General features: G+C 58.3%; 209 protein-coding genes and 2 pseudogenes (1 of these 211 cut by a window edge). 164 read left to right on the plus strand and 47 right to left on the minus strand.

What is annotated here, in order from left to right; genetic code table 11:
* The 12 genes and pseudogenes from FTE24_RS23160 to FTE24_RS04085 all read left to right on the plus strand — a co-directional run.
* Nucleotides 1-942, plus strand: a pseudogene (locus FTE24_RS23160) (DNA mismatch repair endonuclease MutL); the annotation flags it as partial.
* A gap of 223 nt (nt 943-1,165) precedes the next feature.
* Complete coding sequence (locus FTE24_RS04035; RefSeq protein WP_337190010.1) at nt 1,166-1,945, plus strand: class I SAM-dependent methyltransferase; 780 nt, start codon at nt 1,166-1,168, stop codon at nt 1,943-1,945.
* Nucleotides 1,938-2,918 (plus strand): tRNA (adenosine(37)-N6)-dimethylallyltransferase MiaA, encoded by a 981-nt coding sequence (gene miaA / locus FTE24_RS04040; RefSeq protein ID WP_150229336.1) that lies wholly within the window; start codon nt 1,938-1,940, stop codon nt 2,916-2,918. The genes FTE24_RS04035 and miaA overlap by 8 nt, the downstream gene beginning before the upstream one ends.
* Nucleotides 2,919-2,958: 40 nt before the next feature.
* Entirely contained in the window at nt 2,959-3,201 is a 243-nt protein-coding gene (hfq, locus tag FTE24_RS04045) for an RNA chaperone Hfq (RefSeq protein ID WP_150229334.1), read from the plus strand.
* Nucleotides 3,202-3,405: 204 nt separating this feature from the next.
* Nucleotides 3,406-6,165, plus strand: a complete 2,760-nt coding sequence (locus tag FTE24_RS04050) for a PBP1A family penicillin-binding protein (RefSeq protein ID WP_150229332.1) — start codon at nt 3,406-3,408, stop codon at nt 6,163-6,165.
* 162 nt (nt 6,166-6,327) lie between these two features.
* Complete coding sequence (locus FTE24_RS04055) at nt 6,328-6,879, plus strand: DUF402 domain-containing protein (protein ID WP_018977625.1); 552 nt, start codon at nt 6,328-6,330, stop codon at nt 6,877-6,879.
* A gap of 57 nt (nt 6,880-6,936) precedes the next feature.
* A complete protein-coding gene (locus tag FTE24_RS04060) occupies nt 6,937-7,623 on the plus strand; it encodes a YdcF family protein (protein WP_337190011.1) in 687 nt (228 codons plus the stop codon).
* A gap of 51 nt (nt 7,624-7,674) precedes the next feature.
* Complete coding sequence (gene hflX, locus FTE24_RS04065; RefSeq protein ID WP_150229330.1) at nt 7,675-8,958, plus strand: GTPase HflX; 1,284 nt, start codon at nt 7,675-7,677, stop codon at nt 8,956-8,958.
* 139 nt (nt 8,959-9,097) lie between these two features.
* Nucleotides 9,098-10,351, plus strand: a complete 1,254-nt coding sequence (locus FTE24_RS04070; protein WP_150229328.1) for a methionine gamma-lyase family protein — start codon at nt 9,098-9,100, stop codon at nt 10,349-10,351.
* 89 nt (nt 10,352-10,440) lie between these two features.
* On the plus strand, nt 10,441-10,854 hold the full coding sequence (locus FTE24_RS04075; protein ID WP_018977629.1) for a MerR family transcriptional regulator: 414 nt from the start codon (nt 10,441-10,443) through the stop codon (nt 10,852-10,854).
* Nucleotides 10,855-10,974: 120 nt separating this feature from the next.
* Nucleotides 10,975-12,303 carry a type I glutamate--ammonia ligase gene (gene glnA / locus FTE24_RS04080; RefSeq protein WP_141450066.1) on the plus strand — a complete coding sequence of 443 codons (1,329 nt, stop codon included), beginning with the start codon at nt 10,975-10,977 and terminating at the stop codon, nt 12,301-12,303.
* 422 nt (nt 12,304-12,725) lie between these two features.
* Nucleotides 12,726-14,072: a Kelch repeat-containing protein gene (locus FTE24_RS04085; RefSeq protein ID WP_237401625.1), complete on the plus strand. Its 1,347-nt coding sequence runs from the start codon at nt 12,726-12,728 to the stop codon at nt 14,070-14,072.
* A 476-nt stretch (nt 14,073-14,548) separates the two neighbouring features.
* On the opposite strand, the gene FTE24_RS04090 is transcribed toward FTE24_RS04085, so the two are convergent.
* Together FTE24_RS04090 and FTE24_RS04095 are read right to left on the minus strand one after the other, a co-directional pair.
* Nucleotides 14,549-14,929 carry a hypothetical protein gene (locus FTE24_RS04090; protein WP_150229326.1) on the minus strand — a complete coding sequence of 127 codons (381 nt, stop codon included), beginning with the start codon at nt 14,927-14,929 and terminating at the stop codon, nt 14,549-14,551.
* Between the two features lie 78 nt (nt 14,930-15,007).
* Nucleotides 15,008-16,114 carry a hypothetical protein gene (locus tag FTE24_RS04095; RefSeq protein WP_150229325.1) on the minus strand — a complete coding sequence of 369 codons (1,107 nt, stop codon included), beginning with the start codon at nt 16,112-16,114 and terminating at the stop codon, nt 15,008-15,010.
* Between the two features lie 111 nt (nt 16,115-16,225).
* Here FTE24_RS04095 and FTE24_RS23560 point away from each other — a divergent pair, with 111 nt between their 5' ends.
* From FTE24_RS23560 to ilvD, 3 genes are all read left to right on the plus strand, one after another.
* Complete coding sequence (locus tag FTE24_RS23560; RefSeq protein WP_442978160.1) at nt 16,226-16,939, plus strand: Kelch repeat-containing protein; 714 nt, start codon at nt 16,226-16,228, stop codon at nt 16,937-16,939.
* A 216-nt stretch (nt 16,940-17,155) separates the two neighbouring features.
* Nucleotides 17,156-17,821 carry an FCD domain-containing protein gene (locus FTE24_RS04105; protein ID WP_150230666.1) on the plus strand — a complete coding sequence of 222 codons (666 nt, stop codon included), beginning with the start codon at nt 17,156-17,158 and terminating at the stop codon, nt 17,819-17,821.
* Between the two features lie 20 nt (nt 17,822-17,841).
* On the plus strand, nt 17,842-19,533 hold the full coding sequence (ilvD, locus tag FTE24_RS04110) for a dihydroxy-acid dehydratase (RefSeq protein WP_150229320.1): 1,692 nt from the start codon (nt 17,842-17,844) through the stop codon (nt 19,531-19,533).
* Nucleotides 19,534-19,717: 184 nt separating this feature from the next.
* Here ilvD and FTE24_RS04115 read toward each other — a convergent pair whose 3' ends face one another.
* Nucleotides 19,718-20,326: a hypothetical protein gene (locus tag FTE24_RS04115; RefSeq protein WP_150229317.1), complete on the minus strand. Its 609-nt coding sequence runs from the start codon at nt 20,324-20,326 to the stop codon at nt 19,718-19,720.
* 177 nt (nt 20,327-20,503) lie between these two features.
* On the opposite strand from FTE24_RS04115, the gene coaA reads away from it, so the two are divergent.
* The 3 genes from coaA to FTE24_RS04130 all read left to right on the plus strand — a co-directional run bounded on the left by coaA (nt 20,504) and on the right by FTE24_RS04130 (nt 22,941).
* Nucleotides 20,504-21,427, plus strand: coding sequence for a type I pantothenate kinase (gene coaA, locus FTE24_RS04120; protein ID WP_141449967.1), 924 nt, complete (start codon nt 20,504-20,506; stop codon nt 21,425-21,427).
* Between the two features lie 47 nt (nt 21,428-21,474).
* Nucleotides 21,475-22,437 (plus strand): D-alanyl-D-alanine carboxypeptidase family protein, encoded by a 963-nt coding sequence (locus FTE24_RS04125; RefSeq protein WP_237401627.1) that lies wholly within the window; start codon nt 21,475-21,477, stop codon nt 22,435-22,437.
* A 111-nt stretch (nt 22,438-22,548) separates the two neighbouring features.
* A complete protein-coding gene (locus tag FTE24_RS04130) occupies nt 22,549-22,941 on the plus strand; it encodes a hypothetical protein (RefSeq protein ID WP_150229313.1) in 393 nt (130 codons plus the stop codon).
* On the opposite strand, the gene FTE24_RS04135 is transcribed toward FTE24_RS04130, so the two are convergent.
* Nucleotides 22,883-23,059, minus strand: coding sequence for a hypothetical protein (locus FTE24_RS04135; RefSeq protein ID WP_160441644.1), 177 nt, complete (start codon nt 23,057-23,059; stop codon nt 22,883-22,885). The genes FTE24_RS04130 and FTE24_RS04135 overlap by 59 nt on opposite strands.
* A gap of 152 nt (nt 23,060-23,211) precedes the next feature.
* Entirely contained in the window at nt 23,212-23,838 is a 627-nt protein-coding gene (lexA, locus tag FTE24_RS04140) for a transcriptional repressor LexA (RefSeq protein WP_141449964.1), read from the minus strand.
* Nucleotides 23,839-24,140: 302 nt separating this feature from the next.
* Between lexA and FTE24_RS04145 the strand changes: the two genes are divergently transcribed.
* From FTE24_RS04145 to FTE24_RS04240, 20 genes are all read left to right on the plus strand, one after another.
* Complete coding sequence (locus FTE24_RS04145; RefSeq protein WP_150229311.1) at nt 24,141-24,542, plus strand: LysM peptidoglycan-binding domain-containing protein; 402 nt, start codon at nt 24,141-24,143, stop codon at nt 24,540-24,542.
* 146 nt (nt 24,543-24,688) lie between these two features.
* Nucleotides 24,689-24,892: a DUF896 domain-containing protein gene (locus FTE24_RS04150; RefSeq protein ID WP_141449962.1), complete on the plus strand. Its 204-nt coding sequence runs from the start codon at nt 24,689-24,691 to the stop codon at nt 24,890-24,892.
* A 152-nt stretch (nt 24,893-25,044) separates the two neighbouring features.
* The gene (locus FTE24_RS04155) at nt 25,045-25,575 is read left to right on the plus strand and encodes a hypothetical protein (protein ID WP_141449961.1); all 531 of its coding nucleotides are present in this window, start codon (nt 25,045-25,047) and stop codon (nt 25,573-25,575) included.
* 63 nt (nt 25,576-25,638) lie between these two features.
* Nucleotides 25,639-26,448: an HAD family hydrolase gene (locus FTE24_RS04160; protein WP_150229310.1), complete on the plus strand. Its 810-nt coding sequence runs from the start codon at nt 25,639-25,641 to the stop codon at nt 26,446-26,448.
* Between the two features lie 173 nt (nt 26,449-26,621).
* Entirely contained in the window at nt 26,622-27,563 is a 942-nt protein-coding gene (gene rnz, locus FTE24_RS04165; RefSeq protein ID WP_150229308.1) for a ribonuclease Z, read from the plus strand.
* A 6-nt stretch (nt 27,564-27,569) separates the two neighbouring features.
* Complete coding sequence (locus FTE24_RS04170; RefSeq protein ID WP_150229307.1) at nt 27,570-28,379, plus strand: HAD-IIA family hydrolase; 810 nt, start codon at nt 27,570-27,572, stop codon at nt 28,377-28,379.
* A 22-nt stretch (nt 28,380-28,401) separates the two neighbouring features.
* A complete protein-coding gene (locus FTE24_RS04175; RefSeq protein WP_141449957.1) occupies nt 28,402-29,232 on the plus strand; it encodes an Fpg/Nei family DNA glycosylase in 831 nt (276 codons plus the stop codon).
* A 33-nt stretch (nt 29,233-29,265) separates the two neighbouring features.
* Nucleotides 29,266-29,634, plus strand: a complete 369-nt coding sequence (locus tag FTE24_RS04180; RefSeq protein ID WP_150229305.1) for a cyclic-phosphate processing receiver domain-containing protein — start codon at nt 29,266-29,268, stop codon at nt 29,632-29,634.
* Nucleotides 29,631-29,939, plus strand: a complete 309-nt coding sequence (locus FTE24_RS04185) for a thioredoxin family protein (RefSeq protein ID WP_160441645.1) — start codon at nt 29,631-29,633, stop codon at nt 29,937-29,939. The genes FTE24_RS04180 and FTE24_RS04185 overlap by 4 nt, the downstream gene beginning before the upstream one ends.
* Before the next feature lie 104 nt (nt 29,940-30,043).
* Nucleotides 30,044-31,120: an SAM-dependent methyltransferase gene (locus tag FTE24_RS04190; protein WP_415663160.1), complete on the plus strand. Its 1,077-nt coding sequence runs from the start codon at nt 30,044-30,046 to the stop codon at nt 31,118-31,120.
* A gap of 152 nt (nt 31,121-31,272) precedes the next feature.
* Nucleotides 31,273-32,715 (plus strand): serine/threonine protein kinase, encoded by a 1,443-nt coding sequence (locus FTE24_RS04195; RefSeq protein ID WP_160441646.1) that lies wholly within the window; start codon nt 31,273-31,275, stop codon nt 32,713-32,715.
* A gap of 18 nt (nt 32,716-32,733) precedes the next feature.
* Nucleotides 32,734-33,645: an SAF domain-containing protein gene (locus FTE24_RS04200; RefSeq protein WP_160441647.1), complete on the plus strand. Its 912-nt coding sequence runs from the start codon at nt 32,734-32,736 to the stop codon at nt 33,643-33,645.
* On the plus strand, nt 33,642-34,313 hold the full coding sequence (locus tag FTE24_RS04205; protein ID WP_150229300.1) for a hypothetical protein: 672 nt from the start codon (nt 33,642-33,644) through the stop codon (nt 34,311-34,313). The genes FTE24_RS04200 and FTE24_RS04205 overlap by 4 nt, the downstream gene beginning before the upstream one ends.
* 1 nt (nt 34,314) lies before the next feature.
* Nucleotides 34,315-35,160 (plus strand): hypothetical protein, encoded by an 846-nt coding sequence (locus FTE24_RS04210; protein ID WP_150229298.1) that lies wholly within the window; start codon nt 34,315-34,317, stop codon nt 35,158-35,160.
* Between the two features lie 3 nt (nt 35,161-35,163).
* Nucleotides 35,164-37,056, plus strand: a complete 1,893-nt coding sequence (locus tag FTE24_RS04215; protein ID WP_150229296.1) for a Flp pilus assembly complex ATPase component TadA — start codon at nt 35,164-35,166, stop codon at nt 37,054-37,056.
* The gene (locus FTE24_RS04220) at nt 37,053-39,131 is read left to right on the plus strand and encodes a hypothetical protein (RefSeq protein WP_150229294.1); all 2,079 of its coding nucleotides are present in this window, start codon (nt 37,053-37,055) and stop codon (nt 39,129-39,131) included. Before FTE24_RS04215 ends, FTE24_RS04220 begins: the two co-directional genes overlap by 4 nt.
* Before the next feature lie 39 nt (nt 39,132-39,170).
* The gene (locus tag FTE24_RS04225; RefSeq protein WP_150229292.1) at nt 39,171-39,635 is read left to right on the plus strand and encodes an ABC transporter permease; all 465 of its coding nucleotides are present in this window, start codon (nt 39,171-39,173) and stop codon (nt 39,633-39,635) included.
* Between the two features lie 60 nt (nt 39,636-39,695).
* Entirely contained in the window at nt 39,696-40,082 is a 387-nt protein-coding gene (locus FTE24_RS04230; protein ID WP_150229290.1) for a hypothetical protein, read from the plus strand.
* Complete coding sequence (locus FTE24_RS04235; RefSeq protein WP_150229288.1) at nt 40,079-40,630, plus strand: hypothetical protein; 552 nt, start codon at nt 40,079-40,081, stop codon at nt 40,628-40,630. The genes FTE24_RS04230 and FTE24_RS04235 overlap by 4 nt, the downstream gene beginning before the upstream one ends.
* A complete protein-coding gene (locus FTE24_RS04240) occupies nt 40,617-41,600 on the plus strand; it encodes a hypothetical protein (RefSeq protein WP_150229286.1) in 984 nt (327 codons plus the stop codon). Before FTE24_RS04235 ends, FTE24_RS04240 begins: the two co-directional genes overlap by 14 nt.
* A 34-nt stretch (nt 41,601-41,634) precedes the next feature.
* Here the strand turns inward: FTE24_RS04240 and FTE24_RS04245 are convergent, their stop codons facing one another.
* From FTE24_RS04245 to FTE24_RS04255, 3 genes are all read right to left on the minus strand, one after another.
* Nucleotides 41,635-41,952, minus strand: coding sequence for a helix-turn-helix domain-containing protein (locus FTE24_RS04245; RefSeq protein WP_141449945.1), 318 nt, complete (start codon nt 41,950-41,952; stop codon nt 41,635-41,637).
* A gap of 275 nt (nt 41,953-42,227) precedes the next feature.
* Nucleotides 42,228-42,869, minus strand: coding sequence for a thiamine diphosphokinase (locus FTE24_RS04250; RefSeq protein ID WP_150229284.1), 642 nt, complete (start codon nt 42,867-42,869; stop codon nt 42,228-42,230).
* Nucleotides 42,870-43,090: 221 nt separating this feature from the next.
* Entirely contained in the window at nt 43,091-43,816 is a 726-nt protein-coding gene (locus FTE24_RS04255) for an alpha/beta hydrolase (RefSeq protein ID WP_150229282.1), read from the minus strand.
* 276 nt (nt 43,817-44,092) lie between these two features.
* Here FTE24_RS04255 and pdhA point away from each other — a divergent pair, with 276 nt between their 5' ends.
* From pdhA to FTE24_RS04295, 8 genes are all read left to right on the plus strand, one after another.
* On the plus strand, nt 44,093-45,160 hold the full coding sequence (pdhA, locus tag FTE24_RS04260) for a pyruvate dehydrogenase (acetyl-transferring) E1 component subunit alpha (RefSeq protein WP_141449942.1): 1,068 nt from the start codon (nt 44,093-44,095) through the stop codon (nt 45,158-45,160).
* A 125-nt stretch (nt 45,161-45,285) separates the two neighbouring features.
* A complete protein-coding gene (locus tag FTE24_RS04265; protein WP_141449941.1) occupies nt 45,286-46,263 on the plus strand; it encodes an alpha-ketoacid dehydrogenase subunit beta in 978 nt (325 codons plus the stop codon).
* A gap of 30 nt (nt 46,264-46,293) precedes the next feature.
* Nucleotides 46,294-47,991 carry a 2-oxo acid dehydrogenase subunit E2 gene (locus FTE24_RS04270; RefSeq protein ID WP_150229280.1) on the plus strand — a complete coding sequence of 566 codons (1,698 nt, stop codon included), beginning with the start codon at nt 46,294-46,296 and terminating at the stop codon, nt 47,989-47,991.
* Nucleotides 47,992-47,994: 3 nt separating this feature from the next.
* Nucleotides 47,995-49,419: a dihydrolipoyl dehydrogenase gene (lpdA, locus tag FTE24_RS04275; protein ID WP_141449939.1), complete on the plus strand. Its 1,425-nt coding sequence runs from the start codon at nt 47,995-47,997 to the stop codon at nt 49,417-49,419.
* Nucleotides 49,420-49,685: 266 nt separating this feature from the next.
* On the plus strand, nt 49,686-50,480 hold the full coding sequence (locus FTE24_RS04280; RefSeq protein WP_150229278.1) for a thymidylate synthase: 795 nt from the start codon (nt 49,686-49,688) through the stop codon (nt 50,478-50,480).
* 9 nt (nt 50,481-50,489) lie between these two features.
* The gene (locus FTE24_RS04285) at nt 50,490-50,993 is read left to right on the plus strand and encodes a dihydrofolate reductase (protein WP_150229277.1); all 504 of its coding nucleotides are present in this window, start codon (nt 50,490-50,492) and stop codon (nt 50,991-50,993) included.
* Nucleotides 50,994-51,110: 117 nt separating this feature from the next.
* Nucleotides 51,111-52,598 carry a glutamate synthase subunit beta gene (locus FTE24_RS04290; RefSeq protein WP_150229275.1) on the plus strand — a complete coding sequence of 496 codons (1,488 nt, stop codon included), beginning with the start codon at nt 51,111-51,113 and terminating at the stop codon, nt 52,596-52,598.
* Nucleotides 52,599-52,983: 385 nt separating this feature from the next.
* Nucleotides 52,984-55,275 (plus strand): DNA topoisomerase III, encoded by a 2,292-nt coding sequence (locus tag FTE24_RS04295; protein ID WP_150229273.1) that lies wholly within the window; start codon nt 52,984-52,986, stop codon nt 55,273-55,275.
* Between the two features lie 25 nt (nt 55,276-55,300).
* Here FTE24_RS04295 and FTE24_RS04300 read toward each other — a convergent pair whose 3' ends face one another.
* Together FTE24_RS04300 and FTE24_RS04305 are read right to left on the minus strand one after the other, a co-directional pair.
* Entirely contained in the window at nt 55,301-56,065 is a 765-nt protein-coding gene (locus FTE24_RS04300) for an HAD family hydrolase (protein ID WP_150229271.1), read from the minus strand.
* 62 nt (nt 56,066-56,127) lie between these two features.
* Nucleotides 56,128-56,988: an ArsR family transcriptional regulator gene (locus FTE24_RS04305; RefSeq protein ID WP_150230661.1), complete on the minus strand. Its 861-nt coding sequence runs from the start codon at nt 56,986-56,988 to the stop codon at nt 56,128-56,130.
* Between the two features lie 191 nt (nt 56,989-57,179).
* Here FTE24_RS04305 and FTE24_RS04310 point away from each other — a divergent pair, with 191 nt between their 5' ends.
* The 6 genes from FTE24_RS04310 to FTE24_RS04335 all read left to right on the plus strand — a co-directional run bounded on the left by FTE24_RS04310 (nt 57,180) and on the right by FTE24_RS04335 (nt 63,312).
* Nucleotides 57,180-58,355: an MFS transporter gene (locus FTE24_RS04310; protein ID WP_237401628.1), complete on the plus strand. Its 1,176-nt coding sequence runs from the start codon at nt 57,180-57,182 to the stop codon at nt 58,353-58,355.
* A 73-nt stretch (nt 58,356-58,428) separates the two neighbouring features.
* Nucleotides 58,429-59,154 carry a phosphonate ABC transporter ATP-binding protein gene (locus tag FTE24_RS04315; RefSeq protein ID WP_150229269.1) on the plus strand — a complete coding sequence of 242 codons (726 nt, stop codon included), beginning with the start codon at nt 58,429-58,431 and terminating at the stop codon, nt 59,152-59,154.
* A 76-nt stretch (nt 59,155-59,230) separates the two neighbouring features.
* Complete coding sequence (locus FTE24_RS04320) at nt 59,231-60,541, plus strand: hypothetical protein (RefSeq protein WP_150229267.1); 1,311 nt, start codon at nt 59,231-59,233, stop codon at nt 60,539-60,541.
* A 59-nt stretch (nt 60,542-60,600) separates the two neighbouring features.
* The gene (locus FTE24_RS04325) at nt 60,601-61,299 is read left to right on the plus strand and encodes a response regulator transcription factor (RefSeq protein WP_141449931.1); all 699 of its coding nucleotides are present in this window, start codon (nt 60,601-60,603) and stop codon (nt 61,297-61,299) included.
* A complete protein-coding gene (locus FTE24_RS04330; protein WP_150229265.1) occupies nt 61,296-62,759 on the plus strand; it encodes a sensor histidine kinase in 1,464 nt (487 codons plus the stop codon). Before FTE24_RS04325 ends, FTE24_RS04330 begins: the two co-directional genes overlap by 4 nt.
* A 1-nt stretch (nt 62,760) precedes the next feature.
* Nucleotides 62,761-63,312, plus strand: a complete 552-nt coding sequence (locus FTE24_RS04335) for a GNAT family N-acetyltransferase (RefSeq protein ID WP_150229263.1) — start codon at nt 62,761-62,763, stop codon at nt 63,310-63,312.
* 208 nt (nt 63,313-63,520) lie between these two features.
* On the opposite strand, the gene FTE24_RS04340 is transcribed toward FTE24_RS04335, so the two are convergent.
* Nucleotides 63,521-64,750: a glucose-1-phosphate adenylyltransferase gene (locus FTE24_RS04340; protein ID WP_150229261.1), complete on the minus strand. Its 1,230-nt coding sequence runs from the start codon at nt 64,748-64,750 to the stop codon at nt 63,521-63,523.
* Nucleotides 64,751-64,987: 237 nt separating this feature from the next.
* On the opposite strand from FTE24_RS04340, the gene glgB reads away from it, so the two are divergent.
* The 3 genes from glgB to FTE24_RS04355 all read left to right on the plus strand — a co-directional run bounded on the left by glgB (nt 64,988) and on the right by FTE24_RS04355 (nt 69,088).
* Complete coding sequence (gene glgB, locus FTE24_RS04345; protein WP_150229259.1) at nt 64,988-67,090, plus strand: 1,4-alpha-glucan branching protein GlgB; 2,103 nt, start codon at nt 64,988-64,990, stop codon at nt 67,088-67,090.
* Nucleotides 67,087-68,517 (plus strand): glycogen synthase GlgA, encoded by a 1,431-nt coding sequence (gene glgA, locus FTE24_RS04350; RefSeq protein ID WP_150229257.1) that lies wholly within the window; start codon nt 67,087-67,089, stop codon nt 68,515-68,517. Before glgB ends, glgA begins: the two co-directional genes overlap by 4 nt.
* Before the next feature lie 199 nt (nt 68,518-68,716).
* Complete coding sequence (locus FTE24_RS04355) at nt 68,717-69,088, plus strand: iron chaperone (RefSeq protein ID WP_150229256.1); 372 nt, start codon at nt 68,717-68,719, stop codon at nt 69,086-69,088.
* Nucleotides 69,089-69,150: 62 nt separating this feature from the next.
* Here FTE24_RS04355 and FTE24_RS23440 read toward each other — a convergent pair whose 3' ends face one another.
* The 3 genes from FTE24_RS23440 to FTE24_RS04365 form a co-directional block, all read right to left on the minus strand.
* Complete coding sequence (locus FTE24_RS23440) at nt 69,151-69,285, minus strand: hypothetical protein (RefSeq protein ID WP_272915052.1); 135 nt, start codon at nt 69,283-69,285, stop codon at nt 69,151-69,153.
* Nucleotides 69,286-69,429: 144 nt separating this feature from the next.
* Nucleotides 69,430-71,220 (minus strand): alpha-glycosidase, encoded by a 1,791-nt coding sequence (locus tag FTE24_RS04360; protein ID WP_150229254.1) that lies wholly within the window; start codon nt 71,218-71,220, stop codon nt 69,430-69,432.
* Between the two features lie 223 nt (nt 71,221-71,443).
* A complete protein-coding gene (locus FTE24_RS04365; RefSeq protein ID WP_150229252.1) occupies nt 71,444-72,643 on the minus strand; it encodes a M20 family metallopeptidase in 1,200 nt (399 codons plus the stop codon).
* Between the two features lie 202 nt (nt 72,644-72,845).
* Between FTE24_RS04365 and FTE24_RS04370 the strand changes: the two genes are divergently transcribed.
* The 7 genes from FTE24_RS04370 (at nt 72,846) to FTE24_RS04400 (ending at nt 78,614) form a co-directional block, all read left to right on the plus strand.
* Nucleotides 72,846-74,321, plus strand: a complete 1,476-nt coding sequence (locus tag FTE24_RS04370; RefSeq protein WP_150229250.1) for an ABC transporter substrate-binding protein/permease — start codon at nt 72,846-72,848, stop codon at nt 74,319-74,321.
* Complete coding sequence (locus FTE24_RS04375) at nt 74,308-75,030, plus strand: ATP-binding cassette domain-containing protein (RefSeq protein WP_150229248.1); 723 nt, start codon at nt 74,308-74,310, stop codon at nt 75,028-75,030. Before FTE24_RS04370 ends, FTE24_RS04375 begins: the two co-directional genes overlap by 14 nt.
* A 147-nt stretch (nt 75,031-75,177) precedes the next feature.
* On the plus strand, nt 75,178-75,876 hold the full coding sequence (locus tag FTE24_RS04380) for a dihydroorotate dehydrogenase electron transfer subunit (RefSeq protein ID WP_150230657.1): 699 nt from the start codon (nt 75,178-75,180) through the stop codon (nt 75,874-75,876).
* A 32-nt stretch (nt 75,877-75,908) separates the two neighbouring features.
* On the plus strand, nt 75,909-76,874 hold the full coding sequence (locus FTE24_RS04385) for a dihydroorotate dehydrogenase (protein ID WP_150230655.1): 966 nt from the start codon (nt 75,909-75,911) through the stop codon (nt 76,872-76,874).
* 32 nt (nt 76,875-76,906) lie between these two features.
* On the plus strand, nt 76,907-77,263 hold the full coding sequence (locus FTE24_RS04390) for a prenylated flavin chaperone LpdD (RefSeq protein WP_150229246.1): 357 nt from the start codon (nt 76,907-76,909) through the stop codon (nt 77,261-77,263).
* Between the two features lie 105 nt (nt 77,264-77,368).
* Nucleotides 77,369-78,040: a PspA/IM30 family protein gene (locus FTE24_RS04395; protein ID WP_141449919.1), complete on the plus strand. Its 672-nt coding sequence runs from the start codon at nt 77,369-77,371 to the stop codon at nt 78,038-78,040.
* 163 nt (nt 78,041-78,203) lie between these two features.
* Nucleotides 78,204-78,614, plus strand: coding sequence for a DUF350 domain-containing protein (locus tag FTE24_RS04400; protein WP_141449918.1), 411 nt, complete (start codon nt 78,204-78,206; stop codon nt 78,612-78,614).
* A 135-nt stretch (nt 78,615-78,749) separates the two neighbouring features.
* Here FTE24_RS04400 and xerS read toward each other — a convergent pair whose 3' ends face one another.
* Nucleotides 78,750-79,841, minus strand: coding sequence for a tyrosine recombinase XerS (gene xerS / locus FTE24_RS04405; protein WP_150229244.1), 1,092 nt, complete (start codon nt 79,839-79,841; stop codon nt 78,750-78,752).
* A 196-nt stretch (nt 79,842-80,037) separates the two neighbouring features.
* Here xerS and FTE24_RS04410 point away from each other — a divergent pair, with 196 nt between their 5' ends.
* Together FTE24_RS04410 and FTE24_RS04415 are read left to right on the plus strand one after the other, a co-directional pair.
* Nucleotides 80,038-80,532, plus strand: a complete 495-nt coding sequence (locus tag FTE24_RS04410) for a GNAT family N-acetyltransferase (RefSeq protein ID WP_150229242.1) — start codon at nt 80,038-80,040, stop codon at nt 80,530-80,532.
* Between the two features lie 108 nt (nt 80,533-80,640).
* A complete protein-coding gene (locus FTE24_RS04415) occupies nt 80,641-81,528 on the plus strand; it encodes an aldo/keto reductase (protein ID WP_150229240.1) in 888 nt (295 codons plus the stop codon).
* 69 nt (nt 81,529-81,597) lie between these two features.
* Here FTE24_RS04415 and FTE24_RS04420 read toward each other — a convergent pair whose 3' ends face one another.
* Entirely contained in the window at nt 81,598-82,728 is a 1,131-nt protein-coding gene (locus tag FTE24_RS04420) for an AI-2E family transporter (RefSeq protein WP_141449914.1), read from the minus strand.
* A gap of 81 nt (nt 82,729-82,809) precedes the next feature.
* The gene (locus FTE24_RS04425) at nt 82,810-83,400 is read right to left on the minus strand and encodes a TetR/AcrR family transcriptional regulator (RefSeq protein WP_150229238.1); all 591 of its coding nucleotides are present in this window, start codon (nt 83,398-83,400) and stop codon (nt 82,810-82,812) included.
* Nucleotides 83,401-83,589: 189 nt separating this feature from the next.
* On the opposite strand from FTE24_RS04425, the gene FTE24_RS04430 reads away from it, so the two are divergent.
* The 3 genes from FTE24_RS04430 (at nt 83,590) to aguB (ending at nt 86,762) form a co-directional block, all read left to right on the plus strand.
* The gene (locus tag FTE24_RS04430; RefSeq protein ID WP_150229236.1) at nt 83,590-84,579 is read left to right on the plus strand and encodes a ketopantoate reductase family protein; all 990 of its coding nucleotides are present in this window, start codon (nt 83,590-83,592) and stop codon (nt 84,577-84,579) included.
* A gap of 149 nt (nt 84,580-84,728) precedes the next feature.
* Entirely contained in the window at nt 84,729-85,763 is a 1,035-nt protein-coding gene (locus FTE24_RS04435) for an agmatine deiminase family protein (protein ID WP_150229234.1), read from the plus strand.
* A 117-nt stretch (nt 85,764-85,880) separates the two neighbouring features.
* Nucleotides 85,881-86,762 carry an N-carbamoylputrescine amidase gene (aguB, locus tag FTE24_RS04440; RefSeq protein ID WP_150229232.1) on the plus strand — a complete coding sequence of 294 codons (882 nt, stop codon included), beginning with the start codon at nt 85,881-85,883 and terminating at the stop codon, nt 86,760-86,762.
* A 125-nt stretch (nt 86,763-86,887) separates the two neighbouring features.
* Here aguB and FTE24_RS04445 read toward each other — a convergent pair whose 3' ends face one another.
* Nucleotides 86,888-89,155, minus strand: a complete 2,268-nt coding sequence (locus tag FTE24_RS04445; protein WP_150229230.1) for an ATP-binding protein — start codon at nt 89,153-89,155, stop codon at nt 86,888-86,890.
* A 339-nt stretch (nt 89,156-89,494) separates the two neighbouring features.
* Between FTE24_RS04445 and FTE24_RS04450 the strand changes: the two genes are divergently transcribed.
* The 3 genes and pseudogenes from FTE24_RS04450 to yidC form a co-directional block, all read left to right on the plus strand.
* Complete coding sequence (locus FTE24_RS04450; RefSeq protein ID WP_237401629.1) at nt 89,495-90,790, plus strand: Kelch repeat-containing protein; 1,296 nt, start codon at nt 89,495-89,497, stop codon at nt 90,788-90,790.
* Between the two features lie 238 nt (nt 90,791-91,028).
* Nucleotides 91,029-91,373, plus strand: a complete 345-nt coding sequence (locus FTE24_RS04455) for a hypothetical protein (protein WP_141449907.1) — start codon at nt 91,029-91,031, stop codon at nt 91,371-91,373.
* Nucleotides 91,316-92,101, plus strand: a pseudogene (gene yidC / locus FTE24_RS04460) (membrane protein insertase YidC); the annotation flags it as partial. The gene FTE24_RS04455 and the pseudogene yidC, both read left to right, overlap by 58 nt.
* 536 nt (nt 92,102-92,637) lie before the next feature.
* Here the strand turns inward: yidC and FTE24_RS04465 are convergent.
* Nucleotides 92,638-94,839 (minus strand): anthranilate synthase component I, encoded by a 2,202-nt coding sequence (locus FTE24_RS04465; RefSeq protein ID WP_150229226.1) that lies wholly within the window; start codon nt 94,837-94,839, stop codon nt 92,638-92,640.
* A 350-nt stretch (nt 94,840-95,189) separates the two neighbouring features.
* Between FTE24_RS04465 and FTE24_RS04470 the strand changes: the two genes are divergently transcribed.
* Entirely contained in the window at nt 95,190-96,215 is a 1,026-nt protein-coding gene (locus tag FTE24_RS04470; protein ID WP_150229224.1) for a cation diffusion facilitator family transporter, read from the plus strand.
* Between the two features lie 181 nt (nt 96,216-96,396).
* Here FTE24_RS04470 and FTE24_RS04475 read toward each other — a convergent pair whose 3' ends face one another.
* Nucleotides 96,397-96,786 (minus strand): ArsR/SmtB family transcription factor, encoded by a 390-nt coding sequence (locus FTE24_RS04475; protein WP_415663161.1) that lies wholly within the window; start codon nt 96,784-96,786, stop codon nt 96,397-96,399.
* A 193-nt stretch (nt 96,787-96,979) separates the two neighbouring features.
* Between FTE24_RS04475 and FTE24_RS04480 the strand changes: the two genes are divergently transcribed.
* From FTE24_RS04480 to FTE24_RS04495, 4 genes are all read left to right on the plus strand, one after another.
* On the plus strand, nt 96,980-99,322 hold the full coding sequence (locus tag FTE24_RS04480) for a heavy metal translocating P-type ATPase (protein WP_150229222.1): 2,343 nt from the start codon (nt 96,980-96,982) through the stop codon (nt 99,320-99,322).
* A 185-nt stretch (nt 99,323-99,507) separates the two neighbouring features.
* A complete protein-coding gene (locus tag FTE24_RS04485; RefSeq protein ID WP_150229220.1) occupies nt 99,508-99,822 on the plus strand; it encodes a hypothetical protein in 315 nt (104 codons plus the stop codon).
* A gap of 85 nt (nt 99,823-99,907) precedes the next feature.
* On the plus strand, nt 99,908-100,681 hold the full coding sequence (locus FTE24_RS04490) for a prolipoprotein diacylglyceryl transferase family protein (RefSeq protein ID WP_150229218.1): 774 nt from the start codon (nt 99,908-99,910) through the stop codon (nt 100,679-100,681).
* A gap of 18 nt (nt 100,682-100,699) precedes the next feature.
* The gene (locus FTE24_RS04495; protein WP_150229216.1) at nt 100,700-102,127 is read left to right on the plus strand and encodes a radical SAM protein; all 1,428 of its coding nucleotides are present in this window, start codon (nt 100,700-100,702) and stop codon (nt 102,125-102,127) included.
* Between the two features lie 15 nt (nt 102,128-102,142).
* Here the strand turns inward: FTE24_RS04495 and mgtE are convergent, their stop codons facing one another.
* Together mgtE and FTE24_RS04505 are read right to left on the minus strand one after the other, a co-directional pair.
* Complete coding sequence (gene mgtE, locus FTE24_RS04500) at nt 102,143-103,513, minus strand: magnesium transporter (RefSeq protein ID WP_150229213.1); 1,371 nt, start codon at nt 103,511-103,513, stop codon at nt 102,143-102,145.
* 215 nt (nt 103,514-103,728) lie between these two features.
* Nucleotides 103,729-104,955, minus strand: coding sequence for an MDR family MFS transporter (locus FTE24_RS04505; protein ID WP_415663167.1), 1,227 nt, complete (start codon nt 104,953-104,955; stop codon nt 103,729-103,731).
* 172 nt (nt 104,956-105,127) lie between these two features.
* On the opposite strand from FTE24_RS04505, the gene FTE24_RS04510 reads away from it, so the two are divergent.
* The 12 genes from FTE24_RS04510 (at nt 105,128) to FTE24_RS04565 (ending at nt 116,505) form a co-directional block, all read left to right on the plus strand.
* Nucleotides 105,128-106,912 (plus strand): ABC transporter substrate-binding protein, encoded by a 1,785-nt coding sequence (locus tag FTE24_RS04510; RefSeq protein WP_150229210.1) that lies wholly within the window; start codon nt 105,128-105,130, stop codon nt 106,910-106,912.
* 78 nt (nt 106,913-106,990) lie between these two features.
* Nucleotides 106,991-107,980: a nucleoside hydrolase gene (locus FTE24_RS04515; protein WP_150229208.1), complete on the plus strand. Its 990-nt coding sequence runs from the start codon at nt 106,991-106,993 to the stop codon at nt 107,978-107,980.
* A gap of 54 nt (nt 107,981-108,034) precedes the next feature.
* A complete protein-coding gene (locus FTE24_RS23180) occupies nt 108,035-109,483 on the plus strand; it encodes a GNAT family N-acetyltransferase (RefSeq protein ID WP_237401630.1) in 1,449 nt (482 codons plus the stop codon).
* Entirely contained in the window at nt 109,480-109,770 is a 291-nt protein-coding gene (locus FTE24_RS04525) for an adhesin (protein ID WP_150229206.1), read from the plus strand. The genes FTE24_RS23180 and FTE24_RS04525 overlap by 4 nt, the downstream gene beginning before the upstream one ends.
* Nucleotides 109,771-109,845: 75 nt before the next feature.
* A complete protein-coding gene (locus FTE24_RS04530; RefSeq protein WP_150229204.1) occupies nt 109,846-110,487 on the plus strand; it encodes an NUDIX hydrolase in 642 nt (213 codons plus the stop codon).
* Between the two features lie 237 nt (nt 110,488-110,724).
* Entirely contained in the window at nt 110,725-111,654 is a 930-nt protein-coding gene (locus FTE24_RS04535) for a phosphotransferase family protein (protein ID WP_150229202.1), read from the plus strand.
* A gap of 153 nt (nt 111,655-111,807) precedes the next feature.
* A complete protein-coding gene (locus FTE24_RS04540; RefSeq protein WP_237401631.1) occupies nt 111,808-112,650 on the plus strand; it encodes a hypothetical protein in 843 nt (280 codons plus the stop codon).
* 174 nt (nt 112,651-112,824) lie between these two features.
* A complete protein-coding gene (locus tag FTE24_RS04545; protein WP_150229200.1) occupies nt 112,825-113,070 on the plus strand; it encodes a DUF3953 domain-containing protein in 246 nt (81 codons plus the stop codon).
* Nucleotides 113,071-113,200: 130 nt separating this feature from the next.
* Nucleotides 113,201-114,220, plus strand: coding sequence for an ABC transporter substrate-binding protein (locus FTE24_RS04550; RefSeq protein WP_237401632.1), 1,020 nt, complete (start codon nt 113,201-113,203; stop codon nt 114,218-114,220).
* 346 nt (nt 114,221-114,566) lie between these two features.
* A complete protein-coding gene (locus tag FTE24_RS04555) occupies nt 114,567-115,529 on the plus strand; it encodes an NAD(P)/FAD-dependent oxidoreductase (RefSeq protein WP_150229196.1) in 963 nt (320 codons plus the stop codon).
* A 185-nt stretch (nt 115,530-115,714) separates the two neighbouring features.
* A complete protein-coding gene (locus FTE24_RS04560) occupies nt 115,715-116,113 on the plus strand; it encodes a hypothetical protein (RefSeq protein ID WP_150229194.1) in 399 nt (132 codons plus the stop codon).
* Between the two features lie 20 nt (nt 116,114-116,133).
* A complete protein-coding gene (locus FTE24_RS04565) occupies nt 116,134-116,505 on the plus strand; it encodes a hypothetical protein (protein WP_150229192.1) in 372 nt (123 codons plus the stop codon).
* Nucleotides 116,506-116,688: 183 nt separating this feature from the next.
* Here the strand turns inward: FTE24_RS04565 and FTE24_RS04570 are convergent, their stop codons facing one another.
* On the minus strand, nt 116,689-118,401 hold the full coding sequence (locus tag FTE24_RS04570; RefSeq protein WP_160441648.1) for a methyl-accepting chemotaxis protein: 1,713 nt from the start codon (nt 118,399-118,401) through the stop codon (nt 116,689-116,691).
* Nucleotides 118,402-118,577: 176 nt separating this feature from the next.
* Between FTE24_RS04570 and FTE24_RS04575 the strand changes: the two genes are divergently transcribed.
* From FTE24_RS04575 to FTE24_RS04600, 6 genes are all read left to right on the plus strand, one after another.
* On the plus strand, nt 118,578-118,991 hold the full coding sequence (locus tag FTE24_RS04575) for a DUF3592 domain-containing protein (RefSeq protein ID WP_141449887.1): 414 nt from the start codon (nt 118,578-118,580) through the stop codon (nt 118,989-118,991).
* 111 nt (nt 118,992-119,102) lie between these two features.
* Nucleotides 119,103-120,278 carry an epoxide hydrolase family protein gene (locus FTE24_RS04580; protein ID WP_150229187.1) on the plus strand — a complete coding sequence of 392 codons (1,176 nt, stop codon included), beginning with the start codon at nt 119,103-119,105 and terminating at the stop codon, nt 120,276-120,278.
* Between the two features lie 190 nt (nt 120,279-120,468).
* Nucleotides 120,469-121,353, plus strand: coding sequence for a Cof-type HAD-IIB family hydrolase (locus tag FTE24_RS04585; RefSeq protein ID WP_150229185.1), 885 nt, complete (start codon nt 120,469-120,471; stop codon nt 121,351-121,353).
* A 155-nt stretch (nt 121,354-121,508) separates the two neighbouring features.
* A complete protein-coding gene (locus FTE24_RS04590; protein ID WP_150229183.1) occupies nt 121,509-122,375 on the plus strand; it encodes an aldo/keto reductase in 867 nt (288 codons plus the stop codon).
* Nucleotides 122,376-122,379: 4 nt separating this feature from the next.
* Entirely contained in the window at nt 122,380-123,063 is a 684-nt protein-coding gene (locus tag FTE24_RS04595) for a pyridoxine/pyridoxamine 5'-phosphate oxidase (protein ID WP_150229181.1), read from the plus strand.
* A 617-nt stretch (nt 123,064-123,680) separates the two neighbouring features.
* Nucleotides 123,681-124,343, plus strand: a complete 663-nt coding sequence (locus tag FTE24_RS04600; RefSeq protein WP_160441649.1) for an HAD-IA family hydrolase — start codon at nt 123,681-123,683, stop codon at nt 124,341-124,343.
* Nucleotides 124,344-124,488: 145 nt separating this feature from the next.
* On the opposite strand, the gene FTE24_RS04605 is transcribed toward FTE24_RS04600, so the two are convergent.
* From FTE24_RS04605 to FTE24_RS04620, 4 genes are read right to left on the minus strand one after another with little or no spacing between them, the layout of a single operon-like run.
* On the minus strand, nt 124,489-125,811 hold the full coding sequence (locus FTE24_RS04605) for an MBL fold metallo-hydrolase (RefSeq protein WP_237401634.1): 1,323 nt from the start codon (nt 125,809-125,811) through the stop codon (nt 124,489-124,491).
* Nucleotides 125,808-127,487, minus strand: a complete 1,680-nt coding sequence (locus tag FTE24_RS04610; protein WP_150229177.1) for an ABC transporter permease — start codon at nt 127,485-127,487, stop codon at nt 125,808-125,810. Before FTE24_RS04610 ends, FTE24_RS04605 begins: the two co-directional genes overlap by 4 nt.
* 1 nt (nt 127,488) lies before the next feature.
* Entirely contained in the window at nt 127,489-128,577 is a 1,089-nt protein-coding gene (locus FTE24_RS04615) for an ABC transporter substrate-binding protein (protein ID WP_150229175.1), read from the minus strand.
* Nucleotides 128,578-128,634: 57 nt separating this feature from the next.
* Nucleotides 128,635-129,726 carry an ABC transporter ATP-binding protein gene (locus FTE24_RS04620; protein WP_150229172.1) on the minus strand — a complete coding sequence of 364 codons (1,092 nt, stop codon included), beginning with the start codon at nt 129,724-129,726 and terminating at the stop codon, nt 128,635-128,637.
* A gap of 192 nt (nt 129,727-129,918) precedes the next feature.
* Here FTE24_RS04620 and FTE24_RS04625 point away from each other — a divergent pair, with 192 nt between their 5' ends.
* Nucleotides 129,919-130,824 carry a LysR substrate-binding domain-containing protein gene (locus FTE24_RS04625; RefSeq protein WP_141449878.1) on the plus strand — a complete coding sequence of 302 codons (906 nt, stop codon included), beginning with the start codon at nt 129,919-129,921 and terminating at the stop codon, nt 130,822-130,824.
* A 129-nt stretch (nt 130,825-130,953) separates the two neighbouring features.
* Nucleotides 130,954-131,598, plus strand: a complete 645-nt coding sequence (locus FTE24_RS04630; RefSeq protein WP_150229171.1) for an HAD-IA family hydrolase — start codon at nt 130,954-130,956, stop codon at nt 131,596-131,598.
* A gap of 81 nt (nt 131,599-131,679) precedes the next feature.
* Here the strand turns inward: FTE24_RS04630 and FTE24_RS04635 are convergent, their stop codons facing one another.
* Entirely contained in the window at nt 131,680-132,441 is a 762-nt protein-coding gene (locus FTE24_RS04635; RefSeq protein ID WP_150229169.1) for a hypothetical protein, read from the minus strand.
* Between the two features lie 98 nt (nt 132,442-132,539).
* Between FTE24_RS04635 and FTE24_RS04640 the strand changes: the two genes are divergently transcribed.
* The 7 genes from FTE24_RS04640 (at nt 132,540) to FTE24_RS04670 (ending at nt 139,806) form a co-directional block, all read left to right on the plus strand.
* On the plus strand, nt 132,540-133,508 hold the full coding sequence (locus tag FTE24_RS04640) for an aminoglycoside phosphotransferase family protein (RefSeq protein ID WP_150229166.1): 969 nt from the start codon (nt 132,540-132,542) through the stop codon (nt 133,506-133,508).
* A 118-nt stretch (nt 133,509-133,626) separates the two neighbouring features.
* Nucleotides 133,627-134,526, plus strand: a complete 900-nt coding sequence (locus FTE24_RS04645; RefSeq protein WP_150229164.1) for a 3-hydroxyacyl-CoA dehydrogenase — start codon at nt 133,627-133,629, stop codon at nt 134,524-134,526.
* A 145-nt stretch (nt 134,527-134,671) separates the two neighbouring features.
* The gene (locus FTE24_RS04650) at nt 134,672-135,538 is read left to right on the plus strand and encodes a hypothetical protein (protein WP_150229162.1); all 867 of its coding nucleotides are present in this window, start codon (nt 134,672-134,674) and stop codon (nt 135,536-135,538) included.
* A gap of 736 nt (nt 135,539-136,274) precedes the next feature.
* Nucleotides 136,275-136,748, plus strand: coding sequence for a hypothetical protein (locus FTE24_RS04655; protein ID WP_150229160.1), 474 nt, complete (start codon nt 136,275-136,277; stop codon nt 136,746-136,748).
* 85 nt (nt 136,749-136,833) lie between these two features.
* Nucleotides 136,834-137,520, plus strand: a complete 687-nt coding sequence (locus FTE24_RS04660; protein WP_150229158.1) for a response regulator transcription factor — start codon at nt 136,834-136,836, stop codon at nt 137,518-137,520.
* A 23-nt stretch (nt 137,521-137,543) separates the two neighbouring features.
* Nucleotides 137,544-139,307 (plus strand): sensor histidine kinase, encoded by a 1,764-nt coding sequence (locus FTE24_RS04665; RefSeq protein ID WP_337190012.1) that lies wholly within the window; start codon nt 137,544-137,546, stop codon nt 139,305-139,307.
* Nucleotides 139,300-139,806 carry a hypothetical protein gene (locus FTE24_RS04670; protein WP_150229154.1) on the plus strand — a complete coding sequence of 169 codons (507 nt, stop codon included), beginning with the start codon at nt 139,300-139,302 and terminating at the stop codon, nt 139,804-139,806. The genes FTE24_RS04665 and FTE24_RS04670 overlap by 8 nt, the downstream gene beginning before the upstream one ends.
* Nucleotides 139,807-139,959: 153 nt before the next feature.
* Here FTE24_RS04670 and FTE24_RS04675 read toward each other — a convergent pair whose 3' ends face one another.
* Entirely contained in the window at nt 139,960-140,889 is a 930-nt protein-coding gene (locus tag FTE24_RS04675; protein WP_160441650.1) for a helix-turn-helix transcriptional regulator, read from the minus strand.
* Between the two features lie 157 nt (nt 140,890-141,046).
* Here FTE24_RS04675 and FTE24_RS04680 point away from each other — a divergent pair, with 157 nt between their 5' ends.
* From FTE24_RS04680 to FTE24_RS04710, 7 genes are all read left to right on the plus strand, one after another.
* Nucleotides 141,047-141,934, plus strand: a complete 888-nt coding sequence (locus tag FTE24_RS04680; RefSeq protein WP_237401636.1) for a hypothetical protein — start codon at nt 141,047-141,049, stop codon at nt 141,932-141,934.
* A gap of 13 nt (nt 141,935-141,947) precedes the next feature.
* The gene (locus FTE24_RS04685; protein WP_337190013.1) at nt 141,948-143,072 is read left to right on the plus strand and encodes an ABC transporter substrate-binding protein; all 1,125 of its coding nucleotides are present in this window, start codon (nt 141,948-141,950) and stop codon (nt 143,070-143,072) included.
* Nucleotides 143,069-144,127: an ABC transporter ATP-binding protein gene (locus FTE24_RS04690; RefSeq protein ID WP_237401637.1), complete on the plus strand. Its 1,059-nt coding sequence runs from the start codon at nt 143,069-143,071 to the stop codon at nt 144,125-144,127. Before FTE24_RS04685 ends, FTE24_RS04690 begins: the two co-directional genes overlap by 4 nt.
* Entirely contained in the window at nt 144,124-145,812 is a 1,689-nt protein-coding gene (locus tag FTE24_RS04695; RefSeq protein ID WP_150229148.1) for an ABC transporter permease, read from the plus strand. The genes FTE24_RS04690 and FTE24_RS04695 overlap by 4 nt, the downstream gene beginning before the upstream one ends.
* A gap of 40 nt (nt 145,813-145,852) precedes the next feature.
* Nucleotides 145,853-146,518, plus strand: coding sequence for a DUF1868 domain-containing protein (locus tag FTE24_RS04700; protein WP_150229146.1), 666 nt, complete (start codon nt 145,853-145,855; stop codon nt 146,516-146,518).
* Between the two features lie 288 nt (nt 146,519-146,806).
* Entirely contained in the window at nt 146,807-147,364 is a 558-nt protein-coding gene (locus FTE24_RS04705; RefSeq protein WP_160441651.1) for an RNA polymerase sigma factor, read from the plus strand.
* Entirely contained in the window at nt 147,361-148,809 is a 1,449-nt protein-coding gene (locus FTE24_RS04710; RefSeq protein ID WP_150229142.1) for a DUF4179 domain-containing protein, read from the plus strand. The genes FTE24_RS04705 and FTE24_RS04710 overlap by 4 nt, the downstream gene beginning before the upstream one ends.
* A 63-nt stretch (nt 148,810-148,872) precedes the next feature.
* Here FTE24_RS04710 and FTE24_RS04715 read toward each other — a convergent pair whose 3' ends face one another.
* Both FTE24_RS04715 and FTE24_RS04720 read right to left on the minus strand, forming a co-directional pair.
* On the minus strand, nt 148,873-149,820 hold the full coding sequence (locus FTE24_RS04715; protein WP_150229141.1) for an alpha/beta hydrolase: 948 nt from the start codon (nt 149,818-149,820) through the stop codon (nt 148,873-148,875).
* A 135-nt stretch (nt 149,821-149,955) separates the two neighbouring features.
* The gene (locus tag FTE24_RS04720; protein WP_150229139.1) at nt 149,956-151,218 is read right to left on the minus strand and encodes an outer membrane protein assembly factor BamB family protein; all 1,263 of its coding nucleotides are present in this window, start codon (nt 151,216-151,218) and stop codon (nt 149,956-149,958) included.
* Between the two features lie 259 nt (nt 151,219-151,477).
* Between FTE24_RS04720 and FTE24_RS04725 the strand changes: the two genes are divergently transcribed.
* The 4 genes from FTE24_RS04725 (at nt 151,478) to FTE24_RS04740 (ending at nt 155,396) form a co-directional block, all read left to right on the plus strand.
* The gene (locus FTE24_RS04725; RefSeq protein WP_150229137.1) at nt 151,478-152,428 is read left to right on the plus strand and encodes a tyrosine-type recombinase/integrase; all 951 of its coding nucleotides are present in this window, start codon (nt 151,478-151,480) and stop codon (nt 152,426-152,428) included.
* A 31-nt stretch (nt 152,429-152,459) separates the two neighbouring features.
* Nucleotides 152,460-152,822: a hypothetical protein gene (locus FTE24_RS04730; RefSeq protein ID WP_141449864.1), complete on the plus strand. Its 363-nt coding sequence runs from the start codon at nt 152,460-152,462 to the stop codon at nt 152,820-152,822.
* Between the two features lie 348 nt (nt 152,823-153,170).
* Entirely contained in the window at nt 153,171-154,262 is a 1,092-nt protein-coding gene (locus FTE24_RS04735; RefSeq protein WP_141449863.1) for a DUF3900 domain-containing protein, read from the plus strand.
* Nucleotides 154,263-154,283: 21 nt separating this feature from the next.
* Nucleotides 154,284-155,396, plus strand: a complete 1,113-nt coding sequence (locus FTE24_RS04740; RefSeq protein WP_150229135.1) for a hypothetical protein — start codon at nt 154,284-154,286, stop codon at nt 155,394-155,396.
* A gap of 103 nt (nt 155,397-155,499) precedes the next feature.
* On the opposite strand, the gene FTE24_RS04745 is transcribed toward FTE24_RS04740, so the two are convergent.
* Nucleotides 155,500-156,429, minus strand: a complete 930-nt coding sequence (locus FTE24_RS04745) for an L-lactate dehydrogenase (RefSeq protein ID WP_150229133.1) — start codon at nt 156,427-156,429, stop codon at nt 155,500-155,502.
* A 210-nt stretch (nt 156,430-156,639) separates the two neighbouring features.
* On the opposite strand from FTE24_RS04745, the gene FTE24_RS04750 reads away from it, so the two are divergent.
* From FTE24_RS04750 to FTE24_RS04775, 6 genes are all read left to right on the plus strand, one after another.
* Nucleotides 156,640-157,005, plus strand: a complete 366-nt coding sequence (locus FTE24_RS04750) for a CidA/LrgA family protein (RefSeq protein ID WP_202111754.1) — start codon at nt 156,640-156,642, stop codon at nt 157,003-157,005.
* Nucleotides 156,986-157,678 (plus strand): LrgB family protein, encoded by a 693-nt coding sequence (locus FTE24_RS04755; RefSeq protein ID WP_150229129.1) that lies wholly within the window; start codon nt 156,986-156,988, stop codon nt 157,676-157,678. The genes FTE24_RS04750 and FTE24_RS04755 overlap by 20 nt, the downstream gene beginning before the upstream one ends.
* A gap of 115 nt (nt 157,679-157,793) precedes the next feature.
* Nucleotides 157,794-159,080, plus strand: a complete 1,287-nt coding sequence (locus FTE24_RS04760) for a hypothetical protein (protein WP_150229127.1) — start codon at nt 157,794-157,796, stop codon at nt 159,078-159,080.
* Between the two features lie 161 nt (nt 159,081-159,241).
* Nucleotides 159,242-159,424 (plus strand): hypothetical protein, encoded by a 183-nt coding sequence (locus tag FTE24_RS04765; protein WP_150229125.1) that lies wholly within the window; start codon nt 159,242-159,244, stop codon nt 159,422-159,424.
* 222 nt (nt 159,425-159,646) lie between these two features.
* A complete protein-coding gene (locus tag FTE24_RS04770) occupies nt 159,647-160,393 on the plus strand; it encodes an SDR family NAD(P)-dependent oxidoreductase (protein WP_150229123.1) in 747 nt (248 codons plus the stop codon).
* 270 nt (nt 160,394-160,663) lie between these two features.
* Nucleotides 160,664-161,065 (plus strand): spore coat protein GerQ, encoded by a 402-nt coding sequence (locus tag FTE24_RS04775; RefSeq protein WP_150229121.1) that lies wholly within the window; start codon nt 160,664-160,666, stop codon nt 161,063-161,065.
* A gap of 175 nt (nt 161,066-161,240) precedes the next feature.
* Here FTE24_RS04775 and FTE24_RS04780 read toward each other — a convergent pair whose 3' ends face one another.
* Nucleotides 161,241-162,653 carry a glycoside hydrolase gene (locus FTE24_RS04780; RefSeq protein ID WP_160441652.1) on the minus strand — a complete coding sequence of 471 codons (1,413 nt, stop codon included), beginning with the start codon at nt 162,651-162,653 and terminating at the stop codon, nt 161,241-161,243.
* A gap of 168 nt (nt 162,654-162,821) precedes the next feature.
* Between FTE24_RS04780 and FTE24_RS04785 the strand changes: the two genes are divergently transcribed.
* From FTE24_RS04785 to FTE24_RS04815, 7 genes are all read left to right on the plus strand, one after another.
* Nucleotides 162,822-164,357, plus strand: coding sequence for an alpha-L-fucosidase (locus tag FTE24_RS04785; protein WP_150229117.1), 1,536 nt, complete (start codon nt 162,822-162,824; stop codon nt 164,355-164,357).
* A 122-nt stretch (nt 164,358-164,479) separates the two neighbouring features.
* Nucleotides 164,480-165,940, plus strand: a complete 1,461-nt coding sequence (locus FTE24_RS04790) for a DUF6892 domain-containing protein (RefSeq protein ID WP_150229116.1) — start codon at nt 164,480-164,482, stop codon at nt 165,938-165,940.
* Nucleotides 165,941-165,988: 48 nt separating this feature from the next.
* Nucleotides 165,989-166,915 carry a class I SAM-dependent methyltransferase gene (locus FTE24_RS04795; RefSeq protein ID WP_150229114.1) on the plus strand — a complete coding sequence of 309 codons (927 nt, stop codon included), beginning with the start codon at nt 165,989-165,991 and terminating at the stop codon, nt 166,913-166,915.
* Between the two features lie 361 nt (nt 166,916-167,276).
* The gene (locus FTE24_RS04800; protein WP_150230646.1) at nt 167,277-168,695 is read left to right on the plus strand and encodes a hemolysin family protein; all 1,419 of its coding nucleotides are present in this window, start codon (nt 167,277-167,279) and stop codon (nt 168,693-168,695) included.
* Between the two features lie 153 nt (nt 168,696-168,848).
* A complete protein-coding gene (locus FTE24_RS04805) occupies nt 168,849-169,418 on the plus strand; it encodes a PH domain-containing protein (RefSeq protein ID WP_237401639.1) in 570 nt (189 codons plus the stop codon).
* Nucleotides 169,415-171,016, plus strand: a complete 1,602-nt coding sequence (locus FTE24_RS04810; protein ID WP_150229112.1) for a PH domain-containing protein — start codon at nt 169,415-169,417, stop codon at nt 171,014-171,016. Before FTE24_RS04805 ends, FTE24_RS04810 begins: the two co-directional genes overlap by 4 nt.
* Before the next feature lie 107 nt (nt 171,017-171,123).
* Nucleotides 171,124-171,678 (plus strand): hypothetical protein, encoded by a 555-nt coding sequence (locus FTE24_RS04815; RefSeq protein ID WP_150229110.1) that lies wholly within the window; start codon nt 171,124-171,126, stop codon nt 171,676-171,678.
* A 114-nt stretch (nt 171,679-171,792) separates the two neighbouring features.
* Here the strand turns inward: FTE24_RS04815 and FTE24_RS04820 are convergent, their stop codons facing one another.
* From FTE24_RS04820 to FTE24_RS04830, 3 genes are all read right to left on the minus strand, one after another.
* Nucleotides 171,793-172,614, minus strand: coding sequence for a hypothetical protein (locus FTE24_RS04820; protein ID WP_150229108.1), 822 nt, complete (start codon nt 172,612-172,614; stop codon nt 171,793-171,795).
* Nucleotides 172,595-173,182 (minus strand): RNA polymerase sigma factor, encoded by a 588-nt coding sequence (locus tag FTE24_RS04825; protein ID WP_141449847.1) that lies wholly within the window; start codon nt 173,180-173,182, stop codon nt 172,595-172,597. Before FTE24_RS04825 ends, FTE24_RS04820 begins: the two co-directional genes overlap by 20 nt.
* Nucleotides 173,183-173,449: 267 nt before the next feature.
* Nucleotides 173,450-174,253, minus strand: a complete 804-nt coding sequence (locus FTE24_RS04830; protein WP_150229105.1) for a conjugal transfer protein TraR — start codon at nt 174,251-174,253, stop codon at nt 173,450-173,452.
* 291 nt (nt 174,254-174,544) lie between these two features.
* On the opposite strand from FTE24_RS04830, the gene FTE24_RS04835 reads away from it, so the two are divergent.
* Nucleotides 174,545-175,687, plus strand: coding sequence for a zinc-dependent alcohol dehydrogenase (locus FTE24_RS04835; RefSeq protein WP_150229104.1), 1,143 nt, complete (start codon nt 174,545-174,547; stop codon nt 175,685-175,687).
* 90 nt (nt 175,688-175,777) lie between these two features.
* On the opposite strand, the gene FTE24_RS04840 is transcribed toward FTE24_RS04835, so the two are convergent.
* Nucleotides 175,778-177,010, minus strand: coding sequence for an aminopeptidase (locus FTE24_RS04840; RefSeq protein WP_150229102.1), 1,233 nt, complete (start codon nt 177,008-177,010; stop codon nt 175,778-175,780).
* A gap of 230 nt (nt 177,011-177,240) precedes the next feature.
* Between FTE24_RS04840 and FTE24_RS04845 the strand changes: the two genes are divergently transcribed.
* Nucleotides 177,241-178,209 carry a glycoside hydrolase family 43 protein gene (locus tag FTE24_RS04845; RefSeq protein ID WP_150229100.1) on the plus strand — a complete coding sequence of 323 codons (969 nt, stop codon included), beginning with the start codon at nt 177,241-177,243 and terminating at the stop codon, nt 178,207-178,209.
* A 165-nt stretch (nt 178,210-178,374) separates the two neighbouring features.
* Here the strand turns inward: FTE24_RS04845 and FTE24_RS04850 are convergent, their stop codons facing one another.
* Nucleotides 178,375-179,427, minus strand: coding sequence for an NAD(P)/FAD-dependent oxidoreductase (locus FTE24_RS04850; RefSeq protein ID WP_141449842.1), 1,053 nt, complete (start codon nt 179,425-179,427; stop codon nt 178,375-178,377).
* 216 nt (nt 179,428-179,643) lie between these two features.
* Here FTE24_RS04850 and FTE24_RS04855 point away from each other — a divergent pair, with 216 nt between their 5' ends.
* Entirely contained in the window at nt 179,644-182,133 is a 2,490-nt protein-coding gene (locus tag FTE24_RS04855; protein WP_160441653.1) for an S-layer homology domain-containing protein, read from the plus strand.
* A 231-nt stretch (nt 182,134-182,364) separates the two neighbouring features.
* On the opposite strand, the gene FTE24_RS04860 is transcribed toward FTE24_RS04855, so the two are convergent.
* Complete coding sequence (locus FTE24_RS04860) at nt 182,365-184,287, minus strand: SEC-C metal-binding domain-containing protein (RefSeq protein ID WP_150229097.1); 1,923 nt, start codon at nt 184,285-184,287, stop codon at nt 182,365-182,367.
* Nucleotides 184,284-184,709: a hemerythrin domain-containing protein gene (locus FTE24_RS04865; RefSeq protein ID WP_150229095.1), complete on the minus strand. Its 426-nt coding sequence runs from the start codon at nt 184,707-184,709 to the stop codon at nt 184,284-184,286. Before FTE24_RS04865 ends, FTE24_RS04860 begins: the two co-directional genes overlap by 4 nt.
* Nucleotides 184,710-185,000: 291 nt before the next feature.
* Between FTE24_RS04865 and FTE24_RS04870 the strand changes: the two genes are divergently transcribed.
* The 14 genes from FTE24_RS04870 to FTE24_RS04935 all read left to right on the plus strand — a co-directional run bounded on the left by FTE24_RS04870 (nt 185,001) and on the right by FTE24_RS04935 (nt 201,384).
* The gene (locus tag FTE24_RS04870) at nt 185,001-185,708 is read left to right on the plus strand and encodes a YwiC-like family protein (protein ID WP_150229093.1); all 708 of its coding nucleotides are present in this window, start codon (nt 185,001-185,003) and stop codon (nt 185,706-185,708) included.
* A gap of 199 nt (nt 185,709-185,907) precedes the next feature.
* A complete protein-coding gene (gene modA, locus FTE24_RS04875; protein ID WP_150229091.1) occupies nt 185,908-186,840 on the plus strand; it encodes a molybdate ABC transporter substrate-binding protein in 933 nt (310 codons plus the stop codon).
* Nucleotides 186,837-187,523: a molybdate ABC transporter permease subunit gene (modB, locus tag FTE24_RS04880; protein WP_150229089.1), complete on the plus strand. Its 687-nt coding sequence runs from the start codon at nt 186,837-186,839 to the stop codon at nt 187,521-187,523. The genes modA and modB overlap by 4 nt, the downstream gene beginning before the upstream one ends.
* 1,345 nt (nt 187,524-188,868) lie before the next feature.
* Nucleotides 188,869-192,543, plus strand: coding sequence for a nitrate reductase subunit alpha (locus FTE24_RS04885; RefSeq protein ID WP_150230642.1), 3,675 nt, complete (start codon nt 188,869-188,871; stop codon nt 192,541-192,543).
* Entirely contained in the window at nt 192,533-194,119 is a 1,587-nt protein-coding gene (gene narH / locus FTE24_RS04890; protein WP_150229086.1) for a nitrate reductase subunit beta, read from the plus strand. Before FTE24_RS04885 ends, narH begins: the two co-directional genes overlap by 11 nt.
* A complete protein-coding gene (narJ, locus tag FTE24_RS04895; RefSeq protein ID WP_150229084.1) occupies nt 194,112-194,678 on the plus strand; it encodes a nitrate reductase molybdenum cofactor assembly chaperone in 567 nt (188 codons plus the stop codon). Before narH ends, narJ begins: the two co-directional genes overlap by 8 nt.
* A complete protein-coding gene (narI, locus tag FTE24_RS04900) occupies nt 194,675-195,361 on the plus strand; it encodes a respiratory nitrate reductase subunit gamma (protein ID WP_141449834.1) in 687 nt (228 codons plus the stop codon). Before narJ ends, narI begins: the two co-directional genes overlap by 4 nt.
* 49 nt (nt 195,362-195,410) lie before the next feature.
* The gene (locus FTE24_RS04905; protein ID WP_141449833.1) at nt 195,411-195,869 is read left to right on the plus strand and encodes a GAF domain-containing protein; all 459 of its coding nucleotides are present in this window, start codon (nt 195,411-195,413) and stop codon (nt 195,867-195,869) included.
* Nucleotides 195,870-195,892: 23 nt separating this feature from the next.
* The gene (locus FTE24_RS04910) at nt 195,893-196,936 is read left to right on the plus strand and encodes a sensor histidine kinase (protein ID WP_141450580.1); all 1,044 of its coding nucleotides are present in this window, start codon (nt 195,893-195,895) and stop codon (nt 196,934-196,936) included.
* Between the two features lie 6 nt (nt 196,937-196,942).
* A complete protein-coding gene (locus FTE24_RS04915; protein ID WP_141449832.1) occupies nt 196,943-197,590 on the plus strand; it encodes a response regulator in 648 nt (215 codons plus the stop codon).
* Between the two features lie 29 nt (nt 197,591-197,619).
* The gene (locus tag FTE24_RS04920) at nt 197,620-198,132 is read left to right on the plus strand and encodes a hemerythrin domain-containing protein (RefSeq protein ID WP_150229082.1); all 513 of its coding nucleotides are present in this window, start codon (nt 197,620-197,622) and stop codon (nt 198,130-198,132) included.
* A gap of 297 nt (nt 198,133-198,429) precedes the next feature.
* Nucleotides 198,430-199,635 (plus strand): nitrate/nitrite transporter, encoded by a 1,206-nt coding sequence (locus FTE24_RS04925; protein WP_150229080.1) that lies wholly within the window; start codon nt 198,430-198,432, stop codon nt 199,633-199,635.
* Between the two features lie 105 nt (nt 199,636-199,740).
* On the plus strand, nt 199,741-200,772 hold the full coding sequence (locus tag FTE24_RS04930; RefSeq protein WP_150229078.1) for a ThiF family adenylyltransferase: 1,032 nt from the start codon (nt 199,741-199,743) through the stop codon (nt 200,770-200,772).
* A gap of 99 nt (nt 200,773-200,871) precedes the next feature.
* Nucleotides 200,872-201,384: a MogA/MoaB family molybdenum cofactor biosynthesis protein gene (locus FTE24_RS04935; RefSeq protein ID WP_150229076.1), complete on the plus strand. Its 513-nt coding sequence runs from the start codon at nt 200,872-200,874 to the stop codon at nt 201,382-201,384.
* Between the two features lie 199 nt (nt 201,385-201,583).
* Here FTE24_RS04935 and moaC read toward each other — a convergent pair whose 3' ends face one another.
* On the minus strand, nt 201,584-202,075 hold the full coding sequence (gene moaC, locus FTE24_RS04940) for a cyclic pyranopterin monophosphate synthase MoaC (protein ID WP_150229074.1): 492 nt from the start codon (nt 202,073-202,075) through the stop codon (nt 201,584-201,586).
* A gap of 65 nt (nt 202,076-202,140) precedes the next feature.
* Here moaC and FTE24_RS04945 point away from each other — a divergent pair, with 65 nt between their 5' ends.
* From FTE24_RS04945 to moaA, 6 genes are all read left to right on the plus strand, one after another.
* Nucleotides 202,141-203,445, plus strand: coding sequence for a molybdopterin molybdotransferase MoeA (locus tag FTE24_RS04945; protein WP_150229072.1), 1,305 nt, complete (start codon nt 202,141-202,143; stop codon nt 203,443-203,445).
* On the plus strand, nt 203,433-204,041 hold the full coding sequence (gene mobB / locus FTE24_RS04950; protein ID WP_150229070.1) for a molybdopterin-guanine dinucleotide biosynthesis protein B: 609 nt from the start codon (nt 203,433-203,435) through the stop codon (nt 204,039-204,041). The genes FTE24_RS04945 and mobB overlap by 13 nt, the downstream gene beginning before the upstream one ends.
* Nucleotides 204,038-204,472 carry a molybdenum cofactor biosynthesis protein MoaE gene (locus FTE24_RS04955; RefSeq protein WP_150229068.1) on the plus strand — a complete coding sequence of 145 codons (435 nt, stop codon included), beginning with the start codon at nt 204,038-204,040 and terminating at the stop codon, nt 204,470-204,472. Before mobB ends, FTE24_RS04955 begins: the two co-directional genes overlap by 4 nt.
* 143 nt (nt 204,473-204,615) lie before the next feature.
* Complete coding sequence (gene moaD / locus FTE24_RS04960) at nt 204,616-204,849, plus strand: molybdopterin converting factor subunit 1 (protein WP_150229066.1); 234 nt, start codon at nt 204,616-204,618, stop codon at nt 204,847-204,849.
* Entirely contained in the window at nt 204,846-205,448 is a 603-nt protein-coding gene (locus FTE24_RS04965; RefSeq protein WP_150229064.1) for a molybdenum cofactor guanylyltransferase, read from the plus strand. The genes moaD and FTE24_RS04965 overlap by 4 nt, the downstream gene beginning before the upstream one ends.
* 77 nt (nt 205,449-205,525) lie before the next feature.
* Nucleotides 205,526-206,542, plus strand: coding sequence for a GTP 3',8-cyclase MoaA (gene moaA / locus FTE24_RS04970; protein ID WP_150229062.1), 1,017 nt, complete (start codon nt 205,526-205,528; stop codon nt 206,540-206,542).
* 148 nt (nt 206,543-206,690) lie between these two features.
* On the opposite strand, the gene FTE24_RS04975 is transcribed toward moaA, so the two are convergent.
* Complete coding sequence (locus FTE24_RS04975; RefSeq protein WP_150229060.1) at nt 206,691-207,440, minus strand: MerR family transcriptional regulator; 750 nt, start codon at nt 207,438-207,440, stop codon at nt 206,691-206,693.
* A gap of 234 nt (nt 207,441-207,674) precedes the next feature.
* On the opposite strand from FTE24_RS04975, the gene FTE24_RS04980 reads away from it, so the two are divergent.
* The 5 genes from FTE24_RS04980 (at nt 207,675) to FTE24_RS05000 (ending at nt 213,673) form a co-directional block, all read left to right on the plus strand.
* Complete coding sequence (locus FTE24_RS04980) at nt 207,675-210,212, plus strand: ATP-binding cassette domain-containing protein (protein ID WP_150229057.1); 2,538 nt, start codon at nt 207,675-207,677, stop codon at nt 210,210-210,212.
* A gap of 292 nt (nt 210,213-210,504) precedes the next feature.
* A complete protein-coding gene (locus FTE24_RS04985) occupies nt 210,505-211,059 on the plus strand; it encodes a biotin transporter BioY (RefSeq protein ID WP_150229056.1) in 555 nt (184 codons plus the stop codon).
* Nucleotide 211,060: 1 nt separating this feature from the next.
* Nucleotides 211,061-211,867 (plus strand): energy-coupling factor transporter ATPase, encoded by an 807-nt coding sequence (locus FTE24_RS04990; protein ID WP_150229054.1) that lies wholly within the window; start codon nt 211,061-211,063, stop codon nt 211,865-211,867.
* A complete protein-coding gene (locus FTE24_RS04995; RefSeq protein WP_150229052.1) occupies nt 211,846-212,874 on the plus strand; it encodes an ATP-binding cassette domain-containing protein in 1,029 nt (342 codons plus the stop codon). Before FTE24_RS04990 ends, FTE24_RS04995 begins: the two co-directional genes overlap by 22 nt.
* Nucleotides 212,864-213,673: an energy-coupling factor transporter transmembrane component T family protein gene (locus FTE24_RS05000; protein ID WP_150229050.1), complete on the plus strand. Its 810-nt coding sequence runs from the start codon at nt 212,864-212,866 to the stop codon at nt 213,671-213,673. Before FTE24_RS04995 ends, FTE24_RS05000 begins: the two co-directional genes overlap by 11 nt.
* A 942-nt stretch (nt 213,674-214,615) precedes the next feature.
* Here FTE24_RS05000 and FTE24_RS05005 read toward each other — a convergent pair.
* The 5 genes from FTE24_RS05005 to FTE24_RS05025 form a co-directional block, all read right to left on the minus strand.
* Nucleotides 214,616-215,524, minus strand: coding sequence for a DMT family transporter (locus FTE24_RS05005; RefSeq protein ID WP_150229048.1), 909 nt, complete (start codon nt 215,522-215,524; stop codon nt 214,616-214,618).
* Nucleotides 215,525-215,756: 232 nt separating this feature from the next.
* The gene (locus FTE24_RS05010; protein WP_150229046.1) at nt 215,757-216,641 is read right to left on the minus strand and encodes a dihydrodipicolinate synthase family protein; all 885 of its coding nucleotides are present in this window, start codon (nt 216,639-216,641) and stop codon (nt 215,757-215,759) included.
* Between the two features lie 209 nt (nt 216,642-216,850).
* A complete protein-coding gene (locus tag FTE24_RS05015; protein WP_141449812.1) occupies nt 216,851-217,834 on the minus strand; it encodes an aldo/keto reductase in 984 nt (327 codons plus the stop codon).
* Complete coding sequence (locus FTE24_RS05020; protein WP_141449811.1) at nt 217,806-218,219, minus strand: MerR family transcriptional regulator; 414 nt, start codon at nt 218,217-218,219, stop codon at nt 217,806-217,808. The genes FTE24_RS05015 and FTE24_RS05020 overlap by 29 nt, the downstream gene beginning before the upstream one ends.
* A gap of 112 nt (nt 218,220-218,331) precedes the next feature.
* Nucleotides 218,332-219,207, minus strand: coding sequence for a helix-turn-helix domain-containing protein (locus FTE24_RS05025; RefSeq protein ID WP_141449810.1), 876 nt, complete (start codon nt 219,205-219,207; stop codon nt 218,332-218,334).
* 124 nt (nt 219,208-219,331) lie between these two features.
* On the opposite strand from FTE24_RS05025, the gene FTE24_RS05030 reads away from it, so the two are divergent.
* The 10 genes from FTE24_RS05030 to FTE24_RS05075 form a co-directional block, all read left to right on the plus strand.
* The gene (locus FTE24_RS05030) at nt 219,332-220,162 is read left to right on the plus strand and encodes an amidohydrolase family protein (RefSeq protein ID WP_150229044.1); all 831 of its coding nucleotides are present in this window, start codon (nt 219,332-219,334) and stop codon (nt 220,160-220,162) included.
* 49 nt (nt 220,163-220,211) lie between these two features.
* Nucleotides 220,212-221,186, plus strand: a complete 975-nt coding sequence (locus FTE24_RS05035) for an aldo/keto reductase (RefSeq protein WP_150230641.1) — start codon at nt 220,212-220,214, stop codon at nt 221,184-221,186.
* A complete protein-coding gene (locus tag FTE24_RS05040; protein ID WP_150229042.1) occupies nt 221,183-222,208 on the plus strand; it encodes a zinc-binding alcohol dehydrogenase family protein in 1,026 nt (341 codons plus the stop codon). The genes FTE24_RS05035 and FTE24_RS05040 overlap by 4 nt, the downstream gene beginning before the upstream one ends.
* A 33-nt stretch (nt 222,209-222,241) precedes the next feature.
* Nucleotides 222,242-224,554 (plus strand): glycosyl hydrolase family 95 catalytic domain-containing protein, encoded by a 2,313-nt coding sequence (locus tag FTE24_RS05045; protein ID WP_150229040.1) that lies wholly within the window; start codon nt 222,242-222,244, stop codon nt 224,552-224,554.
* A 175-nt stretch (nt 224,555-224,729) separates the two neighbouring features.
* Nucleotides 224,730-225,431, plus strand: a complete 702-nt coding sequence (locus FTE24_RS05050) for an SDR family NAD(P)-dependent oxidoreductase (protein ID WP_150229037.1) — start codon at nt 224,730-224,732, stop codon at nt 225,429-225,431.
* Between the two features lie 218 nt (nt 225,432-225,649).
* Nucleotides 225,650-226,090 carry a MarR family winged helix-turn-helix transcriptional regulator gene (locus tag FTE24_RS05055; protein ID WP_237401640.1) on the plus strand — a complete coding sequence of 147 codons (441 nt, stop codon included), beginning with the start codon at nt 225,650-225,652 and terminating at the stop codon, nt 226,088-226,090.
* Between the two features lie 23 nt (nt 226,091-226,113).
* Nucleotides 226,114-226,353, plus strand: coding sequence for a DUF896 domain-containing protein (locus tag FTE24_RS05060; RefSeq protein ID WP_150229036.1), 240 nt, complete (start codon nt 226,114-226,116; stop codon nt 226,351-226,353).
* A 322-nt stretch (nt 226,354-226,675) separates the two neighbouring features.
* On the plus strand, nt 226,676-227,227 hold the full coding sequence (locus FTE24_RS05065; protein ID WP_150229034.1) for a hypothetical protein: 552 nt from the start codon (nt 226,676-226,678) through the stop codon (nt 227,225-227,227).
* A 20-nt stretch (nt 227,228-227,247) separates the two neighbouring features.
* Nucleotides 227,248-230,076, plus strand: coding sequence for a DUF6603 domain-containing protein (locus FTE24_RS05070; protein WP_150229032.1), 2,829 nt, complete (start codon nt 227,248-227,250; stop codon nt 230,074-230,076).
* Between the two features lie 34 nt (nt 230,077-230,110).
* Nucleotides 230,111-230,686, plus strand: the start of a protein-coding gene (locus FTE24_RS05075) for a hypothetical protein (protein WP_150229031.1). 780 nt of this gene lie beyond the right edge of the window; only the first 576 of its 1,356 coding nucleotides appear in the window; it begins with the start codon at nt 230,111-230,113; its stop codon lies off the right edge, out of view.

A 230,686-nucleotide genomic window follows, 5' to 3' on the forward strand; every position in this document is an offset into this window, starting at 1 on the left:
GGCGCGCTCTCCGCGCAGCGCGCCGCGAGACCGGCCGCAGCCGATGCCGCCGCGGCGAAGCCTTTGCCGGCCGCTGCGCCGGCCGACCCTGCCGCCATCGCCGGCGGTGCGGCGGACGCGCTGACGGCGTCCGCCTACCCGACCGAAGGCGGGGTGCACAAGCCGCTCCCGCAGGAAGTGCGGGAGCGCGGCCGCAGTGCCGGCTACGCCGCGGGACGCGACGCTGCCGGCGGCCCCGGCCGACCGGCCCCGTCCGGCTTCCCGTCCGGCTTCCCGGGCGGCCGCCAGACGCCGCCGGGACAGCCCGCCGCGCTTGCTCGCGCGGCGGAGCTGTATACCCGGGGCGAAGCGCCGAAGCGGCCCGTGTTCCCGGAGATGACGCTGATCGGCCAGCATCACGGCACGTACCTGATCGCGCAGAACGATCAGGGGCTGTATCTGATCGACCAGCACGCCGCGCACGAGCGGATCAATTACGAATACTATTACGAGAAGTTCGGCCAGCCGGAAGCCGCGTCGCAGGAACTGCTGCTGCCGATCACGATCGAATTCACGTCGGCCGAGAGCACCAAGATCCGCGACCGGCTCGGCTGGTTCGAGCAGGCCGGCGTCTATATGGAACCGTTCGGCGGCCAGACGTTCCGCGTTACCGCTTATCCGCACTGGTTCCCGGACGGGGACGAACAGTCCATTATCGAGGAAATGGCCGAGTGGGTACTGAGCGAACGCGCGATCGACCTGGCCAAGCTGCGGGAAAAAGCGTCCACGCTCTGCTCGTGCAAAGCGTCGATCAAAGCCAACCAGCGCCTGAGCGACGTTCAGGCCCAGACGCTGATCGAACGCCTCGGCCGCTGCAAGCAGCCTTATACGTGCCCTCACGGCCGCCCGATCGTCGTCTCTTTTTCTTCTTACGATTTGGAGAAGCTATTCAAACGTGTATAAGACCTTCCCCAACCCAAGAGCGTTTCCAATCGAATTTACGAAACGGGACGCTTTAACCCGTTTCGTAAATGACCTAAAAGCGATTTAGTCAAATGGGGGAAGGTCTGCTTCTTCGAATCCGAAACCAATCCAAAGAGCAACTCAATCAAATGGGGGAAGGTCCTGCTTCGCCGAATCTCCCCCCATCCATAATCTTTTCCAATTCCAAAGGAGCCCAATCCCCATGATGATCGTAACTACCGGCGATTCGCCGGCCGACGCCGAGCTGCGGCGGGCCCGGCAGATCGCCGAACAGGCGGGAATCCGGCTCATTCCGCGCAGCCGTACCTCGATTCCCAATCTTTTTTCCAAATACGGCGCCGAAGCGGTCCTGATCGTCACCCAGGGCAAAGTCCGCCTGTTTCGCCAGGAGCAGCCCGTGCTGGAATACCATCCTAGCATGGGTTACGTCCGCGCCAAGCGGCTGCTCCGCGGCGAACCCGATCCGATGATCGACGCTGCGCGCGCCGCGGAAGGAGATTCCGTGCTCGACTGCACGGCGGGACTCGGTACCGATTCGCTCGTGTTCGCGGTCCGCGTCGGCCCGCAGGGCCGTGTCTGCGCGCTCGAGGCGTCGCCGGAACTGTCCGTGCTGCTGCGGGAAGGGCTGTCCAGCTACGAAGTCGAGAAGTCGGCCGTCACCGAAGCGATGCGGCGCGTCGAAGTCATTCATGCCGACCATCTCGATTATTTGCGGTCGCTGCCCGATGACAGCTTCGACGTCGTCTATTTCGATCCGATGTTCCGCAAGCCGGTGTACGATTCGTCGGCGATCTCGCCGCTGCGGGCGTTTGCGGACGCCCGTCCGCTGAGCGTAGAAGCGATCGAGCAGGCGATGAGAGTCGCGCGCAAAACGGTCGTGCTCAAGGAGAAAAAAGGCAGCGGGGAAATGGAACGTCTCGGCTTCGCGCCGGACGGACGCAGCCACGCCAAAATTACGTACGGAGTGATTCCTATTGACTGAACATTATCCAACCGGCAATGCAGCCGGGAGCAGACCCAAACTGCTCGTTTTGATCGGACCGACCGCGGTCGGCAAAACCAAACTCAGTATCGAATTGGCCAAAACTTTTTCGTGCGAGATCATTTCCGGGGATTCCATGCAGGTGTACCGGGGTATGGATATCGGTACGGCCAAAATCTCGGCGTCCGAAACGGAAGGCATCCCGCACCATTTGGTCGATATCCATGAGCCGGACGAACCGTTTTCCGTGTCCGAATTCCAGGAACGCTGCGACGCGCTCATTCCGGAGATCGAAGCGCGCGGCAGGCTGCCTTTTATCGTCGGAGGCACGGGGCTGTACATCGAATCGCTGTGCTACCGGTACGAATTCGCGGAGAGCGGAGCGGACGAAGCGTTCCGGCAGGAACAGGCGTTGTTCGCGGAAAAAGAAGGCACGGAAGCGCTGCATGCGCGGCTGCGCGCGATCGATGCGGAGTCGGCGGAACGGCTGCATCCGAACGATACGCGCCGGGTGATCCGTGCGCTGGAGATCTACGAATTGACCGGCGAGACGCTGTCCCAGCGGCTTGCGGCGCAGAAAAAGACCACGCCCTACGACCTATGTTTGATCGGTTTGACAATGGACCGCCAAATGCTATATAACCGTATTGAAGAGCGGATCGATCTCATGATGGAGCAGGGCCTGGTCGAAGAAGTACGCACTCTCAAGGCCCGCGGCTATACGCCCGACATGGTGTCCATGCAGGGTCTCGGCTACAAAGAGATCTGGCCGTACCTGGACGGCTCGGAGACGCTCGAAGAAGCGGTCTACAAGCTGAAGCGCGATACCCGGCATTTTGCCAAAAGACAGCTGTCCTGGTTCCGGCATATGCGCGATATTCAATGGGTGGACGTTTCCGAACCGGAAAAATTTTCCGCGAATTTCGAACAGGTTCATGGTATAATTACCGGAAGGTTCGGCTCCGATTTTTGAACGAAAACGACAGTAAAATGACAATTTGGGGGTACCGGTTATGAACAAATCCATTAATATTCAAGACACGTTCCTGAACCAACTGCGCAAAGAGAATATCCCTGCCACGGTCTACCTGACCAACGGATTTCAGATTCGGGGCACGATCAAGGCTTTCGATAACTTCACGATCGTGATCGACAGCGACGGACGCCAGCAGATGGTGTACAAGCACGCCATTTCGACGTTTATGCCGCAGCGCAACGTATCCCTCGCCCAGCCTGACAGCACGCCCGGCGAATAACGGCGAGGCCGCGCCGCTTCGGTAACGAAGGAATGACAAACCTGTAACGGCAAAAGTTGAAACTTTTCACCGATCCTGACGTCTAAACCAATAGCTTGCGAACGGGAGCAACCCTCACGGGTTGTTCTTTTCATTAGCGAACCATCATAGCGGCCAAGGATCGTTCGGGCCGCAAAGAATGCAAAAGGGGTGTCAGAACACATCATGCCTAACCCACAACTGAGCCGCTCGAACCGGAATGCCGGAGGAAGCGGCGGAGGCGGGAACGGCGGAGGCCAAAAACCTCCGACGACTGCGAAGAAAAAAACTTCCCCGAAAAAGAAAAAAATTACGGGGAAACGCGTTTTTTGGACTTTATTTTTCACGGCGGCGTTTGCGGTCCTGTGCGCGCTGGGCGGTTACCTGTTCATTACGATCAACGGGGAGAAGATTCTCGCCGAGAACAAAGACAAGATCGATATCAAAGCGCCGACGGTCATCTACGACCGGACCGGCGTGCAGATCGGCGAAGTCAAAATCCAGCGCGGCGAAGAAGTCGAGGAGCAGGACATTCCGAAGCTGCTCAAGGACGCTTTCGTGGCGACCGAAGACAAACGCTTTTTCGATCACTCGGGCGTCGACCTGAGATCGATCGGACGGGCGGCGGTCCGAGACGTGATTGCCCGCTCGGCCGTGGAAGGCGGCAGCACGATTACCCAGCAGCTCGCCAAGAACATTTTCCTGTCCGCGGACAAGACGTTTTTCCGCAAAGCGACAGAAGTGTCGATCGCGCTGGCGCTTGAACGCCAGTTCAACAAAGACGAGATTCTGGCCATGTACCTCAACCGGATTTCGTTCGGCGGCCAGCATTACGGCATCAAAGCCGCGTCCGAGCGTTATTTCGGCAAAAGCAACCTGAACGACCTCAAGCTGTGGCAGATGGCGACGCTTGCGGCGATGCCGAAAGCGCCGACGCGCTACAACCCGATCGCAAATCCCGACAAGTCCAAAGAGCGCCGCGCCGTGGTGCTTCAGCTCATGTACGAGCAGGGCTACATTACGGAAGCGGAAAAAGACGAAGCGGCGGCGATCAATTACAACTACACGCCGCCGGAGACCAAAGAAACGCATTATCAGGCGTTTATCGACTACGTGCTGCAGGAAGCGGAAGACGCTACGGCACTCGGCGAAGACGACCTGAACCGCGGCGGCTACAAAATCTACACGACGATGGACGCCAAAGCGCAGCAGAGCCTCGAAGACGCGTTCAAGGACGACTCGCTGTTCGAGGAAAGTCCCGACGATCAGCCGGTGCAGGCGTCGATGACGATTACGAACAGCCAGAACGGCAGCATCGTCGCCATTTTGGGAGCGCGCAATTACCATAAAGGCGATTTCAACCGCGCGGTCAACAGCCGCCGGCAGCCGGGCTCGGCGTTCAAGCCGATCGCGTCCTACGCGCCGGCGCTCGAATCCGGGCAGTTCACGGTCGATTCGCAGCTGAACAACGAACAGCAGAGCTTCGGCAGCTACAGCCCGAGAAACCTGCACGGGTACAGCAAATCCGTCTCGATGAAAGAAGCGCTGGCGGAGTCGATCAATATTCCGGCCGTATGGCTGCTGAACCAGATCGGCGTCGAGACGGGCTTCCAGTTCGCGGAGTCGCTCGGCATCCCGCTGACCGACAAAGACCATAACCTGAGCCTGGCGCTCGGCGGTCTCAGCAGCGGGACGAACACGCTGGAGATGTCGCAGGCGTACAACTCGTTCGCCAACGGCGGCAAATATATCGAAGCGTACGCGATCAAATCGATCCGCGATTCGAACGAAATCGAGATCTACAGCCGGATCGACACGGCCAAAGAAGTCATGAGCGCGCAGACCGCTTACGAGATGACGCAGATGATGCAGAGCGTCATTACGGACGGTACCGGCAAAAAAGCCGATATCGGCCGTCCTCTGGCCGGCAAGACCGGCACGACGCAGAGCGGCATCGACGGCAACAGCGCCAACCGCGACGTCTGGTTCGTCGGCTATACGCCGGAGTGGACCGGAGCCGTATGGATGGGCTACGACAAGCCGAATGCCGAACACCTGCTGAAGAACAGCAGCGGCCTGGCCGCCTCCATGTTCGCCCGGGTCATGAGCCAGGCGCTGGACGGAACGCCGGTGACGGACTTCAAAGCGCCGGACGCGCCAGCCCAGGAGCCGGTCGCCGAAGAGCCGGAACCACAGCCGGAACCGCCGGCAGCAGCGGAGCCGGTCGGCGCGCCGAGCGGGCTTGTCGCTTCGTATGACGTCGGCAGCGAGAAGATCGTGCTCTCCTGGCAGCCGGTAGCCGGAGACAACGTCCGCTATCGCCTGTACCGCCAGGAATCGTCCGAAGCCCAGCCTTCGATGCTCTCCGACGGCCTGATGTCCGCTTCGGCGGAAGATCCGGGCGCGCTCGCCGGACTGACCTACAGCTACGCGGTGACCGCTTATCGGGCGGGGCAAGAACCGATCGCGGAGTCCGCGGCTTCCAACACGGTCAGCCTGACCGTGCCGGCCCAGGACAACCCGGAAGAGGTCGTGCCACCGGAAGAGACGACGCCGCCGGAAGAAGTCGAAGAGCCGGAAGTCGACGAAGGCGCGGAAGAAGTGCCGCCGCCGGTCGAAGACAACGGCGGTAACAACGGAAACGGCTCGGACAATGGCAGCAATAACGGCAATAACGGCAATAATGGAAACAATGGCAACAACGGAAATAACGGCAACAACGGCGGCGAGACGACCGATCCGGGTACCGTGGCTCCTCCGACCGAAGGCGGAACGGGAGAAGAGAATACGGTTCCGGGCACGGTCGTTCCCGAAGAGCCGGCGGATCAGGAACAACCCGATCCGGCAGCCGAACCTCCGGCCGATCCGAATGCGGCTCAGCCGACCGATCCCGCGGCGGGAACGGTCACGGACGGTACGCAGGAAGTCGCGCCTACCCAGCCCTAAACAAGCAAGCTCCGAAAGCCATAAACGGCTTTCGGAGCTTTTTTGCACATATTTTCCGTAAATCGGGTAATGTAGAGCAAGAGCAAGCCAGTTCTTTTGTGAAGTGGCCTGAGAATGTGATAAGCTTTAGTCAAATGGAATAATGGAAAGGGTCGGTTCCCTATGAAACGTAAATTTGCTGACAGAGCCAACTGGCGGCGCGTAACCGATCGGAGATTCTTGTGCCGGTACATCGACAGCCGCCGCTTTACGGGCTACGTAACCTTGTACAATATGCTCAAGCTGAAGGAACCGCTGATGAAAACGTACGGGGGACTTACGTTTTGTGTGGCCGACAAAGGCTATTCTTGGCTGCAGTATTTTCCCAAGGATGCCCACTTTATCGTCACGACGATGTTCAACGAGAAAAGGGAAGTCGTGGAATGGTACATCGATATCTGCAAATCGCAGGGCGTCACGGATCAGGGCGTACCCTGGTTCGACGATCTGTATCTGGATATCGTCGTACTGGGCGACGGCACCGTCTTTTTGCTGGACGAAGACGAACTGGACGATGCGCTGCGGCGCGGCGTCATTACGGAAGCGGATTATGCGTTGGCGACCCGAACGGCCCACGGGCTGCTCCGGATGATCGACGCGCACGCTTTTCCGTATTTCAGGCTCTCGATCGAACATCGCAGACGGCTGTTCCCGGCTTCGGCACTCAAAGTCTAGCTTCAGGCGGACGATGGCGCGTCGAACAGTTTTGCAGGGAAAGGGGAACGAAAGCAAGTGAATACGGGTAAACGGCCGGAAGCGCTGCGCGGCATCGGACCGGTCCGGGGAACGGCACACCGCACGCCACGCAGACGCGGCCGATGGATCAAATCTTTGGCGCTCGCGGCAGGGGTCGGTGCGATCCTGTTCGCGTTCTGGACGCTGTATATTCAGGTCCGGATCGGGCAGGGCATGACGCTTGACCGTGAGTCCAACACGGATGTCGGCATCGTACTCGGGGCAAGTCTGTGGAATAACGAACCGAGTCCGGCGCTGACCGAGAGGCTCGAAGCCGCTTACGAAGGCTACGCAAGCGGAGCATATCCGATGCTCATCGTCAGCGGCGGGCTCGACAATCCGCGGATGAAGCTGACGGAAGCGGAAGGCATGGCCAACTATTTGCGCAAGCGCGGCGTGCCCGAGGCGAACCTTATTTTGGAAAATAAAGCGACCAGCACGTACGAGAACCTGTTATTCAGCACCCAGATCATGCAGGAGCGCGGCATGGAGACGGCCACGATTGTGACCCATCAATTCCATGGCGCCCGCTCCAAAGACATCGCGGACTTTCTGGGCTACGAAGATCCGCAGTTCGAGCTCGCTCCGACCGAGGCGCTAAATCTATGGCAGACCCGCGGCCGCGAGACGCTCGCTTTTACCAAATGGCTGCTCGACAAGAACACGTTGCCAGACGGCAAATAATCGGGGATAATGGAACGGATGTACCCCCACGGGATAGAAGGAGAACAAGAGATGCAGACGACAACTTACGATACGACGCCGGAGGAAAATCCCCGCGCGATTCTCGTCAGTCTCGTGACCGACGAAGTGAAGCGTTCCGGGATCGACCCGGTCTATTCGCTTGACGAACTCGTGGCGCTGGCCGAAACGGCGAGCGTCCAGGTGCTCACGACCCTGACGCAGAACAAAGAAAAGAAAGATACGAAATGGTTTATCGGCAAAGGCAAAGTCCAGGAGCTCAAAGTGATCGCGGACGAGCTCGGCGCCAACACGGCGATTTTCGACCAGGAGCTGTCCGGCGCGCAGGTGCGCAATCTGGAAGCGGAACTGGATTTGAAAATTATTGACCGTACCCAACTGATTCTGGATATTTTCGCCCAGCGGGCCAAAACGCGCGAAGGCATTATCCAGGTCGAACTGGCCCAGCTCAGCTACTTGCTGCCGCGCCTGTCGGGACAAGGCGGCAATCTGTCGAGACTCGGCGGCGGTATCGGCGCACGCGGTCCCGGCGAGACGAAGCTTGAGACCGATCGCCGGCATATCCGCGGACGGATCGACGAGCTGAAACGGCAGATCGGCGAAGTGGAGAAGCACCGCACGATGCAGCGTCAGCGCCGCAAGAAAAGCGGAACGGTGCAGGTTGCGCTGGTCGGCTATACGAATGCGGGCAAATCGACGCTGCTTCGCGAGCTGACGGATGCCGACGTTTACGTGCAGAATCAGCTGTTCGCGACGCTCGATCCGACGTCGAGAATGCTGGAACTGCCGGGCGGCCGCGAGATCGTGCTGACGGATACGGTCGGTTTTATCCAGAACCTGCCGCATAATCTGATTGCTGCGTTCCGCGCGACGCTTGAGGAAGTGAACGAAGCCGACCTCGTGCTGCACGTCGTTGACGCGTCTTCGGACATGCTGAGCGACCAGATGAAAGTCGTCGACCGCATTCTCGAAGAACTCGGCGCCGGCGGCAAACCGCAGATCCAGCTGTACAACAAAAAAGATCTGTGCACGCCGGAGCAGCTGGAGCTGCTTCCGGAAGACGAGCAGAACCTGCGCATCAGCGCTTACGACAAGCAGGATCTGGACAAGCTGCTGAACCGCCTGCAGGAAGAATTGACGGGCGGAACGGTCTCTTACCGGATTCCGGCCGCGCGCGGCGATCTGTCCGCCCAGCTGTACAAAATCGGCGAAGTGATCTCCCAAGAGTTCGACGAGTCGGACATCCTGTACGAAGTTCGCCTGCACACGGGAGAAGCGGAGAAATACGCGCATCTGCTGGAAGACTACAAACTCTAAAATTCCAGATGAAAAAGACGATTCCCCTTCGCATAGAAGCGGGAATCGTCTGACGTTTCGGCGCGCCGGCCTACTGCGTGCAGATCCATCAACGTGCAAACCTATCAAATCGAAAAAAGAAGGACGGAACAAAAAGACGATGAGAACTTTTGAAGCGACAATCGAGCAGTGGAAAGAAGAAGCGGAGCGGATCGTGCGCCCCCGCTTCGACGAGATCGACGCCATCGTCGAGCATAACCAATGGAAAGTGATCGAAGCTTTTCGCAGCTGCAAAGTCAGCGATTTTCATTTTAATCCTTCGACGGGCTACGCTTATAACGACCGGGGCCGCGAGGTGCTGGACGAATTGTACGCGGTCGTGTTCGGGGCCGAAGCCGCTCTGGTGCGTCCTCATTTCGCTTCCGGCACGCATACGATCTCGACGGCGCTGTTCGGCGTGCTGCGTCCGGGCGACGAACTGCTCTATATGACCGGCACCCCTTACGATACGCTGCACAAAGTGATCGGCAAAACCGGCGACGGTACCGGCTCTCTTGCCGATTTCGGCATCGGCTACCGCGAAGCTTCCCTGACGCCGGACGGCGAAGTCGATTGGGACGAGGTGGCCCGCCAGATTACGCCGAACACGAAAGTGATCGGTATCCAGCGTTCGCGCGGTTACGCGTGGCGCCTGCCGTTCACGGTGCAGCAGATCGGAGACATGACGCGCAAAGTCAAGGAACTATGCCCGAACGCGATCGTCTTCGTGGACAACTGCTACGGCGAATTTACGGAGCAACTCGAACCGACCGAAGTCGGCGTCGATCTGATGGCCGGCTCGCTGATCAAAAATCCGGGCGGCGGTCTGGCGGAAACAGGCGGTTATATTTGCGGGCGCAAAGATCTGGTCGAATTGGCCGCGTATCGCCTGACGGCACCGGGTATCGGGGCGGAAGTCGGCGCGATGCTCGGGACGACGCGCGGCATCTACCAGGGGCTGTACATGGCGCCGACGATCGTCGGACAAGCGGTCAAAGGCAGCATTTTTGCCGCCGCCATGTTCGAACTGGCCGGCTTTGCCAGCAGTCCGGCCTGGAACGCTCCGCGTACCGACCTGATTCAGGCGGTCGTGTTCGAGCGGCCGGAGCAGTTGATCGCGTTCGTGCAGGGCATCCAGCTCGCGGCAGCGGTAGACAGCCATGTCGTGCCGGAGCCGTGGGACATGCCCGGTTACGAGAACCCGGTTATCATGGCCGCGGGAACTTTCATCCAAGGCGGCAGCCTGGAATTGTCGGCCGACGCACCGATTCGCGAGCCTTACATCGGCTACATGCAGGGCGGTCTGACCTACTCCCACGTGAAGTACGGGGTACTTAACGCTCTGCAAAATCTGTTCGATCGTAATTTACTGTGAGTTAATCTAACACATCATTGACGCTTCCTATCAGGATATGTACAATAAGAGAGAGAATAAGAAAAGTACATTGGAAGGTTGATGCATAAATGGGCGACGACATTCGCAGAAATATGGCCTTGTTCCCGATAGGGATTGTTATGAAACTTACCGATCTGTCCGCGCGTCAGATCCGATACTATGAACAGCACAGTCTGATCGTTCCGGCACGGACGTCCGGCAATCAGCGCTTGTTCTCGTTCAACGACGTGGAGCGGCTGCTGGAGATCAAGGCCCTGATCGAAAAAGGCGTCAACATCGCCGGCATCAAGCAGGTGATGAACCCGGTCACCAAAGAATCCGAAGAAGCGACGGTCCTGAACGCGGCCACCGAAGAAAAGCGCAAAGAACTTTCCGATTCGCAGCTTCATCGCATGCTCAAGCAGCAGTTGGTCTCCGGCAAGAAACCGGGCCAAGTCTCGTTGATTCAAGGCGAACTGTCCCGCTTCTTTAATAGAAAATAAGAAAGACCGGCATTTTGCGCGTCGATTGGCTTCTTCGGGATGTTCCGGGATGCAGCCGGCGCGCGGAGTGCGTATACTTAAGAACGTAACCTATCACACAGACGAAGAGGAGAGGGTATCTTGAGTTACAACAAAGAAGACATTCTGCGTATTGCCAAGGAAGAAAATGTTCGCTTCATCCGTCTTCAGTTCACCGACCTGCTCGGCGCGATCAAAAACGTCGAAATTCCGGTCAGCCAACTGGAAAAAGCGCTCGACAACAAAATGATGTTCGACGGTTCTTCCATCGAAGGGTATGTCCGGATCGAAGAATCGGATATGTACCTGTATCCGGATCTCGATACCTGGGTCGTATTCCCGTGGGTAACCGAGAACCGCGTCGCGCGCCTGATCTGCGATATCTATCTGCCGTCCGGCAAGCCTTTCCCGGGCGACCCGCGTGCCGTACTGCGCCGCGCGCTCGAAGAAGCCGAAGAAATGGGCTTCAGCGCGATGAACGTAGGACCCGAACCGGAATTCTTCCTGTTCCGCACGGACGAGAACGGCAATCCGACAGACGAGCTGAACGACCAAGGCGGCTACTTCGACCTGGCTCCGATGGATCTCGGCGAGAACTGCCGCCGCGAGATCGTCATCACGCTCGAAGAAATGGGCTTTGAGGTCGAAGCTTCCCACCACGAAGTGGCTCCGGGACAGCACGAGATCGACTTCAAGTACGAGAATGCGATGAAAGCGGCCGACCAGATCCAGACGTTCAAGCTTGTCGTCAAGACGATCGCCCGTCAGCACGGCCTGCATGCGACATTTATGCCAAAACCGCTGTTCGGCATGAACGGTTCGGGCATGCACTGTCACCAGTCGCTGTTCCGCGGCGGAGAAAACGCGTTCTACGACGAGAGCGACGAGCTTGGTTTGAGCGAGACGGCCCGTTATTACATGGCCGGCATCCTCAAGCACGCGCGCGCGTTCGCGGCGATCACGAACCCGACCGTCAACTCCTACAAGCGTCTCGTACCGGGCTATGAAGCGCCTTGTTACGTGGCCTGGTCCGCCAGCAACCGCAGCCCGATGATCCGTATCCCGGCATCGCGCGGCCTGAGCACCCGGATCGAAGTCCGCAACCCGGACCCGGCAGCCAACCCGTATCTGGCTCTTGCCGTTATGCTCAAGTCCGGTCTGGACGGCATCCGCAGACAGATGACGCTGCCGGCTCCGATCGACCGTAACATCTATGTCATGTCCGAAGAAGAGCGGATCGAAGAAGGCATCCCAAGCCTGCCAGCCGATCTGAAGGAAGCACTCAACGAACTGATCCGCGACGAAGTCGTCGTTCAGGCGATGGGCGAACACGCCCTGACCCACTTCTACGAACTCAAGGAAATTGAGTGGGATATGTACCGTACTCAAGTTCACCAGTGGGAACGCGATCAGTATATGACGCTTTACTAGAATTCGTAATTCCAGCCGCAGCAAGGATTGTGCCTTCCGCACATTCTTGCTGCGGCTTTTTTTGCGTTATCTTATGTAACTCGTGACCACATTTTGACCACGGAATTTTTTTAAACCCATTATTGATTAAGGTACGCGATACAATTTTCTAGGCTATATTTTTTAATTATTCAAAATATAAAAATTTATAACTAGTACTTTCGGTTTAGAAGTAGCCGTAAGGTTGTTCGCTGGGTATGAGAAGAGTACCCGAAATAAACGCCCACACTTGACAGCTGCCAGAGAGAACGGTTTTTATGTGGAGAGTCAACTAAATTCCTGTTTTTATAAAAAATTCTCAATTAACTTAATTGATATTAACTTTTTTTATTTTCAGGCCGATAACTAACTTGTAAATAAATATAGAAATTAGAGTGAATTGAATGAAAAAAAGTTTGAAAGTTTTGTTAGGGATATTCTTAGCCTTTTTGGTGCTTATGCCAAGCACTATGCAAGCAGCTGAAGAAGGATGGGTTTCTAAAGCAAATTTATTGAAAGTGAAAGATCGTATGAATTTGGTTACAGTAAACGGGAAAATTTATGCCATTGGTGGTATGAGTGGGAATACATACTTGAATACTGTTGATGAATACAATCCTGAATCAAATGAATGGATTACGAAAACTACTATTCCTACATCTTTTAAAGCGAGTGCGAGCTCAGCGGTGATCAATGGGAAAATATACATAGCAGGCGGATACACAGGAAATAACATTAGTAAGACTATGGAGATTTATGACCCAGCTAAAAATGAATGGACAAGGGGAGCTGATTTACCTGTTACAGTGGCGGGTCATTCAACTCAAGTAGTAGATGGGAAGATTATCTTATTGGGTGGTTTCACTATAATCAATAATGCAGTTACGTCAACTTATGAATACGATCCGACTACAAATGTGTGGTCTACTAAAGCAAATATGACACAAGGTCGTAGATATACGTCTTCAGCTGTTGTGAATGGTAAAATATATGCTGTGGGAGGTTTTCATGACTCTAATGGCATTCTTTCTTCTGTAGAAGAATACGATCCAAAAACAAATATTTGGACTAAAAAAGCAAGTCTTCCTAAAGGGAAATCTAGCATTGCTACTACTAGTTTCAACGGACTTATTTATGCCATAGGAGGATCTACAGCTACTGCAAGCGTAAGCGGTCCTGCGACTACGGCTGTGGATATATATAATCCTCAGACTGATACTTGGACTACAGGTCCTGCACTTAAAGTAGCTAAACATTCTATCGCGGCTACAGTATTGAATAATAAGATATACATTGCTGGCGGTTCCAATAATTCTGCTTACTATAATAATTTCGAAATATTAGATCTTACATCCACACTTCCGCCAGTTATCGAGGAGCCAACAACGCCTCCAGGTACAGGAGAGCCAACAACGCCTCCAGGTACAGGAGAACCGGCAACGCCTCCAGGTACAGGAGAACCGACAACGCCTCCGGGTACGGGAGAGCCAACAATACCTGGTGGAGACAGAGCTATCCTAGTAATCACTATGAACAATGGTCTGGAAAAAGAATACGACCTTTCTATGGCTGAAGTAAATGCATTTACTGCTTGGTACGATGCGAAAGATGCGGGGAAAGGTTCTGCGCGCTTTGTAATCGATAAGCATTCCAACAATAAAGGACCTTTTAGCAAGCGTACTGATTCGGTGATCTTTAATAACATTTTGACATTTGAAGTCAGCGAGTATACTCTCAATCAGCCGAAATAAATCGTTCAATGATTTACAGAAACTCAAGTTTGATTAGAATAAGAGCAACCAAAAGAATCGGCCCTGCCTGGATAACAGGACAGGGTCGATTTCTGTTTGTAAGGAGGCTCTACATGAATACATCTCGATAACTGCTCGGCAACAAGGTGTTTTCGCTGAGGCTCTGCTATATATCTAGGTAGTGGTCGTCAATGCTAAGCTAAGAACGAGTGGAGTAACGATGTAGTAGCCATACAATATTGATTGAGCGCTAGAATATAAAGCGCAAGCAGGTTCACCAGTGGAAACGCAATCAGTGGTACATGACTCTGAGATTTTTTTATGCGGGTATTTTCTATTACAGATTTTAAAGGCGGTGCCTATTTTCAAACAAATCACGTCGATACAAAAAAGGGCAACGAATAGCAGTCGCGCCCTTTCCTAAAAGCATTAGTGTCATTCTTAATTGAAATAATTTTGCCTGCATAAGACGAATTTTATTTAGGATATACTACCTTTTCTTGATTTTTGCTTTTAATATAAACTGCTTTAACGTTTTTCAAATCCGGATCCTCTATGGTGATGTTAAAATCTCCGCTTGGATATTTTTTAGTAACAACTCCTCCTTCAATCTGAATATACACATCGTTTTGCTTGATCGTATAATGATAACCTCTATAACTTTTTGCGCTTGCTAAAATGCTGCCTTGAATAGATAAAGAATGTTCGTCCAGTGAAGCTTCGCTAATTGCCAGCTCTTCAACGGAAAGAATGGAACGGGAATTCTTTTGCTGGAAATGGGCCATAAGAAATCCTGCAAAAAGCAACAATACAATCAAAACTCCAAATGCTAGCATCGTTTTTTTTCCTTTTTTCATTTGATCACATCCTGTTGTACGCATCTTGTGAGCGATGAGTATAAGTAATATCATGTGTTATAAGCTGAACGATAACAATCACTTATATATGCTGCTGGCAGTAAGTGTCTGAGATCCATTGGCGTGATATACAGCATAATTGAAAGGTACAGTTACTCCGGTAGAATAAGAATTTATGTTTTTGATGCTGCTTGCTAAGTTTTTTGGAGTATTGATGACTCCAGCTGATACAGAAGGAGAAGCGATTAAATTCCAACTTGAAGCTGCAAAAGAAGAGCAGTTGGTGAGAGTGGACCATTTGTCAAAACGAAGGATATGGGAGTTAAGCTTATTAAGATTGCTCTGCGTTATAAATACGTTCGCTGAAACTCGATTGGAATAAGCGTTATTTTTAGAAATTAGAAAACTCTCAAGATTGTACCAAAGGCCTTGGTGTTCAGTTTTGTTACCCCAAGTCCCAAGTGATACGGTTTTGCCCGGTGCCACATTGATTTTTCCGACAACTATAGTACGGTTTGAGGTATTCGAAACTGTAATCCAAGCATGTGTTCCTAAATCTATCGAAAGACCCGAGCTTCCTAATACTGATGACGTAGGATCGGCAAAGATTCGAACAGCAGCTATTGAACCGGCTCTAGCCGATCCGTTAGTATCGGTTCTTTGCTGTACCGAAATTTCATGTTCATCAACAAAGGTATTCTCGAATGCGTCGGTATCCATGATAAGAGGTTCCATGCTGCTCTGTTCCGAAGGATTTCCAAATTCCTGGAACGGCTCGCTTACGCTTATATCATTTTCGGTACCATTATCTTTATAATACTTTAAAACATGTTCCAGAAAATATGTATCTACTAATTCTTTTTCTTCTTTTGAGAAGCCATTAATAATTTGTTGATAGTTTTCTTGAATGTAAAAAACGTTCTCTTCATAACTGGAATTTCGAGATTCTTTATAAATCAGATTCTCTATTCTTCCTAAATCATCTGTAGTCTCATAACTTAAAATCCGATTGTAAATATGTTCAGCTTCTTGTTCTTGCAGACCTGTAATAGAAACATAATCAGTAAGAATACGGTCAAATGATGCTTGATCGCTTAAAGTCTGTTCCGATGCGGAACTGATTAATGGGGTACCTGAAACCAACAAGACAACTGCAATCAACATCGCAAACAATTTTTTAAACATGAAAACCTCCTGTTTAAATTAGTATTTTTTTCTTTTATATAATAACACTATTAAATCTAATAGTAAACATATGTAACTTTATATTTAAATAATATTAAAGCGACTAGATATATTACTTCTGCGCAGGTGAACGGAAAGGTATATGCGATAGGCGGAGTAGACTCGAATATACTTTCTTCGATAGAAGAATATGATCCTGATAAAAACACATGGATCAAGAAAGCTACGATGCCGGTAGGTGCAGTAGGCAGCTCGGCAGTGTCTTTGAATAATGAGTTTTACGTGATTGGTGGTATGACTGAACAAGCCACCACGAGCGGACCTGCAACTGCGCAAACCAACAAGTATAATCCGGCGACTGATACTTGGACTCGAATGCCCGATATCTCCATTGCAAGAGGTTTGTCCTCGTCTGTTGTTTTGGATGGTAAAATATATGTAGCTGGGGGTTCTAATAATTCCACTTATTATAATACATTTGAAATGCTGGATTTAGCTTCTACTCTTCCGCCAGTAGTTCAGGAACCGACGCCGCCTCCTGGAACAGGGGAGCCGGCTCAACCTTCAAATCCTACGATTCCTCTCGGAGACCGTGCCATCCTGGTCGTCACGATGATCAACGGGTTGGAAAAAGAATACGATCTGCCCATGTCGGAGATCGAGGCGTTCACCAGTTGGTACGATGCCAAAGATGCAGGTAAAGGCCCTGCGCGCTTCGTCATCGATAAGCATTCCAACAACAAAGGTCCTTTTAGCAAGCGAACGGATTCGGTCATTTTCAACAATATTTTGACTTTCGAAGTAAGCGAATATACGCTTAAATAATCTGCCTTTAATCAAAAAGTCCTCCCGCGAAACCGGGCAGGACTTTTTTGGCATGAATCTGGATCGATCGCAAAGTATCCAATCAACGGATAACCTACCGACTGATCGGCATCCATGTCCCCAACTCTTTCAACCCATTATTGTTTACCCGTACTTGCATTACATATATTTATGCGATATATTGCATACATAACGAATGAAGTAAGGATGATCATTATCCCGATACCCAAAAATTTCGTTTCGCCCGTGCGGATGTCCGCGAAAGAAAGGGCATTTTCGCAAATTCAACGTTGGATCATTGACGGTACGCTGCAGCCGGGGGAGAAGATTATCGACGCGGAGTTGGCGGAATCGCTTGCGGTTAGCCGGACGCCGATTCGCGAAGCGTTTCAGCTGCTTGAAGCGCAGGGACTCGTCTCGATGCATCCCGGCAAGGAAACGAAAGTGACGGAGATCGAGCGCGGCGACATTTTGAACATGTATTCTACGATGGCGGCGCTGCAATCGCTTGCGGCGGAGACGACCGCGGCTGTCATTACGCCCGAGCAGATTAAGCGGCTGCGCGCGATCAATCTCGATTTTGCGGATTGCATCCGCGGCGACGACGCGTACCTGGCGATGGAAGTCGACGAACAGTTTCACAACTTGATCGTGGAACTGTCCCGCAATCCTTATGTATCGTCGTTCAGCGCTTCGCTGCAAATTCACATTCGGCGCTTCAAGTACGTGTTTCTCAAACAGCCGATCGCCGAGACGCAGACTTCGGTCGACGAACATGCGGCGATTATCGAGGCTTTTGAACAACGCGACGGCAAGCGGGCCCAAGAGATCATGAAGCGGAATTTTGTTCGTCCCATGCAAGAACTGCACGAGCTACTCTAAACGGAAAAGAGTGAGAAGAAATGGCCAACGGAAAAGATCTTCGGATTCGCAGTCATGTTATTAGCGAGGGTGCCAATCGGGTACCGAACAGAGCCATGCTTCGCGCGGTCGGATTTACGGACGAAGATTTCAAGAAGCCGATGATCGGCGTAGCCAGCACCTGGAGCGAAGTGACTCCGTGCAATATGCACATTAACGATTTGGCCGTTCATGCCAAACAGGGCGCGCGCGACAACGGCGGCGCACCGCTCATTTTCAATACGATTACGGTATCCGACGGCATCTCGATGGGCCACGAAGGCATGCTGTTCTCGCTGCCGAGCCGGGAAGCGATTGCGGATTCGATCGAAATCGTGACGGGCGCGGAACGGTTCGACGGAATCGTGGCGATCGGCGGCTGCGACAAGAACACGCCGGCCTGCCTCATGGCGATCGGCCGTCTGAACGTGCCTGCCGTGTACGTCTACGGCGGAACGATCCAGCCCGGCAAGCTTGACGGCAAAGACGTCGATATCGTCACCGCTTTCGAAGCGGTCGGCCTGTATCACGACGGCAAGATGACGGAAGAAGAACTGCACAAAGTCGAATGCAGCGTATGTCCGGGTCCCGGCGCATGCGGCGGTATGTATACGGCCAACACGATGGCGGCTGCGGCCGAAGCGATGGGCATGACGCTGCCGGGTTCTTCGTCCACGCCGGCGATTTCGCCGGGCAAAGCCGCGGAATGCGCCGCAGCGGGCAAACAGGTTATCGCGCTGCTGGAGCAGGAGATCTACCCGCGTGACATCATGACGAAGAAAGCGTTCGAGAACGCGATCACCGTCGTTATGGCTCTGGGCGGATCGACCAACGCGTTCCTGCATCTGCTTGCGATTGCCCACTCGGCCGGCGTCGATCTGTCGCTGGACGATTTCGAAGAAATCCGTCTGCGCGTTCCCCATCTGGCGGATCTGAAGCCGAGCGGCCAGTTCGTCATGCAGGATCTGAACGACATCGGGGGCATTCCCGGCGTCATGAAGCTGCTGCTTGCCGAAGGACTGCTGCACGGAGACTGCCTGACCGTAACCGGCAAGACGATTGCCGAGAATCTGGCCGAAGCGTCCGGGCTGCAAGCGGATCAGACGATCATTCGTCCGCTCGACAAGCCGTTGAAGCCGAACGGACCGCTCGTCGTGCTGCGAGGCAACCTCGCTCCCGAAGGCGCCGTCGCCAAAATGTCCGGCATGAAGATCCAGCGCTTCGTCGGACCGGCCAAAGTGTACGACAGCGAAGCCGAAGCGACGGAAGCCATTTTGCAAAACCAAATCCACAAAGGCGACGTCGTCGTCATTCGTTACTGCGGACCGAAAGGCGGACCCGGCATGCCGGAAATGCTGTCCGTGACCGCTTTGATCGTCGGCAAAGGACTCGGCGGAGCGGTAGCTCTCATTACGGACGGCCGGTTCTCGGGCGGCTCGCACGGCTTTGTCGTCGGGCACGTCTCGCCGGAAGCACAGGTGGGCGGACCGATCGGACTGCTGAAGAACGGCGACACGGTCGTTATCGACAGCGAGACGCAGCAGATCACGTTCGAAGTGACGGACGAAGAGTTGGCGGCCCGCAAACAGGCTTGGGTGCAGCCGCCATTCAAAGTCAACTCCGGCGTGCTCGCCAAATATTCGAGACAGGTGTCTTCCGCTTCGAAAGGCGCCGTTACCGATCTGTTCGAGTAAGTACCTCATCTGACGTTTGAACGTTTTGGATGGTATATAGGGGATATGCGAACAGGAAAAGGCTCTCCGGGATATCCGGAGAGCCTTTTTGCGTGCTGCCGCGAACGTTTTGCCTCATTCGCCCGGATGTCTTCTGACGCGCGGGGATGTCTCGCCTGAAGACCGCTGGCACAGTCCGCTTCAATTATCGAGGGTGTTCCACGCTGAACTGCACGGCGCCTTCTTTTGAACCTTCAATCCGGTAGCGCAGGCCGCCGCGATCGGTAGTCTCGTTAATGGAAGAGAAATCGGTATCCGCTTCCGTCATCTTGAGTGCGTCGGCAATTTCGGTGACCTGGTCCAGATCGAGGCTGGGATCCATCGTAAGCATGACGAGCGACATTGCGGTAAAAAAGTGCGCGCTCGTCGCTTCGCTGCCGTCGCCCTGCGTCAGCAGGCTTGCGGCACGTACCGAATCGTCCGCCGGATTGAGCGTGCCGGTCAAAATCAGATTGGCGGTAATCGCATATTGAAACGTATTCGGGATCGATCCTTGCGAGAACGTCGAAGGTTCCAGATTCATTTTCGCTCCGACTTCCGCGGCTTTTGTATTGAAGCGTTCTTCGAACTGCTGCACGGTCAGACCTGGCGCATCCGGTACCTCTCCCGGCTCGGCCGTATCTACTGCAGGCACGTCTTCGGCTTCCTTTATATCGTGCGAAGCGGTCAGCGGATCCGGCGTATCGGCGGTACAGGCGGACAGCAGGCCGGTCAGCAGCGCCGCGGCTGCCATGACCCGGAAAAGTTTAGTCATTGTTGATCCTCCTTGGCCCGGTAGGGACTTTATTCAGTTTACCAGAATCACGGAGCAGGGAGAAATACGGTCTTTTTCGGTCTTCTTTTCGCAGCCTGTCATTCTCGCATGTTCAAACTTGCCCCAATTTGATAGACTAGAGTTACTTTGTCTAAGTGAGTGAGGGATCGGTCCAACATGAATGCTTACGGAAGTTATGTCGAATTCGACCGGGCCCGGTGGGCCGCTTTGCGGAGCCGGACGCCATTACGGTTGTCTGAAGAAGAACTGCAGCGGATCAAAGGGTTAAACGATAAAATTTCGCTGCAAGAGGTCGAAGAGATCTATATTCCGCTGACGAGGCTGATCAATCTCAAAGTCCGGGCCGCGCAGTATTTGGACGAGGTCACGAGCGCTTTTCTCGGCTGCGAGCCGGTACATAAGCCGTTTATCATCGGGGTGGCGGGCAGCGTGGCCGTCGGCAAAAGCACCGTCGCGCGCCTGCTGCAGACGCTGCTGTCGCGGTGGGAGCACCATCCGACGGTCGACCTGGTCACGACGGACGGGTTTTTGTATCCGACGCGGGTGCTGGAAGAGAAAGGGCTGATGGCCCGAAAAGGATTTCCGGAAAGCTACGATACCAAAAAGCTGCTCGATTTCCTGACCCGAGTCCGGGCCGGCGAACGTCAGGTGGAAGCGCCCGTCTATTCGCATGTCACGTATGACGTGCTGCCGGACCGAAGCGAGATCGTGGACAGTCCGGACATTTTGATCGTTGAAGGCGTCAACGTGCTTCAGGTCAGCAAAGGACAGCCGGTGTTCGTCAGCGACTTTTTCGATTTTTCCGTCTATATCGACGCCGAGGAGCAAGAAATCCGCAACTGGTACATCGATCGCTTTTTGCTGCTGCACCGGACCGCGTTTCGCGATCCGTCTTCGTATTTTCACCGTTATGCGGAATTGACGGAGCGCGAAGCGGTCGAGCGCGCCACGAACATTTGGGAGACGATCAACCTGCTCAATTTGAACGAGAACATTTTGCCGACGCGCGGCCGGGCCGACCTGGTGCTGAGCAAAGGGCCGGACCATCAGATCCACCGCGTGTTTTTAAAAGATTTGTAGGACGGGGTATGAAAAAGAGAGTCGAAATGACGAAGGGGGAGTTCGTTTTGCCGCTGTTTACGCATAAAAAGAGCCGGTGGGGTGCCGTTCGTTCCAAACGCGGAGCGATGTTGTCGGCGGTACTGGCGCTTGCGATCGGAGGGAGCGCCGCTGCGGCCGAGCCGGCTCAGGCGTCGCCTGCCGGGGGAGCCAGTATCGTCCCCATATCCGCGTCGTCGCTCGTATCGGCGTCGAATCTTGCGAGCGGCCTCTACAGTTCGAACGCGATTCTGATCGATTTGAACAACGGGCAGATGCGGATGAAAAAAAATATCAACCAAAAAGTCTATCCCGCTTCGATGACCAAGATGATGACGGTGCTCGTGGCGCTCGAAGGCTTGCCGGACAAGCAGAAGAAAATTACGCTGCCGGCGTCCATGTTTCCCGCGCTCAAAAAAGAAGGCGCTTCGATGGCCGGCTTCCTGCCGGGCGAAAAAGTGAAAGGAATCGATCTGCTCTACGGGTCGATGCTGCCTTCCGGGGCGGACGCTTCGATGGGACTGGCCTACGCGGTCGCAGGGTCGGAAGCGGCATTCGTCAAAAAGATGAATCAAAAAGCGAAAAAGCTGGGCATGACGCATACGCATTTCGCCAACGTGACCGGTCTGCACGATCCGAACCATTACACGACCGTCAAAGACATGTCGATCCTGCTGCGGGCCGGACTCAAAAACGCCACGTTCCGCAAACTGATCACGACGGAGAAACATGCGATCGGCGCGACGAACAGCCATCCGAACGGATTGACCGTGCGCAGCACGCTGTCCGAGAGCGCTCCGACGCTGCAGTTCAAAGGCGGCAAAATTTTGGGCGGCAAAACAGGTTACACCCGGGCGGCAGGGCTGTGTCTGGCGTCGCTTGCGGTCAAAAACGGCAGATCGTACATTCTCGTCACCGCGGGAGCAGACGGAACGCCTTGGACGAAGCCTTACCATATCCTCGACGCGCTGAACGTCTACCCGAAGCTTTGAATTTGGAGTGGAAAAAGAACGCACGTTCGCTTATAATACAAACATACGTTCCGATCGGTTGCGGAGGAACTGCCTGATGCGATTCGATCGAGGGGCCGGGAGGGTGTGTTTGTGGACATGAATGGACTGGAGTTGAAAATTCTCGGCATTTTGCGCCGCCATCGCTGGGGCGCTTTCCGTTGGTTGTCGATGGCGCGATTGATCCGCCACAGCGGCGGGGCTTTTCGCGAAGTCACGATTGCGCTGGTCAATCTCGAACAGGCCGCCTATATCCGTTGGCTCGACAAGTCGTCGATGCAGCATATCGTGCTGCTGCGCAAAGCGTACGAACGGCCGAAGACGCCGCCGCCGAGATTCGGCACTTCGGCGGCGGACGCGCGCAAGATATCCCGCACGCCCGGACACCGGGCGCAGCGGGCGCTGCATCAACCGACAGGTTCGACGGTCAAGCGCCGCCCGACAGAGACAGAGCCACCAGCGAGGCGAACACAAGCAGCAGACTGACCAGTGCCGCGCCGAAGTAGATCCGAACCTGCCGCGGGCGGCGGCGATAGACGGCAATGCCGCCAAGCACCGCGGATACCGCGAACAGCAGAAAAGAAACAGTCATCAGATCGGCCATGACGATCCTCCTTAAATAAGATGGAATTTGAACGGGAATCTCTTAAACGGGAAACTCTTATTCGCAAGCCGCCCATATCGCACAAAAAAACTCCTCCGATTTCGGGGGAGTTTTCTAGTTGGAGCGGTAAAGGTCAGATGATCCTCCCAGACTCAATGGAAGTTACGGAACAAACCGACGACTTTGCCAAGAATCGTCACGTGCGTCAAGCGAAGCGGTTCGTAGGTCGGGTTCTCCGGCTGAAGGCGAATATGATCCTTCTCCTTGTAGAACGTCTTGACCGTCGCTTCGTCTTCTTCGGTCATCGCCACCACGATATCGCCGTTATTGGCCGTCTGCTGCTGGCGCACGACGACGTAGTCGCCGCTGTTGATGCCGGCTTCGATCATGCTGTCTCCGATGACGGACAGCATGAACACCTGATCGTCGCCGACCATCGTCTGCGGAAGCGGGAAATAATCTTCGATGTTCTCGGTTGCCGTGATCGGCACGCCGGCCGTGACTTTGCCGACGACCGGAACGCGCCGGATCGTCGAGGCGAACAGGTTGCCCGTATCCGACTCTTCGAGACCGAGCAGCTCGATCGCGCGAGGCTTCGTCGGGTCGCGGCGGATCAGCCCTTTTTTCTCCAGGCGATCCAGGTGTCCGTGCACCGTCGAGCTGGAAGCGAGTCCTACCGCTTCGCCGATCTCGCGAACGGAAGGCGGGTACCCTTTGGATTTGACTTCAGTACGGATAAATTCCAAAATGGCCTGTTGGCGTATGGATATCTTCGACATATCGTATCAACCCCATCCATTAATCTATAGTAGTGTCATTCAAGTTATGAGCATCCGAAACATGCGAACAGACGGTCGAATGCTATACGCGCAAATTATAGCATAGAACTTCCGTTCGTACAAACGTAAGTTCGAAAGCAAACGATTTTTTTACAAACAGGCGTTCGGGTGCCCTTTTTGGACCGCATAAAAAGGGGAACAAATTTTCCCGAACAAGCGTTCCAAAAACTATTGCCTGAAACGTATGTTCGTGCTATATTAATTCGCAGAAGGCAGAACAAACGTTTGGGAGAGTGTGTAAGATGCCAAAATACACGACGTATAAGAGCATTTACGAGACGGCCGGCACGCCAACCGAGTCGCGCGGCGGCAGATCCGTTTCCAGCTTGTCTTTTTTATATAATCGGAAGTTTCCCGCTTATCGGCGAAGCGGAAGCACGACCGCCAAAGCGCGTCTGCTGCTGTTCGTCCTGATCGGACTGTTCGCGGGCACCGGAGTCGTGCATGCGTTCCAAAACGACAAGCCGGCAGCGGAAGTCCACACGGTCATCGTCTCGCCGGGCGACACGCTGTGGTCGATCGCCGAGAGCCGCAAGCCGGCAGGCGCGGACACCCGCATTTTTATCGCCGGCATCCAACAGAAGAACGGATTGAGCGGCAGCGAGATCCACTCCGGCGACGAACTGATTCTTCCGAATTTCTGATCGTCGCTCGCCAGGTTGCGAAGCGCGCGGGAACGCCGATCGACGTACCTGATCCAAACGCAGGAGCTTGCAGGGCTATCGCCTTGACAAGCTCTTTTTTTCATGTGAAAGTATATAGAAGCAAGGTAATTAAGGAGGAGTTACGCGTGGATATCGATATTTTGGTAGGCCGGATCAACGAACTGGCCCGTAAACATAAAGCCGAAGGCTTGACCGAAGAAGAAGCGCAGGAACGCGCGCAGCTTCGCGAAGTGTATCTCGGCAACGTTCGGCGCAATTTCCGGCAGGAACTCGATACGATCAAATGGGTCGACGAAGAAGAGCCGGGCAGCGATTCGAAGCTGCACTGATTTTTTTTGCGGAGGAGGTCTCGCTAGTGCAGACCTGCTCCGCAAGCGCTTTACCGGAACGGAAACGGCTCGCCGGTTCGCGGAAAAGGGAGTGCCGCGAACCGGCGGGTTTTTCTTATATATAGAGTGACTTATTTTAAGGGGGAAAACGCATGTCCCGTTCGTGGGAGAGACAGGTTCGCAAAAATCAGCAAAAAACGAATACTTACAGGCAAAAATCGGGTCAGGAACGAATCGGCGGGTCGGGCACTTCAAGCCAATCGTTCGATACGTTCAAAGGCCGGAACTATATGTTCCCGGTGTTCCTGCTGGTCATCGCCCTGTTCCTGACGGCCATCACGATTTCGGCCCAAATGTCGGGCGTCGAAGAAGCGTCGGGCTCGTCGTACTGGTTCATCATCGTGATGTATCTCATCTTGGCGGTCATCATGTTCCTGCGCCGGCCTTTCCTGCGTATCGGCAAAGACCGGATGAGCACGATCCGCTTCAACCGCGAGCGCACGATCATGGCCGGCGATATCGCCAAGTTCCGGATCGAAAAAGGCTACGTCACGGTAGAAACGAAAGGCAAAGGCGCCAACTGGATTTTCTCGCGCTTCCTTAAAATGTTCAAAACGGACGAGATTGCCGCGCGCGTAACGGAATTCGCCGAGCAGCACCAGATTCCGGTCGAGAAGAAGTAAGCGAGCGGTTGAATCGGAATTTGCCGGGAAGCAGACCATACAGGAAGAGTGAGGGGACGACACATGACGGTGAACAATGAGGTTAAAGCGGTAATTTTCGATCTGGACGACACGCTGCTCTGGGACGAGCGCAGTATTCGGGAATCTTTTGCGGCCGTGGCTGAAGAAGCGGCTCGACGCACGGGAATCGACGCGCAGGCGTTCGAACAAGCGGTGCGCGAACGCGCCCGGGAACTGTACGCCGGCTACGACACCTACCCTTTTACCCAGATGATCGGCATCAATCCGTTCGAAGGACTCTGGGCGAATTTTGACAAAGGCGAACAGCCGGAATTCCGCAAGCTGCAGGAGATCGCTCCGGCGTACCGCAAAGAAGCTTGGCGCCTCGGGTTGGCGGATCTGGGCATCGAAGACGAAGCGCTTGCGCTCGAGTTGTCCGACAGGTTCGCGGCCGAGCGCCGCAGCCGTCCCCACGTCTATGAAGAAACGTACGAAGTGCTCGACGCGCTCAAAGGCGAAGTCAAGCTGCTGCTGCTGACGAACGGCTGTCCGTCGCTGCAGCAGGAGAAGCTCGACGGCGTTCCGCAGCTCGTGCCTTACTTCGACCATATCGTCATTTCCGGTACGTTCGGCAAAGGCAAACCCGATCCGGCGATTTTCCGCCATGCGCTCAGCCTGCTCGGCGTGGAGCCGGAAGAAGCGCTGATGGTCGGCGACAAGCAGAGCACGGATATCCGCGGAGCGCTGGACACGGGCATTCCGTCGGTCTGGATCAATCGCGGAGGTCGTCCGCCCCATTCCGGTATCGTGCCGGTGCATCAGATCGAATCCCTGCGCGACCTGCCTCGGCTGGCCGGAATCCGCGTTTCCTGAGAAATCGGCGATACGGTGTTCCGTCCGCCCGCTGCGGCGGGCGGGCTTTTTTTCGCCTGTTTGCAAGTCTGTCGCCGCCCGGCGGTCACGATTACCCCGATCGGTATTCGGGTATTTAATGAACATTTAGAATAGGCAAATAGAATGTGCAAGCAGAAAGGAGGAGTGCGGCTGTGGAACTTTATTTTCTCGGGACCAATGCAGGACTGCCCACGACGCAGCGAAACGTTACTTCCGTCGCGCTCCGCATGCTGGAGGAACGGCGTTCGTCCTGGCTGTTCGACTGCGGCGAAGCGACCCAGCACCAGATTTTGCATTCGCCGCTCAAGCTGAGCCGTTTGGAAAAAATATTTATTACGCATATGCACGGCGACCATGTATTCGGCCTGCCGGGGCTGCTGTCCAGCCGCTCCTCGCAGGAAGGTGCGCCTCCGCTGACTGTATACGGTCCTCAAGGGCTGAAGCAGTTTCTCGAAGTGACGCTCGGCGCGACGCAGAGCCGGGTGACGTTCGGGCTGGACATCGTGGAACATGCGGGCGGCTTGATTTTCGAAGACGAGCAGATCAAGGTGGAAGCTGCGGCGCTGGAACACCGGATCGAGAGCTACGGCTACCGCATGACGGAAAAAGATCGCCCGGGCAGCCTGAACATGGAGCTTTTGCGGGAATGGGGCGTGCGTCCGGGGCCGGAATACGGTAAGCTTAAGAATGGAGAGAGTATTACGGTAGACGGACGCACGATTACGCCGGACCAGGTGCTCGGGCCGCCCAAGCGCGGCCGCATCGTTACGATTTTGGGCGATACGCGTCCGACGCCGGGCATCGATCCGCTCGCGGCGGGAGCGGACCTGTTGGTGCACGAAGCGACGTTTACCGACGAATTTGCCGATCTGGCGCAGAAATATTACCACAGCACCGCTGTTCAGGCCGCGGAAGCGGCGAAGAAGGCGGGCGTGGGCGAGTTGATTCTGACGCATTTCAGCTCGCGCTACAAAGATCCCGAGCAGCTCCAGCCTCTGCTGGACGAAGCGAGAGCCGTTTTTCCCAACACGCAGTTGGCGATGGAACATGAGACCTATCCCGTTCGCCCTGCGCAAGACCGAGAAAAGGACTGAAGACCGATGCCAAGCCCCAACGCTTTTTTGATCGACCTGGACGGGACGCTGTATCACGGCGAACGCCGCGTTCCGGGAGCGGACGAACTGATCGCGGCGCTGAACGAACGCGGCATCCCGTTTCTTTTTCTGACCAACAATTCGTCCGCGTCCCAGGACACGGTCGCCCAACGCTTGAACAACATGGGCATTCCCGCGAAGCGCGAGCAGGTCTGCACGTCTTCGATGGCGGCCGCGGCCTATATCGCGCAGCGCAAGCCCGGCGCTTCGGTCGCGATATTCGGCGAAGCGGGACTGCGCGGCGAGGTAGCCGCGGCCGGCCTCTCTGAATTTGTGGGCGATCCGGGACGTCCCGATTACGTCATTCAAGGCATCGACCGCGAGTTTTCCTACGGAAAGCTTGCGCAGGCAGGCCGCTGGATTCTCGGCGGATCGGAATTCGTGCTGACGAATCCCGACCTGCTGCTGCCTTCGGAAAGCGGCTTGATGCCGGGAGCGGGCACGCTCGGCGCATCGCTCGAAGCGATGACGGGCGTCAAGCCTACGGTCATCGGCAAGCCTTCGCCGATCCTGATGAATTTCGCGTTCGATCTCCTCGGCGTCGAAGCCGCAGACGTGACGGTGATCGGCGACAACATGATGACCGATATCAAAGCCGGCGCGCAGTCGGGCTGCCGCTCGCTGCTGCTGCTGACCGAAGAAGGCGTCACGACGCCGCATAATCTCGAACGTCATCAGGTTCTGGCCGACGCCAAGCCGGATCTGATCAGACACAATTTACGTGAAATCCAAGACTGGATATTAAGCGGATACTAAGCGACACGGAAAGGAACGATGCATGATGCCGGAACTGCCGGAAATCGAACATTACCGCAGACAATTGGGTCAATGGATTCTCGACCTGCCGATTCAACGAGTGAAACTGAACCATGCGCACAGTACCGATGTCGAGCCGGAAGAATTTGCCGCCGCGCTGGAAGCCAGAAGCCTGCTCTTTTTGGAGCGCCGCGGAACGTTTCTTATTTTCCATCTCGATAACGGGCATCGCCTGCTGATCGCTCTGGCCAAAGACGGAGCGCTTTACTGCGGGGAACAAGACGAGCAGCCGCCGTTCGTCTCTCAGGCCGAGATCGGCTTCGGGGAACGGACGCTGTATATCGCGGGCAAAGGCAGCGTGCTGCGTCTGATGACCGTACGCGGTCTGGACGAAGTGCTCAAGACGCTCGGGCCCGATCCGTTTTCCCGTCAAGCGACGCCGGAGTACTTCGTGTCCCAGCTCAAGAAGCGCCGGGGCGCGCTGCGCAGCATCCTGACCGGCCAGAAGCTGGTCGCGGGAATCGGTCCGCGCTACGCGGACGAGATCGCTTTTGCCGCGGGCCTGCTGCCTTCGGTCAAAACGCAGGAGCTGAACGGCGAAAGTGCGGCCCGTCTGTACGAAGCGCTGGAAGAAGTGCTCAAGGCCGCGATCGACGGCGGAGGCTGCATTACTGTTCCACTGAACGCGGACGACGCGGTAACCGGCGGGTATCTCTCGCAGTGCCGGGTGTTCGAGCGCGAAGGACAACCGTGTACGGAAGACGGAGCACCGGTGCAAAAAATGGACGTAGCGGGCAAAAAAGCGTATTACTGCCCGCAGTGCCAGCACGAACAGACGCCGGTCTTCTCCTGATCGAAAGCGCGAGAGCGCGGAAGGAGTCCTAACATGACGAATACGGAAAACAAACCGAAAATCCATCTGTACATGGACGATTGGCGTCCGTGCCCGGAAGGGTTCGCGCTGGCCCGCACCGGCGAAGAATGCCTGACGCTGCTGCGGGACTGCGAAGTCGGCATTTTGTCGCTCGATCACGAGATGGGAACCGACCAGCCGAGCGGAAGCGAAGTTGCGGCCCGAATCGTCGCCAACGGCACATTCCCCAAAGAGATCTACCTGCATACGTCCAGCGAATACGGCCGCCGCAGCATGTACGAAATTCTGTACGCGGGCAAGCCGGAACATGTCATCTTGCACCGCGATTCGATGCCGGAAGACGTCCGCAGACGCGCCGCGGCGGAGCAATCGCAGTCGTGAGAGAGTCGACAGAACGCGAACTGCTTGGCTGGATCGAAGCGGGGGAACGCCGGATTATCGTTTTCGGGCATACCCCTTTTTGCGGAACGTGCCGCGTGGCGCGGCGGATGCTCGAAGTGGTCGAACAGATGAATCCCGAGATCGACATCTATGCGCTGGACCTGAACTTTGCGCCCGAATTCATACAAAAGTACCGCGTGCGCAGCACGCCTTCGCTGAGCGTCTTCGAACCGGGGACACGCGGCGAGCCGAGAACGGCCTATGCGATGCAGTCGGTGCCGTATCTGCTCGATTTTATCGGGTAGGGGCCAGGCGGAATTCGCATCAAATGACAAGAACGAACAAGAAAGGACGCGGCACCGGGAAGATGTTTTTTTCGATGCCGGAGTCCTGTGGAGGGTAACGTATTTTGAGCGAGCATGAAAAAGAACACGTAGAACCGATCGAAGCGGCGGACGCGCTGCCGGAAGAAAGCACGTTTATTTGCACCGCCAACCGGGATTTCGCCGCTTACGCGCAGGAAGAGCTGCGCCGTCTGTTCGGATCGGTCAAAAGCAGCGTGCTGAGCGACCGCGAAGTGCTGCTGGTCAAATTGAATACCGGCGCGGAAGAAGCGGTACGGAAAATGACGGACAGCCGTCCGATTTTCCTGCGTCACGTCCAACCTGTTCAATTCGAACGCGAAGGCGACAACGTCGGCGAACTGCTGTCGGCGGCCGCCGGGTTCGTGTTGGGCAGCGGCCTGCTTGCGGCGGGCATCAAAGCGGCGCTGCAGGTACGCAAAAGCGAAGGCGCCGGAGGCGACAGCGCGCCGCAGCTCAAAGAATGGCTGGAAGAGCTGCTGCGCGGGTCGGAAGCGGAATTCGTCTCGGCAGGCGCCGACTGGATCGTCTCGGTCTACGTCACGCCGTCCGGCGTCTATGCGGGCATTTCGCGTCCGGAAGACAACTTGTCGGACTGGAGCGGCGGAGCCGTTCGTTTTCGCCGGGAAGAAGGACAGCTGTCGCGCGCCAAGTTCAAACTGCTGGAAGCGGAGCGGGAATTCGGTCTTGATCTGTCGGCTTACCGCAGCGCGGTCGATATCGGCGCGGCGCCGGGCGGATGGACATCGCTGCTGCTCGAACGCGGGCTGAAAGTGACGGCGGTCGATCCCGCCAAGCTGCATCCTTCGCTGTTGAAAATGCCGAATTTGACCTATATCCGCAAAAATGCGAGCGAGATCAAATTCCGCGACAACGAGTTCGACCTGCTCGTGTGCGACATGAGCTGGAGTCCCAAACTGATGGTTCAGTTGGTGACGGGTCTGCTGCACGCGCTTGCGCCCGGCGGCACGGCGATCATCACGATCAAGCTGATGCACAAAAAGCCGATGGCGCTGATCAAGGAAGTGATCGCGTCGCTTGAAGGTTCCCGCCTGCAGGTTCAGCGCTCCAAGCAGCTGTTCCACAATCGCGAGGAAATTACGCTGTACATGATCAAGTATTGAAAATAGGTCTTTACAGTCGGCAAGCAGCCGGTTTATAATGACTTCAAAATCATAGCAGCGGCAAAACAGGGAAAGCATCCCTCATGGACTCGGTCTTCGGACCCCGGCCACGAGGGATGCTTTCTTTTTTTGTCCAAAAAAGGAGGGATAAGATGCCGAAGCCGGCTGAATTGGAGCGGGGAACGGTCATCGGCGAACGATACCGGGTAGAACGCGTGCTCGGAAGCGGCGGCATGGGGAGGGTGTATCTGTCTTCCGATGCCAAGCTTCCGGGCAAGCGCTGGGCCGTCAAGGAAACGTTGGCCGCTACGGAAGATTACGAACGGATCGGGAACGAAGCGCGGATGCTGACCCGGCTGCGCCATCCGAGTTTGCCGCAGGTCGTCGATTTTTTGTCGCCCGACGCGTCGGGAAGAGTGTTTCTCGTCATGGAATACATCGAAGGCATGAACCTCGGGGAATACGCGGCGCGCTGCGGCGGGCGTCCCGATCTTGCGTTCGTGCTGGAACTGACGCTGCGGATCTGCGACGTGCTGGACTATTTGCACGGGCAGAGCCCGCCGATCGTGTTCCGCGACCTGAAGCCCGGCAACGTCATGATCGGCGCAGACGGAGCCGTCCGGCTGATCGATTTCGGCATTGCGCGCCGTACGGGCCAGGGGCGGCTTGACGATACAGTCAAGCTCGGCACGATCGGGTTCGCCGCTCCCGAGCAGTACGAAGGACGCAGCGAACCGTCCAGCGACCAATACGCGCTGGGTGCGCTGCTGCTACATCTGTGCACGGGCGGGCAATTCAGCGCATGGACGCCGGAAGCGCAGCGGGCGCTGCGTCCGGATCTGCCGCCGCCGCTTGCAGCGGCGATTCGCAAAATGCTCAGTTACCGCGCGGAAGACCGCTACGCCTCGATGGCGGAGATCAAGCGGCTTGTTCGGCCGGCCGGCGAATCGGCGGAAGCCGGAGCGGGCGGGATCGGGACGTCGACCGTCGCGGTGCTCGGTTTGTTCCGCGGCTGCGGCGCAACGCATACCGCGATTGCCGCGGCGCATACGCTGGCCCGCGAAGGCGGGCGTACCGCAATCGTCGAATTGGACCGGCGGGCGGGAAGTTTCGCCCGGATCGCGCTGGCATGGGAAGGAGAGCCGCTCAAAAATCGGCCGACGTTCAGCGTTCAGGGCGTGGATTATTGGCCGGATGCGGGCCGGGAACGGTTGGCCGACGTGTTCGGCCGGGGATACCGGTATGTCGTGCTCGATCTGGGGCTATGCGGAGACGCTGGAGATTTCGAAGAATTTCAGCGGGCCGACGTTCCGGTAGTCGTCGGTTCGGGCCGCGAATGGAGAAGCGGCGAGTGGGTCGCTTTCGTTCGGCGCGAGAGCGTGAGAGTGCGGCCGAAGTGGAGATATGTGCTGCCGTTCGCGGCGAGTGAAGACATTCGGGAACTGCGCGGCCGGCTCGGCAGCAAGCACGTATATGCGCTGCCTTTGCTGCCCGATCCGTTCGGGGGACAATGCCGGGCAGCGTTCGAGCCGATTCTGGGCACGCTGTATGCCAAACGGGAACGACGTTCGCGGCTGAAGTTGGGATTTCGGTAAAACGAAGGGAGCATGATCATGTCAAGAATAAGGTTTCGACAGCGGCAGCGTCTGCTGGCCGCCGGAGCGGGGGCTGCCGCCGCCCTGCTGATCTGCACGGCGGCCGGCCTGCCGTACATCCGTTCCATCGAGAACCGTTACGAAGCGGAGCGCGGAGACTACGAACGCCAGATAGCGGACATGGATGCGCGGCGCGTCCCCGTCTTTGCGCTGACGCGGGACATCCGCGCCGGAGAAAAGATCGGCGAAGAAGATCTCGCGCAGATCGAAGTCGTCGAAGCGACGGTGCCCGACAACCTGCCAACCAAAGCGGAAGCGGTCGGCCGTTTCGCCAAAGTGGCGCTGGCCCGCAATACGCCGGTCAGCGAATCGATGCTGTACGAAGGAGCGGTTATGCCCAACGACGTGCGGAATCAGGAGTTTCGGCTGATCGAACTGCCGACCCGGCTGGCGGCCGGCGAATTCGTCGACGTGCGCGTCAAATTCCCGACGGGCGAAGATTTTATCGTGCTGTCGAAAAAGCGGGCGGAAGACCTGTCTGCGGGCACCGTATGGATCCGTATGAGCGAACGGGAAATTTTGACGATGTCTTCGGCTATTGTCGACGCGTACCTGAACGATGCTTCGATCTATGCGCTGACTTACGTCGAACCCGGCTTGCAGGCGGAAGCGGTCGTCACGTATCCATCGAACGCAAGTGTGCTCGATCTGATCGGCAGCGATCCGAACATCGTGCAGCGCGCCGTCACGGAGCTGGAGCGGCGCCGGCGCGAGAAGCTGGAGAACGGGCTGGATCTGCTGACGCCGGAAGAGATCCAGAAATATTTGAACAGCAAAGCCAATCTGGATATCGTCAATCCCGGCACGCAGGATAACGCGCTGCTCCCGGATAGGGAAGACGCCGCTGCCGCCGAGGGGGAAGCGCATTGAGTACCGCTGTTTTTATCGGAGACCGCGATAAAACGGATCTGCTGTTTTACGTGGCGAAAATGTTGGCGGAAGCGGGATGCGAAGTGCTGATCGTCGATTATACGGCCGGTCAGCGCTACGAGTTTTCTTTTCCCGCATTGGACGTTCCGGGCGAACCGCGGGAATACGACGGATTCGACGTCTGGATTCCCGCCGAAGGCGCCAAGTCCGGGTTCGAAGAAGGCTACGACATTGTACTGTACGATACGGACGATCCGCGGCGGCTGCCGGCATTTCCGGACACAGCCTACCGGTTTTTGGTCGGCGGCTGCGAACACGCGTCGGTTCGGCGCTGCGTCCGGCTCCTGAACAGCTATTTCTTACGGCGGCCGCTCGCCGAGCTGTGCGCTTTTCGCGCCGTGCGGATCGAAGAAGCGCGCGAACCGGGAGAATCGTACATCGCCGAACAGTTCGAAGCGTTCCCGATCGACTGGAAAGAATCGTTTGTCTATTATCCCGATGAACGGGATTTGGCGCTCAAGATCGGCAATCAATATGCCGGCCGATTGAAACTCAAAGGGCTGTCTCCGGCGATGAGACAAGCGGTGCAGGGCATAGCCGCCGTATTGCTGGGGCTGGATCGACGGGAAACGCGCAAGCTCTGGAACAGAGCCGAGAGGAGCAAATGAAATGGGACAAATCGCATTTTGGGGAATCGGGCACGGAACGGGGGTGACCGCTTCCGTAGGCGCGCTCGCTGCGCTGATCGGAAGCGAATACGGCATTCGGACGCTCGTCTCGCAGCCGCAGGGCGAAGAGAATACGCTGGAGCGGGCCTTTGCCCGCTCGATCAACGCCTACGGCCGCGACCAGGCGGCGGAAGCGGGCACGGGACTCGACGCGCTGGTCAGGTTGGCCCGCAGCGGGAAGCTCGAACGCGAAACGGTCAAAAACAATGCCTGGATGATCGAACGCCATCGCCTCGATCTGCTCGGCGGTTCCGAACGAATGAATCGGCTGCAGTTCGAAAATGCCGGCGGACTGATCGGGAATATCTATGCCAATGCCCGCGCGTATTACGACTGCATCCTGCTCGATGTCCGTTCGGGAGCCGACAGTCCAGCGGCCGCTCAGGTGCTGGAAGACGCGGATCTGGTCGTCGTCTGCCTCAATCAAAATGTCGGCATGCTGGAACGGTATTTCGATCGCAGCGGTTGGCCGGAGCAGCTGCACGGCAAAAAGCAGCTGCTGCTGTTCTCCGGTTACGACCCGGATTCCAAATACAAAGCTTCCAGCATTTTGCGCAAATACGGAAGCCGGGAATCGGCGCTGACGCTGCCTTACAATTCCGATTTCCGCGATGCGGTCAACGACGGGGATATCAAAGGATTTATTGCCAGAAGCCGGCCGCTCGATCGCAAGCACGGCAATTACCGCTTTATCGCCGAAGCGCGCCGCACGGCGCAGAAGCTGCTCGAAGAGATCGGCATCAACACGAGATTGAAGCATGTCGATGCCGCGAAAGGAGTTTCGTAGAACATGGACGGAATCAATTCGATGCTGATCGCGGCGATTGTCGGCGGGCTTGCGCTCGGGCTCCTGCTTGTGCTGCGCAGAAATTCGGCTGCCGCAGGCGAAGAAGCGGAAGACGAGCTGCTGACGATCGACGATCTCCAGCGGTACGCGGCAGCGGCGATCAACGAATTCGCCAATGCGAACCTGCTCGATTTGGGTCTGTCGGCGGAAGAATTCGAACGCCGGAGAAACGTCGTGGCCGAACTTAAAAGTTCGCTCAAGACGTGCAATGCCGGCAGCCTGCCCGACAAGACGTATGTCAAATCGTTTATTTACGACCTGCTGCTGCGGGGCGGCGCCGTGAGCGAAGCGACGATCGACCGCATCCTGCCGTTCGGCGACGAACGCCTGCTGACCGTTGCGGACAAGTTCGACATTTTGCTGCATGCGTACAAGCGGGAACACGGAATGCAAGCTCTGAGCGTGCTGATCGACAAGCACGGCCTTGCCGAGCCGAAGTTCGTCATCGAGAACGCGGCGACCGAATCGTATATCATTACGGGTGAAGAAATAAGTGCCATTTACGGCGCCGAAGCGCCCCGCCTGTCTTTTGAAGACAAACTGCAGCTTGTCGTGCAGCGCGTCTATCAGCAGTACAAAGGGTTCGGGCCGATCGACGAACTGCGCGACCAGACGATCGACGGGGTATCGGGCGGCGTATCCGGCCTGCTGCCGGACATGCGCGAGACGGAAGACGAAGTCGAGCTGCTGCGCGCCATGCGCGGCGAGACGCCCAAAGGCTGCGACAGTGTATGGATTTTCTATCGCGGCAAATCGATCCGGCTGGCTTTTCTCGGCTTCGGCAGCCTGCTTGAGCTCAAGCGGGTCTGCCAGAACATTTACAAATTCGGCAGTCCCGGGCAGCTGTCCGAAGCGAAAGCTTATCGGATCAACGAGATGCGGGACGGTTCGCGGGTCGTCGTGGTCCGGCCTCCCTTTTCCGAGAGTTGGGCGTTTTTCGTCCGCAAATTCGATCTGCCGAACCTCAGCCTGGAACGTCTGCTCGGCGCCGCGGAAGGCAACAATTCCGAACTGCCGATCCGGATGCTCGACTACTTGATGAAAGGCGCACAGGTGACGGCCGTGACGGGGGAACAAGGTTCGGGCAAAACGACGCTGCTGATGGCGATGGTCAAAAGCATCTATGGTACCTTCAATTTGCGGATACAGGAATTGGCGTTTGAGCTGCATCTGCGCAGATTGTATCCCGAGCGCAACACGCTCGCTTTCCGCGAAACGGACCATATCAGCGGGCAGGAGGGGCTGGATCTGCAGAAGAAAACGGACGGCGCGGTCAATATCCTCGGCGAAGTGGCGACGGACCCCGTGGCGGCTTGGGCCGTGCAGATGTCTCAGGTGGCGAGCAAGTTCACCGTATTCAGCCATCACGCCAAAACGACGAAAGACCTGATCTGGTCGCTGCGCAATTCGCTGCTCAAGACGGGCACATTCCAGAACGAGCGGATCGCCGAAGAACAGGTGGCCAGCGTGATCGCATTTGACGTGCATCTGGAAAAAGAACGCGACGGCACCCGTCATATCGAGCGCGTGACCGAATGCGTTGCGCTCGATCCGGACGAAGAATCGTTCGCGGAACTCGGCCGGAAGCTTGCCGCCGGTACGGATGAAGCTTCGGCATTGAACGTGTTGGCGCAGGCGCAGCTAAGTTATTACCGGCGGATGACCGGACGCACGTTCGAGGTCCGCGACATCATCGCGTTTCGGGACGGCGCTTACGTACCCGTGCAGCGCCCGACGCCGGGAAAAGTGCAGCTGATGGCCGGCAATATGTCGCGGGAAGACGCCGCCGCTTTTCATGCGTTTTTGGATCGGTATTGGGGAAGTGAGCCGGCATGAGTCTGAAGTCGTGGATCATTCTGGCGTTGATTCTGTACCTTGTGCCGCTCGTGCTGGTGTTGATCCTGAAACGCCGAAGCCAAAAAAAATCGGGCAGCAAGGAGCCTCGCGTCAGCTGGATGAATCGCAAGGCTCAAGCGGGACCCGGCAACCCCGCGTTCAATCGCTTTTATCAACGTTCGTATGTACGTTCCGCGAAGTTTCCGCTGCTCGGCAGACAGGTCCGGCGGATTCGCCAGCGCCTGGCGATTATGGGGCCGTATGACGAAATGACGCTGCGCAAAGAAACGATGAAGATCACGTATGCCGTCCTGCTGATTAGTATCGGACTGCTGCTTGCTTTGACGCTGCTCGGACGAAGCTTCTCCGTCACCTTGCTTGGGGCGATCGGCTGCCTCGTCCTGAACGGCATGCTGATCGATCTGTTCGTGCATCGGGCGGAGAATCGGCTGCTCCAATATTTTCGCGATTTTCTGGAAGACAACCGGCACCAGTTTCAGGCCAGCCGGATGGCGGACGAAGCGATCTACGAAGCCACGCAGCTTGCCGGACACAACATGAGACTGCATGGCGAACAGATGCACAGTGTGCTGACAGCCAAAGACCCGGAGCGCAGCCTGTCGGCGTATTACGAAGTGGCGCCCAATCGGTATTTGAAAGCATTCACGGGCGTCGCCTGCATGATTATGGAATACGGAGACCAAGCGACGGCGAAAGGTTCCCTGTACCTGAACGCGATCGGCAAATTCGTGCAGGACATCAACTTCGACCTGCTGCGCCGCAGCCGGCTCAGTTACCAGCTGAACAGTCTCACGCTGATCGCGCTGGCGCCGATCCTGCTGTCGTTTCCGCTGGAACGCTGGGCCGAGCATTATTTCCCGCTCATGGGCGAGTTTTACGAAGGGCGGATCGGCATGGCGTCCAAACTGCTGCTGTACGCGATAGCGGTAGCGGCGTACGTACTTATTCGCAAGCTGGCGGAAACGGAAGAGTCTCGGTATGTACCCAAGCCCGGAGGTATCCGCTGGGAAAAGAAATTGTACGCATACCGGATCGTTCGCTGCGTCGTTGATCGTTTCGTGCCGCAAAAGCATACGAAAGCGCATGGCGATCTGTCCCGGCTGCTCAAAGAGTCAAATTCGCCGCTTCTGCTTGAATGGCTGACGCTCACACGGCTGCTGCTCGGCTTGTCGGTCGGCCTGCTGTCGGCGCTGATGTTCGTGTCCGTCCACGGCAGCATGATCCAGCGCGTGCGGGAAGCGCCGACGTATCCAAAAGGCGGCCTGATGATTGGGCGGACCGACGGGGCGGAACGCGCGGAAGCCGAGCGACTAACAGCATTCGACCGGAAAATCATGGATGAATTTCGAGGGATGCGAGGTGACGTGGAGGAAGCGCTGCGCAGACGCGTACGGGACACGGCCGGAGCGGTACTTGGCGAAGCGGAGCAGAACGAAGCGGCGGTTCGCATTGCCCGGAAGCTGGATCGGATGAACGACGAATATTTGAAAGCGTGGGAGCTGCTGCTTGCTGTCGCAGCCGGAGCGGCCGCGTCGTTCGTTCCCGTAGGCATTTTGCGTTTCCAGCGCCGGGTGCGCGGCATGGACATGCAGAGCGAAGTCGACCAGTTCCGAATGCTGATCTCGATTTTGAGCCAATTCGACCGGATGAGCGTGCAGATTTTACTGGAATGGCTGGAACGGTTTGCGGTGATCTTCAAGCCGGCGCTTCAGCGCTGCCTGCTCGATTTCGACGGAGGTGCCGCCGCCGCGTTGGCCGAACTGAAACACGAAGCGCCGTTTCCTGCTTTTATCCGGTTGATCGAACGGCTGGAAAATTCGCTGGAGCATCTGTCGATCCAGGAAGCGTTCGACGATTTGGAGATGGAGCAGGAGTATTACCGCGAACAAAAAAAAGAAACGATGGACCGGCTGATCGAAAACAAAGCGAGTTGGGGCCGGGATATCGGCTTTGCTCCCGTCATGTTCATGCTCGGCGCCTATATTATCGTTCCGTTTCTGTACGTGTCGTTTATGCAGATGAAAGATCTGATTGCCCGACTGGGCCAAATCTAAATCCAAATCCATGTATCGTATAAAAGGAGAATGTTATCTATGGGAAGCAACGCAACTTCGGGTTTGAAATTGGCCGCCGGCATTTTTCTGACGCTGGCTTTGATTACGACGGTCGTCGTAATCTTCATCTCTTCGCAGGACGCAGCCAAAGAAGGACAGACCCAGTTTTCGACGATCCAGACGCAGCTGTCGCAGACCCGCTTCAATATTTACGAGAATACGACGCTGTCCGGCAGCCAGGTCATGAACGCCGTGCGGCAGTACAACAACGACGAGCAGTTTGGTGTGTACGTCCTGACCGGCAAAGGCGGCGCTACGTATTACGGAAGCCAGTTTAACCAGACGACGGGCGTCATTACCGGCGATACCAAGAACAAGACGCTCAGCCCGGCGCTAAACGAAGCGGACAACAACTTCATCAATCCATCGGGCAAATTCAAATCTTCGATCGTGCGCGATGCCAACAATATGGTACGCGGCATCGTATTTACGCAGGCGAAATAAAGCCGAATCTTTACCGTCTTCCGTATGGGGCGGAAGGCGGCGAGGGGCAAGGAGACCGATATGGGGAATGCAAAAAGTTTTATGACGTTGGCCGCGATGTTTGCTTTGTTCATTGGCGCCTGTACGTATGCGGCGGATGTCGCAAGATCGATCGACGCCGGAACCCGGCTGGCCTACGAACTGAACACCGACCAAGATGGCAAAATCAAAACGGAGCTCGGCCTTGATTACGAAGAACGGTATTCCGGCGCGCAGATTCTGCTCATGATTCGAGGACTCACGGAAGAAGGAGCCGATATCGAGGTGAACGGGACGCTGTATCGATCCGGCTCGAATGACGACAATCTCGATCCGGCGATCCTGAACCTCAAGCACGCTTACCGGGCGTTGTATGAGAGGGGCACAGACGGCACGTTGAACAAAATTGTGTTCCGGAGCGGCACATGAACTATATAACCGGCATTTTCGCGGCTTTGCTGAGCGTCTTGCTGCTGTTTGTGTATCCGCTGTACGAACAGGCGCGCAGCCAGGACAAAATCGCAAACATCGTCGTGCAGGCGGCGGTGACCCGTTTTGTCGACAGCGCCCGCACCAAAGGGTATATTACGCCGCAGATGTACGAGACGTTTAATGCGCAGCTTGCCGCAACCGGCAATCCGTACGAAGTGCGGCTGGAGCATCTGCGCAAAAGGTATGTTCCGGAATACGGGGACCCGGCCGATCCTTCGACGTTCCGGAACCGGTTCACTCCTTTTTACGACGGATTTTACAACGAACAGATTTTGGCGGTGTTGTTCCCGAACCCTATCTCCAGCGCGGACGACCCCGCCCGGCGTTACGACATGCAGGTGGGCGATTATATCGGGATCAAGCTTGAAAACATCAACCGTACCGCGGCCGTGCAGCTGTGGGATTTCCTGATGAACGACAATACGGACGAAGGCGCGACGGTAGCGATCAATTACGAAGGAATGGTTCTCAATGAAGATCGTTAATTTCGCGCTGCTGTTCGTCTTGATCTTTTTCCCGGTGTTTCGGATTGCTTCCATGCATCTGGACGATCAGTATGCCGCCCTGCGGCTGAGCAGCCGTTACGACGCCATGCTTCGAACGGCCGTGCAGGATGCCGGTTACGTGTTGAACGATACGACGGCGCAAGGCGATCAGCCGGGTTACGATTCGCGGAAGTTTCTCGGGACGGACAAAGAACGCGCGGTCGAGACGTTCTATCGTTCGCTGGCGCTGAATATGGGCACGGGAGACGATCCCGCCGCGCTCGGCGCCCTCGCCGCTTATGTGCCCGCGATCGCGGTCATCGATTACGACGGTTACTTCATCTATGCGACAGAGTCGTTTGTCGATTCCGGCGGACAAACGCAGCTCCGGGCGGTATGGTCGCCCAAGAAACCGTACGCCTACTCGGATGCCGGCGGTTCCGTTATTCAGTTTACGCTGGACCGTTTCGTGAAGATCCATGATCGAAGCCGGCACGTCTGGGTGCAGGGAATGCGGGAAGAGATCGCTTCGGAGACGAATGTTCTTCTATTGAAGGATGCAGATACGTTCGAGAGCGTGCGCCGGCAGACCATCCTGAACGGTATCCAAAACGATCTGGCGTACGCCATTCACCGGCATAATCGATACGCGGCGCGCTACGGAGTGGATTATCTGTTCACACTTCCGCAAATTTCGCGCGAAGAATGGGACAACGGTATCGACGATATCGGAATCGCGGCGTTCTTGCAGGGGGTTCCGGTGGGCGATCAGGCGTATAATCATTACGCGTTCGGCGGAGGAAGGCTGGTCCGAACCAAGCAGGTGTACGGAGCGGCCGATCCGATCAGCGGCATCCGTTATTATTCGCGGGACCGTGCCGATCTTCCGGCCCCGAACGAAGAGACGTTCGGCAGCGAGCGGGAAGCGGCGCAGTCCGGTTATTTTCCGATCCGGCGACCGAACCCTTGAGTTTCGGCAGAAGCAACAAAGCAAGAAACGGCTCTCATGACTTTGCGGAAAAACTTTGGAGCAGCTCCAACAAATTCTGCTGCTGCGATTCGTTCATGCGGCCGAACAGATCGAGCAGCTGTCTTTCTTCTTCTTTTAGAGGATGTTCGAGCAGGTCGTCGACCGGGAGCAGCTCCGACAAAGGGATGCCCAGCGCGCGGCTGAGGCTGCTTAACGTATTGAGCCGGGGGGAGCGACGATTGCATTCGATATCGCTGATCGAGGATTGAGAGACGTTGGCACGTTGAGCGAGTTCGACCGAGGAGAGATGACGTGCTTTTCGCAAATAGCGCAGTTTGCTTCCGATATCCATAAAATCCGCCTTTCCCTAACCGAAAATAATTGAACGCACAAACAGAGTTGAGCTTCGTCAGTGGGCATGCCGCCCGTATAGTAAACCTAATATATACCGAATGCACGCGGCAGGTCTACGGATTCTTTTTCCAAAAACCGGATGATTTTCGGAGTTAAAAAAACGCGCAAATTTCCTCGTCGCCGGGCGGCGGGGGAATTTGCGCGTTCGAACAGGTTGGACGGTCGCGGCGGGCATAGGGAAGAGGGATACGCGGCCGGCGGCCGTATCCGGACTCAATCCCGGCTCTGAATGACCAACAGCAGGCCGCTTTCGATCGAGACGGTGCCCGATGGGCCCGACAGCTTATTGCTGACCGACAACGATTGCCCTTGGCGAAGCGTCGCGTTCTCGAGCGGATACTCGAAACCTTCCAGCGTAACCCCGCTCACTTCCATCGTGGCGGGAATGAGGGACACGTATGTAAATCCGCGGTCTTCGACGACCAGTTGGCTGCCGGTCAGCTGGATATAGTTGTTGCGGTCGCGGATCGTGCAGACTACCTGCCGCCGCAGCGCGCGAATAAGCAGCTGCACGTTGGCCAGCGTATGGTCCATCCGTCCGCCCGTCACGCCGAGCATGACGATCTCCGACGGCCGCTCGTTCAACGCCAGCTCGAAAGCGAGTTCGGTGTCCGTATAATTTTTGTCGACCGGGTCGCAGGTATCGATCCGGCCGCTGAGCAGGCGGATGCGCTCCGCGTCTTCGGGCGAAACCGAATCGAAATCGCCTACCGCGATATCCGGGCGAAGGCCGTGTTCGATCAGCATGAGGGCGCCGCGATCGGCTCCGATGAGCAGATCGCCGGGGCGGATATAATCCAGATAGTCGTCGGTCCACAATCCGCCGGATACGATAATGACGCGTGTGTCGTTCATGGCGCAGTTTCTCCTCCTTTCGGGTTCGGTACTTTTGTCGAAACAAGCAGGCTTGCTGTGCTGATATCCAGTATAGCGGACGCAGGGCGAAGCGTACAACGAACTTCGAAAGCGGGCGTCGTTTCAAGGTCGAAAAGGCGGCCGCCGCATGTGCTCCGTTTCGCCAGAAAAGTTTTGAAGGCGTTTGCAGTATTGTCAAAAATAAGCGCGTTGGAGAGCGCTTATCGGGTTAAGAAATAGAGAAGTGCGTCCGGCAGTTCTTTTTGCCAAAATCCCCACAGATGTTTGCCTTCCTTTTCCATATAATGCACTTTTGCTCCACGGTCCAGCAACAGGTCGCGCGTTCGGCGGTTAAGGTCGACGAAATCGAACGTGCCGTGATCGGTTTTGTATTCATTTTCCTGCAGGCCGACGATCATGTACGTGTCCAGCCATCCCAGATCTTCCTCGCGGGCAATGATCTCCTGGGACTCTTCGTAGTACGCACCCGAGAGGCTGATGATGCGCGGGAACTCGCCCGGGTACAACAGCGACAGATGCAGCGACATCGAACCGCCGAGCGAATCGCCGGCCAGGATGCGGTCGTCGCCGCGAACGCGGTATTTCTGCTCGACGAACGGAATGATCTCCCGCATGATGCAGTTGACGTAGGCTTCGTGCCGGTCGCCGAACGGCGCATATTCGGCCGTGCGCGTCTTGACGTCCACTTCGATGCCGACGACGATGAACGGTTCCACGCCTTCGTCAAGAATGAGCTGATTGGCATAGGTCGCGATACGTCCGAAATTGAAAAACTCTTCGCCGTCCTGGCAGTACACGACCGGATAGCTGAGCACTTCGTTGTAACCGGGAGGAAGATAGATGCGCAGCGCCCGGTCTTCGTTCAGAAAGGTGCTGGCAATGACTTCTTTCACAATCGTACGCTTGAGATAACGGGAATCGGTCATGGGAAATCGCTCCTTGGGTTCGGTATGGGTGCGCGTTTTGCATGCGCTTTACATGGCGGTCCGGAATGCGGTAAGATTGTGACTGTGCGGACGCTAAGACGTGAAACGTTCGAATTAGCTTTCTTGTTATATTAATCTTGTAGTCCTGTTATATATACAATCATAGAAATTAATGAACAAATATGGTTAATTTCTTTGACTCCGCTATGGAACAGGTGTATAATAATGATATAACAGAGGGCCAAGATATTCAAATTTTTTATTGAGGTGAAAACAATGAGCAAGGTTCCTTATGAAGTGTATACGGAAGAAGTCGAGGCTCTTTCCGTTCTGTCGCCGGATGGCGAAATTGTTAACGAAGCATTGATGCCGGTTCTGACCGACGATCAATTAAAAGAAGTTATGCGTCGCATGGTATTTACACGTACTTGGGACGAGCGCGCGATCAATCTGGGCCGCCAAGGCCGTCTCGGTTTCTATGCACCGGTATCCGGTCAGGAAGCGACGATGGTCGGCAGCGAATTCGCTCTGGAAAAAGAAGATTTCGTCTGCCCGGGCTACCGCGACATCCCGCAGCTCGTATGGCACGGACTTCCGCTGTACCAAGCATTCCTGTACTCCCGCGGTCACCAGCACGGCGGACAGATTCCGGAAGGCGTAAACGTCCTGATGCCGCAAATCATCATCGGCGCGCAGATCCTGCACGCAATGGGTATCGCAATGGGCTTCAAGCTCAAAAAGCAAAAGCAGGTCGCGATCACTTACACGGGTGACGGCGGTTCGTCGGAAGGCGACTTCTACGAAGGCCTGAACTACGCGGGCGTCTACAAACTGCCTGTTATCTTCTTCGTGCAAAACAACGGCTACGCGATCACCACTCCGTTCGCGAAGCAAACCGCTGCCCTGTCGATCGCCCACAAAGCGGTTGCAGCCGGCATCAAAGGCGTAAAAATCGATGGCATGGACGTTCTGGCCGTTATCAAATCGGTTCAAGACGCAGCCGAACGCGGTCGCAACGGTGAAGGCGCGACGCTGATCGAAGCCGTCACTTACCGCTTCAAACCGCACTCCCTTTCCGACGATACTTCCAAGTACCGGACGAAAGAGGAAGAAGGACAATGGAGCGAAAAAGATCCGTTGACCCGTTTCGCGAAATACCTGGAGAAAAAAGGACTTTGGACAGCCGACGATACGGAACGCGTAAGAGCGGAAGCCAAAGAAACCGTAGCCGAGCAAATCAAGAAGGCAGAGAAAACGGAGAAAATGACCGTTTCCGGCCTGATCGATTCGATGTTCGAACATACCCCTAAACACCTGGAAGAGCAAAAAGCGGACTTCCAGTAAAAGAATCGGTTCCGGTCGGAGCGGCCCCTACGGCGCTCTACCGAACCTTTTACCTGCGCATATAAGTGTGAACTTTTCATAGAGCAAGATTCCAGCGAACGTAACGTTAAGGAGGAAATGTAGCAATGGCACAAATGAACATGAAAGAAGCAATCCGCGACGCAATGCGGGTGGAACTCAAGCGCGACCCGAACGTGCTCATCTTCGGTGAAGACGTGGGTAACGTGGGCGGCGTATTCCGCGTGACGGAAGGGCTGCAAAAAGAATTCGGCGAGGAGCGCGTATTCGATACGCCGCTGGCCGAATCCGCGATCGGCGGCATGGCTGTCGGTCTGGGCGTTCAGGGCTTCCGCCCGATCGCCGAAATCCAATTCGTCGGCTTCATCTTCGAAGCTCTCGACCAAATGATCGTTCAAGCGGCGCGTATGCGTTACCGTTCGGGCGGCCGTTACAACTCGCCGATCGTATTCCGTACGCCTTTCGGCGGCGGCGTAAAAGCGGCAGAACTTCACACCGACGCGCTTGAAGGCCTGCTCGTTCAAAGCCCGGGCATCAAAGTGGTCGTGCCTTCCAACCCTTACGACGCAAAAGGCCTGCTGATCTCGGCGATCCGCGATAACGATCCTGTCTTCTTCATGGAACACTTGAACCTGTACCACGCTTTCCGTTCCGAAGTGCCGGAAGGCGAATACACGGTTGAACTGGGCAAAGCGAACATCGTTCGCGAAGGTTCGGACGTAACGATCCTGACTTACGGCATGTGCGTACACACTTCCGTCAAAGCTGCCGAGCAGCTGGAAAAAGAAGGCATCCACGCCGAAGTCATCGACCTGCGCACCCTGAACCCGCTCGACATCGACACGATCGTGACTTCGGTCAAGAAAACGAACCGTGCCATCGTCGTTCAGGAAGCTCAAAAATCTGCCGGCATCGCGGCTGAAGTCATCGCTCAAATCAACGAAAAAGCCATTCTTCACCTGGAAGCTCCTGTACTGCGCGTGACTCCTCCGGATACGGTTTACGCTTTCGCGCAAATCGAGGATGCATGGCTGCCGACTCCTGAGCGTATCATCACGAACGTGAAGAAAGTTCTTGAATTTTAATTAGTAATATCCAGAAGGAGGTAGTGCAACGTGGCAAAATTCGAATATAAATTCCCAGAACTCGGCGAAGGCCTGCACGAAGGCGAAATCGTCAAAATGCACATCAAAGCCGGAGACAAAGTCACCGACGACGACATTATCATGGAAGTGCAAAACGATAAAGCGGTTGTCGAAGTGCCTTGCCCGGTAAACGGCACGGTACTCGAAGTTCGTGCTGCGGACGGAGAAGTTCACCATGTGGGCGACGTGATCGCGATCATCGAAGCCGAAGGCGAACTGCCGCATAACGACGAAGAAACGGCACCGGGTCCGCAAGCGGACGCGGCTCAAGAATCCAACGCTGCGGTAGGCGGCGTGGATACGAAGTCTTCGCCGGCGACAGCCGATCCGTCGGAATCGCAAGCTTCTTCTTCGCAAGGTTCGGCAAGCAACAAATTCGCCTACAAGTTCCCGGAACTCGGCGAAGGCCTGCATGAAGGCGAAATCGTCAAAATGCATATCAAAGTCGGAGACAAAGTTACCGATGACGATATCATCATGGAAGTGCAAAACGACAAAGCGGTCGTTGAAGTACCTTGTCCGGTAAACGGCACCGTACTCGAAGTTCGCGTAGCGGACGGAGAAGTTCACCACGTTGGCGACATCGTGGCGATCATCGCCGTTGAAGGCGAAATGCCGGAAGGTTCGGAAATGATCGAAGAATCGGCTCCGGCCGCCGAAGCGAACGCTCCGACCGCAACTTCCCCGGCTGCCGCTCCTGCAGCAGCATCGAGCCGCGAAGTGCTTGCAACGCCAAGCGTACGCAAGTTCGCCCGCGAAGAAAGCGTCGACCTGAGCCAGGTTCAAGGCACAGGCAAGAACGGCAAAATCTCGCGTGAAGACGTCGAGAACTTCAAGAAAAACGGCGGACAAGCTCCAGCCGCAGCAGAAGCCGCTCCGGCTGCCGCTTCGACCGAAGCTTCGGCTGCCGCAAAATCGGAAGCTCCGGCAAAAGCGGCATCCGCGCCTGCCGCATCGGCAGCCGCTGCCGACGAAGAACGCGTACCGTTCAAAGGCATCCGCAAAGCCATCTCGAACGCGATGGTCAAATCGGCTTACACGGCTCCGCACGTTACGATCATGGACGAAGTCGACGTAACCGAACTGGTCGCTTTCCGTACCCGCATGAAACCGCTGGCCGAGAAGAAAGGCATCAAAGTCACTTACCTGCCGTTCATCGTCAAGGCTCTGGTTGCCGCTGTACGCGAATTCCCGGCCCTGAACGCTTCGATCGACGAAGCGGCCAACGAAATCGTCTACAAAAAGCACTATGACATCGGCATCGCGACAGACACCGAAAACGGTCTGATCGTACCGGTCGTCAAAGACGCCGACCGCAAGAGCGTGTTCAAGATCGCGGAATCGATCAGCGATCTGGCCAAACGCGGCCGCGACGGCAAGCTTGCTCCGAACGAGATGAGAGGCAGCACGATCTCCATCACGAACATCGGTTCCGCAGGCGGCATGTTCTTCACGCCGATCATTAACTATCCGGAAGTGGCAATCCTCGGAACGGGCCGCATCAGCGAAAAAGCCATCGTAAGAAACGGCGAAATCGTAGCTGCTCCGATGATGGCTCTGTCCCTCAGCTTCGACCACCGTCTGATCGACGGCGCTACTGCACAAAATTGCATGAACTATCTTAAATCCCTGCTCGCTAATCCCGAGCTGATGGTAATGGAGGTATAAACAATGGTAGTAGGAGACGCTTCCCTGGATATTGACACATTGGTAATCGGTGCCGGACCCGGCGGCTATGTAGCCGCCATCCGCGCCGCTCAACTGGGACAACAGGTTCTGATCGTGGACAAAGCCGAACTCGGCGGTGTCTGCCTCAACCGCGGTTGTATTCCTTCCAAAGCTCTGATCTCGGCTGCGCACAGCTTCGAAAACGCGCAGCACGGCGAAGCTTTCGGCATTACGGCAAGCGACGTTAAAGTCGACTTCGCCAAAACCCAAGAGTTCAAAAACGGCGTCGTCAAGAAAATGACGAACGGCGTAAGCGGACTGCTCAAAGGCAACAACGTTGAAGTCTTCAACGGCGAATGCATGTTCATCAACGAAAACGAAGCACGCGTATTCAACGATCACGAATCGCCGCGCTACCGTTTCAAGAACTGCATCATCGCGACGGGTTCCCGTCCGATCGAATTGAAGCCTTTCCCGTTCGGCGGACGCATCCTGTCGTCGACCGAAGCGCTGAACCTGCCTGAGATTCCGAAAAGCCTTATCGTTATCGGCGGCGGTTATATCGGTGCCGAGCTGGGCCAGATGTACGCGAAGTTCGGCACGAAAGTGACGATCATCGAAGGTCTGGACACCGTTCTGCCTGGTTTTGACAAAGACATGACAAACCTCGTGTCGAAAACCATGAAGAAAAACGGCATCGAGATTCACGCGAATGCCAAAGCCGAAAGTGCAACGCAAACGGACAAAGACGTAACCGTGAAATTCTCCGTAGGCGGAGAAAGCCAGGAAATCACGGCCGACTACCTGCTCGTAACGGTTGGACGTCGTCCAAACACTGACGGCGAACTGGGTCTGGACATGATCGGCGTTGAGCTCGACGAGCGCGGCCTGATCAAGGTCGACCAACAAGGTCGTACCAGCATTCCGCATATCTTCGCAATCGGCGATATCGTGCCTGGCCTCGCGCTGGCACATAAAGCTTCGTACGAAGGTAAAGTGGCTGCCGAAGCGATTGCCGGACATCCGGCTGTCGTCGACTACAAGTGCATGCCTGCCGTGGTCTTCACGGATCCGGAATGCTCCAGCGTCGGCCTGACCGAAAAAGAAGCCAAAGAAAAAGGCTTCAACGTCGTGGCGGGTAAATTCAGCTACGGCGGCAACGGCCGTGCCGTATCGCTGAACCATCCGGAAGGCTTCGTGAAAATCGTTGCCGAAGAAAGCACCGGCGTCGTATTGGGCAGCCAAATCGTCGGTCTGGAAGCGACGAACATGATCGCCGAAATGGGCCTTGCCGTCGAAATGGGCGCAACCCTGGAAGATCTGGCCCTCACTATTCACGCTCACCCGACACTGGGCGAAATCGTGATGGAAGCGGCCGAGCTGGTTCTGGGCAACCCGATCCACGCAATCGCTCCTAAAAAACGCTAATTTCAAAAGCATGAATCTATAAAAGCAAAGCGGGCGCCTACAGGCGTCCGCTTTTTCATATGCGCCTTAAATTTCTCTGTCGAAAAAAGATGAAATTTACCGGCGAATTCGGTTTTTTCATCCTCACGGGGCCTATTCCTTTTTGCGGCGGACGTGATAAACTAGACGAACGAGCATTTGCTTTCGGCTTTACAAAATAAGAACGACGAATAAGGGCGGTTTCTCGCAAGAAGAGAACGAATGCCCTGGAACAGAGGTGGCTTTTTTTGCGTAAATATTTGGATTTGCTGCAGGATATTTTGGATCACGGGACGGAAAAAGGAGACCGGACAGGGACCGGCACGGTGTCGGTATTCGGCCGCCAGCTGCGGTTCGACCTGACGGAAGGTTTTCCGCTGCTGACGACGAAAAAACTGCATCTGAAGTCGATCGTGCACGAACTGCTGTGGTTCCTCAAAGGCGATACGAATGTCGGTTACTTGCAGGAAAACGGGGTGCGGATCTGGAACGAATGGGCCGACGAGAACGGCGAGCTGGGACCGGTATACGGTTCGCAGTGGCGCGCCTGGGAGACGCCGGACGGCCGGAAGATCGACCAGATCTCGCAGGTGATCCATTCAATCAAGCACAATCCCGATTCCCGCCGCCATATCGTAAGCGCCTGGAACGTGGCCGAGATCGACAATATGAAGCTTCCTCCGTGCCATCTGCTGTTCCAGTTCTACGTGGCGGACGGCAAGCTCTCCTGTATGCTGACGATGCGTTCCGTCGATACGTTCCTCGGCCTGCCGTTCAACATTGCGAGCTATGCGCTGCTCACCCATATGATCGCGCAGCAGTGCGGCCTTGAAGTCGGCGAGTTCGTCTGGTCGGGCGGCGACGTGCATATTTACTCCAACCATATCGAGCAGGTCCGTACGCAGCTGCAGCGACAACCGGGCGAGCTGCCGCAGCTGCGCATTTTGCGCAAGCCGGATTCCATTTTCGATTACCGTTATGAAGATTTCGTGTTCGAAAATTATGATCCGCAGCCGGGCATCAAAGCGCCGATTGCGATCTAGGAGGGCCTTATGCCGACAATTACGCTTATTTGGGCCCAGGACGAGAACGGGCTGATCGGTCGGGATAACACGCTTCCGTGGCGCCTGCCGGCCGATATGGCTTATTTCAAACGCGAAACGCTGGGCAAGCCGGTGGTGATGGGACGCAAAACGTGGGAGTCGTTCGGTTCCAGGCCGCTCAAGGATCGTCCGAACCTCGTGCTGACGCGCGATGTTTCTTATGCCGCGGAAGGGGCGCACGTTGTGCATACGGCCGAAGAAGCGCTCGCTGCCGCAGGCGGGGAAGAAGTGATGATCATCGGCGGGTCGCAGGTGTACGAGCTGTTCCTGCCGTTGGCCGATCGGCTGCGTGTGACGCGGGTACATGAAGCTTTTGTGGGGGATACGCATTTTCCGGAGCTGGACTGGTCGGGCTGGACGCTCGTGCACACGGAAGAAGGCGTGCAGGACGAGAAGAACGTGTACCGTTACGTTTTTGAGATTTACGAACGTTCTACACAAAATGCAAATTAATTTCCGTATAATCTATTTCAAATAACGAACGAAAAATGATATTATGGTTGAAATATATCGCTTGTGATAGAATAGAGAACAAAAATCAAGAACTTATGCGGATGGGGGAAACGTTCGATGTCTACACCTACTGGATTTATGGAATATAAGCGTCAGCTGCCAACGGATCGCAATCCGCTTGAACGCATCAAAGATTGGGAAGAATTCCATAAACATATGTCGGAAGAAGAACTGCGTACGCAGGGAGCGCGCTGCATGGACTGCGGAACGCCGTACTGCCACGTGGGCGTGAACATGAGCGGCGGCACGTCCGGCTGCCCGGTGCACAATCTGATTCCGGAGTGGAACAACCTGGTGTATCGGGGATTGTGGAGAGAGGCGCTCGACCGTCTGCATAAAACGAACAACTTCCCGGAATTTACCGGCCGCATCTGTCCGGCTCCGTGCGAAGGTTCTTGTACCGTCGGCTTGATCGGCCAGCCGGTTACGATCAAGAGCATCGAAGAAGCGATTATCGAAAAAGGGTTTGCGGAAGGTTGGGTGCAGCCCGAACCGCCCAAACACCGCACCGGCAAAAAGATTGCTGTGGTCGGCTCGGGACCTGCGGGCTTGGCCTGCGCGGCGCAGCTGAACAAAGCGGGCCATTCCGTGACCGTCTACGAGCGTTCCGACCGCGTCGGCGGCCTGCTGACGTATGGCATTCCGTCCATGAAGCTCGAAAAGGACATCGTGCAGCGCCGCGTCGACCTGTTGGCGGCCGAAGGCATCACGTTCATTACGTCGACGGAAATCGGCAAAGACATTCCGGCGCAGCAGCTGACGGACGAATTCGACGCCGTCGTACTTTGCGGCGGTGCAACGAAACCGCGTGAATTCAACATCGAAGGCAGCCATCTCAAAGGCGTGACGTACGCGATGGACTTCCTGAACGGCACGATCAAAAGTTACCTCGATTCCAATCTGGAAAATGGCGAATACATTTCGGCGGAAGGCAAAGACGTGATCGTCATCGGCGGCGGCGACACCGGTTCCGACTGTGTGGCGACTTCGCTGCGTCACGGCTGCAGCAGCATTACCCAGTTCGGCACGCACAACAAAGCGCCGCTGGAACGCGACATTCTGGCCAACCCGTGGCCGCAGTTCCCGAACGTGTACACGCTCGATTACGCGCAGGAAGAAGCGAAAGCGATCTTCGGCGACGATCCGCGCGAGTTCTCGATCATGACGACGAAGTTCGTCGGCGACGACGAAGGCAATCTCAAAGAACTGCATACGGTCCAGATTCAGCGGATCGTCGACGAAAATGGTCGTAAAATCTATGCACCGATCGAAGGGACCGAAAAAGTGTTCCCGGCTCAAATGGCGCTGATCGCGATCGGCTTCGACGGACCGGAGCAGACGCTGGCGGATCAGCTTGGCCTGCAAACGGACCGCTGGACGAACGTCAAAGCCAAATACGGCGAATACAAAACGAATTCCGATAAAGTGTTTGCCGCAGGCGATATGCGCCGCGGACAAAGCCTCGTCGTCTGGGCGATCAACGAAGGCCGCGAAGCGGCTCGCGAAGTGGACAAGTTCCTCATGGGAGCCACGGTTCTCGTCTAATCGCTTGGCAGCGGGCGCTGCCTTGGACGAAGTAAATCAAGCAGATCGTTCCTGCCTCTAATAGCTTGAGAGCAAAGGGTCGTACACCGGTACGGCCCTTTTTCATGTCATTCAGCAACCTTTTGTCATATTATATTACACATAAAGCGAAAAATCTATTCGTTATTTTCTTTTTTTGCGTGCAAGTTATATTAAATAACACAAACATCACATATCGGGTAATTCAGCCATTTCGTTCTCTTTTCAAGGCGGTAGCGAAAAACGAATCTCCATGCTAAAATGAAGATTCGGATAGCGGTTCGAACGCACGGAACAAACGGGGCCAGGCCGGCCGGGAGTGCAGCTCTCGGCTTTTTGCTTGCTTATTCCACAGGAGGAGATCAATTTGCTGCTAATTATTGCGGAAAAACCCGATCAGGGGGCCAAGCTGGCGGCGCCGTTCAAGCACAAAAAAACACAGGGCTATATCCAGATCGAGAAATGCCCGACTTTTCCGGACGGTGCTTATGTCAGTTGGGCGGTCGGGCATATTTGCGAACTTGTTCCCCCGGAAGAATACGATCCGGCGTACAAGCGGTGGAGTCTGAACAGCCTGCCGATTTTGCCGGGCAAATTCAAACATCGCATCACCCCGTCCAAAGCCAAGCAGTTTAATCTGCTGCAGGAACTGCTCAAGCGTCCGGAAGTGAACGGAATCATTATCGCGAGCGATGCCGGGCGGGAAGGCGAATATATCGTCCGCATCGTCATCCAGCTCAGCGGAGTCAAAAAGCCGATGAAGCGGCTGTGGATTTCTTCGCTGACACCGCGTGCGGTCGAGCAGGGATTTGCCAATCTCAAAGACGAAAGCGAGACCCGCAATCTGTATTACGAAGCGGTCAGCCGCTCGTGCGCGGATTGGCTCGTCGGCATGAACGGCTCCCGGGTCTATTCCCTGCTGTTCCAGCGGCGCGGCGTGCAGGGCGTGTTCTCGACGGGACGGGTGCAGAGCCCGACCCTTGCGCTGATCGTCAACCGGGAGAAAGAGATCGCCCATTTCAAGCCGGAACCGTTCTGGGAAGTGAAAGCCCGGTTCGCGATCGGCGGGGCGGAATACGAAGGCACCTGGTTCAAAGGCGAAGAGACACGTCTGAAAACGCCGGAAGAAGCCGAAGAGATTCGGGCGCGCTGTGCAGGCAAAGACGCCGTCGTCGAGTCGATCGAGACGGAGCGCAAAGAGTTTCAGCCGCCGCAGCTGTTTTCCCTGTCGTCGCTTCAGGCGTCCGCCAACCAGATTTTCAAATATTCGCCGCAGGATACGCTGAGCGCTTTGCAGCAGTTGTATCTGGACGGCTACATTTCATACCCGCGTTCCGATTCGTCGTACGTGACGGACGAGGAAGCGAAGCAGTTTCCGGACATTTTGGACAAACTGCAAAGCTTTAATGAACTCAAGATTTTCCTGCCGGCACCCAAATCGACGCTGATCGGCAACAAGCGCTACGTGAATGCTTCCAAAGTCGGGGATCACTACGCGATCATCCCGACCGAACAGGTGCCGCAGCCGGGCAAGCTGCAGGGCATGAACCTTAACTTGTACCTGCTGATCGCCAAGCGTCTGATCGCCGCGCACGAAGAGAAAGCGATTATCGACTATACGAATCTCGTAACGATGGTAGACGGGCGCGATCCGTTCATGACGAAAGGCAAAGTGATCGTGCAGGAAGGTTGGCGCAAGGTGCTGTACGACAACGCGGCGAAAAAGAAAGCGAAAAGCGGCCGGGAAGACGATAAAAGCGACAAAGAGGAAGACGACGAAGATCTGTCCGTGCTGCCGCCTGTCCAAAAAGGCGATGCCGGCACGGTGGCGGACGTCCAGGTCAAAGAAGGCAAGACCCAACCGCCGAAGCGGTATACCGAAGGTCAGCTGATCACTTTGATGAAGACGGCCGGCAAACATCTGGACAATGCGGAGTTGGAAAAAGTGTTGCAGCGTACCGAAGGGTTGGGCACCGAAGCGACGCGTGCGGGTATTATCGGCGGGCTCAAAGACCGCCAGTATATCGATGTCCGCAAAAATATGGTGTACGCGACGAACAAAGGCACGGTGCTGATCGAAGCGCTCGGCCAAAGCGTGCTGGCTTCGGCCGAAATGACGGCGAAGTGGGAACAGCGGCTCGGCGAGATCGGACGGGGACAGGAATCGCCGAAAGCTTTTATGGAACAAGCGCAGCGGCTCGCCCAGAAGATTGTGTCCGACGCGGTCGCGGCCGAGAAAGACTGGACGTTCACCGTCGAACTGCCCAGAAACGAAGAACGTCCGGCCTACGGGAAAAGCGCGGGGAACCGCGGTGGATCGGACGGCGGACGCGAGGATCGCGGCGGGGCGGCCGAGCTCGGCGCCTGCCCGATCTGCGGCAAACCGGTCGTCGACAAAAAAAACTTCTACGGCTGCACGGGTTATCCGTCCTGCACGTTTACGTTTTCCAAAAAAATTCTCGGCAAAGCGATCTCGGAAACCCAGGTTAAACGGCTGCTCGACAAAGGGGAGACGCTGATGCTCAAAGGGTTCAAAAAAGGCGAGAAAACGTTCGACGCGGCGCTTGCCTGGAACAGGGAACAGCAAAAGCTCGACTTTTTGTTCGCCGACCGCGGAAGCAAACCGGACAAGCCGGAGCAGGCCAAACGAGGCTCGTAAATGCGGACGCAAAAAAACGGACCCTTTAAAGGGTCCGTTTTTGAACGGATGCGCGAGCGGCGCGGCTGATCAGCTCCGGCACTTCCGGCAGCTTGGCTACCGTATGCAGCGAGCCGGTGGAAGATTCGCCCAACTCGATCAGGTTGTAGGCCCATTCGCGTTCCTGCTTGAGATAGACGGCGTTGATATCGGCGCTGAGCGCGGGCGCGATATCGGTCCGCAGCGAATTGCCGATCATCCAGGTCGACGGGCGCGGAAGCGATTTGGCGCGCAGGATGCCTTCGAGCGCCTGCACGTTTTTGTGCTGATGGATAAAGATGTCGGAGCCGAAATACGTGCCCAGCTTCATCTGGTCGATTTTGCGCTGCTGGATCCGGTCTTCGCCGCCCGTGTACAGATACAGGGCGTGCCCTTCGCCGCGCAGCCGCTCCAGCGTCTCGACCATGCCCGGGTACGGCTCGACTTCCTGGTCGTACACGCTGAGTCCCAGCTTCACGAGGCCCGCTTCTTCGGCGTTGCTGCCGATCCGGTGATGCGCAGCCGAGAAATGCCGGTAGGTCGCGATCAGCGATTCCGGAAAATGATGGCTGGCGAAGCCGACCACGTGCACGCCGGCGATATCGATCTCCAGCTGCTTGGAGCGGATCTGTTCGACAGTCACGCCGTACTCGCCGAACCAATCCAGCATCCGGTCGAAAAAGGCGTCCAGAATCTGGTCGAAATATTTGTTGCAGTAGACGAGCGTGTCGTCCAGGTCGAATATCAAATGTTGTTGGCTGGTACCCGTCACGGGATAGTCACTCCTTCGAAAATCCGGGCGGGGGTCGGTCGTCCATGGTTCAGAGAATTCGATTAAAGGCGAAGATACGATTCCAGAAACATTTGCAGTTCCGATGCCCCGTCGGGACGTATACTGAATTTTTCGTTCGATTGTTCGCCGATATGCGTGCGCAGCAGACCGGCGGTCCGCAGCAGCACCATATGAGGCTTCAGCGCTTCGGCGGGCTGCTTCAAATCGCGCTCCATTTCAAGCAGGGAACGCGGCTGGTCGGCGACGTAGCGCAGCATCTTGAGCCGGTCCGGCACGGCGAGCGCCCGCGTCATGCGCAGCAGCACGGTCGGCGGCTCGCTCTCTTCGGGTTCCGGCACGTCGACCGGATATTGGATCAGCAGCACGTTCTGGTAAAAGCAGTACGTGTTCATCGGCCGGTTGTGCACGGTCGGAAACAGGATGACCGTCTTCAAATCCAGCGGCGTCTCGACGACGAGGCCGCCCGACGCGTACTCCACCAGGGCGCTGGCATCCATCTTGAGCAGCAGTTCGCGCTTCTCCGCCGCGTCTTCTTCGATCAGCGGCAGGACGGAATCCTGAATGCCCTTGAAGTAATAAGTATACCATGACTTGAGCAGAGGCGTGTAGTCGCGCTGAATGCGGGACATGTCGCCTTGCGTCAATGAAGGCAGCTGCGGCGCGATCCGCTGAAGCAGCCGTTCCGCCGGTTCGGCGAGCAGGCGGTCGAGGAAAAGGGGAATATCTTCGCCCACTTCGCGTTCGATCACGAGGGCGTACAGCGCGTCGAAATCGAGAAAAGGCCAGCCGGCCGCTTCGACGAACCGCTGCCGCATCTCGGGCGGCATGCCGGCTTCCGCTTCTTCGGACCAGCCGGAACCGATATCGAGGTTGGGCAGCCACTTTTTCGTAATATGCACCATAAAACTGCCGAGAAGTTCGTAAATCCCGGATACGTCGATCTTGATTTCATAATTGTTCAAACGATAACCTCCTAGGCCGAACGTCGCCTTGCCTTTTGAACCTATTATGTATGTTTTCGCTTGAATTTGTCCACTACTAAGTGAGGTCGCGGCAGTCGCTTGGACGTGCCGCTTACGAAAGGAAGATCCTATTGTCTCCGCGTTCCGCTTTTTCCTATTATATCCTGCTCGGCGTCGTCGTCATGGCGGGGCTGAGCCAGGGCATGCTGCTTCCGCTGCTGTCCATTTTGCTTGAAGAACAGGGGGTGTCCGCTTCGGTCAACGGGCTGAATTCGGCGGCGCTCTATATCGGCTCGTTCGCGATGACGTTGATCGCGGAGCGGCTCGTCGGCGTCGTCGGCTTCAAAAAGCTGCTGATCGGCGGCCTACTCATGGTCATGATCGCCCTGCCGCTGTTTCCGCTCATTCCGGGCATCGGCATCTGGTTCGTCCTGCGCCTGATCGTCGGAGCCGGCGACAGCGCGCTCAACTACGTGGCGCAGCTGTGGGTGCTGCTCGTCACGCCGCCGGAGAAGCGCGGACGCAATCTGTCGCTGTACGGCATGTCGTACGGGATCGGGTTCAGCATCGGGCCGCTCGGTATCGGGCTGGTCGATTACGGCGATTACGTGCCGTTCGTCGGTCTGGCGCTGCTGTTCCTGCTCGTGCTGGTGTTCGTCGTCCGCTTTCTGCCGGAATACCGTCCGGAACGCGAAGCGCAGCATTCGACGGGATTTGCGCGGTTCCCGCGTATCTACCGCTATGCGTGGTTCGCGCTTATTCCCGCTTTTCTGTACGGCTACATGGAAGCTTCGCTGAACGGCAACTTCCCGGTCTACGGGCTGCGCCTCGGCCTGCCCAAAGAAGACATCGCGCTGCTGCTGCTCTGTATCGGCATCGGCGGACTGATCCTGCAGCTTCCGCTCGGCATGCTCAGCGACCGGTTCGGCCGTCGTCCGATCCTGATCGGGGCCGGCATCTGCGGCGGATTGCTGTTTGTGCTCGTCCCGCTGGCCGGAACGAACATCTGGGCCAATATCGCCTTGTTCCTGATTGCCGGCGGTTTGGTCGGCTCGTTCTACTCGCTCGGCATGGCCTATGCGGCCGATCTGCTACCCAAAGGGCTGATCCCGTCGGCCAACGTCGTCGCTTCGTTCCATTTCAGCATCGGCAGCATGGCCGGCCCCGGTATCGGCGGTTACGGCATGCAGCACGCTTCCCCGTTTCTGCTGTTCTGGATCATGGGCGGCGTCTATATGCTGTTCGGCGCGCTCGGGTTCTTTTTCAGAGGAAAGAAGCCGGAAAATATCGAGAAAAAGCCGGCCTGACGTGGCAATAGACAATCGTTTCGGGGTACACTAGAGAAGTGAAGTTTACCAAGTCAGGGGAGTCGGATGTCGAATGATCAAGGTGAGAGGCTTGAGAAAGACCGTAAGCAGCGATAAGATACCGGTACTCAAAGGCATAGACTTCGATCTCGTTCGCGGGGAGTTCGTTGCGATCGTCGGATCGAGCGGAAGCGGCAAAAGCATGCTTTTGCGCTGCCTGGCGCTGAAGGAAAAATGGGACGGCGGCAGCTTCGTCGTGGACGATATCGATATTTTCAAAGCCGGTTGGTCGGGTCGGCGGCGCATTCACAGGGAATGGGCCTATCTCCAGCAAAATCCGGATCTCGATCCGAACCGCACCGCGCTGAAAAACGTACTGATCGGCCAGGTCGGGCAGACGCCCGCCTGGCGCCGCTTTACCGGCATGGTCCGCACCGACGATTACATGGGCGCGATGGACATGATCGAATCGTTCGGGCTGCTGGACAAAGCCAAACTGAAGTCGGGCAGTTTGAGCGGCGGCGAGAAACAGCGGATCGCCACGGCGCGCGCTTTGGCGCACGGCGCGAACGTCCTGCTGGCCGACGAGCCGGTCGTGGGTCTGGACCCGCATACGGCGGACAACGTGCTCGGCATGCTCAAAAATTTGTGCGAGACGCAGGAGACGACTGTCGTCGCCGTACTGCCGATCGAACTGGCCGAGAAGCACGCGCACCGGATCTGGAGCATGGAAGAAGGCAAGATCGTGCTCGATATTCGTGGACGTCGCCTGACGACGGCGGAGAAAAGCCGGCTGTAGCGATCCTGCGGCGCAGCAAACGAAGAACGCCGAACGACGGAAGGAACGGCCCAATCGGAAGAGAGTGAGCAAAAGAATGAAAAAAATATGGTGGAGTGCCGCCTGCGCGGCAGGCCTGCTGTTTTTGTCGGGCTGCAGCGATACGCTGTCGCTGCCGGACCCGACGTCGCTGATCCGGCCTCCGCGCCTGCCGGCGGAAAAAGAAGTGCTCAAAAACGCGATCGACCGCCAGCTTCCGGCCGGCGCGACGGCGATTCGCACCCGCGATTCGGAAGATACGAACGCGGTGCATTATGCCGATCTCGACGGCGACGGATCGCGCGAAGCGATCGTGTTCTACAAACCGGTGGAAAGCGCGAAAAACATCCATCTGATGATTTTGCAAAAGCAGGGCGACACCTGGGTGAACGTGCTCGATATCGAAGGCAAAGGCCCGCTGCTCGACAAGCTGGAGTTCACGGACATTTCCGGCGACGGCTATACGGATATCGTGGTCGGCTACGGCACGGACGGCGAAGATCCGGCGAGCGGGTCAACCGGCATTCTGATGGTCTATTCCTATGCGGGCCAGGCGCTGGAAATTTTGGGCACCAAGCTGGAGCTGCCGTATTCGGATTTCGCGCTGGTCGATATCAACCATGACGACCGGCAGGAACTGGTGCTGGTCAACATGAAGCCGAACGTCGGCACGGAAATCCGCGTGTACCAGTACCAGGGCAGCGATTTCCAGGAGCTGGCTTCGCTTGTCCTGCCGAGCAAGACGCTAACCGGCTATTACAACGTGACGGCGGGCAAAATCGCGCCCGACCGGAATGCACTCGTGCTCGACGTCATGATCGGCGCCGGGTCCTACACGCAGGTCGTCGTGATGAAGAACGGTATCCTGGAGTCGCTGATTAGCGAAGACAAGACGTTCCGCGACGGACTGGTCAAAAGCGAAGACATGAACGGCGACGGCATCATCGAGATTCCGACGCTGAAGACGCCGACCGGATGGAGCGACTTCGAGCACAAGGAAGACATATTGCTGCTGACCGTGTACAGCCAGTGGAACGGCGAAAAAGGCATCACGCCGGTCAGGGAACAGTACCGCGACGCGAACGGCAGATTCACGCTGCCGCCGTTCCCCCAGAAGCTGATCGGCAAAGTGACGCTCAACACCGTATCGATGGTCGACAAATATTTGCAGTTCGTGCGGATCGACGACCAAAGCGGCAAGCGCGAATGGCTCGAAGAAGTCCGGTTCTTCACGCCGATCCAATGGCAGAACGAATCCGAAGACAAAGGCTGGATCAAGCTGTACAGCACGAGCAGCCAGGTGATCGCGTACCGGGTTAATCCGGACGGCGAACTGGCCGCGGCCAATTCCGGCATTCCGACGAACTGACACCAACGCAAGATCCGCGAACAAACCTATAGGCACGAAAGTCCGGGAAGGGGAGTCTTATGAGCAAGGTGCTGATTTTGGAAGACGAAGAATCAATTCGCAGTTTTATCGTGATCAACTTGAAGCGCAACGGCTTCGAGGTGCTTGAAGCGGCGGAAGGCCACGAAGCGCTGCATATTTTGCAGACGGAACCGGGCATCGATATCGCGCTGCTCGACGTCATGGTGCCGGGCATCGACGGCTTCGAAGTGTGCCGCCGTATCCGGGAGACGAACGAGCGTATGGGCATCATTTTCCTGACCGCCAAAGTGCAGGAGCAGGACAAAGTCTACGCGCTGTCCGTCGGCGCCGACGATCACGTCAGCAAGCCGTTTAGCCCGACCGAGCTGATTGCGCGTATTCATTCGCTGCTGCGCCGGGTCAACGTGCACCGGGAGACGGCCGCCAAGGTCACGTTCGATTCGGGACCGTTCAAGCTGGACCTGATCTCCAAGCAGTTCAAGAAAAACGCGCAGGCGATCGAACTGACGCCGACCGAATTTTCGCTGATCCAGTTTTTCCTCGAAAAAGAAAATACGCCGCTCAGCCGGGACGTGCTGCTCGATCACGTCTGGGGCAAAGAATATATGGGCGATCCGAAGATCGTGGACGTCAACATCCGCCGACTGCGCCAAAAAATCGAAGACAATCCGTCGGAACCGGAATATTTGCAGACGGTATGGGGGCACGGCTATAAATGGAAAGGTCAGGGTCAATGATCAAGAAAGGGATCGGCAGACAGATCGTGATGCACTATTTCATCGTCATCTTCCTGGCGCTGATGCTGGTGGAAGTCGTGTTTCTGTTCGCGATCCGGGCCTACTACTACGATACGATCTATAACATGATCTCCAGCCATATCGACGTGACCGTTCGCAGCGCGTTGATCTCGACCAATTCCAGCGACTACAACAAGGAAGAATACCTCGGGCAGATCGTGAGCCTGCTGAAGCTGCCGGAGTCGGAACTGCAAATCCTGAACGGCAAAGGCGAAGTGCAGATCAGTTCTTCGGGATTCGGGGTGGACAAGCCGGTCCAGACGAGCGATATTCCGCAGGCGCTCGCTTCGGGCGGCACCGCGAAATGGATCGGCCGCCAGGCGACGACGGGCGAGCCGGTTATGGCCGTGACGACGACGCTGCAGCAGGGCGGCGGCCAGGTGTATCTGGCCCGCTTCGTCACTTCGATCGAGAAGGTCAATCAGCGCTTGACGGAGATCACGCTCGTCTCGATGGCGATTATCGCGACGATTCTCGTCATCGTGCTGATCGTCAGTATCGGCCTGGCCAACTCGATCGTGCGGCCGATCAATAATATCATCGCCGTGTCGGCGCAGATGGCCAAAGGGCGGTTCGATGTCCGGGTGGAAGGCGATTATCGCTATGAGCTTGGCGAAATGGGCTCCACGCTCAATTACATGGCCGAAGAAATCGTGCGCAGCAACCAGATCAAAGACGATTTCATCTCGTCGATCTCGCACGAGCTGCGTACGCCGCTGACGTCGATCAAAGGCTGGAGCGAGACGCTCGATTCCGGCGGCTACGATCCGGACGAGACGCGGATCGGCATGGGTATCATTTCCAAGGAAACAGAGCGCCTGATCGGGTTGGTCGAAGAACTGCTGGACTTTTCGAAGCTTCAGCAGAATGAGATGAAGCTGACGATGAAGCGCGTCGAACTCCGGGAACTGCTCAAGGAAATCGTGCTGAACGTCTGGGCAAAAGCCGAACTCAAAAAGGTGAAACTGCGCGTGGAATCGGACGGCGACTATTTCCCGGTGTACGGCGATGCCAACCGGCTGAAGCAGGTCTTTTTGAATCTCGTGGACAACGCGGTCAAGTTTTCGCATGAAAGTTCGGTCATCGTGCTGCATTTGTCGATCGAAGACGGATGGGTGCGCGCCGACGTCCGGGACAACGGGATCGGGATCGACGAAGAGAATTTGAACAGGGTCAAAGACCGGTTTTTCCAGGTCAATACGCAGGGCGGGGGTACGGGACTCGGTCTGGCCATCACGCAGCAGCTGGTCGAACTGCACGAGGGCCGGCTCGACATGACGAGCGAACTCGGCGTCGGCACGACGGTCAGCGTCAAGCTGCCGCTGCTGGAAGGCGAGCCGCAGCCGGAAGCGGAACCGGCGGTCCAGCCGGCGCTGCCTGCCGAAACGGAGGAAGGGTAACATGTCGAACAACGAACGTTCGGGGCCGCCCGCAGGCGGCGTGCTCCCGATCATTCGCGAAGCGCGGCGGAGCGACGCGGAGGTGCTGGCCGTCATGCTGCGCGAAGCGGCCGAAGTAATGGTCAGCGCGGGCGTGGAGCAGTGGAAGCCGGAGATGTTTACGACCGAGTCGGTGCTTGACTATTTCGCGCACCGCCGGTTGTTTCTGCTGACGGCGGACGCACAGCCCGCCGGATTGTTCACGCTGCAGAGCAGCGATGAAGCGTATTGGAAAGAGCGCAACGACGAGCGCTATCTGTACCTGCACCGCCTGACGGTCCGCCCGGCCTACAGGGGACTGGATTACGGCGGCGTCATGCTGCGCTACGCCGAGCGGGAAGCCGTCAGGCTCGGCAAGAGGGGGCTGCGCCTGGACTGCGTGGCGCATCTTCCCGCCTTGAACGCTTATTACCGGAGCAGCGGATTCCGGTTCGTAGCCGAGCAGGACCTGCATCGGGAGACGGGCGGACGGTACGTGAATTTGTACGAAAAAGAAGTGCCGAAGCTGCATTGAATCGATCCGCCGCAGCTTTGAACGACTCGGCCCGTTGAATGTCCAAGCGGCCGCAAACGACAAAAAACCGTTCCCGAATGGCTTGCCCAATTCGGGAACGGTTTTTTGGGGATTTGGCGACGCTGCATTTTCGCTTCCGGCATCGGGAACAGGCACATTCCGTTCAGGCCTACCTAGGAGAGACGATGGAGCGCCGCGTTGGAGCCGATCAGGAAGACAGGCCGCCCGCGCGCCGCAGCGCTGCCGGTTCGTACGCTTCCTGCGTGGACAGCACCGGCTGGGACAACGCCGTTTGCGACAGGACGACCGGCTTCGCGTAGACCGTCTCATGCGGGCCGACGATCAGGATGTCATCCGGCGTGCCTTTGATCTCCGCTCCGTCGCGGACGATCGCATTCTCGCCGATGATCGCGTATTCGATCTTCACGTTGCGGCCGATCTGCGCTTCCGGCATGATGACGCTGTCCGCGATCACCGAGCCTTTGCCGATCTGCACGCCGCGGAACAGGACCGAATGCTTGACGCTGCCTTCGTTCACGCATGCTTCGTGCACCATCGAAGAGATCGGCGACGGAGCAAGGGTGCGGCGGAACAAAGCGGGACGGCTCGCTTGGCGGTTCGTATACATCGGCCATTCCGATTTGTTGAGCCGGAATTCGCTGTCTTCGCCGAGCAGGTCCATATGCGCTTCCCACAGGCTGTTGACGGTACCCACGTCTCTCCAGTAGCCCCGGAAAGGGTACGCCTTCAGCGCCGATCCGTCGCTCAGCATAAGCGGCAGCAGGTCTTTGCCGAAATCGTGGCCGGACGTTTCGCTGTGCATGTCGCTCAGCAGATAAGACCGCAGATACGACCATTTGAACAGGTAGATGCCCATCGAAGCGAGGCTGCTCATCGGTTTGGCCGGTTTTTCGTTGAATTCCGTGACGCGCAAAGTGCTGTCGGTCGTCACGATGCCGAAACGATGCGCTTCGCTCAGCGGCACTTCCATGACGGACAGCGTCGCGTCGGCTCCCGAACGCTTATGGTCGGCGAGCATCTCGGCGTAATCCATATGGTAGATATGATCGCCGGACAGGATCAGCACGTGCTCGGGATCCTGTTGATCGATAAAGGCGATATTTTTGGTGATGGCGTCTGCCGTTCCGCGGTACTCGTCGTTGGAAGCGGAAGGAAGCAGGACGATTTCGCCGCTTGGCGAATCGGTTCTCCATGGCGTGCCGTCACCGATATGTTCATGCAGCGATTCGGCGGCGTACTGCGTCAGCACGCCTACCGTGTCGATGCCGGAATTGAGGCAGTTGCTGAGAGGAAAATCGACTATGCGATAATGCCCGCCGAAAGGGACGGCAGGTTTGGCAAGGTTGGAAGTCAACGGTGCGAGTCTACGGCCTTCTCCTCCGGCAAGCAGCATAGCGATACAATCTTTCTTATTCATGTTAATTTCCCTCCCGTGATGTATGTCAACATGATATATAATTAAACGGAAGTACAGCGCTTTGAAACGATGAAAAAAGGAAATGGGTGACATTTTTCAGAAAAACATTTTTTTAGTATCGACTTATTCAGCTCCGTCAAATTCGGGTAATAAACATATTGATGTGTTCAAATTTGAATGACATAGAGTCAACGGCTCAACACCGGGCTTAAGCATCGGACAAGGGAGAGTGAAGGGATGGCCAAGCAATCGGCTGGAGCGCAACCTTTATCGCGGGAAGATATTTATTTATTTCATGAAGGTAATTTTTTTCACAGCTATAGAATGTTCGGCGCCCATCTGACTACGGAGAACGGCACGGAAGGAGTCCGCTTTACCGTCTGGGCTCCCAATGCCGTATCGGTTGGCGTGGCGACGGATCGCAACGATTGGAACGGAAGCGCCGACCCGCTTGAAGCCGTGCCCGAATCCGGCGGCATCTGGAGCGGCTTCATCGAAGGCATGGCGCACGGCGACCTGTACAAATACGCGATTCGCTCGGTCACGGGCGAATCGCTGCTCAAAGCGGACCCGTACGGCGTCTACGCGGAAGTACGTCCGAATACGGCATCGCGCGTCGGATCGATCGAAGGGTATCAGTGGGGCGACCAGTCGTGGCGGCGCAAGCGGCGTTCGCCTTACAATAAGCCGATGAACGTCTACGAGATGCAGCTGGGCACCTGGAAGCAAAAAGACGACGGGACGTTTTATACATACCGGGAATTGGCCGACGTGCTGATCCCCTACGTCAAAGAAATGGGCTATACCCATCTCGAATTCATGCCGCTGACCGAGTACCCTTACGACCTGTCATGGGGATACCAGGCGACGGGATATTTTGCGCCCACGAGCCGCTACGGCGAAGCGAAAGATCTCATGTACCTGATCGACCGCTGCCACCAGGCTGACATCGGCGTGCTGCTCGACTGGGTGCCCGGCCATTTTGCCAAAGACGCGCACGGCCTTCGGCAGTTCGACGGAACGCCGCAGTACGAGTATGCCGATCCGATGCTGGCCGAGAAGCCGGGCTGGGGCACACTGTCGTTCGATTTCGGCAAACCCGAAGTGCAGTCGTTTCTGATCTCCAGCGCCCTGTACTGGATGGACGTGTTCCATTTCGACGGCCTGCGCATCGATGCGGTGACGAGCATGCTGCGCCTCGATTTCGAGAAAAAGCCGCACCAATGGCGTCCCAATGCGGAAGGCGGCGTCGAGAACTTCGATGCGATCGAGTTCCTGCGCAAGTTGAACAAAGCGATCTTCGGCTATTACCCGAACGCGATTATGGCGGCGGAAGAATCCAGCGCCTGGCCGCTCGTGACTTCGCCGGCGCATGAAGGCGGACTCGGCTTCAACTATAAATGGAATATGGGCTGGATGAACGATACGCTCAAGTATGTGGAAGCCGACTTCGGCGAGAGACCGTCCATGCACAATCTGCTGACGTTCCCGCTCGTGTACGCGCATCAGGAGAACTATATGCTGCCGCTGTCGCACGACGAAGTCGTCCACGGCAAAAAATCGCTGCTCGACAAAATGCCGGGTTCCTACGAAGAGAAATTCGCGGGCCTGCGCGTGCTGCTCGGACACCAGATGACGCATCCGGGCAAAAAGCTGCTGTTCATGGGCGGCGAGTTCGGTCAGTTTATCGAATGGCGGGACGAAGAGCCTCTCGACTGGATTCTGCTCGATTATGAAGCGCACCGCCAGATGAAAGATTACACCGCGGCATTGAACCATTTTTATCTGGACGAAAAAGCGCTGTGGGAAATCGATCACGAGTGGGCGGGCTACGACTGGATCAGCGCGTCGGACGAAGGGCAGAGCGTCATCAGCTTTATGCGCAAAGGCAAAAAGCCCGGCGATACGCTGCATATCCTGATCAACTTCCGCCCGGTGTCGTACGACGATTACCGGATTGGGGTAGACAAGCCCGGCGCCTACAAGGAAGTGTTCAACAGCGACGAACTTCGTTTCGGCGGCCGGGGCCTGATTAACGAAGGGCCTCTCCGCGCGGAAAAAGAAACGTGGCACGACCGCGAGTACAATCTGTCGGTGAAGCTGCCGGCGCTCGGCGTCGTCATTCTCAAAAAAAGCGGGCGGGCGTCCGATCTGTTGAAATCGGCGCCGTCCAAAGCGGACAGCGCGGAACCGGCGCCAAAACCGAAAAGAAAAAGCCCAGTCAAAAAAGCAAAAGAACTCGTGACGGAAGCGCTTGACGCCGTCAAATCGGAAAAACCCAAAAAAGAGACGAAAAAAGAGACGAAAAAAGAGACAACACGGAAGGGGAAAACAAAATGAAGCTATTGTTTGCAGCCGCGGAAGCGGCACCATTTATCAAAACGGGAGGATTGGCCGACGTGATCGGAGCGCTGCCCCGCGCACTCAAGCAGGCGGGCGCGGACATCCGCGTCGTGCTTCCCAAATACAAAGGCATCCCCGATGCCTACAAAGAAAAAATGACGCACAAAGGCGAGACGACGGTCAGCCTCGGCTGGCGCGGTCAATACTGCGGCATCGAAGAGTACGACGACGACGGCATTCCGGTCTATTTTATCGATAACGAATTTTATTTCGGACGCGACGGCGTGTACGGCTACGGCGACGACGGCGAACGGTTCGCCTTTTTCAACAAAGCGGTACTCGACATCCTGCCGGAAATCGGCTTCAAGCCGGACGTTATCCACTGCCACGACTGGCATACCGGCATGATTCCGCTGCTGCTGCAGGACACGTACGCGCATGATCCTTTTTACGATAATATCGAGACGGTCTACACGATCCACAATTTGCTGTACCAGGGCGTGTTCCCGTACGCGGTGTTCGGCGAGCTGCTGAGTCTGGACAACCGCCATTTCACGGATGCGGGCGCGGAATACTACGGCAACGTCAACTTCATGAAAGCCGGCATCGTGTATTCGGGCAAAGTAACGACGGTCAGCCCGACTTATGCGGAAGAAATCCGCACTTCGTATTACGGCTACGGCCTCGACGGCCTGCTGTCTTCGATCGGCGACAAGCTGACGGGTATCGTGAACGGTATCGACACGAAGAGCTACAATCCGAATACGGACAAAACGCTCCGGACCCGCTACAAGAGCAGTCTGGCCAAAAAGCGTGAAAACAAAACGGCGCTGCAGACCGAACTCGGACTGCCGGTCAGCGCCAAAACGCCGATGATCGGCATCGTGTCGCGTCTGGTCGAACCGAAAGGCCTCGATCTGGTCGTGCGCGTGCTGGACGAACTGCTGTACGGCGAAGACGTGCAGGTCGTCGTGCTCGGCACCGGCGAACCGGGCTACGAAGACTGGTTCCGCCAGGCGGCTTACCGCCATCCGCAGCAGCTGTCGGTGCAGATCCGCTTCAGCGAAGCGCTGTCGCGCAACATCTACGCCGCCAGCGACCTGTTCCTGATGCCGTCGATGTTCGAGCCGTGCGGCATCAGCCAGCTGCTCGCCATGCGCTACGGCAGCGTTCCGGTCGTACGCGAGACGGGCGGCCTGAACGATACGGTGCACGCCTTCAACGAATATACCGGAGCGGGCAACGGCTTCAGCTTCTCTTCGTACAACGCGCACGACATGCTGAATACAATCCGCCGGGCGCTTGCGTTCTACCGCGAAGAGCCGACGTGGAAAAAGATCGTGCAGAACGGCATGAGCGAAGATTTCAGCTGGTCGTCTTCGGCTAAGGAATACCTGAACATTTACAAGCAGCTGAAAGCGTAAGGCGCAGCACCGGGACTTTCCCGGAAGCCGCGCTAAAAACCGGACGTCCCGCAGAAGGTCACGAAGCGAAAGCTTCCTGATCCGACGCGGAGCGTCCGGTCTTTTTTTGCGTGAAAAGCTTGTCAACATCAGAAAAATCCGGCAAAATGAAGGGGACACACGTTCGCATGAATGCAACCCAAATCGAGGAGGCTATATCATGGAAGTGTTTAACGAATACCTGGACAAAATCGACGATCCGCTGCAAAAGGAACGGCTTGAACATGTGCTGCAGTGGATCGGCGACGAGTTTCCGCAGCTGAGCGCGAAAATAGCGTGGAACCAGCCGATGTTTACCGACCATGAGACGTTTATCGTCGGCTTCAGCACCGCCAAGGCGCATCTGTCCGTCGCTCCGGAAAAAGCGGCGATCGAAACGTTCGGCGAGCGGATTGTCCAGGCCGGTTATACCCATACGCCGCAGCTGTTTCGCATTCCGTGGAAAAGCCCGGTCGATTACGAACTGCTCCGGGACTTGATCGCGTTCAACATCGAAGACAAAGCCGACTGCACGACGTTCTGGCGCGCCTGACGTTCGCCGGAGGACGGTGCGCTGCCGCGCGCCTCGCAGCGCTGCCGTCTATGCCAAGCCGTTCAGAACGGGCTGAAATAGTACAGCAGCATGAACAACGCCGTTTTGACGCCCGTGCCGACCGAACCTCCGTCCACTTTTTTCAACACCGCCAAGACCGATACCACGATAGCCGCCATCGACACGACGAAGAACATGCCGGTTCCCCTCCTTCAGTTTCTGATTGATCCTCATCACTATCTAAGAGGAAATAACCAAAATAAAGGGTTTAAAACGCTTTCTTTTACATATTTCTTGCAAAATTCGGCAGGCTGTCTGCAAAAGAAGACGGGCGACTTGTTTTACATGATTTGCTGCGGCCGTTCGCTCGTCTCGGCCTCGTCGTCGCTGTGCAAATTGCGATACAAAATACGGTAGCCGTAAGGGTCGAGCGGAATCGACAGCCGTCCTTCCGACGTCGGGAAATCTTCGCCGGTCAGCGCGTCGCGCCAGTCGTCCGTCTCCATCGGATGCGACAGCGTGGACGGTTCCCCGGTATTGTTCATCCAGAACGTGAAATGGATCCGGTCGTCGATCCGTTCGTATACGATGCACGGATTGCCGGGATCGGCCATCAGGAAACGGAAGCGTCCGCCGCGCAGCGCCGGGTTGCTTTTGCGCAGTACGATCATTTTGCGGTAAAAGTCGTACAGCTCGCGATCCTGGCGGGAGTGATTCCATTCCATGCATTTGCGGCAGTCCGGGTCGGCTCCGCCTTGCAGCCCGATCTCGTCTCCGTAGAAAATGCACGGTGTGCCCATATACGTGAACAGGAACACGATCGCAAGCTTCAGCTTGCGCTTGTCGCCGCCGAGACGGGTGAGCAGGCGCGGCGTATCGTGGCTGCACAGCATGTTGAACACGACTTCGTTCGTCTGCTGCGGATAACGCATAAGCAGGCTGCCCATATGCCCGGCAAAATGATGGCCGTCCATGCCGCCGCCGAAAAAGGCCAATACTTTATCGGAAAAAGGGTAGTTCATGACCGAATCGAACTGATCGCCCATCAGCCACGACAACGAATCGCTCCATACTTCGCCGACCAGGTACGCGTCCGGCTTGGCGCTTTTGACCACGTCCCGGAACTCGCGCCAAAAGTGGTGGTCGACTTCGTCGGCCACGTCCAGCCGCCAGCCGTCGACGCCGATTTCCTTGATCCAGTATTTGGCGACGCCGAGCAGGTATTTGCGGACTTCCTCGTTGCCGGTATTGAACTTGGGCATATTGGAATAGAAGCCGAACGTGTCGTAGGTCGGGATACCGTCTTTGACTTCAAGCGGGAATTCGTTGACGTGGAACCAGTCGGCGTAAGGCGAATAAGGGCCTTTGGCGACGGCGTCCTGAAAAGGAGGGAATTGGTCGCTGCAGTGGTTGAACACCGCATCCAAAATGACACGGATTCCTCTGGCGTGACAGGCTTCGACCAGCTTTTTCAAAATCGAGCTGTCGCCGAGATGGGGATCGACCGTTTTGTAATCGACCGTATCGTATTTATGATAGGAATTCGCCGTGAACACGGGGGTGAAATAGAGCGCATTGATCCCAAGCTCCACCAAATAGTCGATATGGTCCAGCACGCCCTGCAAATCGCCGCCGAAATGATCGGTCAGCGTCGGCTGCCCGCCCCAGGGAAGCGTGCCCGGCGGATCGTTCGACGGATTGCCGTTGGCGAAACGGTCGGGCATGATCTGGTAGAAAATCGCTTTTTTGGCCCAGTCGGGCGCGGCGAACAAATCGACATGGTGAATGTACGGGAATTCGTAATAGCCGCCGGTCGGCATCGGCATCCCGTCGTGAAACTCATTGTCGGACTTGAACAGCGTCTCGCTGCCCGCGATCAGACGGAACAGGTAAGCGACCCGCTTGAACTTGGGCCGGACGGGACCTTCCCAGTAATCGAAATATTCGTCGCTGGCCGCCTTTTCCAGTTCGACTTCGAAATAGGTGCGGTTCCAGTCGTATTTGTCGCCGGTCAGCGCGGTCACGCGGTCGACGTCGTTCTTTTTGGTGCGAAAACGCAGATGGATCGTGTGCAGGTCGTACGCATACGCCCATTTGTCGCGCGGTACGTGGTACATGGCTTCCCGAAACATGAAATCGCCCCTTTGGTAAAATCGGAGATACGGATAGAACGGCACATGGCGGGCAGCGGATAAGCCGGACGAAGTTACCCAGCAGCATCAAATATGACTGTTATTACCCGGTAAAAGTTTACATTGAAACCAAAAGCCGAGAGAAGGGGTATTCGGTCCGTCATACGGTCCGCGCAACAAAAAACCGTTTCCGGCACAGGCCGGAAACGGTTGAAGACGATCGTCACGCCGAAGGCGCGGGGCGGTACGCCTGCCGGCGGAATTCTTCGCGCACGCGCTCCAGCAATCCGGGAACGGTCAACACGTCGCAGGCGGTAGCGGCCAGCAGCTTGGCGCCGAAGATCATGGCGTCGTAAGCGGCATCCTGCTGCGCCAGGTCGCGGAAACCGATACTGTGCAGCTCATGGCGTTCGGGGACGACTTGAACGTACGGATGGATTGCCGGACAGCGGGTCGAGACGTTGCCGACATCGGCGGAACCGCCGTTCACCGGCTCTTGGATGTCGCCCGGTTCGATGCCGGCTTCGATCAGGTTGCGGGTGAACGTCTCGGACAGTGTCTCGTTCGTGATCAGTTCGTCGTACGAATATTCGTAATTCGACACTTTCAGTTCGCAGCCGGTCTGCAGCGCGGCGCCTTCGGCGATCCGGCGCACTTTCGCGACCAGCTCGTCCGTGTACGGCCGGTCGGCCGAACGGATATAGAACTGCGCCGACGCGTAATCGGGAATGATATTGGCGGCGACGCCTCCGTGATTGACGATGCCGTGAATACGGGCGTCGGTGCGTGTCTGCTGGCGCAGCGCGTTGATCGCGTTGAACAGCTGCAGCACCGCGTCGAGCGCGTTAATGCCGGCTTCGGGGCTGGCGGCGGCGTGGGACGCTTTGCCGTAAAATTCGTACTGGATCGCGTCCATCGCCAGCGCGCTGCCGGACTTCTGGAACGCGTAGTACGGATGCGCCATCAGCGCAAAGTCGCAGTCGTCGAACAGTCCGGCGTCCGCCATCGTGACTTTGGCGCCCCGGGTCTCTTCGGCCGGCGTGCCGTAGACGCGCAGCGTGCCGCCGAGCTGCGCGACGAGGTCTTTGAGCCCGAGCGCGGCGCCCAGGCTCATCGTGCAGATCAGATGGTGTCCGCAGGCGTGGCCGATTTCCGGCAGCGCGTCGTATTCGCACAGCAGCGCGACGGTCGGACCCGGCTTCCCGGAGCGGAACGTGCCGACAAAAGCGGTCCCGATGCCGAGCACCGGCGCTTCGACCTCGAAGCCGTGCGCGGCGAGCGATTGTTTGAGCCTGGCGGACGCTTTGAATTCTTCGTTGCCGAGCTCCGGATTCTGCGCGATATAGACGGCGATCTCTGTGAGCTCCGCGGCATGGCGGTCGATCTCGGCTTCGATCCGCTGCTTATGCGCCTTATTATTCATCAATGAAAAGACTCCCCGCTTCGTTTATTTAGAAGTGAATTTTAGCATGGAAAGCGTATGTTTTCAATGCTGACGCGGCTTTGTAAGAAGTGAAAAAGAAAGAAAAGCAAAAAAAACACGCGACATTTGCTGAATATTGTTGTATAAATATGAATATCATTTTATAATGACTTGTCATTTTACAACAGAGTGGAGAGAGAGCATGCTGAGACTGAAACGGATCATCCCGATGCTGCTGGCTCTGCTGATGCTGACGTTGGCGCTGTATCCCGGCCACGGACAAGCACAAGCGCAGACCGACTCGGGCACGAACGACAAAAAGACGATTATCGTCGGATTGAGCGCGGATTTCGCGCCGTACGAATTCATTATGACGGTCGACGGCAAGAGCAAAATCGTCGGTTCCGACGTCATGATCGCCGAACAGATCGCGGCCGATATGGGCGCGGAACTGCAGCTTGAGAACATGCCGTTCGACAGCCTGCTTCCGGCGCTGCAAAGCGGACGGATCGACATGGTTATCTCCGGCATGACGCCGACCGACGAGCGCAGACAAAACGTCGATTTTTCCGACCTGTATTACATTTCCAAACAGGTCATCCTGACGCGCGCCGAAGATGCCGACCAATACCCGACGATGGCCGAACTCGAAAGCCAACCGATCGGCGTACAGACCGGTTCCATTCAAGAAGAGATCGCGAACGGTATCCCGAATGCCCAGGTCACCGCGGTCAAAAGCATCTCCGACGTCGTCAGCCTGCTGCTGTCCGACCGCGTGAACGCGGCCGTGTTCGAAGGACCGGTCGCGGAAGCGCAGGTCAAGAACCGGGCCGGCCTCGCGATCGCCGAAGCGGTGCCGGAAGACAGCGACACGCCGATGGCAATCGCCGTCGAGAAAGGCAATACCGAACTGCTGGGCGAGATCAATACGACGCTGAAGCGGCTGAACGCCGACAACGCGGTCGAACGTTTTATCCAGGAAGCGAATGAACTGAATTCCGGCGAGAACGCGCCGGGCAACATCTTCTCGTTCTTTTGGAAATATCGCGGCTATTACGCGGACGGCGTCCAGTATACGCTGCTGCTGTCCGCGCTGGGCGTTCTGTTCGGCTTCCTGATCGGCCTGCTGATCGCGCTGCTGCGTTTGTCCGGCGTCAAGATCCTCAAATGGATCGCCGTCGCCTATACCGAAGTGCTGCGCGGCACGCCGATGCTGGTCCAGCTCCTTATTATCCACTTCGGCCTGGCCAGCGCTTTCGATATCAAATTCACGGTGCTCCAGTCCGGTATCATCACCTTGTCGCTGAACAGCTCGGCTTATCTGGCGGAAATTTTCCGCGCGGGCATTCAGGGCGTCGACAAAGGGCAGATGGAAGCGGCCCGTTCCCTTGGGATGCCGCGCGGCCTGGCGATGCGCACCATCATTATCCCGCAGGCGATCAAAAGCGTGCTGCCGGCAATCGGCAACGAATTCGTCGTCATTATCAAGGAATCGTCGATCGTATCGTTTATCGGCGTGGCCGACCTGATGTTCCAGGCCAACGCCGTACGTACGCTGACGTATTCCGGCCTGTATCCGCTCGTGATCGCGGCCTGTATCTACCTGATCATGACGCTTATTCTGTCGAAGCTGTTGAATGTATTGGAACGGAGGTTGAGTGCCGGTGATATCCGCTAAAAATTTGCAAAAGTCTTTCGGTAAAAACCAGGTTCTCAAAGGGATCGATACCGAAATCAAGCAGGGCGAAGTCGTCGTCGTGATCGGGCCGAGCGGCTCGGGCAAAAGCACGTTCCTGCGCTGCCTGAACCGTCTCGAAGAAGTGACGGGCGGAGAGATTCTGTTCGAAGGCAAACCGATTACGGACAAAAAGCACAACATCGACAAAACCCGCGAGAAAATGGGCATGGTGTTCCAGCAGTTCAATCTGTTCCCGCACAAGACCGTGCTGGACAATATTACGCTGGCTCCGACCAAGCTGCTCGGCTTGTCCAAAGCCGAAGCCGACCAGCGCGCCGAGTCGCTGCTGCAGTCGGTCGGCCTGGAAGACAAGAAGAACGCCTATCCGGCGCAGCTGTCGGGTGGCCAGAAGCAGCGGATCGCTATCGTGCGGGCGCTTGCGATGCAGCCCCACGTGATGCTGTTCGACGAACCGACGTCGGCGCTTGACCCCGAGATGGTCGGCGAAGTGCTGGACGTCATGAAGAAGCTGGCCGAAGACGGCATGACGATGGTCATCGTCACGCACGAAATGGGCTTCGCCCGCGAAGTCGGCGACCGCATCCTGTTCATGGACGGCGGCGTAATCGTCGAAGAAGGCACGCCGGAAGAAGTGTTCGGCGCTCCGAAAAACGCGCGGACGCAAGATTTTTTGAGTAAAGTGTTATAAGGGAAGCTATGTAAGCGAATAGTAAAGGTAAGCCCTGGCCCGGACTCTGGAGTCCGGGCTTTTCGTGATGCTTGTCATAGCGATCACGGCCTGCACGAGGCATCATGGACAGGATATGCGTAGTCAAGCAATCCGGGGGAGGACATGATGGCGATAGTTATTTCCAATCGGCGTACGGCGGAAGGGATTTACGTGATGCACGCGGAAGGACGGTTCGAAGCGCGGCCGGGGCAATTTTTTATGGTGCGAGGGTGGGGCGGGTATCCGCTGCTCTCGCGTCCGCTCAGCGTGTACGATCAAGACGAGACCGGAGTCAAGTTTCTATATAAAGTGGCAGGGGAAGGGACGGCCCTGCTGTCGCGGCTGAGACCGGGCGATGACGTGGCGCTGCTCGGTCCGCTCGGGAACGGCTTCCCGCTTGCGCAGGCGCAGGGCCGCGTCGCGCTCGTCGGCGGAGGGATCGGCATCGCGCCGCTGTATTACGCGGCGAGGCATCTGGAGTGCGCCGATCTGTACTTGGGATTCAGCGAAGAAGCGTACGAAGAACGCGAATTCCGCGCGCTCGGCCATCCCGTCGAGATCAACCTCGGCGGCATCGTGCTGGATACGGTCGACTTCGACGCCTACGATACCGTATGGGTATGCGGACCGGAACCGATGCTGCGCGCCGCCCAGATCAAAAGCGGCTTGTCTTCGGGGCGGGCCGACGTGTATCTGTCGCTGGAGAACCGCATGGCCTGCGGCGTCGGAGCCTGCCTCGTATGCAGCGTGAGCAGCCCCGGCGGGCGCCGGAAAGCGTGCGTCGACGGGCCGGTCTTCCGGGCCGGAGAGGTGGTGCTGGCATGAGCGAGACGATGCGCAGCGTCGACCTTGCCCGTATGGCCGGAGGGCAGGCCGGGACGCCTGAAACAAGGCCCGATACCGTTTGCCGGATCGGGGAAGTCGCGTTCAAAAATCCGGTCGTCATGGCTTCGGGCACGTTCGGCTTCGGCCGGGAATACGGCAGCTTCTACGATCTGAGCCGACTCGGCGGCATTTGCGGCAAAGGTCTCACGCTGCATCCGCGCCCGGGCAATTCCGGTATCCGCGTATACGAGACGCCGTCGGGCATGCTGAACAGCGTGGGGCTCGAAAATCCGGGCATCCCGGCCTTTTTGGACCAGGAATGTCCGTTCTGGGAGACGCTCGGCACGGTGCGCATCGTCAATCTGGGCGGCGGCACGGTGCAGGAATACGCCGAAGGCGCGCGTCTGATCGACGCGGACGCCGGGATCCGGGAGCGGGAAGGCCGCCGCGCCGTCGATCTGATCGAACTGAACATTTCGTGCCCGAACGTCAAGGCAGGCGGCATCGCGTACGGAGTCCGGACGGACGCGGCGCGTGAAGTCGTGCGGGAAGTGCGCGCCGCTACCGGACTTCCGCTCATGGTGAAGCTGTCGCCCGGCGCCGAAGACCTCGTCGGCATGGCGCAGATGTGCGAAGAAGAAGGCGCGGACGCGGTGTCGCTGATCAATACCGTGCCGGGCATGAAGATCGACGTGCGCAGGCGCCGCAGCGTGTTCGACAATCTGTACGCCGGCTTGTCCGGCCCTGCCGTCAAACCGATCGCGCTGCGCATGGTGCATCAGGTGTGCCGGAACGTGAACCTGCCCGTCGTCGGCATGGGCGGCATCTCAAGCGCGGAAGACGTGCTCGAATTCATCATGGCCGGCGCCGAAGCGGTGCAGGTCGGCACGTACAATTTCGTCAACGTTCAGGCCGGGGCGGAACTTGCCGCGGGCGTCGAACGGTTCATGGTCGCGGAAGGCATTCGCAGCCTGAGCGAGATCCGGGGCATACTGTGAAAAACATGCAGACATGGGGAGGTCAAGCCGGCATGGCACGCACCTACACGTATCATTCGGACGCCGCGGAAAAAGAGATCGGAGTCGAGCGCCGGGACGTCGGCCGGGACACGCTGCTTATCGTGACCGGCGGCGCCGCGCATATCGGAGCGGTCTCGACGGCTTATATGGAACGCGGCGAAGTCCGGGTGCAGACGTGCGTCGTTCCCGGGCACCGGGAACAGGTGCTCAGCGAACCTGCCGCCCGCCGCGCGGCCCTGCTGCTGCGCCGCACGGTGACGGTCGCCATGGGCATTCATTACGACGGGCTTACCCGGGCGCAGATCGACGAGATCTCGGCGGTCGTGCAACGCAAAATCGGAGAGCGGCTCGAAGAACCGAAAAATTAATTTAAAAATTTTGGCGCGGGATGAAACCGATTTTGTTAGCCTTCGTAATAGATAAGGGTAATGGTTGAAACAGCAGCGAACACTACATTCAAGGAGGCAACCCGAATGTCCGTTTTCAAAAGATTAAGAGATCTCACGTTGTCCAATGTGTATGCCATGATCGAGAAGGCCGAAGATCCGGTCAAATTGACCGATCAGTACATCCGCGACATGCAGGAAGATCTGGCCGACGCGGAGAAAGCGGTAGCCGCCCAGATCGCAATCGAGAAGAAGTTCAAGCAGCTGTACGAAGAGCAGTCCGAGCTGGTGAACCGCCGCACGGAACAGGCGCATATGGCCGCTCAGGCGCAGAACGTCGACCTGGCCCGCCGCGCGCTCGAAGAGAAAAATGCGGCCGAGCAGAAGATGACCGAATACAAGAACAGTTTCGATCAGAACAAAGCGGCCGCCGACAACCTGCGCGGCAAGCTTGAAGAAATGCGCAAGCAGCTGACCGAAATGAAAAATAAGCGCGATACGCTGGTCGCCCGCTACAGCGCGGCCAAAGCGCAAACGGAAATCAACAAAACGATGTCCGGCTTCAACTCCGACAGCGCGACTTCCGGCCTGAAGCGGATGGAAGACAAGATGCTCAATATGGAAGCGCAGGCCGAAGCGAGCAACGAAATGTCGTCCAAAGGCAAATCGCTCGACGACGAATTTGCCGAACTCGGCAAGAATAGTGCAGTAGACAGTGAGCTGGCGGCACTTATGAAGCAGTACGAGAAGAAAGAATAACACCCGCAATCATACAAGGCTCGAAGCGCCGGCAAGGCGGACGAAGCCTGGCGAAGGGGAACGCGCGTACGCGGCGGCTCCCTTCGCTTTTTCATGGTTTGAGGTCCCCGGCTTTTTCCACAGCAACAGACCTACATAATCGACGGTGCAAGGAGGACGGAAAGTGGAATTTTCGGATTTGGCAAGACTTGCGGTATGGACGCTTTCCGGAGCGGTGCTGCTGACCCTGTTGATGGTCATCGATTCGTTGTTTACGAAATACAAAGATTTTCAGGAATTGAAACGAGGCAACCTGGCGGTGACGATCCGTCTGGTGATGAAGATTTTCGCGCAGGCGCTTATTTTGAAATACGTGCTGGAAGGTTCTTCAAGCATCGTGAGCGCGTGGATCGTGTCGTTCATTACGTTCGTTATCCTGCTTGCGCTGGAGAGCGCGGTCGAATTCGTGCTGCGCAAATGGGGCGGGCTGAACCTCGACGAAGGCACGGAACGCGGCAACGTGGCGCACGGTTTGTTTGCGGGCACGCTGCACGTGATCGGGGCGATGATCATTACGGCGGCGTTGTCCATCTGATTGCATGGCAAGACATTTTGCGAAAAAGGGAGCATCGGCATAACGCCGCTGCTCCCTTTTTTGTTATGCCGCCGCCTGCGCACGCCGCTTGCGGTATCTTTTTCGAATATGACGCTGCCAGAAGACCGCTGCTCTTCACCGCTGTTCTTCGGCCGCACGCCGCTCGATCGCTTCGGACATCGTCTTGTCGGTCAGATGCGCGTAGATTTCGGTCGTTTCGGTCGAAGCATGGCCAAGCTGCTCTTTGGTTTTGTAAATATCATTTTGCAAATAATAATCGGTGGCGAACGAATGACGCAGCTTGTGCACGGTTAAATAAGGTTTACCGAACCGTTTGGCATATTTGATGATCATGGCCTGAATAGCGCGCTTGGTCATCCGTTTGCCTTCTTTCTGGCCGTTCGGAATCGCGAGAAACAGCGCTTTTTCCCGTTTGGGCGCCGCGTATTCCGTGTCCCGCAGCGACAGATAGCGTTCCAGATCGAACCGGGCCTGATCGCGGAAATAGACCGGCGTCTTGAACGTATCGTCGTTGCTGCCTTTGCGCAGGACGTACAGCAGCTTGTTGCCGGCGTCGAGGTCTGCAAGGTTCAGGTTGATCACTTCCGACACGCGCAGGCCGGAATTGAGAATGAGACTGGCGATCGAAGCGTCGCGTTCCTTGTTTTTGGCATGGGCGTAGAGCGCCTGCTTGTTGCCCGCGACATCGACGGCATACCCTTCGCGGATATAGTCGATAAATTCGGTCAGCTCCTGCTCTTCGAGAATTTTGCCTTTGAGCTTGGCGGCCGTATCTTTCGGTTTGTTCGCGCGCTTGATCTCGATCTTCGCCATGACGTTGCGCTTGAGCAGCGGATAGAAATCGTCGTCTTCGGCGATCTGGCTCAGATAATGGAACAGGGAACGCAGCGCGGACAGTTTGCGGATAACGGTCGTGCGGGAATTGGGACTTGCGGTCCGCGTCGTCAGATGCAGCCGGTAGCCCGTAATATTGTCCATCCGCAGCGCTTCCAGTTCTTCGAGCGTGACGTCCTTCATCCCGGTCCCGGCGGACAAGCCTTCGGCCCGCAGCCAGTTGAAGAACGATTCGTAATCGCGGACGTATTCCAGCAGCGTGGATGGCGACAGATCGGGCAGTTTGTAGTCGATGAATTGTTGGACGTAGTCGGGCATCTCGGGCAGTTTTTCGCCGAGGCGCACGCGGTCGATGTTTTTTTGAATGCTCATGGCGGTTCCTCTTTTCGCGGGGTAAACGTCGGTCCGGTCGGATGCCGGCTCTTACGTTTAGTTTACCACAGTAGGCGCTCCGGCACGCAGGCGGACGTTCGGGAACGGGACGCGCGGAAGTTGCCGGAAAGGAGGGGCGTCGGTTACGATAGAGAAGGAAACGTGCGGATTATGCCGGAAAAAGGAGCGGAAAAGAATGGGACCGATTGTGGAATTGGAAGTTGTGCCGGAGCCGCGCAAAACGGTGATCGAAAATCTGCTTCAGTTTTATTTGTATGATTTTACGCTGTATCTGGACATCGCGGCGAACGAAGAAGGCAGGCTGCCCGCCTATCCCGACCTGCACGAGTTCTGGACGCAGCCGGAGCGCAAATTCCCGTTTTTGATACGGGCGAACGGCGAGCCGGCCGGATTCGCGCTGGTCGAACGGACAGACGACGGAGGGAAGCGCCCTTCGTATTACATGGTCGAATTTTTCGTGCTGCAAAAGTTTCGCAGACGCGGCGTCGGAGCGGCGGCGGCCGTCATGCTGTTCGACCGGTTCAAAGGCCGCTGGAAAGTGACGCAGCTCAAAAACAACGAGCCCGCGCAGCGCTTCTGGCGTCAGATCATCGGCGTCTATACGACCGGTGCCTACAAAGAGCGTACGCATCCGTTCAACGGCCATCCGAGCCAATATTTCGAGAGCTGACACCCATACCGCTGCAAAAAGAATTTTAGAATACGCTTTCTTAAACGGCTTTGCCGGGTAATGGGTCTGTGGAACGCAACTTGAGCGACAACACGAGGAGGATGCACAGTGGAAAAAAGAACCTATGGCAACACCGGCATGGAGGTCAGTGTGCTCGGATTCGGAGCGTCGGAGATCGGCAGCGGCGTCTCGCAGGCTGACGTGGACAAGCTGCTCGGCAGCGCGATCGACGAAGGGCTGAACATTATCGATACGGCCGAATGTTACGGCGACAGCGAAGAATTGATTGGCAGATCGATTGCGCACCGCCGAGACGATTTCTATCTGTTCACCAAATGCGGACATTCCGCCGGTATCGACGGTCCCGATTGGGACCCGGTGACATTGGCCGCGACGATCGACCGCAGCTTGAAGCGGCTGCAGGTCGACCATGTGGACATGATCCATCTGCACAGCTGCTCCGAAGAAGTGCTGCGGCGAGGCGAAGTGATCGAAGTGCTGCAAAAAGCGAAGCGCGACGGCAAGACGCGCTTCATCGGCTACAGCGGCGACACGACGGACGCGCTGTACGCGATCCAAACGGACGTTTTCGACAGTCTCGAAACTTCGCTGAACGTGGCCGATCAGGAAGCGATCGACCTGACGCTGCCGGAAGCGATCAAGCGCAATATGGGCGTGACGGTCAAGCGTCCGATCGCGAACGCGGCCTGGCTGTTCGACACGGTGCAGCCCGAAGATTACGCCTATGCGTATTGGAACCGGCTGCGCGACCTGAACTACGGCTTCCAGTCCGAAGACGATTCGGTCGCCACGGCGCTGCGCTTCACGCTGTCGACGCCGGGCGTGCATACCGCGATCGTCGGCACGACGAAGCCGGATCGCTGGCATCAGAATGCGAAGCTGCTCGAAGCGGGCCCGCTTGCGGCCGACCGCTACGACGAGATTCGCCGCCGCTGGCACGAGATCGCGCCGGCCGACTGGACCGGACGCACCTGAGTTTTTCCATAACCGGCACGTAAAAAGCCCCCTGTTTCCGCTCTCGCGGAACCGGGGGCTTTTCGTTGATTACAGATACATCTGCGAACGCATCTTGAACCAGTCGAACACGTGGTGCGCCAACACTTTGAGAACGGCGTAACCCGGTACGGCGAGCAGGATGCCGACGACGCCGAACAGGTTGCCGGACGTGAGAATGACGAAGATGATCGTAATCGGGTGAATCTTGAGCGATTTGCCCATGATCTGCGGCGAGATGAACTTGCCTTCGACCAACTGCACGACCGTCCAGACGATGACCATTTTGAGCAGCATGATCGGCGACGTGACGGCCGCGACGATGATGGCCGGCGTGATCGCGATCGCAGGTCCCAGGTACGGGACAATGGCGGTACACGCGGCGACGATCGCAAGCACGAGCGAATACTCCAGCCCGATGATCCGGTAGCCGATATATAGCAGCACGCCGATACACATGCTGACGATGATCTGGCCGCGGATATACGAGCTGATCTGATGGTTCGTTTCCTGCAGCACCGTCAGGGAACCGGGACGAAGCTTCGTCGGGACGAAACTGAGGATGTAGCCCGGCAGCTTGCGTCCGTCTTTGAGCAGGTAGAACAGGATGAACGGCAGCGTGACGATCGCAAGCACCAGTTCCTTGACGACGCCGAGCACGCCGCCGATGCCCGACCACGTATGGTTTAAGATGGTCGTGGCGCGCTCGGAGAACGAGCTGACGAGTTCCTGCGTGTTCAGGTTGGTAGCGGTCTGGAACTGGGTAACCAGATCGCTGCCGATCCATTTTTCAAACTCGGTCTGGATCGTCTGGCTGTAAGCCGGGAAGTTTTCGAAGAAGCCGAGCAGCTGCTCGCGGATGACCGGCACGATCAGCGTGATCACGGTCGTCAAAATGCCGATGATCAGAACGTACAGGCACAAGATGGTATAGATACGTTTCACTTTTCTTTTTTCCATAAAATCGACGATCGGGTTAAGCAGGTAGTAGACGATGCCCGTCAGGATGATCGGCAGAACGATCGTCTTCACCAACACCCACAGCGGGTTGAAGATGAACGAAATTTTGGAGAAGACCAAAACGTTCACGCCGACCAGCAGCGCGATAAACAAAAACAGCACAAACTTGTTGTTCAGGAACAATCTTCGGAATCGTCCTGACCAGACTCTCGGTTGGTTCATTCGGCACTTCTCCATTCTTGGCTTAATCTTTCCGGAAAACCTTCCTTAGTAAGCATACAAAATGGACAAAACGGACGCAAGTCAGCGGGGCTCCGCAGCGGGGCTTGTTTGCTGCGCAGGCTCCCCCGAACCGTAAAGGCCGTGGTCCTGCAGCAGGATCGCCAACTGCCGGACCATTTCATCCGCCGGATACGGCATGGAGCGGACGATCCACCATTCAAGCAGTCCCGCCATGGCGGTCGTGACGAATTGGACGGCGATCTCGCGGTTGACCCGTTCGTCCCGGACGCTGCGGTCGAACTGCTCTTCCACGCCCTGCCGCAGCAGTTCCGACAGCCGGACGCGAAAAGCCGGCAGGCTGTCGCCGCGCAGCAGCACCGAATAGATCTCGAACCGGCTTTCGAGATATTCGAACGTGCGCAGCATGGAGACTTCGGGCGCTTCTGCAGCGCTTGCCGGCCGGCAGCTGTCGTTCAACTGCTGCAAATACGTCTCGATGCAGCGGTTCAGCAGATCGAACTTGTCTTCGAAATGCAAATAGACCGTTCCCCGGTTAACGTCTGCCCGCTCGGCGATCTCCTGCAAGGTGATGCGTTCGAAATTTTTCTCCTTCAGCAGTCCGATCAGCGCCTCGAACAGCCTTTCTCTCGTTTTACGCACGCGTCGGTCCATCGTTTCTTCTCCTTTACTGAACAAAAATAGCGGCACTGTCGGAAAAGCGACAAAACTGCCTGCATCAACGATTGCCGCTTGCGGCGAGGTCGGTTACGTTAATGATACTCAACAGCTGTCAAGGAATCAACAACTGTCGAATATCAAAGGGAGTTCAATCTCCCGAAAAAAGGAAGAAGGAGCGAGCCTATGCGAATTTTGATCTATGGCGCGGGCGTATTGGGAAGCGTGCTCGCGCATCTGCTGATGCAGGGCAAACACGAAGTTACGATGCTGGCGCGGGGAAAAAGGGCGGAGCAGCTTGAACAAGGCGGACTGGTCATCCGGCATTATGTACAGCGCAAAACGACGGTGGAGCGTCCTCAGGTCATCCGTCGCCTTGAACAAAACGATCGGTACGACCTGATCTTCACCGTCATGAAATATTCGGATATCGAAAGCATCCTGCCCGCTCTTGCGGCCAACGTGAGCGCTAATATCGTCATGATCGGCAACAATCCCGACGCCGGGCATACCGAACAAAAGCTGCGGGAATTGGGCGGGGGAGATAAAAGCTTCACGTTCGGCTTTCTGGTCGGCGGCGGCATTCGCAGAGAGGACGGCACGGTGATGTCCGTCCAGCTCGGCGGCGGCACGCTGATCGCGGGCGCGCTCGGCGGCGATAACGGCGGCCTGCCGCTGCTGCGGAAAGCGTTCGCCAAAAGTTCCTGCAAGCTTACGCTGCATGCCGAGATCGACGCCTGGCTCAAAAACCATATGATGCCGATCGTGCCGCTGAACGCCGCCCTGCATATTCATGGCGGCGACGTAAGGCGGGTGGCGCGCGACAAGCGGCTGCTGCGGCAGGTCGTCGACGCGATGGGGGAAGGCTTCGACCTGCTCGAAGCGGCCGGCTATCCGCTCGTTCCGCCCGCGCAGGCGCGGCTGATCCGCCGCCATAAGCTTATGCTGCGCCTGCTGCTTGCGCTGTACAATCGACTGCCGGTCGCCCGGCTGATCGACGGTTCTTTTGCGGAAATCGACGCGCTGGACCGGGTGTTCCGCAGATGGGCGGGCGCGTCCGGACAAGCGTCGCCGGCTTGGGACGGACTGATCGAAGCGGCGAGACAGGCCGAAGCCGCATCTTCTTTTAACATAAATAAATCATTACATGAAAAATTCATAATAGAAAAACCATAAACAAAAAACACCCCGGAACAAAGAGGCCCCAAGGCCGGCCGGTCCGTACGCAAACAACCTTTGAATAAAGGCCGAACTTATTGTATGATGGTGTTCGCGAATAAGAGGTTTTTTGCGCGATCATTTTCCAGGCAAGGGGACAACTACCGATGAATCCAAAAGCTCTTCATTATACAATGCCCGCCGAATGGGCTCCGCACGAACGCACGATGCTGTCCTGGCCGATCCGGTCTTCGATGGTCTATCCCGGCAATTACGAAGAAGTGTGCGGCGGTTACGCCGAACTGGTCAAAGCGATCGCCGAATTCGAACCGGTCACGCTCGTCGTGAATCCGGAAGACGCGGAGCGCCTGCGGCCGATCTTCGAAGGTCACCCGGTCGAACTGCTGGCAATAGCCCATAACGATGCGTGGCTGCGCGACAACGGGCCGACGATCGTCATGAACGCGGACGGCGAGCGCGCCGGGATCAACTGGGGCTTCAATGCCTGGGGCGGCAAATATTCGCCGTGGGATCTGGACGACGCGGTAGCGCCGGCCGTACTGGAACATCTCGGGCTGCGCCGGTTCGACGCGCCTCTCGTGCTTGAAGGCGGCTCGATTCACGTCGACGGCGAAGGCACGCTGCTGACGACGGAAGAATGCCTGCTGAACGAGAACCGCAATCCGGAGCTGAGCCGCGAAGAGATCGAACGTCACGTCAAAGACTTTGTCAACGTCGAGAAGATCATCTGGCTGAACCGGGGACTGGCCGGCGACGAGACGGACGGCCACGTCGACAATGCCGCCTGCTTCGCCGCGCCGGGCAAAGTGATTATCCAGGTCTGCGACGATCCGGCGGACGACAACTACGCCATTACGCAGGAGAATCTGCGCATTCTGGAACAGTCGACGGACGCCCGCGGACGGAAGCTTGAGATCGTCAAGATCCAGCAGCCGCCTTATACGGAATACGAAGGCAGCCGGCTGACGCTCAGCTACCTGAACTTCTACTTCGTCAACGGAGGCATCATCCTGCCGGTCTTCGGCGGAGCGGCCGAGGAGACCGATCGCCTGGCCGAAGAAGTGCTGCAGCGGACGTTCCCGGATTACCGTATCCGCACGGTCGACGGCATGGCCGTCATCCGCGAAGGCGGCAACGTGCACTGTACGACGCAGCAGATTCCGGCGGGACGCCAGAACTAAACAGAATCGACTGCCGAGGCACAGTTTATCCCGAACCATAACTCATAACGAACCGTAACTCATAGAGAACCGTAGACTGTAGAGCACCGCAAATCGAGAGGAGACGTGAATTTTTTTATGAGAAAAGTGAAAGTGGCTGCGACCCAGATGAGCTGCACGTGGGACATCGACGACAACATCCGCAAAGCCGAAGCGCTCGTGCGCCAAGCGGCGGCGGAAGGCGCGCAGGTTATCCTGCTGCAGGAACTGTTCGAGACGCCTTATTTCTGCCAAAAGGAAAAGGCCGAATATTACCAGTACGCGACCGAACTCGAAAGCAACAAAGCGATCCATCATTTCAAGCAGATCGCCAAAGAGCTGGAAGTCGTACTGCCGATCAGCTTTTACGAAAAGAAAAACTACGCCCGTTATAACGCGCTCGCGATGATCGACGCGGACGGCGAGATTCTCGGCACGTATCGCAAAAGCCATATTCCGGACGGACCGGGCTACGAAGAAAAGTTTTACTTCAATCCGGGCGATACCGGCTTCAAAGTATGGAATACCCGTTACGGCAAAATCGGCGTCGGCATCTGCTGGGATCAATGGTATCCGGAAGCCGCCCGCGCCATGGCGCTGATGGGCGCCGAGATTCTGCTGTACCCGACCGCAATCGGGTCCGAGCCGCAGGACAGCTCGATCGATTCCAAAGACCACTGGCAGGCGTGCATGCTCGGCCATGCCGGTTCGAACCTTATTCCGGTCATCGCCTCCAACCGGATCGGCCCGGAAAGCGACGAAGATTCGTCGATCAACTTCTACGGTTCTTCGTTCATCGCGGGACCGCGCGGCAGCAAGATCGTCGAAGCGAGCCGCGACCGCGAAGAAGTGCTGACCGCCGAGTTCGATCTCGACCAGCTGGAGATCGACCGGATCGAATGGGGCGTGTTCCGCGACCGCAGACCGGAACTGTACAGCGTCTTGGCGACGTACGACGGCGAGCGGAAGCTCGGACAGTAAAAGTAAATCGGACAATAAATCGCAAACCCCCGCTCTCCATATTGGAGAGCGGGGGTTTTTTAATTGGAGAAATCCTCTGTCGAGAACTCTTCTATACGGAAGTGCCTACTGGGTAGTCTTCTTGATTATTGAGGAAAACCCGCCTCGGAATCGGCAGACAAACGGTCCGGCGGCATCGAAGGCAGATACAGCGTAAAGGTACTGCCTTGTCCTTCTTCGCTTTCGACCGTCAGGCAGCCGCCCAGCAGCCCGGCGAATTCCCGGCAGATCGACAGGCCGAGTCCCGTGCCGCCGTACATGCGCTCGGTTCGTCCGTCGCCCTGGCGAAAAGCTTCGAAAATCATGTCTCGCTTGTCTTCGGGAATGCCGATGCCCGTGTCCGACACTTTGATCGCAATGGCGGTCTGCTCGGCGTCTCCTTCGGACGCTACGCACGGAGGCGCTTCGGCATCCGCTTTTTCGAGACTGCAGCAGACTTTGCCGGCCTGCGTGAATTTGAACGCGTTCGAGAGCAGGTTTTTGATAATCTGCTGCATCCGCTTGCCGTCGGTATAGAACGCTTCCGGCAAATTGTCGGACACATGCACTTCGAATTCGAGATTTTTCTGCTTGGCGATCGTATCGAATCCGTAATTGATCAGCTCGGGAAAATCGTGCAGCGAGACCGGCTCGGGATTGATGTCCAGCATGCCGGCTTCGACTTTGGACAGGTCCAGCACGTCGTTGACGATCTCCAGCAGATCCTGGCCGGAGCGATGGATGATTTCGGCGTAGCTGCGGCCTTCGTCCCCGGTATCTTCGGCATTTTCCGCGATCAGCTGCGAGAGGATCAAGATGCTGTTGAGCGGCGTTCGCAGTTCATGCGACATATTGGCGAGAAATTCCGATTTATACTGCGACGAACGCCTTAATTCCTCGGCGCTGAGCTCCAGCTCGTGTTGCGTTTCCAGCAGTTCGATCCGGCTCCGGTCCGCCTGGATATACTGCTGCTTGAGCTGGTCGTTGACGGAACGCAGTTCTTTTTGCTGCGTGCGCAGCTCTTCGGTCAGCAGCTGCGACTCCTGCAGCAGACGGTCGACTTCCATGCGTCCGTTCACGTTCTGGAGCGCGATGCCGAGCGTGGAACGCAGCTGCTCCATCAACTGCCGATGCAGTTCGGTGAACGGTACCAGCGTGGACAGCTCCACGACCGCTTCGACCCGGTCGTTCGCTTCGATCGGAATGACCCAGATCTGGCGCGGACGGTACGTCCCGCCGCCGGCGAGGATCGTCGTGCCGTCATGTTCGGGAGACACGTCGATCAGTATGTCGCGTCCGTCGAGCGCCGCCTGCCCGATCAATCCTTCGCCGGGCAGGAAAGCTTCGTTCGATCCTTCCGGACGATCCGTCGCATAGGCGGCGATCCGCACGAACCGTTCGCCGTTTCCGTCCGTGTCGCGGCTGTAGAACAAGCCGGAAGAAGCGTTAACGGCGGGGGAGACGGAAGACAGGAACAACCGGGCCAGCGAATCTTTGTCTTCGGCCTGCTGGTACAGCAGCGCCAATTCGCTGAGCTTCGTCTGCAGCCAATGGTTCTCTTCGATCTTCTGGTTGAATTCCCGAACTTTGCGATTATGGTCTTCCAGGGTGTCGATCATGTGGTTGTAACCGCGAGCGATATTGCCGATTTCATCGTTGCTGTCGACCTCCAGTCGGGGAATGGGTGCGATGGCGCCGGGATCGAATTTGTCCATTGCATCGGTGATTCTTCTCAAATTGCGGCCTGTGCCCCGAATGACCCACACGGCCGCCAAAATACCGATCAACAAGATAGCCGCTGCGGACACCGCGCTGACCATCAGCATACGGGAAAATTGCCGTTCGGCTTCGAGGCGCGCCCAGTTCATTTTGTTTTCCTGTATGGCCGTATATTCGCTGAGCGTGCGCAGCAGGTTAAGCCGGACGGTCTGCGCGTTTTCCACGTACAAGGAAGCGGCGGATAGATTGCTGCCCGATGCCCGGGCTTCCGCCACGCGGTTCACGATCAGCATGTATCGGTCGAATCCGTTTTTGACCGCGGCAAGCAGCTGCTCGCCGGAATTGTCTCCTCGGTGCGTTTGAAGAGAGGTAAGGTCGGTGTAGGCCGCTTCGCTTTTGCTGCGAATTTCGATGAGGTGATTTTCCGAGCGCAGCGGGTCCGTCTCGTAGACGAGATAACCGAGATCGCTGTTAATCGCGGAGAAGTTGTTGCGGAAGGTGACGGCGCGGCTGACTTTGTCGTATCGCTCATCCATGATCTCGGCCAGATTTTTTTTGACCCCGTCGAGCATAAAGGCAAGAATGAGCAGCAGAATCATCAGAGCAAATAGAATGACCCCGAAACCGAGGAGTTGTTTTTTTCGATAACTCATCATGATGTTTCCTGCTTTCCTGGTCGATTTGCTGGTCAGTTTTGTAAATGCTTTACTGTCTCTTACCTAAAAAATCTGACCTTGAAGCAGAGGGTAAAAGGGAAAGAATGGGATTTGGGGTGGTTTGGGGCGGGGAAGTGCCCAACAAATCTTATCTATGCAAACGCTCCCGGGCAAGTGGGAACGCCATATTGAATTCCGCTCTTTTAACAAATGATTACTAAAAGAACATATTTAATTTTTTGGTATTTCTAATAACTATTTAAATATTCCTATTAATTTCTATTATAAATATGTCGATAACTAACTTGGTTAAAATATATGGGAATAGGGGAGATTTTGATGAAAAAAAGCATGCATATGGTGTTGGCTGTTTTGATGATCCTGTTTGTAGTTTTGCCTGGAAACGTTCATGCCGCAGAAGAAGGTTGGGTTGCCAAAGCAAACTTGTTGAAAGTAAAAGATCGCATGAGTCTGGTCGGTATTAACGGCAAAATTTATGCGATTGGCGGCATGAGTGGAGGAGCCCTGCTGAATACGATTGATGAGTATGACGTCAAAACGGACACTTGGATTGCAAAAACCACTTTCCCGGAATTCGCTAAAGCCAATTCGAGTTCGGTCGTAGTGGATGGGAAAATCTACATAACAGGTGGTATCAAAGAAAGTGGCACGCTTACCAAGTCTTTGGATATTTACGATCCGGCTGCGAACAAGTGGACCAAAGGAGCCGATTTGCCGGTTACATTGGCGGGCCACGCATCGGAAGTAATAAATGGGAAAATCATTATCGCCGGTGGATTTACTGAATTTACTAATGCCGTTTCAACTACTTACGAGTACAATATCGCCACAAATGTATGGTCTGCAAAAGCGAAAATGTCGCAAGCGCGCAGATATACCTCGTCTGCTCTTATTAACGGAAAAATCTATGTGGTGGGTGGAATTTACAGCTCAGACGGTATACTTTCTTCGGTAGAAGAATATGATCCCGCAACCGATGTTTGGACAAAAAAAGCGAACTTGCCTAAAGGAAAATCGAGTATCGCCACGACAAGTTTTAACGGACTTCTGTATGCGATAGGTGGAGCAACGGCTAGTGCTTCTATAAGCGGACCTGCAACGACAGCGGTTGACGTATACAATCCCCAAACGGATACTTGGACTACCGGACCTGCGCTAAAATTAGCCCGACATTCGATAGCCTCTACAGTACTGGATAACAAATTGTATGTAGCCGGGGGATCAAACAACTCCAATTATTACAGCAATTTTGAAATGCTGGATCTGACGTCTACGCTTCCACCAGTCATCGAGCCACCGATCACGCCTCCAGGCACAGGGGGACCGACCCAACCTTCCAATCCCGAATTGGTTGGAGATCGAGCGATTCTTGTCGTAACGATGGTGAATGGGCTGGAAAAAGAGTATGATTTGTCCCTGCCTGAGGTAACCACTTTTATCAATTGGTACGATAAAAAAGATGGGGGAAGCGGCCCATCCCGATTTGTTATCGACAAGCATTTTAATAATAAAGGACCTTTCAGCAAGCGGACCGATTCGGTCATATTTAATCAGATTTTGACATTTGAAGTCAGCGAATACACGATCAGCCAGACAAAAGCACCTATTCAATAAGAAGAAAGTTTAGTTTGATTTAGGGTGAAAGCAATCGCAAACAATGACCTCGCTTGGCAGATGCCTGCGAGGTCATTGTTGCAGTTGAGCAGGCACTCAAAACGGTAACGTGCATTCAAGAAACTACGGACAAATACCGATCCTTTTGAACTATAGTCGTTTACCTTTCCCCACAAGGATGTTATAATATTCACAATTGAAGATTTAATGATTTGAACGGCGAAAGGAGGTGAATCCTTTGCTTGATCTGCAAGACCTGCTTCCCTATTTGTTCTCGATCAGCCTGCTGCTGATCTTGAGGTATTTTTACCTGATGTTTGTGTACGGCGGACTTCGGTTGACCTGGATCGATTTCGGTTATTACGATCACCGCATTCATTTCGTGTCGATCCCGGCGCCCGGAGGGGGCGGATCGCCCTCAAGGCTGAGCCGGATGGTCCGGCGCCGCGAAGCTCCCGATGAAGACGGTGGCGACTGCTTTTTCCTTATCGATGACGTCTCGGACAATCGACAAGGAGGAGCAGTATGGAACAGGCAAAAGGATTCATTTTCGGTTCAAAAAGAGGACGGTTTTTCGGCTTAGCGGTGCTGCTGGGCTTGGTGGTACTGCTGTCGGGCTGCGGCGCGCAGAACGGGGAGATTACGAGTTCGACCCCGGGATTTTTCAATCATTACGTCGTGTTTCCGATCTCGTATCTGATTCAGCATTTGGCGGGCTGGTTCGGCGGAAGCTACGGAATCGGCATTATTTTGATCACGCTCATCGTGCGAACCGTGCTGTTCCCGCTTATGATGCGGCAGGCACGCGCGCAGCAGCAGATGAAGCTCAAAATGGGCGTGATGCAGCCAGATCTCGATGCGCTCAAGCAAAAGTACGAGAACAAAAAAGACGCTGAGCAGCAAAAACTGATGCAGCAGGAAATGATGGAAGTGTATAAGAAGCACAGCTTCAACCCGCTGAATATCGGCTGCCTGCCGATCCTGATTCAGCTTCCGATCCTGTCGGGATTGTATACCGCGATTCGGCTGACGCCGGAACTGTCCACGCATTCGTTCTGGTGGTTCAAGCTGGGTCATCCGGACTGGATCATGGCGGTTCTGGTCGCGGCGTTGTATCTGGTGCAGGCGAGAGTGTCGCAGTACAGCATGACGCCGGAGCAGCGCAAGCAGATGGCGATCATGGGCTACATCTCGCCGCTCATGATGCTGTTCTTCTCGTTCAGCGCTCCGGCGGCGATGCCGCTGTACTGGATGGTCAGCGGTATGTTCCTGCTGCTCCAGACGCTGCTGTTCCGCAAAATGTATCCGACGAACCCCGAGGCGATCTCGGCTATGCAGGCTCAGATGGCTGTAGAAAAACCGGCCGAGCCGCAGCAGCCTGCCGCGCACGGGTCCGGCAAGTCCGGCAAAACGAATCACCCGGCCAAGTCTGCTGCGTCGACCCCGGAGCAGCGCAAGCCGCCGCAAGCCGGCACGACCGCTTCCGCGAAAAAAGCGGGCAAACCGAAGACCAAAGCCGGCGGTTCGTCCAAGCAGGCCAAAGCCTGAATTCGACACCCGAATACAAGCTGCGCCGCTTGGCCCCAGAGGCTCGGCGCTTACTCGCCCGGCTCGATCGGTTGCGCTGATTGGCGATCGGCCTCTGCGTATTCCCGATCGACCGCGCCGCTTCAACTTGGTGCATCCGTTCGATCCGCAATCCAAAAAAAACGTCCCGCCGCATTCCGAGGAATGCGGCGGGACGTTTTTTTTGGATTGCGGATTTTGCGTTTTTTTCAAATATCGCCGTAGATAGCAGGCTCGCAATGCCGAACGAAGCAGACTGCCCGGCCACGGCCAAGCCCGCTTTAGCGGACTGCCGATTCGCTCAAGTTCACCTGACGCATGAAATTGTCGATGATCCGATGCCCGATGCGGCCGCCGGCGGTCAGCAGCGACTCCGGATGGAACTGCACGGCGTATACCGGCAGTTCGCGGTGACGGATGCCCATGACGACGCCGTCTTCCGACCGAGCCGTCACTTCAAGGCAGTCCGGCATGCTGTCCGCATGCAGCGAGTGGTAGCGTCCGACCTTGAACGCGTCGGAGATGCCTTCGAACAGCGGGCAGTCCGCCGACGTACTGACGAGCGCCGGCTTGCCGTGCTGCGGAACGTCGAGGATGCCGAGGCTGCCGCCGTAATATTCGACGATGCCCTGCAGGCCGAGGCAGACGCCGAACAGCGGCAGTTCGCGCTTCGCCGCAAGATCCAGCACTTCCCGCATGCGGAAATCGTCCGGCCGCCCCGGACCGGGCGACAACACGAGCGCGTCGAACCTCTCGCGTCCTTCTTGCAGGATGCGAAGCGCGGCCGGCGTGCGCAGGACGAGCACTTCGGCTCCCGTCTCCTTGAAGTAGCCGGCGAGCGTATGCACGAACGAATCTTCGTGATCGACGAACAGAAGCCGTCGGCCTGTGCCCGGCGCCGCGTCGGAATCGGCAGGGTAGGAAGCCGCCGCCGCAGCGGCAGGCAGGCCGCGAACGGCTTTCACGAGCGCCGCGCCTTTGGTCAGCGTCTCTTCTTCTTCCTCGGCGGGAATCGAGTCGTACAGCAGCGTCGCGCCTACGCGGATCTCGGCCGTGCCTTCGCGGATACGGATCGTGCGCAGCGTAAGTCCCGTGTTCAGCCCGCCGTCGAAGCTGTAGAATCCGACCGCGCCTCCGTACCAGTCGCGCGGGGAATCTTCGTGGTCTTCGATCCAGCGGATCGCCGCCTTTTTGGGAGCGCCCGTTACGGTGACGGCCCACATATGGGTCATGAACGCGTCCAGGGCGTCGGAACCTTCGCGCAGCGTGCCTTCCACGTGGTCGACCGTATGGAACAGATGCGAATACGTCTCGATCTGCCGGTGTCCGATCACGTTGACCGAACCCGGTTCGCAGACGCGGGATTTGTCGTTGCGGTCGACGTCCGTGCACATATTGAGCTCGGCTTCGTCTTTGCGCGAATTGAGCAGCTTGCGGATCTGCTCCGCGTCTTCGATCGGCGAAGCGCCGCGTTTGATCGTGCCCGAGATCGGGCATGTCTCCATGCGTTTGCCTTCGACGCGAACGTACATCTCCGGCGAAGAACCGACGAGATGCTCGTTGCCGAGGTTGACGATAAAGCCGTACGGGCTCGGGTTGATCGCGCTCAGCCGTTCGAATACGACGGACGGCGCGTCCGGGCACGGTTCGTAGATCGTCTGGGTCGGCACGACCTCGAACAGGTTGCCGACTTTGAACTGCTCGATCGCCGTATCGACGAGGCTCGCATAACGTCCCGGCACGTATGCCGGCAGCTGCTCGGGAGCCGGGCTTTCCGCCAGCGCGCGGGTGACCGGCGTGGAATGGTCAAGCCCGTGCGTCGAACGTCCTTCCGACGTGAAATCGTAGCTCAGTCGGTACGCCTGATCCTGCTGGCGGTCAACGATGACGATCTCGTCCGGCAGGTACAGCACGACGTCGGGACGCTCCAGCGTCCGCTCGTGCTTGAGTTCCATCGGTTCGAACTGGAACACCAGATCGTAGCCGAAAGCGCCGTACAAGCCGAGCTGGGAGTCTTCCGGCGATTCCAGCGCTTCCTTGATGCTGCGAATCAGCGTGAAGATCGACGGGCGGCGGGTCCGTTCTTCTTCGGAGAGCCGCTCGTCCTCGTCGCCCTGGCGAAGAATGGAACCGGAGATCAGCCGCCCGTCGCGGCCAAGTTCGAATACCGGATCGGCGGACAGGTGGCGATGCAGGAAATCGAGCAGCAGGTCGCCGCGTTCGTTAAGCGCCTGAATCTCAAAAAGACCGCGCGAAGAGCGAAGCTCGATCGGCGGGTTCAGAAAACCGACGTCCCATCTCGAATAACGGCCCGGAAATTCGTAGCCGCTCGTGAACAGGGCGCCGCGATGGGTATCGATGGCGGTAAGGATGGAAGCGATCGCCTCCGACGAATCGAGAGGGGTCAGCGTACGGGTAACTTCGAGTTCGCCCCGCGTGGCGTAAGTCGCCTGCTGGGGGGAAAGGGTAGCTTTGAATTTCATCTTTTTCTCCTCCTTGGGTAGGTAAAGGGTTGGAGAGAAAAGAGAAAGAAAGTGTGATGGATATGCGATTGAAAAGGGGTCTCGGCTCCGCTCAACTTGTCTCTGCTCTAGTCTCTGCTCAGGCTCTGCTGCTTAAATAAATCGTCTCGGTCAAACGTGCGGACTCTTCCGCGGCCGTCCGGCTCTCCGGACTTACCGCAAATCATACCGGGTCGGCAGGCAGCTTGTCAATATGGGACGGCCGCTTGCGCACGGCAGCGAAGGAAAACACTTGCTATCCGCGGAAAAAAAGACTAAGATTAACGTATGAATACATGCTCATATGTTAACAGAAAAGAGAGGTGAGAACGATGAAGGCTTCCAACGGCAATCCGGATCACGCACATGCCCATTCGCATTCTGCCGGCAAGGGTGGACATTCCCATGCCCATTCCCATACGCACGGCGCGAACAAGAAAGCGCTCAAGCTGTCCTTTTTCCTGATCGCTTCCTATATGGTGGTGGAAGTGATCGGCGGCCTGATGACGAACAGCCTCGCGCTGCTGTCGGATGCGGGACATATGCTCAGCGACGCGGCGGCGCTCGGATTCAGCCTGCTGGCGATGATCTGGGGCGAACGCAGCGCAAGCAGCGCGAAGACGTACGGCTACAAGCGCTTCGAGGTGCTGGCGGCGTTCCTGAACGGGCTCGCGCTGCTCGGCATTTCGCTCTACATTTTCTATGAAGCGTTCCGGCGCTTCTCCGATCCGCCCGGCGTCCTGAGTTCGGGCATGCTGACAATCGCGGTGATCGGGCTGCTCGTGAATATCGCGGCCGCCTATATTCTGATGAGAGGCGACACGTCGCACAACCTGAATATCCGCAGCGCTTTTCTGCACGTGATCGGCGATCTGCTCGGTTCGGTCGGAGCGATCGTCGCGGCGCTGCTCATCATGGCGTTCGGCTGGAACCTCGCCGATCCGATCGCAAGCGTCGTCGTTGCCCTGCTCGTGCTGCTGAGCGCGTACCGCATTACCCGCGATTCGATCCATATCCTGATGGAAGGCACTCCGGCGGGTTACGACGCGGACGAGATTCGCCGGGAACTGGGCGGTCTGTCGGGCGTTCGCGGCGTGCACGACCTGCATGTCTGGTCGCTGTCGTCCGACGTTCCGCTGCTGAGCGGCCATCTGCTGCTCGAAGATCCCGCCGAAGCCGTCGACGTCATGAACCGGGCGCGCAGCCTGCTGACCGAACGGTTCGGCATCGGGCATATCACGATCCAGCTCGACCTGCCGGGCATGGTCTGCCGGGTGACGGACGAAGAATCCGGGCATGAGCCTCACCACGGCCACAAGCATGAACATCACCGCGACCACAAGCACGAGTCTCATTAAAGATCACGCAGCGTCATGGATCGGTCGTAATCAAGTTCGGACCGATCCGGCAAAAGCAAAGGAAGCTCCTGCCGGGAGCTTCCTTTTTTGGCGTTGGCCGCTTGGCGATCGCCTGGCGTTACGTTCGCGCGACGGCATCACGACACGCCTATACGTTCTCACGCTTCGCCGCCGGATCGCTTCAGCCGTGCTTGAGATGCTGAAGCGTCTGGGCGAAAATCTCTTCCACATGGCGGTCGTCGAGCGAATAGAATACCGTTTTGCCGACTTTGCGCCGCTTCACGATGCGCGTGTTGCGCAGATAGCGGAGTTGGTGCGAGACCGCCGACTGCGTCATATCCAGAACGATGCACAGATCGTGCACGCACAATTCCTGCTGGAGCAGCGTATAGATCAGCCGGACCCTCGTCGGATCGCCGAGCGCTTTGAACATTTCCGCCATATCGATCGCCGTGGAATCGTCCACGAAGTTCTCTTTGATCCGGGCCAGCGTATCGCGGGGAGCCGAGCTGTCCGCGCCGTCATGGCCGCATTCGTCGATCATGTCATCGCGCAGCGTTTCCTGTGTCACGCGTCATCACCTTCCCGTATGCGTTATGGACCCATTATACCAAACATCGTTGGGATTACGAATAGTCGTTTGAGCGGTCCGATCGTCGACTTGGGCTTTGACTTCGGGTGGGAAGGAGACTATAATCGAACTAACACATGAACATATGCTCATATATAAATCGTAAAATTTTCGAATAGCGGGAGGGATCGCCATGGGAACCGCAGCGGGAACCGTGAAGCGCGAGTGGGTGCTCGAAGGATTGGACTGCGCCAACTGCGCGCTCAAGATCGAAAACAGCGTCCGGAAAATGCCGGGGGTATCCGATTGTTCGCTCAATTTCGTCAATAAGACGTTGACGTTCGAAGCCGACCCTGTCCGGGAACAGGAATTGTCGTCCCGGGCCGCCGGCACGATCAAAAAGCTGGAACCGCATGTCCGGATCGTCGTCAAAGGCACCCGCCAGACCGTCGACGCTTCGGGCGCGGTCATTCAGGCGCCAGCATCGCATGCCGGGGACGCGCAGGCAGGCGCGCACGGCAGCCGGAACGATTCGGGCGCGGTACAAGGTTCCGCACCGCAATCGATCGGCGGGAATTCCCGGCACGAAGCTGCCGATGATGCCCATGCGGGTCATGCGCACGGGCATGGAGAAGGCCGCGGGCAGAAGACGCTGATCGCAAGACTGGTGCTGGGCGCCGGCTTGATGGCGGCCGCGATGCTGGCTCCGCTCGGGCCGGGCCTGGAACTTGCGCTGTTCCTGCTCGCTTACGTGAGCGTCGGCGGGGACGTCGTGCTCCAGGCGCTCAAGAACATGTTCCGCGGCCAACTTTTCGACGAATATTTCCTGATGTCGGTCGCGACGGTCGGCGCGTTCGCGATCGGGCAGTATCCCGAAGGCGTGGCGGTCATGCTGTTCTACCAGATCGGCGAGCTGTTCCAGAGCCTGGCGGTCAACCGGTCGCGCCAATCGATCACGTCGCTGCTCAACATCCGGCCGGATTACGCCAACCTGAAGACCGGCGCCGAGACGAAGCGGGTGAATCCCGAGTCGGTCTCGGTCGGCTCCTTGATTCTGGTGCGTCCCGGCGAGAAAGTGCCGCTGGACGGCCGCGTGATCGAAGGGTCCTCGATGGTCGATACATCGGCTCTGACAGGCGAATCGGTGCCGCGCGGCGTACGGTCGGGAGACGAGGTGCTCGGCGGCTTCGTCAACAAAAACGGCGTGCTGACCGTGGAAGTGACGCGTACGTTCGGCGAATCGTCGGTGTCCAAAATTTTGGAACTGGTCGAGAACGCCGCCGGCCGCAAAGCGCCGACCGAGACGTTCATCAACAAGTTCGCGCGCGGCTATACGCCGGTCGTCGTCATTACCGCGCTGCTGCTGGCCGTCGTGCCGCCGCTTGTCGTGCCCGGCGCGATCTTCTCGGACTGGATCTACCGCGCGCTGATCTTCCTCGTCATCTCCTGCCCCTGCGCGCTTGTCGTCTCGATCCCGCTCGGCTTCTTCGGCGGCATCGGCGCCGCTTCCAAGCAGGGCATTCTGGTCAAGGGCGGCAATTACCTCGAAGCGCTGAACCAGGTGGAGATCGTCGTGTTCGACAAGACGGGCACGCTGACGCAGGGCAGCTTCCGGGTCACGGAGATTCGTCCGGCCGGCGGAATCTCCGAACAGGAACTGCTGGAGGCGGCGGCTTATGCCGAACTGCACTCGAACCATCCGATCGCCGACTCGATTCGCGAAGCGTACGGCGGCGAACTCGACAAGTCGAAAGTCGCCGACTACGAAGAAATTTCGGGACTCGGTATTCGCGCCGCATGGAACGGCGCGACCGTGCTGGCCGGCAGCGCGAAGCTGATGCGCAGCGAGCACGTAGCGTTTGACGGAGAGACGGCGCCCGGCACCGTCGTGCACGTCGCGGTAGACGGCCGCTACGCGGGCCGCATCGTTATCGCGGACGAGATCAAGGCCGATGCGGCGGAAGCCGTGCGCGGCCTGAAGGCGCTCGGCATTCGCCGGACGGTCATGCTGACCGGCGACGTTCGAAGCGTCGGCGAAGCGGTCGGACGCACGCTTGGCATCGACGAAGTGCATGCCGAACTGCTGCCCGAGCACAAGGTCGGGCAGATCGAACGGTTGGAGCGATCCAAATCGCCCAAAGGCAAAATCCTGTTCGTCGGCGACGGCATCAACGATACGCCGGTGCTGGCCCGCGCCGATATCGGCGTCGCGATGGGCGGGCTCGGCTCGGACGCGGCGATCGAAGCGGCGGATGTCGTCATCATGACGGACGAACCGTCGAAGCTCGTGACGGCGATCGGCATCGCCAAGCGGACGCGCCGAATCGTATGGCAGAACATTATTTTCGCGCTCGGGGTCAAAGCCGTGTTTCTGATCCTTGGCGCTTTCGGCATCGCGACGATGTGGGAAGCGGTGTTCTCCGACGTCGGCGTTACGCTGATCGCGGTGCTGAACGCGATGCGTGTGCTGCGGGTCGACCGAAGCCCCGCGGCTACGGCCGTCACGCAATCGCCCGACCGTCCGCTCGAAGTGTAAGCCGGAATCGGCGGATATGCCGATTGTCTTATTTTAAATTGTTATCGACTCTTTCTATTTAACTCTTTCTATCGACTCTTGGAGGAACCGCCGTCGGCGGTTCCTTTTTGGTTTGGTTTATTTTGGAGAAGATGGGCAGGGAAAAGACGGGGCGGCCGCGAAGAATAAGCGATGGAGGTGAGGAGATGCCAAAAAGGCATTGTGCGTATCATCCCGAACGTGAAGCCGACCACCAATGCAGCCGCTGCGGGCGCATGCTGTGCGACGAGTGTTACGACGCCGAGGCGGGCGGCTGCAAGTTCGCAGACTGTGCGGGCGCCGGAATGCGGAACGGTTCCGATCCCCGGTACGGGGACGGCTGGGAGCGCCGTCCGGAACGGCCGTCCGGTCCGTCGTCCAATCCCGGCTGTCAGATCGCGATCTCGATTCTGGCGATCATCGGCGGGTTGTTCCTGCTGCTGCTGGCGATCTGCGGCGGCATGCTTTTCCTGAACTACTGATTTCCTGAACTACTGATCTCTTTGAATTACTGTTTTTCGTGAATGATCGATTGTCCGTTTTCACCGAATCCGAAGGAGGAAGTCTGTGGAATTTCCCGTGTATATCGCGCTCGGACCGTGGCGAATCCATCCGCACGTCCTGTTCGAGACGCTGTCTTATTTCATCGGCTTCCGTCTCTATCTGTGGACGCGCCGTCCGAGCGGCATGTCGAAGCTGACCAGCCTGCAGATTTTGGCGGGTACGATTTTGGGCGCCGCGCTCGGCGCCAAGCTGCTGTATTATTTCGAAGATCCGGCCGCCGCATGGGAACAGCTGCTTCAGGGCAACTGGCTATGGGGCGGCAAAACGATCGTGGGCGGCCTGCTCGGCGGGTTGATCGGCGTCGAATTGGCCAAAAAGTGGACCGGATGGAAGTCTTCAACCGGCGACGACTTCGTCTATCCGCTGATCGTCGGCATGGCGATCGGACGGGTCGGCTGCTTCCTGACCGGCCTCGAAGACCATACATACGGCGTCGCGACGTCCTGGATCACCGGTATCGATTTCGGCGACGGCGTCTCGCGCCATCCGGCGCAGCTGTACGAGATCGGCTTTTTGCTGGCGCTCGGGCTCATTCTCTACCCGATGTACCGCAGCAGCCGCGACCCGCAAGCGATTCGGGCCGGTTACGTGCCCGGACGCATGTTCCAGGCGTTTATGGGAGGCTATCTCGCATTCCGTTTTGTTATCGAGTTTATCAAACCGACGCCGCACCCGTATATCGGGCTCAACAATATTCAACTGGCCTGTATCGCGGGCTTGATCTATTACGGCTGGCTGCTGCTGCGTCCCAAATCCGTGCTCGACCCATCCCAATGACAAGGAGCGTGTTTCGGCATGCCGAATCGTCCGTACCTCTACCATGAGCTGACCAACAGCATCTGTTCGACCTGCTACCGCAAAGTGGAAGCGAAGATTCTCGAAGAAGACGGCCGCATGTACATGCTCAAGCGCTGCCTCGTGCACGGGCCCGAGAAAGTGCTGATCTCGACCGACGTCGATTATTACAAAAAAACGCGCGAATTCATCAAAGCGTCGGAAATGCCGCTGCGCTGGAACACCCCGATCAAATACGGCTGTCCCTACGACTGCGGCCTGTGCCCGGATCACGAGCAGCACAGCTGCCTGACGCTGCTGGAGATCACGGATCACTGCAATATGAAATGCCCGATTTGTTTTGCCGAATCTTCGCCGCAGCGCACGACGCACCGTTCGATGGAACAGATCGAATTCATGCTGGACCGTATCATCGAGAACGAAGGCGAAGCGGACATCGTGCAGATCAGCGGCGGGGAGCCGACGACGCATCCGCAGTTTTTCGAAATTCTCGATTTGTGCCGCACGCGGCCGATCAAGCATATCATGGTCAATACGAACGGCGTGCGTATCGCGCAGGACCGTGCTTTTACCGAACGGCTCGCTTCCTACATGCCCGGCTTCGAAATCTATTTGCAGTTCGACAGCTTCGAACCGCACGTGCTCAAAGAGCTGCGCGGCGCCGACGTCCGGCGTATTCGCGAGGACGCGATTCGCCACCTGAACGAGTTCAACCTGTCCACGACCCTTGTTGTCACGCTCAAAAAAGGGCTGAACGATCACGAGGTCGGCACGATCATTCAATACGGGTTGAAGCAGAAAGCGGTGCGCGGCGTGACGATCCAGCCGATTCAGGCGGCGGGACGCCTCGAAGGCTACGATCCGGCAACCGACCGCCTTACGGTCAGCGAAGTGCGCCAGATGATCATCGATCAGTCGGGCGTGTTCGAACCTGAAGACATTCTGCCGGTGCCGTGCCATCCCGACTGTCTGGCGATGGGGTACGCGCTCAAGCTCGGCGGGGAAGTGCTGCCGCTGACGCGCATGATCGACAAGGAGACGCTGCTCGAAGGCGACAGCAACACGATCGTGTTCGAGCATGATCCGGTCGTGCGCGGCAAACTGTTCGAGCTGCTGTCGACCGGCCATTCGCCCGTCTCTTCGGCGCTGTCGCTCAAAAGCCTGCTCTGCTGCCTGCCGCTTGCGGCCGTGCCGGAAGAGATCGTGTACGATAACGTGTTCCGGGTCATCATCATGCAGTTTCTCGATGCCTACAATTTCGATGTGCGTTCGGTCAAAAAATCGTGCGTGCATATCGCGCATCCGGATGGCCGGATCATCCCGTTCGATACGTACAACATGTTCTACCGGGATGACAAGGAGACACTGCTCGAAGAACGCAAAGCCGAAATCGCGACAGCCTGGGATTCCTCGCCGGGCTGCCGCTGATCGCGATTCGATAAGTTACAGCATGCCGAGAAAGCGGCTGGCGATGCCGAAGTAGATAAACAGGGACAGAATGTCGTTGAGCGTCGTGATCAGCGGGCCGGACGCGACGGCCGGATCGACTTTGAAGCGGCTGAGCAGCAGCGGGATGCACGTGCCGGTCAGCGTGCCGATGATCAGCGTAGCGATCAGCGAGATGCCGATGATGCCTCCGAGCACGAGGCTCCCCTGCCAGAAATAGGCGATCAGCGTAATGATCGCGCCGCAGCAGAGGCCGATCGTGATGCCAACGATCAGTTCCCGTCGAATCAGCTTCAGCACGGTCTGCTTCGTCAATTTGCGGCCGTTCAGGCCCCGCACGACGACGGCAAGCGATTGGGTGCCGGTATTGCCGGTCATGCCCGCGATCATCGGCATGAAGAACGCGAGCGCGACGATCTGCTTGAGCGTGTCTTCGAAGTAATCAACGATGCTGCCGGAGACGAGCCCGATAAACAGCAGCAGCACGAGCCACGGCAGGCGCCGCCGAACGGCGACGATCGCTTTCGTGTCGAAATCGATGTCTTTGCCGCCGCCGCCCATTTTGGCCACGTCTTCGTCCGCTTCCGAGACGACGATATCGAGAATGTCGTCGACCGTAATGACGCCGCACAGCTTCTGGTCTTCGTCGACGACGGGCAGGGCGAGAAAATCGTAGCGCTGAATCAGCCGGGCCGCTTCTTCCTGGTCCATCGTCGCGGAAGCGGTCACGACGCGTGTCTTCATCAGTTCGCCGACTTTGCGCTCTTCTTCCGCGAAGAACAGGTCGTGGTACGAAACGACGCCCGCGAGGCGTCCCTGTCCGTCGACGACGTACAAATAGCTGATCGTGTCGGACATCGAAGCGGCGCGCCGGATATGTTCCCGCGACTCCTGCACCGTGTCTTCGGCGGCGATCGAGATGAAGCGGTCCGACATTAACCGTCCGGCGCTCTCCGGCGGGTAGCCGAGCAGCGTGCGCAGGGAGGTCGAACTGCTGAGCTGCATATAGTTCAGCAGTTCTTCGCGTTTCTTCGGCGGAAGCTCGTGCAGGAAGCGCACGAGATCGCCTTCGTCCATCTGCTGCATGACGTCGAGCGAGCGGTCGGGTCCGAGCAGCCGGAAAATCTCGGCCTGGTCGGCGCTGTTCATCGACTCCGTCAGATCGGCAAGCTGTTCGGTCGGCATGCGCATAAGGAACCGATTCCGGTCACGGGGCTGAAGTTCCTCGTAGATCTGGGCCAGATCGTACGGATGCACGTCTTTGGCGAAGCGGTGAAAATCGGCAAAGCTTTCCCGGTCCAGCAGGCCGAGCGTTTCTTCGGTCAACTGTCGGATATACAATTCTTGTCGATTGAGCGTGGGCGGCATAACGTCCTCCTTGAGAAATGAATCTTAATTGCTTACTCTCTACAGTGTAAACGTCCGAAGCGCAGACAAAACGTTTCGATGCGTGAAAAGATGCGGAAAAGATGTGTGAGAAAAAGGCCGATCCGCGAAAAAGCGGAGCGCCCAAAAAAGCTGCGCGGTTCCCTATTACGGGAACCGCGCAGCTTTTTGGTTTGTCCGGGCACAATCCGGCAGCGTCACGTTCGGGCGGCTTCCGCCGCCTCCCTGGCCGTGAGCCGTCTGTGCGCGGCCAGCAGGAACGGCAGCCCGCAGGCGGTCAGCAGGGCAAGCGGGGCGAAGACGGCAAAGCCGCTTAGCGCGGCGAACCGGTCGAGCAGCAGCCCGCCGACGATCGGCGCGGCGACGCTGCCGATGTTGTTGAAGCCGATCGTGCCGAAATAGGTGCCTTTCCACTGCGGCTTGGCGATCCGGTCGATCAGCATGTCCATCATCGTGAACAGCAGCACTTCGCCGACGGTGAACACGAACACGCCGGCGAGCAGCAGAGGCAGACCGTGGCCGAGCCCGAACATAAGCAGCGAAGCGGAGACGAGCACGTTGCCGAGAATCAGCGGCACGACCGGACGATACCGGCTGACCGTTTTGACGATCGGATACTGAACGATCAGTACGACCGCCGCATTCATCGCCAGCATATAGGAGAACAGCTCTTTGCCGTTGGCGATATACGGGCTCAGCGTCAAATACTGCGCCAGCGTCGAGCTGAAATGGCCGTAGCCGAGTACGCAGAACGTCGTCCCGATCAGCACCGGCAGGAAGATCCGGTCCCGGCTCGTCACCGCGAACGCTTCGCGGATCTTCGGCGCTTCGGCTGTGCCTCGCTGCGACAGGGCGTCTGCGTGCGCGGCGAACTGCATAATCAGCACGAATCCGTACAGCACGTAGACGAAGCCCGCGACGAGAAACGGGAACATCGATTCCGCCGAACCGAGGCGCAGCCCGATGATCGGGCCGAATACGACCCCGATATTGATTGCGGCATAGCGCAGGTTGAACACGAGCAGCTTATGTTCGGGCGGCGTCGTGTCGGACAGCAGGGCGCGCGAAGCCGGCTCGAACACGGAGCGGCACAGCCCGTTCAGGACGTTCACGACGAAGAACATCCAGATTTCGCTTGCTGCGGCAAAGCCGAAAAAGACGGCCGCCCAGCAAAATACCGAGACGAGCAGCACCTTTTTGCGTCCGATCCGATCGGAGATATAGCCGCCGTAGAAACTGATTGACACGCCGGCGAGAGAACTTGCGGCGACGATCACGCCGGTCAGGGTGGCGGAGACGCCCATCGAGCTCGTCAGGTAGATGGCGAGAAACGGGATGCTCATCGACGTGACGAGGCGGCCGAACATCGTGCCGACGATAATCGTCCAGGCAAGAGGATGAATCTGTTTGAACGCTTGTGGCAGCATGGCCTTGGCCTCCTTGTTCGCGACTTCTGTTGCGATTTCCGTTTTCATTATTGTAAGCCGCTAAAAGGGGAAGAAAAAGGGCAAGAATTTGTTTGCTTTCTTCCCCTTTTATATGCTGCAATAAACAAAGCCGTTTGCCGGAGGCAAACGCACGGAAAGGAGCCGGGACATGGATCACGTCATGAGGCAGTACATTACGATTCACGATCATCTGCGGAACGCCCGTCCGGGCGGGGAAGAAGAAGCGTTCGTCACCGTCGCGCAGCTGGCGGAACTGCTGCACTGCACGCCGCGCAACGTGAAGTTCGTGCTGCGCAAGCTGGAAGAAGCGGGCTGGATTGTGTGGGTGCCGGGCCGCGGGCGGGGCAACGGATCGAAGCTGCGCTTTTTGCGCTCGGCGGAAGACGTGCTCGAGCGGCGCGTGCGCAGCCTGCTCGAACACGGGCGGGCCAGCGACGCGCTCGATCTGATCGCGCAATCGGGCGCGGACGAAGGGCTGAAGGCGCGGCTGTGGTCGCCGTTCAATCGCTATCTCGGGCTGCATAGCGAGCCGGCGGACAGCCAGGATTACGACGTGCTGCGCATGATCCGCTACCGCAAAATGGAACCGCTCGACACGTCTTCCGCGTATACCGCTTTCGAAGTGTATATCCTCGGCCAAATTTACGAGCCGCTGATCAAGTACGATGCGGCTTCGGGCAAATTCCAGCCGCGGCTTGCGCATCGCTGGGAAGCCGGCGAACGCGGAGACCGCTGGACGTTCCATCTGCGCAAAGGCGTCCGCTTTCATAACGGCCGCCTGCTGACGTCCGTCGACGTGCGCGAGACGCTGCTGCGGCTGCGCCGCAAACAGTCGACGGCGCTGAGCCTGCTGCGCGATATCGAACAGGTCGAGACGAGCGGCGAGTATACGGTCATCTTCCGCTTGTCGCGTCCCAACGCTTTTTTCCTGCATCTGATCGGCAGTCTGTATCTGTCCGTCGTGCCGGCGGAATCCGACGAAGGAGACCTTCCGATCGGCAGCGGACCGTTTCGCGTATCCGAGTTGAGCGAACACCGGCTGTCGCTCAGCGCTTTCGACGGTTATTACGGGTATCGGCCGCTGCTGGACCGGGTCGACGTCTGGTTCATGCCGAACGCCGATCATGATCTGCGCACGTATCATCTGTCCGAAGACGACGAGGTGGCAGGCAGCCGGCAGATCGATTCGCCCGCGCAGGGCTGCCGGTATCTGATCTTTAACTTTCGCCGGGAAGGGCCGCATCATCGGGCGGATTTTCGCCGGGCGATACGCATCCTGTACGACCGGGAACTGCTGGTCGGCGAATTGGGCGGGGATCGCCTGTCGCCGGCTTCGGGCTTCCTGCCCCGGTTCAGCGATCCGTCCGCCTTCTCTTCGGGGACGCTGGAAGAAGCCCGGGATCTTCTGCGCGCAAGCGGCTACGGCGGAGAAGCGGTCCGGCTCGTTTTTACCGACAAGAAGGAAGAATGGATCGAAGCCAACTGGCTGCGCCGCCGCGCGGAGCAGATCGGCCTGCGCCTCGAACCGTGTCCGCACGATCCCGCGCTCGGGTATCCGCAGGTGAACGAAGCGGAACTTGCGATCGCCTCGGAAGTGCTCGAAGACGATTGGGAGCTCGACCTGCTGAACTTTTTTCTGAACGGGATCAATTATTTGGGGCGGATGCTGCTTGACGAACAGCGGGAAGAGCTGCTGGCGCTGTTCGACGGGTTCATGAGGGAAGACGCTGGCGGACGGGCCGATATTTTCGCGCGGGCGCAGCGCCTGCTGGGCGACAACAACTGGCTGCTGTACGGTGCGCATACGAGCCACCGCGCCTATTTCAACCGCAGTCTATACGGGCTGCGCATGGGTTCGCTCGGGTTTCCGAACCTGTCCCGGCTCTGGGTACGGGGCGAGGACGGCGACGATGAAGCGGCGGGCAAGCATTGAACCGGAAGGCGTTCGCTTCTATACTTGAAGAGGAAGCCGGCCGAAGGCCGCGAACGCGAAAGAGAGGCTGATACAAGCATGAACATCCAAGAAGAAGCCGCCGTCAAGCGGCGCAAAGTGATGATCGATACGGATACGGCGGGAGACGACACGATCGCGATCCTGACCGCCCTGCATCATTTCGACGTGCTGGGCATCCTGATCACGGGCGGTAACGTCCGGTTCGACCAGGAAGTCGAAAATGCGCTGTACACGATCCAGATCGCCGGCCAAGGCGGGGCGGACAGCCGTATTCCGGTGTACAAAGGCTGCGAGCGGCCGCTGCTGGCCCCGTGGAATTCGCCGCCGCACCTCACCGTCGAAGACGTGCACGGCAGCGACGGCATGGGCGGCGCGAACTTCCCGCCGGCCGTCCAGCGCCCCGCCGAAGGACATGCGGTCGATTTCCTGATCGAGACGGTGCACCGGCATCCGGGCGAAATTACGCTGCTCGCGATCGCGCCGTTGACCAATATCGCGATGGCGATCCAGAAAGATCCGACGATCGTTCCGAAAATCGCACACTTGTACGTTATGGGCGGCACGAACAACGCGCTGGGCAACATTACGCCGGCGGCGGAATACAACTTCTATACCGATCCGGAAGCGGCCAGCCTTGTGCTGAACTCCGGCATTCCCGCGACGATGGTCGGCTGGGAGATGTGCACGGACTTTTCGCTGATGGACGACGACGATCATGCGGAGATCGCGGCGCTCGGCACGTCGGGCGCGGCTTTTTTCTCGGCGGTCAACCAAGTGGTCATGTCGTTCAACAAAAAGGTGCATCGCCTGAACGGCACGACGCATCCCGATACGCTGCTCATGGCGGTGGCCGCCGACGAGAGGATCATGACGCGCAGCGGCGACTATTTCGTCGACGTGGAGACGAAAGGGCAATGGACGCGCGGCTACAGCGTGGTCGACGTCAACGGCCGCCTCGGCCGCCCGGCGAACGTGCGCGTATGCGAAGGCATCGATCGCCCGCGGTTCAAAGCGCTGCTGCTGGATGTGCTGCGCACGATCCGTTAAGGGTAAAAAAGGAGATAGAGGGCACGCAGACTCGACCGAAAGGGGAGAACAGGCATGAACAGTCAACAGCTCCGAATCGATACCCAAATCGCCAAAAGTATCTGCATGGACTATCTGCTCTACGTGCCTGCGGGCTATGAAGCGGAATCTTCAAAAAAATGGCCGCTGATTTTGTATTTGCACGGCGCGGGAGGAAGCGGCATGCAGCTGGATCAGATCCGCAAGGAAGGGCTGCCCGCGAGACTGGAGACCGAACCCGATTTTCCGTTCGTCGTCGTCGCGCCCCAATGCCCGATCGGCGTGTTCTGGAACATGCGCGAAGACGAAGTGATGGCGATTCTGGGCGAAGTGACGGACAATCTCGGTATCGACCGGAATCGCGTCTATCTGACCGGGTTCAGCATGGGCGCTTACGGTGTCTGGCAGCTGGCCGCCCATAACCGCGAACGTTTCGCCGCGATCGCGCCGGTGTCCGGCGGCGGCGATCCCGCTTTTGCCCGCAAGCTTGGAAGCATGCCGACGTGGATCTTTCACGGTATGGAAGATCAGGTCATCCGGCCGGCGGAGTCGGAGAAGATCGCCGAAGCGATGAGAAGCGAAGGCGCCGAAGTCGAGCTCACGCTGTATCCGGGCCTGGCCCACGACTGCTGGCGAAAAGTATACGCGAACGACGGGCTGTACCGGTGGTTTTTGGAACATACGTCTTCGGGACGCGCTCCGCTTGAAGAAGAGCAACCGTCCGCAGCAACGCACGGGGAACCGCGGACGACGGTCCGTTCGTTCGCAGCCGACGCTGCAGGCTCTGTCCGGCCGGCCGGGGTGCTGGCAGCAGAGCCGGATTCGGAAGCCACGCCGATCATTCAGCCGATAGAGCGTCCGTCCCGGGAAGACGGTCCGGGCGCGCTCGGCTTGTACAGCGACGGCACGGAGCGTCTGCGGATCGAGCCGGTGCAGGTCGGCGACGTCGACGGTCTGCTGGCGCTCGAACTCGGCAACCGCGACTTTTTCCGGATGTTCACCGGCACGCGCGAAGAATCGTTTTATACGCAAGGCGAACAGGCGGCGCGGGTCCGGCGGGCCGTCGACGCGGCGGCGGCGGACGAGCGGTATCTGTTCGTCGTGCGCGAACGCGGCTTCGACGAGCCGATCGGCCTCGTCGATTTGACCGGCGTCAGCCGGGGCAGTCTGCAGAGCGCCTGGCTCGGCTATTTTCTCGACCGGGCGCATAACGGCAAAGGCTACATGACGGAAGCGGTTCGCTACGTCGTGCGGCATGCGTTCGAAGTGCTCGTGCTGCACCGGATCGAGGCGGGCGTCATGCCCCATAACGAACCTTCGCTGCGCGTGCTGGAAAAAGCGGGCTTCCTGCGCGAAGGCTTGTCGCGCCGCAACGTGCAGATCGACGGACGCTGGCGCGATCACGTGCTGCTGGCGATCCTGAATCCGAAAGACAGGGCGGAAGAGGAAAAAGAATTCGGCGGCGGGGAGGCGATCCATCCGTGAACATTACCGACGACGCCAAAATTTTTATCGAGCGTGAAATGCAAAAAACGGGCATTCCGACGCTGCGCGTTCTGTCGAGCGGCCGAAGCTGCAGCTGCTGCGGACCGGGCTTTCTGGTCAAGCTTGGCCATGCGGAGCAAAACGACCGCATGCTTACCGTCAACGGTCTTGAAGTGGCCTATGAACCGCATGCGGTCAGCTTCGTCGATACGGTCACGCTCGACCTGCTCGTCGATGGGCGGGGCACGGGCCTCGTCATGCGCAGCGACGACCGCTGCGCGTTGTAACTTTAACGGCCCGGCAGCGGGCACTACGCGGGCCCGGCGGCTGCCGGGTCCGAATCGAAAGGGGCATACCGGAACATGGCCGTCACGGAAATTTTGGATATTTTCAACGAACGCCGCGAGCTTATCGGCACGGCAGCCCGCAGCGAAGTGCACGAACGGGGACTTTGGCATCAGGTGTTTCACTGCTGGATCGTGTCGGGTTCGGCGGAGGCCGGCTGGCAGCTGCTGTTCCAACTGCGCCATCCGGACAAGGAATCGTTCCCGGACAAGCTCGATACGTCGAGTGCGGGGCATCTGCTGGCAGGCGAGACGCCGGAAGACGGTCTGCGCGAGCTGGAAGAAGAACTCGGCTTGAACGTTCGTTACGAGCAGCTGGTCTACTGCGGGCTGCACCGGGACGAATACCGCATCTCCGAACATTATATGGACCGCGAGTTCACGCATGTGCATGTGCATCGCTGCGACCTGCCGCTTGAAGCATACCGGGTACAGCATAGCGAAGTATCCGGACTGTTCCGGGTCGAAGCGGAGGCGTTCCGCGAGCTGATCGAAGGCCGGCGCACGACGCTGTCGGCCAAAGGGTTGACCTACGACGATCAGCTTCGCCCGGTATTCGAGGAGCGTTCGGTGACGCTGGACGATTTCACCGACAATACGCCGGAGTATTACGGATTGGTGTTCGGCGCGCTTGAGGGTTTGGACAGTTCGGAAAGTTAGGACGAGCACTTCAAAAACCGCCGGAGCCCAAGCTTCGGCGGTTTTTGGTGCGGCGAGTATATCAATCCCGGGTGAAGCGGCAGTAGACCGGACCCAAGGGAGATTGTGCCGGGGACAGGGGAGAAGAGCTGTCATTTTGAGAACGAACGATAAATAATTATTTCAAACCTTTTATTGGTATGATGGAACGACGCGGACCGACCTGATCTTATTCCATTTGAAAAGAGGACTTTGCCCATGACCCATCCTTTTGCGCGCCGCATTCAGGACTGTTATCCCGAGATGCCGATCGTGGACGTGCAGACCGAACATGCCGCGCAGCGTCATATCGTGTTTACGGTCAATTACCGCCTGATTTTCCGTTTTGCCACAACTCCGAAGACAGCGGAGGCGCTGTGGTGGGAAACGGAGGTGCTGCTGCCCGCCGTCGCCCGCGCCGCCTCCCTGCCGGTTCCGCGCCCGGAACGCTGTTCGTTCGAGCGGCTTGAACCGGGCGCGGCTTTTATGGGCTACGCACGGATCGACGGCGAACCGCTGTGGCCCGAGACGCTCGGCAGCCTAGAAGAGCCGGACGTCATCGAACGGGCGGCCGAAGTCATCGCGGCTTTTCTGTATGCGCTGCATACGCTGGACCTGCCGGCCGGGCATGAACGCCGACTCGTCGCGGGCGAAGACGAAGCGGCGGAGCAAGAAGACCTGCGCACGCTGCCGCCGGACAAGCTGCACGGGCGCATCCTGGGCGAGCTGTTCGAACGGTTGAGCCCGCAGTCGCGGCAGCGCTTCGAACAAGACTATGCGGCGTTTTGTTCCGGATACGCCGGGAAGACGACAGACCGCAGCTGGATTCACGGCGCATTCGGTCCGGCCCATCTGCTGTGGGACGCGCAGGAAGAAGAGGTGGCAGGCGTCGTCGGTTTCGGCTCGGCCCGGATCGGCGATCCGGCGCTCGATCTGGCCGACGTGCTATTTGCTTACGGGCCGTCCTTTTTCGCCCGATGCGTGAATCGTTACCCCGGCGGCGCGGCGCTGGCGGGAAGAGCGGTGTTCCATGCCGGGCTCATGCCGCTGCGCGAAGCGCTGCACGGCCTCGATACCGACGACGCGGAGTCGCTGCAATACGGCTTGGAAGCGTATGAACGGGAGACGGCCGCCGCGAGCGGCGCGTAATCGGCCGCTCGGTTACAAAGTTAACGCTTTTGGCAACCCGCCTTAACATTCACCGAACATTTTTCCCGCAAAATAGAGATATCGGAAAAATGAATCCGCATTCGGACCGAAAAATGCCGTTTGAATGCAGTGAAATGTTAAGGAGTTGAGAAGATGAACGAGCCGGCGGCGCATGAAGGGCCAACACCGGAAGACGGAGAAGCCGCGAACCGGCAAGAAGACCGGGCGCTGTGCGAGCGCTACGCGCCTTATTTGATGTTCGATCTGCGCGAGCCTTTCCTGCCCAATCTGGTCGGATTTACGCGCCTGCAACCGGACGGGATATCGGCTTCGTTCCCGCGATCGTTCGCGGAAGCCGATCCGCGCACGGACCGTATTTTGGAATACGCGATTTGGTGGGATTACGAGATCGGCCATTTGCATCAATTGGAGCAGGTATGGATCTATTTGGGCCCGAACGGCGAAGTGCTCGATTGCGAAGTTACTTTTCACGGCCGACTTTTAAAAGGATTGTTGAAAAACCGCAGCAATCTCAGCGACGGCACGCATGTGCGGCTGTTCGCACAGCCGGGCAAGCATGCGCTGTCGCCGATGCCCGAACTGTTCGAGCTGCTGCCGGATCTGTATCTGGCTGCCGGCGCGCGGGCGGGAGCGGACGGACTGTATGCGGGCGGCGCGGGCGGGGAGCCCGCCTGTCTGCTGCCGGCCGGGGTCGAAGCGGACGAGATCGACGCGAGGGTGCGCCGGTATTTGCGTTCGTTCGCGTTCACGCCGGCGCTGGAATACAGCGAAGTCCGGCTGCTGCCGGAACAGTTCATGCCCTGGGACGAGCTGCGCGAAGCGATTCCGCTGCGGCTGTCCGACCGGCTGCTGGAGCTTGAGCTGATCTTCGCCCGGGACGGGATGCGGGAAGCGGAAACCGAGAGCAAAGCCGAACGCCGCATGCGGCGCAACCGGGAGAGCGGCGGCGGCGCGGAACGCGAAGAAGTCAGATAAGGCAAGTCCCGACGACCCTCCGCTTCCCGCGGCAGGGTCGTTTTGGTGTGCGCCGCGCTGACGGCTTCGGCAGGAGGGGGAGTTTTCCGGATTTTTATACGCGGCCCAAACGTTTACGGCGTTTCGCGCGTCTATAGCGGAGAACGCATTTCACGGCGAAGGGAGACACACGCAATGACGCGTAAAAAAACTTGGTTTGCTTTAAAATTATCATTCGCCGCACTGACGATCATCGTGGCTTTATTCGGGCTGATTACGCAAAACTTTTCGGCTACGCCGGTCATGTTCGTTTTTTTGGGACTGATGGCGATCGCGATGGCTTTTGACGAACGCGGCAAAAACCGGCGGGGGTATTTCGCTTTGTCGATGCTGACCGGGCTGTTCGCGCTGATTGTCGGGCTCTGCACGTTGATTTTGTGAACGCGCCGCAGGCAAAAGAAGGCTTCCGCCCTAAATGTCCGCACCATTTTGCAACATTTGCTTGTCAAAAGGAGCAGAGCATGCTATTTTTGATAATGATTATCACTATCAAAAAAAGGGTGGGTTTATTTTGCTGAGAAGATCCAATTTTATCCTGCTGCTGATTCTGTCCGCGCTGCTGCTGCTGAGCGCGTGCGGACAACAGGCGGCGAGCACCGAGCCGGCCGCAAGCACCGCGACGGCTGCGGATAAGCAGGCGTCTACAGACGAGGCGGCGAAGCCCGCGGAAGAGACAGCGGCAGGCAGCGCGGAGACCGTCACGTACAAATCGGACGTGGGCGACGTGGAAGTTCCCGCCGATCCGCAGCGGATCATCGACCTGACTTCTTTTACAACCGGCTATTTCGTTGCACTTGACGCTCCGGTCGTCGGCGCGCTGTCGGGAGCGATGAACAACAAGTACATCAACGAGCAGCTCAAAGCGGAAGGCACGACCGACCTCGGCGAACTGCCTACGGCGGAACCGATCCTGAACCTGAAGCCGGATTTGATCGTCGTGTACAAAGGAACGGACGGTATCGATCAGCTGTCGGCGATCGCGCCGGTCGTACAGCTCGAATACGGCAAACATAACTACAAAGATCTGATGCTCGAGATCGGCAAGCTGACCAATCGGGAAGAAGCCGCTCAAGACTGGGTGAAAAAGTGGGAAGCCAAAATCGCCGAAGTGAAACCGCAGGTACTGGCAGCCGTCGGCGACCGCACCGTATCCATTTTGAATCCGTATGCCAAAGGCGTGTACGTGTTCGGACACAATTACGGACGCGGAGGAGAGATCCTGTACGGCGAATTCGGCTTGAAAGCTCCGACCAAAGCCCAGGCCGAAGCGATCGACAGCGGCAAAGGCACGGCGTCGATCTCGCTTGAAGTCCTGCCGGACTATGCGGGGGACATCATCTTCACCAGCCCGTGGTCGGGCGACGACGGGGACCCGGAAGTGGTCTACGGCAACAGCCTGTGGAAAAACCTGCCTGCCGTCAAAGCCGGACACGTGTTCCAACTGGATCCGACGTCCGACACGTACAACGATCCCGTGACGCTGGAAGGCCAACTGAAATTTTTGACGGACAGCCTGCTGTCCGTCAAATAAAAATCGATTTCAAACACTCTCTCCATGCGGGGGAGTGTTTTTTTGCCGACAAAAGACATAGGATGAACACTATATAAATTAAATTTCAACATATGAAAAATTCAGAATAATAAGCCCGTAAAACCAGAAAAAAAGCAATCGCACACCCCGGAAAAATAATCAATACCGACCTGAGAAAAGATTAGGTTGACAAATCGAAACGATTACGAATATCATGGATACATGTAGTCCTTGATTAAAAATATTCTGCACATGTCCTAGAGCAGCATAACCCCCAGACGCTCGTAACCCCTTTTTTTTCGCAACATCAGAGATATTAATAGTCTTTTATAGACTTAAAAGGAGAATGATAAAAATTACCCAGCCATCGATCGATCTGTCCGTATCCGCTGACGTAATAATTATTGGGGGAGGTCCGGCAGGCATGAGCGCGGCGCTGGTGCTGGGACGGGCCCGTCGGGATGTGATCGTCATCGACGAAGAACTGCCCCGAAACCGGGTGACCGGCCATTCCCACGGATTCCTGACCCAGGACGGCGTGGCACCTGCCGAACTGCGCAGAGCGGCCCGCGAGCAGATCGCGGCTTATCCGAGCGTCGCGTTCGTGCAGGATCGGGCCGTGCGCGCGGAAGGTGTCGACGGCCGGTTCGAAGTCACGAGCATCAGCGGCCGGACTTACCGGGCGCGCAAGCTTCTGTTCGCCGTCGGCATGCAGGACCTGCCAATCGAGCTCGAAGGGCTGCAGGACGTCTACGGCAAAAGCGCTTTTGTCTGTCCTTACTGCGACGGCTGGGAAATGCGGGACCGTCCGATCGCGATTATCGCGAGCAGCGCCCATGCGATGCATTTGACCCGTGTCGTGTCCGGCTGGAGTGACGATATCGCGCTGTTTGTCCACGGAGAAGGAGAAGCTTTGTCCGACGGGGACAAGGAACTGCTGCGCGGTAAAGGCGTGCCGGTCTACGAATCCCCGATTGTCCGGATCTCGTCGGAAGCCGGGCAGACACGGGCGATCGTTTTGGAAGACGGAACGGAAGTTGCGCGCACGGCAATCTTTTTCGCGCCCAAGCTCGCTCCCGGTTCGGAGCTGCCGGCTGTGCTCGGCTGCGCCGTGACCGAATCCGGCGCGATGGCGGTCGACGAATTCGGACGCTCGGACGTCAGCGGCGTATTCGGAGCGGGCGACGGCGCGTCGCAGAAATACCAGGTTGCCGCCGCCGTGGCCGCAGGGTCGATGGCGGCCGTGATGATCAACTCCGATCTACTGGAAGCCGATTGGGAGTCCCGCAGCGCGGTGCCGAACCGTTGATCGCCTAGCGATATTCCATTCTCCGGAATCCCGCCTTGTTCCCCGCGCCTGCTGCGTATAAAATAAACCTAGACGACGAAACTTCGCGTTTCGTCGTCTATTAGGGGCTTCGGTTACATACGCCGGGCAATCGGACGGTCGTAATACGGGCTGTGCGCCCCGGCGAAGAACGGGAGGATGGAGACATGGATTTTCGCTATGAAGAAAACCGGGGTGAAGTGCTCGAACAGGACGTGCAGCCGGAGTCGATCGGGCCAAAGCTGCGGCTGATGAACGATGCCGACCGGACGTTCTGCGTCCTGTCCGTCAGCGACCATCTGTACATCCAATGCGCCGGTTCGGCGGACCGGATGATCGTCGAGATGCGGCGGCCGACAGGCGACGGGTTTCGGCATTACGCGATCGGCCACGTCGTCGAGCACGTCGAGAAGACCGGACCGCTGCGCCTGCGCACCAAGCGGGAGCGGCAGGTCAGCGAGACGTTCGACGCGGCGGGGGCGGAAGCGTTGTTTCTCGCTTTTGCGGCCGCATCCGATATTCCGCCGACTTTTACCAAGCGGGACATGACGGATATTTTCGCCTAAAAAGGAGAGGACGTACCCGAGTGCAGATCAAAACAACGCTTTTCACCGCTTCGTTCATGCTGCTTATCGGAATCTGGCAGGTGTGGAGCAACCTGGGGTCAGACGGCAATATGGCTCTGCTCGTCTTTTTCGGACTCGCCGGACTGATCGGGTTATACCTCGTATCCGTAGCCGCGCTGGATCTCACGATCAAAGACTTTTCCAAAATCCGCGGATCCGTCAAGAGTCGGCACCGCAACCAGATCTGGGTCACGCTGCCTAACGGCAGCCACAAAAGCTGCGTCATCGATGCTTCCCAACAACCGGAAAACTTCCCGCTGGGACAGCCGGTCGAGTTGACGCTCGGACGCCGCAGCCGGTTGGTTCTGCGGATCAACCGGGTCGAGGCTTAGCTTAACGGGAAACGGGGCACGAACCGCATGGCCGGACACGATTGGGAATTGCGCAAGGCTGCGAAAAGGCATTAACAAAAGGATCAAAAAAGGCATTAAAAAAGGAAGCGCCGGCGTCGGCGCTTCCTTTTTGCGTTTTGCGTTTATCTTTTTGCAGTTAACCGTACGTTTATCCAATCGCGATCAAATCTTAAACTGCTTGATGATCGTCTGCAAATCGTCGGCCAGAACGGCGAGCGCCTGCGAAGAAGACGAGATTTCTTCCATCGAAGCGAGCTGCTGCTCGGTGGCGGCCGAGATGTTCTGCGTATTCATGGCCGATTCGCGGGCGATGCTCTGCACGTCGACGATCGCGTCGTTTACCTGGCCCGTTCCGCCGGACAGGCGTTCGAGCGTCTCGGTCACTTTGCCGATCTGGGCAACCGCTTCGCCGACGGCGCGTTCGATTTTGTCGAACGAACGACCGGCTTCGCCGACGATCTCAAGACCGGATTGCACTTCCCCGGCCGTGCTCTCCATCGTGCGGATCGTCGTATCCGTATCCTGACGGATCAGGTCGATCAGCGCGGCGATCTGCTTCGTGGAATCGTTCGACTGTTCGGCGAGCTTGCGCACTTCGTCGGCGACGACCGCGAAGCCCCGGCCGTGTTCGCCGGCGCGGGCCGCTTCGATCGCCGCGTTCAGCGCCAGCAGATTGGTCTGTCCGGAAATTTCCGAGATAACGCGCGTAATCTGCTCGATCTCGCCCGACCGGCGGCCCAGGCTTTGCACCGCTTCGGACAGGCTGCCGACGTTGGCCGAGATCGCGTTCATCTGCCGGCCGGCTTCGCCGATCGAACGGCTGCCTTCGGAAGACGCTTCGGATGCGTGCAGCACATCTCGGCGCATGTCCGCGGTATAAGCCGCGATATTGCGCGTATGCTCCGTAATATCGGTGATGGCTCTCGAACTGTGTTCGACTTTGCCGGATTGGTGATCCGCGCCTGTCGCAAGTTCCTGCACGACCTGTGTGATATGTTCGCTGGCCCGGCTGTTCTGCTCGGCGCTCGCGCTCAGCTCTTCCGACGAAGAAGCGACGAGGTAAGCCGATTCCTGCACGGAACCGAACACCGTCTGGAGCTTGCCGGTCATCTGGTTGAACGAAGCCGACAGTTCGCCGATCTCGTCTGTGGAGACATACGTGCCTTTGACCGTGAAGTCGCCATTCTCCGCCTGGGCGAGCAGCCGGACCACTTCCTTGACCGGACGCACAATCGAACGGGTAATCAGCGTACCGATCCCGACGAGCAAGGCGAGCGCAAACACGATCAGGCCGATGACGAGAATCGTAATGTCGTCCAGGTTGGACTGACTTTTCTCGTTGATAGCCCCGGCCGTTTCGATGTTCGAAGCCTGCAGCGCTTTGAGCGAATCGTTGACCGCTTTGCGGCTGGGCTCGACCGTCGAACTATACAGGCTGTAAGCTTCGCCGGATTGGCCGGCTGCGATCAGGTCAAGCACCTTGGCGCGATCGCTTTGAAGCTGCACGGCCTGCCCCCGGTATTGATCGAGAATTTGCTGCTGCTCCGAAGTCAGCGGACCTCCGTCCAGTTCGTCGGCGATCGCGTCGATCTCTTCCCAGGCCGAAGCGATCTCGTCCCGGAGTTCCTGCACGCGTGCCGTATCGGTTGCGGTCAGCAGTTCAAGCGTATAGGCGTCGCTTGCGCGCGCGTTGATTCGGGCCTGCATGACTTTGCCGAGCGGAATCAGGTTGTCACTGTACATGATCTGTGAATCTTTGGACAGCTGCCGGATATAACTCAAGCCGGTAAACCCGACGGCGCCGAGCGCGAGCGCGCTGATCGCGATCAGGATGATCAGTTTTTTGGCCACGGAAAAGTTTTTGAACAATTTCAACGTAATCCTCCTCATAACGGTATATTCCAAGTTCTCTTCGTTTATATCGGCCAGATTCGAAAACGGTTAAGGCTTTTTCGGTCCGGATGAAAAAAAGAAATGATTGGAAACGTGTTTTCTGAGGTAAGTTACCGAATAAACGCCATAAACGCCGAACACCGGGGGGAGGGAATCGTTTGAACGGAGCAGGCAGCGAAATCATTTTTTGGATACTCGGCGCAGCTTTTATCGCATTCGGGCTGTATTCCGGCGCCCGGCAGCGCAAACTTGCGCAAAGCGAACATACCGTACCGGGACAGATCGTCCGTTACGAAGAATTGGCGGATACCGGATTCGAACGAAGCAGTACCGGCATCAAATATTATCCGGTCGTCCGGTTCGATGCCGGCGCCGGCCCGATCGAGCAGGTGTCGCAGGTCGGAAACCCGTCGCCGCAGCCGCCGATCGGCGCGAAGGTCGACGTCCATTACCGGCCCGACCATACCGCGGCGTTCGAAATTTTGGGCGGAACCGACGCGCTGCGCAAGCAGACCGGCCCGATCGTGCTCGGCGTCGTTTTTCTGGCCGTCGGATTCGCGCTTCTTCTGTGAAGGTGCCGCTTCGGCGCCTTTTTTTGCGTGACGAAAAAGCAGGGATTCGGGGTAAAAAGACAGGGTGAAAAGAAAAGAACGTCCAAATCCGACATAACGGGAGGAACCCTCATGCCAAACGAACAACCGATCGTTCAACCGTATCGGATCGATATTCCGCAAAGCGATCTTGACGACCTGCAGCAGCGTCTGTCCCATACCCGCTGGCCGGAAGAAGCGCCGGGCGGCGGCTGGAATTACGGCGTGCCGCTGAGCTATATGCGCGAGCTGGCCGATTACTGGCGCAGCGGCTACGATTGGCGCACACATGAAGCCGAACTGAACGCCTATCCGCAGTTCATGACGCAGATCGGCGGGGAGAACATCCACTTCCTGCATATCCGCTCGCCGGAGCCGGATGCGCTGCCGCTGCTGCTGCTTCACGGTTGGCCCGGTTCGATCGTCGAATTTCTGGACCTGATCGGTCCGCTTACCCGTCCGCAGGAATACGGGAGGCCGGCTTCGGACGCGTTCCATCTGGTCATTCCTTCGCTGCCGGGCTACGGCTTCTCCGGTCCGACTTCGCAGGCGGGTCTGGATGACAAAGCGATCGCCGGTATGTTCGTCACCCTCATGAAGCGGCTCGGCTACGAACGGTACGGCACGCAGGGCGGAGACTGGGGTTCTGTGATCTCGCTGGAGATTGGCGCCCGCGACCCGGGCAGCGTCGTCGGCGTCCATGTGAACATGCTGATGACCCCGCCGCCGGAAAATCCGAAGCAGCTGGCCAAGCTCAAACCCCGGGACCGCGAGCAGCTCGACAAAATGAAACATTATGCCAAAGAGCAGTCGGGCTACTCCGTGCAGCAGGGAACCCGTCCGCAGACGCTGTCTTACGCGCTGACCGATTCGCCGTCGGGGCAGTTGGCGTGGATCATCGAGAAATTTTACGAATGGACAGACAAGACCGGGCTGCCCGAAGAAGCGATCCACCGCGACCGTCTACTGACCAACGTCACGATCTATTGGCTGACGGCGACCGCCGGTTCTTCGGCCCGTTTGTATTACGAGAAGATGCATACGCAGAAGCCGCCGCTGCCGGAAGGGCTGTCTTCGAAGGAGGCGCCTCCGCTCGGCGTCGCCATGTTTCCCAAAGACGTATCGTATCCGATTCGCGCTTTGGCGGAAGAAAAATACAACGTCCGGCATTGGACCGAGTTCGACCGCGGCGGCCATTTTGCGGCGTTGGAACAACCGGAGCTGCTGAGCGGCGACATCATCGAGTTTTTCCGCAAAATCCGCACCTGACGCCTTCCGCTCCCGCAGGCGAATGATCCGAGCGTCGAGAGAATAATCAGATCGTGGAGAGAATGATCCGACTGTTGAGAAAAGCTTGACGTGAGACGCGTTCCAGCCTGTACGGTTAGGAAGCAGGGAGTGTCGGCCAAGCGCCGATCCTTTTTCCAGTCCTATTTTCTAACCGGGAGGTACATTAATCATGACCTATTCAACCGATCAAAGACATACCGCGGAAGCTTCATCCAAATTGGTGTTTATCGATATTGACGGAACGCTCGTCGACGACTACGGAATCGTTCCTCCTTCCGCGATTGCGGCCTGCCGGCAGGCACGCGCGAACGGACACCGGCTCTACCTGTGCACCGGACGTTCCAAGCCCGAGATCTACGACGTCATCTGGGAGATCGGCTTCGACGGCTTGATCGGCGCGGGCGGGGGTTACGTCGAATGCGGCGGGGAGATGCTGTACCACAAACAGGTATCGGCGGCGGACGTGCGGCATATGGTAGACTTTTTCGAACGGCACGGGATTGACTTCTATCTGGAATCCAATGCCGGGCTGTACGCCAGCCGCAATCTGCAAGACCGCTTGATCGCGCTGATCCACGGCGACGTCGCCAACGACCCCGGCGCGCGGGAACAGTTCGAACGCGCCCCGCATCCGTTTCTCGGCGCGCTCACTTACGGGGAGACCGATCTGTACAAAAGCGACGTGAACAAAGTGTGTTTCCTCGAAAGCGACGTACCGTTCGACCTCATCAAGGCCGAGTTCGAAGGCGAATTCGAAGTGCTGCAATGCACCGTGCCGATCTTCGGCAAAGACAGCGGCGAACTGGCCGTGCCCGGCGTGCACAAAGCGGTCGCGATCGCCGACGTGCTCGTGCACCTGAATCGTTCGGTCGCCGACACGATCGCGATCGGCGACGGGCTGAACGATATGGAAATGCTGCAATACTGCGCGGTCGGCATCGCGATGGGCGACGCGCGGGACGAACTGAAAGCGGTCGCCGACCACGTGACCGGCACGATTCAAGAAGACGGGTTGTATCGCAGTTTCGTCAAATACGGGCTGATTACGGAATAGGATCATGGAATAGGTTGACGGAATAGCATTATGGAATAGACCCGGCCGGCCCGCGGCTTTAGATTGCGGTCGGCTTGCGGCGGGTAATGAAGAAAGGGTAACGGCATCCGGGCGTACGTGCCGGATGCCTCTTCTAATCTGAGAGGAGCGATTCCATGACTTCAACGAACGTAAACGCCGCTCAATCCGGTACTTTCACGATCGGAGGCGACATGACGGTCAACCGGCTGGGCTACGGCACGATGCAGCTGACAGGTCCCGGCGTCTGGGGAGATCCGAAAGATCCCGACGAAGCGGTCCGCGTACTCAAGCGCGCCGCCGAGTTCGGCGTCAACTTTATCGATACCGCCGATTCTTACGGCCCGGCGGTCGCCGAACCGCTGATCCGCCAAGCGCTGCATCCGTACAGCGACGATATGGTCATTGCCACCAAAGCCGGCCTGACCCGCTCGGGCCCGAACGATTGGCGTCCGGTCGGACGTCCGGAATATTTGCGCCAGCAGGCGGAGATGAGCCTGAGACTGCTCGGTCTGGAGCGGATCGATCTGTTCCAGCTGCACCGGATCGATCCGAAAGTGCCGCTGGCCGACCAGCTCGGCGAACTGGAACTGCTGCGCAAGGAAGGCAAGATCCGGCATATCGGGCTGAGCGAAGTCAGCGTCGAACAGCTGCGCGAAGCGCGCGAGATTACCGATATCGTATCGGTACAGAACCTGTACAATCTGTCGAACCGCAAAGCGGAAGACGTGCTGGAAGAAGCGGAATCCGGCGGAATCGCCTTCATCCCGTGGTTCCCGCTTGCCACCGGCGAATTGGCCCGAGACGGAGGACCGCTGGACGAAATGTCCAAGCGCCTGAACGCCAAACCGGCCCAAATCGCGCTCGCCTGGCTGCTCAGACGGTCGCCGGCGATCCTGCCGATTCCGGGCACGTCGTCCGTCGCCCATCTGGAAGACAATATGGCAGCAGCCGGCCTGCAGCTGAGCGACGAAGATTTCGAGACGCTCAGCAATCTGGCTTAAGCCGATGGGCGACTCTAAGCCGAGCGGCGGCAAAGACAACCGGAATCCGCTGTTTCGGGGACTGAAATCGTTGGAAGGCCCGTTCGATCCTTTTGAGACGTCGGCGCTGCCGGATCGGCCGGGCGAGCTGTTCCTGAACTGGTTCGAGCAGGCGCTCGGGGAGAAAGCGGCCGAACCGCATGCCGCGACGCTGTCTACCGTCGACGAAGAAGGGCGGCCCGACGCGCGGGTCCTGATTCTCAAAGATGTGCACGGCGAAACGTTCTTTTTCGCTTCCGGGCTGGAGAGCCGCAAAGGCCGACAGCTGCAGGAGGTGCCGCATGCGGCGCTGACCTTCTATTGGCCGGCGCTCGGCCGGCAGATCCGCCTGCGCGGCACCGTCACGGATACCGGGGCGCAGGAAGGGGCCGACGATCTTCGGCGGCGCGGGACCGAGGCGCGGGCACTTGCCATGCTCGGCCGGCAGAGCGAGCGCTTAGATAGCAAAGCGCAGCTGGATCAGGCGCTCGCCGAGCAGCGGGAGATTCTGCGGCAGGACGCGGACGCGGTCACGCCGCTGTGGCGGCTGTTCGCGCTGCAGCTCGAAGAAGCCGAGTTCTGGCAGGCGGATGCGGATCGCAAACATACGCGGGTCCAGTATAGGCTCGGCGAAAACGGTCAGTGGGAACACGGATTGTTGTGGCCTTGAGCCAGATTGAGCCAGAGATAGGCATGCGGTGACTATGAGGCGTGCAGTCACATAAAGGCATGCAGTCACGTAAAAGCGTGCAGTCACGAAAAATCAAATAACCCGGAGCCGCTTGGCGGACCGGGTTATTTGGCGTGCCGAAAGGTTGCGTGCGCGTGCCGGGAATAACACACAACCTTCGGACAATTTCGAACCTCTTCTGGCATACGACCCGATTAAGGCACAATCACGACCTGATTCGAAAGTTCAAAATCATTAAATGCACAGGAGCACTTATTTGAGTCCACAAACTGCAAAAACGTCGAATAGCTGCGTACATCCATTTATTTTGCGAAAAAAGAAGGCTTGCGGTAGTTATGACCGGAAATAAGTGCTCCTGCGCAGTTATTCGACTCCGCGCACGCATAACCAAGCAAAATAGATGTTCTCACGCAGCTATTTCGGAGAAAACGAGCGAAAAGCTGCGTTTTGTAGGCCGGCTGCAAAATAATAATTCGAAATTAAAAGATATTGTTCATTATTCGTCCGCGAAATCCGTTATAATAGAGAATAAGACAAGAAAACGGTTATATAAAGATAAAGAGGACAGGAACACATTTCCAGAGGAGGTATGGACTATGATTAGGCATGTGATCTTCGATTTCGACGGAACGATTGTTAATTCCCGGCCTCTTATTGTCGAGCTGTACAACAGCCTGGCGGCCAAGCACGGCTATCAACCGATCGGCGACGATACGTCGGAGCCATTTGCCGGTCTGTCCATACGCCAACGTTCCAAGACGCTCGGCATTCCGCTGTATCGTCTTCCGTTTCTCGGCTTCCAGCTGTTCTCGGAGTACCGCCGGAAGATCAAAACACTCGAACTCAAAGACGGCGTAGGCGACCTGATTCGGGAGTTGAACGCGCAGGGCTACCAGCTCAGCATCATCTCGTCCAATCTCGAGAGCAATATCCGTTCGTTCCTGCGTCATAACGAGATCAGCCAGTTCGTGCAGGTCCGCTCGTGCTTCAGCCTGTTCGGCAAGCACCGCGCTATCCATTCGTTCCTGCGCGACAACAAGCTGCATCCGCGCGAAGCGCTGTATATCGGCGACGAGCTGCGCGACATCCAGGCGGGCCAGCGTTCGGGCATCAAGATGATCGCGGCGGCCTGGGGCTACGATTCGTCGGAACTGATGACACGTTTCTCGCCCGACTTTATGGCATTTTACCCGGGCGAAGTCTCGGCGGCGATCGAAGGGTTCAACGCAAGCGCAGGGAGAGCGGCAGGCGCACTGTAAAATGTAAGCGTTATTTTAAGTTTTCAAGCAAGCATTCGTTTTGCATTTGCTTTGGATCTCTTCCTCAAAAATAACGTCGAAAATCAAGTAAAAAGCCCGTTATCCCTCTGGAGGGATAACGGGCTTTTTCAAGTCAATCAGCCGGTCAAATGACGATTTCCATGCCCGGCGTAAGCGAGAACAGGCCGGTTCGGCCTTCGCTGCGCAAAATGCGGCAGACTTCATGCGTGTCCGTATCGGGCGCATGGACCAGCACGACCGACGAGGCCGGCGCTTCGTCGAGCATCAGCCTGACGTCGCCGATGCCTTGATGGACTTTGTAGAACTGGTGCATGACCCGGCAGCGCACGCCGGGCAGCTGCCGATCGAGCAGCATTCGGGCCCTCGTTCCCCGGGAAGCATGCCCGGTCAGCACGACGAGGTGATCCGCACCTGGCGCAAGATGCTCCAGATAGCGCTGCGAGACCGCGGATTCCAGCATGCCGTCAGGCGCCAGAATAAGGCATGGACCTTCCCGGTGCAGCGCGTCCGCGCGTTCTTCCTCGCTGTCGACGAGGATCAGGCGGGAGACGCAGTCTTCCGTCAGCCGGCGGATCGACTCCGCGCTTTCCGCGCGCAGCCAGAGCGGATCGTCGAGCAGATCCATCAAGCCCTGCCAGATGATCCGCTCGACGACGATCGGATACGGCGACAGATGCCGGCACGCCCAGATCAGCAGATCCTGGCTGCGGCCAAAAGCCGGCAGCGGAAGCAGCGTCCGCCCGCCGCGTTCCAATACGGACAAGATCGACGTCCGCAGCCGTTCCAGCTTGGACGCCTGCGGCTCGTCGTCCGTGCCGTACGCGTTGTCCACGATCGACAGATCGCCGATCCTCGTGGACAAGCCCGATTTCTCCTCCGGGCTTTCGGGCGAATCGGCTTCCAGCAGCGCCGATTCCCGGCTGTAGTCGCCGGAGAAGAACACCCGCTTGCCTTCCGCTTCAATCCGCAGCCAGACGGAGCCGGCCAGATGTCCCGTGCGTCCCCACATGAGGCGAATCGGTTCTTCACCCGGCGAGGGGACCCAGTCGAACGCTTGACGCGGAGGCGCGTAATCTTCGAGGAAGCGAAACTGCATCGCGTCGATATGTTCCTGTTCGTAAGGGAGCACTCCTCCGCGGGAAGCGACGAACCGCTTCCAGCCTTCGAACCCTTTGCGCAGCTGGCGAACCGTCGCCCGCGTCGTCCAGATCTCGCCCGCATACCCGTGCTTGTAGAGCAGGGGCAGCGCCATGGCGTGGTCTTCGTGCGCATGGGAGAGAAAAGCGGCCGTCAGCTGCGGAATTTCGGCCGGTTCGAGCAGCGGGTAGAGGCCGCGCTCTTCCTTTTTGACGCCGCAGTCGAGCAGCAGGCGGCAGCGTTCGCCCACAATGCGATAGCAGGACCGGCCGTGTTCGCCGGCGCCGCCCCATACCTGTAATTTCATCATCGCGCATTCCACTTTCTTTTCGAGCCGAGGCTCTCCATAATCACGAGAATAAGGGTAGTGAAGCCGACCGACACGACGGCCATCGCCATGCCGAGCGATACCTGTCCCTGTTCGAACTGGGCGAAGATAAACGTGGCTGACGTCTGCATCGACGGCGGCAGGATCAGCAGGGAGCCGACCAATTCGCGCGAAGAGATCGTGAACGTCATCGTCCAGCCGGCAATCATGCCCGGCAGGATCAGCGGCAGCGTGATACGCGCCAGCAGGTACGACGGTCGGCCGCCGAACACCCGACCGGCCTGCAGCAAGGAATCGTCGATTTGCCCGGCCGCGCTTTTGACGTACTGCACCGTATAAGGCACGAACAGTACGACATAAGTCAAGATGACGATGCCGGCCGTGTTGTAGAGCGGAATCGGCATCCACGGCGAGTTCCAGAGCAGGATCAGGCCGACGACGATCACGATGCCGGGCACCGTATTGGGCAGCAGGCTGAGCAGGTCGACCGAACGCTGCCCGGCCGTTTTGGAACGGCGAATCGTAAGCGCGAACCAGGTGCCGAGCACGGCGGCGATGCTCGAAGCGGCCAGCGCGAGCCAGATGCTGTTCATGAGCGCTTTCATGCCCGGCGTGCCGAAGCTCAGCAGCTCCCGGTATGCGTCGAGCGTCGTGTTGCTCCAGGACAGCCCTTCCCCGCGCAGCTTCATCGTCGAAGCCGCGATAATAGAGAAGTAGGGGATGCCGATCGAGAACACGAGCAGCAGCAGGACGAACAATCCGCCCAGCCACAAGACCGGGCCGCGTCCGGATTCGGCGGAACGCCGCGAGCCTTTGCCGCCGACGAGGCTGTACGTGTACCGCCGGTTCAAGACGGACTGCACGTACCACATGAGCAGGCAGACGCTCAGCAGCAGCGAAGAGAGCGAAGTCGCTTTGCCGAAATCGATCGGCCAGCTGGAGACGTACCGATGGATCTCGGACGTCATGACGTCGTAGCCGATCCGCTTGCCGAACGTGGCCGGGGTGCCGAACTCCGCGATCGTCTTGACGAAGATCAGCATGGCGCCCATGCCGAACGACGACAGCAGCAGCGGAACGACAATGCGGCGAAACCGGTACCACGCCGGAGCGCCCAGTACGGAAGCCGCTTCTTCCAGACTTCCGCCGATCCGCTCCAGCGCTCCGCGCAGCAGCAGGTATAGAAACGGGAACAGATGCAGGCTCATGATCGCGATCATGCCGCCGAAGCTGAAGAAGGAAGGGGCGATACGTCCCAGAGCCGGGACAAGCTGTTCCAGATAGCCGTTTTTTTGCATAAACAGAATCCAGCCCATCGACCCGATATACGGCGGCGTCATGAACGGAATGAGCAGGATCACTTCCAGTCCCCGGATGCGTCCGAGCGGCGTATGGACCATGATCCAGGCCAGCGGAAGCGCCAGCAGCGTCGTGCCGACGATAACGCAGAGGCCGAGCCAGACCGTATTGAGCATCACTTTGGCCAAATCGGCGTCCGCAATCGTACGGAAGGGAGCTGCAAGCTGCAGCTCCCCGTCCCGATACACGCTTTGGATAAAGATTTGGATCAGGGGGATCACGATCAGGAGCGTCAGGACCAACAGGGCCAGCAGCACCGACACGCTCCGGATCGGTTTTGGCGTCGGAGAAAGATTCATCTTACTTGAACAGCTTCAGGAACCGTTCCGTCACGTCGGCCCCGTTCTCGTTCATCCAGTCCCAGTCTACCTTCAGCTGCGGAATTTCGTCGAGATTGGCCCGGTTTTCGGCTTTGATGTCGGTACGTCCCGGCATGAGGTAGGCGTCGGATACGAGATGCTGCGCTTCGTCGGACAGCAGATAGTCGATAAAAGCTTGGGCGTTGGCTTCGTGTTCGGTCGTATTGAGGATGGCGGCCGGTCTCGGACTGATCACGGTGCCTTCGCTCGGATAGACGATATCGATCGGCTCGCCTTTGGCTTTGGCGCTGTACGTCATGTAATCGACAGCCGAAGCGACGATGCCTTTGGCACCCGTGATGACCGGGTCGAGCGCTTCCTTGTTCGCGCCGGCAAGCGTTACGCCGTTCGCTTTGTAGCTCTCGAACAGCGACCAGCCCGCATCGCCGTTCGCATTCAGGTAACCGGTCATGAAGTCGAGCGCCGAACCGGACAGGGAAGGATCGGGAATGTTCACCTGATCTTTGTATTCCGGCTTGCTCAGATCCGACCAGGACTTCGGCGGCGTCGTGATCAGCTTGGTGTTATAGGCGATGCCGAGAGCGGAAGCGCTGGCGCTGAAGTAATGGCCTTCCGCATCCGACCAGTCGGGATTGAGCTTATCCGCGTTTTTCGCGTCCGGATACGGCATGGTCAATCCGTCGGCTTTGAGTCCCTGGGCAGCCGGGAGAGACGCGAGGATGACGACATCGGCCGCGGGATTACTTTTCTCCGCTTCGAGGCGGGCCAGAATTTTGCCGGTCGTGCCCTGGAACACTTCCACGTCTACGCCGCTTTCGGCTTCGTAGCCTTCAATGATCTTATTGGCCAGTCCTTCGGGACCGGCGGTGTAGACGGTGAGCTTGGTGTCGGCGCTTTGCGTCTGCTTGGCCGGCGTGCTTCCGGCAGCGGCGGCCGGGTCGGCGGCTGCGGTCGGCGTCGAGCTGCCTGCGCTGCCGCAGGCGGTCAGAGCCATGCCAAAAGCGAGCGTAAGCGCGATCGGGGCGGTACGGGCGAGTTTGGTTTTTACGGTAAAAGTACGGTTCCACATAAGTATTCCTCCTGGGAAATCTGATTTAAGTATAAAAGAAAGCGGGCAAACGACAAGTTAGGCGTGCGGCACAATGTTCAGGCGATGCAATTTCTTGCGGGGGAGATAGACCGTCATGCGGCTGCCCGCCGGGATACGGCAGTCATGGTAAGCTGTCCAGCGCTCCGGCTGACCGTCGGCCTGCACATGCACTTCGTAGCGGTCTCCCATATAGCTGGACTGCAAGATCTCGACTTCGTACGCGTCGCAGTTTCCTTCGCCGAGCGGTTCCCAGCGCAGATGTTCGGGACGGAACATCGCGAGCGTGCCCGGCGGTTCCGGGCGGAGACTGTTCGAATCGGGGTTCGAGTCAAGAGTCGAATCGGGATCGGCAGCAGCCTGCGCGGCGTCTGCCGGAGCGGAAGAAGGGGCAATCCAATTCGAGCGACCGATAAAGCGGGCCACGAACGGGTCCGACGGCTTCGCGTAAATCTCTTCGGGTGTGCCCCGCTGCAGCACCCGCCCGCCCTGCATGACGACGATCTCGTCGGACATCGACATCGCTTCGATCTGGTCATGCGTCACGTACAGAGCCGTCAAGCCTAGATCCCGGACGAGCGACAGCATCTCGACCCGCATCTCTTCTCGCAGCGCAGCATCCAGCGCGCTGAGCGGTTCGTCGAACAGCACGAGCTTGGGCTCGACCGCCACCGCCCGGGCAAAAGCGACCCGCTGCTGCTGTCCGCCCGAGAGCTGATGCGGATAGCGGTCTTTCATCGCGCCGAGCTGCACTTTGTCCAGCGCCCGGGTGACGGTACCCTGCAAATCTTGTGTCCGGCGGCTTGTGCGCAGCCCGAAAGCGACGTTCTCGAACACGGTCATATGCGGCCAGAGCGCAAAATCCTGAAATACCATGCCGAACCCGCGTTTGTGCGCCGGTACGCTGCGTTTGCGCGAAGCGTCAAACAGCGAGTCGCCGCCGATCGAGATCGTGCCGGTATCCGGCGTCTCCAGACCCGCGATCATGCGCAGCAGCGTCGTCTTGCCGCACCCGGACGGGCCGAGCAGCGTCGTGAACGTGCCGGCTTTGACGCTCAGGTTCGTCGGATGCAGCGCCGCGGTCGATCCGAACGTTTTGCTCAATCCTTCAATGTATAAGTCCATGGCCATTCCTTCCCTGCTTCAGTAAACTGTCAGCGTCATCGCTGCTTACAAATTCAGTTTAACGTCCTTGTTCGCAGCCCGTATTAACGGAAAATCAACACAGAATTAATTTTTCCAATGAATTCTGTTAATATTCATAGATTTTACTGATAGTAAGGGTGCGCGCGAGGCCCGCAAGGGAAGGAAGGTCAACGAACGATGAACTTGAATCTAACCAAACTGAAGATCGTGGAGCTGCTCGAAAAACATAACAAGATCACGACGGTGGCGGAAATTTTGAACCTGAAGCAGCCGACCGTCACTTTTCACATGAAAAACATGGAGAAAGACTTCGGCGTCAAGCTGTTCGAGACCCGGATGGGCAAAATCGTGCTGACGGACGCCGGCTGCGCGCTTCAGCATTACGCGGTCAAGATCGGCGCATTGGCCGGCGAAGCGCAGCGCGCGGTAAGCGAGTTCGACACGCTGCGCAAAGGCAGCCTGCGAATCGGCGCCAGTTACGTACCCGCCACCTATATTTTGCCCGGCGTGCTGCACCGCTTCGCGCGTGTCCATCCGGGCGTACAGGTGTCGCTGTCGGTCAAGACCGCGCCCGCTGTCCGGGACATGCTGGAGCGCCACGAGATCGATCTCGGCATCGCGTCGACCGACTCGCTGGAATCGCCGGAACTGCTCGCCGAACCGATCTGCCGGGACGAACTCGTGCTTATTTTCGCGCCTTCGCACAAGCTTGCCGGAGTGGCCGAGCCGACGCCGGAGCAGATCGCTTCGTCTTACTTCGTCATGCACGGGATGGAATCGAGTACCCGGCGCCTGACCGAGAAATGGCTGGAGACCCATTCGCGGCGTCTGCCGTCGTACCTTGAATTCGATTCGCTGGAAGCGATCAAGCAGACCGTGCGGCTCGGCGAGCATGTGTCTTTCGTGTCCCGACTGGCGGTGAAGGACGAGATCGAACGCGGCCTGCTCCAGATGAGGAATATCCCGGGCATCGGCCTCAACCGCTTCGTCTATAGCGTCACGAACAAACAACGCTACCGTTCGGCGCTGCTGGCGAAATTTACGGATCATCTGTCCGATTGGCTGAGAGAAACACCGTTGTAGGAAAAACGGAATCGTTCGCAAGAAAGGGGATCTTTTTGTTTCAGCTCCCTTTTTTGCATGTAATACAAGAAGAGAGTAAGCAGCCGGGCCGATCGCCATAACACCCGGCATGCAAGGAGGCCATGGATCATGATTCGACATATCATCTTCGACTTTGACGGCACGATCGTCAATTCGCGGCCGCTGATCAGCAAAATCTATAACCGGGCCGCCAAAAAGCACGGCTATCGGCCGATCCGCGACGACGACAAAGGTCCTTTTGCCGGCCGATCCATCAGCCAGCGGCGCAAAGCGCTCGGTATTCCGCTGTACCGGATGCCGGCACTCGGCTTGAATATTTTGTGGGGATACCATCGCGGCCTGGAAGAGCTGGAAGTCAAGCCGGGAATCGGCGACCTGATCGAACAGCTGCATGCCCAGGGTTATCCGCTCAGCATCATTTCTTCCAACCTGGAACGCAATATCCGGGCTTTTCTCCAGCATCAGGGCATCGACCAATTCGAGCAGATCCGCTCTTCGCGCAGCCTGTTCGGCAAACACCGGGCGATCAACGCTTTTCTCAAGCGCAACGATCTCAAGCCGGAAGAAGTGCTGTATATCGGGGATGAGCTGCGCGATATCAAAGCGGGCCACCGAACCGGCGTGAACATGGTATCGGCCGCTTGGGGGTACGATTCGCTGGAATCAATGCGCCGGATGTCGCCCGATTTCATGGCTTCCCGTCCCGGCGAAGTGCTGACCGCGATTCAGGGCTTTAATGCCGGAGTGTTATAAAAAAAGGCAGTCCGGTTGCTGCTTCCGGACTACCTTGATCTGTTTGATATCAGATTTGTTTACATAATTATTATTATGAAACTAAAGTTGAAACAGCGAAGCGAACAATGCCCCGACCAGGATCGCCATCCCGCCGAAGCGGCTCATGGCGTAATAAAACTCGCTCGGTTCGGGATCACGGACCCAGAGTCCGCTGCCGCGCAGCTTGAACAGGAAGTCCTGAAACCGTCGGTAGCGCGACAAGCACCCGCCGAAAGCCGCCAACAGCAGCAGCGCGACGAAAATCGCCGGATTGCCGGGCTTCTCATGAAACTGCGGGTAAGCGGCCGCAACGAGCTGGGCGGCCGTATAGGCGGAGCGGCCGTTCGCGTCGGACGGCTTGTCGGTTGAAGAAGCCGATACCGTCATGATGATCGGTTCGCCGCGGCCGTCGAGATTCACGAGAAAACCGTTCCATACGGCGGCCTGCCGGCTGCTGCCGTTCGGATAAGCCACCGTGTACACAAGATCCACGCCTTCTTCCGAACCCGAATAGGTTCCCTCCGTGATTCGGTACGTCTGGTCCTTGATCCGGATCTCCCGGCCCGACGAATCGCGGCGGACTTCAATCGGAGGCTTGAAACGGGCTTGATAAAAGGCCGTATCGCCCTGCACGGATTGCGAAGTGTACCGGCTGCCGTCCAAATCGAACCCTTTCGAGTTAAAATGATGGATCACAACGATCAGGGCGACCAGTCCCAAAATAGAAAGAATGATCGCGATGCGGCGTTTGTGTCGCTGCAGGAAGTTCCTCGAAACCGCGCCGAACGCGGAAGAAGAGGTCCCGGAATCGGAGTATTTCACGATAAATTCCACCTTTCTGAACATTTTGCACGAGAAGCGCAGACTTTCTATTATTAACGACAAGTTCTTGATCTCAAACAGAGGAGGAGGGGAACGCCATGACCGCAGAGCTGCAGCAGCTGGCCGCCACGATTGTCAACCGTTTTTACGACGAAAAGATCGTTTCCGCTGCGCTTATCGTCGGCTTGGGCTTCGTCAATCAGGTCTACCGGGTCGACACCGAGCGGCGCAAAGCAATCGTTCGTCTGAATCAGGCCGATTCTTATGCGGAATACGTCAAAGAAAAATGGTGTCTCGAACAGGCGGCCGCAGCCGGCATTCCGGGTCCCCGGGTGCTTGCGATCGGGATCGAAGACGAACAGGCGTATATGCTTCAATCTTTCGTCGAAGGCGAGAACGGATTGGAGACGGCCGGTGCGGACATCCGAATCTGGCGGCGGCTCGGCGAATACGCGCGCGTCATTCATGAGATTCCGGTGCAGGGATACGGAGGAGAGCTGAGCGATCCCGCGCACGGCCTCTTCTTGAATCCGCCGCATCCGGGTTCGGACGGCAGCTGGCACGAGTATGTCCGGTACAATATCGACAGCTTGACCGAGTCGGACCCGCTGCTTGGGCTTGGCGTGATCACGAAGACGCAGTCAAGACAGGCCAAAGCGATTTTCTTAAAATTGGCCGCGCAAACGTTCCGCTTCGGCTTGATCCACGGCGATTTGTCGGCCAAAAACGTGCTGGTGGACCAAGAAGAACGTACGGACAGCGAAGAAGGCGGCGCCATATCGCTGCTCGACTGGGGCGGCGCGGAAGTGTATCCGGTCCCTTACGGCGACGTGATCCAGCTCATGCTGACGCAGTTTCGCGACGGAACCCCGGATGCGGAACAGTTCGGCGCGTTTGCGAAAGGGTACGGCCTCTCGCCCGAACAGCTGGCCGAAGCCCGGGAGCTTATGCTGCTGCGTTCGTTCGATACGGTGCGGTGGGCGATCGACTGCGCGCCGGAGCAGACCGACAAGTTCGCCAAGTGGGCGAAATATAGTGCCGGGTTAGTGCTGGATCAGACTGACTGAATATTGAAATGTCGTTCTGAAACTTTGAAGTTGACTTTATATAAAAGTAGGATACAATATAGTTGTGATCAACTTTTATAGAACGCGTTCATTTTAAAATACAGGAGATGTTTGACTAATGGAATATACGAATATTTTGATCGCCGGCAGCGGCGTGTTGGGCAGTCAGATCGCTTTTCAGACCGCTTTTCACGGGTTTGCGGTTACGGTCTACGATATTAACGACGAAGCGCTGAACCGGGCCAAAGAACGGATCGAACAGCTCAAGCCTCTATATCAAGCGGATCTGGGCGCAACCGAAGAAGCATTGGAAGCGGCGATGGCGCGGTTCACGTTCCAAAGCGACCTTGCCCTGGCGGCGGCGAAAGCCGATCTGGTCATCGAATCGGTGCCGGAATCGCTCGAGATCAAAATCGATTTTTATCAAAAATTGGCTCAGGCCGCTCCGGCACACACAATCTTCGCGACCAATTCGTCGACGCTGCTGCCGAGTCAGTTTGCGCACGCCACCGGCCGTCCGGAGCAGTTTTTGGCGCTGCATTTTGCCAACGAGATTTGGAAAAACAACACCGCCGAGATTATGAAGCATGCGACAACCGACGAGCACGTCTTCAATGACGTCGTCGCGTTCGCCAAACAGATCGGCATGGTCGCCCTTCCTCTGCAAAAAGAACAAGCCGGTTACATCGTGAACTCGCTGCTCGTTCCGCTGCTCAGTTCGGCGCAAAAGCTGCTCGTGACCGGTATCGCCGATATCGAGACGATCGACAAAACGTGGATGGTTGCCACCGGCGCTCCTGTCGGCCCGTTCGGCATGCTCGATATCGTCGGCATCAACACCGCCTACCATATCGCCCGCACCCGCGCGGAGCATACCGGCGACGAAGCGTATCAGGCCGTCGCGGACCTGCTCAAGAACGACTACGTCAATCCGGGCAAACTCGGCAAAGCGACCGGAGAAGGGTTCTATACGTATCCGAATCCGAGTTATTTGGAACCCGGATTTTTGAAGCCTTAATCGATAAAATCTTGGGTTCCATCAGCAAAGTATGGCCATTTTTTACCAGAATCCGTGTTCGCGTTCATTTCGCCCTGATCCTGCCCCTTTAAAGTGAGAAGGTAATCAACTTAACCCCAACCTTCGAAGGAGTGGATCAACCGCAATGAACACAAAAAGTCCAAACGCATTCACCAAAAAGCTCACCGTTACCGCTTTGAGCGCCGCCGTTCTCTTCACGAGCTGGAGTGCCGCGCCGCAGGCGCATGCCGCTTCGAACGCGACACCGACTTACGAAGTGAAATTCCTGCTCGATTCAAGCGACGTGCTGAACGCAAACGGATCGCTGCAAGCTTCGGTCAACGCGGCTTTCGAAATTACGTCCGCGCCCAAGCGCCAACTGGTGGAATACTTCGACACGAATGCCCAGGACTTGAACGGCGAAGGCTGGAACGTGCGTTTTCGTAAAAAAGAAGACAAAAGCGACTACGAACTGACGTACAAAAAGCGCTTCGCGGTGCAAAACGGACAGATCAACGACGCCCTGAGCGCCGCAAACGCCGCCGGTTTCGATTCTTCCGACACGAACTACGAAGCCGAAGTCGATTGGGGTTACGGCAAACAGACGCTGAGCTTCTCCAATACGAAAAAGGTCAAAGCCTCCACCGGCCTGATCCTGCCTTCCGCCAGCAAAGCGCTGGAACTGCTCGTCAAAGAAATCCCGGGCAAGCTGGAGAAGACGCGTTCGAACGGTTGGGGCAAAGACACGCTCAAAAAATCCCGCGTACACGGTCCGATCGAAGTGACGAAGTATGCCGGCGAGTTCAACGGAGTCGAGATCGATATCGAAGTGCTGCCGCTGTTGAACGCTTCCGGCACCGGGACCGAGCCGCTGATCGAGATTTCTTTTAAAACGGACGATTATTCGGCAGCTGCCGCCAACCGCACCGAGCTGATGGACGAGCTGAATGCGGAAGGCTGGTTGATCCCTGCCGATTCGCTCAAGACGAATACGATTCTGGATCGGTACTGAGCCGGGGTTCGGATAAGTTTAGAGGAATGGAAAAGAAGAATAGAGAAGGCGGAGAGCTGCGGCTCTTCGTCTTTTTTGTGCATATCTGTACGTAACGAACAAAGCGGGGAAGGCGTTTATGGGAAGAAAGGAGGGGAAGGCAAATGCAAGAATACAGAGATCCGCTTTATTCGTTATTCCGCATATCGGAGACCGGCTTTACATAATTATAATTTCGATCGGAGTTAATTTTTGCGGAAATCACGCAAAGAATTCATCCATTTACGACCGCCTTTTCTACGGAACCAATCCTCCAAGCTTGAGAAAAGACGGGGAACGGCTCACTCCAAGCTGGACCGATGCCGAATTGGCGGGGTTAAAAGCCGTTCTCGAGGAGGGAATAAAGATCCTTCAGTCTGCGATTTAGAAGCTTTTTGCGTGTCAAAAAAACAGCGTATAATATAAATTATACGCTGTTTCCTTTTAGATCGATTAGTTTATCGGAATCCGGCTCCTTGCCTACCTTAATTGAAGGTTTTTAATGAGCGAATTTCCAGTCTAATCCTTTAAAATGATCTCCTCCAAAACCGCTGTAAATAGCGAAATATCTCTCCGAATTATAGTTTACATAATAAAAATTATGAAACTTTATGCTTCTTCACTTTTTCATCCCTTCAGACTCCACTTCATGGACACACCGATTACACATCTCTTTTTTATACTGAAGGCATCCCACACCAATAGGAGGTCTTTTACTATGAATTATGCCCACAAATTGCTTTTGGCCGTTACGGTCGCAGGAACCGCGGTCGGAGGCGCGGCTTGGGTGGCACCGATCGACTCGGCTTCGGCCAATGTCAAAGTGACGACGGCGTCGTCTTCGCAGCCGAACAATCCGTACAAAGTAGCCGGTATCGACGATCCCGCAGCTTTCCACGCTTTTTTCTTCAAGCTTCAGCAGGCCGTAGCCAAAAACGATAAAAAAGCGGTCGCTTCGATGATGAGCTACCCGCTGAACGTCAACACGAACGGCAAAACGTATAAATTCCGTACACCGGCTCGTTTTATCGCCAAATACGATTCGATCTTGACGCCAGAGATCAAACGGACGTTGGGATATGCGATCGAAGAAGAATTGTTTGCGAACTGGCGGGGCGTCATGGTCGGCGGCGGAGATCTATGGATCGGCCAATTCGAAGATCGGCTTGCCGTCTACGCGATCAACAAATGATTGCGGTTTTGTCTTTTGACACCTATCAGAACTCCGGTTAGCATGGAAAAGACAGAAAATCCGGACAATACGGAGTGCAGATCCTATGAAGAGAACGATTATGCTGGTCGAAGACGATGTGCTGATGCGCGAGTTCATGACCGATTATTTCAAAAAAGCAGATTGGCACGTATTGGAAGCGTCGGACGGACGCGAAGCGTTGACCTTGTTCGAGCGGCATGACATCGATCTGATCGTACTCGACATCATGATGCCCGAAATCGACGGATGGTCGGTGTGCCGGCGCGTGCGTCAAAAGTCCGGCGTGCCGATCATCATTATTACCGCAAGAGCGGAAGACGACGATCAGATCATGGGCTTCGAGCTGGGGGCGGACGAATACGTAACCAAGCCGTTCAGCCCCAAAGTGTTGGTCGCCCGCGCTTCCGCGCTGCTCAAACGGGCGGAAGGGCGATTGGGCCGCGAAGCGGATCGGTTCACGTACGGCAGGCTGACGATCGACCGTCAGGCGCATGCGGTGCGGATTGACGGGGTAGAAGTGGTATTGGCGCCGAAAGAATACGATCTGCTGATCCTGCTGACACGCAACGCCGGCAAAGTGATCGAACGCGACGGAATCCTGAACGCGGTCTGGGGCGTCGATTATTTCGGCGATCCGCGCGCGGTAGATACCCATATCAAAAAACTGAGAGCGAAACTGGGCGACGAAGGACGTTATATTCGCACTGTAATCGGTGTAGGCTATAAGTTCGAGTCCGGAAACGTGAGTTGATACGAATGAGAAAAGGAAGCATCGTGTTGAAACTGTTTCTGATCACGTCGCTGGTGACGCTGGGCATTTTCGCCGCAATCCTGCTTGCGCAGAGCCTTTTTTTCGAACGTTTCTATCAGACGGTCAAGACGCACGATTTGGAAAAAAGCATGCGCGATTTCGGCGTGCGGTATACGGAGATCGGGAACGACCCGATCGCGGGAGCTCGCGTTCTCGGCCAATTCACCAACGAACATAAAGCTTCGCTCGCCATTTTGAACGAAAACTTCGAGCGCCGCAGCCTGGACCCTTATTTTATTACGCTTCAGCCGTCCCAAGGTCCGTCGGTCACTTTGTTGTTTGCTTCCGAAGGTATGACCGCCTCGGATGTTCCCGCCGGACTGCGAGTCGGTGATCCGTTGACGGCGGACGGCATCTATATGGATGAGCGCGATACCCTGATGCAGCCGATCGCGCTGCAAAACGAAACGCCGCAGCCGGCAAGCGGCTTGACCCGCGTCAGAGGAACGATTACGGAGTTGGTGCTTCCGGAGAATCAGGAAGTTAACCCTTTTTATGCGAATACCCGGATTGATGAAGCGTTGGCTGATTGGCAGGCCGCTTCGATCGGGACAGACCAACAGACTTTGAGCGCGGCAGAAGGGGCGAGCAGCGAATGGATCGATCCGTGGAGCGGCATCCCTTATGTCCGCCTGCTGGTGCCGATCTCCGATGAGCGGGGCGAACCGGCGGGTTATGCGTTTGCGTTGGCTTCGCTGCAGCCGCTCGGAGAAGCGGTCGGCATGCTTCGGCGCTATTTCCTGTACGTGGCACCTGCCGCGGCCGCGGTGCTCCTGCTGCTGTCGTTCGTCTATTCCCGCCTGGTGTCCCGTCCGTTGATCCGACTCAGCCGAACGTCCTCGCGCATGGCCGCTTTGGACTTTACGCCCGATGAAGGCCGCTTGATCCGTTCGCGCGACGAGTTCGGCGAGCTGTCCCGCAATCTGGATACGCTGGGACGCAGCCTGGATGCGGCGCTGCGAAGATTGTCCCAAGCCAATGCCGGCTTGGAACGCGAGATGGAAAGCAAAGTCCGCGCGGAAGAACTGCGCAAAGAGCTGATCGCCAATATCTCGCATGAGCTCAAAACGCCGCTCGGTATCGTCAAAGGATTTGCCGAAGGGCTTCAGGACGACGTGGCGGCGGACAAACGCGAGCGTTATTTGCAGCTCATCGTCGGCGAAACCGATCGGATGAACGCTTTGATCATGGACCTGCTTCAACTCTCGCGTTTTGAAGCCAAAGCAATCCGCCTGAAGACCGAAAACATCGATATTGCTGCGCATATCCGTTCGCTGCTCGAATCGTTCGCGGAACAGATGGACAATCGGGGCTTGACGGTCCGATGCTCGTCGCAAGGTCCGTTTCCCGTAATCGCCGATCCCCGCCGGATTGATCAGGTGCTGCTCAATCTGCTCGGCAACGCTGTGCGTCACGCCGATCCCGGCGGAGAGATCCGGATTGCGCTGCGCGGCCTGGCGGACGACCGGACCGAAATCGTGGTCGAGAACGACGGCGAACCGATTCCGGCGGCCGACCTGGAGCGAATCTGGGATCAATTCTACCGGGCGGAACGTTCGCGGGATCGCCGCTCCGGCGGAACGGGCCTCGGCCTGACCATTGTCAAACATATTTTGGAACTGCACGGCAGCGAATACGGCGTTACCCAAGCGAAGAATTGGGTTGCGTTCCGATTTACGCTGGAGACTGCCGGGTCTGCGGAAAGGGAGAGAGAAGAACATGAATAGACGAATATTGCCGGCCGTTTGCCTGGTCGCGGCGAGCCTGCTTGTTTTATCCGCCTGCGGGTCAAACAACGAAGAGGAACCTGGCCGGGCCCGGGCTTCCGCCGGCGATGCCGCCGTCACGGACGAATCGCGGGAAGCGGCCGCGGGCACGAAGCTTTCACGGGAAGAAGAGGAAGCGCAAATTTTGGTCGTGCTCGATCAAGGAGACATGCCGATCGAAATCGGCGGATTGACGTTCGGCTTCAAGCGCATACCGGAAGGCTACGCGCTGCAAGCGATGAAATGGCAGGGCAAAGGCGATCCCGTCGTCAGTACGTTCGAAGAAGCGGTCGAAAAAGGACGCAGCGGCGGAGAAGGCTTTTACATTAGCGGAGACGGCCAGTACTCGGGATTCCTCTATCCGAATACCCAAAAAGGCGAGCAGGGAGAAATCTCGTTCTCGTTCGCCAACGACGCCGGACAGGAAATTTCGTGGACCAAAAGCCTCACGCTTCGATAAAAAAGAGACAGCAGAAAACGCGATGAATCCGGACTACGGCCGCGCATTTGAATGCGGGTTATCCCGCAGAGCGTACGAAGCACTTCGTTCCTGAAGAGGACGAAGTGCTTTTTTTGGCGTTGACTGACGGGAAACTCCGATAAGAATTCCAGTCTACCGGACATCCGGCTTGCCGAGGCTAGCTTCGGGTCGGTCTTCCCGGGAAGACCGTCTGTCCTTCATCCCCTGCACGTATAACCGCGGCGACATGCCGAACTCGCGTTGAAAAGCCCGGTAAAAGGTACTGTAATCGCCGAAGCCGAATTTTTCGCAAATGAGATGAATCGACTCTCCGGACAGCAGTTCCTGTTTGGCAAAGCTCATCTTTTTTTGGACGATGTATTTGTGCAGCGAGATGTTCATGTTTGCGGTAAACATTTTCGATAAAAAAGACCGGCTGACAAACAAATGATTCGCAATATGCTCAACCGTCATCGCTTCGTGAATATGTGCGTGGATATAGTCCAGCGTCTCGGCGAGCAATTTCTCATTGTTCAAAGGCCTGGATCGTTCGCAAGGCGGATCGTTCAACTTGGCGCGGGCCACCATGATGAGCAGTTCTTTGATGTAAATGCGGGCCAGCAGGTCGGCTCCGTATTCCTGCGACTGCGATTGGACCCAGATCCGATGCAGCAAATTGTCCAGCAGCACGATCGTATCGCCGCTCAGGCTCAAATGGCTGTCTTGAAAATTAATGCTTTCGAAAGCAATCTGCAAATCGGTTGATTCCGTCGAGCTATTTTCCAAATAAGACGGGTGCAGCCACAAGATGTAACGCTCATACGGATCTTTCGACTGAATCAGTTCCGCGTGATGCGGCTGGCCCGGACGAATCAAGACCATGTCTCCCGATTTCAGCGCAAACCGGTGTGGATCCACATGGTAATTCACTTGCCCGGATATTAAAAAATACAATTCGTAATGCGGATGAATGTGACTTTTGAACCGGCTTTTCAACGGGGTGAGCGCGGTATCGCGATTGTAATGAATCTGATAGTCGCGTTGTTCCATGCTCGGCTTCTTGGCATACGCAGTAGGGATCATCTTCAGGTTCATGACCTCCTCTATTTCTATCGTTTCATGGTACTCCCAACTATACCTGTTATACGTAAATTGCGATGAAGGCAAACGTCATTTTTTGATGAATTCGACTCCCGCCGCGCCCAAAAGACGAATTGCAATCTTTCGAAGAGGTTTGAACATGCCCTTTGCGAAGCGCCGGAGCTACAATACAGAGGCAAAACCAAACAGGCCGCGACCGGAAAGGAGCCCTACCATCCATATTATCCAACACACCAGCGTAAGCAAAAATCAAAAAGAAGCCAACGAAGATGCCCTGGTCGTCACCGATCATTTTATTGCCGTGATCGATGGCGTAACGAGCAAAAGACCGATGCGTTACGACGAAAAAACGTCAGGCCGACTCGCGATGGAAATAGTGCGCCAGCGGATCAAACAGCTGCCGCCCCGAACGACCGTCCATCAATTCGTAGATGCGGTGAACGAAGATTTTGCGGAAAAATGGCGTTCGATGTCTCCTCTTCGTCCTTACGAACAACAATTTCAAGCGGTCACCGCTGTTTATTCCCGTCATTACCGACAAATCTGGTTGATCGGAGATTGCCAGCTTCTGATTGACGGTCGGCATCATGAAAACCCCAAAAAAAGCGACGGCGTCTTGTCCGAAATGCGCAGTCTCATCCTGACGCTGCAAGAGTCTCGATCGAACGACCCGAACGACCTGCCGACTGGCGAAGACGAAGGTCGAACCTTCATTTTGCCGTGGATTCAGCAAGCGTGCCTGTTCGCCAATCGCGATATTCCCGATTACGGGTATGCCGTGCTGAACGGAGAACCGGTTCCGGAGCGTCTGCTGCGTATTTTCCAGTTGGACGAACGGCCGCACGAAATCGTGTTGGCCAGCGACGGTTATCCCTGGCTCGAATCCACCCTTGAACAGACCGAAGATCGTTTGCAAAAGCAGCTTCGGGAAGATCCGCTGTGTTACAAACAGTATCGTTCCACCAAAGGCAGAACCGCGCAGGCCGACAGCTTCGACGATCGAACGTACGTCAAATTTCAAATTTGAGAGGAAGATTAACGTGAGAACTTTAAAGTTGTCGTTCAGCGTCATGACGCTTATGTGGGCTCTCGTCTTGACGGCGTGCGCAGCGCCCTCCGCCCCGGTGCCGGGCGGCGCGGCCGCCGGAGCGACCAACGCGTCGCCCGAGCGGAACATGGCCGACATTTTGGCCCAACAGCCGACCGGACAACCGATTATCGTGGCGACGAACAATATGGGGGACGGACGGGACCAATGGTTGGCGGCAGCCGCCAAAGAAGCGGGATTCGATATTACGCTGGTCGGGCTCGGCGGAGGCGATCTGACAGCGCGCGTCATCGGCGAAGTCAACAATCCGACTCTGAACGTAGTCTGGGGTCCGGCCGATACGATGTTCAAATCCATGCAGGATGCCAATGCGCTGGAGTCGTGGAAGCCTCGGTGGGCAGATCAAATCGACGGCGGTGCCCCTCACAACGATTATAGCTGGTCTTATGAACTTCAGCCCAAACTGCTGATCGCCAATCCGAAATTGTATACGGCAGCATCCGTGCCGACAAGCTATCAGGATTTGTGGGAAAAACCGCAGTTCCAGGGCAAATACGCGGTTCCGACAGACTTTGGCGGTACGACCAACCGTGCCGTGATCGGCGGCATTCTGGCCCAATATCTCGATCCGGCCGGCGAACTTGGCGTTTCCGCGGCCGGCTGGGAAGCGATCAAGCAGTATTTCGCACACGGCTATGCAACGCCCAAAAGCGAAAAAGAAGCGCAAAATCTGGTCGACGGAAAAATTCCGATCTCTTACATTTACGCTTCCGGCCTCAAATCGTTTATCGATACGTATCAAATGGAACCGCTGATTCTGTACAGCCGGACCGGGGAACCGACGAATACGAATCAACTCGGCGTGATCCGAAGCGGCAATTCCGCCGCCGTGGAAGAATCGATCCGTTTTGCCGACTGGCTTGGCAGCGCCAAACCGATGGGCGATTACGCTTCCCGATACGGCAGCCTCGTCGTCAACGAACAAGCGCAGGCGCAAATCGATCCGTTTATGCAAACGGTCTTGCAAAAAACGAAACCGCAGGACGCGGATTGGGAGTACGTCAATTCGATGATGGATCAATGGACAGCCAAAATCCAACTGGAATACATCCAATGAATCCGAACGGGGGCGAAAAGATGATCCGGCTTGACGGGCTCGAAATCGGATTCAATCGCAAAGCGGTCGTTCAAAATCTGTCGCTGGATATCCGGAAAGGCGAATTTTTCACCTTTTTGGGTCCTTCCGGCTGCGGCAAAACGACGACTTTAAAAGCGATTACCGGATTCCTTGTACCGACGCAGGGAAGCATTCACGTAAACGGAATCGATATTACGCATATGCCGGTCGAACAGCGGAAGATCGGCATGGTTTTTCAAAACTATGCGTTATTCCCGACGATGACCGTCAAACAAAATATCGTATTCGGCCTGAAAGAGCGAAAATGGCCCAAAGATCGGATTCGCACCAGACTGGAAGAGGTCGCGCATCTGGTTAACCTGACAGACGAGCAGTTGGACAAGCCGATAACCGAATTGTCCGGCGGACAGCAGCAGCGGGTAGCCATCGCGCGTACGCTGGCGCTCAATCCGGACATTATCGTGCTGGATGAGCCGCTCTCCAATCTGGATGCCCGACTGCGCAAAAAATTGCGCGGCGAATTGAAAAGGATTCAGGCTGTTTCCGGCGTCACGATGGTCTACGTCACCCACGACCAGGAAGAAGCGCTGATTCTCTCGGACCGGATCGCCGTATTCAACGCAGGCGCGATCGAACAGGTCGGCACGCCGCACGACATCTATTACCGTCCGGCCTCCGAATTCGTGGTCGACTTTATCGGCGAAGCCAATCGGTTGCACCCGTCCACGGTCGCCCGCCTCAAGAAATCGAACGCCGATTTCGAGCTTCACTCCCGGGAGCGGGCTTATGTACGTGCCGAGCATGTCAAAGAACGGATTCCCGAGCGGTTGGCAGCTGATTATTATGTACTGGATGCCGAATTCGAGATCGAGGAATTTTACGGATTGAACGTCAAGCGCATCTTCCGCGTAGACGACGAACAGATCGGCTGCCTATCCAACGAAGTCGACCCGGCCATGCGGCGAGGCGATCGCAAACGGCTGTACATCGGCAAAAGCGATCTGATCCGCTTCACGGATCGGCATGCGCCATGAACAAGAAGTCGATTCGTTATCGTCCGCAGCGAGCGATCGTGCCGATCGGTCTAGGTCTCGGCCTTCTCTGGGCGATCTTCACCTTTCTCGTCTATCCGAATTTATCGTTGATTCATACGACGATGATGCCTCAAGGGCTGTTCGATCCGAAGCCGATCTTGAATATTCTCGCTTCCGACCGGGCGATGGGCAGTCTGGGCAACTCGCTCCTGCTGGGCGGCAGTCTGACGGTTACGGTAGCCGTGCTCGGTTTGTTCCAAATTCTTGTACTGGACTATTTCCATGTCAAAGGCAGCCGCTGGTTGGCGATCGCTTATCATTCCCCGCTCATTTGCAACGGAATGGTGCTCGTTATGGCTTACAACTTTTTGTACGGCAGCAAAGGATTTGTTACGGCGCTCGTTCCGGGACTGCCGACTACCTGGTTTCAAGGTTTTTGGGCGGTGTTGATCGAGTTGACTTTTGCCGGCACGTCTACCTATATTTTGTTTGTACGCAATTCGCTCCGTTCGATCGACAACCAGACGATCGAAGCGGCACGCAATATCGGAGCCGGCAAATTGAAAGTATTGACGAAAATTGTGCTGCCGTGTCTGAAACCGGCTTTGTTGGCGGCCTCGATCATCGCTTTTATTGGCGGCATCTCCGCGCTGGCTACGCCGCAGATTTTGGGAGGGCCGCACTTCGAGACGATCAACACGTTGATTTATTCGTTTTCGCAGACGTTAACGACCCGGAATTATGCGGCCGTACTCGCTATTTTTCTCGGCTGCATCACGGTGGTCGCTTTGCTCATTTCGATTCGGATCGAAAAAAAGGGGCAGTACTTGTCCGTATCCAAAGTGAAAACGAATCTGGTCAAACAAACGATTCGTTCTCCGCGGGTGCGCATCGCGGTTACGATCGCCGCGCATCTGATCGCTATCGTTCAAATCGCGCCGCTGCTCGCCGTCGTCGGCTTCTCTTTTATGCCGGTAACCGACCTGTACGCCGGAATGTTCGACCCGAGCCATTTTTCACTGGATCATTACCAAGCCGTGTTCGAATCGGTAGCGGGCATTCAGCCTCTGTTCACCAGTATCGGGTATGCGGCCGCCGCGAGTTTGGTTATCGTGCTGATCATGCTGTGGATCGGGCGGTTGATTACGAAACAGGGCAATCGTTGGACGGAAGGCATCGAATTTGCGCTGCAAATTCCGTGGTTTCTGCCGTCTACGCTGATCGCGCTCGGATTGCTCATGACTTTCAATCGTTCCAATCCGCTCGTCGGCGGTACGGTGTTGACGGGAACGGTATATCTGTTGGGCATCGGCTACATGATTCTGGTGACCCCCTTCACGCTGCGCATGATCAAAGCCGCTTACGCCGGCATGGACGGGACGCTGGAAGAGGCCGCCAAAAATCTGGGAGCTTCGGCGTGGAGCCTGTACTGGAAAGTACTGTTCCCGATTTTGCTTCCGCTTGTGCTGTCCGTCTTTCTGCTGAATTTTATCGGCTTGCTGGCCGAATACGATCTGTCCGTCTTTTTATTCCATCCGTTCTATCAGCCGCTTGGCGTCGTGCTGCAGGCAGCCACCGCTCCTGAAGCGGACCCTCAAGCGCAGATGTTAAGCTTTGTGTATTCGGTGCTGATCATGCTCGTATCGACCGCAGCCATTTTGTTCGTGTATCGGCAGCAGCGTTAGCAACAATCCGGAACTTTTCCGGAGCGAGGAGGGTGTATGCATGCCAGACGAAACAAGCCTCAAGTTCGAACCCGACGGACAAGCCAAACCTTATCCGGGCAATACGATCATTAGCTTCATTCGTGAAGAGCGGTTCGCCGTCTATCGGCTGGCGAAAGAAGTGAGCCAACGGTTCCGCTCTTCCGGCTTTGCACACTGTTACGCTTTTTTACCCTACGAATCGTTTCACGTGACCGTATTGAAGCTCTGCCGTGAAATTGATCGCGGTACGCCCAAGTGGCCCGCGCCTCTGCCGCCGGATGCCTCTTTTGCCGAAGTCGATCGCCATTTGCAATCGGCTTTCGAGCGGACGACACAGCCCGGGCCGATCACTATGCGCGCTTACGCCTGCGAGGATTGCAATATCCGGCTGGAACCGGCTGCCGAGTCCGATGCGCGGCGTATCGCGCTTTACCGCGAGCAGCTGGCGCAGGCAGCGGGCCTTCGACACGAAGATCACGATCATTATTCGTTTCATCTGACCTTTTCGTATCGGCTTGCCGCACTTGACACGCAGCAGGCAGCGACCGCACAGCGGATAAGCGGCGAATATACGGATTTTCTCCAACGCGAAGAGATCGTATTTGAAATGCCGGAGCCGGTTTTCGCTATTTTCAATGACATGCTGCACTATGATACGGATCTGCGAACGAGAAGTGAGACGTAAACGGACCGTTGGAAATATTGAAACGCGGAGCCCGGCAGGCGGCGGAAGAGGCAGGTCAAACGCTGCTGGCGGCCAAAAAAGCTATGGGCTTCGTAACGTTCAAGTGAGTTCGGGTCCATGACGTTGAACGCGAAAAGTCTGCTTCCGGTAATCGGACAGCGGGCTTTTTAAATTTTAGTTACATAATAATATTACGGTAAACTCATGGCTCGCAAAATCATTTTTTTGAAAAAGCGAACTCGATCCCGATTCAAAGCGTATACGGGTCAGACAAAAGGAGGGGACACCATGAACGAGGCGTTAAGCCGGGAAGAGGCCAGGCGGCTGTTCGAGCGGCATTCGAAAGCGGTATTCGGCATTTTGCTGGCGCTGACCAAATCCAAAGCGCTCGCGGACGACCTGACCCAAGAGACGTTTATCCGCGCTTTCCGCAAATACGATCAGTATCGCGGCGAAGCGGGAGACGACGCAGCGGTTCGGCCCTGGCTGGCGCGTATTGCCGTGAACCTGGCGCGCAGCCATTACCGCAAATTGAAATGGCAGACGTTGTTCGGGCAGGTACCGGACCAAGCGGCGGAATGGACAGCCGAAGCGGTCGCGCTGCTGAACGAACGGCAGCTGGAACTATGGCATGCTGTCGGCCGACTGCCGCGCAAGAGCCGCGAAGTGATTCTGCTGCATTATTATGCGGAAATTCCGCTCAAGGAAGCCGCGGAGACGCTCGACATCCCGCTCGGCACGTGCAAATCGAGACTGGCGGCAGGACTTGCGAAGTTGAGAGTAAACCCGGATCTGCTGGATTATGGTATGCCCGGCTATGTCAAGAGCAAGGAGGAACTGCGATGATCCGCGACAACAGAACGGTCGAACACGATATTCAGAAACAGGAACTGGCGCAGCGTTTGAAGCATGAAGGTTCCGGAACGATTGCGAACCTAACAACTGATCTCTCGTTTGAGTCCGTCTGGGAAGGAGAACTTAAACAAATGAGACAAGTCAAAGAATCCGGATCAGGCAGTCGATTCAGGAGAGTGTTTGCGGTTGTCGCGGTTCTGCTGCTTGCGGCGGCAGCCATCTTCGGTATTCGGCTGCTCGACTCCTCCAAGCCGATGCCTGCCGTTTCAGACGTGTCGGACATAAAATTCCGGGAACTGCGCGATATTTATGCACCGACTACGGGTAGACGCGTGGTAGATGAACAAATCGAAAAACTGTCGACTCCGTTGAATATCGTATTGAAAGATCAGGACGTCACGCTGACACTGGTTAAAGCATACTATGATGGTGGTCGGGTCATGATCGATTATGTGGTCGACGATCAAAGCGGCGGTGCGGACTTGAACGAGAAAAATGCTTCATTCGACTATAAATTGAAGACTTCTGCGGACGGCAAAGAATGGGATCAGAGTTCTACCCGTTCGAAGACCTTTTTGGGCAGTCATCGATTCGCAGGTACCCTTACCTACATGTTTAAATCATATAACGGGCCGACAGCCCTCAGCGTAGACCTGAAAGTCAGCCGGCTTGCTACGAAAAACGGAAAGTGGGAAGCCAAGATCCCTCTATCTTCGGCCCAAACGGATAAGCTGACTTCAACCTTTTATCCGGGAACCTCTTTCACTTATGAAGGAAATGCATTTACTTTGACCGAGGTTTCCTCCGGCCCGACTTTCAACCTGATTCGGATGGCTCAGAAAGCTACGGGCCAGATTTCCACGAAAGGTATTATGTATTACGACGATGTCGATACCCGTTTCTATCAGCAGTGGATGACGGGAGACGATTTTGAAGAAGGAAGCGTACAATGGGTGGAGGTGCTTGATCCTTTTGTACCTACCAATCCCAAGCCTTCTTCGCTCAAACTTCGTATCTTCGAATCCCAAACGATGGACGATACGAATACAGGCACCGCTACCCAGCCTTTTGAAGGTAAAACACCGATCACACTGACCGGCTTCGACGGAGAAACGATGACGCTGACGAATATCGATTTCCAGAAGGAACGAACGGTTGTACAATTGAAATACAGCGATCTCAACGTACAGACATGGTTTCCATATTTCAATTCTTCAAAAACGGATGGCGGCTACGTCGCTTATTACAATCCGCAGCGTATATCCAAAAACGAGCTTTTATTCGAAGCAATCTTCCCACCGATGGACCCGGACGAACTCACCGGGTTTGCGGCCACAACTTCGAAACAGCCGAAGTTTGAATCTGTCGAAATTCCGCTCGAATGGGACAAAGCCATACCAGGGCGCCCAAAAGCGATCCCCGCTGCATCAGAGTAAAACGCAAATAAAAGAGCCGCTCTGATCGAGCGGCTCTTTTTACTGTATATAAGCGAGAAAGGATCAGCCTTTCAACCAGGCGTTCGCCAGCAGCATGGCGCCCTTCTTGGCATTCGTCTCCGCGAGCGTGTTCAGCATCACGAAGTCGTGGATGATGCCCTGGAAGCGGGCGGCCGTGACCGGAACGCCGGCTTCGCGCAGCTTGTTGGCGTACGCTTCGCCTTCGTCGCGCAGCACGTCGGCTTCGCCGGTAATGACGAGCGCTTCCGGCAGACCTTGCAGCTGCTCGGTCGTGGCGCGCAGCGGGGAGGCCGTGATCTGGTTGCGTTCGTCCGGATCGGTCGTGTACTGATCCCAGAACCATTTCATGCCGTCCTTCATCAGGAAGTAGCCTTCCGCGAACTGGTTGTAAGATTCCGTCTCGAACGAAGCGTCCGTGACCGGATAGAACAGCAGCTGCTTGGCAATCGCCGGGCCGCCGCGTTCTTTGGTCATCAGCGTGATCGCCGCGGTCATGTTGCCGCCGACGCTGTCGCCGCCCACGTACAGCTTCGACGTGTCGAAGCCTTCGGCTTCTCCCTGCGCGGAGATCCATTCCAGCACCGCGTAGATCTCTTCGATCGCGACCGGGTATTTATTTTCCGGGGACAGGCTGTAATTCGGGAAGACGACCGCCACTTCCGCGCCGACCGCAAGTTCGCGGATCAAGCGGTCATGCGTATGCGCGTTGCCGAACACCCAACCGGCTCCGTGGATATAGAGCAGCACGGGAAGCGGGCCGGTCGAGCCTTTCGGACGCAGGACGCGGATCGACACCTCGCCTGTCGGACCGCCGGGAATGCTTTTGTCTTCAAGCTCGACATCCGGTTTGTACACGTCGCCGGCTTGCACTTCGTCTACGGTCTCACGGCCTTTTTCCGGTCCGAGGTCGGACAGGAAAGGAGGCTTCGCGTTGTCGTCGGCAAACTGCTGAGCGGCAGGTTCAAGCACGGGCTTTTTGGCATCGGTCATAGAAATCGGGCTCCTTTCGGTGCCGGTTGGCACCTTCGCAAATTGGGAGAAACTTAGGAAAACTCATATCCCGTAACAGGTGGGCGATCGCTATGTATTCCGGGTGAGGCCCACTTCGACTATATACCACAAAATTTAATTTTGTGAAACATACCCGTTCATTTCAGGGCGTTCGACCGCGATCAGTTTCCCTTCCGCCTGGATGATCGTCATCCTGCCTGCTGACAGCACCGGCCCGAACGTGGAGCTGCTGGTCTCGACAACGCCTAAGGTACGGGAAGACCGAAGATCGATCAAGTAGACGTTCCCGTTCGCCTGCGCCGCATAGGCTTGGGAACCGATCAGGTCCAGCCTGACAGGCGGGCGGCCTTTTCCGTATTCGAGAAGCGGAACCGGCGTTTCGGGCTGATCCAACTCGAAGCGGCCGATTACGCCTTGACCTGTCGGCTGACCCGGACCGGACAGGCCGGAGACGATCGCATACAGCCGATCGTTCTCGATCAGCACCTGACCCGCAATCGCGGGCGTTGAGATCGCAGCCGAACGGTATTCCAGCGAAGACAATAGTTTGCCGCTGCGAATATCCACTTGGTCGATGACGGCGGAACCGTCGTACCGCTCGGCGCCCGGCAGGAGGCTGCGGGCATAGAAATGCCCTTTGCGAACAGCGAGCAGATCGCCATGACTGCCGATCAATTCCCACACACGCCGACCGGAGGCGACATCGTACCCTTCGTATCGGGTAGCCAGAATTGCGCCGCTCGTCTCGACGGACACGATCGCCACGCCGTTATGGACGCCTTGCAGTTTCGGATACGAGGTGTCCGGTCGGGCGGGGATTTTCCAGATCAGCTGTCCTATCCGCCCTGCATAGACGCGGAGGCGCTCGGTATCGGCGGCATATATTCGCCCGGCTGCGATCGACAGGCGGACCCGGCCCGCAGGAGGGCGGCCGTCCGCCTTGATGATATGCAGCGTTTTGCCGGTCGATGCTTCCAGTCGCAGAATACGGCCTGCTTCATCCATATAGGACACCGTACCGCTGCCGATCGCAGGATTGCAGATCGTCTTGTGGGCGGACGTCCACCGGAGACGGCCATTGGACGCCTCGACAGCGCGTATCCGTCCCTGCGAGACGGAATAGATCAACCCTTCGGACGTTTGCGCTCCAAAAGACGACTCCGGATCTTCGGCGTCGAAATCGGCGGCGGCGGTCCAGACGGGGCGAAGCGTCCGGACGGGATCGCCGGTTTCCAAAAGGACAGAAGGCTTAGGCTCCCCGACCGGAGTCGATGCGGCGCCGCCGGAAGACAAACCGAGCTCGATCGGTACGGCCTGCCCCGGAATAAGCAGCGCGTAAGCGAGCAGTCCCCAAATGACTTTTTGCGAAATATTCATGAGCGGTTCTCCTTTTATAGTTTACATAATATTTAATATGTCATTAGTTAAAATAATCTATGTTTTTATCCGCTATCAAGCTCCAACAAATCCCATTTATATACATCTATTAGCATGAACGCTTCACAGGCAGAGATCGTTGCTTGAGTTCAAAATTAAACTTGCGGCCGACTTCCGTCGCATCCCCGCACGCATTGCTTGTATAATAGAAGAAACAGCGGTGAACAGACTTTGATTCAGAGAACGGAGCGAATTGCACATGACGACCATACGTATTCCCGACGACGAAGCGTGCGAGAGCTATGCCGAGTATTTGGAAGCTTTCCTCATCTGGATGCAGGACGCGGGCTATACCGACTATACGCAAAAAAACTACCTCAGCGACGTCCGGCATTTTCTGATTGCATTGAAGGAACGGGAGCTGGACACGGTAAAAAAAATCCATGTCATGTCGTTCCTGTCCAACGCGCGGCGCGAAGGCGCGGGGGACGCGACGCGCAACCGGAAACATGCCGCGGTACAGTGCTTTTTCAAAGCGCTGATCGAGCTGGAACTGTTGGAACAGAACCCGGCGTTCGGCATCAAAAAAGCGAAAACGGAAACGAACCGGGCTCCCGTCTATATGGACGAGCGGCAGATCGCGGAATTTCTCGAAGCGGTCGAAGGCAAATACCGTGGGCGCAATCTGGCGATTTTCCTGCTCATGGCTTATATGGGACTGCGGGTCGGCGAAGTGCATGCGCTGAACGTGTCCCATTACAACGCCGAGCGGCGGACGCTCCAGGTGTTCGGCAAAGGGCGCAAATGGCGGACGCTGCCCGTGCCCGAAGCGGTCGGCGGAATGCTGGAAGAAGCGATCGCGCAGCGCCTCTCGCCGTGGACGGAACGCGAGGAAGCCCTTTTTGTCTCGCAAAAAGGGCGCCGGATGTCGATCCGCGCGATCCAGCAGCTGGCCGCGGACACGTTCGACCGTTTCCAGCAGGATCTGGAGCCGAACCAGCGTATCCCGTATTCCAGCCACAAGCTGCGCCATTCGTTCGCGACCATGCTGCTGCGCCGCGGCGCGGATCTCCGCACGGTGCAGGAGATGCTCGGCCATGCCTCGATCCAGACGACGACCGTGTATACGCACGTGACAAATCGCGAGAAGGAAGAAGCGATGAGCCGGCTCGATGTTAAGCTGCCGCCGAATCCGGGTAAAGGTTCGTAACAAGTACGAACTATAAGAGGAGGCTATTATTATGGGATTCAATCTTGGAGGACTCGGAGACATGCTGGGCAAACTGCAGGGAAGCGGAGGCCAGGGCGCGGGCGGTCTGGGCGGATTGTCGGAGATGCTGAACAAACTTCCGCTCGGCGAGCTGCTGCAGAAGCTTCCGCTCGACCAACTGCTGAACTCCGAATTTTTGCAGCAGCATACGCCGTTCAAATCCGCGGCCGAAATGCTGCAAAAATTCGGGATCGGCGGCACGAACGCCAACGATCTGCAAAACGTGCCTCCGCAGGAACTGGACGAAAAGGTCAATGCCAATACGAAGTTCGGCTCGATGCAGGAACTGCTGCAAAAAGGGCTGGAATTTATGCAGCAGCGCCAGGGCAAGTAACAGGGACGCAAGTATCCGGCTTGTGCAGCGGACGTTTGAGGAGCCGACGACAATCAACTTCGAACTCTACGAAATGATGCAGCATAACGCGGTTGCGCCGAACAGGGCGAGCCGCGTTTTTTTGACGAAAAAAAGGGGGGCTGCCCGGCCCGGAGTATGCGTGACATTCGGCGAAAACGACGCATGTTCCCGGCCGATTCCGATTGTTCATTTGCTCCGGGCATGCTATCGTAGGCAGACGGGCCGTTCGCCGCCGGATCATGCAGCATCTTCCGGCAGGCGCGGCAGCCAATCCAGGCTGGCCGATTCCGCGCAGGCGGGTCGACAGCAAAAGGGGTCTAAACAGAAATGCGTTTCGATATCGAGTATTTATCTTTCTTCGTCATCCAGGTGGAAGGCCGCGAAGGCCAGGGAGCGCGAGGGTACAAACATTATCAGACCCTGGACGACTACGATTACGAAGACAGTCCGGTCAAAAAGTTTTTGGATAGCGAATTTTCCCGCATCGCCAAACGGAAAGTCGAGAAAAATCCGCTGACCGAGCAGGCGCCGACCAAAATCGGCACGTTTATCGTGGAGCCGGGCTACGAACTGGACAGCAATCCGAACTTCAACATGCTCAACCGGATGCGAACCGCGGACGGCAAAGAAGATTTCAAAAACGCTTGCGACGATCTGGTGCGCAATTATCTGGATACCGGTTCGGTACGGGGCGGCGCGCTGGTCCTCACCCGGGCCAAAATGACGACGCATTCCGACGATCCGTTCATTTTCGTCATGAAATGCGATTTCGAGAACAAAATCGCGCGTATCTCGGACGAGCAGAACCTGATCGACGAAGTCGAAATGGCGATCAGCACCAAAAGCATCAAATCGATCATGTATCCGCATATGCCGGAAGCGGGCATGACCGAAGAATGGGAGCTGAAGATCCACCAGCCTTCGCATGCCCGCTACTTCGAAGACTTCCTGAAATTTGTCGTCTACGAGCAGTCCATGCCGGAGATCGTGAACGAACGCGTCATGGAATTCGTGCAGACTTACGTCGAAGAGAAATGGCCCGACGAGACGAGCGAAGAACGCCAGCGAGAGGAACACGATCTGGAATTGTGGACCGCAAGCGACAAGCGGGATATTCAGGGCAAATGGGAACCGGAGCAGGTCATGGAGACGGTGGAACGGATTACCGAGTTCCAGCCGGACATCGAAGTGCGCTTCAAGCTTGGCAATACGCAGATCAAAGGCCTGCTGGCCGATTTCGGCTACGGCGTGCATATCACGCGCCTGAACGGCCGTTACGCGGTCATTCTGGAAGGGGAATCGTTTACGTTCGACAAAGGCCATTCGCCGATCGAACTGCTTCAGCCCGACGATTTCGAGGCGGTGGCCAAGCGTCTGCTCGAACGCAGGGACGAGCCCGGCGACGGTCTGCCTTACTAACATCCGGAGGAGGAGACGCCTTTGAGCACGCGCGGCAGCCGCGACCCGCTATCGGGAGTTCGCACCGAAATGTCGGGCGGAGGCGTACGCTTTTTGTCCGAACGGGAAAAATCGCATTACGCGGCGATTGCGCTCGAAGCGATCGCGCGCGTCCGGCCGGATATCGAGCCGGACGAACTGATGCCGGTCCGGGCGCTGGAGCTCGACAACGACGAGATGCTGCTGGAGTATGCCCGGCAGCGGGGCGGCATTCCTTTTTACCGCGGACCGCGCCTGTTTCTGCGGATCGCGGTCTCCGGCGAGTTCCGCGACCTGCAGACGGATTGGGCGCCCTGCCGGTTCGACGACCCGGACGCGGCCGCCGGTCCGCCGCCGGAGCCGATCGGGCCGCCCGAAGAAGCTTCGTGCCTGCGCGGCGCCTATTCGCTGGACGCTTCGGGTGTCCGGCCGTTCTATCTGTTCCCGCCGCGCGCCTACGACCGGACCGGGCAGCGGATCGGGCAGAGCGAACGGCTCGGCCCGTGGGAATGGATCGACCTGCGGGGATCGGCCCCGCCGAAGCGCAGTCCCGCGGCGCCGATCCGGCCGCCGCAGGCGTCGATTCCGCCCGCGGATTCGCGGCGGCCGGAACAGCCGCTGCCGCTTGAGCGCGACGAGATGCGGCGCGTGCGCGCGGCCGTGCTCGATTATTTGCTGCGCGGCGCCCGGCCGCGGGCGTACCGCTGGGCTTTTCTCGCGGGGCGGGAACGCTCGTCGTTCCGTCCGCTGGCCGGCGGATTCGTGCATGTCCGCCTGTATCGGCTCGTGAACGGGCTGCCCGTGCTCGGCGCCTGCCTCGACCTGTACGTCGAGCGACGGACCGGACGGTTATCCGCCGCTTCGGACGAACTGCATTTTCGCCGCGTCCGCAGCGAACGGTTCGCCGAAGTGTTCGCCAAGCCGCGGCTGTCTCCGGCTGAAGCGTGGAACAAGCTGCGGGAGCAGATTCGGATTCTGCCGTATTACGCGCTCGGCGACGGCAGCGCGGGCACCGGCGATATGAAGCAGGCTTCGCTGATGTGGGTCGAAGAGAGCGAATTCGTGTGCGAAGCCGTGTCCGGCGAACTACTGCGGGCCGAACCGGTTCGCTTGTAACGTCAAAAAACCCGATTCTCCATAAGGAGAATCGGGTTTTTCGGTCATGGATAGCGGACCCCGGCTTGTTGGACGTGCCGGGCGGCCACTTTCCAAAAAGAGTTTACAGATTGACTTTGGCAATTTCCGATTTGAGCTTGTTCGCCGAAGCGTTGAGCAGTTCCAGTTCCTTGTCGTTCATCGGAATTTCCAGATGCTCGCGCACGCCGGAAGCGTCGACGACGCACGGGAGACCGAGGTAGACGTCGGAGATGCCGTGGTAGTTGTCCAGCAGCGTCGAGACGTTCAGCACGGAGCTTTCGTTTTGCAAAATCGCCGTCACGATCCGGTCAAGCGCCAGCGCGATCGCGTAGTACGTCGAGCCTTTGGCGTTGATGATCTCGTAGGCGGCATTCTTCGTGTTGTCGAAGATCTGGTCCTGATCACCGGTCGACAAGTTGAGATCCGCGCCGGCGACGTTCGCCATGCTCCAGACCGGAAGTTCCGAATCGCCGTGCTCGCCGATAATATGGGCGTGAATGCTGCGCGGGTCCAGGTTCTTCTGCTTGCCGATCAGGTAGCGGAAGCGCGCGCTGTCGAGCAGCGTGCCCGAACCGATGACGCGGTGAGCCGGCCAGCCGCTTTTCTTGTATGAGACGTACGAGAGAATATCGACCGGATTCGTCGCGACGAGAATGATGCCGTTATCGTTGTATTTGACGATATTGCCGATGATCTGGTCGAAGATGCCTGCGTTGCGGTTGAGCAGATCGATCCGGTTCTCGCCCGGACGCTGCGCCGCGCCGGCCGCGATGATGATGACGGCCGCGTCTTTGCAGTCGGAATAGTCGCCGGCCCAGACTTTGACGCCGCCGACGAACGGAAGCCCGTGATTCATGTCGAGCGCCTGCCCCAGGGCAAGCTCCTTGTTGACGTCGATCAGAACCAGCTCGGTCATCCGCTGCCTAAGCAGAAGCGTGTAGGCTGTCGTGGCTCCCACGTCGCCCGTGCCAATCACGACGACACGGCGGGAACGCGTGGATGAAGTTGTCATGTCCAATTCACTCCAATTCTTTAATTTAGTGAGATGAGAGGAAGCATAAAGAGATCCTCTTAACTTTTAACCAGTCTACACGGTAAAAAGCCACCTGTCACGGAATTGGCCCAAAACTCTTTTCGCGAACATTGTCGATTTTTGCTATAATTCAAAAGGGTTTGCCCAAGTATCCGAAACGTTTTCGGTTGGAAAAGAGGTTGAATGATTATGCGCGGGTTCGCAATCCTGCTCGGATTCAGCCTGACCGGCGTCCTGCTGCACGAAGGACTGCATCTGCCGCTGCCGGGCAATGTCATCGGGCTGCTGCTGTTTTTGTCCGCGTTATTCGGCAGGGTCGTCAAGTTGGAATGGGTGGAACAATCGGCGCGCCTGCTGACGAGCCATCTGCTGCTGTTTTTTATCCCTTACGTGATCGGCGCCGCGGCGCTGTTTCCTTTGCTCGGCGCAAGCGCGGTCTCGATCGTGGTCGGCGTTGTCGGCAGCACGTTCGCCGTCCTGTGGGTAACGGGCATCGTCGCCCGCAAAGCGTCGCCCCGAGAAGAGGAGGCGGACCATGAATCATTTTCTGCATGATCCCCTCTTTGGCCTCACCTTAACAATCGGTGCCTACGCGATTGCCCGGGGCGTGCATGCCCGGCTGCCGTGGCTGCATCCGATTCTGGGCAGCAGCGCGATCATTCTGGCCGTGCTGGCGCTGCTGCGGTTCCCGATCGCCGACTTCCAGGGCGAAGTCGACCTGCTGACCGCGCTGCTCGGTCCGGCCACGGTCGCGCTGGGCGTGCCGATCTACAAGCACCGGGCGCTGATCCGGCAGCGGATGGCCGCGGTGCTGCTGTCCGTGTTGGCGGGATCGGTGATCGGGATCGTCAGCGCCGGCCTGCTCGTGTACGTCACGCACGGTTCGCGCGAAGTGCTGCTGAGCATTTTGCCGAAGTCGGTCAGTTCGCCGATCGGCATCGAAATCTCGCGCGCGCTCGGAGGCACGCCGGAGCTGTCGGTCATGTTCAGCGTCGTGACGGGCGTGCTGGGCGGCGTGCTCGGTCCGGCTGTCCTGCGCCTGGCCGGGCTGCGCGATCCCGTCTATTTCGGGCTGGCGATGGGCAGCGCCGCGCACGGTTTCGGAACGGCGCGAAGCTTGCAGGAGTCGGAGACGGCAGGCAGCTTCGCCGCGCTGGCGATGGGGCTGTCCGGCATCGTCACTTCGCTGCTGTTCGTGCCGGTCTATATCTGGCTCGGGCAGGGCTGAGCGCCGCGGAGACGCTCGGTATCTTTTATGCTATAATGACGAAGGCATTGCGCGGTTACAGGATTTACGGGCGCTTCAAGCGCTTTTACTTCGGAATCAAAGGGGGCGGGCCGCGATGCGTATCGGAAGAAGGGTGCTTCTGCCCCTGCTTGCCATGCTGATCGTGCTGGCCGGATGCAGCGGAGACACCTCCAAGGAGGACGCGGTATCCCAACCGGCGGTACAGGATCAACCGACCGAAGACGGCGGAGGTCAGGAAATCACGCTTGTCGAACCCGAAGAGGGCGGCAGCGCGAACGAATATGAACAATACGTCGTCCAGACGCGCCTCACCGAGATGCATCTGTTCAACGGCAAGACAGGCATGGCCTGGGGCTTGACCCGCAGCGCCCTGCGTGTCTATCTGACCGGCAACAACGGCAAGAACTGGGTGCCGCTGTCGCCGTCGGAACAGATCGCGTTCTCGACGGTGCCGGAATACGGCAAGGAAGTGTTTTTCACCGATACAGCGCACGGCTGGATCGTGCGCAGTTCGGGGCTGTCCGAAGAGACGCTGGTGCTGCGCACGGCGGATCGCGGAGAGAATTGGGCGCTGTCCACGCTCGGGCGGACGGACGAACTGCCGGCCGCGTTTTATTTTACCGATAACGAAAAAGGCTGGCTGATGACGACCAAAACGTCCGACGCCGCAGGAAGAGAAGACAAGACGCTGTACCGTACGCTGGACGGGGGAGAGAGCTGGACGCCGGTCATGCGTACGGCGAGCGGCTCGCAGCCGGGCGGGTCGTCCGATCCGCTGCCGGAAATCGGCTATCTGTCGGGCATGCGCTTCGAGTCCGACGGCAACGGCTACGCGACCCTGCTCGAACTCGGGAAGCCTTCGGTCTACCGGACGACGGACGGGGGGCGCAACTGGGTCAAATCGTCTTCTTTCTTCGCCGGCGAGAAAACGATCGGCGAATGCGATGCCTACCTCAACGGCAAGCCGCAGGCTTACAAGAGCGGTTCGGGTTCGTGGGTGCCGGTCGGCTGCAAGCAGCGCGACACGGTGCAGTACAGCGGGGCCTTCACCCAGAACGCAGGCACGGGCTGGAAGCATGTTCCGTTCGACGTGCCGGCGCAGGAAGCGCTCAACTTCCAGATCGCGCCGGTCTTCCTCGACCGGATGAACGGATGGATGGTGCGCGGACCGCTCGTGTATCGCACGACGAACGGCGGCAAGAACTGGAAGGCGCTGCCGCAGAGCAAAAAGCTTCAGGAGAATATGGACAAGTATCCGGAGATTTTCCAGGTAGAGTTCGTGACGGACAAGGCAGGCTGGATCCTGATCGGCAAAACCGAACTTCGCCGTTCGCTGCTTATGCAGACGCTGGACGGCGGCATGACGTGGAACGTGATCTGATCGGCACTCGGCAGGAACATCGACAAAACGCTCTCAAGCAAGAGGGCGTTTTTCATTTTCTTTTGTTGATGTGAAATAAATCACATACATCCATTCGAAAATGTGTTATTTTTTAAATATAAAGAATGTACACAAACAAAAACCAACGAGGAGTGATCTACATGACCACTGCAACCCAACAAATGACCCGTAACTATTTGACGCTCTGCTACAACTGCCAGGACGCCCATCTCTGCGATACCGAAGAACAATGCCTGACGTGCTGGACGGAACAAGGTCTGCTGGACGAACAAGAAGCCGAGCCGGTCGAGACCCAAGCGCTGCTGAACCTGTACTACGCTTAACTTCGAACGCCTCAAGACCTGCAAGATGCAGCGAAGCGCGCTGTAACAAGTGAATACATTCACATTAAAAAAAGAACAAGATCTCCGGATCGAAAGTCTTTCGCCCCTATCCCGCGGAGGACTTTTTGCCGTTTGCGGACGGAGGCTCCTTGATAGGCGGCGTTTGCGCCGGCCGGCCGTTTGGTTAATAATACGGTGAAAAGAAAAGGAGCTGACAGCGACATGGACTTTGAATCGATGACGGTGATCGTAACCGGCGCCGCCCAAGGAATCGGACGCGCCGTTGCCAAGAGTTACGCGGAAAAAGGAGCACGGGTCGTGCTTGCCGATACGCAGGAACCCGAAGGAGCGGCCGCGGCCGCCGAGATTCGCAGCGAAGGCGGAGAAGCGATCTTCGTGCCGTGCGACGTCTCGCAGGAAGCGGATATTACGCATCTGATGCGCGAGACGATCGAAGCGTTCGGGCAGATCGACATCCTGATCAACAACGCCGGATTCGGCATTTGGAAATCGCCGTACGAACTGACGGTCAAAGAATGGGACGACGTGCTGAACACGAATGTGCGCGGGACGTTTCTCGCGACGCGGGAAGCGGCGCTGCATATGCGCAAGCACGGCAAAGGGTCCGTCGTCAATCTGTGTTCGACGCGCGCCCATATGTCCGAACCGAACTTCGAAGCGTATGCCGCTTCCAAAGGCGCGATTCTGGCGCTCACGCATTCGCTTGCGATTTCGCTCGGCGACGACGGCATTCGGGTCAACTGCGTGAGTCCCGGCTGGATCGAGACCAAAGAGTATGACCAGCTGCGCGAAGAAGACCACAAGCAGCACCCGGCCGGCCGCGTAGGCACGCCGGACGATGTGGCCCGCGCCTGCCTGTATCTGACGCATCCGGACAACACGTTCCTGACAGGAACCGAACTGGTGCTGGACGGCGGCATGACACGAAAAATGATTTACGCGGAATAAAAGACGATTATTGTCGAAAAGAAGCGGACAGCGTATCATGTGCTGTCCGCTTTTTTGACATCAAGCAAGCTTTGGACGGTTTTTTGTCATGCAGGATGTAAAAATAAGGTTTGAAGGGTCCGTATCCGGGTAATAGGAAGAATACGGAGCATCTGACTACACTCTAATCGCAATTTTGCCTTCTCCCAAGTTGCATGTACGGACGGTCGGACGTGAACGCGGCTTTATCTACTTCGCGGACATCCGCGCAAAACACGAGGAGGAATTGAGATGGAATACTTATATTCGCCGGTGACGTACCGGATCAGCAGCGGCATGACAGGCAGAAGCGGAGCGGGATTCCGGAACCCCGTGGCGAGATCGGGCGCACCGATGATCGATGCCTCCATTCCGCAGACCAACTACGATCAACCGAACGTGATGGCTACACTGCAGAACAATCTGGGCCGCACAGGCACTTTCTATATCGTACCGGGCATGAATGCGGGACCGGGAGTGACTTCGACTTCGATTCAGGGGCGGCTTGAAGCGGCAGGCAGCGACCATATCGTCCTGAGCGCGGACTTCGGCCAACGCATGGTCGTCACGCTGAGCTGCATCGATTACGTCGTCTTCAGCGATACGACGGGCTATTTCTATTCCGGCAACGAAGCTTTCTTTGCAGGCCAATAATCCGACAGAGGATGAAGCACTCGTCCTCATTCCGGAGAAATCGGGGTTTCCTTCCATGAATGCCAACAGGTAAAAGACCTTTTCTGACGCATAGGCGTACGGAAAAGGTCTTTTTGATGTTCCGATTTTGGCGGTTCAGGCATTTTTGAAAATGATAGGTTTGGAGATTTAGAGGTTAGACGTCGATGACATAAGTCGTCACCGAGCCGGGAATCGCTTCGGCGACAAATCCGTCCCTGTCTCCGTGAACAGCGTCCAGCTGCGCCAGATTCTCGTCCGCCGTCGTCCGGTAAGCGCGGACGACGATCGGCAAAGCGGAAGCCGCAAAGTCCCGGCCTTCGATCCGATACCGGTAATGCACGGATTCCGTATCGCTGTCGTTCAGCGTGACGATAACCAGGCGCCGCCGGGAAGGATCGAACGCCGCGACCGAACCGGCTCCGCCGCTGCGCAGAATGACGCTGCCCGGACGAATAAACCGGCTGTAATTGCCAAGCGCGTAATACTGCTTGTACAGGGCGTAATCTTCCGATTCGTTGTGCTCGAACGGAGCAAAGATCAGGCCCCACGTGCTGACGTCGCTCTCGACGGCCTGCCAGTAGACCCACGCTTCGGCCCGCATGTCGTTCAAGTCGCGCGCGATACCGCGCGCAAGCGGCATTACGCCGTCCATCGACTGCGGATCGACGGTCGGATGCTGCCCGTTCTCGTAGCCGACTTCCGACATCCACAGCTTTTTGCCGTCGGCGGACACCGCGTCCCTCAGAGGAAGAGGATCGTGTTCGGGATCGGGGTACGTGTGCGTATTGACCTGCGCGACATACTCTTTGACATCAGGCGCGAAAGCCTGCCACGTCTCCAGCGCCATCCGCACAAGCGATTCGTCGGAAGCGCTGATCGCCGTCTCCGTCAAGCCTTTTGCCGCAAGCGCGGCATGCACTTCCCGAATGACCGCCTGCTGCTGCTCCGGCCCGATATGGGCGCCTTCCTGCTTGGCGATCCGATACTTCCACCAATCGGCGACCGGTTCGTTAAACGGCGCCAGCGTGCGGAAAACAAGTCCCCATTCGTCGCGGAAATGCTTGACCGTCTCCGTCAGGTAATCGGCAAATTCCGTTTCGCTTCCGACGCGCAGATTGCCGGTTCCGTCGAGGCCGCCTGTCGTGCACCCGTCCGCGCCGTCTTCGGCATGCGGATCGTACGAACCGGTCATCCACCAGGGAGGACTGTTGGAAAAAGCTTCGAAAATCGGCTGCTCCGCGATCTCCCGGATCTGCTGCGCCACAGCGCGCTGGCGGGCATCGCGCGACCAGTCCCACGACCGGTCTTCGTTTTGATACGACAAAATCGCTTTGCCGTAATGCAGGTACGGATCGTGCTCGTCCTTCGTGCCGCCAATGTTGTAGCGCGCGATGTTGAGGCCCAGCCCTTTTTCCGCGTCGTACAGCTTCTCCACGATTTCCGTGCGGCGCTCTGTACTCCAGCCGCCGACAACGTTGGCCCACCAGGCGAGGGACGTGCCCCAACCTTCGAAAGTCTGCTGCTTCGCGGACAGGTCGACCGTGATCGGAATGACTTCTTTTTCCACCCGAATCCCTCCTTCAAGCGTCTCGTTCAGCCTCAGTATACCTTCAAGTGAGCGGATACAAAACGAAAATTTTCGGACAGCGTGCAGGATTATGCGCGCAGCCCCCGAATCGAACAGAAAGCCAAATAAGGAAGTCTTCATGAAAAAAACGGAAAGGTCGTGAACTCCATGAACCTGCACGAAATCGCGCAAATCGCACCTTCGCCGCGGCAGTTGAACTGGCAGCGGCTCGAATTTTACGGATTCATCCATTTCGGCATGAACACGATGACCGGGCGGGAATGGGGAGAAGGGCATGAAGATCCGGCGCTGTTCGATCCCGACCGGCTGAACGCGGACGAATGGGCGGCGCTGCTCCAAGCTTCCGGCATGCGCGCGCTTATTCTAACCTGTAAACATCACGACGGATTCTGCCTGTGGCCAAGCCGCCATTCGGCGCATACGGTAGCGAACGCGCCGTGGAAGGGCGGCCGGGGCGATCTCGTACGCGAAGTCTCGGACGCCTGCCGGCGCCGCGGCTTGAAGTTCGGCGTCTATCTGTCGCCGTGGGACCGCACCGAGAGCCGCTACGGAGAAGGCGCGCCTTACGACGATTTCTACGTGAACCAGCTGGAAGAACTGCTGACCGGCTACGGCGAGATCGCCTGTGTCTGGCTTGACGGGGCGAACGGCGAAGGACCAAGCGGGAAGCGTCAGTCCTACGATTGGGACCGTTACTACGACACGGTACGGCGGCTTCAGCCGGACTGCGTCATCAGCGTCTGCGGACCGGATATTCGCTGGGTCGGCAACGAAGCGGGCGAGACGCGCGCCGAAGAATGGAGCGTCGTGCCGGCCCCGCTGCGGGACGCCGAGAAGACGGCGGAGAAGTCGCAGCAGGCCGACGACGGCGCTTTTTCGAGGTCTTTCGATTCGATGGAAGCGGATCTGGGCAGCCGGCAGGCGATCGCGGCGTACGACGGAGACTGGGTCTGGTATCCGGCGGAAGTCAATACGTCGATCCGTCCGGGCTGGTTCTACCATGCGGAGGAAGACGACCGGGTGCGCGGCGCCGACGAACTGTTCGGGATTTACGTGAACGCGGTGGGCGGCAATGCGACGTTCCTGCTGAACGTCCCGCCGAACGCGCGGGGCGAGATCGCGGAGCCGGACCGGGCTGCGCTGCTTGGGCTGGGAGAGCGGATTGCCCGGCTCCAAGACGACTCGCTCATGCGCGGAGCGGCGTTTGCCGTCTCCGGCCGCGCCGGCGCGGAAGACGGGCTGTCGGCGGTGGCGGAGGATCTGGCGCGGTTATCCGCCGCTGCGTCGGCAGATGCGTCCGGCCGCGCAGCCGGCAGCGGGATTTTTCCGTGGAAGCCGGCCGCAGGGGAAGCGGAGCCGTGGGTCGAGTGTTCGCTGCCGCAGGAGAAGTCGATCGACGCGGTATCGCTCGGCGAACATCTGCCGGCCGGGCAGCGGATCGAAAGGTTCGAGATCCGGGCGTGGACGGAGACCGAACCGGACTTCGCGGAAGGGCCGGCACGCCGAGAAGAACGACCGGCGGGAACTTGGGTGACGGTCGCGCAGGGAAGCGTCGTCGGCTATCGGCGCATCGTCCGCTTCGCTCCGGTCCGCACGGCGAAGCTTCGCGTCGTCTTCACCGGCTATCGGGAATTCCCGACGCTGTCGCACGTTCAGGCGCACGCGCTGGGGGCGAACGAATGATAGCTGAATGACGGCGATCCGATTGGGTACAAAGCCGGGCTGGTGCAACGCGTGAACAAAATGCTACTATATATAGAACGGAAATTGTTAAGCGAGGCATACATGCACGGGGAGGAACTACGATGACCAAGCTCCAAGACCTGCTTCGGACCGACCCCGACGAGGAGCCTTTCGAACTTTCGCAGCGGTTGTTGATCCGGCTTCAGGGCTTTGTGCCCGAACCGGAAGGACGCGAGCTGATCGAAGCTTCTTTTGAATGGATGGACGATTTCGAGCTTGAGGAAGAAGCCCAAAAACGCGTGGACGAACAGATCAACGAAGCCTGGTCGATGTTCGTTCTGCTAACCGCCGAGGAACGCGTCTGGTTCTACGATAAGATGCTGGCCGTATTGGAAAACGAAACGTTTCGCGAACCTCGATCGGCGCGCAAAACGGCCAAACTGGCCGAATTGTTCGCGCTGCGCAAAGCTTCGCTGGAAAGCTCGTACGCGCTGCGGGGCGAACTTCGCCTCAACCACGGACGCGTACTGTCTTTGCTTGGCCGGTGGGTCGGGCAGGGGGCGGCTCTTGCGCCGGACGATCCTGTTCGCCAGTGGCTTTCGCGCGCCGCCGCAGCGGTGTTCGAAATTTATTTCAACCATCCGCATTACATGGACGACGACGATCTTCGCAGCGAAGCGGCCGGGCTGCTGCCGGAACTGATCCGCGCTTTTTATCCGGCCTGCAGTCCCGTACATGTCTATCTGCTCGGCTATCATGACCGTTATATGGTCGAACTTGCCGAATTGATCGACTTTTACATGAAGCTGGAACGGCCCAAAGAACGCAAGGGCAAAGCGTATCCCGGCTTGGCAAAAGCGTTTATGGGAGAAGGCGCGCCGGCGCTGGAACGGGGCATCGGGCCGGTGCTAGACATTCTCGCGCAGCGCATGCCGGCATGGACGGACGCGCAGTTCGACGAGTTTATCGACACGTTCGTCTATTATCCGCTGCTTCGGCAGCCGCTGCTCCAGATCGCGCGTTCGCCGGATCGCCGTCTGGTGCTCGACCTGGTCGCCGGGCAGAACCGGCAGACCGAACGCGAACGCCAAGCGGCGCAGACGCTTCGGGAAGCGAACCGGGTCGTGGCCCGCATCGCGGCCGATACGATGCCGAGCGGCGAAGGCGGGGTACAGTTCCGCGATTTCAACTTCAAGCTGTCGGTGATCGAAGAATTGATGTACAAGCAGCACGTGCTGCAGCCCCGCTTCGATATCGGCGTGTTCGTGCAGGAATACGCGCTGCGCGAAATTTCGATTGCGGCGGAAGGCGACCGCCCGATTCCCGAAATCCGGGAATATTTCGAACGGCTCGTCCTGACGGAGCACGATCTCGCCCGCGTGACCAAGCTGGTCATCGCCGGCGGACAGCAGGTGCATCACCAGATCGTGCCGTTCGGCAGCGGGGAAGACGGTTATTTCGACGTGCATTCGCTCGAAGATTTGTGCCATCTGCCCAATCTGCGCGTATTGCAGGCAATCGGCCTGCTCAAGGCCGATCCGTCGCCGGCGATCGAACGCGGGCTCATTTTGATACAGGAATAGGACATCGGCCGACATCGGCCGGTGTTGAAGGAAAGGACGTGCGGATTTATGAACAACGAAGAGAACCCTAAGCAGGACCGTCATCCAAGCGACGATCGGGAACGCGGCCAAGACGACGGTCAAAGCCTCAACCCGGATTCCGATCGCGCCAGCGGAGAGGAAGAGGAAGCGGAAGCGACGAAGGCTGCGGCGTCGAATCCTTTTAACGAAGAAGCGTGGAATCGGGAGACTTACGAAGCGTGGGTGCAGCGGTTCGGAACGCCCGAAGAAGCCGCCGGGCGGATTGCCCGGCAGCCGCTCAAGTCGCTCTCGGTGCTGGGCGAGACGATCGGCGATCCGGCGGGCCTGCGGATCATGAACCTGATGGGCTCGAACGGCAGCAAAGCGGTCGCGCTCGCGCTGCTCGGCGCTTCCGTCACCGTGGCCGATTTCTCGCCGGGCAACCGTAAGTACGCGCTCGAGCTGGCGGAGTCCGCCGGAGTGCCGCTTGCGTATCTCGTCTCCGACGTGCTGAAGCTCGACACGACGGATCTGGCCGGCACGTTCGACGTCGTCGTCGCGGAGATGGGCATTTTGCATTACTTTACCGACCTTTCGCCGTTCATGGGTCTGGCCCATACGCTGCTCGCGCCGGGCGGACGCTTTGTGCTGCGCGATTTCCATCCGGTCTCGACCAAACTGATCTCGTCCCGGGGCACAACGGCCAAGATTCGCAAGCACAAAGTGGACGGCGATTATTTCGACGCGACGCTTGAAGAACAGGATGCGTCTTTTGCCAAATATGCGGAAGGCGAGACCGCCAAAGTGCGGCTGCGCAAATGGAATCTGGGCGAAATCGTCACGGCGGCGGCGCAGGGCGGGCTGATCGTATCGAGCCTGACCGAAGAGCCGAATCTGTCGGGAGACAGCTTCGACAAAGGCATTCCCAAAACATTTACCTTAATTTCGCATAAATATTCAGACAAACTGTCGTAAAAGCGTGCAGGAAGGCGCCGCGAACGACACAAGTGAGAATGAGGCGAGCAGATCGGCCCTAAACCGCTTTTAAGGCGGTTTTTTGGCTTTTTTGAGCTTTGATTCCTATTTTGCTGCGGATAACTTGCACTTATAATGATAGTTACAGCTAAAAAAGAAACGGAGTGAACGAAATTGGGGAGTTGCTAGCTCGGGCCTTGGGACCGCAAGGTAAACAGTCGTCGAGGACGGTTATTCAACATCATATAGGAAAACGAAGGAGGTGGACCCGTCTTCTCGCAGCATGACGCTCGTCTGAGCGGCGCGGAAAACGGGATGTATATTGACTAGTGACCCCTTGCCCGGTTGGTTAAGTATTTTGATGGTCGTGCTGCTTGTCGGGTTGAACGGATTTTTCGTAGCGGCGGAATTCGCGATGGTGCGGATCCGGGAGAGCCGGATCGCCACGCTGGCGGACGCCGGAAGCAAACGTGCCGGATTCGCCAAAAGCATGGTCAACAATCTGGACGCTTACTTGTCGGCGTGCCAGCTCGGCATTACGCTCGCTTCGCTTGGCCTCGGCTGGATCGGGGAACCGGCGGTCGCATCGTTTTTGCGCCCGCTGTTCCACGCTCTGGGCTGGACCAACGAAGTGGCGATTCACGGCACGGCCGTGGCGATCGCGTTCGTGCTCATCACGGTGCTGCATATCGTGATCGGGGAATTGGCCCCGAAATCGATGGCGATTCGCAAACCGGAATCGGTGGCGATGATCGCGGCGGCTCCGATGGTGCTGTTCTACAAAACGATGTTTCCGTTTATCTGGGTATTGAACGGCATGGCGAACGCGCTGCTGCGCGTGCTGAAGATCGAACCGGCGTCCGAGCTCGACTCGGCGCATACCGAAGAAGAAATCCGGATTCTGGTCAAAGAAAGCAACAAAAACGGGCTGATCGACAACACGGAGATGGCGCTCGTCGACAACATCTTCGAATTCGCCGATACGACGGCGCGGGAAGTCATGATTCCGCGGACCGAGATGATCTGTCTGTACACGAATCTGTCGCGCGAAGAAAATCTGGAGACGGCTTACGACGGCATGCGGACGCGTTATCCGGTCTGCGAGCAGGATAAAGACCATATTATCGGCTTTATCCATATCAAGGATCTGATGCGTTCGCCGGAAGCCGATTACGACAGCCTGATCCGTCCGATCATCGCGGTGCCGGAATCGATCCGCATCAGCGAGCTGATGAAGTTGATGCAGCGCAGCCGCACGCAGATCGCGATGCTCGTCGACGAATACGGCGGTACCGCCGGTCTGGTCACGCTCGAAGACATCATGGAAGAGATCGTCGGCGAAATTCAGGACGAATTCGACGAAGAAGAACGTCCGGAGACGGAACAAGCCGGCGAGTTCAGTTATTCGATCGACGGCATGATGCTGATCGAAGACGTGAACGACCAGTTCGGCTTCGAACTGAATTTCGACGATTATGACACGATCGGCGGCTGGCTCTACGCGAGAATCGACGAGCTGCCGCCGCAAAAAGGCCAGTCGGTCGACCATGAAGGCTGTACGTTCATCGTCGACGAGACGGAGCAGAAGCGGATCTCGCGCGTGCGCATCCTGAAGCCGCTGCCCGAAGCCGACCGGATGCCGGAGCGCGAAGACTGCGCCGAGGACGCGCCGATCGATGGGGCACCGGAAGTGACGAACGAAGCGCGGGAACCGGAAGACAACTTCGAAACGGAACCCGTGGCGGCCCTTGCGGCCAAACGGATCGAAGCGGGCGCCTGAACCGGAAACGCATGAACCTGATTGCCTATACCTTGGATTCAAGCCCGCCGGCCGCAAGCCCGGCGGGCTTTGTTGTCTATATGGGGAACTTTCCGCGTCCGTCTGCGTATCGAAGCATGCGGAGAGCGCCGGGCCGGGCGCGAAGGACGTTCATTGACTTGGCCGAAAAATACCGCTACGCTGGGACGTATGGAGGGATCGATGATGGAGCTGAACGAAGGACACGAAGCACATGAAGGAAGAAAGGAAGACCGGTTCAGGCGCCTGCATCCGGACTGGATCGCCGCTTCGCGGCTCGGTAGCGCTTACTTCTATGCGATTCCGCTGCTGATCGCGCTCGCGCTGACCGTACTTGGCGCCGTTTTCGACTGGGCGTGGCTGCCGCTGTGGGTCGGCGGGCTGGTGACGCTCGGCTTTGCGCTCCTGTTCGCTTTTGCGGTGTTCCGGGTGCCGGTCATTTTGTATCGCCGGTTCGGTTTTGCCGTATTCGAGGAAGAGATCGAAATCCGCAAAGGGCTGTTCATCATCACCGAGACGCTGATTCCGATGACCAAAGTGCAGCATGTGGAACTGGAACACGGTCCGATTTTGCGCAAATACGGTCTGGCCGAACTGAAGATCGTCACCGCGGCGACGACGCATTCGATCGCGGGCCTCAAAGCGGAAGAAGCCGAGCAGCTCAAAAGTTCGATCGGCGAACTGGCGCGGAGGACCGAAGAATGAGCGGGCCGAAGCGGATGTCGCCGCTGTACGTCGTATTCGCCATGCTGAAGGTGCTGCGCGGCCTCGTGCCGTTCGTCGTCATCTTCGGCGTCCAGGTCGTCGCGAGAGGCGAAATCACGCCGGCGGTGTACTGGATCGCCGGCGGCGCCCTGCTGCTGCTTCTGCTGTCGGGCGTGCTGGAGATCTTCGGCTGGAAGCGATTCACGTACGAAGAAGAAAGCGACCGGATCACGATCCGCAAAGGGCTGATCCAACGCAGCGAGAAGATCATCTACTACTCGCGTATTCACTCCGTCAGCCAGGAGCAGCCGCTGATCCAGCGCCTGCTCGGCGTCGTGCAGCTGAAGATCGAGACGCCCGGCGGAAGCGAAGGCGACGCCGTGCTGCCGGTGCTGCCGCGGCGCGAGGCCGAGCGCCTGCAGCGCGCGCTGAATGAGCGCGCCGCCGCCGATCCGGCGGCAGGCGGTCCGGCCGATGCGCCGGATCAAGACGTCCGCCCCGCAGCAGGCGGACCGGGTGCGACCGGCGCGGAAAGCTTCGCCCCGCCGGACGCACAAGCGCCGGAAGCCGGCCCGGCCGAAGGCGGGCTTCCGGCGCCGGAGCGGCCGGCCGCCGCTGCCGGGCGGCCAAGGGCGGCCGAGCCGGTGCTGCTCTACCGGCTCGGCCCGGGCCGCCTGTTTCTGGCGGCGCTGACCGAATTGAATCTCGGTCTGGCTGTCGCTTTCGTGGCGGGCATCGCCTCGTTCGCCGACGACCTGCTGCCGGACGCCTGGATGAATACGATTGTCACGAACGCCCAGGCGTATCTGACCGGCATCCGGGCGATTCTGATCATCGCGGCCGCCTCGCTGCTGTTCGCGTGGATGCTGTCGCTCGTGCTGTTCATCGTCAAGTTCGCCGGCTTCTCGCTGTACCGCGACGGCGAACGGCTGTCGATCCGCTACGGGCTGCTCGAACGCAAGCAGTTTCTGTTCGATCCGGCCCGGGTACAGGCCGTCACGGTGAGGGAAGGCTGGCTGCGCCAACTGCTCGGCTATGCGCACGTCGAGGTGAACGTCGTGTCTTCGTCGTCGGAAAAAGAAACGCCGGCGCTGCATCCGTTCATTCCGCGGTCGCAGATCGCGAACCTGCTGGAGCGCACCGTGCCGCAGTTCGCTTTCGCCGGAGCGGAACTCCGGCCGCCCAAGCGCGCCCTGTGGGGCTATATCCGCACCGGCCTGATCCTGACGGCAATCGCGGCGGCCGCTCTGATCTATTTCTTCCCGCATGCCGGAAGATGGGCGCTGCTGCTTATTCCGATCGCGCTGGGGCTCGATTATTGGAGCTTCCGTTCCAGTGGGGCGGCTCTGGACGGGCAGCGGCTGACGATCGTCAACCGCGGCATCGCCAAGCAGACGCACTGCACGCTGAAACGGCATATCGTCGCTTTTCACGTCGGCGGCAGCCGATGGCAGCGCAATGGGGAGATGCTGAACGTCAAAGCCCATCTGCTCGGCGGGTCCGGCGGGTCTTCGATCGGCGTGGCCCGGCTGAAGCAGGCCGACGCGCAGCGTCTGTACGAATGGTACAGCCGCAAGCGAAACGAACCTCTTTTATGAAAGTTTTTCAAATAAAATCATAAAAAATGGAGAAAACAGGAACCTTTTCGGTTCCTGTTTCGTTATATAGCTATACTGCACATGTACATATGAAAAGGAGAATGAAAATGAACAGATACGGACCCCGTTCGTTTTTCAAATTCTTTGCTATGCCTGCCGCGCTTTTGATCGTCGCTTCCCTGGTCGTCCCGGGTACCGGACAAGCGACCGAAATGGAGGAGACGCAGGAGCTGTCGCCGCCTCAAATCCAGCTGCCGATCGGACTGCCGCAGATGCCGGGCGCGTTGACGTCGCCGCCGCCTCTGTCGCCGTCCCTGGATGCCATGCAGGAAATGACGAACAACAAATATTTGAAAAACGGAACGAGCAGCATTCGGGCCGAAGGCCGGTCGTCGCTGCGCCTGTCCGCGGCGACGGTATGTTCGTCCGCCGCTTCCCGATCCGGCGTCGCCTTGTCGCTTCAGCGATGGGACGGCAGTGCCTGGGTATCGGAAAACACGGCGACAGCGATCAGCGAATCTTCGGGTTCGAGCATGCTCAATTTTTCCAAGCAGGTGCAAAAAGGGTATTACTACCGCGTCCGCTCGGACCATTGGGCTTCGGGCGGAGGACTGCGCGAGACGAGCACGCTGTTCAGCAACACGCTGCTGTTCGCGAACTGAACCCGAATTTCGGCTCGATGCGCAAAAGCAAACCGCTCCCCGTGAAGGGGAGCGGTTTTGGTATGCCCGGCGTGCCGAGATCGGCCGGTGACCGATCGAAGCTTCTACAGAACATCAGGAGCGGCCGTCCACGATATGTCCGGCAATATCCAACAATTCTTCACGGCTTAACAAACCGTAGATGAAAAAGTCCAGTTCGCCGCGAATAAGGTGTACGATATCTTCTCCGGTCTGATCGGCATACTGCGCCGTAAGGCCGTTGGCGAGACGCACTTCGGTCACCTGGTCGGTGCCGAAACTGTACGTGCCGTCCGGCCCGATCATGCGGCTGACGTAAATCGTCGCGTTGCGTTCGGTGCCGGATTCGTAGAACAGCGTAAAGCTATCGGGAGCCGAACCGTCGTCGGGCACGGCGAGCGTCACTTTTTCGAGCTTCAAATCTTGCGGAATCTTGGGGAACTCCGGCATCGGAAACGCCAGCCTGCGCGTCGCGTCCGCAAGGCTCATCTCCACGTTGTCGTAACGAACGACTTTTTCGTTCGGCTCCGCGTCGATTTGCGTACTGGAGGAGGTCGGCTGCTCGACGCCCTCGGGAGGAGGATCGGTCAGCGCGCCTTCCGTATCGACCGGCGTATGGTCGCCCCGGACCACGACGGCTTCGCCGGTGCTCCAGGTCTGCAATTTCTGATACAGCGGCGTCAGCGCGCCTGTCCGTACGGGCTCCGAGAACGCGAACGACCCGAGCAGGATCAAGCCTGCCGCCGCGCTGGTCAAACGGAGCGTGCGTTTGCGCTGCCTTCTGCCCGAATGCTGCTGCCGCGCTTTCTGTACTCGCTGCCAAGCGGCCCGGCGGGATTCCGGGTCGACGGGGGAGGCGGATTGGACCGCCCGGTCGAACGCCTCGTCGAACAGCTCGTCAAATTTTTCGTCTTTCATCGCTGCCCTCCCATTCCTTGCGCAGCACCTTGCGCATATTTTCCCTCGCCCTGAACAGCCTTTGCCTGATAATGTCCTCGCTGGTGCCCAGCGAATCGGCGATTTCCTTGTACGACATGCCGTATTTCCAGCGATAGAGGATGATCGCCCGGTATTCGGGCTTCATGCTTTTAAGATGCTGCAGGATCGCTTCTTCCATCATTTGCACTTCGACCGTCTTCTCCGGCGAAGAACCGATATCCTGCCTGGCCTCTATATGATTAAGAACGCTGTCGGCCTCCACATGGTTACGGTGCCTTTTGTTTTTTCTCAAATCGTTGATCGCGCTGTTGCGCGTGACGACTTTGAGCCAGGCGAAGAACTTCGATTCGTTCTCGAATTCGGGCCGTCTGCCGATCAGCTTCAGGAAAGCTTCCTGAATGACGTCTTCGGCGGCGGCATGATCGCGAACGATATAGAAGACCGCTCCGTACGCCAAGTCGTAATATTCGTTGTAGATAAGCTCCTGCATGTCTCCGTCCAGTTCGTCGAAGTCATGGGTGAGGAGCATCTGAAGATGTTGAGCCATATATGCTCCTTCCTCGGTTCCTGTAAGGTCCGTCCGAGCCGGCAGCGTTGCCCGATTCGACTTCCGCAGCGGAAGAAAATAGTTATCATTCTACATATTCTACACGAAATTAGGAAGATGGTGGGCTTTTTTTATTACATACCTGCTTATATTACGTTATATACTTACTTTTTTCGCAGTTTCATGCAGTTAACGCATATAAAAAGACCCGGACGCATAAGCGTCCGGGCCTGAAGATTCGGCGGATTCTACGAGAAAACGGGGGAGTTATTCGTCGCTGCTGCGCTTGCCGGAATCCGCTGCGGCCTGCTCGGCTGCCCGGGCAAGTTCCGCTTCGTCTTCGACCGACTCGTCGATCTCCGCGACGCGTTCGCCTTCGCCGGCTTCGACGTAGCGGCGTTCCGCACGCGTCATCTCGACGCTCCGGTTGCCTTCGGCCATATCGTTGCCGGTGAAGTTCTCGTAAGACTCGACCGTACCTTCTTCGACGTTGTTCTCGCTGGACAACTCGTCGTAGCTCTCCACGTCACGCTTGGTGGACATGGCGGGGGAGTCGGCGTTGCCGTAGCTTTCGACCGCCTGCCAGGCGTTCGCGTCGTCGAACTTGCCCGCATGCTGCTGGCGATTCTCGCCCGCGCCGGCAGGAGGAGCGGTCATGACTTCTTCTTCCACGGGACGGTAATCGGACACCGGACCGTCTTCGGGCGTCGTATCGACGTTATAAGCCGTATAAGGGACCGCTTCGAGCCGCTCGAACGGAATTTCTTTGCCGGTCGTGACGTCGATGCCGTACGTGCCGTCTTCGATCCGCTGCAGCGCAGCATTGACTTCGTCGAGCCGGTCGGACAGATCGGAGTCGATCGCCATATCCCGGCCGCGCTCGAATTCTTCCGTGCCGAGATCGCCCGGGTGGTTGTCGACGGCTGTCAGTTCGCCGGTCGATACGCGAAGCGAAGTCTCGAAGCCTTCCGTCGTGTTCTCGGAGTTGTCGAAGTGCTGCTCCAGTTCGCTTTTGCGTTCGTGCAGGAGCTGCTTGAGTTGATCTATTTGGGAATCGTTTAAGTGCTTCATCTTTTTTTCCTCCATTCGGGTTGGCACGCTTGAACGGGCTTGTTGCCCCGGGTGCTTCTGTTCTTTTTATACCCGCCCGGCAGGCAAACCAATCTTGCCCCGTTGTTCGGCGGAAAGGCGGAAGATCGTTCTGCGGCTTGGACCGGTGTTCTTGATCGACCTGCTTAATCGTAATCCACACTAAAAAGCCCCGGGTGTTACCGGCCGCTTCTTTCGGGTTAAATGAGAAAAAGAAAGCCCCTGCCGCATGTTCGAAACCCAATCCCATCCCAGAAGGAGCGATCAGCGATCATGAAAGCACTCACTTATCAGGGCAAGCGCAAAGTCAAAGTCAAGGATGTAGCCACGCCGAAACTGGAAAAAAGAGACGATATTATCATTCGCGTGACGTCGACTTCCATTTGCGGGTCAGACCTGCATCTGTTCAACGGAGAAATACCGGGCATGAACGACGACTACATTATCGGACACGAACCGATGGGCATCGTCGAAGAGATCGGAGCCGATGTCACGCACGTCAAAAAAGGCGACCGCGTCATTATTCCGTTCAACGTCTCGTGCGGGCAGTGTTTCTTCTGTCAAAACCAGATGGAAAGCCAATGCGACAACGCCAACGACAATCCGGCCAAAGACACGGGCGCGATGCTCGGCTATTCCCATACGTACGGCGGCTTTGCCGGCGGACAGGCGGAACTGCTGCGCGTACCGTACGGCAACTTCGGCCCGCTCGTTATCCCGAACGACGCCGAAGTAACGGACGAGCAGGTGCTGTTCCTGTCGGACGTTATTCCGACCGCTTATTGGAGCGTGGATAATGCCGGCGTCAAAAAAGGGGATACGGTCATCGTGCTCGGCTGCGGACCGATCGGCCTGATGGTGCAAAAATTCGCGTGGCAAAAAGGCGCGTCCCGCGTCATCGCGGTCGATCACGTCGAGTACCGTCTGGAGCACGCCCGCCGCACGAACAAAGTGGAGACGTTCAATTTCATGGAGAACGACGACCTCGACAAGCATCTGCTGGAGATTACGAGCGGCGGCGCGGACGTCGTCATCGACTGCGTCGGCCTCGATTCCGAGAAGACGTTTATGGAAAAAGTCGAAACGAAGCTCAAACTGCAGGGCGGGGGACTGGGCGCGTTCCATATGGCTTCGAACGTCGTGCGCAAATTCGGTACGATTCAGGTCACGGGCGTGTACGGGCTGCGCTACAACAACTTCCCGTTCGGCCACATCTTCGAGCGCAACGTAACGATCAAGACGGGCCAGGCGCCGGTCATCCACTATATGCCGGAGCTGTTCAATCAGATCAAGACCGGCCAGCTTGACCCGACAGACATCATTACGCACAAACTTCCGCTGGACGAAGCCGAGCATGCATACGATATTTTCGACAGTAAAAAAGAAGACTGCATCAAAGTCATCTTGAAACCTTAAAGTTTCCAAAAAAAAAGCCCTCCCGCTTCCCGCAAGGGAAGAGGAGGGCTTTTGGCGCGCCCGCGGGATGCGGGCAGGAGAGTCAACGATTTAGAACGCCCAGCTGCCGCCGCGGAAGACCGGTTCGGCGCTGCCGTCTTCGGTAATGCCGTCGATGTTCATGTCGGCGGAACCGATCATGAAGTCGACGTGCGTGATGCTCTGGTTGATGCCGGCTTCGGCCAGCTCTTCGCGGGACATCGTCTTGCCGCCTTCGATATTGAACGCGTAGGCGCTGCCGATCGCGAGGTGGTTCGAAGCGTTCTCGTCGAACAGCGTATTATAGTAGAGAATGCCCGAATCGGAAATCGGCGATTTATGCGGCACGAGCGCCACTTCGCCGATATAATGCGAACCTTCGTCCATTTCGACGAGACGTTTGAGCGTCTCCAGACCCTGCTCGGCCTTCACGTCGACGATGCGTCCGTTCTCGAACGTCAGCATGAAGTTGTCGATAATGTTGCCGCCGTAGCTGAGCGGCTTCGTGCTGGACACGGTGCCGCTGACGCCGGTCTTGAGCGCAGCCGTGAACACTTCTTCGGTCGGCATATTGGCCACGAACGCGCAGCCGCGCTCGCTTTCGCTGTCGGCTGCGACCCACAGATGCGTGGACGGCAGTTCGATCGTCAGATCGGTGCCCGGCGCGGTGTAATGCAGCGCTTTGTATTTCTTGTCGTTGAGGTACGTCGCTTTGGCGGTCAGCGTCTCGATATGCTGCTGCCAAGCCGCGACCGGATCCGGCTGATCGACGCGGACCGCTTTGAAGATCGCGTCCCACATGGCCGGGATTTGCTCTTCCGCCTTCAGGTGAGGGAACACTTTGGCGGCCCAGGCAGCCGAAGGAACGGCCACGATCGACCAGGCGAGCTTGTCGGACTGCACGTATTGGCGATATTTGCTAAGCGCTTCGCCGGACACTTTTTGCAGCGTGGAGATCCGGGACGGATCGACGCCGCTCAGCAGGTCGGGGTTGTTCGAGACGACCGCGAGCATGGCGCCGCCGTTCTCGGCGAGTTCTTCGCGTTCCGCCGCCATCCATTTCGGCGCGATCTCGAACGAATCGTCGGGAGCGAGATCGTAGCGCATGCGCGTGATCGCTTCGTCGGCCAGGTTGACTTTGACCAATTTGGCGCCTGCCGCGTAGGCATGCTTCACGACGAGCCGCACGTATTCGAGCGAATCCGCGCTGGCGTCGATCATCAGAATCTGTCCGGGCTGTACGTTTACGCCGACTTTAACCGCGAGTTCGGCGTACTTGTTAAGGTTGGTTTGAAAATCAGACATATGAATCCTCCGTTTCGTCACTTGCTTGATTAAAATAAACGCTCTGTGTTCCATTGTACAAGATCATGCGAAGAAAGAAAATCTAACATTGGTTAATTAGAAGGAGAGAATGCCGGCAAACCGGGCGAAAACGACGAATTTTACGTCCAGAAGCAGGAACCGCGGCCCGGTAAAGCGAAAAGTATACTTTTGACAGCTATCCCAAATCCCGCGTAGACAAAGGAGCCCTCATGAAACCGAATTTCCATCAACCGCTGATTACCGAAATGTACACCGCAGACCCGTCGGCCCATGTGTTCGAAGGCAAGATTTATATTTACCCGTCGCACGATCTCGATCACGACGAACCGAGCAACGACAACGGCGACCAGTACAAAATGGAAGACTATCACGTATTCTCGATGGACGACGCCGAATCGCCCGCCGTCGACCACGGCGAAGCGCTGCACGTACGCGACGTTCCGTGGGCATCCCGGCAGATGTGGGCGCCCGACGCGGCGTACAAGGACGGCCGATATTTCCTCTTTTTCCCCGCACGCGATCATGAAGGCGTTTTCAGAATCGGCGTCGCAAGCTCCGAATCGCCAGCAGGGCCGTTCCGGGCGGAGCCGCAGCCGATTCCGGGCAGCTTCAGCATCGACCCGGCGGTCTTCGTCGACGACGACGGACGCTCTTATATGTATTTCGGCGGACTGTGGGGCGGACAGCTCGAGAAATGGCAGTCGGGCGAATTCGAAGCGGAGCGGACAGACGGGCCTGCGCCGGATCAACCGGCTCTCGGGCCGCGCGTGGCGGAACTGACAGACGACCTGCTCGCGTTCCGGGAACCATCCGCGGAAATCTCGATCGTCGACGAAGAAGGGAACCCTATTCTGGCGGGAGACGAGGAGCGGCGGTATTTCGAAGGTCCGTGGATGCACAAATATAACGGCTGGTATTACTTCTCGTATTCAACAGGGACGACGCACAAGCTCGTGTATGGGGTCAGCCGGAATCCGCAGGGGCCTTTTACGTACAAGGGCGTGATCCTGAATCCGGTCATCGGCTGGACGACGCACCATTCCATCGTGGAATTCGACGGGAAATGGTATTTGTTCTATCACGACAGCTCGATGTCCGAAGGCGTGAACCATAAGCGCTGCGTGAAGTTCGCGGAGCTGCATTATAACGAAGACGGCACGATCTGCACCGTGCTGTAAGCCTGAAGCGGCGCTGCCGGGCGCTGTGGGTTCTCGCGGCATCGAATCTGCGGCAAGCCCCGGAAGCCGCGGCCGAATATTCGCAGCGCAAAAAGTCCTCCGACCGCACGGAATGCGGGCCGGAGGACTTTTTGTCGTTCGGGCGGTTTCTTTTTACACGTCGATCTATTTGTTGTACAGCTCGTTGCGGATCTCGCGGTTCTTCTCTTTGAACAGCTCGTTGTGGGAAGAGACCATGCCGTATCCGACCGCGTCCGGCTTGATATACTGCTTCGCTTTGTTGACCGCGTTCGCCGCATCCTGGAAAGCGCCGGCGATCAAATGCAGTTTGCCTTCGTGGTGCAGGATGTCGCCCGCGGCGAAAATGCCCGGCACGGACGTCTCGCTCGACGAAGAACCGAGAATCTGGTACTCGTTCATCTCGATCTTGATCTCGCTTTTCTTGAGCAGTTCCGTATCGCGTTCATACCCGTGGCTGATAATGACGTCGTCCACGGCCAGCGCGAACTCTTCCTGGCCTTCGTTTTTCTCCAGCAGCACCGTTTCGATCTCCGAATGGTCTTCGCTCGCCACGAGCCGCTTGATCGACGCGCTGAGCAGCAGTTCGACGCCGTTCGCTTTCATCTTCGTGATGTCGGCTTCGTGGCCTTTGATTTCTTCTTTGCGGTAGGTCAGATACACTTTTTCGGCAAAAGGAGCGAGTTCGTTGGCCCAGTCGACAGCCGAATGCCCGCCTCCGGAGATCAGCACGGTCTTGCCCCGGAAGCGCGCGATCGACTTGACCGTGTAATGCAGATTCGTCACTTCGAACCGTTCCGCGCCTTCGATGTCCAGCCGGGTCGGATTGAGAATGCCGCCGCCTACGGCGAGAATGATCGATTTGGATCGATGCAGCTCGCCCGAGAGGGTATGCAGCACGAAATGCCCGTCTTCTTCCGTCCGGCTGATCGACGTTACTTTCTCGTTCAGCACGACGTCGGGCTTGAACGTGAGGCCCTGTTCGACGGTCTGTTCGATCAGCTTCGCGCCGGGCATCGGTGTCAGGCCGCCGACGTCCCAGATCATTTTCTCCGGATAGACGTGAACTTTGCCGCCGAGAAACGGTTGATACTCGATAATCTTTGTCTTCATTTCGCGCAGACCGCTATAAAAAGCGGAGAACAACCCCGCGGGTCCTCCGCCGATAATCGTAACGTCCCATACTTCGTAGTCTCCCATGCTTGTGTGGCCTCCTCGTTTAGCGTGCCGCTTTATACGGATAATGATAATCAATCTCATTAACGATTATACCTTGAATGTTTCGGCTTCACAAGACCGTTTCCGGCGGTGATAAACGAAGAGGCGGATTTTGTCGATAAAAAGAAGATGCGGCGCATTTGATGCGGCCCGTTATGTCTTTTTACAACCCTATTCATGAGCGGAGGAACGAATACGATGCGTTACCGGGCAATCTCCATCTTTGTACTGAGCTTGATCCTGACCGTGACGGCGGCTTCGACAACAGCGCAGGCGCAAACGAGCAAATTCAAGCAAAAAGGCATCGCCGGATTCGAAGACATCGGAAATCACTGGGCCGAAGCCGCCATTTCCAAATGGGCGCAGCGCGGATTCGTACAGGGCCGAACGGCCCGCCGCTTCGCGCCCGACGAGCCGATCATGCGCGCGGAAACGGCGAAAATGTTCAATCGGGCCCTGGGCGCGCAGAGCCGGGCGAAGATCGGGTTCGCCGACGTGGCCGCGGGGAAGTGGTATTACGAAGAAGTGTCCCGCGCGCTTGCGACAGGCTATATGCACGGCTATGCCGACGGCCTGTTCAAGCCGGAAGTGCCGATCAGCCGGCAGGAGTTCGCCGTATTGATCGTGCGGCTGCTGCATCTGCCCGGGCATGAACCGGGCGCTGCCTATCCCGATGCACAGAAGGCTCCGGCCTGGAGCCGGGAATCGATCGGGGCGGCCGCCGAAGCCGGATTGATGATCGGGGTGCAGGAAGGACGCTTCGCTCCGCTTGCGCCGGTGACCCGAGCCGAAGCGCTCGTCATTATCGACCGGGCGATCCTGAACGCGCAGATGCGCGCGGACGCGGGGGATTCGCTCCCGGCGGAGAGCGCAGCGGCAGGCGGCGCCGGCAAGGAAACGGCGGCTTCCGAACCCGGCATCGCGGTACCGCCGCCGGACATTCCGGCGGGCGGCGCGGTTCGCCTGCCGGAGCCTGAGCGGCCGGCGGAGACGCTGCCGGTCCCGCAGATACGGCCGGTTGATCCGGTCGATCCGGTCGATCCTTCGGCTCCGGCCGAGACGCTGCCGGCTCCTGCGCCGGACCCGCTGCCGAGGCCCGTTCCGGTGCCGACGCCGATGCCGCCGGCCTCGGGGGTCGTCGGGGTGCTTGAGAACGTCTACGGCGTTCCATTGAGCGGGAGCCATACGGCCCACTTGTACGAAATCGAAGAAGGTTTGTCGTACAACCTGCCTGTCGAAAACGGCCTTGTGACCTGGGATCTGCCGGCCGGCATGTACCGGCTGCTGGATGCCGAACCTGCGGGCGGGACGAACGTTGACACGGAAGGATACGGCGATATTTTTGCCGTGCGCGGTTCGGAGGCGCTGACGATCGGATTCACGGCCCGGACGCGGAACGTCGAACTTCGGCTGGCGGCGCCGGACGGACTCGAAGCCGGACTGAAGCGGCTTCATATCGTATCCGAAGACGGCTTGAGCATGTATCGGGCCCGCTCGCTGAACGAGCGGTTCGCCCTGAGCCTGCCCGACGGCCGGTACGAAGTCGAACGGTACGAAGCGGGAGATTCTTCCGTCAAACTGGGAGAACCGTTTACGGTACAGGGAGGCCGGGCCGAACTCGACCTTCCCGTTCCGCCGGCCGCCGACGTGCGCGTCGTCGATTCGTCGGGGCAGCCTCTTGCGTCGGGCCGGATTCGGGTGCGATCCGACATCGATCTGGCGGACCGCAGCAGCAGCCGTATCTCGAACGGGCAGGCCGCCCTGCGGGCCGAACAGGGAACGCCGCTGCGCGCTTACGTCGAGTATCCGGTCGGACCGCTCGGTTATCCCTTCACGGAGACGATTGCCGATCCGGTCACGCTTGAACCGGGCAAAACTTCCGAAATCGTCGTGCACGGGTACAATGTACGCGGCACGCTAAGCCGGGAAGCACAGCCTCTTCCGCAGCAGGCGAAGCTGTTATTCCGTTCCTTGGCGGACGGGAAAATTCATGAAGCAAGCGTCGTTCAGGGCGAATTCTATGCGCGTGTGGTTCCGGGCGATTACGAAGCGATCGGCTACCTGGGCGAGCGTTCCGAACGGATCGCGTTCTCGTATCGATTTGCCGTGCCCGATCGCCCGGAACCTTATACGCTCGAGATCAAGCTTGCTGAGACCGATATTCGGGCGAATACGCGGGGCAGGCTGACGTATGCCGACGGAACGCCCGTGGCGTACGCCGTGCTGAACGCGGTTCCCAAAAACGCCCAGTCTTCCGTGTCCCTGAATGCGATCCCGATCGTCGTCCGGCAGGGCGAATTTGCGGCCGAACTCGAGCCGGGAACTTACGTCGTGCAGGACTATCAGGCAGCCGGCAGCCGGACTTCGCTAAGCGCGGAATTCGAAGCCGGGACCCGGCCCGACTCTCTCGTCGAGCTGAGGCTGCCTCCGCCGAGTCTGTCCGGGTTGATCCGCCATCCGAGCGGGAATCCGGTCAAGACCGGCCGGCTCGCGATCACGCAGGGCGGACAGGAATACTTTACCGTGTTCGAGAGCGGGACGTTCGTCCTTCCGCTGCCGGACGGCACGTATACGGACATCTCGGTGTCTACGCGCACGGCATCTTTTAAAATCGCGAAAAAAATCGTTATTCAGGGCGGGCAAGCGGTCGTCAATCCGCTGGAAGATTATACGCTGCCTTCGTCTTGAGACTGAAAAGCGGCGTTCAAGGCGCCGTGAAGCTTCGCAAACGCAAAGAGTTCGAAAACGGCCTGTGCCGTTTTCGAACTCTTTTTTGGCATATGGGGGTGCAGCTGCGCAGGCGCAGATGGCGCAGACGGGCACGGATAGGCACGAATAGGGCGGACAGGGCGGACGTTTCGCCGCCCCGTGTCCGATCGGTATCCGATCTGTGTCCGTTCTTTTCCCGAGCGCCGGTTGCTATAGCGCCGGACGCAGCAGCGTCCAGATCAGCCGCGCTTCTTCCGGCGACCGCGGCGTGACGACGGCCGACCGCGGATACGGCTGCGCGGCGGGGCGATCCCGGACGTATTTCTCGGCGTAGGGATTCGCTTCGACCGCCGTGCGGTACGCTTGGGCCGCAGCGGCTCCGAACCGGTCGCGGCGGTAGGCGATCGCCCATTCGAACCAGCGGTAAAATCCGTTGTCGCCGGAGCCTTCCGCATAATGGCCGAGCAGATTCGAGGCGGCGTCCAGATCGCCTTGGGCGAGCAGGGCGGACAGCGCGGCGTAGCGCGCGCCCTGATGGTCGGCCGGATTGTGCCGCAGCAGCCGGTACAGCCGCTCGAACGCGGCCGCGGCGCGGCCGGCTTCGGCGTCGAGCACGGCCCGGCGCAGCAGGATGCGCAGATACGGCCGGTTCGGCAGATGCAGCCAGGCGGGCTGCACGTCGGGCTCGTAGCGGCGAAGCGCGGACTGCTCGGCCCGCTCCAGCAGCTGTTCGCGCCGCGCGGCGTCGGGTTCGGCTTCCGCGCTCAGCAGCAGCGCGTCGGCATTGTCGGGATCGAGGCGGAGCGCTTCCGCCAGCTTCTCCGCGCCGAACGACGCTTCGCGCGCGAGGTAAGCTTCGTAGACGCGCAGCTGGGCTTCTTCCTCGCGCGACGCCGGGGAATAGGGAAGACGGGCATAGTAGTCCATCTGCCGGCGCAGCGCGGCTTCGCCCGGCACGTCGAGATCTTTGACGTGCATGTAAAGCTGCCATTGGCGGAATTCCTCGGCTTCCGGATCGGTGCCGACGCGGAAGCCGATCCGTTCTTCGGCTTCGCGGTAGATCGACGTTCGCTGCTCGAACGCCAGCATATCCTGCGCCAGCTGCCGGGCTTCGTTCGGATCGGCCCCGAACTTGGCGGCGAGGCGCCCGAAGTCCCATTCGCTTGGCAGCCATCCCCGCCGCTGGCCAAACAGCACGGCCGCCGCCGCAGCCGTGCCCGGATCGGGCTTCTCGCGCTTGCGCTTGAGGAAGCGGAAGAAGACGTCCATCAGCGAGTCGTGCTTGACGTCGCAGTCGATGAGGCACTTCTCCAGCCGTTCGACCGCTTCGGCGACGGCTTGCGGCAGCGGCTCCCCGGCCGCGGACGGCGGCTGCGCTTCGCGGCCGAACGTCTCGTACACCAGCGCGAAGTTGTCGAGGTAGAACCGCGGGGCATCCGCCGCGCCGGATGCCCGGAACCGTTCTTCCAGCCGGCGTACGGACTCTTCTTCGGGCTCTTCGATCAGCACCAGGCTGTTCAGCGCCGTCAGCGGTTCACTGTGCTCAAGGCCCGGAATCCAGAAGCCGAGCACGATCTTGCCCGGCTGCGGACGGAACTCGTCGCCGGCGAGTAGAGCGAACAGGGCGCCGGTCAGCAGTTCCGATGCCTGCATCGTTTCGTCGGGCGGGGAAGCCGTCTCAAGCTCCGTTCCGGCTTCGGGCGCCGCGGTATTCGGCAGAATTCGCAGCACGGCGAACCGGGGATCGGCCCATCTGCCCAGCGCGCCGGCAATCGCCGCGTTTGCCGGTTCCTGCGCTTCCCGCTCCAGGAAAGTGTTCCAGATCGACACTTCGCGCCCGAAAAAAAACGTATCGCCGACGATCGCGTCCGTTTTGTCGGCGCCGTACGCAGCCCGCAGTTGTTCGTCCAGCCCGCTTTTCCACCCGGACAGATTTTTTTGCTCGGCGGGGCGGGGGTGGTTCTCGAAAAATCGGCGCAGCACGCTTTCCAGCGCCGCCTTTTTCCCGCGATTGTGCCGGAACGTCTCGTCTTTGCGGGCGCAGCATTTTTTGTACTTCGATCCGCTGCCGCAGGGACAAGGATCGTTGCGGCCCGGCGTACGGGGAACAGGGGCGAGCGGGATGGAAGTCATCGCGCAGACTCCTCCAGCAGCAGCCGTTCTTCTTCGCGGCTGTGCAGGGCATTGACGACGATCAGCGCCTGAAACTGCCGCATGACTTCCGGCGTCAAGCCCGCTTCGGCCAGCTGTGCCCGAATATCGGCGATGACCATGCGCATGATATCGTGATCGCGCGTCAGCTTCACGACGGACAGCTGCCGCTGCGGATCGTCGCCGGCCATTTCCGCGTAAAAGCCTTCTTCTTCGGCGTCGGCATGGCTGAGAATGCGCGTGATCCAATAGTCGACCAGATGGTCCGCCGCCTGCCGGGCCACTTCGAATTCGCCTGCCCGGAGCAGTTCCTCCACTTCTTCCGTCTTGCCGATCGCGCCGCTCAGCCCTCCTTCGTGAATAGCATGATGGGCGTGCAGCTGCCGCAGGGAAGGTCCTCCCATATCGAATTCCACCTTTCTGATCGATGCGTAATTTTGCGTTCAGTATAGCATGCGCAGTCCCCTGCGGCGGGGCGGTTAGGCATTTCCCGGCCCGAAACAGGGAAGTCCCTCATTGGTCGCCGCCGGGCCCGTTCTATAGAATGGGACGCGTAAGGGACGACGGTCCGCACGCAGGCGCTGCTTCGTACAGGTATCGTTTTCGCAGATGCCTATACGCCGGGTGCTGCTTCGCTTGGGAGCGCTTCGTTTCGTATTCGCCCGCAGAGGAGGAAGTTTGCCATCAACCGTTACATGCCCAATCAGCACGGCGCCTGGGCCATGCTGCTGCTGCCGTTTCTGCTCGGATTGTCGATTGCCGGCGCCGCGCCTGTGCATATCCCGCTCTTTTTGTGCTGGACGCTGCTGTATCTGCTCAGTTTTCCCGTGCTTCAATGGATCAAAACAGGCCGTGCCGACCGGTATCGCAAGCCTGCGCTGCTGTACGGGGCGCTTGCGATCCCGCTTGCCGCGTCCCTTGCGGCGGCGGAACCGAACCTGATCGGCTACGGCGGACTGCTGCTGGCCGCGTTCGCGGTTCCCGCCTATTTTGCCAAACGTAAAAACGAACGCGCGCTTCCGAACGATATCGTCGCCATTTTGCTGTTTTGTTCGTTTATCTATCCGGTCGTGTACGTCGGCGCGGGAGCCGAAGCGGACTGGACGCGCACCACGCGGCTGTTCATCCTGCTCGGCCTGTACTTCGTCGGCACCGCGCTGTACGTCAAGACCGTCATCCGGAAAAAAAAGAATCCGCGGTATTACCGGGCGTCGGTCGCCTACCATGCGCTGCTCGTTCCGTACGCCGCCTGGCTCGGCCTGCCGCTCGTTCTTCCGTTTGCCGCCCTGCTACTGCGCGCGATCGTACTGCCGTGCAGGAGGCTGAACATCAAGCTGACGGGAATGGGGGAGATCGCGTTTGCGGCGCTGCTGTATGTAACCCTGCTGCTCGCGCATGCGTGAAAAAGACGGCCAAACCCCGAAAAAGGCGGGCCGCGTGATGCCCAGGCCCGGACCCGAACCGAGCACGGCGGGCGAGGGGCCGGCGAAGCGGCGGACAAACGTAGACTCGGCGGCGAAGATTGTGTATCGTAATGAGGTGAACCGCCCGGCTCTCCGAAGTGCTGCCCCGGAGAGCCGCGGCCCAAAGGAGAGGAATCCCATGAACAACCGAACCCTTTTACGGGTCCGCGATACGCGGCTGGCCGGACATCGCCGCGCGGACGTTCGTCCGACCTCGCGCGGGCAGATTGCGCCGCGGATCTGGCTGCCGCTGCTTGCGCTGCTGCTGATCTTGTCCGGCTGCGGCGCCAAGCCGGCCGAACGTGCGGCTTCCGCACCGGCGGATACCGGGCAGGCCGCCGGAGTCGACGGCGCCGCTGCGGCGGAACCGTCCGCGGCCGAGCGCGTGACGCTCACCGTGTCCGCCGCGGCCAGCCTGACCGACGCGCTCGGAGAGCTGGAACGCGCGTACGAAGCGGAGCATCCGTACGTCGAACTGGATTTTAACTTCGGCGCTTCCGGAGCGCTTCAGCGGCAGATCGAGCAGGGCGCTCCGGCCGACCTGTTCTTGTCGGCTTCGTCTCCGAACATGCAGGCGCTGCTTGACGGCGGGCTGATCGACGCGGCGTACGAGACCGATTGGCTGACCAATACGCTGGTCGCCGTCGTGCCGACCGATTCGACCGTCGCGAAGATCGAAGACCTGCGGCGCGCAGACGTGAAGACGATCGCGATCGGCATGCCCGACAGCGTGCCGGCCGGCAAATACGCGCAGGAAGCGCTGGCGCACGCCGGACTGTGGGAGCCGCTGCAAGGCAAGCTCGTGCAGGGCAAAGACGTGCGTCAGGTGCTGCAGTATGCGGAGACCGGCAACGCCGACGCGGGCTTCGTCTACAAGACGGACGCACTGACTTCCAACCGGGTCAAAATCGCGTTCGACGTCGATCCGGCCGGCTATTCGCCGATTCGGTATCCGATCGGCGTCGTCAAGGCGACCGGCCATGCCAAGGCGGCCCGGGACTTCTACGCTTACCTGCAAACGTCGGAAGCGCTCAAGGTCCTGAGTCGCTACGGCTTCTCCGCCGCGCAATGAATCTGCTCGCGGAGTTCGGCCGAAGCGACTACTGGCCGCCGGTCCGGCTGTCGCTTCAGGTCGCGCTGCTGTCTAGCGTAATCGTGATCGTACTGGGCACCGCCGCCGCGTGGGGCATGTCGCGGCGCGAGCGGTTCCGCGGCAAGACGCTGCTGGAGACGCTGTTCATGCTGCCGCTCGTGCTGCCGCCGACCGTCGTCGGCTTCCTGCTGCTCATGCTGCTCGGCCGGCGCAGCGGGCTGGGCGCCCTGATCGAGCGTGTCTTCCATTCGCCGATCATCTTCTCGTGGTGGGCGGCCGTGATCGCCGCCGTCGTGGTCGCGTTTCCGCTCGTCTACCGGACGACGGTCGTCGGCTTCGAAGCGGTAGACCGCGACCTGGAAGACGCCGGACGTTCGATCGGCGCGAACGAGCGGCAAGTATTCCGGCATATCACGCTGCCGCTGATTCTGCCGTCGCTCAAGACGGCCTACGTGCTCGGCTTCGCCCGCAGCCTCGGCGAGTTCGGCGCGACGCTGATGATTGCCGGGAATATTCCCGGCCGGACGCAGACCGTGCCGACGGCGATCTACGTCGCCGTGGATGCCGGCCATCTGTCGTCGGCGTGGGCGTGGACGATCGCGATCGTGGCGATCTCGTTCCTGCTGCTTCTGCTGACGGGCAGGCGGCCGGGGAAGGCTTGAGCGATTCATGAGCAGGGAAGGTTGCGCTAATCCGACCTAAGAAAAGCCGTTTGCAGCGGAGCTTTCCGCTGCAAACGGCTTTTTGGCGCGGCGAATGAGTCGAATTCCCCGAACAAAGCGTCGAGCCAGAGCGATGGCATGCCCTCAGTTTGTGACCGGCCCAACCGGAGGCCGAATCGGAGAGAATCTCTGGCTGCCCGGCTGCGGTGGCTGCGGCTGTGGCTTCGAGCGGCTTCTGCCTGTGTAAGCGCTTGGAGCCGCCAAGAGCCGCTCGCAGCCAAACGAAGCTGTTCGGAGCTGTTTGGAGCCACTCGAAGCTGTTCAAAGCCCGACGATCCGCCCCGGCAGCGAACGTTTGGCAAAATAACTGCGCCACGACTGTTATTTTCTCCAAAAAACGAAAATTTGGCGAAGTAGCTGCGCAGCGACAGTTATTTCGCGTAAACAGAATAGGAACGCCGCAAAGAGGCTTATTTAGATGGATCTATGCCGTTAATTGAAAGACCTCCGCTTGTTGACGCGAAATAACTGTATTCACGCAGCTAATCCCGTGTTCCAATCGCACGTTCTTCCGTACCCGCCGCTCCGCACCGAGTCCGGGTTCTTTGGCATATAGGTTTCTTTTGTATGCTTGAAGTCGGACACGGCGTACAGCAAACGTACAGCAAAGGTTCGATTTGATAGTATTCACGCCAGGCGTACGCTTGAACGTTCCACGGTCTCGGCCTTTTTTCGATTCCCGCCTTTTTCCGATTCCCTTTCTTCGAATGTTCGGCACCGCAGCCAAATTAAAAACGCAGCGAATCCTCACACCGCTATTTGCTCATTTTTCGCTTTTTCTGCAATCTAACCAATCGTTATATCCTTATCGAGCTTTAAAACGTCGTTTTGGAGCGAATTGGAGCCTATAGCGTGATGACGATTCGTTAGCCAGCGGAAAAGCGGACTTTTGGGCAAATAGCGTGATCAGGATTCGTTGGAGGAGGTCATGCGAAGCATGCAATGCGCGGGAAGTGAGGGAAGTGCGCAGAAAGTGAGCGACGTATGTAGACGGTAGACGTATGAGAAGCATGAGAGGCATGCAACGCGCACGAGACACACGAGACACACGATACGCCCGACACGCATCCGATGTTCACGATTCACCCTACACCACGCACACGGAGCAAGACGCACACGAAGCAAATTTGCCGGCAGACCAAAGCGCTTCTCTCCCGAGAAGGGCTTTTTCGGTTTAGGGTTTTCCCCGCGCGCTATAGGACATTCCCTAATGGGAAGCCCGCTTTCGGTCTTTCATAATGAAAAGTAACCGAAAAGGAGCGTGAATCATCCGATGAAGAATCCGCTGAAAAAGAAGTTCAGCCTCAATTTTTTTAAACCGGTCGAGAGTTATTCCGGCAATTGGTCGATTCTTGAAGAAAAAAATAGAGAGTGGGAAAACGTCTACCGGCAGCGCTGGTCCCACGACAAAGTGGTCCGCACGACGCACGGCGTCAACTGTACCGGATCGTGCAGCTGGAAAGTATTTGTTAAAAACGGCATCATCACCTGGGAAAACCAGCAGATCGATTATCCGTCCTGCGGCGTCGACATGCCGGAGTTCGAACCGCGCGGCTGTCCGCGGGGCGCGACGTTCTCATGGTACGAATACAGCCCGCTGCGCGTGAAATATCCGTATATGCGCGGCAAGCTGCTGCGCTTGTGGCAGGCGGCGCTGCGGGAACACGCCGATCCGATCGAAGCGTGGGCCAGCATCGTCGAGAACCCGGCCAAAGCGTCGGAGTACAAAAAAGCCCGCGGCAAAGGCGGCCATGTGCGCGTCAACTGGGACGACGTACTGCGCCTGATCGCGGCCCAACTGATCTACACGATCCGCAAATACGGACCGGACCGGATTGCCGGCTTCACGCCGATTCCGGCCATGTCGATGGTCAGCTACGCGTCCGGCGCGCGCTTCATCTCGCTGCTCGGCGGACAGATGCTCAGCTTCTACGACTGGTACGCCGATCTGCCGCCGGCTTCGCCGCAAATCTGGGGCGAGCAGACGGACGTGCCCGAATCGTCGGACTGGTACAATGCCGGCTACCTCATGATGTGGGGCTCGAACGTGCCGCTGACGCGGACGCCGGACGCGCATTTCATGACGGAAGTGCGCTACAAAGGCACCAAAGTCGTGTCCGTCGCGCCCGATCTGGCGGAGAACGTCAAGTTCGCCGACAACTGGCTTGCGCCGCACCCGGGCACGGACGCCGCGCTGGCGCAGGCGATGACGCATGTTATTTTGGACGAATTTTATCAGCAGCGCCAGGAACCGATGTTTCTGGATTACGCGAAGCAGTACACGGACATGCCGTTTCTGATCCTGCTCGATCCGCACGAAGAGATCTGGAAAGGCGGGCGGTTCCTGCGCTCGAGCGATCTCGGCGTCGACGAGCCGCATGCCGATTGGAAGCCGGTCATTTACGACGAAGCATCCGGCGAGCTGCTCGTGCCGAACGGCACGATGGGCCAGCGCTGGGAGCAGGGCAAGAAATGGAATCTGATCCTTGAGCGCGAAGACGGCACGAAGGTGGCACCGGCTCTGTCGGTCGAATCTCACGGCGGCCAGTGGGTTGAGATCGCCTTTCCGTTCTTCGACAATGGCGGCAACGGCACGTTCAAGCGGGTCATTCCGGCCAAGGCCGTGACGCTCGCCGACGGCACGGTGCGCTACGCGGCGACCGTCTACGATCTCATGATGAGCCAATACGGCGTGGCGCGGACCGACAGCCCGTATAACGCTTCCGGCTACGACGACGCGGAATCGTTCTATACGCCGGCCTGGCAGGAGAAAGTGACGAGCGTCAAAGCTTCCGTCGTGACGCAGATCGCCCGCGAATTCGCGCAAAATTCGCTCGATACCGGCGGCCGTTCCATGATCATCATGGGCGCGGGCATCAACCACTGGTTCAACAGCGACACGATTTACCGCTCGATCCTGAATCTGGTCGTGCTGACGGCGTCGCAGGGCGTCAACGGCGGCGGCTGGGCGCATTACGTCGGCCAGGAGAAGTGCCGTCCGATCGAAGGCTGGTCGACGCTCGCGTTCGCCAAAGACTGGCAGGGACCGGCGCGGCTGCAGAACGCGACGTCGTTCTTCTACTTCGCGACCGATCAATGGCGCTACGAAGAAAGCGGCACCGATTCGCTCAAATCGCCGACCGGCGGCGACGTGGCCTACCGTCACCCCGCCGACTACAACGTGTTGGCCGCAAGGCTCGGCTGGCTGCCTTCGTATCCGCAGTTCAACAAGAACAGCCTGATGTTCGCCGAAGAAGCGGCCCGAGACGGCCGGAAGAGCAACGAAGAGATCGTCAACCGCGCGGTCGAAGAAGTGCGCAGCGGACAGACCCGCTTCGCGGTCGAAGACCCGGGCGCGCCGGAGAACTTCCCGCGCTCGCTGTTCATCTGGCGGTCGAACCTGATCTCCAGTTCCGCCAAAGGCCAAGAATACTTCATGAAGCATCTGCTCGGCGCGTCCGACGCGCTGCTCGCTACGCCGAACGAAGAGCACAAGCCGGAAGAGATCGTCTGGCGCGAAGACGTGGAAGGCAAGCTCGACCTCATGGTCGCGCTCGACTTCCGCATGACGACGACGCCGCTCTACGCGGACGTCGTGCTGCCGGCGGCGACCTGGTACGAGAAGACGGACTTGTCTTCGACGGACATGCACCCGTTCGTCCATCCGTTCAACCCGGCGGTCAATCCGCTGTGGGAATCGCGTTCGGACTGGGACATCTACCGCCAGCTGTCCGAAGTGTTCTCCGACATGGCCAAGACGCATCTGCCGGGCGTGTACAAAGATCTCGTAACCGCGCCGCTCGGCCACGATTCGATCGGCGAAATCTCCCAGCCGATGGGCCTCGTCAAAGACTGGTCCAAAGGCGAGATCGAAGCGATCCCGGGCAAGACGATGCCGAACTTCAGCATCGTGGAGCGCGATTACACGAAGATCCACGACAAATATACGTCGCTCGGTCCGAATCTTGCGATCGGCAAGACCGGCGCGCACGGCGTCAGCTTCTCGGTCGCCGAAGAGTACGAAGAACTGAAGCAGCTCAACGGCGTCTACTACGACGAATCGATCAAGGACGGCCTGCCGAAATTGCAGACCGCCAGACAGGCGGCGGACACGATCTTGCATCTGTCGTCGGCGACCAACGGCCGCGTCTCGCAGAAAGCGTACGCACAGGCCGAAGAAGACCACGGCGTCGAACTCAAAGACATCTCCGCCGACCGCGCCGCGGAACGCATCACGTTCCAGAGCATCACGTCGCAGCCGCGCGAAGTCATTCCGACGCCGGTGTTCAGCGGCTCGAACAAAAAAGGCCGCCGTTATTCGCCGTTCACGACGAACATCGAACGCCTCGTGCCGTTCCGTACGCTGACCGGCCGCCAGCATTTCTATCTCGACCATGAGATTTTTCTCCAGTACGGCGAAGCGCTGCCGGTCTACAAGCCGACGCTGCCGCCGATGGTGTTCGGACCGCGCGACCGCGAAGTGAAAGGCGGACTGGACACGCTCGTGCTGCGCTATCTGACGCCGCACGGCAAATGGAATATTCACTCCACCTACCAGGATAACCAGCATATGCTGACGCTGTTCCGCGGCGGTCCCACGGTATGGATCAACAACGAAGACGCGCTGGCGCACGAGATCAACGACAACGACTGGCTCGAAGTGTACAACCGCAACGGCGTCGTGACCGCCCGCGCCGTCGTCAGCCACCGGATGCCGCGGGGCACGATGTTCATGTACCATGCCCAGGACAAGCATATTCAAGTGCCCGGCTCCGAGATTACCGATACCCGCGGCGGCAGCCACAACGCGCCGACGCGTATCCATCTCAAGCCGACGCAGATGGTCGGCGGATATGCGCAGCTCAGCTACGGCTTCAACTACTACGGGCCGATCGGCAACCAGCGCGACGTCTACGTGGCCGTCCGCAAAATGAAGGAGGTCAACTGGCTTGAAAATTAAAGCGCAAATCGCAATGGTCATGAACCTCGACAAATGTATCGGCTGCCATACGTGCAGCGTGACGTGCAAAACGACCTGGACCAACCGCAAAGGCGCGGAGTACATGTGGTTCAACAACGTCGAGACGAAGCCGGGCATCGGGTATCCGAAGCGCTGGGAAGACCAGGAACTGTACAAAGGCGGCTGGCAGCTTCGCAAAGGCAAACTGGAACTGAAATCCGGCAACAAACTGTCCAAAATCGCGCTCGGCAAAATTTTCTACAACCCGGACATGCCGGAAATGAAAGATTACTACGAACCGTGGACGTACAACTACGAAAATCTCACCAACGCCAAAGACCAGGAGCATTCGCCGGTCGCGCGCGCCCATTCCGTCATTACGGGCGAGAAAATGGACCTGAACTGGGGACCGAACTGGGAAGACGATCTGGCCGGCGCGCATATTACCGGCCCGCTCGACCCGAATATCCAGAAGATCGAAGAAGAGATCAAGTTCAATTTCGAAAAATCGTTCATGGTGTATCTGCCGCGGCTGTGCGAGCACTGCCTCAATCCGAGCTGCGTCGCGTCGTGCCCGTCGGGCGCGATGTACAAGCGCGAAGAAGACGGCATCGTGCTGGTCGACCAGGAAGCGTGCCGCGGCTGGCGGTACTGCATGACCGGCTGTCCGTACAAAAAAGTGTATTTCAACTGGCAGACGAACAAAGCGGAGAAGTGCACGTTCTGCTTCCCGCGGATCGAAGCGGGCCTGCCGACCGTCTGCTCCGAGACGTGCACGGGCCGTATCCGTTACCTCGGCGTGCTGCTGTACGACGCGGACCGCGTGTACGAAGCGGCTTCCACGCCGAACGAGCAGGATCTGTACAAAGCGCAGTGCGACTTGTTCCTCGATCCGCATGATCCCGAGATCATCAAGCAGGCGCGCCGAGACGGCATCTCCGAAGACTGGATCGAAGGCGCGCAGAACTCGCCGGTCTACAAGCTCGCGATCGAGCACAAGCTGGCTTTCCCGCTGCACCCGGAATACCGGACGCTGCCGATGGTCTGGTACGTGCCGCCGCTGAGCCCGATCATGAACTATTTCGAAGGCCGCGACTCGATCGAGAATCCGGACATGATCTTCCCGGCGATCGAAGAGATGCGTACCCCGATCCAATATCTGGCCAATATGCTGACGGCCGGCGACACCGTGACGGTCAAGGAATCGCTGCAGCGCATGGCGATGATGCGTTCCTATATGCGCGCCAAGACGACCGGCAAAGAGTTCGACAACGCCCGGCTGGAGCGGGTCGGCCTGACCGCCCGCCAGACGGAAGAGATGTACCGGCTGCTCGCGATCGCCAAGTACGAAGACCGCTTCGTCGTGCCGACCTCGCACCGCGAAGGCTACGTCAATCCGTACCGGGCGCAGGGCGCCGCCGGCTTCGGCGACATGCTCGGCGCGATGGGCGCGAATACGGGCTGCGACGGCTGCGGACCGACCGCGTCTGCGATCGATCCGAATTCGGAAGCGCCGTCCAAGACCGGCAAAGACCTGTACGAAGAAAACTTCTATGGAGGGATCTGGCGTGATTGATGTAACGAAGCTGTACGATTACAAAACGTCTTTCGGATTTTTTGCCAGTCAGCTCATGTATCCGCAAAAGCTGGATTTCCATCCGGCTTTTCTCGAAGAGTCGTTCGCGGATTCCCACCCGGCCTACGCGGACGCGCACGCTTACTGGAACAAGATGCACGAGCTGAGCCTGGACGAGATTCAGGAGCAGTACACGGAAACGTTCGATTTTCAAAAAGACTGCGCGCTGTACATGACGTACTTCAAATTCGAAGACGCCAAAGAGCGCGGGCAGATGCTGCTGCGGCTTAAAATTCTGTACGAAATGTTCGGTCTGGAGATGCCCGAAGGCGAACTGCCCGATTACCTGCCGCTGATGTGCGAGTTTCTGTACGCCGCGGAATGGATGAAAGAGCGCAAAGCGCCCGAAAACTTCCGGCTGATCTTCGGGGTACTCGAAGACGGCACGTACCATTTGCTGGCCGCGCTCGAACAGCTGGACAGCCCGTACCGTCATCTGGTGCAGGGACTGCGCCGGACTTTGAAAGCGTGCCTGGAACAGGAGACCGTGAATCCATGAATATGTTCGATCAACTGCTGTGGGTCATTTTCCCTTACGCCTGCCTCATGATTTTCGTCGTGGGTCATATTTTCCGTTACCGGCACGACCAATTCAGCTGGACAGCCAAATCAAGCGAATTTATCGAGAAAAAACAGCTCATGTTCGGCAGCCTGCTGTTTCATCTCGGCATTATCCCGGTCATTTTCGGCCACGTATCCGGTCTGCTGATCCCGAAATCGTGGATGGCGGCGATGGGCGTCAGCGAGCATATCTACCATATCGGAGCCGTGTACATCGGCGGCATCTTCGGCGCGATGACGCTGATCGGCATGCTGCTGCTGACCTCGCGGCGCTTCACGATCCGCAATGTGCGCCGGCTCAGCTCCGCGTCCGACCTGATCGTCAACGTGCTGCTGCTGTTCATCGTGTTCATGGGCATGTACGCCACGCTGTTCACGAACGCCGTACAGCCGACATTCGATTACCGCGAGTCGATCTCGGTCTGGTTCCGCGGATTGTTCCTGCTGCGCCCGGACGCTTCGCTGATGCATAACGTGCCGATGTCGTTCAAAATCCATGCGCTGACCGGCTTCGCGATCTTCGCATTCTGGCCGTTCACCCGGCTCGTGCACGTCTGGAGCGTGCCGTTGAATTATGTCGGAAGAAGTTATATCCTGTACAGAAGACACAAATCCAACTAGGGGAGCGGGCTTTGCCCGCTTTTCCGTTTGCGCGGGGAGAGACATGAGCATGGAACTTTACGCAGATTACCAACGGGAACTCGAAGCGATCCGGCAGGCGTTCGGCTACGACTTCCTGGCGCTGGCTCTCGTCGAGCCGGCCGAACAGCAGTACGTCATCCGCTGGAAATACGCGGCGGGCAACCGCAACGAGCGTTTTCGCCGCATCATGCTCCAGTCCGGCAAAGGCATCGCGGGCATCGTGTTCAAAACGGGCAAATCGGTGTTCATTCCGTCGGTTCCCGCGTACGTGGGAGCCGACAGCCTGTTCAATTATCCGATCGTCCAATCGGAGAAGCTCGAAAGTCTCGGCGCCGTTCCGCTGTGGAACGATGCGCGCGTCGCCGGCGTCCTGCTGGCGGGATTCCGCGAAGAAGGGCGGATGACGCCCGAGCTGATGCAGGCGCTGGAACAAGCGGCGCGTTCGGGCATCGGCGAGCTGGACGGCAGGGAGGTGGCTTCGAATTGAGCCGAACCCCGGAAGCCGGACGCATGAACCCGCTGATGATGAAGCTGTTCCAGAACAGCAAGGAAGCGATTTTCTTTTTTGACAAAACGGGGCGGGCGCTGGCCATGAATCCGGCGGCCGAAGAGATCGTGTCCGACGACGTGCTGATGAAGCTGTATCAAGGCAGCGACAACGCGCTGTGCGGCACGTGCCGCGGCTACACGAGCGATACCGAGCAGCGGACCTGCCTGGACTGCTATATGAAAATTCCGGAATCGGAAGAACATACGTCGTTTCAGGTGTATCTGGAGACGAAAAATAAAGGGGTCGTGCCTTATGCCGGTTCGTTCCATACGGTCGATCCGGAAGACGGCACGCGGGTGTTCATGCTGCGCGACCTGACTCCGCAGCTGCGGGTGCAGGAGCGGCTGTACCAGAACACGATGCTGCGGCATGTGATCGAAGCGCAGGAGAACGAGCGCAAGCGCCTGTCGCGCGAGCTGCACGACAGCGTGGCGCAGGAACTGATGAGCGCCGTGATCGACCTGCGCGTGCTCAAATACATGACGGACGACGAGACGGTGCTCAAAAAGGTCAAGCAGACCGAAGCGTCGATGACCCGCCTGCTCGACGATATCCGCAATCTGTCCGTCGAGCTGCGGCCGGCCGCGCTGGACGATTTCGGCCTGGAAGCGGCGTTTCGCTCGCACTTCAAACGGGTGGAGCAGAGCTACGGGCTCGTCGTCGAATTCGTCTCTGACGTTGCGCGCAAGCGGTATACGAGCGATATCGAGACGGTCATCTACCGGATCTGCCAGGAAGCGGTGCTCAACGCGCTGAAGTACGCGCAGGTCGACACCGTAAGTGTGCATCTGTTCGAGCAGGGCGGCATGCTGCGGCTCGAAGTCGAAGATCAGGGCGCGGGCTTCGAAGCCGGGGCCGATCCAATCGGCACGGGCCTCGGATTGTACGGCATGCGCGAACGCGCGGAGCTCGCCGGCGGCACGCTAGACGTGCGGTCGGAACCGGGCAGCGGCACCCGGGTTCGGCTGCGGGTCCCGATCGCCGAATCCCAAGAAAAGAGGTAACGCCGCATGAAAATTGTTATCGCCGACGATCACGCCATCGTGCGCAGCGGCTTTTCCATGATCCTGAATTTTCAGCCGGACATGGAAGTCATCGCCACGGCGGCCGACGGCATCGAAGCGTACGCCGCGGTCGCCAAACATCAGCCTGACCTGTTGATCATGGATCTCAGCATGCCGCCGGGAGAAAGCGGGCTGATCGCGACAGGCAAGATCAAGGAAGACTATCCCGACACGAAGATCCTCATTTTGACCATGCACGACGACGAAGAGTATTTGTTCCATATTTTAAAAAGCGGGGCGTCGGGCTACGTGCTCAAAAACGCGCCGGACGAAGAACTGCTGCTGGCGATCCGGACTGTCCACGCGGGCGGGACGTACATCCATCCCAAAATGGCGACTTCGCTCGTGCGGGAATTTATCAAGCACGACAAGTCGGGCAGCTCCGAAGATCCGTTCGAACTGCTGTCCAAGCGCGAACTGGAAATTTTGCCGCTGATCGCCAAAGGCTACGGCAACAAGGAAGTGGCGGAGAAGCTGTTCATTTCCGTCAAGACCGTCGAAGCGCACAAAGCGAAAATCATGGACAAGCTTCAGTTGAAAAACCGGCCGGAACTGGTCGAATACGCGCTGCGCAAAAAGCTGCTCGAGTTCTGACGGAATTTTGCGCGGAAAGGAACGCCATCATGGAACTCACTTTCGAACAACCGGCGATGCGCCTGCTGGAGAATGAACATCGCTACCTGGCTTACCTGGCGGAAGAATGGCATCCCATTGCCCTGCGCCTGGAAGAAGAACCGGATCTGCACACCGCGCGCGTGCTGCTCGGCACGCTGCGCGAGAAGCTGGAGCAGTTCCGCCTTCCGCTGAAAAAGCATACGGACAAAGAAGAAGCGCACTTTTTCCCGACGCTCGGCGGTTATATCGGCTTCGAGCAGGGCCCGCTCGTCGGCATTCAGGAAGAACACCGGGAGATCGAGGCGTATCTGGACCATTTCCTGCATCGTACCGAGGGAGATCCCGAATATTTTTCGCCGGAAGAGATCCGGGCTGCCGCGCGCGACGCGGGCGAAGCGTTCGAAGTGCTGACCGTGAACCGCGTCAAGGAAGAGTCGGTGCTGTTCCCGATGGCGGAAGCGCGAATCCTGCCCAAGCAGATGCTCAAGCTGTACGAACGCATGAACACGACGATCGCGTGAAGACGCGGTCTGCGGCTTACGAATCAACGACGTCCCGGCTGCAAAAGAACGAAAAACGACTTCGAACTCCGGTTTTTCGCCGGTATTCGGGGTCATTTTCGCGTTTGTGTCCGTTTTTTTGCCCGAGCGTTCGAAAAAGGGGTTCTTTTCAGGGTTTACCCTCCCGGGGAAAGGGGACTCCCCTATAGGCCGGGGGCGGGGCGGCCGATACAATGAAGGCAGTAGACCGGACACCGGAGAGCGCGCCGACACGCCCGACTCCGGCCCCGGCGAATAACTGTCGAAAAGGTGAGTGCAATGATCAAAAAAGTACAGCTCCCGCTCCAAACGCTGAATCTGACGCTCGGGTTCATGGTCTGGGTTATCCTCTCGTCGCTGATGCCCTTTATCAAGGAAGACATCGCTATTCCGGCGGACCGTCTGGCGATCGTCACGGCTATTCCGGTCGTGCTCGGCTCGATCCTGCGTATTCCGCTCGGGTATTATGCCAACATCATCGGCGCCCGGCTCGTTTTCCTGATCAGTTTTGTGCTTCTGCTGTTTCCCGTGTATTATATCAGCGTAGCCCAATCGATGACCGCGCTCATGATCGGCGGTCTGTTTCTCGGGATCGGCGGCGCCGTGTTCTCGGTCGGCGTGACGTCGCTGCCCAAATATTATCCGGCGGCCCGGCACGGGTTCGTCAACGGCATGTACGGCATGGGCAACATCGGTACGGCGATCAGCACGTTCGCGGCTCCGGTACTGGCGACGCAGATCGGCTGGCAGGCCGCCGTCAAATGGTATTTGGCGCTGCTGCTGTTCTTCATCGTCTTGAACTTCCTGCTGGGCGACCGGCGCGAAGTAAAAGTGAAGACGCCGATCGGCCAGCAGATCAAAGGCATCTACAAAAATGAAAAGCTCTGGCTGATCTCGCTGTTCTACTTTATTACATTCGGTTCGTTCGTGGCGTTCACCGTCTATCTGCCGAACTTTCTCGTGACGAATTTCGGGCTGGAAAAAGTCGACGCCGGCATGCGCACCGCAGGCTTTATCGCGATTGCGACGTTTTTCCGTCCGGTGGGCGGCTGGCTCGCGGACCGCTTCAAGCCGCTGCTGCTGCTCGGCGGCACGTTCGCGATCTACACGATTGCGGCCATCCTGCTGGCATTCTCGCCGTCGCTCGGCCCGTACACGGTCGGCTGCCTGGCGATCGCGTTCTGCGCGGGTCTCGGCAACGGCATCATTTTCAAGCTGGTGCCGTTCTATTTCCAAAAGCAGGCGGGCATCGCGAACGGTATCGTATCCATGATGGGCGGACTCGGCGGATTCTTCCCCCCGATCATGCTGGCAGCCATTCACGGCATCACGGGACAGTATTCGATCGGCTTCATGCTGCTGTCGCAGGTCGCCATGGTGAGCATGGTGCTGGTATTCTGGATGTACGTTCAGGATAAAAGAACGCTGGATGCGGTCGGCGGCCGAACAGCAACGAAAGCCCAGACCAAAACGATGAGCAAATAATCAACGCATCCAGAACAAGCAAACGAGGAACGGGAGTCTTCCCGTTCCGATACCCAACAGCCGTCCGGGCCACCCGGGCGGCTTCGCATGCAGGAGGGATAGAAGATGGAGACAAGAAGCGGCGAACGCTATTCGCGGCAGACGCTGTTCGGCCCGATCGGCAGCGGCGGGCAGCAAGCGCTGGAACGCGCCTGCGTAGCCGTGATCGGCTGCGGCGCGCTCGGCTCCGCGATCGCCGAGACGCTGACGCGCGCGGGCGTGGGCGAACTGCATCTGGTCGACCGGGATTACGTCGAATGGTCCAATCTACAGCGGCAGCAGCTCTTTACCGAGAGCGACGCGGAGCGGATGATGCCCAAAGTGGAAGCGGCCCGGAAGCGGCTGCTGGACATTCGCTCCGATCTCAAGCTGCATACGCATTTTGACGATCTGGACGTGCCGCTGATGCGCAGGCTGGCCTCAACCTGCTCGCTGATCATGGACGCGACCGACAACTTCGAGACGCGGCTGCTGATCGGCGACGCGGCGCTCGAAGCGGGCATTCCGTGGATCTACGGCGCCTGCGTGGGCAGCTCGGGCACAGTGTTTCCTTTTGTGCCCGAACGGTCGGCCTGCTTCCGCTGCCTGCTGCCGACGCTGCCGGCTTCAAGCGACACGTGCGACACGGCCGGCATCATCGCGCCCGCCGTGCAGGTGACCGCCGCGATGCAGTGCGCGGAAACGCTGAAATGGTTGAGCGGCAATCGTGATGCGCTGCTGACGAAAGTGCATCATTTCGATCTGTGGTCCGGCACGCGGATAGATGTCGGGATTGCGCGTATTCGCCGCGCGGATTGTGCGTCGTGCGGCCCGAATCCGACTTTTCCGGCGCTTGCGCGCACGGCAAGACCGGCGTATGCCGCGCTGTGCGGGCGCGATACGGTGCAGGTACTGCCGGACCCCGCGCGGCCGCTGACGCTGGACGACGCGGAGCGGATCGGGCGGCGGATCGGCGAGAACCTGCGCCGTACGCCGCATTTCGTCCAGTTTCACGCGCTCGGCGCGCGCTTTATTCTGTTCGTCAACGGCCGGCTGCTTATTCACGGCACGGGCAGCGTAGACGAAGGACGAAGTCTGCACCGCAAAGTATTCGGATAAAAAAATCAGGGGGCCGGGCTGCCGGGCTTCTGCCCGATCCGATTCGATTAGATCCGATTCGATCCGATCTGGCCCGGCTCCAGCCAAAGGAGGCGCAGCATGAGCAAATTGGACCCTGCCCAAACGGCCGGGACGGTCGTGCGCTTGGCAGTACTGACCGTCAGCGACACGCGCACCAAAGAGACGGACAAAAGCGGACAGAAGATTCTGGAATTGGCCCGGGAAGCGGGCCTGCGGATCGTCAAGTATACGCTGTGCGCCGACGACGCGGAAGCGATCCATTCGATCGTCGCGGGCTGGCTGCTGCGGCCGGAGATCGACGCGATCGTGACGACCGGAGGAACCGGCATCGCGCGGCGCGACGTCACGATCGAAGCGGTGCGGCCGCTGTTCGAGAAAGAGATCGACGGCTTCGGCGAGCTGTTCCGGTATTTAAGCTTTGCCGAAGACATCGGCACGAAGGCCGTGCTCAGCCGTGCCACGGCCGGCACGGCCGGGGAGAAAGCGATCTTCGTGCTGCCCGGCTCGACCGGCGCCGTGACGCTGGCCATGCGCCGCATCATCGTGCCGGAAATCCGGCATATCCGGCATGAGCTGACCAAGCACCGGTAAACGGCAAGAGCCGCGCAGGCTCGACGTGTAACGGTCGAGTCTGCGCGGCCGGGGTGCGGCAGCAGGGCAGCAGGCAGGCGTGAAGCCAGAATTGGATGCCGGGCGGCGTAACGGATCGCAGGCCGCAAGACCGGGCAGGCAAGCAATCGGGCGCCCGGCGGTCTTTCCCCGGCAATCGGGGGATCTGCGGCTAGCCGGATTACTCCTGCCGAGCGTAATCGCCGGATTTGCCGCCTGTTTTCTCAAGCAGCATCGTCGGTCCGATCACCATGTCTTTGCCGGCGGCTTTGCACATGTCGTAGATCGTCAGCGCGGCGGCGCTGGCCGCGGTGAGGGCTTCCATCTCGACGCCCGTCGGGCCTTTGGTCCGCACGGTCGCGTAGAGGAACACTTCGTACGAAGCCGCGGCTTCGTCGATTTTCCATTCGAATTCGATATCGACCCCGCTGAGCATCAGCGGATGGCACATCGGAATAATCTGCGCCGTATTTTTGGCCGCCATGATTCCCGCGACTTGGGCGACGGCGAGCACATCGCCTTTTTTGCTGCCGCCGCCGCGGATCTGGCGGTAGATCGTCTCGTTTACGCGGACCGAAGTCGCCGCGCGGGCCGTGCGTACCGTTTCGTTTTTCTCCGAGACGTCGACCATGCGCGCGCGTCCCTGTTCGTTAAAATGAGTCAATTCGGACAAAACCATCCATCCCTTCATCGATTGAAGATGAACCCAGTATAGCATGAGAAAAGGAGCGGTCCACCATGGTCGAACCCCGACATCCGATTTCCGTCAGCGAGGCGATCGCCCGCATTCAGGGACATGTCCGCCGGACCGGCAGCGAGAACGTGCCGCTGGAACAGGCTTACGGCCGCATTCTGGCCGAGCCGCTGCGGGCGTCGCACGACGTGCCGTCGTTCGACCGTTCGCCGTACGACGGCTTCGCGATCCGGGCCGAAGATTCGGCCGGCGCGTCGGGTACGAACCGTATCCGGTTCGAAGTGATCGACCGGATCGGCGCCGGCTCCGTGTCGGCCCGCACGCTCGGCCCGGGCGAAGCGATCCGCATCATGACCGGCGCGCAGCTGCCGGCCGGCGCGGACGCGGTCGTCATGCTGGAGCAGACGCAGGAATCGCCGCCGGCGCAGAACGCCGGGGCGCAAGAGCTCGCCGCCGATTCGGCGGACATGAGCGCCCGTGCGTTCTTCACCGTGCGCAAGCCGTTCCGGGCCGGCGAGAACATTTCGTTTCGCGGCGAGGATATGCGCCTCGGCGAACAGATCCTGCCGTCGGGCAGCCTGATCCATCCCGGCACGATCGCGCTGCTGGCCACGTTCGGCCAGCAGCAGGTGCACGTGTCGAAGCTGCCTGTGGTCGGCATTCTCGCGACCGGCACCGAACTGCTGGAGCCGGGAGCGCCGCTTGAGCCCGGCAAGATCCGCAACAGCAACGGACCGATGATCGCGGCCCAGCTCCGGCGCATGGGCATTCCGTACCGCCTGTACGCGGCGGCGGCCGACCGTCTCGGCGACATGCTCGATACGGTGCGGCAGGCGCTGGGCGAATGCGACGGCCTCATTACGACGGGCGGCGTATCGGTCGGCGATTACGATCTGCTGCCGGCCGTCTACGCCGAACTCGGCGCGGACGTGCTGTTCAACAAGGTCGCCATGCGGCCGGGCAGCGTGACGACGGTCGCCGTATGGGAAAGCCGCTTCCTGTTCGGGCTGTCGGGCAACCCGTCCGCCTGCTACACCGGCTTCGAACTGTTCGCGCGTCCCGCGCTGCTGCGCATGATGGGCTCGGAGCGGATCTATCCGCTGCACACGCGGGCGGCGCTCGGCGAAGACTTCGCCAAGCCGAATCCGTTCACGCGCTTCGTGCGCGCCGTGTACGACGGCGTCTCCGTCACGCCGGCCGGCTTCAACAAATCGAACGCCGTGTCGTCGATCGGACGCGGCAACGCGCTGCTCGTCCTGCCCGGCGGGACGCGCGGCTTCCAGGCCGGCGACGCGGTGGACGTGCTGCTGCCGGGCATGGAAGAAGGTTCGGCCGCATGGAATCTGTGAGCGGCGGGCAAGCAGGCGCGGCCAAGGCGCATGTTCTTCAGATCGTCGGCTTCAAGAACAGCGGCAAAACGACGCTGGCCGAGACGCTGCTGCGCCTGGCGAGTCGGCTCGGATCGCGCGTGTCCGTGATCAAGCATCACGGACACGGCGGCGAGCCCGAAGCGCCGCCGGCCGATACGGACGCTTCGCGGCTGTTCGGAGCGGGAGCCGCGAGTTCGGTCGTCAGCGGCGGCGGCCTGATGCTGATGCAGGGCCGCCTGCCGGAAAGCGACGACGGCTGCGGCGAGCTGGACGCCCTGATCGCGCTGACCCAAACGTATGCGCGTCCCGACCTGATCCTGATCGAAGGCTTCAAATCGGAGGCGCATCCGAAGATCGTGCTGCTTCGCTCCGGCGAAGACTGGGCGGAGCTTGGCACGCTGACGAATATCGTACTGGTCGTGACGCAAGAAAGCGAATCGGCCTCGCATCCGGTGCTCTCCGCACACACGCGGCTGCCCGGATCGCCGAACGTCCGCCTGCTGCATCGGCAGCAGACGGAAGAGATTGAAGCCTGGTTTGCCCATTGGCTGAGAGGAGCGCAGACTACCGTATGAAACTTTATGAGATCGTAACGGAACCGATCGATCCGCAGCGCTACGCCGATAGCGTGCTGCGCCCGGAAGCGGGCGCGATTACGCTGTTTACCGGCCATGTGCGCGAATGGACCCGCGGCATACGCACGCTGTATCTGGCCTACGAAGCGTACGTGCCGATGGCGGAGAAAATGCTGGCGAAGATCGGCGGAGAAATCGAAGAGAAATGGCCCGGCACGCGGTGCGCGATCGCGCACCGGATCGGCGAGCTGAAGATCGGCGAGATCGCCGTCGTCATCGCCGTCTCGTCCCCGCACCGCAAAGACGCCTATGCGGCGAACGAATACGCGATCGAACGGATCAAGGAATGGGTCCCGATCTGGAAAAAGGAAATTTGGGAAAACGGCACCGAATGGATCGGCGACCAGCGCGGCCAACCGCTGCCGGAATAGAAGCGGCCGGCCGGCGCGGACGCTGCAAATGGGTCCGCCGCCGATCTGCCGTCTATTCGAATCCCCTCTTCGAACTTCATTGAACCCTATGTAATCCGATCTAATCCGATCGAACCCCATCCCCAAGCGAGGAGAGGACGCCCATGATTACGCTGTACTATTTCGCCGGATTGCGCGAAGCGACCGGCCTCGCTCAGGAACACGCCGAGCTCGAAGGCTATACGGTCGACGAACTGCTGTCCTGGGTAAAAGACAAATATCCGCATCTTGCGCTCGACGCGGTGCGCGTCGCGGTGAACGAAGAGTATGCGCTGCCGGAAGATGTGCTGCGCAGCGGCGACGCCGCCGCGCTGATTCCACCGGTCAGCGGCGGATGACGCCGCAGGGCGGAGAGCCGATCCCGCCGTATCCGGTCGGCACGGTCGGCCTTCTGCTCGCCGGCGGATTGTCGCGCCGCTACGGCTCGCCCAAAGCGTTCGCCCTTTACGAAGGGCGTCCGTTCCACGAACGCGCGCATGCGGCGCTGTCCGGCGGCTGCGACCAAGTGATTGTCTCGGCCAGCGCAGCGTTGGCCCCGCAATTTCCGGAAGTCTACGAAGTGTGCGTCGACCTGCCGGAACTGGCGGGCCTCGGGCCGCTGGCCGGATTCGCTTCGGTCATGCGGCAGTATCCCGCGGAGCGCTATATCGCGCTTCCGTGCGATATGCCGCGTATCGGGCCGCAGGAGATCCGGCGGCTGCGCTCCGCGGCGCAAAACGGCCCATCCGCCGACGTCACGGCGGTGCGCAGCGTGGAAGCGGGAGATCTTCCGCTGCTGAGCGTCTGGCGCGGCGGCCTGGCCGACCGGCTGGAAGAGAGTGTGCGCGGCGGACGGCTCGGCGTCATGAAGCTGCTGGCCGGGCTGGACACCGTCTGGCTGGACGCCGCGCTTCTTCATCCCGATCCGGCGATTTTCCACAATTTTAACGTTCCATAACTTTAACGTTTCGTATCCCTTCGCAATACGCCGGGCGCGAATTGAATCCGAAGCGCCGACGAAGGAGAGGAGAAGCCATGAACCTGTATACGCCCACGGACCGGCTTCGCCGGCCGATCCGCGATCTGCGCATTTCGGTTACCGACCGCTGCAATTTCCGGTGCACGTACTGCATGCCCAAAGAAATTTTCGGCGACGATTTCGCTTTTATGTCCAAAGACGAACTGCTGACGTTCGAAGAGATCGAACGCCTGACACGGCTGTTCGCTTCGATCGGTGTCAAAAAAATCCGGCTGACGGGAGGCGAACCGCTGCTGCGTCGGGGGATGCCCGACCTCGTGTCGCGCATCCTCAAGGTGGACGGTATCGAAGACGTCGGCCTGACGACCAACGGCGTGCTGCTTGGCGCCAACGCCCAGCCGCTGCACGACGCGGGGCTGCGCCGGCTCAACGTCAGCCTGGACGCGCTCGATCCCGAGCTGTTCGGACGGCTGAACGGCCGGGGTATCGATTCGGCGCTCATCCTGCGGCAGATCGAGCAGGCCCGGCAGGTCGGCTTCGACGTCAAAGTCAACATGGTCGTGCAAAAAGACGTCAACGACGCCGAAATTTTGCCGATGGCCGCCTATTTCCGGGAACGCGGCATCACGCTGCGGTTTATCGAATTTATGGACGTCGGTAACGACAACGGCTGGAGCTTCAAGCGCGTCGTCACCAAAAAAGAAATTTACGAGCGCCTGAGCGCCGTGCACGAGCTGGAACCGGTCGAACCGGATTACTTCGGGGAAGTCGCTTCGCGCTATCGATACAAAGGTACGGAGGCCGAAGTCGGCTTTATCACCTCGGTGTCCGAATCGTTCTGTTCGTCCTGTACGAGAGCGCGCCTGTCTTCGAACGGTATTTTCTATACCTGCTTGTTCGCGTCGAGCGGCTTCGATCTGCGGGCCCCACTGCGCGGCGGCGCGAGCGACGAGGAGCTGCTGGCGCAGATCGTCGGCGTCTGGGAAAATCGGGCCGACCGCTACTCCGACGAACGCACCGAGCAGACGGCCAAAAATCGCAAAAAGATCAATATGTCGTATATCGGCGGCTGAGCGGCAGGCTGCGGCAGACGACTGCGACCCGAGAGGTTCATGCGCGGATTCGCCCTTTTTTCGAAAAAATGCCCTGACTCGATCGTGCTGCCTACGCAAAAGCCCCTTTCCCGAAAGTTTCGGAAAAGGGGCTTTTTACTTTCTGCGTTCAGGCAGGCGCATGGGGCGCATGCACCTCATTTTCCAACATCCCGATATACGCCATCAGCTCGGAAATGGCCGCATACTGCCGGGCAAGCCGGCCGTTCAGCTTCTCCAGCGCGATCCGGAACGATTGTTCCACGGCCGGCAGGTTCCCGGTATCGAGATCGTCCAGCAGCTTCCGGATCGCTTCGATAAAATAGACGGTCTGGCGCAGGCTGCTGATTACGATGATCCGGCGCAGCTCGCGCGGCGCAAACTGCCGATACCCGCTTTGCGGATGGCGGCGCGGCCGGATCAGCCCTTCTTTTTCCCAATGCCGCACGGCCGACGGGTTGACGCCCGCAATCTGCGATACTTCGCCGATGCTCATGCAATCCGTGATGCGGCGTCCGTTGTACGCGGAGAAATCGGTCCGTTCGATCAGCCGCATAATTTCGGTCAGCCGGCTGTTCTCCGCCTGAATCTGCGCCTGCTCGGCATTGAGCGCCCACAGCGCTTCGCCGATCTGCCGCTCCCGGATCAGGCGCATGACCGAATAAGCGGTCGGAATGCTGTACGCCGCAAGCAGCGCGCGGAGCGAGCGAAAAGCATGCAGATGGATCTGTCCGTACATGCGGCGTCCGGCGCCGATCCGCGGCACGTCGGGAATCAGGTGCTGCCGTTCGTAGCTGCGCAGCGTCGTCGTGCTGACGCCCAGCGCTTCGGCCGCCTGTTTGGGCGTCCACCGATCGACGGCGGAGCGAGAGTCGGTCATGGAGCAGGCTCCTTTCGCTTTTGGGTTTTGGATGTTCATTTTGGATTTTATTTTCACATCGGATTCTATTTTCTTTTCCGCTCAACCTTCAAATTGAACCTTCAAGCGCTACGACAACATTTAACCGGAAAAAGCGCCGCGCTGCAAGGGTCTGCCCTCTTTTAACCGAAAGATTGCCTCAATGTTATATGATCGAAGCAAGAACGTTCGCGAAGAAAAGGGAGGAGCATACCCATGAATAGAAACAGGCACACCCCGAACGATACGATCCAGATCCGGGGAGCCCGGGAAGGTCAGTTGAAGTCCGTCGATCTGGACATTCCGAGAGAACGGCTGGTCGTCTTCACGGGGTTGTCCGGTTCGGGCAAATCGACGCTGGTCGAGACGATTTTTCGGGAAAGCCAGCGGCAGTACCTCGAAGCGGTCGGCTACCAGGGCATTCGCAAACCGAACGTGGACCGGATTCGCTTCCTGTCGTCCGCGATCCGGATCACGCAGAGCGAGTCGAACCGCAATCCCCGCTCCACGGTAGGCACGAAGACGAATATTTACACCGATCTGCGCATGCTGTACGAAAAGCTCGGCGAGCGCGACTGTCCGCACTGCGGAGAGCGGATCTCGGCGGCGGACTGCCGCGAGACGACGACCGTAATCGACGGGGAATTCCGTGTCTATATGGACTGCAGCCGCTGCGGTCAGCGTATGGACAAGCTGACGCGCAGCCATTTCTCCGCCAATACGCGGGAAGGCGCCTGCCCGGACTGCCAGGGACTCGGCAGCCGGCTCAGCCTCGTGCCGGAGCGCTGCATCGACGCATCGCGCTCTCCGCAAGGCGGAGCGGTCGATTATTGGGCGCAGGCGTACCAAGACTACCAGGTCGATCTGCTGCACAAAGCGCTGGCGCATTACGGCGTTCCGGCCGACCGGAAGACGCCGGTCGGCGAATACGGCGAAGCGCAGACGGCGCTGCTGCATTGGGGCGCGGATTCGGCGCAGGTCAAAGCGCTGTTCCCGCAGATCCAGCCGCCCAAAAGCGTCTCCGCCGGGCGCTTCGAAGGCGTGCTGACCACGCTTTGGCGGCGCATGTCCGAGAAGGAAGGCGACGCCAAAGGGTTGAACCGGTATTTCGATTCGGTACGCTGCGCTTCCTGCGCCGGAGAACGGCTGAATCCGCTGAGCCGGAGCGTCACCGTCGCCGGGCGGAGACTGCCGGAACTGAGCGTACTGTCGCTGGAAGAACTGGGACAGTGGCTGGCGGCTCTGCAAGGCGGGGAATCGGACAAGGCTTCGGGTTGGAAGCCGGGCGAGGATTTGGGCAGCAATTCGGGCGGGCAGTCGGTACGCATCTACCTCGAAGACCTGCGGACGAAGATTAGCCGGTTGGAGCGGATCGGGCTCGGATATCTGTCGATCGACCGGCAGATGATCACGCTGTCCGGCGGCGAGAGCCAGCGGATCAAGCTGGCCGCGGCGCTCGATTCCGACCTGACCGGCATGATGTACCTGCTGGACGAGCCGACGATCGGCCTGCATCCCCGCGACACGGAAGGCGTGATTGCTGTTCTTCAGCGCCTGCGGGACTTGGGCAACAGCGTGCTCGTTATCGAGCACGATCCGGAAGTGATGCGGGCCGCCGATCATATCGTAGATCTGGGGCCGGGCTCCGGCAGGCACGGCGGCCGCGTCGTTGCGCAGGGCACGCTTGCGGAGCTGATGCGCAGCGAAGCTTCCGTGACGGGCGCTTACTTGAAGCGGGAGCAGCCGCCTCTGCGCCGGCCCCGCCAAGGAGACGGCGCGTCGATCGGCATCGCAAGCGCTTCGCTGCACAATTTGCAGGAAGTGAACGTGCGTATCCCGACCGGCTGCCTCGTTGCCGTGACCGGCGTATCCGGTTCGGGCAAGTCTTCGCTGATCTTCGGCGTGCTGGCCGCGGCGGCAGACCCCGGGAGCGCTCCCGATCGGCGCCGCGGCCAGATCACCGGCCTGGAGGCGTTCGACCGGGTCGTCACGATTCGCCAATCGGCGATCACGCGCATGAAGCGCTCCAACGTGGCGACGTATTCCGAAGCCTACGGCGAGATTCGCAAGCTGTATGGCAGCCTCGAAGAAGCGCGGGCGCGCGGGCTGTCGGCCAAAAGCTTCTCGTTCAACACCCCGGGCGGCCGCTGCGAAAACTGCGAAGGACTCGGAACGGTGACGAGCAGCATGCTGTTTTTCGAAAATATCGAGGAGATCTGCCACGTCTGCGGCGGACGCCAGTTCAGCGAAGACGTGCTCGCCGTGACGTACCTCGGCCGCTCGATTCACGAGACGCTGCGGCTGCCGATCGAGGAGGCGGCGACCGTGTTCGAGCGTCTGCCCAAGCTGCGGCGCATCCTGCATCTGCTGAACGAAGTGGGTCTCGGTTATTTGGAACTTGGGCAGACGCTGACCACGCTGTCCGGCGGCGAAGCGCAGCGGCTGAAGCTTGCGTCCGAACTGCTCGGCTCCAAAGCCAAACGCCTCCTGTACCTGATGGACGAGCCGACGACGGGACTGCATCCGGCTGATGTGGACCATTTTCTCAAGCTGCTGCACGCGATGGTCGATTCCGGCAGCACCGTGATCATCGTGGAGCATAATATGCAGGTCGTCGCGGACGCGGATTGGGTCGTCGATCTCGGACCGGAAGGCGGGGTGCGCGGCGGGCAGGTAGGCTTCAGCGGCAAGCCGGCAGACCTGCTGTTGTCGGGAAAAGGCGCCACGGCGGAACATTTGGGCAGGCCGTCTTGAGTAAAAAAAGACGTCCTCGCCTCGCAGCCTCGGCATTAGGCCGGGGCGTGGGGGCGAGGGGCGGAGTAGGAGCGAGACGAAGGGTCGGATGCGGGCGTTCGGATGTAAGCGTTTGAGTGCAGACGTTCCGGTTCAAGCATTTGAGTGCAGGCGTTCAGGCTGTACCGTTTCATTGTTAACCTTGTATGAAAATATAAGTTTACAATGAATCTTCGGCACGCTATACTGCTAGCAAGCCGGAACGGTACGCCCGTTCCGGACTTGACAGTATCCTACTCGGAGGTCGATTCTCTTGAAAACAAAAGAAATGGTATACGCGGCTCTGTTCGCCGCGCTGATCGCGGTGCTCGGCATGATTCCGCCGATTCCGCTCGGCTTCATTCCGGTCCCGATCACGCTGCAGACGCTTGGCGTCATGTTGGCGGGCGGTTTTCTGGGCAAAAAAACGGGTGCGCTCAGCCTGATCCTGTTTATCGTCTTGGTCGCGATCGGACTGCCGATCCTGGCCGGAGGCTCCGGCGGATTGGCGCCGCTCGTCGGACCGACCGCCGGCTACATCTTTAGCTGGCCGATCGCGGCTTTCTGCATCGGCTGGGCGTCGGAGAAAGTCTGGCCCCGCCTGAAGACCTGGAAGCTGATCGCCATTAACGCCGTGTTCGGCGTGCTGCTGGTCAATCTGATCGGCGCGCCGGTCATGGCGCTTATTACGAACACGCCGATCTGGCCGGGACTCGCCGCTTCCGCCGTCTTCCTGCCGGGCGACCTGATCAAAGCGGTCGTAGCGGCCGTCGTCGTCATTCAGGCCCGCGCGGTCAGCCCGATCGAAGAGAAAGTGCACGGCGCCTGACATGCTGGAATTCGATCAGGTCTCTTACCATTACCGGCGGGGACAGGAAGTGCTGCGCGGCGTCAGCTTCCGTATCCGGGAAGGCGAATTCCTCTCGATCGTCGGCGGCAACGGAAGCGGCAAATCGACGCTGGCCAAGCTTATGAACGGCCTGCTGCTTCCGCGCAGCGGAACGGTCCGGTTCGACGCGCGGCCGACTTCCGACGCCGCCCACCTGCAGGCGGTGCGCCAGGGCGTCGGATTGATTTTCCAAAACCCCGACGACCAGTTCATCACGACAAGCGTAAGCGACGAGATCGTGTTCGGCCTGGAAAATATCCGCGTACCCGCGGAAGAGATCGGCGAGCGGGTGCGGCAGGCGCTTCGGACGGTGAGGATGGAACCGTACGCCGATTCGGCGCCGCACGAACTGTCGGGCGGGCAGAAGCAGCGCGCGGCGATCGCCGCGGTGCTGGCTATGCGCCCCCGGCTGATCCTGTTCGACGAAGCGACGTCGATGCTCGATCCGCGCGGCAGGGCGGACATCCTGCACAGGATGCGCGAGCTGCACCGGCAGGGCCTGACGGTCGTGCAGATCACGCACCATATGGACGAAGTGCCGGCGTCGGACCGGGTGCTGCTGCTCGATCGCGGAGAGATTGCTTTCGACGGTACGCCGGACGATTTTTTCGCTTCGGCCGATCTGGAATCTTACGCGCTGGACACACCGTTCGCCGTGCGCGTTCACGAAAATCTCGGCCTGACCGGTTCGCTGTCGGCCGATTGGAAGGAGCGTGTCGCTGACCAATGGAACATTCCACGGAAATAGGCAGTCCGGCCTTGTACGCATTGCGGAAAATCGGGGTCGCGCTCGGCGGCCGCCCGGTGCTGCGGGACGTCACCTGCGGGCTTCGGCAGGGAAGCTGGACGTCGCTGGTCGGTCCGACCGGCGCCGGCAAATCGACGCTGGCCCGCCTGTTCAAAGGGCTGATCCCCGAGTACACGGGCGACTACCGGATCGACGGCCGCCCGGCCGCCACGGACCGCAAAGGCCGGGCGCAGGTGCTGCCGGACATCGGATTCGTGTTCCAATACCCGGAACACCAAATTTTCGAGACGACGGTGGAACGCGAACTCGGTTTTGCGCTGCGGATGCGGGGCGATTCGCCCCGCGAGATCCAAGCGGCCATCGCGGACATCCTGCCGCGCCTCGGCCTTGGCGAAGAGCTGCTCCCGCAGTCGCCGCTGCTGCTCAGCGGCGGGCAGAAGCGGCGCATCGCGATCGCTTCCGTCCTGATCGCGGAGCCGAAGCTGCTCATTCTCGACGAGCCGACGGCCGCGCTCGATCCGCTGAGCCGGCGCGAGCTGCTGGACCTGCTGCGGGAGTGGCAGCGGCGAGCCAATCGTACCGTGCTGTTCATCTCGCACCGGATGGAAGACGTGGCCGAGTATTCGGACCGGGTGCTGCTGCTGAGCGAAGGCCGGTTGGCCGGCGATCTGGCAGCGAACGAACTGTTCCTGCGCCGCAGCGACCTGCTGGAGCAGGCCGGACTTGCGCTGCCGGAGTCGGTAGAGCTGCTGAAGCTGGTCGAGCGGCTCGCCGGACGCCGGCTTCAGCCGGCGAACTGCCGCGAAGACGAGATCCTGCGCGTCGTGCGTGAAGCCTGGCAGGAGCGGAATGGGGAAAGAGGACAGGAGCAATGGTGGGACGAACGATGGCAGAGAGAGCAGGAAGATCCGCAGGAGGAACGAGGGCAGGACCGACAGGAAGGGCACGAGGATCTGCGGCAGGCGCGGCAGGAAAATCGAAAAGGGAGCGGCGACCATGGCGAATAGGCTGCTGATCGGTCAATTCGTCGAAGCGGATTCTGCGCTGCACCGGCTCGATCCGCGCACCAAGCTGCTCGGCATGCTGCTGCTGATGATCGTCCTGCTGAACGTCCGCGGCTGGGGCGGGTACGGAGCGGCGGCTTTGTTCGTTCTGGCCGCCCTGCTCGGCTCCCGCGTGCCGCTTCGCCGTTATGCGCGCGGTCTGCTGCCGATTCTGCCCGTGCTGCTGTTCACGCTGCTGTACCATATCCTGTTCGGACGCGGCGACAGCGTGATCGCCTCGTACGGCGTCATCCGGATCACGCGCGAAGGGACGGAAGAAGGGCTGCGCATCTTCGCGCGTATCGCCCTACTGATCCTGCTGGCTTCCGTATTGACCGCCGCTACCCGGCCGCTGATTCTGGCACAGGGATTGGAGCGGCTGCTGAAGCCGCTGTCGAAGCTTGGCGTTCCGGTCGAGCAGTTCTCGCTCATGATCGTGATCGCGATTCGCTTTATCCCGACCGTGCTGGAAGAGGTGGACCGTATTCAGCTGGCCCGGCGGGCCCGGGGCTTCGATCCGTCCGGCCTGAATCCGGTCCGCCGCCTGTTCGCGTTCGTGCCCGTGCTCGTCCCGCTGCTCGTCACGACCGTCCGCCGCGCGGACAATCTGACGATGGCGATCGACGCGCGGGCGTACGGAGACGGCCGCGGCCGGACCGTCTACCGTCCGCTTGTTCTTCGCCGCCAAGACGCCGCCGCAGGCGCCGTACTTCTGCTTGCTGCCGCAGCCGTTTTGGCGCTCGACTTTTGGTTTGGGCGTTGAGCTTATCCCGCTCCGCAAAACACCGCCCTTGCCGGGCGTTTGGCGGATTGCAGATCGGCCAACCCGCTCCAACGCCGTGGCACGCTTAAACGCCGTCGGCACGCTTCAACAGGAATGCGATCTGCAGCCATAATGCAATCCGTGCCCGCCCTGCTATAAAGGTTGACTTTTGATCCACATTTTGCGGGCTGCGCCACCTTTTCAAGCCGAATGCTGACTTTTCGTCAGCATTTGGCCTGAAATTTGCTGTTTATACGCGGGACCGAAGCAAAATGCTGACCGATCGTCAACATTTCCTCTAACGGGACGCTTTTTCGGACAAAATGCTGCCTGTACGTCAACATTCGATTCAAGTCGGCTGTGGCCGCAGGACACCCAACCGCAAAAAAGGAACCTCATTCTCCAAGTGGAGAGTAGGGTTCCTTTTTTGCGCTCCGATTTGAGTGCCGCATACGCGCCTACGTTAGGACGATCGCGCCTTTTGCGACAGCTTGAGCCGAGTTCGTCTGCCGATCTGCCAAATCCCGTTCTTTTGGACTCTGAAGTTTGTGCGTTCTCCCTATCTCCTGCGCCGCGCACAAATCCTAACGAACCTTCATATCGCTATTTGACACTATTTCGTCTTTTCAACTATTTAACGAATCCTCATAACCTTATTGGCTGTAAAAAGTCGATTTAAGGCCGTTTTAAGTCGAATAGCGTGCTGACGATTCGTTACAACAGGAAAAAGCGCATGAATGGGAAAATAGCGTGACCAGGCTTCGTTAGCGTGCCAAGCGGAGTCTACAGCGTTCTGCGAAGTGCCGCGGATTTTCGTGAAGTTTCGCGGAGTACTACCGATTCCGGCGAAGTCTTTTAGCCTCTTGTAAAGTTCGGTAGAGTTTCACAAAATCCCGTGGGGTCCTGTGGAGCTGCGCGGAAGGCTGCAGGGCCCCGCGCACTTCAGGACACCAGCCGCAGCACGAGAATGCCCGCCAAAGCGAGCAGAATCCCGAACGCTTCGCGCCGGCTCATGCTTTCTTTGAGATAGAAGCGCGCATACAGCAGCACGATCACGATGTTGAGCGCGATGATCGCGGATACGATGCCCGTAATGCCGACCTGCAGCGCGTTCAGCATCAGCACCATGCCGGCGATATTGGTCAATCCGACCGTCATGCCCCACAGCAGCGTACGCGGCGCGCTCCAGGCGGGAGGGGAGGCGGCGGCTGTACGAAGCGCCGACGAACCTCCCGGCTCCGCAGCCTGCGCTCCACGCCCAGCCCGTGCCCGGTCCAGCGTGTACATGCCGAGAAACAGCAGCGTGCCCGACCCGAACATGGCGGTCAGCACCGGAAGCATGGAAGCGCCGGACAGAACCGACTGTTTGGAACTGAGATCCGTGAAACTGTACAGCAGCATGGCAAGCGTGCCCCACTGCCAACCGCGCAGCTGGCCGCCGCGCAAATCCTGTCCATAGCGGACGACGACGAGCGCCAGCACCACGATCCCGAAGCCGACGGCCTGCGCGAAGCCAAGCGATTCGCCCCACAGCACGTAAGCGGCCAACACCACGATCACGGGCGTCAGCGCGGAGAAAAAAGCGACCACCGACGCGCGGCCCACTTCATATCCCCGATACAGCGACGCATTGGCGGCAAAAGAAAACAAACCCATCATCAAGCCGAACTGCACGCCGCCGTTCCACGGCTGACGCGCCTGCAGATTCAGCAGCAGCGAGATCAGCGCCCCGGAGACATACACGCCGACGAACAGCAAATTCCGGTCCGCCGGCCGCTGCGACGTCCATTGATACAAAATGCCTCTGACGCCGAAGCAGGCAGCCGCTCCGAGCGCATATAGAAACCACATGTTGAACCCAACCTCCCTGCGGGTTCCGGCTTGCGCCGGGAAAACCCGAATATGACCGTTCTCTTGCGAGGAAGGCATTATAGGATTACTTTTCGCTCCGACGGACGGGGATCCCTTTATTGCGGCGCAGATTCGTCGAGCCCGCCACTGAAGCTGAAGCTGCCGCTGCCTGCCGTCCCCGCTTCTCAGCGCGATCGCCCTTCAGCGCAGTCTCCTTCAGCGCGGTCGCCCCTCAGCGCAGCGTCTTCAAAAGCCCGCCGATCGCCTCGATCCCGGCCGCTGCCGCCGGCCGAAGCGGCTGCGGCAATCCCGCCGGGTGCATCCAGCCTTGATGCACCGCGATCGCCGCCGCCGCGCGCACGCTGCCGTGGCGCTCGAACAGCGCCCAGATCGGCGCAAGCTCCGCCGAGAGCCGCAGCGCTTCTTCGGCGTCGCCGGCCTGCGCGCTGCGCACGATGTCCAGGCAGGCGGTCGGGAACAAGCCGCCGAGGACCGAATACCAGACGTCGCAGCCGGCGAGCAGTCCGGCCGCACCCAGCCGGTCGCCGCTGACGCCGATCCGCATGGCGTCCGGCAGCAGGGCGCGCAGCGCTTCCACCCGCACGCGGGCCTGCGCCGCGTCGTCAGGCACGCCGGGAAGCTTGACCGAGCGCACCTGCGGCAGCTCGGCGATGCGGGCGTGCAGCTCGTCGCCGAACGCAAAGCGCGTCGTGCGCGGATTGTCGTACACGCACAGCGGGACGGACAGATGGCGCGATACCTGCGCGTACAGAGCGTACACTTCCTCGTCCGTCAGCGGCTGGTACGACACCGGCGCCAGCAGCACGGCCGCCGCGCCCGCACACTGCGCGTCGTCGGCCAGCCGCAGCACGTCCCGCGTGCGCAGCGCGCCGATGCCCGCCATGACGGGCAGGCCCTGCGCCTGCCGCACGGCAAGTTCGACGACCCGCCGGCGTTCCGCGCGGTCCAGGTACATATAGCTGCCCGTCGAGCCGAGCACGCCGATCGAATGCACTTCGGCCGCGGCGAGCCGGTCGATCAGGGCGGCAAACGCTTTTTCGTCAACGGTATCCTGAATCAGCGGCGTCAGGGGAAAAGCGGATAGTCCGGTAAACATAATGGCACGCTCCTTTACTGTTGGCTTTCAAGCTGTCGAACAGCGCGAATCGCATTCAGTATATCGGGTATCGGAAAGATTCGGTAGACTTATCGGCCAACTGAACAAAGGATCTCTTCAAAAAAAGCATGTTTCCCGCTGCGGGAAACATGCTTTTTGTTTCAAAGTAAAGATGGAAATTCTACCTACCCGTCCAAACCCAAACTCGTTTACTCGGCGGACCAGTCGGGAATTTGTTCTTCCCGGTGACGGCCTCCCGCTGCAATACCTTTAGGCGAAATCTCTTCGATACGCGCCATTTCGGAAGGGGTCAGTTGGATTTCGGCGGAAGCTGCATTTTCTTCCAAATACTTGACTCTTTTGGTGCCTGGAATCGGCGTTACGCCTTGCGCGATCATCCAGGCCAAGGCAAGTTGGGAAGCAGATACGCCTTTTTCACCGGCCAAAGATTCAATATGCCGAACCAGATCCACGTTGCGTTGAAAATTCTCGCCCGTGAAGCGGGGCAGATAACGTCGGGCATCGTCTTGTGCGAGATCTTCGAAACGCTTGATCTGGCCGGTCAGAAACCCCCGTCCGAGTGGACTGTACGCGACAAATTCGATCCCAAGCTGCTCACATAACGGGAAAAGCTCATCTTCGGCCTCGCGGCTCCATAGCGAATATTCGGTCTGAAGCGCAGTAATGGGATGGACGTCGTGAGCCCGCTTGATTTGATGGATCGAAGCTTCGGAAAGACCGAGATAACGGACTTTGCCTTCCTTGACCAGTTCACTCATAGCGCCTACCGTTTCTTCGATCGGAACGTTCGGATCAACCCGATGCTGGTAGTACAGATCGATATGATCTGTTCCCAAGCGCTTAAGGCTGGCTTCGCAAGCTTCCCTAACATACTCGGGTCGTCCGCTGATTCCGAGAAACGAACCGTCTTCCCCGCGCATGGAGCCAAATTTGGTTGCCAGTACGATCTCGGAACGACGTCCTTTAAACGCTTTTCCAATCAATTCTTCATTGGCGCCCACGCCATACGTATCCGCGGTGTCCAGAAAGTTCACGCCAAGATCGGCGGCACGGTGAAGGGTACGAATTGATTCCGAATCTTCCCGGCCACCATAGTATTCTGACATTCCCATACAGCCAAGACCCAGTACGGAGATTTCAAGTTCACTGTTCTTTAAGCGTTTGGTCTTCATTTAAGCTCACTCCTCGAGTCGATTCAATTAAATGTTTGAAGTTATTGACTTTGTAATTCAGTAAATCGAGAGTCTTCTGCATCTCTTCGATTTCTTTCTCAAACTGCTGCTGCTGATTGTAAAGAATCCGGTAGCAATGTTCGTATTGTCGGGTATCCGAGTAAGTTAAATACTCTTTGATCTCTTGAAGGGTCATGCTTGTTTTTTTGAGCTGCACAATAAACTGAAGCCGATGCAGATCTTTTTCGCTATAAATACGATGTCCGTTTGCCTTTTTGCACGGTGCGGGCATCACTTTCGCTTTCTCATAAAAACGGATGGTATCGGAGGTTACTCCCGTAAGCTCACCCAGCTGTTTGATCGAATAGGTGGGATTTGGATTCATTTTCGTTCACTACTTTCCGGAAAGTATGGAGGGTATAACTCCCTGCGCATCGGGATATCCTCATCCTACTACTTGGAGAACACTCCAAGTCAAGCCGTCTTTTTCGGATTTTTTAAACACTCAAGTTCACGGCATTTCGGTAGCTTTTTGGCGTCAGTCCCGTCAGCGTCTTGAACACCCGGTAGAAATGCGCAGGGGTCTCGTAGCCGCAGCTTCGGGACACTTCTTCGACCGTCAGTTCCGTGGCCCGCAGCAGTTCTTTGGCGCGGATCATCCGTTTGGCATTAACGTATTGGGTCAGATTCATGGTCGTCAGCCGTTTGAATACGCGAGAGAAATGCGGAGCCGATACGTTGGCCTGCTGCGCCAGTGCGGCCAGACCGTTCTGCGCTTCGGGAGATTCGTCGATTCTGCGCAGCACATCGTTCATCCAGACGGGGCCGACGGAAGCTTCGGCGGCGAGATCGAAGTCTTTTTCCGCCCAAATCAAACGATTGATCGCAAGCAGCAGCCGGGAAGTGATCCCTCTGACCGCTTCCCGAAAACCGGGCTGCCGCTCCCGCAGTTCGTTCTCGATCTGCTCCAGTGCCGATTCGACAACAGAAATCAACGACTCGGTCAGCTCGATCCGGTACGTTCTGCGCTGCCGCGCAAACTCGAACGCCAGCAGCGGATCGTACCCGTCTCCAAGCGAAGGTGCCGCAAGCAGCGACGGAGCGAAGAACAGCGCGGACGATACGATCGGATCTTCGTCGCGGGGCAGGGACCGGTGAATCGTATTGCCGGGAATGAGGAACAAGTCCCCGCGCTTTTTCTCATACCAATCCTGATCGATAAAAAACACGCCCTGACCCCGGTGGATATAGACCAACTCATAGCGGTCGTGCAGATGATCGGGCAGTTCGTCGTTTTGCTTTTTGGTAGTGAGATGGATCAATTCGAAAGGAAATAACGGTTCGCCTTCAAAAGGCTTGCGAATAGGCGGCATCGGCAGTTCTCCTCGGCGAAAAAATCAAAAAAGGTTATAAAGATGCGGGAATCGGATATTTTCTAGCTCATTTTCTTACTATACACTGTTTATAGAACGCTTTCATTAGAAAGGGGGAGCCTTGATGCGTATTGACGCCCATCAGCATTATTGGAAAATAACGCGCGGCGATTACGGATGGATTACGCCGGAGCTGCCGATTCTGTACCGCGACTTCCTGCCTGGCGATCTGGAACCGCTGCTGCGGGAAGAAGGATTGGACGGCAGCATTCTGGTGCAGGCGGCGCCGACGCTCGACGAATCGCGCTATCTGCTTGAACTTGCGGATCAGGATCCGTCCGTGCTTGGCGTCGTCGGCTGGCTGGATCTGCTGGACCCCGAGCACCGTATCCATTACGACGAACTGAGCGGGCACGCCAAATTCGCCGGATTCCGCCTGATGATCCAGGACATGCCGGATGTCTCGCGCATTCTGGAACCGGCGTTTGTCGAAGCGCTGCGCAGTTATGCCGACGAAGACGTCCCGGTCGATCTGCTGCTGACAGCGGATCAGCTGGACCCCGTGCTGGAGCTGCTGCGGCAGGTGCCGCATCTGCGGGGCGTCGTCGACCATCTGGCCAAGCCGTGCATCCGGCAGCGGCAGTTCGAGCCGTGGGCGAGCCGGTTGAGGGAACTTGCGCTTCTGCCGAATCTGTTCTGCAAAGTGTCCGGAGTCGTCACGGAAGGGGATCATGACGGCTGGAAAACAGAAGACTTCGTACCGTATCTCCGTCATGCGCTGGAGGTGTTCGGGCCGGAGCGCGTCATGTTCGGCAGCGATTGGCCGGTCTGCCTGCTCGCCGCGTCGTACGAACAGGTGACGGATATTCTGCTTCGCGCGATTCCGCAGGAGTGGGGCGAGCGGGAGCGGGCGCTGCTGTTCGGCGGGAACGCCGAAATCTTTTACCAACTGTAAGCGAAACCATGGACCCGGTGAATGACTCCAAGCAGAGAGGAAGATGATGATGCAAACACGCAAACTCGGCCGCACCGGACTGGAGGTGTCGACGCTCAGCTTCGGCGCGTCCTCGCTCGGCTCGGTATTCCGCGAGACGGACGACCGCGAAAGTATCCGCACCGTGCACAGCGCGATCGACGCCGGCCTCAATTATATCGACGTGTCGCCCTACTACGGCCTGACCAAAGCCGAGACGGTGCTCGGGCAGGCGATCTCCGAGCTGCCGCGGGACAAGTTCCTGCTCTCTTCCAAAGCCGGCCGCTACGGCGACGCGGAATTCGACTTCACGGCGGAGCGGATCGTGCGCAGCGTCGAAGACAGCCTCAAGCGGCTGCACACGGACTATCTCGATATCCTGTTCCTGCACGATATCGAATTCGCTTCGGCGGACATCATCGTCGAAGAAGCGGTTCCGGCCATGCAGGCGCTCAAGCGGCAGGGCAAGATCCGCTTCTCCGGTATCAGCGGACTGCCGCTCGCGCTATTCGAGCAGGTGCTGCCGAGAATCGACGTCGATGCGATTCTGTCGTACTGCCATTATTCGCTCAACGACGATTCGCTGCTTAGGCTGCTGCCCCTGCTCGAAGAACGGGGCGTCGGCGTCGTCAACGCGTCGCCGCTGTCGATGGGGCTGCTCGGCACCCGACCGATCGCCGATTGGCATCCCGCGGGCGAGGCGTTGAGAGCTGCCTGCCGCAGGGCGGCGGAACACTGCGCGGCGAGAGGCGGCGACATCGCCAGGCTGGCGATCCAGTATTCGACGCGCAACGAACAGGTTCCGACGACGCTCGTCAGCACGGCGACGCCGGCCAATATCGTCAAGAATGCGGCCTGGGTCGACGAACCGCTCGACGAAGAACTGCTGCTTGAAGTGCTGGATATCCTCAAGCCGGTGCATCATCTCTCCTGGCCGAGCGGACGCCCGGAGTATAACGACGCGGCCGATCTATCGGCGGACGCGTCGGAAGAAGGCCGCCCATGACCCGGGGCGTCGTCTGCGAAGAGATCGGGCGCCTCGTATGGCGCGAAGACCTGCCGGAGCCTGCGCCTGCGCCGGGCCACGCGATCGTCCGCATTCGCCGGATCGGCATCTGCGGCACGGACCTGCACGCGTACCGGGGCCGGCAGCCTTTTTTCGACTATCCGCGTATTCTCGGGCATGAACTGGCGGGCGTCATCGAAGAAGTCGGCGACAACAGCGAGGGGCTGCGCGCCGGTGATCAGGTGAGCCTGATTCCGTATAGACACTGCGGCCGATGCGGCGCCTGCCGAAGCGGGAAGACCAACTGCTGCCGGCAGATGCAGGTGTTCGGCGTGCACACGGACGGCGGGATGCGCGAGCGGGTCTCGATGCCGGTCAGCCATCTGATCCGCACCGAAGGCCTGACGCTCGACCAGTCGGCGATGCTGGAGCCGCTTGCGATCGGCGCGCACGGCATCCGGCGCGCCGGCGTGCAGGCCGGCGACACGGTGCTTGTCATCGGCGCGGGGCCGATCGGGCTTGGCGTCATGGTCCTCGCCCGGCATGCCGGCGCGAACGTGATCGCGATGGACCTGAGCGCGGAGCGGCTGGAATTTTGCCGCTCCTGGGCCGGCGTCGAACAGACGCTGACGGCGTCAGGCGATTCGCTTGCGCAGCTGGAAGCGCTGACGGACGGCGAACTTGTTCCGATCGTGATCGACGCGACGGGCAGCGCGGAATCGATGCAGCAGGCGTTCCGCTTCGTCTCGCACGGCGGCACGCTCGTCTATGTCGGCCTGGTCAAAGGGCAGATCGCGTTCGACGATCCGCATTTTCACAGCCGCGAGCTGACGCTGTCGGCCAGCCGCAACGCCACGCGGCAGGACTTCGATTTTGTGCTGGACGCAATGGCCGCCGGCGTCATCGACGCGGATCGGTACATTACGCACCGGGCGCCTCTGGAAGAAGCGGCGGAACGGTTCGAGTCCTGGCTGCGGCCGGAATCGAAAGTGATCAAGGCGATGGTAGAGATCGGCGATTGAGCAAAGGCCGCGAGGCAGAGGAGGAGAAACCGCATGAATCGAAACGGCTATACGCTGCATCGCCCGGCTTCGCGCTGGGAAGAAGGGGCGCTGTGCGGCAACGGCACGATAGGTGCCATCGTTATGGGCGAGCCGGAGCGCGAACGGCTTATTGTGTCCCATGAGCGGTTGTTCGTCCCGATGAACCGGGAGGAACGGCCGATCGAAATGGGCGATCGGCTGCCGGAGATCCGGCGGCTGATCGCCGAAGGGCGGGAAGACGAGGCGGCGGAGCTGCCGGTCGGGCTGTTCCGCCAGACGCACGGCGGCGATGACGGCCTGCTGTGGACCGATCCGTTTCTCCCGGCGATCGAGCTGCGGATCGACACCCGGCTGCCGGATCTCGCCGTATCCGGCGAAGCGGACGATTACGCGCGGTCGCTCGATTACGCAAGCGGCGAAGCGGCGGTCCGCTTCCGCCTGGGCGGCCGGAAGCTGGAACGTCGCGTCTTCGTATCGAGACGCGACGCCGCCTGCGTCTTGCGGCTGAGCGCCGAAGACGCGCCGGCCGATTACGAGCTGTCGGTCGGGCTGCCGCCGGTCACGCCGGAAGGACGGGACTTTTACGCCGACTATTTCGGCCGGCAGCCCGTCTTCACCGTGCATCCGCACGCTTCGGCGGAAGCGGCGGTGTGCGTATGCGAATTCGGCGGCACGGGCGCCGGGTACGCCGCGATCGTAACGATCGCTTCCGGCGACGGCGAGGCATCGATCGCAGGCGGCACGCTCTCGATCCGCTCGGCCGGCTCGGTGACAGCCTTGCTGTCGCTGATCCCGGTCGCGGACGTGCGCGCGTTCTCCGCGGAAGACGAGATCGCGCGGCTGCTCGCGCTGCCCGCTTCGTACGGCGAACTGCTGCAGCGGCACGAAGCCGTGCACGCGCAGCGGTACGGCCGGATCTCGCTGCGCCTCGGCGAAGAGGTCCGCGGCTTGCGGACGCTGTCCGCCGCCGGGGACCGCGAAACTGGCGGCGGCGAAGCGCTGTGGACCGAAGCGCGCGCGGCCGCCGAAGCGCCGCCCGCTTTTCTCGAGCGCATGTTCCACGCGGGACGTTACGAGACGCTGTCGAGCTGCGGCGAATGGCCGCCGAACCTGCAGGGCGTCTGGGCGGGCAGCCACAACGTGCCGTGGTGCAGCGATTATACGCAGGACGGCAATCTGCCGACCGTCATCTCCGGACTGCTGCCGAGCGGGGATTTCGAGAGCCTGCTCTCGTATTTCGATTACCAGGAGGACATGCTGGACCATTACCGCGAGAACAGCCGGGCGCTTTACGGCTGCCGGGGTATCCATATTCCGACCCGATCGAGCGGCAGCGGCTACGATATCCATTTCAGTCCGGAATACCCGATGACGTTCTGGACGGCGGGCGCGGCATGGGCTTCGCGTTTCTACTACGACTACTGGCTGTATACGGGCGACGACGCCTTTTTCCGCGACCGGGCTCTGCCGTTTATGCGGGAAGCCGCGCTGTTCTACGCGGATTTCCTGATCGAAGACGGAGACGGGCGCTGGCTGTTCAGCCCTTCGTATTCGCCGGAGAATACGCCGCTCGGCAGAACCAACTCGACGGCGCTCAACGCCACGATGGACATCGCCGCCGCCAAAGAACTGCTGCAGCATCTGATCACCGGCTGCCGGACGCTCGGGATCGAAGACGCTGCGCTTCCCGAATGGAGCGCCATGCTCGCGAAAATGCCCGATTACCGCATCAACGCCGACGGCGCGCTGACGGAATGGGCTTCCCCGCGCTATGAAGACCGCTACGACCATCGGCACGCTTCGCATTTGTACATGCTGTATGCCGATATTCCCGAAGAGATCCGGCGCGATCCGGCCCTGTACGCGGCCTGCGAGCAGGCGTACCGCCTGAAGCGGGAACTCAAGAAGAACGAGCAGGGCACGATGTCGTTCGGCCTCGTCCAGACCGGCATGGCGGCGGCTCACCTGCGCGACGCCGAGATGGTGGAAGCGATGCTCCAGTCGATGGCGCTCAACAATTATTACGTGACGTTCGCGTCTTCGCACGATTACGGTCCGACGCTGTTCAACGCGGACATCAGCGGCGGCGTGCCGGCCCTGATGCTCGAAGCGATCGCGCAGTCCAGTCCGCGCACGGACGAGCAGGGAGTCATCCGCAGCTACGGGATTCGTCTGCTGCCGGCCGTTCCCCGCAGTATGGCCAGCGGACAGGTGACAGGGCTGAGGCTGCGCGGCGGCTTCTCGCTGGACATGGAGTGGCAGGACGGACAGGTGACCGAATACCGGATTCACAATCCGCTGGAACGGGAGTACGAAGTCACGTAAGCGCGCTTCATGAAGCGATGCGGCCCGTCGAACGGGACAAACCGGCAGGAAGTCTGGTGTTTGCCAGGCTTCTTTTTGATCCCTACAAAAAGAAGTTGCACACCAACCGAATCTCGGCTATGATGTTGATACATCAACTGTTGATATATCAACATAATCAAAGGAGCACACTCTCATGACAAAAACGGCATTGGTTACAGGCGCGAACAAAGGAATCGGTTACGAGATTGCGAAGCGGCTGCTGGAAGCGGGCTTCCGCGTGTTGGTCGGAGCGCGGGATCGGGAGCGGGGAGAGACGGCCGTGCAGGCGCTGCGCGAATTCGGCGACGCACACTGGATCTCGCTCGACGTTGCGGATCTTGCGAGTATCGAGCGCGCGGCAGCCCTCATCAAGGAACAATATGCCGATTTGGCGCTGCTGATCAACAACGCGGGCATCCCGGGCGACATGCACAAAGCCGGCTGGGCGTTCGAAGTGGAAGAGCTGGCGGCGACGCATCAGGTGAACTTTGTCGGACCTTTCGCGCTGTCCAAAGCGCTGCTTCCGCTGCTGATCGCGAATTCCGGCACGATTCAGAACGTCACGATCCCGATCGAGCCGCTGCCTTATTTCAATGCGTTTGCCTACGCGACGTCCAAAGCTCCGCTGAACGTGATGACAAAATCGTGGGCGATGAGCTTTGCTGCCGAGAATATGCCGGTGCAGATCTTCGCCGTCATGCCGGGCGCCGTATCGACCGATCTCAACGGTCGCATGACCGGCGATTTCGTCAAGACGCCGGCTCAAGCGGCGCAGTTCATCGTCGGCTTCCTGCTCGACGGCGAGAACCGTAACGGACAGGTCATCAACGACGACGGTACGCTCGCGGTCTACTGACGCATCCAAGCGCGGCCGCCTGGCGCGGCTCCGACAAGCCTGCGACACGCCAAGCCCTTTCTCCCGCGGAGAGGGCTTGGCTTTTTACATCCTTTTTTTACATAACCTTTTTGCATGCTTAAGATGGACTCCCGCGAAAAAAAGAGTGTACAATGGATAAGGTCCGGTGCGCCGGGAAGCCCCGGCCGTCCAATAACGCCAAGAAAGACGTGATGGTTTTGAGCAAGGATTGGTCGCAGGAATCGACGTTGTTATACGAGATCTACCGGGTCAACAACGCCATCAACACCACGTTCGACGCGTACATCAGCATCAGCCAATCCCGCTTCGAGATTCTCGCCCTGATTGCCCAGGAGACCGAGATCCGTCAAAGCGACCTGCAGCGCAAAGTGACGCTCGACAAAGCGGCCGTCGCCCGGCACCTCAAGCAGCTGGAAGAACACGAAATCGTCGCCCGGCGCAAAAAAGACGGCAACAACCGCGTCACCTGGATTCGGTTAACCGACCGCGGACGGGCGTTGATCGAGCATTCCCAAACGGAAAAGGAACATTTCGCCAAAGAGCTGTTGACCGATATCGACGAGGCGGAACTCGCGGTGCTGCGCAAAGTATTGGGTCGATTGAATACGAACGTGGAACGGCTCAAAGGCAAAGGATAACGGAACACGAAGGAGGAACGAACATGGTCATTCCAAGTCTGGAACGCATTAACGAATTGTCGAAAAAAGCAAAAACGGAAGGCTTGACGGCAGCGGAAAAAGAAGAGCAGCTGCGGCTGCGCAAAGAATATTTGCGTCTGTTCCGCGGCTCGGTCAACGAGATTCTGCTGAACTCGACGATCGTCGATCCGAAGGGCGACGACGTCACCCCCGAGAAACTCAAAGCCAAGCAAAGCGAGCTCGGAAAAAACAAAAATCATTGATCCGTCGGAACTACGGATGGTGACGCATCCTCCCTTTTCCGGATGCGACAAAAACGGTTTTTCGAACAGAAGCGGCAGGAGTCATCCGCTGCTTTTGTCCGGAAACCGTTTTTTTATTTTTTTACTAAAATCAGGAGAATTGTCAAGAGTATAAATAACGGTTTTTCCCGGTTATTACGATCGGAAAGTTCCTTATTTTCCCTCTTGTGCGAAAGTATGCATTCCTTTACGATGATGGCGTATCCTTGATCCGGGGATCACGAACGGTTCCTTGTCGGACAATCACGGCACGCCCAAGATCCAATTCGAGAGGATGAATCCCATGACTTTGATCGTATCCAACCCGCAGGAAACTCCCGGCAGCAGCGTTCAAGCGTTTATCGACCTCACTTTGCTGAACTGCAAGCTCAAAGGCGTCTACCAGTATCAGGCGATCCCGGCGGCCGAAGGCAAGAAGGGGCAGACGCGGACGCAAATTCTCGTGATGCCGACCGACACGGAGCCGCAGGGCATGACGCTGACGAGCCTGATTACCGAAGTCAACCAAATCATCACCTCGTTCGGCGGCGGAGAAGAGGTCACCGAAGCCGAGATGAAGCAGACGCTGGATTCGATGGGGCTGCCGGATTTTTCGAATATCTTCGTCCAGATCCGGCAGCTGTTCATCTACACGGATACGCTCAAGATCGAGGAAGCGACCCCTTCCGGCACGTGCGAATACGCGTTCAACTTCGTGATCACGAATCCCGTCAAGCCCGACGAGAGCCTGAAGCTGTTCCATATCAATCAACTGGGTCTGGCCGTCTACAAGACGAACCGCAAGAAGATCATCGAACGGATGCAGCTTGAAGACATTGCCGAGCTGCTGGCCTGATCCGGGGGAGGCGCCAACCGATGGAAGACTACGATGACGAATCCGCTCCCTCGTTAACCGTCGCGTTATCCAGCAAGTTCCAGATCAAGGACGCGTTGTTTCAAGTCGTGCTGCTCAGCGGCGAAGCCGGAACCGAAGTGTCGGGAGAATGGGTCAATCGGGACCGCTCTTTCGAGCTGAACGACGCGGCCGCTTACTTCGATATCGTGCTGCCCGACTTTTTGAACTTCGACTGGCGGATCGCCAAGATCCGGCTTCGGTATGCTTCTTCCGACAGCAGCCTGAGCTTCCAGGCGGTCATCCGCGACTTCGGCGAACTGCGGCTGGAGTCGCGCAAACTTCCCGGCCGGCTGCCGCGCAGGTATGAACTGAATCTGGCTTTTCCCCGCACGCTGGAGCTGTCGGACCTTCCGATCATCGGCAGCTTTTGCGATCCGGGAGACGGCTTCCGCTTCGAGTCTATCGCTCTTCGGTATGTGCCGAACGTCGAAGTTGTTTTTTCCCTGCGCTCGAAGCTGGTCATCCAGGGAACGACCGTGCCATTCGACGTCGATTACGTCCAATCGCTCAAGCCGCCGCTCCCGCACGTCTCTTCTTCCGCGCTGACCGGCACGACTTCCCTTCCTGCCCACACTATCCATTGGCTCGAGATCGACAAAAGCTTCAGTGTGCTGTACGTGTCCAAAATCGGCTTCAGCCTGTTCGAATCGGAGATCGAGCTGTATCTGGACGCCAGCTTTACGATCGCCATGCTGCGTATCGATTTTTACGCGCTGCGCGTCTCCGCCCCGCTCAAAAAGCTGACCGACGTCCGGTTCGGATTGGGCGGCTTGACGGTCAGCGTCGAGCGGCCGAACTTCAGCTTGTCCGGCGGCCTGTATCAATCGCCGACGGACGAGACGCTGTATAACGGTTCGCTCGGCTTGAGAATCGGCGCGTACAGCTTTCAGGCGCTCGGTTCGTACGGCGAGCTGCCCGGCAGCGGAGAGAAAAGTTTTTTCGCGTATCTGATGCTCGGTCTGCCGCTTGGCGGACCGGCTTTCTTCTTCGTCACCGGGCTTGCATTCGGATTCGGGGTGAATCGTTCGATCCGGCTGCCCGATCTGCAGGGCGTCCGCGCGTTCCCGCTCGTCTCGGCCGCGATGGGGGATACTTCGCCGCTTGCGCCGGATACGCCGCCGAGGCAGGCGCTCGGCGCGCTGAGCGAATTCGTCGTGCCGGAATCCGGCCAGTATTTCATCTCCGCGGGGCTTCGTTTCCTGACGTTCGGCGTGCTGGACAGTTTCATTCTGCTCAATATCGAGATGGGCGGCCGGACGGTCATTTCGCTGCTTGGCTTGTCTACCGCTTCCATTCCGCCCAAGCTGGCCGACGCGCATCCGATCATGCGGGCCGAACTTGCGATCAAGGCGGTATTCGATCCGGGCCAGGGCGTTTTCATGCTGACGGCCGCTTTGACGGACGCGTCCTTTTTGTTCGATCCGTCGTGCAAGCTGACCGGCGGGTTTGCGATCGGATTCTGGTTCAAAGGCGCTTACAGCGGCGATTTTATCGTCACGCTGGGAGGATGCCATCACCCGAATTTTCAAAACATACATTATCCCGAGATTCCGCCGCTTGGCGTCTCGTGGATCGCGAGCGACCGCGTGTCGGTCAAAGGAGAAGCGTATTTCGCGCTGACGCCGGCCTGCCTTATGGCGGGCGCAAGCCTCAAGCTGCTGTTCGAATGGGGCAATCTCAAAGCATGGTTGTTCGCGGCCGCCGATTTTATTTTGCAATGGAAACCTTTTTTCTATCAGGCGAGAGCGCAGATCAGCGTCGGCGTGTCTTACCGGATCAGCCTGTTCGGCATCGGCAAAACGTTCAAGGTCGAGCTCGGCGCGGGGATCAAGCTCTGGGGACCCGACTTTTCCGCCAAAGTCTACGTGGACTGGTATATCATCTCGTTCACGATCGGCTTCGGGGCGGGCAGCGAGCAGGAACCGCAGGCGATCGGCTGGGACGACTTCGCCGCGAGCTTTTTGCCGGGCGCTTTCGACGCCGACGAGCGGACGCCGAAGCGGATGCCGACCGGCTTTTCGGCGGCTACGGCCTCGGCCCCATCCCCGGAAACGTCTTCGGAACCGGCAAGTCTCAGCAGCATCGGCGTGACCGACGGTCTGCTGGACCGCTACCGGGATCACAACGGCCGCGACGCTTATGTGGTCGACGGATTCCGGGCCGCGTTCCGGATCGAACAGAAAGTGCCGTGCACCCGGCTTGCGTTCAACGGCCGATCGCTGCTGAACCGCGAGTACCGTCTGGACCTGCCGCCGATGAAGCGGGAGCACGTCCGTATGGACGTCGACGTGAATATCCGCGACGCCGCGACCGGCCGGCTTGTCGAGGGCATGGACGCCGCGGCCGAATACCGCAACGTGCCGGCCGCGCTGTGGGGGAGGAATGACGGGGACCGCGATCTTCCGCTCATGCCGGTCGGCGGGTCAGTGAGCGTGCGGCGCTTCGCTTCTCCGGTGCATCTGCTGCCGGAACGGGGCGCGTACGAAGAGTCGGCGTTAAACGCAAGGGAGTCGATCACGAAGCACGCCGTCACCCGCAAGCCGGTGTTCGCGCCGGCGGTCCCTTATCCGACCGATCGTGCGGCCGCGCTTGAGCAGATCCGGCGTACCATCGGAGCTTCCGCCGAGCGGGAGCGGCTGCTGACGGAGACCGCGGCCGCGTTCGGCACGTGGGAGCAGGCGCGAATCGGTACGTTGGCCAGCGATCCGCAGGCTGTCCTGTTGGCCGTCCCCGCGCTGCGAACGACCGGCTCGGCGGCAGGGACGGTGCAAGGATGCAGACCCGGGTAATCCGGGTACCCCGAAAGAGAGGCGAGAAGACAATATGGGAAAATCGATTCGTTTGGCCCAACGGTGCGAACCGGCTCTGACAGCGGGCACGTACGGGATCCAAGTCAAAGCGGTCACCGACCTGACCGCTACCTTAACGGACGCGTTCACGGAATTTACGGTCGCGACCGAGCGGTTCAGCCTGCCGCCCGATCAGGTCTATTCCGTCTACCCGCCTCGCGAAGCGGTCGGCAGCTATACGCAATGCCTGCCGCATATCGTGCTGAACCGCCGCACGCTGCCGTGGGAGAGACAGCTGATCGGCCGGATGCCATCCATGCCCTGGCTGGCGCTGCTCGTGTTCGACGAGACGGAGAGCTTCACCTTGACCGAGAGCACGTGCGAGCAGGCGCTCAAGCCCGAAGCCGGCACTTTCGTCCCGGCTCTGGTGCGCGAAGCGTACGAGAAGCCGGACGCGCCGTGCAGCTATGTACAGTTGGACGCGAAGCTTGCGGCCGGCGTGCTTCCGTATGCGGAAGCGCTGGCGCTGCTGGCACACGGCAAAGGCGTGAGCCTGGACCCCAAAGTGACGGACGCTTCCGTGCAGGACGAGTGGTTCGCGACAATTGTG

Source organism: Saccharibacillus sp. WB 17, from assembly GCF_008634075.2.
In the GTDB taxonomy this organism is placed as follows: Bacteria; Bacillota; Bacilli; order Paenibacillales; family Paenibacillaceae; genus Saccharibacillus; species Saccharibacillus brassicae.

Excerpts from the sequence above, each read along its gene's own strand:
- FTE24_RS04830 (WP_150229105.1), bottom strand. The coding sequence starts at position 174,253 with ATGAAGCACTTAAACGATTCCCAAATAGATCAACTCAAGCAGCTCCTG.
- FTE24_RS04680 (WP_237401636.1), top strand. The coding sequence starts at position 141,047 with ATGCCCTTTGCGAAGCGCCGGAGCTACAATACAGAGGCAAAACCAAAC.
- FTE24_RS04335 (WP_150229263.1), top strand. The coding sequence starts at position 62,761 with ATGTCGAACAACGAACGTTCGGGGCCGCCCGCAGGCGGCGTGCTCCCG.
- FTE24_RS04225 (WP_150229292.1), top strand. The coding sequence starts at position 39,171 with ATGGGAAGCAACGCAACTTCGGGTTTGAAATTGGCCGCCGGCATTTTT.
- FTE24_RS05000 (WP_150229050.1), top strand. The coding sequence starts at position 212,864 with ATGGCGAATAGGCTGCTGATCGGTCAATTCGTCGAAGCGGATTCTGCG.
- FTE24_RS04180 (WP_150229305.1), top strand. The coding sequence starts at position 29,266 with ATGACGAATACGGAAAACAAACCGAAAATCCATCTGTACATGGACGAT.
- FTE24_RS04560 (WP_150229194.1), top strand. The coding sequence starts at position 115,715 with ATGGATTTTCGCTATGAAGAAAACCGGGGTGAAGTGCTCGAACAGGAC.
- FTE24_RS04700 (WP_150229146.1), top strand. The coding sequence starts at position 145,853 with ATGCCAGACGAAACAAGCCTCAAGTTCGAACCCGACGGACAAGCCAAA.
- FTE24_RS04195 (WP_160441646.1), top strand. The coding sequence starts at position 31,273 with ATGCCGAAGCCGGCTGAATTGGAGCGGGGAACGGTCATCGGCGAACGA.
- FTE24_RS04285 (WP_150229277.1), top strand. The coding sequence starts at position 50,490 with ATGCCGACAATTACGCTTATTTGGGCCCAGGACGAGAACGGGCTGATC.
- FTE24_RS04840 (WP_150229102.1), bottom strand. The coding sequence starts at position 177,010 with ATGTCTGATTTTCAAACCAACCTTAACAAGTACGCCGAACTCGCGGTT.
- FTE24_RS04675 (WP_160441650.1), bottom strand. The coding sequence starts at position 140,889 with ATGATCCCTACTGCGTATGCCAAGAAGCCGAGCATGGAACAACGCGAC.
- FTE24_RS23440 (WP_272915052.1), bottom strand. The coding sequence starts at position 69,285 with ATGTTCTTCGTCGTGTCGATGGCGGCTATCGTGGTATCGGTCTTGGCG.
- mgtE (WP_150229213.1), bottom strand. The coding sequence starts at position 103,513 with ATGCCGCCCACGCTCAATCGACAAGAATTGTATATCCGACAGTTGACC.
- FTE24_RS04290 (WP_150229275.1), top strand. The coding sequence starts at position 51,111 with ATGTCTACACCTACTGGATTTATGGAATATAAGCGTCAGCTGCCAACG.
- FTE24_RS04735 (WP_141449863.1), top strand. The coding sequence starts at position 153,171 with ATGCGTTTCGATATCGAGTATTTATCTTTCTTCGTCATCCAGGTGGAA.
- FTE24_RS04625 (WP_141449878.1), top strand. The coding sequence starts at position 129,919 with ATGAACTTGAATCTAACCAAACTGAAGATCGTGGAGCTGCTCGAAAAA.
- FTE24_RS04380 (WP_150230657.1), top strand. The coding sequence starts at position 75,178 with ATGGCGATAGTTATTTCCAATCGGCGTACGGCGGAAGGGATTTACGTG.
- FTE24_RS04745 (WP_150229133.1), bottom strand. The coding sequence starts at position 156,429 with ATGACAACTTCATCCACGCGTTCCCGCCGTGTCGTCGTGATTGGCACG.
- FTE24_RS04580 (WP_150229187.1), top strand. The coding sequence starts at position 119,103 with ATGCCAAACGAACAACCGATCGTTCAACCGTATCGGATCGATATTCCG.
- lexA (WP_141449964.1), bottom strand. The coding sequence starts at position 23,838 with ATGTCGAAGATATCCATACGCCAACAGGCCATTTTGGAATTTATCCGT.
- FTE24_RS04920 (WP_150229082.1), top strand. The coding sequence starts at position 197,620 with ATGGAACTCACTTTCGAACAACCGGCGATGCGCCTGCTGGAGAATGAA.
- FTE24_RS04705 (WP_160441651.1), top strand. The coding sequence starts at position 146,807 with ATGAACGAGGCGTTAAGCCGGGAAGAGGCCAGGCGGCTGTTCGAGCGG.
- FTE24_RS04990 (WP_150229054.1), top strand. The coding sequence starts at position 211,061 with ATGCTGGAATTCGATCAGGTCTCTTACCATTACCGGCGGGGACAGGAA.
- FTE24_RS04855 (WP_160441653.1), top strand. The coding sequence starts at position 179,644 with ATGCGTTACCGGGCAATCTCCATCTTTGTACTGAGCTTGATCCTGACC.
- FTE24_RS05005 (WP_150229048.1), bottom strand. The coding sequence starts at position 215,524 with ATGTGGTTTCTATATGCGCTCGGAGCGGCTGCCTGCTTCGGCGTCAGA.
- FTE24_RS04340 (WP_150229261.1), bottom strand. The coding sequence starts at position 64,750 with ATGAATAAGAAAGATTGTATCGCTATGCTGCTTGCCGGAGGAGAAGGC.
- FTE24_RS04235 (WP_150229288.1), top strand. The coding sequence starts at position 40,079 with ATGAACTATATAACCGGCATTTTCGCGGCTTTGCTGAGCGTCTTGCTG.
- FTE24_RS05020 (WP_141449811.1), bottom strand. The coding sequence starts at position 218,219 with ATGAATCCAAATCCCACCTATTCGATCAAACAGCTGGGTGAGCTTACG.
- FTE24_RS04145 (WP_150229311.1), top strand. The coding sequence starts at position 24,141 with ATGCCAAAATACACGACGTATAAGAGCATTTACGAGACGGCCGGCACG.
- moaD (WP_150229066.1), top strand. The coding sequence starts at position 204,616 with ATGATTACGCTGTACTATTTCGCCGGATTGCGCGAAGCGACCGGCCTC.
- FTE24_RS05040 (WP_150229042.1), top strand. The coding sequence starts at position 221,183 with ATGACCCGGGGCGTCGTCTGCGAAGAGATCGGGCGCCTCGTATGGCGC.
- FTE24_RS04545 (WP_150229200.1), top strand. The coding sequence starts at position 112,825 with ATGACGCGTAAAAAAACTTGGTTTGCTTTAAAATTATCATTCGCCGCA.
- FTE24_RS04305 (WP_150230661.1), bottom strand. The coding sequence starts at position 56,988 with ATGGTGCATATTACGAAAAAGTGGCTGCCCAACCTCGATATCGGTTCC.
- FTE24_RS04090 (WP_150229326.1), bottom strand. The coding sequence starts at position 14,929 with ATGAAAAAAGGAAAAAAAACGATGCTAGCATTTGGAGTTTTGATTGTA.
- FTE24_RS04070 (WP_150229328.1), top strand. The coding sequence starts at position 9,098 with ATGAGAACTTTTGAAGCGACAATCGAGCAGTGGAAAGAAGAAGCGGAG.
- FTE24_RS05050 (WP_150229037.1), top strand. The coding sequence starts at position 224,730 with ATGACAAAAACGGCATTGGTTACAGGCGCGAACAAAGGAATCGGTTAC.
- moaA (WP_150229062.1), top strand. The coding sequence starts at position 205,526 with ATGAACCTGTATACGCCCACGGACCGGCTTCGCCGGCCGATCCGCGAT.
- FTE24_RS05030 (WP_150229044.1), top strand. The coding sequence starts at position 219,332 with ATGCGTATTGACGCCCATCAGCATTATTGGAAAATAACGCGCGGCGAT.
- FTE24_RS04910 (WP_141450580.1), top strand. The coding sequence starts at position 195,893 with ATGAACCCGCTGATGATGAAGCTGTTCCAGAACAGCAAGGAAGCGATT.
- FTE24_RS04215 (WP_150229296.1), top strand. The coding sequence starts at position 35,164 with ATGGACGGAATCAATTCGATGCTGATCGCGGCGATTGTCGGCGGGCTT.
- FTE24_RS04075 (WP_018977629.1), top strand. The coding sequence starts at position 10,441 with ATGGGCGACGACATTCGCAGAAATATGGCCTTGTTCCCGATAGGGATT.
- FTE24_RS04630 (WP_150229171.1), top strand. The coding sequence starts at position 130,954 with ATGATTCGACATATCATCTTCGACTTTGACGGCACGATCGTCAATTCG.
- xerS (WP_150229244.1), bottom strand. The coding sequence starts at position 79,841 with ATGAGCATTCAAAAAAACATCGACCGCGTGCGCCTCGGCGAAAAACTG.
- FTE24_RS04085 (WP_237401625.1), top strand. The coding sequence starts at position 12,726 with ATGAAAAAAAGTTTGAAAGTTTTGTTAGGGATATTCTTAGCCTTTTTG.
- FTE24_RS04980 (WP_150229057.1), top strand. The coding sequence starts at position 207,675 with ATGAATAGAAACAGGCACACCCCGAACGATACGATCCAGATCCGGGGA.
- pdhA (WP_141449942.1), top strand. The coding sequence starts at position 44,093 with ATGAGCAAGGTTCCTTATGAAGTGTATACGGAAGAAGTCGAGGCTCTT.
- FTE24_RS04410 (WP_150229242.1), top strand. The coding sequence starts at position 80,038 with ATGGGACCGATTGTGGAATTGGAAGTTGTGCCGGAGCCGCGCAAAACG.
- FTE24_RS04555 (WP_150229196.1), top strand. The coding sequence starts at position 114,567 with ATGATAAAAATTACCCAGCCATCGATCGATCTGTCCGTATCCGCTGAC.
- FTE24_RS04540 (WP_237401631.1), top strand. The coding sequence starts at position 111,808 with ATGAACGAGCCGGCGGCGCATGAAGGGCCAACACCGGAAGACGGAGAA.
- FTE24_RS04265 (WP_141449941.1), top strand. The coding sequence starts at position 45,286 with ATGGCACAAATGAACATGAAAGAAGCAATCCGCGACGCAATGCGGGTG.
- FTE24_RS05025 (WP_141449810.1), bottom strand. The coding sequence starts at position 219,207 with ATGCCGCCTATTCGCAAGCCTTTTGAAGGCGAACCGTTATTTCCTTTC.
- FTE24_RS05045 (WP_150229040.1), top strand. The coding sequence starts at position 222,242 with ATGAATCGAAACGGCTATACGCTGCATCGCCCGGCTTCGCGCTGGGAA.
- FTE24_RS04935 (WP_150229076.1), top strand. The coding sequence starts at position 200,872 with ATGAGCAAATTGGACCCTGCCCAAACGGCCGGGACGGTCGTGCGCTTG.
- FTE24_RS04485 (WP_150229220.1), top strand. The coding sequence starts at position 99,508 with ATGCCAAAAAGGCATTGTGCGTATCATCCCGAACGTGAAGCCGACCAC.
- FTE24_RS04175 (WP_141449957.1), top strand. The coding sequence starts at position 28,402 with ATGATGCCGGAACTGCCGGAAATCGAACATTACCGCAGACAATTGGGT.
- FTE24_RS04965 (WP_150229064.1), top strand. The coding sequence starts at position 204,846 with ATGACGCCGCAGGGCGGAGAGCCGATCCCGCCGTATCCGGTCGGCACG.
- FTE24_RS04760 (WP_150229127.1), top strand. The coding sequence starts at position 157,794 with ATGCGTATCGGAAGAAGGGTGCTTCTGCCCCTGCTTGCCATGCTGATC.
- FTE24_RS04725 (WP_150229137.1), top strand. The coding sequence starts at position 151,478 with ATGACGACCATACGTATTCCCGACGACGAAGCGTGCGAGAGCTATGCC.
- lpdA (WP_141449939.1), top strand. The coding sequence starts at position 47,995 with ATGGTAGTAGGAGACGCTTCCCTGGATATTGACACATTGGTAATCGGT.
- FTE24_RS04210 (WP_150229298.1), top strand. The coding sequence starts at position 34,315 with ATGGGACAAATCGCATTTTGGGGAATCGGGCACGGAACGGGGGTGACC.
- FTE24_RS05065 (WP_150229034.1), top strand. The coding sequence starts at position 226,676 with ATGACTTTGATCGTATCCAACCCGCAGGAAACTCCCGGCAGCAGCGTT.
- FTE24_RS04510 (WP_150229210.1), top strand. The coding sequence starts at position 105,128 with ATGGATCACGTCATGAGGCAGTACATTACGATTCACGATCATCTGCGG.
- FTE24_RS04595 (WP_150229181.1), top strand. The coding sequence starts at position 122,380 with ATGGGCGACTCTAAGCCGAGCGGCGGCAAAGACAACCGGAATCCGCTG.
- FTE24_RS04420 (WP_141449914.1), bottom strand. The coding sequence starts at position 82,728 with ATGAACCAACCGAGAGTCTGGTCAGGACGATTCCGAAGATTGTTCCTG.
- glgB (WP_150229259.1), top strand. The coding sequence starts at position 64,988 with ATGGCCAAGCAATCGGCTGGAGCGCAACCTTTATCGCGGGAAGATATT.
- FTE24_RS04385 (WP_150230655.1), top strand. The coding sequence starts at position 75,909 with ATGGCCGGAGGGCAGGCCGGGACGCCTGAAACAAGGCCCGATACCGTT.
- FTE24_RS04730 (WP_141449864.1), top strand. The coding sequence starts at position 152,460 with ATGGGATTCAATCTTGGAGGACTCGGAGACATGCTGGGCAAACTGCAG.
- FTE24_RS04660 (WP_150229158.1), top strand. The coding sequence starts at position 136,834 with ATGAAGAGAACGATTATGCTGGTCGAAGACGATGTGCTGATGCGCGAG.
- FTE24_RS04690 (WP_237401637.1), top strand. The coding sequence starts at position 143,069 with ATGAATCCGAACGGGGGCGAAAAGATGATCCGGCTTGACGGGCTCGAA.
- FTE24_RS04905 (WP_141449833.1), top strand. The coding sequence starts at position 195,411 with ATGGAACTTTACGCAGATTACCAACGGGAACTCGAAGCGATCCGGCAG.
- FTE24_RS04095 (WP_150229325.1), bottom strand. The coding sequence starts at position 16,114 with ATGTTTAAAAAATTGTTTGCGATGTTGATTGCAGTTGTCTTGTTGGTT.
- aguB (WP_150229232.1), top strand. The coding sequence starts at position 85,881 with ATGAGAAAAGTGAAAGTGGCTGCGACCCAGATGAGCTGCACGTGGGAC.
- FTE24_RS04770 (WP_150229123.1), top strand. The coding sequence starts at position 159,647 with ATGGACTTTGAATCGATGACGGTGATCGTAACCGGCGCCGCCCAAGGA.
- FTE24_RS04240 (WP_150229286.1), top strand. The coding sequence starts at position 40,617 with ATGAAGATCGTTAATTTCGCGCTGCTGTTCGTCTTGATCTTTTTCCCG.
- FTE24_RS04160 (WP_150229310.1), top strand. The coding sequence starts at position 25,639 with ATGACGGTGAACAATGAGGTTAAAGCGGTAATTTTCGATCTGGACGAC.
- FTE24_RS04750 (WP_202111754.1), top strand. The coding sequence starts at position 156,640 with ATGCGCGGGTTCGCAATCCTGCTCGGATTCAGCCTGACCGGCGTCCTG.
- FTE24_RS04535 (WP_150229202.1), top strand. The coding sequence starts at position 110,725 with ATGACCCATCCTTTTGCGCGCCGCATTCAGGACTGTTATCCCGAGATG.
- FTE24_RS04925 (WP_150229080.1), top strand. The coding sequence starts at position 198,430 with ATGATCAAAAAAGTACAGCTCCCGCTCCAAACGCTGAATCTGACGCTC.
- FTE24_RS04695 (WP_150229148.1), top strand. The coding sequence starts at position 144,124 with ATGAACAAGAAGTCGATTCGTTATCGTCCGCAGCGAGCGATCGTGCCG.
- FTE24_RS04655 (WP_150229160.1), top strand. The coding sequence starts at position 136,275 with ATGAATTATGCCCACAAATTGCTTTTGGCCGTTACGGTCGCAGGAACC.
- FTE24_RS04620 (WP_150229172.1), bottom strand. The coding sequence starts at position 129,726 with ATGGCCATGGACTTATACATTGAAGGATTGAGCAAAACGTTCGGATCG.
- glgA (WP_150229257.1), top strand. The coding sequence starts at position 67,087 with ATGAAGCTATTGTTTGCAGCCGCGGAAGCGGCACCATTTATCAAAACG.
- FTE24_RS04445 (WP_150229230.1), bottom strand. The coding sequence starts at position 89,155 with ATGATGAGTTATCGAAAAAAACAACTCCTCGGTTTCGGGGTCATTCTA.
- FTE24_RS04495 (WP_150229216.1), top strand. The coding sequence starts at position 100,700 with ATGCCGAATCGTCCGTACCTCTACCATGAGCTGACCAACAGCATCTGT.
- FTE24_RS04815 (WP_150229110.1), top strand. The coding sequence starts at position 171,124 with ATGAACAGATACGGACCCCGTTCGTTTTTCAAATTCTTTGCTATGCCT.
- FTE24_RS04870 (WP_150229093.1), top strand. The coding sequence starts at position 185,001 with ATGCCCAATCAGCACGGCGCCTGGGCCATGCTGCTGCTGCCGTTTCTG.
- FTE24_RS04470 (WP_150229224.1), top strand. The coding sequence starts at position 95,190 with ATGAAGGCTTCCAACGGCAATCCGGATCACGCACATGCCCATTCGCAT.
- FTE24_RS05015 (WP_141449812.1), bottom strand. The coding sequence starts at position 217,834 with ATGAAGACCAAACGCTTAAAGAACAGTGAACTTGAAATCTCCGTACTG.
- FTE24_RS04320 (WP_150229267.1), top strand. The coding sequence starts at position 59,231 with ATGAAAAAAATATGGTGGAGTGCCGCCTGCGCGGCAGGCCTGCTGTTT.
- FTE24_RS04610 (WP_150229177.1), bottom strand. The coding sequence starts at position 127,487 with ATGAATCTTTCTCCGACGCCAAAACCGATCCGGAGCGTGTCGGTGCTG.
- FTE24_RS04955 (WP_150229068.1), top strand. The coding sequence starts at position 204,038 with ATGAAACTTTATGAGATCGTAACGGAACCGATCGATCCGCAGCGCTAC.
- FTE24_RS05035 (WP_150230641.1), top strand. The coding sequence starts at position 220,212 with ATGCAAACACGCAAACTCGGCCGCACCGGACTGGAGGTGTCGACGCTC.
- FTE24_RS04435 (WP_150229234.1), top strand. The coding sequence starts at position 84,729 with ATGAATCCAAAAGCTCTTCATTATACAATGCCCGCCGAATGGGCTCCG.
- FTE24_RS04365 (WP_150229252.1), bottom strand. The coding sequence starts at position 72,643 with ATGAATAATAAGGCGCATAAGCAGCGGATCGAAGCCGAGATCGACCGC.
- FTE24_RS04430 (WP_150229236.1), top strand. The coding sequence starts at position 83,590 with ATGCGAATTTTGATCTATGGCGCGGGCGTATTGGGAAGCGTGCTCGCG.
- FTE24_RS04200 (WP_160441647.1), top strand. The coding sequence starts at position 32,734 with ATGTCAAGAATAAGGTTTCGACAGCGGCAGCGTCTGCTGGCCGCCGGA.
- FTE24_RS04360 (WP_150229254.1), bottom strand. The coding sequence starts at position 71,220 with ATGTTTCGGGAAGCCATGTACCACGTACCGCGCGACAAATGGGCGTAT.
- FTE24_RS05010 (WP_150229046.1), bottom strand. The coding sequence starts at position 216,641 with ATGTTTACCGGACTATCCGCTTTTCCCCTGACGCCGCTGATTCAGGAT.
- hflX (WP_150229330.1), top strand. The coding sequence starts at position 7,675 with ATGCAGACGACAACTTACGATACGACGCCGGAGGAAAATCCCCGCGCG.
- FTE24_RS04845 (WP_150229100.1), top strand. The coding sequence starts at position 177,241 with ATGAAACCGAATTTCCATCAACCGCTGATTACCGAAATGTACACCGCA.
- FTE24_RS04370 (WP_150229250.1), top strand. The coding sequence starts at position 72,846 with ATGCTGAGACTGAAACGGATCATCCCGATGCTGCTGGCTCTGCTGATG.
- FTE24_RS04600 (WP_160441649.1), top strand. The coding sequence starts at position 123,681 with ATGATTAGGCATGTGATCTTCGATTTCGACGGAACGATTGTTAATTCC.
- FTE24_RS04605 (WP_237401634.1), bottom strand. The coding sequence starts at position 125,811 with ATGATGAAATTACAGGTATGGGGCGGCGCCGGCGAACACGGCCGGTCC.
- FTE24_RS04170 (WP_150229307.1), top strand. The coding sequence starts at position 27,570 with ATGCCAAGCCCCAACGCTTTTTTGATCGACCTGGACGGGACGCTGTAT.
- FTE24_RS04325 (WP_141449931.1), top strand. The coding sequence starts at position 60,601 with ATGAGCAAGGTGCTGATTTTGGAAGACGAAGAATCAATTCGCAGTTTT.
- FTE24_RS23180 (WP_237401630.1), top strand. The coding sequence starts at position 108,035 with ATGAACAGTCAACAGCTCCGAATCGATACCCAAATCGCCAAAAGTATC.
- FTE24_RS04710 (WP_150229142.1), top strand. The coding sequence starts at position 147,361 with ATGATCCGCGACAACAGAACGGTCGAACACGATATTCAGAAACAGGAA.
- FTE24_RS04155 (WP_141449961.1), top strand. The coding sequence starts at position 25,045 with ATGTCCCGTTCGTGGGAGAGACAGGTTCGCAAAAATCAGCAAAAAACG.
- FTE24_RS04650 (WP_150229162.1), top strand. The coding sequence starts at position 134,672 with ATGAACACAAAAAGTCCAAACGCATTCACCAAAAAGCTCACCGTTACC.
- FTE24_RS04825 (WP_141449847.1), bottom strand. The coding sequence starts at position 173,182 with ATGGCTCAACATCTTCAGATGCTCCTCACCCATGACTTCGACGAACTG.
- FTE24_RS04945 (WP_150229072.1), top strand. The coding sequence starts at position 202,141 with ATGGTCGAACCCCGACATCCGATTTCCGTCAGCGAGGCGATCGCCCGC.
- narI (WP_141449834.1), top strand. The coding sequence starts at position 194,675 with ATGAATATGTTCGATCAACTGCTGTGGGTCATTTTCCCTTACGCCTGC.
- FTE24_RS04585 (WP_150229185.1), top strand. The coding sequence starts at position 120,469 with ATGACCTATTCAACCGATCAAAGACATACCGCGGAAGCTTCATCCAAA.
- FTE24_RS04640 (WP_150229166.1), top strand. The coding sequence starts at position 132,540 with ATGACCGCAGAGCTGCAGCAGCTGGCCGCCACGATTGTCAACCGTTTT.
- FTE24_RS05060 (WP_150229036.1), top strand. The coding sequence starts at position 226,114 with ATGGTCATTCCAAGTCTGGAACGCATTAACGAATTGTCGAAAAAAGCA.
- FTE24_RS04930 (WP_150229078.1), top strand. The coding sequence starts at position 199,741 with ATGGAGACAAGAAGCGGCGAACGCTATTCGCGGCAGACGCTGTTCGGC.
- FTE24_RS04395 (WP_141449919.1), top strand. The coding sequence starts at position 77,369 with ATGTCCGTTTTCAAAAGATTAAGAGATCTCACGTTGTCCAATGTGTAT.
- FTE24_RS04035 (WP_337190010.1), top strand. The coding sequence starts at position 1,166 with ATGATGATCGTAACTACCGGCGATTCGCCGGCCGACGCCGAGCTGCGG.
- FTE24_RS04790 (WP_150229116.1), top strand. The coding sequence starts at position 164,480 with ATGACCAAGCTCCAAGACCTGCTTCGGACCGACCCCGACGAGGAGCCT.
- FTE24_RS04765 (WP_150229125.1), top strand. The coding sequence starts at position 159,242 with ATGACCACTGCAACCCAACAAATGACCCGTAACTATTTGACGCTCTGC.
- FTE24_RS04865 (WP_150229095.1), bottom strand. The coding sequence starts at position 184,709 with ATGGGAGGACCTTCCCTGCGGCAGCTGCACGCCCATCATGCTATTCAC.
- FTE24_RS04230 (WP_150229290.1), top strand. The coding sequence starts at position 39,696 with ATGGGGAATGCAAAAAGTTTTATGACGTTGGCCGCGATGTTTGCTTTG.
- FTE24_RS04975 (WP_150229060.1), bottom strand. The coding sequence starts at position 207,440 with ATGACCGACTCTCGCTCCGCCGTCGATCGGTGGACGCCCAAACAGGCG.
- FTE24_RS04355 (WP_150229256.1), top strand. The coding sequence starts at position 68,717 with ATGGAAGTGTTTAACGAATACCTGGACAAAATCGACGATCCGCTGCAA.
- hfq (WP_150229334.1), top strand. The coding sequence starts at position 2,959 with ATGAACAAATCCATTAATATTCAAGACACGTTCCTGAACCAACTGCGC.
- FTE24_RS04480 (WP_150229222.1), top strand. The coding sequence starts at position 96,980 with ATGGGAACCGCAGCGGGAACCGTGAAGCGCGAGTGGGTGCTCGAAGGA.
- modB (WP_150229089.1), top strand. The coding sequence starts at position 186,837 with ATGAATCTGCTCGCGGAGTTCGGCCGAAGCGACTACTGGCCGCCGGTC.
- FTE24_RS04055 (WP_018977625.1), top strand. The coding sequence starts at position 6,328 with ATGAAACGTAAATTTGCTGACAGAGCCAACTGGCGGCGCGTAACCGAT.
- FTE24_RS04220 (WP_150229294.1), top strand. The coding sequence starts at position 37,053 with ATGAGTCTGAAGTCGTGGATCATTCTGGCGTTGATTCTGTACCTTGTG.
- FTE24_RS04250 (WP_150229284.1), bottom strand. The coding sequence starts at position 42,869 with ATGAACGACACACGCGTCATTATCGTATCCGGCGGATTGTGGACCGAC.
- FTE24_RS04850 (WP_141449842.1), bottom strand. The coding sequence starts at position 179,427 with ATGGGAGACTACGAAGTATGGGACGTTACGATTATCGGCGGAGGACCC.
- FTE24_RS04615 (WP_150229175.1), bottom strand. The coding sequence starts at position 128,577 with ATGTGGAACCGTACTTTTACCGTAAAAACCAAACTCGCCCGTACCGCC.
- FTE24_RS04795 (WP_150229114.1), top strand. The coding sequence starts at position 165,989 with ATGAACAACGAAGAGAACCCTAAGCAGGACCGTCATCCAAGCGACGAT.
- FTE24_RS04330 (WP_150229265.1), top strand. The coding sequence starts at position 61,296 with ATGATCAAGAAAGGGATCGGCAGACAGATCGTGATGCACTATTTCATC.
- coaA (WP_141449967.1), top strand. The coding sequence starts at position 20,504 with ATGAATGCTTACGGAAGTTATGTCGAATTCGACCGGGCCCGGTGGGCC.
- FTE24_RS04245 (WP_141449945.1), bottom strand. The coding sequence starts at position 41,952 with ATGGATATCGGAAGCAAACTGCGCTATTTGCGAAAAGCACGTCATCTC.
- modA (WP_150229091.1), top strand. The coding sequence starts at position 185,908 with ATGAACAACCGAACCCTTTTACGGGTCCGCGATACGCGGCTGGCCGGA.
- ilvD (WP_150229320.1), top strand. The coding sequence starts at position 17,842 with ATGGCCAACGGAAAAGATCTTCGGATTCGCAGTCATGTTATTAGCGAG.
- FTE24_RS04050 (WP_150229332.1), top strand. The coding sequence starts at position 3,406 with ATGCCTAACCCACAACTGAGCCGCTCGAACCGGAATGCCGGAGGAAGC.
- FTE24_RS04450 (WP_237401629.1), top strand. The coding sequence starts at position 89,495 with ATGAAAAAAAGCATGCATATGGTGTTGGCTGTTTTGATGATCCTGTTT.
- FTE24_RS05070 (WP_150229032.1), top strand. The coding sequence starts at position 227,248 with ATGGAAGACTACGATGACGAATCCGCTCCCTCGTTAACCGTCGCGTTA.
- FTE24_RS04755 (WP_150229129.1), top strand. The coding sequence starts at position 156,986 with ATGAATCATTTTCTGCATGATCCCCTCTTTGGCCTCACCTTAACAATC.
- FTE24_RS04390 (WP_150229246.1), top strand. The coding sequence starts at position 76,907 with ATGGCACGCACCTACACGTATCATTCGGACGCCGCGGAAAAAGAGATC.
- FTE24_RS04515 (WP_150229208.1), top strand. The coding sequence starts at position 106,991 with ATGAACATCCAAGAAGAAGCCGCCGTCAAGCGGCGCAAAGTGATGATC.
- FTE24_RS04530 (WP_150229204.1), top strand. The coding sequence starts at position 109,846 with ATGGCCGTCACGGAAATTTTGGATATTTTCAACGAACGCCGCGAGCTT.
- FTE24_RS04715 (WP_150229141.1), bottom strand. The coding sequence starts at position 149,820 with ATGACCGATGCCAAAAAGCCCGTGCTTGAACCTGCCGCTCAGCAGTTT.
- FTE24_RS04315 (WP_150229269.1), top strand. The coding sequence starts at position 58,429 with ATGATCAAGGTGAGAGGCTTGAGAAAGACCGTAAGCAGCGATAAGATA.
- FTE24_RS04800 (WP_150230646.1), top strand. The coding sequence starts at position 167,277 with ATGGTCGTGCTGCTTGTCGGGTTGAACGGATTTTTCGTAGCGGCGGAA.
- FTE24_RS04425 (WP_150229238.1), bottom strand. The coding sequence starts at position 83,400 with ATGGACCGACGCGTGCGTAAAACGAGAGAAAGGCTGTTCGAGGCGCTG.
- FTE24_RS04860 (WP_150229097.1), bottom strand. The coding sequence starts at position 184,287 with ATGACTTCCATCCCGCTCGCCCCTGTTCCCCGTACGCCGGGCCGCAAC.
- FTE24_RS04465 (WP_150229226.1), bottom strand. The coding sequence starts at position 94,839 with ATGAAATTCAAAGCTACCCTTTCCCCCCAGCAGGCGACTTACGCCACG.
- FTE24_RS04115 (WP_150229317.1), bottom strand. The coding sequence starts at position 20,326 with ATGACTAAACTTTTCCGGGTCATGGCAGCCGCGGCGCTGCTGACCGGC.
- FTE24_RS04135 (WP_160441644.1), bottom strand. The coding sequence starts at position 23,059 with ATGGCCGATCTGATGACTGTTTCTTTTCTGCTGTTCGCGGTATCCGCG.
- FTE24_RS04645 (WP_150229164.1), top strand. The coding sequence starts at position 133,627 with ATGGAATATACGAATATTTTGATCGCCGGCAGCGGCGTGTTGGGCAGT.
- FTE24_RS04590 (WP_150229183.1), top strand. The coding sequence starts at position 121,509 with ATGACTTCAACGAACGTAAACGCCGCTCAATCCGGTACTTTCACGATC.
- FTE24_RS04720 (WP_150229139.1), bottom strand. The coding sequence starts at position 151,218 with ATGAATATTTCGCAAAAAGTCATTTGGGGACTGCTCGCTTACGCGCTG.
- FTE24_RS04810 (WP_150229112.1), top strand. The coding sequence starts at position 169,415 with ATGAGCGGGCCGAAGCGGATGTCGCCGCTGTACGTCGTATTCGCCATG.
- FTE24_RS04255 (WP_150229282.1), bottom strand. The coding sequence starts at position 43,816 with ATGACCGATTCCCGTTATCTCAAGCGTACGATTGTGAAAGAAGTCATT.
- FTE24_RS04915 (WP_141449832.1), top strand. The coding sequence starts at position 196,943 with ATGAAAATTGTTATCGCCGACGATCACGCCATCGTGCGCAGCGGCTTT.
- FTE24_RS04835 (WP_150229104.1), top strand. The coding sequence starts at position 174,545 with ATGAAAGCACTCACTTATCAGGGCAAGCGCAAAGTCAAAGTCAAGGAT.
- mobB (WP_150229070.1), top strand. The coding sequence starts at position 203,433 with ATGGAATCTGTGAGCGGCGGGCAAGCAGGCGCGGCCAAGGCGCATGTT.
- FTE24_RS04775 (WP_150229121.1), top strand. The coding sequence starts at position 160,664 with ATGGAATACTTATATTCGCCGGTGACGTACCGGATCAGCAGCGGCATG.
- FTE24_RS04785 (WP_150229117.1), top strand. The coding sequence starts at position 162,822 with ATGAACCTGCACGAAATCGCGCAAATCGCACCTTCGCCGCGGCAGTTG.
- FTE24_RS04820 (WP_150229108.1), bottom strand. The coding sequence starts at position 172,614 with ATGAAAGACGAAAAATTTGACGAGCTGTTCGACGAGGCGTTCGACCGG.
- FTE24_RS04670 (WP_150229154.1), top strand. The coding sequence starts at position 139,300 with ATGAATAGACGAATATTGCCGGCCGTTTGCCTGGTCGCGGCGAGCCTG.
- FTE24_RS04995 (WP_150229052.1), top strand. The coding sequence starts at position 211,846 with ATGGAACATTCCACGGAAATAGGCAGTCCGGCCTTGTACGCATTGCGG.